The following is a 228,453-nucleotide window of genomic DNA, read 5'->3' on the forward strand; positions in this document are numbered from 1 at the left end:
GCGAACGGCATAGTCAGATTGTAGGCCGACGGGTGATTGCTTTCCAGCGTCTCAATCATCCAGCATTTATGAGTTCACGACCTAGTGCGCCAGGGAAGGCACTCCTTCTATACGTTGACGATGCCGTCAAATGTTTTGGCGCGTACTTGCGTTGTTAGCTCCAGAAAAGAGGACCCGAAGCACGGTTTTCAGCGTGTACTGGATGAGAAGCGAGCTTTAGAGATTGCCAATTATATCGACACTGGTATGGGAACGATACCAAACTCAATCGTCTTATCTGCGCAGCCCGCAGCAAACCTAAAGGTTATCGGCAGAGGTAAAACCCTTGAGTTTTCGGATACGCCCGGAGCATTTCTAATCTTGGACGGTCAACACCGCGTCTATGGTTTTTCTAAAGCCTCAACCCAATTGCGAGTACCTGTAGTCGTCTACAATGGTTTGTCACGACGGGACGAATCTCGTTTGTTTATTGACATAAACACTAAGCAGCGCCCAGTTCCCGCCCAGCTTTTGCTGGACATAAAGCAGCTCGCAGACATTGAAGATGAAAGCGAAGGTATTCTTCGCGAGGTTTTCGATTCTTTCAATTCAGATATGAGAAGCTCTCTTGCTGGCATGATGGCGCCGTACGAAAGTGCCAAGAATAAAATAACCAGGGTGACGTTTAATTCGGCGGTGAAGCCGCTTCTTGAGATTTTCTCCGGAAGGGATATTTCAGATATTTATGATATATTGAATAATTATTTGAGCGCCGTCAGAAGGTGCGTTGACCCGAAGTGGGATTCACAGGTGGTGGCCAAACCCGTTGTGTTCAGAGCTTTGATGGGGCTATTCCCTTCTATAGCGCAGAGGGTACTAGACAGGTTCAGTGGCGACTACTCGGAGGCGAATTTTTTCGAGATCGTAAGCGGTATTTTTGCCGGCATGCCAAAGAATAAGTTGGATGTACCCGGAACGAGTTGGGTGGCTTTGAGAGATTATTTTGAAAAGAGACTGCGCAGCAAGCTTACGCTATAGCCATGGGGCTCTCGTCAGCCATAGTTAGGAGATCATTGCCGCGCATCGGAGAGTACGTCGCTCGAGCCGATGGTATTCGATCGTGGATTGAAGGTGGAAGTTTTTATATAGATGACCAGAGCACCGATTCTCGCATACTTTTGAAGAATATAACTATTACAGAGATTCTTCCCTATTTTATGTTTGATTATGAAAGATTCGCGTTGTCGTGTTGGGAGAGTTTTTCGGTATATAAGGAGGAATCGAATTCTCACAACCTGCTCGCATGGCCTTTTCTCAAACTATATTACTCTGCATTCTTTGGTGCTCACGCAGCTATGCGAGTGGTGGGGGAGGGAGTCATTCGTATAGAGCAGGGACAAGCAAAGCGCCTCTCTGAGCTCGTCTCTATATATATGGCGCCCGGATTCCCCGTCGGGACGGGGACTTATCACGTCAGAACAATTCAGAATCCAGATTTAACAATCAATGTTATTTTACAGAAACTTTCAGACACTGGTGGCGCCCATGATGGTTTCTGGAGGGTATTTTCTGGATTTTTGCAAGAAATAGAGATCGAATCTATTCGAGGTAGATATGTTGACGCCGCAATAATTGTATCCAAGATTGAAGATATTACTAAGATCACCAAGGCCCACGGCGGAGCTGCAGGAAACTGGCTTTCGACAATTCGGAATCGTATCAATTACAGTCACGACTTCGGGGTCTGGTTTCCAATTAAAGGGTCTCATGCATCCTTGGACGACCTTAGGGGCATCGTGTTCAGAAGCCTTGACGGAATTCGACTAGATATAAATCCGGGCAAGGAACCGCTAAGGGCATTTGCCGCCGTTAGCCAAGTACTGGCATCGCTGAGCTTCGAAATTGCAGAGCAGATCGCAACGCAGTCGGATGCGGCCACTCGGTTCGGAAGCAAGTGGAAACGACTGCGCCGTGAGTTGCGCGACGGCGAACCAGCTAGACCAAGTTAGAGGCGACCGTTGCGGCGCTGCCCCTCATCTGCCTGCCGGCATCTCTCCCCGTTGAACGGGGAGAAGAAAGCTAGACTAATCACTTCAGGCAAAATACTCCTGCAGCGGCCTGACCTCGAGGCTCCCCGCCCGCAGCGCGGCAATCGCCTCGGCCACCGCAGCCGCCCCCGAGAGCGTGGTGTAATACGGCACCTTCTGCATCAGCGTCGCCCTGCGCAGTGACTTCGAGTCCGACACCGCTTTCTGGCCGTCCGTGGTGTTGAAGACGATCTGCACCTGGCGGTTGCGGATGGCGTCCTCGATGTGCGGGCGGCCTTCCAGTACCTTGTTTATTTTCTCGGCGGCGACGCCGTTTTCGGCGAGGAAGCGCGCGGTGCCTGAGGTGGCCAGCACTTTAAAACCCTGGCCGGCAAGGCGCTTGACCGCCGGCAGAATGCCCTTCTTGTCCTCGTCGCGCACCGAGACGAACAGCGTGCCCGCGCGGGGGAGATCAACACCCGCCCCTAACTGGCTTTTGGCGAAGGCCAGCGCAAAGTCGCGGTCGAGGCCCATGACCTCGCCGGTCGAGCGCATTTCCGGGCCGAGCAATATGTCGACGCCGGGGAAGCGGGCGAAGGGGAACACCGCTTCCTTGACCGCGATGTGGCCGGGATTGCGTGGGTCGGGCATGGCGCCGTAATGGGCGAAGGCGTCTTCCAGGCTCTCGCCGGCCATGATGCGGGCGGCGATTTTCGCGATCGGCCGGCCGATGGTCTTGGCGACGAAAGGCACGGTGCGCGACGCGCGCGGATTGACTTCCAGCACATAGACGGTGCCGTCCTTGATCGCATATTGCACGTTCATCAGCCCGCCGACATTGAGCGCGCGGGCAAGCGCCGCCGTCTGGCGCTCCAACTCGTCGACGAGCTCCGAGGGCAGCGAGTGCACCGGCAGCGAGCAGGCGCTGTCGCCCGAATGGATGCCGGCCTCCTCGATGTGTTCAAGGATGCCGGAGACGAAGGTCGACTTGCCGTCGCACAGGCAGTCGACATCGACCTCGATGGCGCCACTGAGATAAGTGTCGAACAGCAGCGGGTTCTTGCCGAGCAGCGTGTTGATCTGGCCTGTTTTGTCGTTGGGATATTTCTGCTTGATGTCCTCCGGCACCAGGCCGGGCACGGTGTCGAGCAGATAGGTCTGCAGCATGCTTTCGTCGTGGATGATCTGCATGGCGCGGCCGCCCAGCACATAGGACGGGCGCACCACCAACGGGAAGCCGAGCTCGCCGGCGACGAGGCGGGCCTGCTCGACCGAATAGGCGATGCCGTTCTTCGGCTGGCTGAGGCCGAGCTTGTGCAGGAGCTTCTGGAAGCGGTCGCGGTCCTCGGCCAGATCGATCATGTCGGGCGAGGTGCCGAGGATCGGGATGCCGGCCTTCTCCAAGGCGTCGGCGAGCTTCAGCGGCGTCTGGCCGCCGAACTGCACGATGACGCCGACCAGCTCGCCCGATGCCTGTTCGGCACGCAGGATCTCCAGCACATCCTCGGCCGTCAGCGGCTCGAAATAGAGCCGGTCCGAGGTGTCGTAGTCGGTCGACACGGTCTCCGGGTTGCAGTTGACCATGATCGCCTCGAAGCCGGCATCGCGCAGCGCAAAGGCGGCGTGGCAGCAACAATAGTCGAACTCAATGCCCTGGCCGATGCGGTTTGGGCCGCCGCCGAGGATGACGACCTTTTTCCGCGCTGACACCTGCGCCTCGTTGGCCAGTGCGCCGGCGAAGGGCACTTCATAGGTCGAGTACATGTAAGCGGTGGGCGAGGCGAACTCGGCGGCACAGGTGTCGATGCGTTTATAAACTGGATGAACGTCGAGCTTTTCGCGAATCTTTTGAATCTCTTCCACGTCTTTCCTGACCAGGGACGCGAGGCGGGCATCCGAAAAACCCATCGCCTTCAGCATGCGCAGATTGACGGCGTCCTCGGGGATGCCATGCTCGCGGATGCGGTCTTCCATGGCCAGGATGCCGGCGATCTGTTCGAGGAACCACGGGTCGATCTTGCACATGGCGTGCACGTCTTCGAGCGAGGTGCCCATGCGGATCGCCTGCGCCACCATGCGCAGCCGATCGGGCGTCGGCGTGCCCAGCGCGGCGCGAATGGCGTTGCGATCGTCCGTGTGGCTGGCCGCGCCGTGCGCGATGCCAGGGATCTCGATCTCGTCCAGACCCGTCAGGCCGGTTTCCAGTCCACGCAACGCCTTCTGCAGCGATTCCTGGAAAGTGCGGCCGATGGCCATGACTTCGCCGACCGACTTCATCGCCGTGGTCAGCACCGGCTCGGCGCCGGGGAATTTCTCGAAGGCGAAGCGCGGGATCTTTGTCACGACATAGTCGATGCTCGGCTCGAACGAGGCCGGCGTCGCGCCGCCCGTGATGTCGTTCTCCAGCTCGTCCAGCGTGTAGCCGACGGCGAGTTTGGCGGCGATCTTGGCGATGGGGAAGCCGGTCGCCTTGGAGGCCAGCGCAGACGAGCGCGAGACACGCGGGTTCATCTCGATCACCACCAGGCGCCCGTCGGCCGGGTTGACGGCGAACTGCACGTTGGAGCCGCCGGTCTCGACGCCGATCTCGCGCAGCACCGCGATCGAGGCGTTGCGCATCATCTGGTATTCTTTGTCGGTCAGCGTCAGGGCAGGGGCAACGGTGATCGAATCGCCGGTATGCACGCCCATCGGGTCGATGTTCTCGATCGAGCAGACGATGATGCAGTTGTCGGCCTTGTCGCGGACAACCTCCATCTCATACTCCTTCCAGCCGAGCACGCTCTCCTCGATCAGCACTTCGGTGGTCGGCGAGGCGTCGAGGCCGGACTGGACGATCTCGTAGAATTCGGCGCGGTTGTAGGCGATGCCGCCGCCGGTGCCGCCCATGGTGAAGGATGGGCGGATGATGGCGGGCAGACCGACATGGTCGAGCGCTTGTGCCGCGATCGCCATGCCATGGCTGATGTAGCGCTGCTTGCGGTCGCCCTCGCCGAGGTTCCAGCGCGTTTCCAGCGCATCGAGCGCGGCGTCGAGGTTTTCAGGCTTCTCAGCCTTCAACGCGGCGCGCTCGGCCTCGTGCGTCTTGCGGTCGGCGTTCTTGACGTCGGTAGCGTTGGCCAGCATCGACTTCGGCGTTTCCAGCCCGATCTTCTTCATCGCCTCGCGAAACAGCGCGCGGTCCTCGGCCTTGTCTATTGCGGTCGCGTCGGCGCCGATCATCTCGACATTGTAGCGTTCGAGCACGCCCATGCGGCGCAGCGACAGAGCGGTGTTGAGCGCGGTCTGGCCGCCCATGGTCGGCAGCAGCGCGTCGGGCCGCTCCTTGGCGATGATCTTGGCCACCACTTCGGGCGTGATCGGCTCGATATAGGTGGCGCCGGCCAGCTCCGGGTCGGTCATGATGGTGGCCGGGTTGGAATTGACCAGGATGACGCGAAAACCCTCTTCCTTCAGCGCCTTGCAGGCCTGGGTGCCGGAATAGTCGAACTCGCAGGCCTGGCCGATGACGATGGGGCCGGCCCCGATGATCAGGATCGACTTGATGTCGGTACGTCTTGGCATATCGAGTGTCCGTTCGGCAGGCGGCTTGCACGAAAAACCGGACGGGAAGACCCGGCCGGTTGTGCTCGCGATTCTGGTATCAGGCTAGGAGGGCCTTATAGGGAAGAGTTTTGCCCGATGTAACCCCCTAAAATGCGGGTTTATGCGCGGCTTGCTCCAACCGAGCAAACAAGCGCCTCATTCCTTCGCGCCCCCCTCTGTCCTGCCGGACATCTCCCCCACACGGGGGGAGATCAGCCTTCATCTTTGATTTCGCCAACAGCCAACCTCGAAAAAGAGGCGCTGTCGGCGAAACAGCCAATCTCCCCCCTCGTGGGGGAGATGTCCGGCAGGACAGAGGGGGGCGCTGTCCCTCCAGCGTTTCGAATCTGCCTAGCCTCCCAACGCCAAAGCGTCGGTGATCTCGAAGCGTTCGGAAACGCCGACACGGATCAGGTTCAGGCTGCCCTCGCGGGTGTAGCGGAATTCACCTGATGCATTCGAGCCGGCAGGCCGGCCGGCGGCGAAGCTGATGACGCGCGTGCCGCCGTCGGGCCAGGTCACAGTGACATTGGCCTTGCCGTCGGCCAGGCGCTCGACATTGGCTCCGCAACTGGTCATCGGCTGGCCGACATAGCGCGCGCAGGGGATTTTGCTGGTGGCGCCAGCAGCCGGCGGCCCTGGCGGCTGCAGCCGTGCAACAGCTTGTGCATCGGCCGGAGGCGCCGCATTGACGGCGCGACTCTGGGCGGGCTCCGCCGCCGGCGCCTGCATCTCCCCACTTGAAGGGTTTCCGCTGGCCGCGACCGCCAGGGCGTCCTCGATGGCGGCCCTGCCGATTGCCTCAGCCGCCGTCACGGCGGTTTCGGGTTCGGTTGCACTCAGGCGTGCCGTCAGGTCGGGAAGCGGCTGATCTGCAGTTTCCGGGATGGGGGCCTCGGTTGCAGGGCTTTCGCCGGTCGTTTCGGTATCCTCATCCGCAACGGCCGCCGGATTCTCGGGGTTCAGGTAGCGCGCGGGCGCCCATCCGGTCAGTTGCGGGTTGTCAATCTCTGCAACCTTGCACCACCGGTAGCCATTGACGTCGTTGCAACCGAGATTGTTCACGCTCGTACCGTTCGGCAGCCGCGCCTTGATCTTGCCCATCGCCGATGCCGTGGCGCGGACGTTCAGGAGATCGCCTGGAGCGAGGTCGGTCACGATGGAAACGAAAGGCGCCTCCTCGGCCCTGGCCGGCAGCAGCGCCGTTAGCAGGAGAGGAGCGGCAATCAGAGCGTACAGCGTCGGTCGGAGCGTAACTGTGCGCCTCATCATTTTGGCCGTGGGCGATAGATGCGTTACCGAGGGCGCGGCCAGGCACCGAAACGCCACCGCATTCCAGGTCGATTTTATAAGGGACGACATGGCGCTATGTAAGCCCGAAAATGCGGCTGCTGCGTGAAGGCGTTCCGCGTTCAGCCTGGCATGAGCTCGTGCCTCGCTCAGCCTGGGGTATGAACTCGTTCCTCGTTCAACCCGGCATAAATCCGGTGCGTAGCGCGTGGACCCATTCCGGCCGTCCCGCCTGTTCGGCCTGTCGCGCTGCTGCCTCATGGTCATAGTCGACGGCGATGGCCTCGAAGCGGTCGGGGCGGCCCGGCTCGCCCAGCTCGACGATGCCGTAGCGAGCATGCGGAGAGCCTTGCTCGGAGACATGCGCCGGCGGGGTCGAATCGTCATAGGCGGGGCAGCCGATGCTGCCCGGATTGAAGACGACCGGGCCGTCGGGGATACGGATCAGTTCGCTGCGGTGGCTATGGCCGCACAGCACGATGCGGCAAGCCGGATCGAGCGCGGCCAGCCGTCGCTTGATGGCGGCCAGCGGTGCGCGCACCAGCTGGCCATCGGCTACCGTATCGGTCAGATACTTTTCGTCGTGGTCAGGCCGGGCATGGAAGGCGGTTATTCCCGGCGCGATCTCCAGCGTGAGGGGCAAGGCGAACAGCGCCTCGCGCTGCGCCGCCGTCAGCCGCTCCTGCGCGTAGCGGTCGGACGGCCACATCTGGTCGTCGGCCGGATCGACGGCGACGCGGCGGTCGTGATTGCCGCGCACCGTCGGCAGGGCGAGCGCTTCAAGCCGCTCCATGGTTTCGCGCGGCCAGAGCGGGCCGGAGACGCAATCACCAAGATTGACGATGAGATCGGCGCCGCCGCGCTGCCTGAGATCGGCGAGCACGGCGTCCAGGGCGAGGACGTTGCCGTGGATGTCGGCGAGGACGGCTATGCGCAATGGGAGGCTCCGTAAGTTGAGGCAGCGTTTCCTCTCCCGCAAAGCGGGGGAGAGGAACCCAATTCAGGCAGGCATTTCAACCTCGTGGCCGCCGACCGCGGGCAGCGCGGTATCGTCGACGGCAGCGGCAATGACGCTGTCGAGCAGGCCCGGAAAGCGGGCATCGAGATCGTCGCGGCGCAGTGTGATCAGCCGGCTGGTGCCGACCACCTCGGCGCGGGTGACGCCGGCCTCGCGCAATTTGGCCAGGTGATAGCTGAGATTGGTCTTCGAGCCGAGATCGAGGAATTGGCTGCAGTTCAGCGGCACGCCTTCCTTGCTGGCGAGATAGCGCACGATGGCCAGCCGCGTGGGATCGCCAAGCACGGCAAGCACGTTCGGCAGGCTGATCTGGTCGGCGGTGGGATGAGGCAGGGTCATGCCAAGGAATTAAGCGCAATCGGGGCTGATTTCAACGCATCTCCTCCTCTGGCGAGTGCACATAGTTTCTACATTCATGCCCTATCCTGACACCGGGTTGTCAGCAGGGGTCAGCTATTTTCGCGAGGCTTCATTGACACCATGCCCCATGATGTACAATTGTTCAATAAGTTTTGAACTAAGGATTTGTTGTCATGGACAAGCGCCTCATCTGGCTTGCGCTCGGGTCGTTCACGATCGCGACCGAAGGCTTCGTCATTTCAAGCCTGTTGCCCGACATCGCAGCCGACGCCGCCATCTCGGTTCCACTCGCCGGCACGCTGATCACCGCCTTCGCGCTCGCCTACGCGCTCGGCACGCCGATCCTGGCGACGCTCACCGGCGAATGGGACCGGCGGCGCGTCATCTTGTGGACGCTGGTGTTTTTCGTGCTGGGCAATCTGGCGGCGGCGCTGAGTTCGTCGTTCGAATTGCTGCTGATCGCGCGCATCGTCATGGCGCTGTCGTCCGGCCTGTTCGCGGCAACGGCGCAGGGGACGGCCGTGGCGCTTGTCGATGATCATCACCGCGCCCGCGCCATTGCCGTCGTCGTCGGCGGCACCACGGTGGCGGTGGCGGTCGGTGCGCCGCTCGGTGCGCTTGTTGCGACCGTTGCCGGCTGGCGCGGCACGTTCTTTGCCATCGCCGGGCTCGGCGCACTGGCCGGCGCGATCCTGTGGTACCGGTTGCCGCGCGGCATCGTCGGCACCAAGCTGCCGCTCAGGCAGCGGCTGGCCGCAGCCCTTCGCCCCGGCGTGCCATCGATCCTGCTGACCACGCTGCTGGCGCTCACTGGCGCCTTCACGGTCTTTGCCTTTGTCGCGCCGCTGGCTATCGAAGGCGGGGGGTTGAGCCCGATTGCGCTGCCCGGCATGCTGCTCGCCTTCGGTGTCGGCGCCGTCATCGGCAACATTGCCGGCGGGCAGGCTGCCGATCGCTTCGGCGCGACGCGCACCGTCAGCTGGTCGCTGGCGCTGAGTGCGGTGATGCTGGTCATGCTTTCGGTCATCCCGACATTCCTGCCGCACAGCATCGCCGGGCCGGCGCTGATGGCGATGATGGTGCCGTGGGGCATCGTCGGCTGGGCGTTCCCGCCGGCGCAGGCGAGCCGCATCATCAGGCTGGCGCCCGACGCGGCGCCCATCGTGCTGTCGCTCAACGGGTCGGCGCTTTATCTCGGCGTGGCGCTGGGCGCCGTCGTCGGCGGCGCGGTGCTGCGCTATGGCGCGCCGGCCGATCTCGGCCTGGTCGCGGCAGTGTTCCCGATCCTCGGGCTTGGCGTCATGCTGGCCGGCCACCGGGCCGCCCGGGCGGTGGCCATGCCGGCCGAATAAAGTTTTGGCTACCGCCGACCGTCCGAGACCTCAGGGCGCTGCCGGCGGTATACCGAAATCCAGCGCGGCGATGTCATCCAGCGCCGCGCGCAGCATTGCCGCCTGCTCCTTGCCGACCATGTCCTCAAAACGCTGCTGGGCGACGCGCCACAGCTTCATGGCCTCATCGAGCTTGATCAGGCCCTGCGGCGTCAGCCGCACGCGCTTGATACGGCGGTCATTCGGATCAGTGAAGGTTTCGACATAACCGTCGCGGATCAGCGGCTTAAGCGTATGGCCGAGTGCCGACAGGTCCATGACGAGGGCCCCGGCAATCGCGCCCATGGCCGGCTCGTCCCCGATATGGATTTGGTAGAGCAGGCCCTGCTGGGTTGCCTTCAGACCCGACGGGGCGACCACATCGTCATAGAACTGACCAAGCTTGCGCGTCGCGCGGCGCAGCACGGCGTTGTTGCAAAGGGTCAGGCCCGGAAGGGGGTCTTTCGACATGATAGGTTCTCGGCGACGGCGACATGAGGCCCGTTCGCTGCCTCACAAATAATCCCCGCGTCAATCATTGACAAGATAGTGGCATATACCTACTTCGCAAACAGTGGCATATGCCACTAAGTAAATCGCACGGCTTTACCGGCAAGGCGAGGCCGTCGCCCACCGTGCCTCCAGCCGGTTCGAAGCGAAGCAGATCAACCGAAAAAAGGAACAGGACAATGAGTGGACAGAACAACAAGGGCACGGCGGTTGTCACCGGCGCCTCGTCGGGCATCGGCGCGGTTTATGCAGACCGGCTGGCGGGGCAGGGCTATGATCTGGTGCTGGTGGCCCGGCGTGCCGATCGGCTCGAGGAACTGGCCGGCAAGCTGCGCGCCGAATACGGCCGCAAGGTTGGCGTGATCAGCGCCGATCTCGCCGACGACGGCGATTTGCGTCGTGTCGAACAGGTGATATCGGCCGACGACAGCGTAACGCTGCTGGTCAACAATGCCGGCCTTGGGGGCGCGCAGGTCGTGGCAACGGCCGACGCCGATGTGGCGGAGCGAATGATCAAGGTCAATGTCATCGCCTTGACACGCTTGACGCGCGCGGTGCTGCCGGGACTGCTGTCGCGCAACCGTGGCGCTATCGTCAACATCGCTTCGGTGCTGGCGTTCAACACCTCGTTCGGCGGCATCTACAGCGGCACCAAGGCCTATGTCGTCAATTTTACCGAGGCCTTGCAGCGCGAAGTCTCCGGCACCGGGGTGAAGGCGCAGGTGGTGCTGCCAGGGGCCACGCGAACCGAATTCTGGGAACTTGCGGGCAGCGATATCGATAGCCTCCCGAAGGAGATCATCATGACGGCCGACGATCTGGTGGATGCAGCACTTGTCGGCCTTGCCAGCGGAGAAGCCGTCACTGCACCAGCGCTTGCCGATGCGGCCAAGTTGGACATCTTCCTTGGCGCTCGGCAAGCCTTCTACGGCAGCTTGCATGCTGACAAACCGGCGGCACGCTACGCGGCTTGAGGGTCGAGGTGGGATTGGCGCCCTCGCAGAACTTGGGTTCCTCGCCGCACGTTGGTGGGACGAGGAACTCAGGCGTCTAGAGCGGTTCAGCTTTTGATAGAATCGCTGACCCGCTCTAAGTGTTTGTTTTTACGCAATTCCGAACGGAAAACCGCTACGCACTTTTCCTGGAATTGCTCTAGGCTGGCCGCCACATCGGAATGATCGAGGCGGCGAGCAGCAGGCCGAGCGTGATGTTGAGCACTCGCCACTGCCGTTCGGTTCTGAGCAACCGGGCGAGCAGCGCGCCGGCCACGCACCACGCCGACAGCGACAGTGCGGCTGCCAGGCCGAAGACCGCCCCGAGCAGCAGGGCAAGCTGCAGCGGCCCGTTGGCGAGTGCGGCAAACGATGCCGCAGCGCCCAGCCCCATGGCCCAGCCCTTGGGGTTCATCCATTGCAGGCCGGCACCACCGAAAAAGCTGTTCGGCTTTGCCATGGTCACGTCCAGATTGGGTGGGCCGCTGCGGCCGATCTTGAAGGCGAGCCAGATCAGATAGAGCGATCCGGCGATCTTCATCGCCAGTTGCAAGGACGGAGCCGCCGCCAACAGGCCGGCGAGCCCGGCCGCACCTGCCGCGGCCACGGTGGCCAGGCCGGCCGCACTGCCGGCCATCAGCGGAACCGAGCGGCGAAAGCCGAACTGCGCCCCCGACGCTGTCGACAAGGTCGTGGCCATGCCGGGCGTGGAGGTCGAGACCAGCGCAAACAGGACGAGCGGAAAGATGGCCTCAAACATGCTGTTTCCTCTGTTGGGAATCCGGCATGCTAAGCATTGTCATGCATCAGTAAATGCAATGTTTGCCATGGTTAGCATTAGAGAATATAATGCCAACCATGATCCGCAATCTCGACACGGCCCTGGTCCGGACCTTCGTCACCGTCGCCGACAAGGCCAGCATGACGGCGGCGGCGAACGCGCTGCATCTGACGCAGGGCGCCGTCAGCCAGCAGATCAAGCGGCTTGAGGAGGTCCTCGGCTGCAGCCTGTTCGAGCGCGACCGGCGCGGATTGCGGCTGACCCGTTCCGGCGAACGGCTGTTCGGCAAGGGCAAGCGCCTGCTTTCGCTCAATGACGAGATCTGGGCCGAGATGGCGACCAGCGCGGTTGCCGGCGAGGTGCGGCTCGGCGTGCCGTATGATCTGGTCGGCACCATGCTTGCGCCGGTGCTGAAGACCTATGCCGAAACCTATCCGCAGGTCGAGATTTCGCTGGTCTGCGCTTCGTCGCCGGAGCTTGCGGCCGCCCTGGCGGCTGGCACGATGGACCTTGCCGTGATCGAGGAACCGGTCGGTCCGTCCGCCGGCGAGTGTCTTGCCGTCGACCGGCTGGTCTGGGTCGGCGCCAGAGGCGGCATAGCGCGCCGCAAGCGGCCTTTGCCGGTTTCGATGGTGGCGGACACCTGCGCCTTCCGCCCGGCGGTGCTGGCGGCGCTCAACGAGCATCGGCTGGAATGGCGGACCGTGTTCGAGAACGGCAACCTCGACGCGACGACGGCGACGGTGCGTTCGGACCTGGCCGTCACGACCTGGCTGGCCTCTACCGTGCCTGGCGATCTCGACATTCTGTCCGCCGATCCGGAGCTGCCGGCCTTGCCGAATTTCTCGATCAATTTGCATCTGCCGAAGCATGGTGCCGGTCCCGCCGCGCGGGAGTTTGCCGCGTGCATCCGCGATGGGCTGGCGCGGCGGCAACAGGCGGCGTGATCGGCCTTCGCCGCCAACCGCCGGCGGCGCAGAACTTGGGCACCTCGCCCCCACATTCGTGGGGCGAGGAACCCAGGTCCCGTGCTACTTCCAATTCTTGCGCCTCTCGATCTCGGCTTCGGACGGCTGTTCCTGGGCGAAGGACCCGGTCTTGATCTCACCGCCACGTTCATAGCGCGCCATGATGACGCCGGTGCTCGAAGCCAGCGACTTGGTGAGCTGGAAGGCCGCCGGCAGTGCGTCATTGCCGAACAGCCGCTTGCCCTTGCCCAGCACCAACGGGAAGATCAGCAGAGTGATCTCGTCGATCAGGCCGTTGGCGAGCAGGGTCTGGATCAACTCGCTCGATCCCTGGATAAGCAGGTCCGGGCCAGCTTCCTGCTTGAGCTGGCGCAGCGTGGCTACGACATCGTCGCCAAGCGATTGGCTGTTCTGCCAGGTCAGCGAGTCCGGCCTGTGCGTCGCCACATATTTGGTGGTGGCGTTGAAACTGTCGGCGATCAGGCCGCTTTGCTGATACGGCCAATAGGCGGCGAAGATGTCATAGGTCCTGCGGCCGAGAAGCAGCGCGAAAGGTTTCGAGAACGTCTCGTCCATCGCGGCGCCCATCACTTCGTCCCAGTAATGAAACGTCCAGCCACCGAATTCGAAGCCGCCGACCGGGTCTTCCTCCGGCCCGCCAGGCGCCTGCATGACGCCGTCGAGGCTGACGAATGTCGAGGCGGTGATCTTTCTCATTGGATGTTCTCCTTTTTCATCCGTGTCGTCAGATTTCGGTCGAAGGACGGGCGAGCAGGCGCTCATCCGACAGGGCCGGCAAAATTTCTGGCACTTTAGCCCGCCCGGCCCCGATGATTTCCGCCTGCCGGCCGACTGCGAATGTCTTTCGATGAGAACCAGACGTCACCGATGACGGCGATGGCGGTCCGGTCCGGCGCCTTGTCGGCCGTCAGCCAGATCGAGCGGCTGCGCGCGGCCCTGTCGCGGTCGGGGATTTTCGCCGTGGCGCCTGCGAGCGAGGCGCCGACGCAAGGGATAAACCATGACCGCATGAAGGGGTGGCAGGCAAAGCCCTTTTTGGTGCGGGTCACCAAAACCGCCAGGCCGACGCGCTCGGCCGGTCGCCAGGGAAAGACCATGCGGCCACCGGGCTTCAGCGCCTTCAGCCAGTCGGCTGGCGGTGCCACGACGCCGGCATTGACATAGATGATGTCCGACGGCGGCAGGCTGGCGGTCACTGCGTCGCCACCGATGACGGACACATTGCCATAGGGTTCGAGATTCTGCCTCGCGCGATCGGCAAGATCGGCCTCCAGTTCGAAGGCGGTGACGGTGCCTGGCGACACCAGCCGTGCCAGCAGTGCTGTGTAGTAGCCGGTGCCGGCGCCGATATGGGTGACCGCCTCGCCGGGTTTTGGCGCCACTTTGCCGATCCACATAGCGTGCAGAAACGGCTCGCCGTTGTTGATGCCCTTATCAGCATCGAGCGCCACCAGCACATTCTGATAGATGTGGACCGGGTCGGCACTTGGTGTTTCGAGCATGGCGTTACCGGCGACGACCGTCCATGGTCCGGGGCCGAGAAAGGCCTCGCGCGGCACCTCAGCGAAAACCTCATCGAGGCGAGGATCGGCCGAGCCGGCATGGGCGGCCAGCAGCCGCGCGTAGAATTTTCGAGCTTCGGCAATCTGCGTCATGGCCTGGCAAGATAGCGCGGATTGCCGATCTGTCGCATCCGTCCTGGCTGGGAGAGATTTTCAGCCAATGCCGGCGATGGTGTCATAGAGCAGCTTGAAGTTGAGCACCAGGATGAGCGCGGCGACCGCCCAGGCCAGCACGGCGACGCCCCGGGGGATGGCCAGATTGCCCATCTTGCGCTTGTCGGAGACGAACTGCACCAGCGGCACCACCGCGAAGGGGAGCTGCATCGACAGGATCACCTGGCTGAAGACGAGGAGCTGGCCGGTTCCCTTCTCGCCATAGAGCGCGGTGACGACCACCACCGGAACGATCGCTATCCCGCGCGTCAACAGGCGGCGCGCCCATTGCGGGATGCGCAGGCGCAGGAAGCCTTCCATCACGATTTGTCCGGCGAGCGTCGCCGTCACCGTGGAATTCAGGCCGGAGGCAAGCAGCGCCACCGCAAACAGGATCGAAGCGATGCCGAGGCCGAGCAATGGCGACAGAAGCTCGAAGGCCTGGCCGATCTCGGCGACGTCGTGATGGCCGGTGCCGTGGAATGCCACCGCCGAGACGATCAGGATGGAGGCGTTGACGAACAGCGCCAATATTAAGGCGATGGTCGAGTCTGTGGTCGCCCATTTGATGGCATCGCGCTTGCCTTCATCGGTGCGCTCATACGCGCGGGTCTGCACGATCGAGGAATGCAGATAGAGATTATGCGGCATCACGGTGGCGCCGATGATGCCGATGGCGATGTAAAGCATCGCCGGGTTGGTGACGATCTCCGACGACGGCACGAACATGGAATGCAGGATCGAGCCGACCGGCGGAGCGGCGGCGAAGATCTGGATGGCGAAACAGCCGAAGATGATGATCAAAAGCGCAACGATGAAGGCCTCGAGGTAACGGAAGCCCCTGTTCATCAGCAGCAGAACGAGGAAAGCGTCGAGGGCGGTCAAGACGGCGCCGCCGATCAGCGGAATTCCGAACAGCAGCTGTAGCGCAATCGCAGTGCCGATGACCTCGGCCAGATCGCAGGCGATGATGGCCAGCTCGCAGGCGATCCACAGCATGAAATTGACCGGCTGCGGATAATAGGCACGACAGGCCTGGGCGAGGTCGCGACCGGTTGCGATGCCGAGCCTGGCGGCGAGCGCCTGCAGCAGGATCGCCATCAGGTTCGACAGCATGATGATGAAGAGCAGCGTATAGCCGAACTGGGCCCCGCCGGCGAGGTCGGTCGCCCAATTGCCAGGGTCCATGTAGCCGACCGAAACCATGTAACCAGGGCCCATGAAGGCGAACAGCCGACGAAACCAGACCCCGGACTGCGGCACGGCGATCGAGGCGTTGACCTCGCGCAGGCTCGGCTGCTCGTCGTCTTCCGGCCGGGCAAATCGCCACATCGTTCGGGATGCTGCTCCGGCTTCGGTTTCTGACATGGGGGGTTCCGCTGGATCGGCTACGTTGCCGTTCTATCTAGGTCAGGGTTGAACATTATGCAATATGCTATAATTCATTGTGTGTGCTTTTGAGGACCCCTTTGCCGGCGGGGCGAGGGGAGCGGGATCGCTGGTTGCGCCGGCCGTCGAATGCAAATAAACGGCCAGAAGAATGGAAGCCCGTGCTATGAATGTGCAAATGCCGGTGCATCCGCCGACAATCGAGGAGGAGCGCATATTGGCGCTGAAGAACAGACCGGTTCCACGCGAAAAGCCGCTGCCTGACGCCGAGATTCACTCGGAGGGGTTCAGGCAGACGCGCGAAGCGCGTCGCAGCGCGCTGGTCGAGGATTATGTCGAACTCATCGCCGACCTGATCGAGGACGGCAACGAGGCGCGCCAGGTCGATATCGCGGCGCGGCTCGGCGTCGCCCAACCGACCGTGGCCAAAATGCTGACGCGGTTGTGTGCGGATGGGCTCGTTTCCCGGAAGCCCTACCGGGGCGTGTTCCTGACGGATGCCGGCCGCAAGGTCGCGGAAGAGAGCCGCATTCGCCACCAGACGGTGGAAGCCTTCCTGCGCTCGCTCGGCGTCAGCGCCGAAACGGCGCGTATCGATGCCGAGGGCATCGAGCACCATGTCAGCGCCGAGACGCTTGAAGCGTTTCGCAAGGCAATGACGGCGACACGCTGAGTTTACCGCCATTGTGACAGCCCTGCCGGAACCGCCGCGTTGCCGCTGCGTTTGAGATCGTGCCACGCGATTGGCGCGAGGCCGAGGAGGATACGATGGGCGTTGAACAGGCACCGACATCGAAGGGCAAGCAAGCTGCCAAGGGATTGAAGCAAGCTGCGGCGAAGGACGAGCGCAAGACCGAAGCGGAAACCGGGCATCAACTGAGGAAAGGGGCGGCCCGCTTCGATGAGCGCTCGAAGAGCTCGGACGGAAAGAGCGCCGGTGCCAAGCAGAAGATCTGAGCGTAACACCCAAGGCCCCGGAAAGGCGCCAACAAAGTGTCCGCGAGCAGCTTGGCGCCCGCACCAGCGGGAGCATAGCGACGCGCCGGGATCGACTCTCCGCATGCGCACGACGCCGGAGCCGCGCCGCAGCATTCGCTCGATTGACGCCGACAACCCTGATGTTGCGGCCCGTGAGCCTTTGCGCAGCGTGCCGTGACGGCTGCAGCGCTGCGGAGCGCCCTTCATGCGAAAAATGCTGTGACTTGATGCAGCCGTTGGGATATTTGTTGTCGGTCCGGTGAGCCGAGACACGGTTCGATAGACCGGAAATATATTACGGGGGATTCGCCATGCTCTGGAAGGGTCGTCGTCAAAGTGACAATGTCCAGGACCAACGTGGTCAGAGCGGTGGCGGGTTCAACCTGCCTGGCGGCAGGCCCGGCCAGTTCCGCATCCCGATCGGCGGCCGCGCCGGCGGCGGCGGCATTTCTACCATCGTCATCCTGGTCGTGGTGTTCTTCGCGCTGAAGGCCTGCGGCATCGACCCCATGCAGATTCTGGCTGGCGGCGACGGCGGCCTGCTGCCGGGCGGCGGCGGCCAGATCACCGACAACAGCGGTGCGCAGGGCACAGGTGCGCCGGCCTCCGACGAGATGAAGCAGTTCGTCTCGACGGTCCTGGCCGAGACCGAAGATACCTGGAGCGGCATTTTCCAGGCCAACGGCCTGACCTACGAGGACCCGAAGCTGGTTCTGTTCAGCGGACAGATCCGATCGGCCTGCGGCTTCGCCTCTTCGGCAGCCGGTCCGTTCTACTGTCCCGGGGACCGCAAGGTCTACCTCGACACCACCTTCTTCCAGCAGCTCGACCGACAGTTCGGCGCTTCGGGCGATTTCGCCCAAGCCTATGTGATCGCGCACGAAGTCGGCCACCACGTGCAGAACCTCACCGGCATCCTGCCCAAATTCAACCAGATGCGCCAACAGATGGGCGAGGCCCAGGCCAACCATATGTCGGTGCAGGTCGAGCTTCAGGCCGATTGCTTCGCTGGTGTCTGGGCGCATTTCACCGGGCAAAAAGGCATCCTGGAACAGGGTGACATGGAAGAGGCGCTGAACGCGGCCCAGCAGATCGGCGACGACACGATGCAGAAGAAGATGCAGGGCTACGTCATTCCGGAAAGCTTCAACCACGGCACGTCGCAGCAGCGGCAGACCTGGCTGGCGCGCGGCTACAGGAGCGGCAAGCTCTCGGATTGCGATACGTTCAACACCCCGATCTGAAGCGCTTGGTTTTCTCGCTGATCTGACGGCGGCGTTGCCGTCAGGGGATGTCAGGATGGAAACATCATCGGCGTTCCCTTATTGTTCCAGGTGATGCACTCACCTATAAGGTGCCTTCGCCTTCGCCCCGGGCGGCCCGAGGAGATATCATCATGATCGATCCCAAAACCGCCAAGCGGGGTCTTGGGCTCGTTTTCACTACGCTGCTGCTCGACATTATCGGCTTCGGCATGATCATGCCGGTGCTGCCGGCCTATCTCAGGGAGTTGACTGGCGTCGACGTTAGCGAAGCCGCGATCGAAGGTGGCTGGCTGTTGTTCGCCTATGCGGCGATGCAGTTCGTTTTCGCACCGGTGATGGGCGGATTGAGCGATCGGTTCGGACGACGGCCGATCCTGCTCGCCTCCGTGCTCACCTTCTCCATCGACAATCTGATCTGCGCCATTGCCTGGTCCTACCCGATGCTGTTCATCGGCCGGGTGCTGGCCGGCATCAGCGGTGCCAGCTATTCGACGACATCCGCCTTCATCGCCGACATCTCGACCGATGAGAACCGGGCGAAGAATTTCGGCCTGCTCGGCATCGCCTTCGGCGTCGGCTTCGTCATCGGGCCGGTCCTGGGCGGGGTGCTCGGCACGTTCGGGCCGCGCGTGCCGTTCTATTTCGCTGCCGGGCTTGCTTTCGTTAACTTCCTGATCGCGCTGTTTTTCTTGCCGGAAACGCTTGATGACAAGCACCGTCGCCGCTTCGACTGGAAACGCGCGAATCCGGTTGGCACGCTCATCCAGATGCGCAATTACGAAGGCATCGGCTGGATCGGCCTTGTCTTCTTCCTGATGACGCTTGGGCACATGATGTATCCGGCGGTCTGGTCGTTCGTTTCCAACTACCGCTATGGCTGGAGCGAACAGCAGATCGGCTTCTCGCTTGGCGCCTTCGGCCTCTGCGGGGCGATCGTCATGGCGACGGTGCTGCCGCGCGTGATCCCCAAGCTTGGCGAGTGGAGGACGGCGGTAATCGGTCTGGCGTTTACCGCCCTCAGCGCCTTCGGCTACGCCTTCGCCTGGCAAGGCTGGATGATCTATGCGGTGATCGTCGTCGGCTGCCTCGAAGCGTTGGCCGATCCGCCGCTCAGGAGCCTCGCCGCCGCCAAAGTGCCGCCTTCGGCGCAAGGCGAACTCCAGGGCGCGATGACTTCAATCTTCTCGATCACCTCGATTATCACGCCGCTGCTTTATACGGCGATCTTTTCCTGGTTCACGGGGCCGAACGCGCCCGTGACCTTCGGCGGCGCGCCCTATCTGCTCGGCGCGATTTTCCTGACGCTGGCGCTCATCGTCTTCATCACGAAAGTGGCCAAACCGACGCCGAAGGAAGCCGAGCTCATGCATGCGCAGGAAGCGGTGACTGACACGGCTTGAACGGCGCGACGCGCGCCTCGGTCCTTCCACTGCTTGGCTGGTCTGCCGCTAAGCCCGCTCCGCCAGCAATTCCTCGCCGCGCTTTTCACGGATGAGGTTGACGAAGCGGCGGAACAGATAGTGCGAATCCTGTGGGCCGGGCGAGGCTTCGGGATGATGCTGGACCGAGAACACCGGCCTGCCTGTCAGGGTGATGCCGCAGTTCGAGCCGTCGAACAGCGAGACATGGGTCTCTTCGACGCCGCTTGGCAACGAGTCGGCATCGACGGCAAAGCCGTGGTTCATCGAGACGATCTCGACCTTGCCGGTGGTGTGATCCTTGACCGGATGGTTGGCGCCGTGATGACCCTGATGCATTTTGGCGGTCTTGCCGCCCAGCGCCAGCGCCAGCATCTGATGACCGAGGCAGATGCCGAAGACCGGGATGTCGGTCTTGAGCAGGTCCTGGATAACAGGAACGGCATAGTCGCCGGTGGCTTCGGGATCCCCGGGACCGTTGGAGAGAAAGATGCCGTCGGGCCGCATGGCCAGGATCTCCTCGGCGCCGGTGTTGGCCGGCACCACGGTGACCTTGGCGCCAAGACCGGCAAGCAAGCGCAATATGTTGCGCTTGACGCCGTAGTCGATGGCGACGACATGCATGGACGGATCGGTCTGTTCGCCAAAGCCCTCGTCCCAGACCCAGGGCGTCTCGCGCCAGACCGAGGACTGGCCGGAGGTGACGTCCTTGGCCAGATCGAGCCCGATCAGGCCGGACCAGGCAGAAGCCTGGCGCTTCAGATCGTCAATGTCGAAGATGCCGTCGGGCGCGTGCGCGATGACGGCGTTCGGCATGCCCTTTTCACGGATCAGCGCGGTCAGGGCGCGGGTGTCGATGCCCGAAAGCGCTACGATGCCGCGTTTCTTCAGCCATTGGTCGAGACCGGCCGCGGCGCGATAGCTGGACGGATTGGTCACGTCGGCCTTGAACACGGCGCCGACGGCGCCGGCGCGGGCAACCGGGTTGAGATCCTCGATGTCCTCGTCATTGGTGCCGATATTGCCGATATGCGGAAAGGTGAAGGTGACGATCTGACCGGCATAGGACGGATCGGTGAGGATTTCCTGATAGCCTGTCAGCGCGGTGTTGAAGCAAACCTCGGCAACGGCGGAGCCGGTGGCGCCAAGACCGCGACCCTCGATGACGGTGCCGTCGGCCAGCACCAGCAAGGCGGTCGGCTTCTCAGTGGCCCAGGGGGCAGTCATCGTTGCCATGGCGGCACTCCTAAAGGGCTGCGCCCTTCGATCGGCGCAGCAAACCGCGCGCAGCGGCGATTTCGCAGCCAGCGCGCGCAACAAAAATTCAGCTCATGCAAGGCCCAGTACATAGGGGAAGGCGCCAGAGCGGTCAATGAGGCCATGCCCGAAGCCGCAATTTATTTCGTCGAACGATATCAGCGGTTTGCCGGGCGCTGTCGAATTTGCCTTGGGCTTTCGGCACGGCTATTGTCCGCCACATTCGAAGGAGAAAGCATCATGCGCGGCAAAATCGCCGAATCCCTGAAGAGCGCGATGAAGGCGCAGGACAAGCGTCGGCTGCCGACCTTACGGCTGATCCAAGCGGCCATTCACGATCGCGACATCGCCAATCGCGGCGCCGGCAAGGAGCCGGCAAGCGATGACGAGATCCTGCAGATACTGGCCAAGATGGTGAAGCAGCGCGAGGAGTCGGCCAAGGCGTTCGACGACGGCAAGCGGCCGGAGCTTGCCGCGCAGGAGCGCGACGAGATGGCCGTCATCCGAGATTTCCTGCCGACGCAACTGGACCAGGCCGAGACCGAAACGGCAATCCGTGCCGCCATCGCCGAGGCCGGCGCCAGCGGGGTCAAGGACATGGGCAAGGTGATGGCCGTGCTCAAGGAGAAATACGCCGGCCAGATGGATTTCTCCAAGGCGAGCGGCATCGTCAAGGGACTGCTGCAGTAGGGATTTTCCCGCTACAGCGATGCTCATAAGTCGTGGGGGAGGCGACCGCGAGGAGCCAACCCCGCCGGATGATCCTCAAGCGCTCTTCGATCTCCTCTGAGAGCGGGCGGTAGCTCGCACCGACATGTTCAGTGCCACGGCGGCCCGAATGAGCGCCTTCAATGCCTCTTCATCGATCTTGTCGCCCTCATGGATATCGATGGCGCGTCTGGTGTTGCCTTCGAGGCTGGAGTTGAAGAGGCCAGAAGGGTCTTCCAGCGAGGCGCCCTTGGCGAAGGTCATCTTCACGACATTCTTGTACGTCTCACCGGTGCAGATTATTCCCGCGTGCTCCCACACCGGAACCCCTCGCCACTTCCATTCCTCGACGACTTCGGGGTCAGCCTGCTTGATGAGGCTTCTGACCCGAGCGAGCGTCTCGCCCCGCCAATCGCTCAGCTCGCCGATTTTCGCATCTATCAACCGAGAGGGAGCGTCTCCTCCTTCTGCTTCCTTCGAATCGCTCTTCTTCATGGCTGTTGTCGCTTTGGTCATGGTTGGTCCCAGTGGCTTGTGCACGTTCGGCGTCTGGCGTCTCACGACGGCATAGATGCAGCGAGCCGTTTTCCATTCCGGGCGAAGCGCCTGGCTCGTGACAAACTCTCTACGCCGAGGAGGAACCTTCCTCCGTCCGGACACGTTTTGCAACGAAGATCATACGAAAATGGAGCATCGATTGGCGGCGCGTGTGTTGAACATTATCGGCGCCGCCAGCAGCGCCGGCGCCTATTCGCCGGGGCAGGAACAGGCCCCTGCGGCCTTTCGGCGACACGGGCTTGCAGAGGCGCTTGCGAGCCGAGGCAGAACCATCACGGATCATGGCGATGTTGCATCGTTTAGGTGGCGGCCGGATCCCTCGCGGCCGCAGGCCATGAACCTGGAGGCCGTGCGCGACGCCTGTGACTTGGTCGCAAGCCATGTGGCGACGGCGATCGCGGCGCAGGAGGACGTGCTTGTCCTGGGCGGCGATTGTACTGTGGAGCTGGGAACCGTCGCCGGAGCGAACGCCGCTGGCGCGCGGATTGGACTCGTCTACATTGACTTCGACGCCGATCTCAACACGCCAGACACGAGCGATGGCGCCTTGGACTGGACCGGTGTCGCGCATCTACTGGATATTCCCGGATGCGAGCCTGCGCTCGCCAGGCTCGGTCCGACCCGTCCGATGCTCGTGCCTCGGCAGCTTCTCTATTTCGGCGTTGAGAATATCACTGCGCCCGAAGCCATCACGATGCAGGATTATGCGATTGAGGCGATATCGCGCGAGGAAGCGTTGAGCGATATCGAGGCGGCGGCGACGCGCGCGGCCGAATGGGCGGCGCGCTTTGACTGCGTGCTCATTCACTTCGATGTCGATGTACTCTCCTTCATCGATTTTCCGGTCGCCGAGAATGTGCGCCGTTGCGACGGTCTCAAACTGGAGCAAGCCGCCTTCGTGCTGAAGCGGTTGACCGCCCTGCCGCAATGGCGCGGTCTGACCATCACGGAGATCAATCCGGCCCATGCGCCAGACGAGTCCACCGCGTTCAAACGCTTGAATGAGGTGCTTCTAGACGCCGTTGGCTAGTTCGAGATGCGTCTCACAGCCGTTCGCCGGGCAATTGGCTGGCTTGCTTCACCCAGGCGGCGAACTGAGCTTCGTCGAGCTGGTCCTCATAAACGTCGAGATAGCGCACTTCCTTGTGCTTGGATTCCCCCGGAGGAACAGGGCGTAGCGACGTGCCTCGGAAGAAGGTCACTTTGACGTAGCGCGCAAAGACATGGAACGACAGAAACCAGCCCTGGCCCTCGATGCCGTAAAAAGGCGAGTTCCATTTGACTGCCTTGTGCACGCTGGGGACGGTGCGCACGATGGTCGCGTCGAGGCGCCGCCCCACATCGCTTTTCCACCCCGGCATGGCCGCGATGTAGGCCTGCACGGGAGCATCGCCGTAGCCCTTCGGGATCTGAGGGTTGCCGCCCGAGAGGAGGGTCGGCTTCGTCGCGACCCGCTCGGCCTTCGCCGACTTCTCAGACGTGTTGCCGGCCATTGTGTTCACTCCAATTGGTAGCCCTAGCGATAATGCTTGATTTTAGAAAGCTGCCCCTGAAGATCAACTTCCGAATTCTATTGATCTCTGCCCAAAGCGATAAGGCACAGGCAGAGGCTGCAAGGTCGTACCTCATGATCGAACTCGTCAGACCGGCGCTTGAACATCTGCCGTCCTACAAGGCCGCGCTTGAGCGCGGCTGGTCGCCGGACAATGTGCGGCTGATGGAGGCGGTGCGCGAGCAGCTTGCGGCCATCGAAAAGGATCCAGTGGCCTTCCTCGGCGGTCTCGACGACCCGGAGGCCAAGGGACCCCCAATCCATCTGCCGGATGGATCGACAGTGCAGCGCTTGCCAGGATTCCGGCGTTGGATCTGGGATGGCGAAGTCGCCGGCTCGATCGGCTTGCGCTGGCAGCGCGGCACCGCCGAGCTGCCGCCGCATGTGCTCGGCCATATCGGTTATGCGGTGGTGCCGTGGAAGCAGCGACGCGGCTATGCGACGGAGGCGCTGCGGCTGATGCTCAGCGAGGCGCGGGCGCTCGGCCTGCCCTTCGTCGAGATCACCGCCAAGCCGGGTAATCTCGCCTCACAGAAGGTGGTGCTGGCCAATGGCGGCCAGCTCGTCGGGCGTTTCTTCGAGGACGCTGTCTATGGCGGCGCCGAAAGCTTGCGGTTCCGGATCGAGTTGTAGGGGGTTGGGTCGGCCCCATCCGTCAGCGGTCGAAATCCATCGACAATGCAATATCCCTCTGGGCTTCGAGTTCGGCGAGCCTGCCCTGGAGCGCACTGCTGATCGAGGCGTAGGCGGCGGCGCCGAAGGTCAGCCGCCGGGGAGCGGGATCTTGCTCTACGGAGGCGATCATCGTCTCGACCATCTTCTCTGGATCGCCCTTCACTTCGAAGCGGCCTTCGGCAAAAGCCCGGCGCAGGTCACCAACCGGCGTGTTCTCATAGCTAATAGTAGGCTCGGCGCTGACCAGGCCGGCCGCAAAGTTCGTCCGCGTCGGTCCGGGCTCGACGATCGTGAAGGCGATGCCAAACGGCGCGACCTCCTGCCGGGCGGATTCGACAAAGCCCTCAATGCCCCATTTGGTGGCGTGATAGAGGCTGAAACTAGGATAAGCCATCTGCCCGCCTTCCGAGGAGATTTGCAGAATCCGGCCACTGCCCTGTTTTCTTAGATGCGGGAGCACGGTGCGGATGAGCTGGATCGAGCCGATCAGGTTGGTGTCGATCAGATCACGGATCTGGTCGTCACCCAGTTCTTCCGCCGCGCCGAACAGGCCATAGCCGGCATTGCTGACTATGACATCGATGCGGCCCAGATCGTGAAAAGCCTTGTCGACCGCCCGCCGCATTGCCTCGGTGTCGGTAACGTCAAGCGAAGCGATCCAAAGGCGATCGCCGTAATCCGCCTTCAGGCCGGCAAGCGCCTCCGGCTTGCGCACGGTCGCGGCCACCCGGTCGCCGCGGGCCAGAAGTCTTTCCGTTAAGAGCCGTCCGAAGCCGGAGGAGGTGCCAGTGATGAACCATGTTCTGGTCGTGGGAGAAATCTTGGTCATGGGAGAAGTCCTTGTTCCCCAAGCCGCGTGATCGCGGCGATCTCCACACAAGATATCCCTTCCGATTCATGGTACTATCCATCCAATCTTGCATGAGTTGATGAAGATTCCCCATGAATGACGAGCCCGGCCTTCGCGAACTGACTGCACTTGCCGCAATTGTCTCCCGCCGCAGCTTTCGCAAGGCGGCGGACGATCTCGACCTGTCGCCCTCGACGCTCAGCCACATGATGCGGGCTCTGGAGCGAGACATGGGCGTGCGCCTGCTTAATCGTACGACGCGCAGCGTGGCGCCGACGGAAGCAGGCGAAAGGCTCGTCGCGCGCCTGCAGCCGCTGTTGCGGGATATAGACGCGGCGCTTGCGGAAGTGGATAATTTCCGCAAGCTTCCGGCAGGTACGCTACGGATCAATTCCAGCGAGATCGCAGCCCGACTGCTGCTCAAATCCGTGATACCGGCTTTTCTTGCTCGATACCCGCAGGTTTCGCTCGATCTGGTCACCGAGGGGAGACTGGTCGATATTGTCGCCGAAGGCTTTGACGCGGGCATCCGTCTTGGCGAGGCTGTGCCGCAAGACATGGTCGCGATACGCTTCGGCGGCGAGACACGCTTCATTGCCGTCGCGTCGCCTGCCTACCTCGCCGCCCGCCAGGTCCCGAGAGTTCCGGACGACCTGAAGGATCACAGCTGCATCCGATTCCGCCTGCCGAGCGGCAAACCCTATCGCTGGGAATTCGAGAAGCATGGCCAGGAAATCTCGATCGATGTCCCTGGCATGCTCACTCTCGATCATATGGAACTGATGGCTGAGGCAGCGGTCGGTGGCTTGGGAATCGCTTACATCTCCGACAGGTCTGCCCAGGCCTACATCGAGCAGGGGACGCTCGTCAGTGTGTTGGACGATTGGTGTCCGCCTATTCCCGGCCTATACCTCTACTATCCCGGTCATCGTCTTGTACCGCCGGCCCTGCGCGCCTTCATCGATGTACTGAAAGAGACAGGCTAAGGAGCCTATCCGCGCGGTGTCGTCTATTCGGCCGCGGCCGGCAGGGGTGGTGCGGCCTTGCTGCGCCATTCCGAAACATGCGAGGCGACCGCGACCGCCACAGCGACCAGCATGGCGATCGCGCCAACCACCGGCAGGCTGCGGTAGCCGTAGCCGGCATTGAGCATGGCGGCGCCGAGTGAGGCGGCCAGCGCGATGCCGACATTGAAGCCCGCCGGGATGAGTGATGAGGCGAGGTTGGAGGCATCCGCCGTCCAGGTCAGGATACGGGTCTGAATCGGCGTTCCGATGGCAAAGCTGAGACCGCCCCAGACAATGATCGCCACCACCATCGGCACCGGGTAGGGGCTGACGGCGTAAATGACGGCAAGTGTCACCGCTTGCATGAAAAGCATGGTGATGAGAGACGGCATCAGTTTCCAGTCGGCGAGCCGCCCGCCAAGAAAGACGCCGATCGTCGCGCCGACCCCGTTGAGCAGGAGCACCCAAGGTATCAGATCCTCGTCGAGGCCGGTGATTTCAAGCAGCGTCGGCGTGATGTAGGTGAAGAGGCCGAACTGGCCGATCATCAACATCAGCATGAGGATCAGCGACGTCCAGACCTGCTGGCGTGTGAGCACGCGAACCTCGCTGCCAAAGCTGACCGACTGGCGCGACGAACCCGTCTTGCGCGGCAGCAGGGCGGTGATCGCTGCGATGGACACCATGCCAAGCGCGCACATCACCCAGAATGTCGCGCGCCACCCCCAGACATTGCCGATCGCCGTGCCGGCTGGCACGCCGATGACATTGGAAACAGTCAGGCCCGACAGGATGAGCGCAACCGCCATTCCACGCTGATCCTGGCGGACCAGGCCGACCGCCACAACCATCGCGGCGCCAAAATAGGCGCCGTGCGCCACGGCCACCGCAATCCGCAACAGCAACATGGAGGCGAAATCGGGTGCAAGTGCGCAGGCGGCCTGGCCGATGGTGAAGGCTGCGGCAAGGCCGAGCAGCAAGGCCTTGCGGGAAATCGCCTTGGTGGCGAGCGTCAGCAGCGGTCCGCCGACCGCGATGCCGCCGGCGTAACCGGAGACGAGGTAGCCGGCAGTCGGGATGGAGACGCCAAGGCCATCCGCCACCTGCGGCAGCACGCCGGCGATGACGAACTCGGTGGTGCCGAATGCGAAGGCAGCGATGAACAGGGCGATAAGGGGAAGCATGGCGCGGGAAGGCGATCCTTGAATGAGATGGCCTCAAATCACGAACGAGAGCTGCGGGCAATCCAGAAATTATCGACGCCGCTTTAGGTTTTCTTGATCGGTTCAGCCGGGCTTCAGCCGCATGCCGGCAAGGCTAGATGGTCGTCTTCTTCCTCCCATAGGGAATTTTCAACCACGCGCGCTCGTGAAGATAGTAGAGCAGCGACTTGGTGATGACCTCAGTCAGTCCGATGGCCGCGGCGAGCTTGATGCTGCCTGTCACGACGAGCGAAATGATTATCGTGTCGATAGTGCCGGTGACGCGCCAGGAAAGCGCCTTGGCGAAACTGCGCGAATGGGTATCCATCGACTTTTCTCCCGGCGGATTTTGAACCCTTAGAGCGCCTTGCGTTTTGGTGGAACCGCGCTCCAGGTCTTTGCTTGACGCATTTTGTCGGACGCCAAACGAAGACGTTTGGCTGCAAAATGCTCTAGCCGACAGACGGGAGGTTGAGCAAAGGCTAATTTTCGCGGCTGGCTCGAAGCAATTCCCGCGCTGATGTTCGGGCAATAGGCTTTCCGCCTGCAGCCCAGTCTATCCGGCTTTCAGCCGCGAGCCGGTGAGCAGGCCGCGTTCCTCGAGCACGGGATAGGCCATCGAGGCGAGCAGCGAGTTGATCTGCTTCAAGTCGCGGATGGTGTCGAGATGGATCGAGCTGGTCTCGACGCTCTTGGCGGTGCCGTCGCGCAGCCGCACGAAATGGCTGGCGCTGGTCTCCTTCTCGCGGTCGCGCAGCCGGTCCTTTTCCAGCACCAACTGGCGGGCGGTCTCCGGATCGCGCGAGACCAGCACATTGAAGGCAAGCTGCGCGTTGGCGAGCACCGAGGCGTGGAAGGCGCAAAGCTCGCGCCAGCCCTCGGGCGTGAACTCCAGCCCCCGCTCGAGCTTCTTCCTGACATGCACCAGCATATTGCGCACGATGATGTCGCCGACCTGCTCGAGCTTGACGCAGGCGCCGATCAACTCCTGGCAGCGCAGCGCCTCGTCCTCGCTCAGCGGGTTCCTGGTGACCTTGGCCAGATAGAGCTTTATCGCAGCGTGCTTCTTGTCGACGCGGTCGTCGAGCGCGGCCAGCGCCTTGATCTTGTCGGCGTCGGCGCTCTCATAGAGTTCGATGATGCGCTTCAGCATGATCTCGACCGTCTCGCAGACCCGCACCACTTCGCGGGTAGCATTGGCCAGCGCCTGGCTTGGCACGTCGAGGGCGCTGTCATTGAGCGCGGACAGCTCGACGACGTCGAGCGCTTCGGCCGGCACCTGTCTGGTGCCGAGCGCCACGATTTTTTCCGAAGCGCGGTAGACGAGACCGGCCAGCGGCAGGCCGGCAACCAGGATCAGGATGTTGAAGAGGATATGCGCGTTGACGATTTGGTCGGGCACGGTGGCACCGAGAAAGGCGACCGGCGGCTTCAACCACAGGAACAGGATCAGCATGGCCAGAGAGCCCATGCCGCGCATCAGGAGATTGCCGATCGGAACGACACGCACACCCGGTTCCGCGTTGCGGGTGAGCAGCGGCGCGATGATCGACGAGCCGAGATTTACGCCGAGCACCAGCACGATGCCGAGTTCGGGCGGGATGAAGCCGCGGCCGGCCAGCGTCACCATCAGCAGGACCGCGGCGATCGAGGAATGGAACAGCCAGGTGACCAGCGCCGCCAGGATATAGGCGGTGACCGGGTCGCCGGAGAAGTACTCGACGATAACCGGCATCAGCGTGCTCTGGCGCAGCGGCTCCGACGCCTGGCCGATCATTTCCAGCGACAATACCAAAAGGCCGATGCCGACCAGGATGCGGCCGAACTGGCGCCAGTCGCGGCGCTCGGTGGCCATGAACATGACAGTGCCGGCGACAAGGCAGATCGGCACCAGCAGCGACAGATCGAAGGTGAGCAGCTTGACCACCAGCGCCGAACCGATCTCGGCCCCGCGCACGGCAAGCTGGCCCGACATGCCGCTGACGATACCGGCGCCGGCGAAGGAGCCGACCAGCAAGGTGACTGCGGTGGAGCTTTGCAGCGCGATCGCCAGGCCGCAGCCGGCCAGAACCGCCATGAAAGGATTGCGCATGGTGGCGCGCAGCTTGTGGCGCAGCACATCGCCATAGGCGCGCTCGACGCCGGTCTTGACCAGGCGGGTGGCAAACAGCATCAGCGCCACCGCGCCGGCAAGATGCAGCAAAACGACGGAGCCGCTCATATCAGGCTCGCAATCCGACAGGCACCAGCGATGCGGGCACCATGACGGCAAAGGGGCAAAAGAGGGTGCGAATCAAGGACATTGCAAAGGTCGATACTACTCCGATTAATTTTAGCCGGATAATAAATTTTGCCCAATTTTGGCGGCTGTTGGCGCGCGACAGGGCGTGTCGGAAATGGATGGAGCGCAAAATGGTTGCATTGCCGGCCGGCTTCTGGATGGCCGCGCGATCAAGTGCAGGCTACATCTTCGGATCCGGTTTGAGGAGAGTGTTGAATTAGGCAGTCTAAATATAAGAAATCATTACAAAAACGTAATCTGACTGTTCAGTTTCGGTTCATTCTTCGGGCTCTATTCCTCAGGCATCGACAACCAAGGAGTACCCCGTCATGAAACGCATCATTCTTTCCGCAGTCGCCGTCTCGATGCTGGCTGCCACGTCCCTGCAGGGCCAGGCAGCGCCGCTGAACGCACCGAACGCGCCGCAGTCGTCCTACAGCCAGGTTGACTGGAAGAAGCCCGGCAAGCATGTCGACGTGAAGAAGCGCGTCGTGGTGAAGAAGCGCGTCGTGGTGAAGAAGAAAGTCGTGGTGAAGAGGAACCATTGGCGCAACGGCCAGAGATATTCCAGCTGGAAGCGCCATCAGCCGATCCGCGATTATCGCCACTATGGCCTGCGTCGCCCCGGCCGTGGCCAGGAGTGGATCCGCGTCGGCAACGACTATCTCTTGGTCAGCGTCGTCTCCGGCATCATCTTTGGCGCGATCGCCGCGCACTGACCGTCAGACGTCGATCGGCACTATGCCGGAATTGGAAAGAAGGCGGCCGGCAACGGCCGCCTTCTTTTGCCCTGTGAAAACCGGGTATGGTGGCGCATTAGGAGTCGTCGGGTTTCGCCGGCGTGACTATATGGAGGGCAAACGAGCCGTTCCCGATGCGCTTTCCACCTGCCTTTCTTGACGAGATACGCGACCGCGTGCCGATTTCATCGGTAATCGGCCAGCGCGTGGCGTGGGACAGGAAGAAGACCAACGCCCCGCGCGGCGACTATTGGGCTTGCTGCCCGTTCCATGGCGAGAAGAGCCCGTCCTTCCATTGCGAGGACAAGAAGGGCCGCTATCACTGCTTCGGCTGCTCAGTTTCGGGCGACCATTTCAAGTTCCTGACTGAACTCGACGGAATGAGCTTTCCTGAAGCGGTCGAGAAGATCGCCGACATGGCCGGCGTACCGATGCCGGTTCGCGATGCCCAGGAGGAACGGCGCGAAAAGGAACGCGCCAGCCTGACCGATGTCATGGAGATGGCGACCGCCTTCTTCCAGGATCGGCTGCAGGGACCGGAAGGCGCAAAAGCCCGCGCCTATCTGCGCGACCGCGGCCTGACGCCGGCGACGCAGCAGTCGTTCCGGCTCGGCTATGCGCCCGACAGCCGCAACGCGCTGAAGGAGCACCTTGCCGCCAAGGGCGTGCCCAAGGCCGATATCGAGGCATGCGGGCTGGTCCGCCATGGCGACGACGTTCCGGTTTCCTACGACTGGTTCCGCGACCGCATCATGTTCCCGATCCCGGATTCCAGAGGCAAGGTAATCGCCTTCGGCGGGCGGGCGCTGGCACCCGATGCGCTGGCCAAATACATGAATTCGCCCGACACCGAGCTCTTCCACAAGGGCAATGTGCTCTACAATTTCGCTCGCGCGAGAAAGGCGTTGGCCAAGGGCGGCACGGTCATCGCCGTTGAAGGCTACATGGACGTGATCGCCCTGGCGCAGGCCGGCTTCGAGAATGCCGTAGCGCCGCTCGGCACCGCTCTGACCGAAAACCAGCTCGAGCTGCTGTGGCGCATGGCCGGCGAGCCAGTGCTGTGTTTCGATGGCGACCAAGCCGGGCTGAAGGCGGCATGGCGCGCCGCCGACATGGCGCTGCCGGCGGTTCAGGCAGGCCGCTCGGTGCGCTTTGCTCTTCTGCCGGAAGGCAAGGATCCCGACGATCTGGTCAAGGCCGAAGGACCGGACGCGTTTCGCGTCGTGCTTTCCGAGGCGCGGCCGCTCGCCGATCTTTTGTGGGCGCGCGAAACGGCCGGCGGCATCTTCGATACGCCGGAGCGGCGGGCGGAACTGGAAAAGACGCTTCGCGAACTGACCAGCCGCATCCGCGACGAGAGCTTGCGCTACCACTATCAACAGGAAATGCGTGAGCGGGTGCTGAGCTTTTTCGGCGCCCAGCGCGGGCGCCAAGAGCGTCGTCAAGATGGGCGGCCCGGCGACCGCTTTCAGGGGGGCAAGGGCTCAGCTCCTGGCGGACAGTTCGCGCGAAGCGGCGGTGGACGCACCGCGATCACCGAAAGCCTCGGCCGCTCGGCGCTGGTCAGGCGCGGCAGTGAGGGGATGTCGGTGCGCGAGGCAACGATCATTGCAGCTCTCGTCAATCATCCGGCGCTGATCGACGAGAATTTCGCACATGTCGAGTTCCTCGACCTGGCCAACACCGATCTGAAGCTGCTGCATGCAGCCATTCTCGATGCGATGGCGCATGACATGGCCAACGACCGCAACGCTGTGATCGCGACGATCGAACGGGCCGGCTGCGGCGAAATCTGGGCGCGCGTGGTGGCGCTGATCAAGCGGGCGCGGCAATGGCCGGCGCTGGAAACGGCCGGACTTGACGATGCCCGCGACGCCTTCAGCCAGGCGCTCCACTTGCAGCGCAGCGCGCGCACCTTACATAAGGAGCTGAAACAGGCGGAAGCGGCGCTCGCCAGCGATCCCACGGACGAAAACTACCGGCATCTCGTCGAGATACAGGCGCAATTTCGTGATGTGCAAGCAACGGAAGCGCTGATCGAAGGGTTCGGCGTGTCCTCGGGCAGGGCCGGGCGGGCGTAGGTCGAAGCTTACGAAAGAGTGAAAGTGCAGAACCGTGCTTGCGCGTCGAATCAGCCGCGGCGCTTTAAGTCGGGTAATTGATTCGCTTTTTTCATGCGAATCATGCGAGAGGCGCTTGACCTTCTGGCAGAATGACGGAATCAGGACGATTCGAAACGTTAACCCGCGCCGGCGTCGACGGGAAATGCAGCGATGTGAGGTACCGGTCACTGGACAGGCAGTCAGCCTGCCACAGATACCAGGGTTAATCTGGACTTAACGAGAGATGCAGTTACTGGCCCGGGGAAGCGCGTTCGAGAGCGAACGCATCTGATTTAACCGGTACGGCAGCTTACGCGGCTTTGATACTTGGCCGCTTGGAGAAAATAAAGAATGGCGACAAAAGAAAAGGAAGAGGTCGAGACCGAACGCGAAGGCGCCACCGATGGCCCTCTGCTCGACCTTTCCGACGATGCTGTCAAGAAGATGATCAAGGCCGCCAAGAAGCGCGGCTATGTCACCATGGACGAACTGAATTCGGTGTTGCCCTCGGAGGAAGTAACCTCCGAGCAGATCGAGGACACGATGGCCATGCTCTCCGACATGGGCATCAACGTGGTCGAGGACGACGAGCAGGGCGAGGAGCCCGAAGCCGCCGACGCGGCCGCCGACGCCGAGGAAGACGCCAACGAGCTGGCCGAGCAGACCGGCACCGCCGTTGCCGCGACGACCACCAAGAAAGAGCCGACCGACCGCACCGACGATCCGGTTCGCATGTATCTGCGCGAGATGGGCTCGGTCGAGCTTCTGTCGCGCGAAGGCGAAATCGCGATAGCCAAGCGCATCGAGGCCGGCCGCGAGACGATGATCGCGGGCCTGTGCGAAAGCCCGCTGACCTTCCAGGCCATCATCATCTGGCGCGACGAGCTCAACGAATCAAAGATCCTGCTGCGCGAGATCATCGACCTCGAGGCGACCTATGCCGGGCCAGAGGCCAAGCAGGCACCGGTGGTCGAGCGGATCGAGGAAGCCAAGACCGAGGAAAAGCCGCGCCGTTCGCGCGAGGACGAGGAAGACATCACCAATGTCGGCGCCGACACGCGCGGTCTGACCGACGACGACGAGGAAGACGAGGACGAGGCGAGCCTGTCGCTGGCAGCGATGGAAGCGGAACTGCGTCCGCAGGTGATGGAGACGCTCGACGTCATCGCCGACACCTACAAGAAGTTGCGCAAGCTGCAGGACCAGCAGGTCGAGAACCGGCTGGCCGCAGCCGGCACGCTGTCGCCCAGCCAGGACCGCCGGCTGAAGGAGCTGAAGGACCAGCTGATCAAGGCGGTGAAGTCGCTGTCCCTGAACACGGCGCGCATCGAGGCATTGGTCGAGCAGCTCTACGACATCAACAAGCGCCTGGTGCAGAACGAAGGCAAGCTGTTGCGGCTGGCCGAAAGCTATGGCGTGCGCCGCGAGGAATTCCTGAAGGAGTACCAGGGCTCGGAGCTCGATCCGAACTGGACGCGCTCGATCGGCAATCTGACCTCGCGCGGGTGGAAGGAATTCACCAAGAACGAGAAGGACGCGATCCGCGACCTGCGTGCGGAGATCCAGAACCTCGCCACCGAAACGGCGATCTCGATCCTGGAATTCCGCAAGATCGTCAACCAGGTGCAGAAGGGCGAGCGCGAAGCCGCGATCGCCAAGAAGGAAATGGTGGAGGCCAATCTGCGCCTCGTCATTTCCATCGCCAAGAAATACACCAATCGCGGCCTGCAGTTCCTCGACCTGATCCAGGAAGGCAATATCGGCCTGATGAAGGCGGTCGATAAATTCGAGTACCGCCGCGGCTATAAGTTCTCGACCTATGCAACGTGGTGGATCCGGCAGGCGATCACCCGCTCGATCGCCGACCAGGCGCGCACCATCCGCATCCCGGTGCACATGATCGAGACGATCAACAAGATCGTGCGCACCTCGCGCCAGATGCTGCATGAGATCGGCCGCGAGCCGACGCCGGAAGAACTGGCGGAAAAGCTCGCCATGCCGCTGGAAAAAGTGCGCAAGGTGCTGAAGATCGCTAAGGAGCCGATCTCGCTCGAAACGCCGGTCGGCGACGAGGAGGATTCGCATCTGGGCGATTTCATCGAGGACAAGATGGCGATCCTGCCGATCGACGCGGCGATCCAGGCCAATCTGCGCGAAACGACGACACGGGTGCTTGCCTCGCTTACCCCGCGCGAAGAACGCGTGCTCAGAATGCGTTTCGGCATCGGCATGAACACCGACCACACGCTGGAGGAAGTCGGCCAGCAGTTCTCGGTGACCCGCGAGCGCATCCGCCAGATCGAAGCCAAGGCGCTGCGCAAGCTCAAGCACCCGAGCCGCTCGCGCAAGCTCAGGAGCTTCCTCGACAGCTGATGCCGGGTACCGGGTAATCAATTCAAGGGCGCTACGGCGCCCTTTTTCGTTGTGGCAGGGATTGTCTCGCAGACGATGCGGTTGTTCTTGCAGCACACCTGCTGTGGGAGGATAATCTGGCGTCGGATGCATTTTCTGGGCGACAAACCCGGATGCCCGCCCCGGCAGTGACGCCGTGCTCCGAGGCCCCGGAGGGAGGTGTGCATGACAAACTATATCGTGCTGATCAACTGGACGGAGCAGGGCGCCAAAAATGTGCGCGAGTCGCCGAAGCGGCTCGATGCCGCCAAGAAGCTGCTGGGAGACATGGGCGGCTCGTTCAAGGCGTTTTATCTCACCATGGGCGAATGCGACATGGTGGCGGTCGTCGAAGCGCCCGACGATGCGGTGCTTGCTCGTTTCTCGCTGATGCTGGCGTCAGGCGGTAACGTGAGGACGCGGACGCTCAAGGCTTTCCCGGAATTGGCCTATCGCGAGATCATCGCCTCGCTCGGGTGAGACGCTGCGCGGCTACAGACGACGCAAGGTCCGAGCATCGGACGATCAGGCACCGCTTGACGGCGCCCGATCGTCCGATCATGAGGGGGAATGCTGCTCTCGGTCGAAAAGAATTTTATTTTTATCCATATCCCGAAGACGGCCGGGACCTCGGTCACCCGTGCGCTCGGGCCGTGGAGCCTCAAACCAAAGCGAACGCAATGGCGTCGGCTGCTGTCACACCTTCCCGTGCGCGAAGCGCCTCCAAATGTGTTCCTCAGGCAGCATGACAAAGCAAGCTGGGTGAAGCACAAGCTGCCGGCTGAGATCTATGACAGCGCCTACAAGTTCGCCGTCGTGCGCAACCCCTACGAACTTGCCGTCTCGACCTATTATTTCCGCCGGGACTATCTCTCCGGCCGGCGCTGGAACAGAGCCAGGGTCTTGGATTTCAAGGCTTTCCTGCGCTATCTCGAACGCAAGAACCGTTTGGTGCGGGTGGACCAGACGAGCTGGATCTCGGACAGTCGCGGAAACCTCATCATCGACGAGGTTTTGCGTTTTGAAACACTGGCCGAGCAGTTCAACGCCCTGGTCGAACGGCTCGGCCTGCCGAGCGAGGTGAAGCTTCCCCGAGCAAATGCCAATGCACCTTACAATTATCGCGCCGTCTACGATGACGAGGCGAAAAGCATCGTGCGACGGCTCTATTCCAGGGATTTCGAGCGCTTCGGCTACGAATTCTGATTCTTTCCAGACGTCCGCAATTCGTCGATACGGTCGCGGCCGGGATGGTCCGAGACGTTGCGGGGCGAAGGTATTTCCCGGATAGTCAGCGCAGCCCCTCAGTTCGGGTCTCGAAACACATGCCCAAGCCTCTGCTGACCATCTGGTACAACACCCGTTGTCCGGTTTGCGACGCTGGCATCGTCAGGCAGAAGCGGCGGCTGGTCGAGGCGATCAAGACCGGGCGGATCGCGTTTCGCGACATCAATGCCGAACCGTTGGCGCTTGCCGGATACGGCGTGTCGCTGGAGGACATCCGCCGCCGGCTGCATGCAACCGATGCGGACGGCAAACTGCTGGTCGGCGCCGACGTGGCAATTGCCGTCTGGCTGGCAACGCCGGGCGAGGGCTGGCTGGCCACGCTGTTCGGCAACCGCGCCGCGTTGCCGTTGACGCGCTATGCCTATGATCGCTTCGCCGACCTTCTCTATGCCTGGAACCGGCGCAAAGGCCGCTGGTAAGCGGCACCCTGACGACATCCTGCTGACATAACTTCAGATACATCGTAAGATATATCTTGACTCCATCATCTCGCCTGCCTAACTACGACATATCGTAAGATATAACTTAAGGAGCAGACAATGCACGGACATCATCATTTCGGCGAGCGCGCCGAGCGCGTCTTCATGCATATGGCCGGCAAGTTCGGCGGCCGTGGCGGCGGCTTCGGTCCATTTGGGCATGGTGTGAGGGGCGGCGGACGCGGCGGGCCGGGCGACATGTTCCGCGCCGGACGCATGCTGGCCGACGGCGACCTCAAGCTGATCACGCTGTCGCTGCTGGCCGAGGCGCCGCGCCACGGCTACGACATCATCAAGGCGCTGGAGGAGCGCACCAGCGGCGTCTATAGCCCGAGCCCGGGCGTGGTCTATCCGACGCTGACCTTCCTGGAAGAGGCCGGCTATGCCGTTTCGTCGGCGGAAGGCAACAAGAAGGTGTTTTCGATTACCGAGGCAGGGCAGGCGCATCTCAATGACAATCGCGAGATGATCGACCACGTGCTCGACCATCTCGAGCGTTTCGGCCGCAAGATGGCAAAGGCGCGCGACTGGTTCGGCTGGAACGACGATGGCGAGGATGGCGGACGGCGCGGCCGCGGCCGTTCGGAAAAGCGCGACGAATTCCGCGCCGTGCGCCACCGGTTGCGCGCAGCCCTCGGCGACTTTGTCGACGCGCCGGCCGAAAAGCAGGCCGAGGCGATCGCCATATTGGAGGGAGCGGCCGAAGCCCTCGAAGCGCTGTCGCGCGACTGAGTTCCGGCGGGCTGAGTCGGATGCGGCCCCTGTCGGATGCGGCCCTTGCCCGTTTGCCTAAGGACCGCTAGTGAAAATCATCCTGCACCACGCTATGTGATGCAGGATGATTGCCGTTGGAGGATACCCCATGTCTTTTCTGAAGCGTCTTTTCGGTGGCGGCGGCGGTGACGTGGGCGAGCCAAAAAGTGCTGCACCGGCAAAGCAGATCGAGCACAAAGGATTTTTGATCAGCGCCACGCCCTACAAGGCGGAGGGCCAGTACCAGACCTGTGGCGTGGTTTCGAAGGAAATCGACGGCGTGATGAAGGAACACAAATTCATCCGCGCCGACCGTTTTGCCGGACTCGACGACGCTGTCGACATCTCGATCAAGAAGGGCATCCAGCTCGTCGACGAGCAGGGCGAGAAGATGTTCGGATAGCGTGGCGAATGGCGATGTCACGCGACTTCGGACCGACGTCAGAAAGAGGCCTTGGCGCTGCCCTTAAGCTGTAGGATCTGACGACGCCTCGTCGGGTCTCAGGCGGATAGCAAAAAGGCAGGCGCCAGGCGCCTGCGTTCTTTAGTTCTGGTTACCGGTTGTTCGCACTATGCGGCAGCGGCGACCGCTACGGTGGAGGCGACCACCGCATCCACCTTGGCGGATGCCTTGGCGAGTGCTGCAGCAACGGCATCGGGTCCCATGCCAACGCCCTCGATGCGGATGACGTCGACGTCGGTCATGCCGATGAAGCCAAGCACGCTGCGCAGGTAAGGGATGGCGTGATCCATCTGCACGGCAGCACCTTCCGAATAGATGCCGCCCGAAGCAAGGACGATGTAGACCTTTTTGCCGGTGACGAGGCCCTTCGGGCCATTCTCGCCATAAGCGAAAGTCTTGCCGGAGCGGGCGACGTGATCGACCCAGGATTTCAACGTCGAGGAGATGCCGAAATTGATGAAGCCGGTAGCCAGGATGATGGTGTCGGCCGCAAACAGCTCATCCAGCACGCCGTCGGAAACGCCGACGACTTCGGCCTGGCGCTGGGTGCGGGCTTCGACGGGCGTATAGATGCCGGTCGAATAGTCCGGATCGATGTGCGGCAGCGGGTTGGCGACAAGGTCGCGCACGGCAAGCTTGGCCGAGGGATCGGCGGCGAGCAACTTTTCTGCAAGTTCGGTGGCGATGCGGGTAGAATGCGAGGCAGTGCCGCGCGGGCTCGACGTGACAAGAAGGATGGACATGGCGGGCTCTCCAAGGTTGGAATGATTTGTTCCGCCAGATATGGGTCCATCGACCCATTTGAAAAACTGGTATATTTTCTATATTACCCATCTACAATTTTGATAAGACGATGCAACCCAATCCGACGCTCGACCAACTGCAAATCCTGGTGACGGTGGCCGACACCGGCAGCTTCTCGGCCGCCGGTCGCAAGCTCAACCGCGCGCAGTCGGTGATCAGCTACGCCATCGCCAATCTCGAGGCACAGCTTGGGCTGAAACTGTTCGAGCGCGATGGCACGCGCGAGCCGCAACTGACCGATGTCGGCCGGGCGACGCTGGAGGACGCGCGGCGCATGGTCGGTGTGCTGCAGCGCATCCGCTCGCGTGTCGACGGCCATAAGCAAGGGCTGGAGGCTGAAGTTTCGCTGTCGGTCGATGTGGCGCTGCCCTCCACCGTTCTGGTGCGCGTGCTGAAGGCGTTCGAGGCGCAATTTCCAACCGTGATGCTGCGCCTGCATATGGGCACGCTCGGCCTGATCCCTGATCATGTCGCCAACGGACAGGCCGATCTCGGTATTGGCGGCCTGCTGGGCGAGGTCGACGCGCATCTTGTGCGCATTGGCTTCATGTCGATGGTGCCGGCGGCCGCGCCAAGCCATCCGCTGGCGCTGCTTCCCAAGCCGGTGCCGCTCGAGGAGGTGCGCGAACACACTCAACTTGTCGTCAGTGACCAGTCCGAGCGCACCAAAGGGCGCGATTACGGCGTCTTTGCCTACCGCACTTGGCGGCTGACCGATGTGCGAACCAAGCATGCGCTGATGCGCGAAGGGTTGGGTTGGGGCGGGCTGCCGCGATGGTTGATTGCCGACGATCTGGCCAATGGCCGGCTGGTGGAACTCGATCTGGAGCCGTATAGCGAAGTCCGCTCGCCACTCTATGCCATGCACCGCGCCGACCGCAGCCCGAAGCCGGCCGCGGCCTGGCTGATTGACCAGTTCAAGCGCCGGCTTGGCTGTTTCAACGAGTTCGAGCCGAACCAGGTGCCTGAGGATGAGCCGGAGCTGGAGACAGTCCGTCAATCAGCGCCATGAGGACGGTGCGGTAATCCTCGGTCGAAGCGCCTGCTTCAATGGCCAACGCCGCTCGGTCGAAGGCGGCGGCGAGCAGCGCGGTCAGCGCTTCCACCGGCAATTTCTTCATGGTCTGCGCACGCATCGCCGCGACGAGGCCCTCGCGCAAGGAACGGTTGCCGTGGCGATTGTCTATGTCGTCCATGGCGGCGCGGCCGAGTACGGCCGGTCCGTCAAGCAGCAACAGCCGTGTGCGGCCGGGCGCGCGCATGGCGGCAAGATAGGCATCGGAGCCGGCAATCAGCGCGTCGCGGGCAAACAGCGAGGGCGGCGAGGCGCGCTCGATCTCTTCGGCCACTACCGCCGCCTCCTGCTCGACCACCGCGGCAAACAGCGCCTGCTTGTCGACAAAGTGATGATAGAGCGCACCACGCGTGACACCGGCCGCAGCCACGATCTCCGGTGTGCCGGTCTCCGCATAGGACTTTTCGGTGAACAGTTTTCTAGCCGCGGCGATCAGGTCGGCGCGCGTCGCTTCGGTGCGATCGCGATTAGAACGGCGCGCGGATTCTTGTTGCATACATGCAGCCTGTATGTTAATTCAATTTACATGCAGACTGTATGTTATTTGACGGGAGAAAGAAAGATGAAGACGACGAGCTATTATCCGGTGCTGATGACGGGCGACGTTGCCGGCACAAAGGCCTTCTATATCAAGCACTTCAGCTTCAAGCCGCTGTTCGAGAGCGACTGGTACGTGCATCTGCAATCCGCCGAGGATCGCCGCGTCAATCTCGGCATTGTCCATGGCGATCATGAGACGATCCCGGAGGAAGGACGCGGCCGCACGTCAGGCCTGCTGATCAATTTCGAAGTCAGAGACCCGGATGCAGTCTACGAACGGATCCTTGCTGCCGGCCTGCCGATCCTGCGAACGCTCCGCGACGAACCCTTCGGCCAGCGCCATTTTATCACCAGAGATCCCAATGGCGTGCTGATCGACGTGATCAAGCCGATCCCGCCGAGCGCGGAGTTTCTGGAGCAGTTTGTTGAAGGGGCGGCGGGCTAAGCGGGATAGCTGCTGGCAGGAACTGTCTGTAGATGTGACGTGAAGGCTTTAGCCGCGTGGCCGGTCATGTCTTTGCGGTTTATGCTGAGGCTCGTCAGCCTTGGACCTATTCCATGCGTGAAATCTGCCTTGTCCGCGCACCCTCAAACCTTGGCCTTCGCCCACCGCGGCCAGGTCATATACCGGGGACGTGGCGTGCGCCGCAGGCGTTGACCGAAGCCGGGTTGGTCGAGACGCTTTCGCCCCTCAAAGTGGTTGATCTTGATCGGCCCGCCTACAGCACGGAGCCGCAGCCGGGCACTCGGCTGCGCAACGGCAACGCGATACGCAGCTTCAATCTCGGGCTCGTCGAAGTTGTTGCCGGGGCGCTGGGAAGAGGCGAGTTCCCGCTGGTCGTCGGCGGCGATTGCTCGGTCCTGCTTGGCGCACTGGCCGCTGCACGGCGATCCGGTCCGCTGGCATTGGTCCATGTCGACGGCCACAGCGATTTCCGCCATCCGGGCAACTACGACATCAACGCTTCGCTCGGCTCGGCCGCCGGCATGGACCTTGCGCTCGCCACCGGACGTGGCGAGCCGCTGCTGACCGACTGGCCTGATATCGCAAGCCCCCTTGTTGCGGACGAACAGGTGATTCAGATCGGCGAACGCGAGAACCGCACCCCCGACTTCGCGTGGCCTGACATCAATTCGACGGGGATGACGCTGATCGATGTCTTTGCCGTGCGAGAGCTTGGCGCGGCAAAAGTCCTGGAAAAGACCTGGACCACGCTGGCGCGAACCGGCTGGCCCTATTGGGTGCATTTTGACGTCGATGCCCTCGATCAGACAGTGATGCCGGCGGTGGACTCACCGGGCAGCCCCGGCATCGATCCCGACGATCTCGTCGCCATCCTCGCGGCGCTGGTGGCGGATCCACGCTGCGCCGGAATGGACATGACCATTTTCGATCCGGACCTCGACCCGACCGGCGAACTGGCCGTGCTGCTGGTTTCGCTGCTCGGTCGGATCTTTGCAACGCGATAATCGTCAGCTTCGCGCCACCGGCATAACCATGACCTGAGTGATGCCGGAGCGGCGTACCACCGTGCATAGCGTCTCGCGGCCGATGCGCTCGGCATCGAGGATGCGCACCAGATCGTCGACGCCGGTGACCGGGCGGCCGTCGATTGCGGCGATGATGTCGCCTTCCCTGAGGCCGGCCTTGGCCGCCGGGCTGTTCGCCTCGACGCTGCGCAGCCGCACCGCCGTGCTGCTCGACACTTGCGAGAGGAGGGCGGCTCGGCGTGGCAGGTTTGCCGTGTCGGCCGAGACGCCGATGAAAGCGCGGCGCACGCGGCCGAAGCGGATGATCTCCGAAATGACGAAATTGGCGGTGTTGGAGGCAACCGCAAAGGCGATGCCTTGCGCGCCGTGGATCATGGCGGTGTTGACGCCGATGACCTCGCCCGCCGATGACACCAGCGGTCCGCCTGAGTTGCCGGGGTTGAGTGCTGCGTCGGTCTGGATGACGTCGTCGATCAGCCGGCCGGTGGAGGCGCGCATCGAGCGACCGAGCGCCGAGACGACGCCTGATGTGACGGTCCATTCGAAGCCGAGCGGGTTGCCGATGGCAATGGCGATCTGGCCGCGCCGCAGGCGCTTGGAATCGCCGAGCGGCGCGATATCGGCAAAGCTGCCGTCGGCGCGCACCAGCGCGATGTCGGTGTCGGGGTCGCGGCCGAGAACACGGCCTTCTCTGGAGACGCCGTCCGGCATGGTGACGCGGACGGTGCGTGCATCGCCGACGACGTGGAAGTTGGTGACGACGAGACCGTCGGGCGTGATGACGAAGCCGGAGCCTTGACCGCCGGCGCCATCGATGCGTTCGATCCGGCAGACGGCTGGGCCGATGCGGTCCACAGCATCAGCGACCGTCGCCGAATAATCATCGAGCAGCGCAGCGTCGAGTTGCAATTGCTGGGCGGGGAGGGACATGGCAGGGCTCCGTGGCTTTAGAGCAAGATGAAGGATGCCTATATGTGCGGAGCGGCCGGATCGGCCGCGACCTGACCAGATGGCCAGTCCAACGCGCAACTAGCCGTCAGGCGAGTACCCGCGCACGCGCTGCCGGGCGATATCTGGGTTACAGCGACGAGCGTCCATTGAACGCTTCAAGACTTTGAGTTCTCGCATCGTGCTTTGCGAAGACCGATTCCGATGTTCGGGCCGATGCGATAAAAACCCAGGAGACAATGATGAGCGACTTCAATCTGAGCGCATTTTCCGACGCCATCGCCGATATCGCTGCGGCTGCGGCGCCGGCAACGGCGAGCTTTGCTGCGCATCAGCATCGCACTGCGACCGCCTTCCATTGGAGCGACGGCTATTTCGTCACTGCCGAGGAGGCGGTGGAGGCCGGCGAGGAAATCGAGCTGATGCTATCTTCGGGCGACAAGGTGAAGGCTGAGCTGGTCGGTCGTGATCCCTCCACGGGTGCCGCCCTTTTGAAGCCGGCCAGTGCGCCGGACGTGCCGACGCTGACCAAGGCAGGTACGGTGCGGCCGGGCAATCTGGCCATCGTCGCCGGCAATAGCGACGGAACGTGGCTCGCCACATTTGGTACCGTGGGTGAGGTCGGTCCGGCTTGGCGCTCGATGCGCGGGGGCACCATCGACCGGCGCATCAATCTTGCCGTCAATGCCGGTGGCCGTTTCGAGGGTGGCCCCGTGCTCGACGCCAAGGGGGCACTGATCGGCATGCTCCTGTTCGGGCCTCGCCGGCGGGCGCTGGTCATGCCTTACGAGACGATCGAACGGGCAGTGGCGACGCTGCGCGAGAAGGGTCATGTCGCGCGCGGCTACCTCGGCGCCGGTCTGCACCCGATCCGCAACGGCGACTCGCATGGCGCCATGGTGATGAGCCTCGACGACAATGGTCCTGCAAAAACCGCCGGCCTGCATCTCGGCGACATTATCGTGTCGTGGAACGGCGAGGCCGTGCATGGTCCGCGCGAGCTGATCCGCAGGCTCGGGCCGGACAGTGCCGGCGCGTCGGTGACGCTCGGTGTGGTACGCGGCGGCGAGCAGCGCGATGTCGTGCTGACCATCGGCGAAAAGCCGCTGAGCTGAGAGAATCGATGGCTGTTGAGGCGATCATAAGCGACAGGACCGCGGATGCCGCGGTGGCGGAGCGGCGGCTAACCGTGCTGATCGCGCTTGGCGATGCGGCGCATGCCGAGCACCTGTCTTCCGCGCTCGCCGCGAGCGGGGATCTGCTGCCTGTTACGGCCGGCAGCAGCGATGGCGGCGAGCGGGCGGACGTCGCCATAGTCGACGAGCGGAACCTGCAAGGCACGGCCATCGATCCCGCCATACCTCGGGTGCTGCTGTCCCGGCGGACCGGCCACGAGCCGCCAGACGACAATCTTTTCGCCGTCCTGCCGGCGGCGGCTGACGACCTGTTGATCGCCGCTGCCGTCCGGCTTGCCGCGGCAGGTTACAGGATTTCAGGCGGCGGCCGCCGTGTACCCGGCCGGCATGATGATGACTTCGCCTTCCATGACGGCGACCCGCTGGACGAGGAGCCGGTCGACGATGGAACCGCCAGGCCGGCCCTTTCGCCGCGCGAGAGTGAAGTGCTGGCGCTTTTGGCCGAGGGCGCACCCAACAAGGTGATCGCGCGGCGGCTGAATATTTCCGTACACACGGCGAAGTTCCACGTCGCGGCGATCCTGATCAAGCTAGGCGCGGCCAACCGCACCGACGCGATCGCCATCGCCATGCGGCAGGGCTTGGTGCTGGTCTAACTTGTCCGTCCAAGCCGACGCAGCGTAACGCACATCCGGCGGGTTGGACCTTGCGCCGCATGCAACTGCCGCGCAAGGATCACGCCTGTGATGTTGCAAGGAAGGCGGAAGACATGTCGCTCAAGGGAAAAACGCTGTTCATCTCCGGCGGGTCGCGTGGCATCGGCCTGGCGATCGCGCTGCGCGCCGCGCGCGACGGCGCCAATGTGACGATCGCGGCCAAGACCGCCGAGCCGCATCCAAAGCTGCCGGGTACGATCTATACGGCCGCGCAAGAGATCGAGCAGGCCGGCGGCAAGGCATTGCCGGCGTTATGCGACATACGCGAGGAGGAGCAGGTGGCCGATGCGGTCGCCCGGACCATCGAAAAATTCGGCGGCATCGACATCTGCATCAACAATGCCAGCGCCATCCAACTCACCGGCACGCTGGAAACCGACATGAAGCGTTACGATCTGATGCACCAGATCAACACGCGCGGCACATTCCTGGTTTCCAAAATGTGCATTCCGCACCTGAAGTTGGCTGACAACCCTCACATCTTGAATCTGGCGCCGCCGCTCGACATGAAGGCCAAATGGTTCAAGAACCATGTCGCCTACACGATGGCCAAGTTCGGCATGTCGATGTGCACGCTGGGCATGAGCGCGGAGTTCGCCAGGGACGGCATAGCCGTCAATTCGCTGTGGCCGATCTCGACGATCGATACGGCAGCGGTGCGCAATCTCCTGGGTGGGGCGACGGTGGCGGCGATGAGCCGTTCGCCCGAGATTATGGCCGATGCAGCGCATGCGATCCTGCTCAGACCGTCGCGCGAAGCGACGGGCAATTTCTATATCGACGAGGAGGCGCTGCGCGCCGAGGGTGTCAGCGATTTTTCGATCTATGCGCCTGATGCGACAGGTCCGCTCGCCGGTGACTTCTTCGTGCCCGACGAGGTGTTTGCGAATTCGGAAACTAACATCAAAAGCATCTACTGACGGGCACCGGACGCCGTTCTCACTCCTCAGCCTGCTTGGCTTGGCTTTTCGGTTTCTCCACCAAAGCCGGCAAAAACCCCGCCGGCGAGGGGGGTACCGGCGGGGCTCTTGTGTCCCGCTGGAGTCGGGACAGGGCAGGGAAGCCCTAACCAGAATCTGGGGTGGACGATCCCGCGATTCAATGCCTGGTTAAAATAGCGACGCACATTCGCCTTCAACCTCGGCTTATTGCTGGAAACAGCCCATCCCGGTGGAGCCGGGGTGGGCTAAGTCTTCCCTCATAGATTCCAGAAACCAGTTCAGGTTTCTGGAATTGCGAGTTAATTCGCGCTGGCGACCGGCGCCACCAGCGAGGTGATGCGGCGGATAGCGACGCGACGGTTCTCGCGATTGGGCTCCGACGTGTCGACCTTGAGATACTCCTCGCCATAGCCCTGTGTCGTCAGGTTCTCCGGCGGAATGCTGAAGGCGTTGGTCAAGGCTTCGGCCACCGCTTCCGCGCGACGGTCGGATAGAGCGAGGTTCGCCTCCGGCCTGCCGACAGCATCGGTATGGCCTTCGATCAGGAAGGTTTCCGCCGGGTTCTTCTCGAGCAGCTTCTCCATGGCGCTGGCGACGCCTTCCAGTTTCTGCACCTCGGAGTCGGGGATCGAGGCTGAACCGAATTCGAAGTTCAGCGTGTCCAGGTCGATGCGGCGGGCGATGTCGCGCACGCGGGCCGAACGCTTGACCTCGTCGATCGAGTAGAGGCGCTGAACCCTCTCCACCGGCGGCTGTTCGAGGAAGGTGTAATAGTCGTTCGGATCCTCGACCTCTTCGGAATCCAGAATGTATTCCTCGCGCGGAATGTCGATCTGAATCGGCGGCAGGTCGTCACCCGGATCGCGCCAGTCGCTATCGTCATCATAGTACCGCTCGTCGACATAGCTCAGCACATATTCGCGTCCGTCGGGCGCGATGCGTGAACGCTGGATGACATCGCCGTAGCGATTGCGGATGGTGACGATCTGGACACCGTTGTCACGCTCGACGATTTCCCGAGTGCGATCGCCCGACAGATCCTCATAATAGACGTTCCTGGCGCCACGGTGCATGCGCGGGGCATCGTTGCTTTCCACTATCGTCTGGTTGTTGAACTGGAGGATAACGCGGTCACCGAGTTCCCTGACGACGTCGACCCCTCGCGGGCGCGGACGGCGGCGGATGTCCTCGTCGTCGGGTGCACGCTCAACGCGTTTGCCCTTTTCCTCCGTTACCGGAACCATTCTCTCAAGCTTGATCGCCTGCTGGGCCGCCCTGTCGTCAGTGGGCGGCGGTCCCTGGTCGACCGGAGCCGGCTTCGGGGCTTCCGCCTGTTCGCCGTTCTGCTGGGTGGGCTGACCACCCGCGTTCTTGCCGCCCGTCTCTTGCGCGTTGTCCCTGCCGCCCCGGCGCTTGCGCACGGCATCTTTCTGGCTGTCGAACACGGGAGCCTCGCCCTGGGCCGGACCTTCCCCTTCGGCCGGCGCGGCCTGTTCGCCCTCGGCGGGCTGCTCGCCGGTTGAGGGCTGCTCCCCTGTCACGGGCTGTTCGCCGACAGGCTTCTTGCCACGCTTTCTTGCCTGGTCCAAAGGCTGTTCGCCCTCGGCAGGAGCCGCTTGCCGGTCAGTTGGAGTGGGAAGCGGCTCTGCCTGCGGGTCAGCCTCACGGGCGGTTTTTTCCCTCTTGGCCGGCTGTTCGGATGGTGCGGCCTCGATCTGTTGATCCTGGTCCCGCTTCTTCCTGCGCGGCGTGACTGGCTCGTTGTCATTGGCAGGTGCGGCCTTCTCGCGAGGCTTCGTCTGTCCGGCTGGCTCTTCGGCGGGTGCTGCCTCGATCTGCTGTTGCTGATCGCGCTTCTTTCTACGCGGCTTGGGTTGCTCGTCGTTTGCTGGCGCCGCCTGCTCAGTGGGCTGGTCGGCGGGTGCGGCCTCATTCTGCTGCTGCCGATCGCGCTTCTTTCTACGCGGCTGGGGCTGTTCGTCGCTCCCAGGTTCGCCCTGCTCGGCAGACCGTTCGGCGGGTGCGGCTTCAGTCTGCTGCTGCCGGTCGCGCTTCTTTCTGCGCGGCTGGGGCTGTTCGTCGCTCCCAGGTTCGGCCTGCTCGGCGGATCGCTCGGCGGGTGCGGCTTCGGTTTGCTGTTGCTGCTCGCGCTTCTTTCTGCGTTGATTACCCTGTTGCTCGTCACCGGAAGGCGCCGCCTGCTCCGCGGGAGCCGATTCCCTCTGCCGTTGCTGTTTGCGCTCCTTGCGCGGCCTCTGCTCCGGTTCTGCCTGCTGTGCGCAGCCTTCCGCCGACTCGCCTTCGGGGCAATTCGATTGCGCCAGGATCAACGGCGTTACGGTACGCTGCGGCGGGCCGAACGCGGCGCTGCCCTGCAGCGGGAATGCGCCCAACGGCGCGGACGCCATCAACAGGCCAAGTGCCGTGCCTGCCAGAATCCGTGGTTGGCGTTTCATTAGAAATCCTCCTTTTGGCGTCCCATCCCGGCCCAAACTGTTCATCAACCGGATTGGTTCCGGTTAACGGGCATTAACGGCCACGAAGGGCGATTGGCCGGCGTTTTGAAGGCCACTTCGTGTCATTCCTATGGTGTTTGGCTACAGTTCTGGCCGGGTTTGCGGTGTTGCCGCGCTTGACCTTGACGCCAGCGGGGGCCACATCCCATCGATGGAAACGCCGTTCTGGAAAACCAAGTCGCTCGAAGCGATGACCCCGGCCGAGTGGGAATCGCTTTGCGACGGCTGCGGCAAATGCTGCCTGTCGAAACTCGAGGACGAGGACACCGGCGAGATCTACTGGACGAGCGTCGGCTGCCGGCTGTTCGATGCCGGAACTTGCCGCTGTTCTGACTATGTCAACCGACTGGCGCGCGTCCCTGACTGTGTCGGACTGACGCCGCAGAATGTGCGCACGATCAGCTGGCTGCCCAAGACATGCGCCTACCGGCTGGTCGCCGAGGGACACGATCTTTACTGGTGGCACAGGCTGGTGTCGGGAAGTGCCGAGACGGTGCATGAGGCCGGCATCTCGATGCGCGGCCGGGTCAGCGCCAGCGAGACCGATCTTGCCGAGCCGGACGATTATTTCGAGCACATGCTGGACGACGAGCCTTAAAGCGCGCCGCGTTGGGAGGATTCATGCGACCTGCCTTAAGTTTTTGTAAGGCGTCGTCCCAAAAATCGCTGCGCGCTTTTGGGCGATATGCATTAGGATCCGCGGCCGGAACCGACGGCAAACCGGCGTTTCTGTCCAGAGTATCGGGAACCGGTCGCGGGAGGCGAAGGACTGCGATGATCTCCCGCCCTGCACCTGAACCGGAAATGAACGGCTGGTTCGTGAAAAGTTCAGATACGCAGGCGCATTCTCCTCCCATTGGTTGACTAAGACTAATTGGTTCGATCAAGACGGGCGGAAGCCCTCAACAAGGAGAGAAGACAATGTTCAACACGATCAAGATGACGACGCTTTCGGCCCTTATCAGCCTCGGCACACTTGCCGCCGTCCCCGCTCATGCAGACAGCATCTATCTCGGCTTCGGCAACGACAACGATCCTCGCGTGGGCGTCTACACTGGAGACGATGACGGCTACCGCCGCGGCCATCGTCGCGACCGCGACTGGCGCCGGTCCTGCTCGCCGGATCGGGCACTCGGCAAGGCGGAGCGCATGGGCCTGCGCCGCGCCCGCATCGTCGATATCAACCGCCGCACGGTCAAGGTCGCGGGCCGCCAATATGGCGATCGCGTGCTGGTCGTGTTCGGCAACGAGCGCGGCTGCCCGATCCTCCGTCGCTGACGCAGGCGGCACGTCGCCTACGGCCGGAAAGCATGATCTTCTGCGAAGATCAGCTTGGGACATGACCTTCGGTGAAGGTCAGTCCGGGACATGATCTTTAGGGAAAGTCAGTCCGGGACATGACTTTAGGAAGTCAGTCCGGAGACACGACCTTCATAGAAGATCGGTCTGGGGTAGCGGAGCCCCTTTCCGCCAGGACGGAAGGGTGCGGCTCGAAAAAACCCCGGAGGATCAGTCCTCCGGGGTTTTTGATGCTGCAAGATCGATATTGCCGGTCGCCCGCGCTTCAACAGCACCGAACCGCGGGCCGGACCGTTCAGGCGGCGGTCACTTCAACTCGAAAGTGACAGTAACCTGCACCGTGTAGGAATTCTCGCCGGCCTCCACCGGAACCGATGCGCGGGCCGCGTCGAAGGACTTGGCGTTCATCGGTATCGGCGGCGGCGCGACGTTCTGGTCGGTGATTTCCAGCACCCGTCCGATGCCGACGCCAGCGGCTTCAGCCAGCGTCTTGGCCTTGGCCATGGCGTCGGCGACCGCCCTCTTGCGGGCTTCGGTGACAGTTGCCGCCGGATTTTCGTTGGAAAACGAAATGCCGCCGCCCTGGTTGACGCCCAGCGACACAGCCTTGTCGAGAATCTCGCCTGTTTTATCGATGTCGCGGATACGCACCGAAAGCGTGTTGGTCACCTGGTAGGCAATGAGTTCGGCTTCCTGGCTGCCGTCCGGCTTGTTGGTGTAGTTGTAGCGGGGGCTGATCTGGATACCGGCCGTCTGCAGGTCGCGCTCCTTGATGCCAGCCGACTTCATGGCGGCGATCACGGAGGCCATGGCGTCGTTGTTGGCATCGAGCGCGGCACGCGCGGTCTTGGCCTCGCGCATGACGCTGAGCGTCAGCAGCGCCAGATCCGGGGCCGCGGTCGCTTCGCCTTCGCCGGTGACGACGATGCGGGGCGGGGGCGGCGAATCGGCCGCGCCGGCCATCGCCGGAAAAGCGATTGCGGCGGCGAGCGCCAAGGGAAAAAGATGTCTGGTCATAAAAATCTCCTCGGTCAGCGATCCAGTCGCGCTTGTCGACTACCGCATCGGCCCGAAAATCGGAATCGATTTCGGAAAGCACGATGCGTAGATTCAAAGCGTTAGAGCGTACTTTGTGCGTCTAAGTGGACGCACGTCGCTCTAATGTCCGAATATGGGCTGATTTGGGCGATCTCGGCCAGCCCGTCCGGAAAGCCTTGTGCGGTTCCGGGAAAAACATTAATCCAGCTGCGTGTGGGGCCTGTAGCTCAATGGTTAGAGCCGGCGGCTCATAACCGCTTGGTTGGGGGTTCGAGTCCCTCCGGGCCCACCAATATATTACATACAATGCCTTGCGCTTAATTCATCAAGTGTGAATTGAGCGCTATCAGGTAAGTCACTGACTTTTGATGGGCCGGTTCGTTAATTTCTCCGTATCGTTGATTGCACCCATCACACCTAGCTTAAGCCCCCTGGTTTCGAAAGACCCTCCAACGATGCGTGCGGAAATCGGCGGCAACGACGTGCAATTAGGCGGGTTCTGACTTCGGCCGCACCCCAGTCCAAGAATGCTCGAAGGGTGTCAGTTCGGTTGATCTCTGCCGATCCAGCCGCGATCCCGCAGCCGCCCGGCATGGGCGCAAAGGCGCTGCGGGAGGGCGCGAGAAACGGGAATACAGGTCTGGACACTCGATCCACGTAGGTCATCGTCTCAGTGAAACGTGATTGTTCGTCGTCAGTCCGGCAGTAGGCGCGCGACCGCCAAGATCGATACCGACTTAGAAGCCAGCTACAGCGTGGTGTTCCTGCTGATCTCTTGAGGTGGATGTCCTTTGGCAGGTCCGCGGTGGCCAGCGCCGGGCCTATCTTGTCGTTGCCGATGAGCTCGTCGTACGGCGGCTGGAGGATTGCGGGAGTAGGTACTTTGACATCTTCGTAGCCTTTGAGGAGCCGTTCACTATGGGTGCATGAGAGATCGCTCGAGCGGATGGCGACGATGCGATGATCCTGCGTTCCTTCAGCGCGGCGAGCGACTCGGCCAACTTCTCATAGGGCGGTGCCATCTTGCGCAGTCCCTAGGCTTTTGTGTTGAGCGCCCATTGGGTTTTGTGCTGCTCTATTATTAGGTTTTTATGCTGCGCTTTAATTAGGTTATTATGTTGCACCGATGTTAGCGCATTTGGGCTGGTGGCCAACTGTCGCCTCTTCGAAATCTTCTTGTACGATTGTGGCCAATTGTGCGGCGACGAGCCCTTACCAGCGTCTTGCCGCAGCCAGATTAGAAATCGGCTGGATCGAAGTTTGGTTCTGGGCTCACGCATGACCCGCCACCTGGGCCATGCGGCACGACTGGTAGGCGTGTGGTGTGGTGCGCGGCAAGACCGACGGTCATCGGCTCGCCTGGCGGCAGCGCATCGGGCTCGGCGAAGAAACCGTCAACCTGCGGCCTGACGGTCATGCGGTCCTCAATTGGTAACGGTCACGCCGGCAATCGGAGCAACAGCTGTGCCGGGACTATCGGTGCAGCTGGAGCGCTGCCGTATTTGCGCTGAGTCAAAGCTTGTCTCGTCTATTGCGACTAGATGTTGCGAAGGATGGCCATTTGGGCCTGGAGGCGAAATCAGATGAAGCGTATGGCAGTCCTCTGTCTGGCGACCTATCCAGAAGCGAACGCACCGGCCGTAGCCGTAAACGCAGTTGCCGTCGCCAAGCAACTCGGCTCAACACTTCATGCAGTTGCCGTCAATGTCGACATTCCAGACGTTTCGAACGCGCTGTCGAGCTACCTGCTCGACTTTCCCAATAAGATCCGGGAGGTTGAGGCGACCAGCCGCAAGCATGGCAAGACCCTGCTTGAAGCGGTTGCCAAAGAGGCCTCAGAAGGCGCAGTGACCCTGACCACGCAGGAGATCGCCGCGCCGCCGGCCCTGATGGGCGATGAAGCCGCAAAACAATGCCGTTACTTCGATCTCTGTGTGGTCGGCTTGGGGTCGGACAACCAGACGGCGCGCATGACTGCCGAGGCCCTGCTGTTCGGCGCAGGCCGGCCGACGCTGCTGCTTCCCGATGCAACGGATGTCGGTGCGCTTGACCATGTCGTCATCGCCTGGGACGGCAGCCGTGTGGCGGCGCGGGCCGTCGCCGACGCGCGTCCTTTCCTGGAGCGCGCTTCCAAGGTGACGGTCGTCAGCGTGACCGACGAAAAGCCGCTGCCTGGAAAAGACATCGGAGATCGCCTTGCCGAGGGCCTGAGGACACGCGGGCTGACGGTCGAAACCGGTTCGATCCAGGCCGGTGACCTTTCGATTGCCGTCGCTCTCCAGGAGTATGCCATCAAGATCGGCGGCAAGCTGCTGGTCATGGGCGGATTTGGCCACTCTCGTGTCAGGGACTTCGTGCTCGGCGGCGCAACCGAGGGTGTTCTCGCGGATCTGCGCCTGCCTGTCCTGCTCTCGCACTAGGTCGCGGCGACATGCAAGGCGGTCGCGGCAGCACGGATCCTATCCTGCGCTTCCATGGCGCGGCCCACGGCGTCACCGGCTCCTGCTATGAGATCGAAACGCCTCGCTGGCGGGTTCTCCTCGACTGCGGCCTGTTCCAGGGATCGAAGTCGGAGCGGGAACTGAATTATGGCCCGTTCCCCTTCCCGCCGGAGGCGATTGACGCCGTCATCCTGACGCATGCACATATCGACCATAGCGGGCTCTTGCCGAAACTGGTCAAGCAAGGCTTTTCCGGCCCGATCCATACGACCCGCGCCACCATCGATCTCTGCTCGGTGATGCTGCCGGACGCGGCGTATATCCAGGAAATGGAGGTCGAGCAGCTGAACCGCCGCAACGCTCAGCGCGGGCGGCCGCCTGTCGAGCCGATCTACAGTCTTTCAGATGCGGCGGCCTGCATGACCTTGTTCCGGGCCCTGGAATACGGCGAATGGACAACCGTCGCCGAAGGCCTTCGCACCCGCTTTTGGAACGCCGGTCATCTGCTCGGCTCCGCTTCGGTCGAACTCGAGATCGATCTGGATCATCAGAAGACACCGATGCGCATTTTGTTCTCAGGCGATATCGGGCCTGGCCACAAGTTGCTGCAGACCGATCCGGAAGGTCCGGCCGGTGTCGACTATCTCGTCTGTGAATCGACCTATGGCGACCGCGATCGCCCGGATGTCTCGCCCGAGCAACGGCGATCCATACTTGGCGATGTGGTGCGCGCCGCGGCCGCGGCGAGCGGTCCGCTGATCATTCCGTCCTTCGCCGTGGAGCGGACACAGGAACTGCTGGTCGACCTCCACTTGCTCATGCGAACCGGTGCCGTGCCCAGCGCGCCGGTCTTTGTCGACTCGCCGCTGGCTACCCGAGCGAGCGCGATTTTCGAACGGCACGGCGACGACATCGAACGGGGCGAGGTGCTGCGCCAGGCCCTCAGCTCGAAGGATCTGCGCTTCACCGAGACGGTGGAACAGAGCAAGGCGATCAATCGCCTGACCGGCTTCTTCGTGGTGATCGCCGCCAGCGGCATGTGCGATGCAGGGCGGATCCGCCATCATCTCAAGGCCAATCTCTGGCGCCGGAATGCTACGGTGATGATCGCTGGATACCAGGCCCAAGGCTCTCTCGGCAGGATCCTGCTCGACGGCGCGCGGCGTGTGCGCATCCAGGGTGAAGAGGTCGAGGTCAAGGCGCATATCAGCCTATTCGACCTCTATTCCGGCCATGCCGACGCTGCCGAACTGGTTGCCTGGGTCGAGGCCAGAAGTCCGGTAAGGCAGGCGGTGTTCCTGACACATGGCGAGGAAGAAGGGCTGCGTGGTTTCAGCGAGCGGCTGCGCTCGATGATCGCTCACGACAGGATCATCATGCCGCGGCTAGATGATGCCTTCCAATTGACACTCGGTGGCAGTCTGCCGGTCGAACTCAACGAGCCGCGCCGTCTGGGACCGGAAAAGGTTGCCCGCCTCGACTGGCACAACGACCTTTCAAGACTTCTCTTGGACATCAACGAGGCGGTCGGCGCCGCGGCCGACGAACGGGGTCGCGCATCGGTGATCAGGCGCATACGCCGGGCGCTCGAGGGCAATGATGCTTGATGCCTGCGAAGCGCGCCGACGCGTTTGTGTCCATTCGCTACAGGTCGACGAACACAGGCGCAAGTCGAGATCAAAAGACAGTCGCCACAACGGAGCCAGACATGACCGAGCACACGACAATCCCAGCCTCCGGTGGCCTTCTGTCCAACCGCGAGGCGCACGACATCGATGCCTATTGGCGCGCTGCGAACTATCTCACGATCGGCCAGATCTACCTGCTCGACAATCCGCTGCTGCGCGAACCGTTGCGGCTGGAACATGTCAAGCCGCGCCTGCTCGGCCATTGGGGAACGTCGCCGGGGCTGAGTTTCATCTATGCCCACCTCAATCGCGTGATCAGGCTCAGGGATGCGAATGTGATCTATGTCTGCGGGCCTGGTCACGGCGGACCGGCTATGGTGGCGAACACCTATCTTGAGGGCATCTACAGCGAGCTCAATCCCGACATATCGATGGATGAGCAGGGGATGCGCAAACTCTTCCGGCAGTTCTCGTTTCCCGGCGGCATACCGAGCCACGCGGCGCCCGACGTGCCGGGCTCAATCCATGAGGGCGGCGAACTCGGCTACGCGCTTTCTCATGCCTATGGCGCGGCCTTCGACAATCCCGATCTCGTCGTCGCCTGCGTTGTCGGCGACGGAGAGGCCGAAACCGGGCCGATGGCCACCGCATGGCATTCCAACAAGTTCCTCAACCCGGCCCGCGATGGAGCGGTTCTGCCAATCCTGCATCTGAACGGCTACAAGATCGCCAATCCGACCATTCTGGCCCGTATCCCCGAAGAGGAATTGCGAGCGCTGTTCGTCGGCTATGGCTATGAACCGCTGTTCGTGGAAGGCCACGAGCCGGCCCTGATGCATGAGCGGATGGCGAACGTGCTCGACGATGCGCTCGACCGCATTCGTGAGATTCAGCACGCCGCGCGGGCCGGTTCCGCAACTCCGACGTCGCGACCAAGATGGCCGATGATCGTGCTGCGCAGCCCTAAGGGCTGGACGGGACCCAAAGCGGTCGACGGCCTGAAGACGGAAGGCTTCTGGCGCTCGCATCAGGTTCCTTTGTCAGGTCTTGCGGAAAACCCGGCGCATCTCAAGCTGCTCGAGGGCTGGCTGAAAAGCTACCGGCCCGAAGAACTGTTCGACGCCGCCGGCAGCCCTGTCGAAGCGATCCGCGCTTCCGCACCTGAGGGCACACGACGCATGGGTGCCAACCCGCATGCCAATGGCGGCCTGCTGCGCAAGTCCCTCGATCTGCCCGCGCTGCATGACCATGCGGTTACGATCGAACGGCCGGGCGCGGTGAAGGCAGAGTCGACGCGGGTGATGGGCAAGTTCCTGCGTGCCGTCATGGAGCTGAACGAGGCGGCGAAGAACTTCCGCATCGTCGGTCCGGATGAGACGGCCTCGAACCGGCTTCAGGATGTGTTCGAGGTCACCGAGCGCGCCTGGATGGAAACGATTCTGCCCGAAGACGTGCATCTCGGCCGCGACGGCAGGGTCCTTGAAATCCTCTCGGAACACACGTGCCAGGGCTGGCTCGAAGGCTACCTGCTCACCGGCCGGCACGGCCTGTTCTCCTGCTACGAGGCGTTTATCCACATCGTCGATTCCATGTTCAATCAGCATGCGAAATGGCTCGACGCCTGCCGCGACATTCCGTGGCGAAGGCCGGTTGCGTCGCTGAACTATCTGCTGTCGAGCCATGTCTGGCACCAGGAGCACAATGGCTTCAGCCATCAGGATCCCGGCTTCATCGATGTCGCTCTCAACAAGAAAGCCGATATCGTGCGTGTCTATCTGCCGCCGGATGCCAACACATTGCTGTGCGTAACCGATCACGTGCTGCAGACATGGAACCGCATCAACGTCATCGTCGCCGGAAAGCCGCCATCCTGGCAGTGGCTTTCAATGGACAAGGCCATTGTTCATTGCAGGACAGGCATCGGCATATGGGACTGGGCCTCGACCCACAATGGCGAGGAGCCCGATGTCGTGATGGCTTGCGCCGGCGACGTCCCGACGCTCGAAACGCTCGCGGCCGTGCAGATCCTCAGGCATTCCATTCCTGAGCTCAGGATCAGGGTGGTCAATGTCGTCGACTTGATGACCCTGCAGCCCAAGGAGCATCATCCACATGGGTTGTCGGATCGCGAATTCGATGCCCTGTTTACCACGGAAAGGCCGGTGATCTTCGCCTATCACGGCTATCCCTGGACCATCCATCGCCTGACCTACCGGCGCACCAACCACGACAACACCCACGTGCGTGGCTACAATGAGGAAGGCACGACGACAACGCCATTCGACATGACGGTGCTGAATGGCCTCGATCGGTATCATCTCGTCCAGAGCGTCCTTGACCGGCTGCCAAAGGTCAAGGGCGCCAATATTGGGCTGATGCAGGAAATGGAAGGCAAGCTGCTTGAGCACCGAGCCTATATTCGGGCTCATGGGCAGGATATGCCGGAGATCCTCGGCTGGAAATGGGAGCAGCGCCCGGATGCAGCGCCAAACCTGCCCAACAAGCCGATGAGCGGCTTTCGGCGCAAAGCCGGGGCAAGAACTCGGACGACTTCATGAGCGATGCGATCCTTGTCCTGAACGGCGGGTCATCGAGCCTGAAATTCGCGGTCTTCGAGGCAAGCGCAGGGCTTTGCGTGCTGCTGCGCGGCAATGTCTCGTCGCTCGGACGGCATCCGCGCCTGCACGTCGCGGCTGCGGTCGAATTCCCTGAGATCGACAGAAGCCTGGGTGACGCACCGATCGATGTCGCCAAGGCATTTGCGACGGTCGCTTCACTGCTCGCCGATCGCGATCCTCTTGCCCGCATCGACAGGGTCGGGCACAGGATCGTCCATGGCGGCCGCGATTTCACCGAAGCGACGCTGTTCGACGCGGACGTGCTCGAGGCACTGCACCTGCTGGAGCCGCTGGCGCCCATCCATCAACGGATCAATCTCGAGATCGTCGCCCTGGCCGCAGAGCTCCTGCCGCGGGCGCGTCAGGTCGGGTGCTTCGACACCGCGTTTCATGCGAGCCGGCCAGCACTTGCCAAGATCTACGGGCTGCCGCGCGCGATGACCGAGGCGGGCATCGTTTCCTATGGTTTTCACGGCCTGTCCTATAGCCATATCGCTGCGAAGCTGCGCGAGCGCTACGGTGCGGCCGCCGGCGGTCGGGCGATCGTCGCCCATCTCGGCAGCGGCGCCAGCCTCTGCGCGATGGACGCTGGACGCAGTGTCGCTACGACAATGGGATTTTCGACGCTTGACGGCCTCGTGATGAGCACCCGCTGCGGTGCGCTTGACCCGGGCGTGATCCTGCACTTGCTGCAGGTGAGGGGACTGTCGAGCGAAGACCTGGCCAGCCTTCTCTACGAGCGTTCCGGCCTGCTGGGCGTGTCCGGCATGTCGGGAGACATGCAGGTCCTGCTCGGCGCAAAAGAGCCTTCGGCGGTTCAAGCCGTCGGCCTCTTCGTCTATCGCGTCGGGCGTGAGATCGGGTCGCTTACCGCGGCGCTTGGCGGACTCGACACGCTGGTGTTCACCGCTGGCATTGGGCAGCACGCGCCACTGATCAGGCACAAGATCTGCGCGGCAGCCGCATGGCTTGGCGTCGAGCTCGACGAGGATTTGAACCAGAAAGGTGCAGATAGTGTCAGTGCGCCAAATTCCAGCGTCGACATTCTCGTCATTCCGGCAGACGAGGAACAGGCCGTAGCGAGCGAACTGAACGCGGTCTGAGCGGTCCGCTCGCTGCTGGAACCGCGTACTGCCTACTTCGGCAACTTGGCGCCCCGCTTGCGCTGCACCAGCACCAGCGTAGGGTCATCCGGGTCCGCCGTGACGGTGAAGCCCATCTCGCGCTCGAGCTCGATTGCCGCACGGTTTTCCCGATTCTCGATCGACTCGATCGTGTCGAGACCGTGCTCATCTGCATAGCGCGCAATGTGGGCGAGCAACTCCCAACTGACGCCCAGATGCTTGCGGTCGTCGCGAATGCAGATTGCGACCTCGCCACGCCGGTCGGCCGGATCGCTGGCCAGTGTCGCCATCGCGATCAGCATTCCGTCTGGTGCGAATGCAAGAAAATTATGGATGTGCGCATCATCGGACCGCGTCATTGCCACCAGCCGTTCGTGCGAAACTTCCCGCACGGCGCCGAGAAAGCGGAAGCGCAGATCTTCAGGCGTCACATGGGTGAAAAACTCGGCCAAAGTTGGCTCGTCCTCGGGGCGCGCGGCGCGCACCTCGAAACAGAATCCGCTGTGGGTGGTGAGCATCTTGTTCATCGCCGTCTGATCCTTGGTGTGTTGTCTGGCGTCGTCGCTGCGCCGAGGACAGGCTATTCGCCCATGTCCAGGAGCACGTCCTGCTTGAGGATTTCGATGCTGCGCAGGCCGAGCAGGCGAATGACGCCTTTGTCCTTCAGGCGGGTGAAGACCCGCGACACCGTCTCGATGGTGAGGCCAAGATAGTCGCCAATATCCAGTCGCGACATCGGCAAATCGACCTGACGCAAGCCGCCCTGGCGTTCCGTTATGTCGACCAGGAATGCCGCGACCCGTTCGATGGCATTCTGGCGGCCGAGGACCAGCAGATGTTCCTGGGCTCTGATCAAGCCCTTGAGCGCCAGCGGCAGCAACTGGCGGGACATGTCCGCGGCTGCAGTGATCCGGACAACCCGGATACCGGTCGCGTTGATTGCCTCGGCGAAGAAATGATGCGTGGCGTCGGCCTCGAAGCCGAAAGTCTCTCCAGCCATATGAAAGGCGCTGATCTGCCGGCGGCCGTCAGCCAGAAGCCGGTATACGCGCACGGCGCCGAATTCGACCTGGTAAAGAGGCCCGGCCTTTTCGCCTTGGGCGTAGATTTCCGTGCCAGCCGGGAAGAAGCTGACCGGTTGCGCCATAGCCCCATCGAGGAGAGCGAAAGGGCTCGGCTGCGTTGGCAGTTCAATCTTGGCGGTCTGTTGAGCGTACATGGCTGTGTTCCCGGTTGATCCGTGACTCAGCAATCGCGCGAATCCGCAGATCGCGAAATTCGGTTATGTCCCTAAGGGAAACTACCTAATCAGTTCAGGCTGGCCCGTTGCATCGGCGAATATGGCCATCCAGGACCGGTGTCCGTTAGGCATTTGAACGACCGCCTTTGCGGTAGGTCAAAGCTCGCTCTATTCACCTGATTAAAGATGCCGGGAACGAGGGAAACACCCAAATGTCCCAATCCAACCCGCCCACCATCGCTTTGTCTGGTCTCAGCGAGGTCGAGGCACAAGCCAGGCTCGCCGTCGATGGCTTCAACGAACTGCCCAGATCGAACCGGCGGGCGCCGCTGCGGATTGCTTTCGAAGTCGTGCGCGAACCGATGCTGGCCCTCCTGCTGGGCGGAGGTGCCGTTTACCTGCTTCTTGGCGATCTGCACGAGGCATTGATCCTGGCTGCCTTTGCCACCTTGTCGGTGGGGATAACCATCGTTCAGGAAGCGCGGACAGAGCGCGCTCTGGAAGCGTTGCGCGACCTTACAAGCCCGCGTGCCCTGGTGATACGAGACGGTGAACGCAAGCGCATTGCAGGTCGCGAGGTGGTGCGCGGCGATCTGGTGGTGCTGGGCGAGGGCGATCGGGTGCCGGCCGATGTCTTGCTGATCCAGAGCCGGGATCTCCAGACCGATGAATCGCTGCTGACCGGCGAGTCTGTTCCGGTGCGCAAGGTTGCAGCCAACACCGGCGACCTGCCAGTCGAACGCCGCCCAGGCGGCGATGACCTGCCTTTGGCATTTTCCGGATCACTCGTGGTGCGCGGTTCGGGCATTGGCGAAGTTCTGGCAACCGGGCCGCTGAGCCAAATCGGTGCGATCGGCCAATCGCTCAGCATCATGGAGACCGAAGCACCCCGCTTGCAGCGACAAACGAGACGTCTTGTCGGCATCTTCGCACTGGTCGGTGGTGCGGTCAGCGTTCTGGCGGTCGTGCTTTATGGCGTTTTGCGGGGCGAGTGGCTCGACGCGGTTCTTGCTGGCATCGCGCTGGGCATGTCGATGCTGCCCGAGGAGTTCCCGATGGTGTTGACCATTTTCATGGCCATGGGCGCGCTCGAGGTCGGCGAAGATGCGATAGCGACGCTCTGCATGGAGCTGGTCGATCGCGTCTTCGAAGAACCGCTGGTAAAACATATGGACGTTCCTTTGTCTGGTGAGCAACCGCTGGTGCCGCCGCACCGTCCCTGCCACCTGGAATTTGAACCAACGGCGTAATTACAGTGCGGCGGCCCCTACCAAGTCTTGTCGCCTCGCTTTGCGCTCGCCCGCGTTTGCTCGCGGTTTCTTGCGCCGTACGTCATCGGCTATGCTCAACTTGGCAAGGACTAGACGTAGCCATTTGCGGGAAGGGTCGACCTTGATGCATGTCAATATCAGGGAGCCTGAAATGTCTTTTTGCTCAGTTCGATATGAACCGATGCAGCCATCCGCTGCGCAGGACAGAACGCGTCACGCCGCCAAAGGTCATTTCCCAGACGCGGCTGTGACCATAGCCACCCAGAACGACCAGATCAGCCTCAATCTCCTGACCAATCCGGAGGAGCAGTTCCGCCGGTTCGGAGTGGCGCGCATTCAAGACTTCCGATCGCGCCTTTACCCCGTGTCGTGTCAGGAAGAGCTCGACGTCTGCAACGTTTTCCGCAGTGGTGTCCCCGTTGTCCATGGTGGCGATCACGACATCCCTGGCGGCGATCAGGAAGGGTCTGGCGTCGACGACGGCGCGTCGCGCTTCCCGCGTGTCGTTCCAGGCAATCAAGATGGTTTCGGCCTTGATCGGAGCACAGGTTCCCGACGCCACAAGTATCGGGCGGCCGGCTGCAAGGATGAGACTTGCCGTGTCCAAGGTGCGGTGATGATCGACAACCAGATCGATCGACGGCGAGCCGGTTATGATCAGGTCGGCGGCACGCGCGTTGAGCGCCAGCTGGCCGGTCGGGTTGCCTATTTCGCCACGCCACGCGGCACGATTGCTGCCGTTGACGGTACTTAGAAATTGCTCTCTCAAGCAGTCGAGATGACCTTCAATCTCCTCCATTTGAGACCAAATCGCGGCCTGGTCGTCGGTGCCGGTTGGAATGACAAAATGGGGCTCGGCCGCACAGAAGCCGATCAGGTCGGCATCATGCCGTTGAGCAAGATCCCACGCCATCGAGATGCGTGGCGCGGCGATGCTGTCCACGTCCAGCTGAACCATGATCGTTTTGAAAGCCATCGCGAAAACCCTTTGCGTTGAAGCGAGCTAGCCACGAAGGGAGGGCAGCGACCTTGATGCGTGTCAAACGCGGCAGCGAGATCAGTGGCGCGCGTGCTCGCACAGTCCGGCAAAGGTCATACGTCGGTTGATCCGGATCAATGACCCAGCGATGAATAGGGGATCATCGATGTCAACCTCAATGGTGGTTTCTATGGTATGAAGTATGAGATCGCGGCAATGCGGAAATCGGGCGGAGGCGCGATCGTCAACATGTCATCCATTCTGGGCGCAGTTGGTTGGGAGAATGCCTGTGCTTATGTCTCGACCAAGCACGCGCTCATCGGGCTGACGAAGACAGCCGCCATGGAATATGCTGGTCACAACATTCGCATCAACGCTGTTGGGCCCGCCTTCATCGATGCACCATTGCTGACGAAGAACCTGGATGCCGAAACGGTCGGACAGCTGGCCGCTTTGCATCCCATTGGCCGCCTGGGAGCCCCAGAGGAAGTCTCGGCGATGACGTGCTTCCTGCTGTCGGCCAATGCCAGTTTCATCACCGGCAGCTACCACCTCGTGGATGGTGGCTACACGGCCAAATGATTTGGACCTTGCCCGCTCGAAACGGCCGACACGCATACTTGCCCTCAATCGCATCGCGCGATTTCAGAAATGATCCAGATCAAGGCGCGAACCTACGCTTGAGGGATCATTGAACGATGTGGAACCCTATCCTAAGCGCACCGTCTGGTCGCAACCTCGAGCTGGCCGTCTTCGACGAGGAGGGGACGCATGCGCTCGTATTTCCGTGCGTAAAGAGCCGAGAAGGCTGGAAGAATGCCACCACCGGGGCCCGTGTCGACATCAGGCCGACCCACTGGCGCGAATGGGAGGAGAAGGAGAAGGTTGAGGCCGGAACCGGCAAACCTCTCGAGGGCTCTCCCTAGGGTTTGGATTCCACGATCAACGCCATCCGCACAAGATGTGACAGGCTGCCCGCGCCCATCTTGCTCATGACATTGGCGCGATGGATCTCGACTGTACGCGGGCTGATTCCAAGGTCATAGGCGATTGTCTTGTTGGGCAGACCCGACACGAGCCCATCCAACACCTGCCGCTCGCGCTCTGACAAGGTCGACAGACGCCCGCGAATATCGGCAGACTGCGGATGCGCTGCATTGACCTGGTTGCGGTTGGTCAGCGCTGAGCGGATCGCTTCGATCAGCATTTCGTCGTCGAATGGCTTTTCGATGAAATCGGAAGCGCCTTCTTTCATTGCCTGTACGGCAAGCGCCACATCGGCATGGCCCGTCATGACAATCACCGGAATTGTATGCCCGCCCGCTCTGAGTTGGCGCAGGAACTCGATACCGTCTATGCCCGGCATGCGTACGTCGGTGACAATGCATCCGTCGAGATTGCCCGTCGCGGTTGCCAGAAAAGCTGTGGCCGATTCGTGCAGACGTACCGCGAAGTCCGCTGTGGCCAGAAGAAAACCGAGCGACTTGCGAACATCGACATCGTCGTCGACGACATGCACCAGATCACTGTCGGCCATTTGTGACCTCATCCTTCTCAACGATACGCAAGGTGAACCGAAAAGCGGTGCCGCTCGTCGGCATTGCCTCGGCCCAGATGTGACCGCCGTGCGATTCAACGATGGTGCGGCAAATGGAGAGGCCGACGCCCATGCCCTGCTTCTTGGTGGTCACAAATGGCTGGAAGAGTTGTGCCGAAACCTCCGGCGCGAGACCCGGGCCGGTATCGATCACGCTCACCTCGGCCATACCATCATCCCGGGCAACGGTTGTGATTTTCAATTCACGGCGCGGGGCGTCTTGCATTGCTTCGACCGCGTTGCGCATCAGATTGAGCAGAACCTGCTGAATCTGGATGCGGTCGCTCAAGACCAGTTCCGCGGCAGGATCGAGCTTGTAGCTGACCTGGACATTGATCTCCCTTGCACCGACCAGGGCGAGCGACGAGGCTTCCTCGATCAGCGCCGGCAGTCTTTCGACCTGGCGCTCGCTTTCGCCTCTCGCAACAAAATCCCTCAGATGACGAATGACGTCGCCTGCCCGCAGGGCCTGCTCGGCGGCCTTTTCCACGGCATCCCGCAGCATCGGCGCATTCTTCTCCTCGCTGTTCTCGAGCAGCCGACGGCTGCCCTTCAGGTAATTGGTGATGGCTGTCAGCGGTTGGTTGATCTCATGGGCAAGCGTCGAGGCCATCTCGCCAAGTGCGGTAAACCGCGCCATGTGGAGAAGCTCCTGCTGCTGCTCCTGGATTCTTGCTTCCGCGCGGTGGCGTTCGGTCAGGTCGCGGCAGAAGCCGGTAAAGAAGCGTCCGGTTCCAGGATGCATTTCGCCGACGGAAAGCTCCATCGGGAAAGTCGTGCCATCCTTGCGCGCCCCGGTGACGGTGCGGCCGAGCCCGATGATCCGGCGCTCTCCCGTCGTCAGGTAGCGCAGCAGATAGGCATCGTGCTCGTCGCGATAGGGCGAAGGCATCAGCATTTTGACGTTCTTGCCAATGACCTCGCCTGACTGATAGCCGAACAGCGTCTCGGCAGCGGTGCTGAATGACTGGATACTGCCTTGCTCGTCGATGACGACCATTGCATCGGGCACAGTCGCCAGGATCGAACGCAGATGATCTTCGCGCAACAGAAGCGCGGCATTCGCGAAAGAGAGATCGCTGACATCCGTGCCTTCAATGAAGATCGCGGTGATACGGCCATCGCCGGCTTTGATCGGCTGATAGACGAACTCAAGGATGCGCTCTTCGACCGGCCCGTCGGCTTTGTTTTGAAGGCCAACCTTCACCCCATGGCCCCTATAGGGCTGGCCGGTCGTGTACACATCGTCCAGATGTTCGAAAAACTCATGTCCTTCGAGCTCGGGTAAGGCGTCCCGCACTGACTTTCCAATCACTTGCCTGTTGCCGATCAATCGCTGGTAGGCGGCATTGGTCAGCTCGAAAACGTGACCGGGCTCGCGCATGAGCGCTATAAAGCCCGGAGCCTGATCGAACATTTGTGACAAGAGTGATTTCAGTGTCGTCCCGCCGGGCGACAAACTGAGCGGTTCGTCTTGGATCACCTGAGGTTCCTGGGTTCGAGAGGGTGCCCGAGGACCAATTATCACTTCTCGCCGCGCACGCAAAACGGATTGAGACGACGCTTTCGGACGTAGATGCAGTTGGCGGGGCGCTTGGCGGTCTTTGACGCGCATCAAGGTGTTGAGCGTTGGCGAATGCAATTCATCACGCATTGCACCGTTTCAGCGAAAGGCCCTCGCAATGTCCTACAAATCAATCATCGTGAACCTCGCCATCGATGCGGCTCCCGCACCCATTGTGCGGGTGGGGATCGAACTTGCCGAACGATTTGGAGCCCATCTTGTTGGCTTGGCGGCAGCGAATGTTCCGCCTCTGGTCGCGACAGGCGACGGCATGGTCTACGAAGGCGAGATCATGCAGATCCAGCGCTCGGAGATCGAAAAGCGGCTTGCCGAGTTGCGCACCGAATTCGAAAGGATGGTCCCTGCCTCGATCTCGAGCGAATGGGGACAAGCCATCTGCAGCCCGACGCGCTTCCTCAGCGTCTCCGCCCGGGCGGCCGATCTCATCATTACCAGCGGCGAGAGCGAAGAAAATGTCTTTCGCGCGGTGGACATCGGCAGCCTGGCACTCGGCACTGGCCGGCCAGTACTCGTCGCGGCAGACAATATCGAACACGTCATGGCAAAAACCGTGCTGATCGCCTGGAAGGACACCAGGGAGGCGCGACGGGCGCTGGCCGATGCATTGCCCTTCTTAGCCAAGGCCAGCGAAGTCGTCATCGCCACAATCGATAGCGATCGCGACGATAGCGTCCGCGACAGCCTCGCCGATGTCGCCGTCTTTCTTGAACACCACGGCATCATGGCGCGCACCGAACTGATCCGCGGCGAGGCTGACGGTGATCGTCTGTTGACATTCGCGCGCTCGATCCATGCCGACCTGATTGTCTCCGGTGCATATGGCCACAGCCGCCTGCGCGAATGGGCGTTCGGCGGCGTCACGCGTACGCTGATCGAGGAGGGCAGCATCAGCCGCTTCATGTCGTATTGACCGCCGGTCAATCGGAATTTCGAGTCCGCCAATAGGCGTTCACGTCCGATCCATGGTCCCCGGGCCGATTGACCGAGATCAATGCAGCGGTCGGCAGCACGGCAATAACCTGCCGGGAAACGGGAGTGAAACGACATGAGTTTTCTCGACTACCTCATTTCAGTTGACGCCAGGACCGCCTTGATGGGCCGCATGATGCAGAAGCTCGGCGTCGACAAACAATTGAAGGTCGTTTCGGACCATGTTGCCGTCACCAATCGGGCGGTGGACCGCTGCCGCTCCTGCGGGCACCAGGATGAATGCTCGACTTGGCTCGACGAACACCAGCAAGCCGATGATCCGCCAAGCTATTGCCGCAACCGCGACCTGATCGCACGGCTACAGCACGCGGCCGGCCAACGATAAAGCGTCGTGCGGCCATGCTACTGTTCGCGTAACCAGGACTGCGTGCCGCAGCTTCGCCGATGTCCTGGGCGGTCATCGCTCGCGCAATGTTTCGCATCTGCTGGCTGATGTCGTTCCGGCGCATACACGATGCCTGTTCTTGCGCAGGGAGATCGCGCGGATCTGCGGATATTAGTAGCGTTGGCCAATAAAGATATATTGACAATGTTTCTTTAAGGTGCGATTCCGACCCATATCGACGAACGCTTCCCTTTGAAAGCAAATGCATCGATCGTCATCGTGGACGCGACTCCACTCGGCGCGTTGCGGAGCTGTTTGAGTGTGGGCCTCATCTTGAGGTCTTTGGGCCTTCGAAAAACAAGAGCGCGCACATGACTGCGAATGGTCGGAGCAAGAGAACGATCATCATCGGTGGTGCCGCGTTGCCGGACATGCTTGACGAGGCCATGATCCGTCTTGTGGTTCACGGCTTTTATGATGAAATTCGCCGCGACGATCTTCTCGGCCCCATCTTTCATGACGCTATCCAGCCTGAGGCGTGGCCGCGCCACCTGGCTAAGATGTGCGACTTCTGGTCCGCTACACTGCTCCGGACGTCCCGTTATGAAGGCCGGCCATTACCGCCGCACCTGGCGATCTCCGGCCTTGGAGTGGCGCATTTCCGGCGTTGGCTAAAGCTTTTTCGCGCAACGGTGTACCGCATTTGCCCACCCGAGATTGCGGCGCTGTTTATGGATCGCGCACTGCGCATAGCTCACAGCTTCCGTCTCGCGGTCGCCTTCAGCCGTGGCGAGACTACGATGGGCATAGAACCGATCGCCGAGAGAGACCTGTGATGCCAGGTTCGTGGTGTTTACGGGAGGTAGATCCGTGCGGCTGACTAATTTTTCGGATTATGCCTTGAGGATGTTGATGTATGCGGCCTCTGCCGGTGATCGCCTGATCACGATCGAGGAGGTGGCACGCACGTTCAACGTATCCAAAACGCACCTGAACAAGGTTGCCAACACCCTGACGCGCGGCGGTTACTTGAAGGCGGTCCGCGGTCGCTCCGGTGGCCTTGCCCTCGGGCGGAGCCCCGAGATGATCCGGATCGGCGACGTGGTACGTTTGACCGAGCCAGATTTCGCGCTTGTGGAATGCTTCGCGACCGGAAATCAGTGCGTGCTCACCGGCTGCTGCAAACTTTCAGGCATGTTCGGCGATGCGATGGCCTCCTTCCAGAATACCCTTGACCTTTACACGCTGGCCGACATCGCTCTGATGCCCAAGGACTTTGTCGGCGGGCTGCCTGCATCCGAGGCTTCGGCGTATCGATAAGCGTGGGTAAAGCCCCGAGCTACAATTTAACCGCAACGCGGCGCGATTCGCGTCTGCCGGCCCGTGGAGACAAACATGACTGATCCAAACAAGAACGACACGCCGACGGTCAAGCAATTCGAGTCGGGCGTCGACCTGAACAATACGCTTCTTCCCATGCTGATCGGCGGGCTTCTTCTGATCGTCGTCGGTGCAGTCTTGGTCATGACGTTTGTCTAGTTTTTCCTAGCCACACGGCAATGCTTCAGGTTGCGAAAGCGCAACGAAGGCGGCGTCGGCGGGAGCTATGAAGATGCTTCGCAATCGCGGAGACGTCATCGTGAAGGAGCGCAGTTCGATCGATCCCGACATGGTCGTCGACGAGATTATGAGGAAATGGCCGGCAACGGTGGCTGTTGTGCTGAGATACAGGATGCTCTGCGTCGGCTGCCCGATAGGCACCTTCCATACCGTGACTGAGGCATGCGATGAGCATCAGATCAACGAGACCGACTTCCTAGCCGATCTGGAATCGGCTGTTCGAGCGAGCGGGTGACAGTCAGCCCTTGGTCCGGTTCTCTGAGAGGACCACAAGCCGGTGCGCGTCTTTGACCGTGACCTTCTGGCGCCCGCTCACGATTATCCCGTTTTCTTCCCATTTGGTGAGCAGTCGGCTGACGGTGTGCAGTGTCGTCCCCGTCATTTCGGCGATGTCCTGCCTCGAGATAGGAAAATCGATTTCGATGCCGCTTTCGGTCTTTCGGCCCGTCTGATTTGCCAATCGCAGCAGCGCGTGAGCAACGCGCTGTTCGACCTGTTCAGTGGACATCTCCACAACGCGCGTCTGGGTTTCTTGCAGCCTGTTTCCGACGGTCCGGTACGTGGTTGCCCCAAACGTCGGGAACCGACGCGCCAGTTCGGGCCATAACCCATTTGGCCAAGCCAGCACGACACAGTCCACCGCCGCTACGGCGCTGGCGGGATAGGTCGTTCGGCCGAGCGCCGCGGCGACGCCAAAAATTTCGCCTTCGCTGATGTATCTGGCAATAACCTGCTGCCCGTCCGGTGTGGTGCGGACGACGCGTATATGCCCGGCGATCAGCACGAAGAACGAATGGGCGTCGGTGTCCTGCTCGAAAATCCAGGAGTCCTTGGCATAGCGGGACGATCGAGCGCTTCGCAGTATCTCGCTCTGCTCTTCGGGCGCCATCCCCTGGAAAAGTGGCAGCCGCGATATCAGTGATCGGTCCAGCGCAGCCAAGCAGAATCCTCGTCGGTCGTGTGGCAGACCTTTCTTACCCCGAGTTTGCGCCAGCGCAAATTCTGCCGCGGCGGATCAGGCTAAATGACATGGAACGGCCAATGCCGCGAAGACGAAACAAAGGACAAATCGATGAAACTCTCCATTCTGGCTGCCACAATCTCCATCCTCGCACTCGCCGGCGGCGCAAACGCGGAAGAGCACGTGGTGCAGATGCTCAACAAGGGCGAGAAAGGCGCGATGGTCTTCCAGCCGGCCTTCGTCCAGGCTGCACCCGGTGACACCGTCAAGTTCGTGCCGACCGATAAGACCCACGACGCCCAGTCGATCAAGGGCATGATTCCGGATAGCGCAGAGCCGTTCAAGGGAAAAATGAACGAGGAAATCACCGTTACGCTCACCCAGGAGGGGGTCTACGGTGTCAAATGCGCGCCTCATTACGGCATGGGCATGGTCGCGCTGATCGCGGTCGGCAAGCCAGTCAACCTCGATGCGGCCACGGCGGTCAAGCATAGCGGGAAAGCAAAGAAGGTGTTCGCGGGTCTGCTCAGCCAGGTTCCGGCCAACTGATCAAACACCGATACAGCTATGCCTGCCCGCTGCGAGGCAGGTTGGGGTCGGACGGACCGAGGGGCGGCGGTTCATCCGGCCCCTTTTCATCTGGAGACAAATCATGGGAATTCCACGCCTGCGGGCCTACTCCGGACCTGCGTTTCTTTCCTACGGATTCAGGCCCTTCTTTCTTCTCGGCGCGCTCCATGCGGGGCTCTCCGTCATGCTATGGCTGCCGATGTATACGGGCGAACTCGATGCTCACAGTGCGCTCGCTCCGGTCGACTGGCATGTGCATGAGATGCTGTTCGGCTATCTGCCGGCGATCGTTACCGGGTTCCTGCTGACCGCCATCCCGAACTGGACCGGCAGGCTGCCCGTGCAAGGTCCACCATTGCTGGCACTCGTTGTCCTGTGGATTGCCGGGCGCGCCGCCGTCTTCTTCTCGGCGGATATCGGTTGGCAAGCAGCCGCTGTGATCGACGTGGCTTTTCTGCTTGCGGTCAGCGCGGCGGCGGCTCGCGAAATCGTCGCGGGACGGAACTGGCGCAATCTCAAAGTGTTGCTGCCGCTGGCCGTTCTGGCCTGCGCCAATGGCGCGTTCCACGTCGAGGCGCACTTTCAAGGTACGTCAGACATCAGCCGCAGGCTCGGCATCGCCGCGGCGATCATCCTTATATCGCTCATCGGCGGGCGCATCATTCCGAGCTTCACGCGCAACTGGCTCGTCCGCGAAAACCCGGGCAGGCTTCCAGCACCCTTCGACCGATTTGACATGGCATCGATAGCCATCTCAGTCGCCGCGCTGGGTGCATGGACGGTCATCCCGGACAGCAGCACCTCAGGACTGCTCATGGCGGCCGCCGCAACCTGCCAGGCGTGGCGTTTGTCGCGCTGGGCGGGCGCGCGCACCATGCGCGATCCACTCGTGCTTGTGCTCCATGCCGCATACGCCTTTGTGCCGGTCGGTCTTGCCCTGGTCTCGGCGTCGATCCTCTTTCCCAACGCCGTGCCTGCTGCGGCGGGGTTCCACGCCCTTGGCGCCGGCGCGATCGGCTCGATGACACTCGCCGTGATGACCCGCGCAACGCTCGGGCACACTGGGCGAGAGCTCAAGGCAGGAAAAGGAACGTCGTTTGTCTTCGCGGCCATCCTCGTGGCGGGATCATTGAGAACCCTGGGTGCCTTCGTCCCTGATGACGGTGTGATCCATCTGGCCGGCGCCGCATGGGTGGCTGCATTTGCCGGTTTCATCCTGGTCTACGGAACCGCATTGATTGGGCCAAAGGCGCGGTGAATCGGGCGGCAGGCCCGCGACGGTGGGACCGAACCTGTGGAACTGCCTCCATTCGTCAGATGTCGAGGTACCCGAGGATCAGCTTTCTCCACCCCGGTCGGTCCCGCACCAGTCTGAATCCCAGATTGTCGGGAGGCGTTCCGACGGCACAGCCCCCGCTTTTGCCGTCGCTGACGAAGTTCGACATGTAGGTCCTGTGAAATCCTTCAACGACATGGACGCCGCAATTGTCGAGGGAACTCGCAATCCCAGTTCCATCCGCCGCCAGTGTTGCGCGGACGTAGCATGTCGATGTCCACTCCCAGACGTTGCCGGAAAGATCGGCGAGATCACGGGAGTTCGCGCCAAAGGAGCCTCGGCTCCTAGGCAAGGGGTCCGGGCTGCGATCGAGTTGGGCCTCGGCCCTGTAGCGGTCAAGCCAACGTTTGGCGGGGTTGTTGGCGTCGGCTTGTAGCTCCTCAAATCCGCCTCTGAAACGCTCTGCTGCCGCAAAGGCCCATTCCTCGTCTGTAGGCAGCCGCCAGTAATCGCCGGTCGCTTGAGAATACCATCGGGCATAGGCGCTGGCGTCGAGATAACTCACTCCGGTCACTGGCGCATTGGACGGGATCTCACGTGTCTCCTGTGGCGACTTGCAGGCACCGGCCTTTACGCAGTCCGCATAGTCGGCCACGCTGACCTGATAGGTCATGATTTCGATGGGCTTGTTGAACCGTCGCCTCACGCGGGGATTGGGTTGCGGTTGTTCGCCCCGCAGGAACTCGCCCGGCAGGGAATAGGTGATCGAACCGGGAGGCAAGGTGACCGTGATGGTGACAGGGTGGGATTGTCGATGTCCGCTCCAGCCGATGGCGAGTTGGGACAAGCCCATCGGAACCGTTGCGGCCGCGATGGCGATCGAGGCAACCTTCAGGATGGAAAGCGGCATGGCTTTTGTCCGGACCCGGACAGCGTCGCTGTCCGGGTAATTGCGGTGTCGTCAGTTCGTGACGATGGCCTTAGGCGCCTCGACCTGCGTCATCAGGTCGTCATTCCACTCGCCCTCGACCGTGAAATGGGCGGTCGCTCCGAGTTCCACAGCCTCGATCAGATTGTGGTTGACGTAGGCGTAGACGCCCGGCTGCAGGAAAGTGTAGAGCGCCGCACCCGCCGATCCGCCGCGAATGAACCAGGTTTCCAGATCCTTCGCCGGCGTGTTGGCGAATTTGCCCTCTTCCCAGACGTAGTCACCGTGACCGCCAATCAGGTGCGGGCGCGTATCGCGGTTGGCTTGCGAATGGACGATCAATACCGTTTCGCCGACTTTCGCTTTCATCGCATTGTCGCCGGTCAGTGAACCGGCCTTGCCGTTGAACACCACATGTGTCGGGATCAGTCCGCGCATGACTTTCATCATGTCGTCGTAACCGTCGCCGGCCGTTTCATAGCTCTTGAAATTGCCGTTCTCGTCACGCGGGATATAGAAGTCGTTTTCGCCGATATAGAAGATGCTGTCGTATTTGACCGGCTTGCCCTCGTCGTTCTTCAGGCCATCTCGCGGCAGGACCATGATCGCGCCGCTCATGCCTGAAACAACATGCCACGGGATCATCGAGCCGCCGGGCGCGCAGTGATAAACGAATGTTCCCGAGCGGGTAGCCTTGAAACGCAGGGTCACCTGCTCGCCGGGATTGACCAGCGTGAGCTCGCCGCCGCCCAGCGCTCCGGTTGCGGCATGGAAATCGATATTGTGAGCGAGCGTATTGGTATCCGGATTGATGAGCGTCAATTCGACATAGTCGTCCTGGTGAACGACCATCAGCGGGCCGGGAACCGAGCCGTTATAGGTCATGGCATTGAGCGTCGTGCCGTCTGCGTCGATGACAACAGCCTTTTCTTCGATCGTCATGGTGAATTCGACGATCTTCGGGTCACCCTTGGCGACCTGATCGTGTGGATGGACGAACGGCGGCGCCACGAGCTTGATCTTCTCGCGGGCTAGCGCCCCGATGTCTGCCGGGGCGAACGTTGCGGAAAATGCCGGCATCGCCGCCACGGCGGCAGCGCCGATGGCTGCTCCGAAGAGGGCTTCGCGTCGCGTGATCATGTCAGTCTCCTGTCTATCATCCGTTGTGGATGAGTAGAATCTACCTGACCAGACGCAGTGTTTCTTTGCGTTGGCGCAAATTGAAGAGTTAAATCTTGGCGAGAGAAGGACTGGGTACGGAAATCTTGCGCGTTGTTCGAGTTTTTTGGGTAATGTTCGAGCCAGACACATGCAGTGGCGAAGTTTTCCGTACTAGCGCCGCTATCCGCACTTGGCTCCCGATCCGTTGTCTAGCTTATCGTCCCGATCGATCAGGATCCGCTCGGCAGCTCCGTCGAGATCCTCGTACTGACCGCTCCTCAAGGCCCACAGGAAGCCGAACAGACCCAACGCGCCGAGAAAAAGAGCTACGGGTATGAGATAGACCAGCGTCGTCATGAGGATCGTGCCAATGCGCCGGCAGGGGGACGTTTGCCGTGCGTAGGAGCCGTCTCCGGTGGGCTCGCGGCATGGGCTTGCAGCCTCAGCGCATTGCCAATGACAAGCAGTGAGGAAGCAGACATCGCGATTGCCGCGATCAGCGGCGTGACGTGCCCCAGGATGGCGATCGGCACGGCGATGGTGTTGTAGACGATCGCGATGGCGATGTTTTGCCGGATCAGTCGTCCGGCCTTGCGCGAGATGTCGAGGGCAAGGGGGACTGCCGAAAGGCTTTCGCGAAGGAAGACGAAATCCGCTGCTTTTCGGCCGACATCGGCCGCCGTGGCTGGAGCCATCGAGACATGTGCCGCGCTCAGCGCAGGGATGTCGTTGAGGCCGTCGCCAACCATCAGCACCGTGTAACCGTCCTTCGCCAACGTTTCGATATACTCGACCTTGCCCGAAGGAAGCAGTGCCGGAACAAAATTACGGATGCCCAGCGTCGCTGCGACTTCGCCACAGGCAGCTGCGGTATCGCCCGACAGCATTTCCACGGAAACCTGTGCGGCATCCAATTGCTCGATGGCCGCTTGGGCGTCCGCACGCAGCGCGTCCTCGAAGACGAAGGATGCGACAATGATCCCATCTTTGGTCAGAACCGTTCCCCCAGGCCTGCCTTCGCCGCCAGTTCGGGCCTTCCATCCAGCCCAACCGCGCCGGCCCAGCCGCCATGTGCTGCCCGCGGCGATGGCTTCGATGCCGAATCCGGGGTGCTCGCTGACGGCCTCGAGCTTTGGCTGGCCGGCGAGACCTGCGAAGTTGGCAATGGCCTTTGAAAGCGGGTGACGGGAATGCGCGGCAATATCGGCTGCAATTGCAAGCATGGTCGGGTCGATCGACGACGCGTTGACCAGCCGGGGCTCACCGAGTGTGAGCGTACCGGTCTTGTCGAACACCGCGGTGTCGATCTGGGCCAGGCGCTCCATGGCAGAACCGTCCTTGACCATCACGCCGTTTTCGAACAGGCGTCGCGCGGCGACCACCTGGACGATGGGCACGGCGAGGCCGAGCGCACAGGGGCAGGTGATGATGAGGACGGCAATGGCGATCGTCATTGCCCGGTGCCAGTCGCCGGTGGCCACCATCCAGCCGAGGAACGTCACCAAGGCGGTCAGATGGACCACCGGAGCATAGAGCGCTGACACGCGGTCGGCGATACGGCGATATTGTGCGCGACCGCCCTCGGCGGCTTCCATCAGACGGACCATTTCCGCCAGGAAGGAGTCTTTTGCGGCGGCTGTCGCCTCGATGGTCAGCGAGCCAGTGAGATTGAGCGTGCCCGCCTGCACGATTTCCCCCGCGGCTGCGTTCCTCGGAGTGCTCTCGCCGGAAACCAGTGAACAGTCGAGGTCCGAAGAGCCTCGAATGATCTTGCCGTCGACGGGAATCCTTTCGCCGGCGGTGATCAGCAGCTGCAAGCCGGGTTCGATCTCCTCAACCGGCAGGTAGTCGCGCGAACCATCCTCGCGCAGCACCATGGCGCCCCGCGCCGCCAGCCGAGACAGGCCGTTCACCGCGGTCCGGGCACGCTCGCGCATCACGTGATCCAGCGTGCGGCCGATCAAAAGGAAGAACAACAGCGACACCGACGCGTCGAAATAGGCGTGATTGCCATGGTTGATGGTCTCGTACAGGCTCATCGCGTAGGCGAGCGAAACGCCAACCGCAATCGGCACGTCCATGTTCATGCGACCGTGACGCAACGCATTCCATGCCGAGCGGAAATAGATGCCGCCGGCGAAGGCGAGCGCCGGGATGGCGATCAGCGCCGAGACCCAATGGAACAGATCACGCGTCGCGCCTTCAGCGCCTGACCAGACCGAAACCGAAAGCAGCATGATGTTGCCTGCGGCAAAGCCCGCGACCGCGACGGCCCGGATCAGTTCCGAAAGCGTCTTGTCCTTCTCGCCGACCTGCGGGTCGAACAGATGCGCCGCGTAGCCCAGCCGTCCAAGAGCGGCGGCGAATGGCGGAACCTCATCCCCACGCCACCGGATCGATACCCGTTTCGTCGACAGGTTGACCCGAACGCTCTCGACGCGAGCGACCTTTCCGAGCGCCGTCTCGATCGCCTGGATGCAGGCCGCGCAGTGAACCGTCGGCACCGACAGATCGGTCTGGCGAAGGTCATCGCCAAGCCAGCGGCTTGCCAATCTGATCTCCTGACTCGATGGCAAGCTGGATGTCGCTCCGCCCAGATCCAGCGCCATTTCAGCGCCCGGCGCACAGCAGCTCATTGCAGCGCTCCCTGAGAAATCATGATCCGGCGAACGTCGCGATAAGGCTCTGCCAGACCGGCATCGGTGTCGACTTCGACGATCCAGACGCCATCCCTTGGCGTGTGTCGCGCGGCAAACTCCTGGCCCGAGGCAACGGCAAGAGTGACGGCTTTGTCCGCGCCCTCGTAGGCGGGATGACGAAACAGCACCTTGACACTACGCAAGGGAACCGGCTCGCCGGCGGCATCGCTGAGACTGTAGCGGACTTCGCCCCAAGCGATCGTCAATTTGCCGGTCCAGCCGAGCGCCGCCTGTGCGCGCCCTTCCTCTGCCTTTCGGTTGAATTGCTGGCTGGCCACATAGGAGTTTTCGACGACGAGGCCGGTCCAGCTCGTGCTGGCGAGCGTTGCCATGGTCAGATTCACACCAACGATCACGCCGAAAAAACTGAGTATGATGAGCAACATATGCCTGCCGGTGAATTCGCGGGTTTTTTGCGTATGGGCGCTCATCTGACGATCTCCGGGGCGTTGAAGGTGGCGGTGTATTCGTCCGTTTCGAAACTCGCCTTGTCCTCGACGCGGAATTTGAATGTTTGTGTCGCGCTTCCGACCTGGTCCACCGGCTGGCGCACGAAAACCTTCAGCATCTTCAGGCGGTCGGGTTCGACCGCGACGGCGAAGGACCGGTCTGCGGGAAGGTCGATACCAACGACGCTCATTTCGGCTCCCCGCAGGCCCTGCATCGTGACAACGATCGTCCTTGGCTCGGGGATCATATTGAGCAGCTTGACGGTGTAGCCGTTGCGGATCGAACCGTCGGACAGCGTGACGAATTGCGGATTGCGGTCGTGCAGAACGTTGACCTCGAGCCGGTCGCGCGTCAGCAGCGAATAGAGCAGCGCGATGCCGACCGCCGACCATGCACCCATGTAGATGAAGGTGCGCGGCCGAAAGATCTTGCGGATATGGAAATGGGCTAACCTGTCAGAGAAAGCGCCGCCGTCGGTCCGGACGAGCGACGGGTTCACCGAGCAAGAGCCGCCTGCTGTCGCCACCGCCATGTTGGCGTTGTAATCGGACAGCGTCGCATAGGAGATCAGACCGCGCTCCTTGCCGAGTTTGTCCATGACGCCGTCGCAGGCATCGATGCACAGCGCGCAAGTAATGCACTCGAGCTGCTGGCCGTCGCGAATATCGATCCCCATCGGGCAGACGGCGACACAGGCATTGCAATCGACGCAGTCGCCGACCGGCTGCCCCGCGGCCTGGACCTTCTTGGCGTGCCGCGAACGAGGTTCGCCGCGCCAGTCATTGTAGGTCACCGTGAGCGAATTCTCGTCGAGCATGGCCGCCTGGATGCGCGGCCATGGGCACATATAGGTGCAGACCTGCTCGCGCATCAGCCCGCCGAATGTGTAGGTGGTCGCCGTCAGCACGGCGATGGTGATGTAGGCGGCGGGCGCAGCGGTGCCAGCGAAGACCTCGCCAATCAGCGTTGGCGCGTCGGCGAAATAGAAGATCCAGGCGCCGCCGGTCGCTGCCGCTATGGCCAGCCAGATCGCGTGTTTCGATACACGCAGCACAAGCTTGCGCGCGGTCCACGGTCCGGCGTCGAGTTTCATGCGGGCATTGCGATCTCCCTCGATCGCGCGCTCCACAACCAGAAACAGATCGATCCATACGGTCTGCGGACAGGTATAGCCGCACCAGGCTCTGCCAACTGTGGATGTGATCAGGAAAAGGCCGATGCCGGCCATGACGAGAAGGCCGGCGACATAGAAGAATTCCTGCGGCCAAATCTCGATGAAGAAGAAATAGAAGCGGCGGTTGGCAAGATCGATCAGCACGGCCTGATCGGGGGCAAACGGGCCTCGATCCCAGCGCAGCCAGGGCGTCAGGTAATAGATGCCCAGCGTGATCGCCATCACCAGCCACTTGAAGCTACGAAAGCTGCCCGAGGCGCGCTTGGGAAAGATCTTCTTGCGCGGTGCATACAGCGGCTGGCGGACCTTGGCGGAGTTGACCGCCTCGGCTTCGAGCCGTTCTACCTGCGTATTATCCAGCACGAGCATCTCCAGTCGCGCAGCTTATGACTTCGGCGCGCGCAGTCGGACGTGGTCTTCGGCCGGTGCGCGAAATGCCGCGTTGAACAAGCCTTGCCGCATGGTGGCCTGCTGCGCGTTGATGCAAGTCAATCGCCGGTTGCCGTAATACAGACGCGCCCCGGCGAAAGCCGGGCCTCGTCGCTTGGCTGGCGGAGGGCCGGGAATAGAACCCCCCTCTATTCCCCACCACCAAGCGAATGGATATAGACCGCAAGCTCCTTGACCTTGGTCTCGCCGAGACGCTCAATCCAGGCCGGCATAACGCCGTGCTTGGGTGCGCGGACCTGCGCGGCGATTGCCATTTCGTTCGACCCGTAGAGCCAGATCGCATCGGTCAGATCAGGGGCGCCGAGCTCTTTGTTGCCTTTTGCATTGTCGCCGTGGCAGGCCACGCAGTTTTCGGCGAAAACCTTGGCGCCCGGCTCGACCAGTTTTGCATCTTGAACCGGGCCGGACAGGCTGACGACATAGGTGCTGACCTGTGCGACCTGGTCGCCGGTGATGATCTCGCCAAAAGCCGGCATTTCCGACAGGCGTGTATCCGGGGCGGATGCGAAGCGTATGCCATGTGTGATCGTTTGCTGGATCTGCTCGGCCGTGCCGCCCCACAACCAGTCATCGTCATTGAGGTTGGGAAAGCCCTTCGACCCCTGGGCACCGGAAGCGTGGCACTGCACGCAATTGACCTTGTACGCAGCGCTGCCTGCGGCAACAGCGAATTCGCGCAACGCGTGGTCGCCGGCAATCTCCGAGACGGTTTTCGATTGTATCGCCGCGGCATATTTGGCTTTGGCGATTTCGGCCGCAGCAAGCTCGTTGTTGACGTCGTCGCGGCTCGAATAGCCAAGCACACCCTTGGTCGCCGAGGTCAGCATCGGCCATGCCGGATAGGCGATGGTGTAGCCGATCGCCCAGACGATGGTGATGTAGAACGTTATGACCCACCAGCGCGGAAGTGGGTTGTTGAGCTCCCTGATACCGTCCCACTCGTGGCCGGTGGTGGAGATGCCCGACACTTCGTCGATATGTTCATCGCTCATGATCAGTCGTCCTTCAGAGGAATGCGGGCAGCTTCATCGGCCTGCTTGCCACTCCCGGGACGGAATGCGAAGGCGACCGCTCCGACGAAGAAAAGCGCCATGGCGAGCAAGGCCCAACTGTCGGCGAACTCTCTCATCCAGTGGTAGTCCATGGTCCTTCTCCTCAGCGGTAGCCAGCGGCTTCGTCGTAGGTCTTGAAATCGACCAGCGTGCCGAGCATCTGCAGGTAAGCGACCAGAGCATCCATCTCGGTGACCTGTTGCGGGTTGCCGTCGAAATCGCCGAGCTTCGCCTTCGCGTAGCGGCCTTCCAGGTCGGATGTGTCAGCTTTGGGGTCGGCCTGCGCAAACAGGTCACCTGCGGCGTGAGCGATCATGTCATCGGAGTAGGGGACACCGACGCGCCTGTTTGCGATAAGGTGCGTCGAGAAGTCCTTCACCTCAATTGGCGTATCCTTCAGGAAGGCATAGCTCGGCATGATCGATTCCGGCACCACGGAACGTGGCTCGACAAGATGCTGAACGTGCCACTCGTTCGAGTAGCGATCTCCGACCCTGGCGAGGTCCGGCCCCGTGCGCTTCGATCCCCACTGGAACGGGTGATCGTACATCGACTCGGCCGCTAGGCTGTAGTGACCATAGCGCTCGACTTCGTCACGGAACGGCCTGATCATCTGGCTGTGGCAGAGGTAGCAGCCCTCACGCACATAGATGTTGCGCCCAGCGAGTTCGAGCGGCGAATAGGGCCGCATGCCCTCGACCTTCTCGATCGTGTTGTCGAGATAGAAGAGCGGTGCGATTTCGACGATACCACCGACCGTCACCACCAGGAGGGAACCAACGAGAAGAAGCGTGGCGTTCTTCTCGATGATCGCGTGTTTGTCCATCAAGCCCATTTTCTGGCTCCTTATTGTGCGGGCTGAAGGGCGGGGATGGAGGCCGGCATCGGCTCCTCCTCGCGTTGGTAGCCGAGGATGGTCATAGTGATGTTCCAGGTCATGATGACAGCACCGGCGAGATACATCGCGCCACCCATTGCGCGCATGACATAGTAGGGATGCATGGCGGCCACGGTCTCGGCGAACGAGTAGACCAGGAAGCCCTGCTCATCGTACTCGCGCCACATCAGGCCCTGCATGATGCCGGAAACCCACATCACCGCGGCGTAGACGACGATCCCGAGGGTCGCCAGCCAGAAGTGCCAGGTAACGAGCCGCAGAGAATAGAGCCGTTCACGGTTCCACAGCTTCGGCACCATGTAATAGATCGCGCCGAAGGAGATCATGCCTACCCAGCCGAGCGCGCCGGAATGGACATGCCCGATGGTCCAGTCGGTGTAGTGCGACAGCGAATTGACCGCCTTGATCGACATCATCGGACCTTCGAAGGTCGACATGCCGTAGAAGGCAATGGCCATCACCATCATGCGGATGATCGGATCGGTGCGCAGCTTGTCCCAGGCGCCGGACAGCGTCATCAGGCCGTTGATCATGCCTCCCCAAGAGGGCATCCAAAGCATGATCGAAAACACCATGCCGAGCGTTTGCGCCCAGTCGGGCAGGGCGGTGTAGTGCAGGTGATGCGGCCCGGCCCAGATGTAGAGAAAGATGATCGCCCAGAAGTGGATGATCGAGAGCCGGTAGGAATAGACTGGCCGGTTCGCCTGCTTGGGCACGAAATAGTACATCATGCCAAGGAAGCCGGCTGTGAGGAAGAAGCCGACGGCATTGTGGCCGTACCACCATTGCGTCAAGGCGTCCTGGACGCCGGAGAAGGCGGAGTAGCTCTTGGAGCCCAGGAGAGACGCCGGCATCGATAGATTGTTGATCAGGTGCAGCATCGCGATGGTCACGATGAAGGACAGATAGAACCAGTTGGCGACGTAGATATGCGGCTCCTTGCGCTTCAGGATGGTGCCGAGGAACAGGACGAGGTAGGCGACCCAGACGATGGTCAGCCATATGTCCACATACCATTCGGGCTCGGCATATTCGCGGCTCTCGGTGATGCCGAGCAGATAGCCGGTCGCGGCCATGACGATGAAAAGCTGATAACCCCAGAACACGACCCAGGCGAGATTGCCGCCGAACAGCCGGGCGCGGCTGGTGCGCTGCACGACATACATGGACGTGCAGATGAGCGCGTTGCCGCCGAAGGCAAAAACGACGCCGGATGTGTGCAATGGCCGCAGGCGGCCGAAGTTGAACCAGGGCTCGATGTTGAGATCCGGATAGGCAAGCTGCAGCGCGATGACCACGCCGACAAGCATGCCGACAACACCCCAGAACATGGTGGCGATGGCGCCGTAGCGGATTGGCCCATCCATGTAGGCAGAAGGATCGACTGGTGCGGCCGGTGCAAAGCTGGTGTTGCGCAAGAGGACGACGACAAAGCCAAGCAGCACGAAGAACAGCACCCACATGTGCTGACGAAACGGCTCGTCCACGCCAAAGCCGGCTGCCACCAGCGCCAGAAAAGCGAAAAGGCCCAAAGCGACGATTTCTGTGCCGAACTTCATGACATGTCCCCGACCGCGGATCCCGATGCGCGGACGCCAATCCGCAGCAACACCAGTTCCGCGGCTACGTCGTCGCCGCCTTGATCCAAATCAAAGCTGCACGGTTTTGGATTGGGCAGCGTCTATCTCGCAAACGAGTGGGAGGCGGCCATTGAAGGAAGAGAAAGAGCGGGCATCGTCGCTGTTCGAGGCACGTCGTGAGGATTCGGTGCTAGCTGGCCGATCCGGCAGAGAGGCAATCCCAAGCGCGGTGATGAAGCGCGCGCACAGGGAAAAACTGCAGCTCTGTGATGCTTTGGAGAATATCGCGGACGCTTTGCCGAACGTCGATCGACTGAAGTGCCTTGGCATAGCCAACGCAATCGTTCCGTTGTTGCGCAATATTCATCAATATGAAGAAACGATCATCTTTCCCGCCTATGAGGCCGCTACAGGAGGTAGCCATGCCAACCTTGCCTCAACCCGGCGCTTGCGCGCCGAACACGTCGAAGACGAATGCTTCGCCGGAGAGGTGACCGAAATCCTGCTGGGGATCGGCCATGGCAAGACAGTCGAGAATGCCGAAGCGGTCGGCTTCATGCTGCGTGGCTTCTTCGAGAGTATGCGCCGGCATATCGCGTTCGAACGCGAGCACGTGTTGCCCATGATTGGAATCGTCGATTGATCCTAGGCGCCGGAGCGTCGCTGCAGCCGGATCAAGCTGTCGACTGTAACATGCCGATTGTTCTCGATCCGGATCACGCCCTCTGATCGCAGCTTTGTCAGCTGGCGGCTAACCGTCTCGATCGTCAGACCGAGGAAATCGGCGATGTCGGCGCGGGTCAATGGCAGATCGAAACTCATCACCACGGCGGCCGGGTCAAGCGTGGGATCGATGTTTCTGGCGATCATGAGAAGAAAGCTCGCTACCTTTTCGGAAGCACTCTTGCGGCCCAGCGTCACCATCCACTCGCGGGCGTCATCGAGCTCGTTCAGCGTCTGCTTGAAGAGACGATGCTCTAATCCCGGCGACTCCTTCATCATCCGTTCAATGGCGGCCTTTGGGAACGAGCACAGGGAGACTGCGGTTGCGGCTTCAGCGTTGATCGCGCTTTCGACCTTGAAGGGCCTGCCCAGAAAATCGGGTGCGAACTGCAGGCCGACGATCTGCTGGCGTCCGTCCGAGAGGCTCTTCGTCAGCTTCACCACGCCGGAAAGCACGTTCGAATAGCTGTCGACGGTCTCGGCGTCACCAATCAATTCCACGCCCGGTTCAACGGTATGCTTCGACGAGGTCTTGGCGAGACCCACCAATTGTTTGGGATCGAGCGCACCGCAAACGCCATGGTGCCGCGCTTCGCATGATTGGCAAAGCACGGGAATGCCGGCGCTGTGAACATCTTGACGCACTGTCATCGTGGTCGTCCGAGGAACCAAAAGTACCGGCAGGATATAGCATCGGCCCGAGAAATCTCTTGCGGCAGTTTGTCCGCAGCGAGATATCGTTGACCGAGATCAAGGCCGCCGTTGTCCGATGTGAGCAGTATCGTGTGGTACAAATCGGAGCGGACAGCGACATGCGGCCAGATTTAATCGCCAGGCTTGGTGAGAACGTCCCGCGTTATACGAGCTACCCGACGGCGCCGCATTTCCATCCAGGCGTTGATGCCGCCGTTTGTCATGGCTGGCTGCAGGCGCTCAACGAGGGCGACGAGATCTCGCTCTATTTGCACATCCCCTATTGTGACAAGCTTTGCTGGTTCTGTGCCTGCCATACCAAGCAGACACGCCACTACGAGCCGGTGAGGGCCTATCTTCGCTCACTGCATTCCGAGATCTCTACCGTTGCCAGACTTGTTGGAGGCAAGGGCCGCGTGCGTGCCGTCCATTTCGGCGGCGGTTCGCCGACGATACTCGAACCGCAGGATATCGTGGCGCTGGCAACAGCGCTGCGCAACAGCTTTGCATTCCTCCCCGGCGCCAGGATCAGCGTCGAAATCGAACCCAACGATATGGACGAAGCCCGCCTCGACGCACTTGCCGAAATCGGCATGACGAGGGCGAGCCTCGGCGTCCAGGATTTCGATCCGAAGGTGCAGAAGGCCATCAATCGAGAGCAGACCTTCTTGCAGACGAAAGCGGTTGTTGACGGCGTTCGTTCGCGCGGTGTCGGATCAGTCAATCTCGATCTGCTCTACGGCCTGCCGCACCAGACCAGGGAGAGCGTCTCCTCCACGGTCGCGCAGGCACTGACACTGGAGCCCGACCGGATCGCGCTTTTTGGTTACGCTCATGTGCCGTGGTTCAAGAAACATCAGACAATGATCGACGAGGCCTGGCTGCCGGATGCGGGAGAACGGTTTGCCCAAGCGCAACTTGCTTCTTGCCTGATGCTCAATGCGGGATACCAAGCCATTGGCCTCGACCATTTCGCCAAACCGGGCGATGCTTTGGCGCTTGCCGCGCGTTCAGGGACGTTGCATCGGAATTTCCAGGGCTACACCGAGGATCGCAGCGAAACCTTGATCGGCCTCGGTCCGTCGTCCATCAGCCAGTTTCGCCAAGGCTACGTTCAGAACATGCCTTCGACCGCTGAATATGGCCGCATGGTCGGCAGCGGCGGGCTGGCGACCGTCAGAGGCATCGTGCTTTCCGGGGATGATCGCGTTCGCGGCTGGATCATCGAACGGCTGATGTGTGATTTCGCCTTTTCCGCGATTGACCTGGTTGAGCGCTTCGGCGAAGCCGGCCAAAACCTTCTCAGCAAGGCAAGCTCCGCTGCCCTTCTTGATCCTGCACGCATGCTTGAACTGAACGGTGACCACTTCGTCGTACCCGTGGAAAGCCGCCCCTTTGTCAGAAGCGTCGCCGCGAAGTTCGACAAATATTTCGAGACCGGCAAGGCTAGGCATTCCGTAGCGGTCTGAGCTTGGACCAGGAGCTGAAGGCTTTTGACGATAGTGCGGATGAGCCGAGGGGCTGGTTGAGAAGGCAGAAGCCGCCACGGCGAACTTCTTTGCGCAAAAACCGGCACGTCGGCAGGTGGGGGCTACTTCCCGATTTGAACAGCGCAGATCGTGGACCGCGTCAGGAATCGCTTTTCCCGCCCGTTGTCCAGCGAGAACATGCCGCCGCGGCCTGGCACCACGTCGATAATGAGATCGGTATGCTTCCAGGTCTCGAATTGTGAAGCTCCGATGTAGAAAGGCGCGTTACCGATGTGGCCGAGCAACACATCCTGATCGCCGAGGATGAAGCCGGCACGCGGATAGCACATCGGCGAAGAGCCGTCGCAGCAGCCGCCGGATTGATGGAACAGCACCGGACCGTGCTCGACAACGATCTCCGCGATCAATTCAAGCGCTGCCGGCGTTGCCGTGACCTTCGCATGCATGGCTTTTATTTCCAGCTGGAGCGCGGCCCCCTTGCGGAGCCGCTCCCATAAGCCAAACAGATGATCAGAAGAAGCCGAGCTTCTTCGGGCTATAACTGACCAGCATGTTCTTGGTCTGCTGGTAGTGGTCGAGCATCATCTTGTGGGTCTCGCGGCCGATGCCGGACTGCTTGTAGCCGCCAAACGCAGCATGCGCGGGATAAGCGTGGTAGCAGTTGGTCCAGACGCGGCCGGCCTGAATCGCGCGGCCGAAGCGATAGGCGCGGTTGCTGTCGCGTGTCCAGACACCGGCGCCGAGGCCGTAAAGCGTATCGTTGGCTATGCTGAGCGCTTCGTCGTCGTCCTTGAAGGTCGTAACCGAAACCACCGGCCCGAAAATCTCCTCCTGGAAGATACGCATCTTGTTATGACCCTTGAACACCGTGGGCTGGACGTAGTAGCCGCCAGCCAGATCACCAGGCAGAACATTGCGCGCACCACCGGTCAGCAACTCGGCTCCTTCCTGGCGCCCGATGTCGATATAGGACAGTATCTTTTCCATCTGCTCGGACGAAGCCTGAGCGCCGATCATCGTCGCTGGATCGAGTGGATCGCCCTGCACAATGGCTTCGACGCGCTTGAGGGCGCGTTCCATGAACCTGTCGTAGATCGATTCATGGATGAGAGCGCGGCTCGGGCAGGTGCAAACTTCACCTTGGTTCAGAGCGAACATGACGAAGCCTTCGATCGCCTTGTCGAAGAAATCGTCGTCTTCGGCCACGACATCCTTGAAGAAGATGTTGGGTGACTTACCACCGAGCTCAAGCGTCACCGGAATCAGGTTCTGGCTGGCATACTGCATGATCAGCCGACCCGTCGTCGTCTCACCGGTAAAGGCGATCTTGGCAATGCGTGGCGACGACGCGAGTGGCTTGCCGGCCTCGAGGCCGAAGCCGTTTACGATGTTGAGCACGCCTGGCGGTAGAAGATCGCCGATAAGATCGGCCCAGAGCAAGATGGCAGCCGGGGTCTGTTCGGCAGGCTTCAGGACCACGCAGTTTCCGGCCGCAAGCGCGGGAGCAAGTTTCCAGCATGCCATCAGCAACGGGAAATTCCACGGAATGATCTGGCCAACCACGCCGAGCGGCTCATGGAAATGATAGGCGACAGTGTCGTCGTCGATCTGGGAAAGGCTGCCTTCCTGACCACGCACCGCGCCGGCGAAATAGCGGAAATGGTCGATGGCTAAAGGTAGGTCGGCCGCGGTCGTTTCGCGAATCGGCTTGCCATTGTCCCAGGTTTCGGCGCAGGCGAGGAGGTCGAGATTTTCCTCCATACAATCGGCGATACGGTTGAGGATGAGCGAACGCTCGGCCACGCTGGTGCGCGCCCAGGCGTCCTTGCCAGCATGCGCCGCATCCAGGGCTGCTTCGATGTCCTGTGCATCCGAGCGTGCCACCTCGCACAGCAGCTGACCGTTCACCGGTGAGAAGTTTTCGAAGTAGCGGCCGGAGCGCGGCTCGGCCCATTTGCCGCCGATGAAATTGCCATAGCGCTTTTCGAAGGGCGCCTTGACCGAGCGTGAGAATTCAACCTTGTTCATATGTCTTCCTCCCAAAGCTTACGTCGCGGGATGCGACGCTTCGGAAGAGACTTGCGATTTCCGCCGCTATTGTCACTGTGTCGGGGACAGTGGGCGGCAGGATGTGTCGCAGAATTGCGACAGTCGTGTGAGGTTTCGAATGGTCAGTGGGACCTGTGGACGTCCAAGCGGTTGAGCTTCCGGTGAAGCGTCGCGCGGCTGATGCCAAGCGCCTGAGCCGCAGCCGATACATTTCCATCCGCCCGTGCCAGCGCCCGCTGCAGAACGCCGCGCTCCGCCTCGGCGAGGACTGCGGGGCCGCTCTCCGCCCAACCGAGCAGATCGGTCGCTGGCATGGGCTTGTCGAGACCTTGTCGCGTAATTCCAAGCGCCAGGCGAGCCGACCGGGTTGCGCCGACCACAAGGTCGTCCGCATCAACCGCGATCAGCGCTCCGGAACCTTTGTCGGTCACCGGCGCTAGAAGAATTCGCGCCTTGGGGAAGGCCATCCTGAAGTTCTCCGCCTCGATCCGACGTGCTGCGTCGACCACAGCCATCGAAATGAGATTGGCGAAGGCTTCGGTCAGATCGGCCCGGCAGGAGGAGACGTCAAGCGCGGCTACAAGATCCCCCTCATGATCGTAGATCGGTGCGGTGGTACAACTGAGCCCCGTGTTGCGCGTGTGAAAATGCTGGTCCCGGTGGATCGTCAGCGCGCGCTGTTCAACCAGACAGGTACCGATACCGTTGGTGCCCTGGCTCTCTTCGTTCCAGACGGAGCCAGTCCACAGCCCCCAGGAATGAAACGTCTCGTCATCCACGGGCGCGCCACGCCGTTCTACCGGCACACCGTTGCGATAGGCGAGCAGGACACAGCATCCGACGCCGCCCACCGCAAGATAGAGCCGGTCCAGACTCGATTGAGCAGCTCGGACGAGCGGCTCGATGCGTTGTCGGGCTTCCCCCAATTCCGCCTCTGTCAGATAGCGTGGCGGGCTGCGGTCGGTCGGATCGAGCCGATGCAAACTGGAAGACCGTCGCCAGGAGGCAACCAGCGCGGACTTCGCCGCCGCGTCGGAAGTGATCGCGGCCTGAATGCGGTCGGCATGATGACCGTATAGGTCTTCGCCCATAATTATCCTCCCAACCCTGATGTCTTTCCTCCCGATCTGACCGGTCTGCAGTTCGATCAGCACATAGTCAATTCGTCGAAAGAAGCAGAAAGGCAGGTCTCTCCCTCGTGCCTATCATTGGCCAATCAATGCGTACTCAATCGAGAACGCGTACCAACAGCTCGCCGCGCGTTCATTGATCGGGAGCAAGTCTGAGCATCCGCTGATCAGAAATGCTCGCCGGCCTTGAACGGCCCGATACGGGTGCCTGCTGCGATCAGGTAGGCGGTCGACCAGCCAATAAGCAAAAACCCATTCACGCCCTCGAGCGCCGCCAGGACCCGCCACGCATGAGCGGGCACAACGTCACCATAGCCAACCGTCGAGAAGGTAATGGTGGAAAAGTACAACGCAGTTTCGAAATCCGCGAAGATATCGAGCAACCGGTATAGTCCAGCCCAGAGCCAGACCTCCGCGGTCATGACGGCAAAGAGACCCATCACCACGCTGATCATCGCAACGATACGGCTGCGACGGCCATGCATGCGAAACCGCGCCACCAGATACCCCATCGCATGGGTAACGGCGATCAGACCGAAGGTGTGAATCAGAATCGTCAGGCTTATGACGACCGTGCCGACGAAAAGATTGAGGGCCATGCGACGAAATTAGGAATCTCTCGGGCTGCGTTCCTTGCGCGAAATCAAACTGGCCGAGTTTCGCCGAGGCCAGTCTGTTCGCCACAGACGGTTACGGCGGGAGCGAGGCGAAAGAGCATCGCGAGTTTCAGGCTTGTCGCGATCCGGTCGGCTCGGTCGACAAGCACCGCCGTTTGCGGAACGAAGAGCTCAGCCGCTGCCTGGCGAAACAGGGCCAGCCAGATATCGAAATCGGCTTCGGCGACATCCTTGAGTTTGAGGTGCGCCGGTACCGGGCGTCCGTGATAGTCGCCGCTCTTCAGGAGGACGGAACACCCCTAATCGCCGGTGGTCAGACGCGCTTTCAAGTCACAGGCCGTAGGTAAGCCGGCCTTCGCCCTGAACATGCCGGGCCACCGCCCAGACACCCAAAGCGGCCGGCAACGCGTTGGTAGGTCGGGCATCACGGCCGCGGGAAAGGAAGGACCTTTGGCACGCCTCGCTGCAGGGTTTCTGGAACCAGGAGTAAGGTCACGCTCGCAGCATTGAGTTATCGCAACGCATCTTGGGCGGCTAATTTGTGCTTTTCGAAGATCGCTACCTTCTGCGGATAGGTGATCCGTACCTTGCCGTTGCACCCGTTGCATCTGAAGTGCGCGATCGTTCTTAGCGCAGAGCCCTTCCTTACCGCCGGATGCGAGCAATCCGGACAATCGAATGTGAGGGCAACATCAGATAAGTCTTGGGCCAAGCTCATTTCCATCTCCTTCGCAAAGCGCTGTGGCTACACTCTGGCGGGCGTCAATGGGCAATACAGATGCCAAATCGGCTTGCCAACGCGGGGCCAGAACAATTCGCCTCCGAACGCCGCCAAGCTGGTGCGCCTTCTCTGCGCCCTTTGAGCGACGAAGAGATCTACTTCGTCCAGCAGTTTCGCGCTCGTTGGCAGTAATGTTTCGGATGATTGCGACAATCGCCACCGCCAAGGCCTCGGCATCCCGGCTTAAAGGGTCGATGTGTTCATCTCCGCAAACCTGATCAAACACGCCTTCACAAATAGCCAAATCGTGAGGGCTGAGGCAGGTGCGAGTGAAACGCGGACCCGCTGCACGTGGTTGCGGCGGGCCTTTTTTTGCGGATGAACCGCTGGGGCGCGTGTTGAAATAGGGTGCCTCGCTGACTGGTACTTTCAATAATCCTAAAATCAGCGCGCACTCGCGAGCTCTAGACGTCGAGCTTTGTTCTGGGACATGAAATCCTTGTCGGAATTCCGCCACCTCTTTCGAAGTTCGCGTGCAACTGAATTTACTGTATCGATCAAGAATTATCCTGCGACGAGCTTCGCTGTCGAGCTTTGCTGTCATCTCGATGGACTCCTCAACTAATTCCACGACGACCGATTCTATACGTACCAAGTTGAAGAGTGTCGTTAGCTTCCCATCCAGAAACTTATCTCGGAATGCATTTTCTTGCTGTAACCAAGCGTGATGGCGCTCTGTGGACTCGCGTTCCGCTAGTCTTGCCAGATGCCTGTGATACACCACATGATTGAGGTGGAGATGGCCATACCGGAATCGGATACGGCACTACGCGATGGACGCTAAGAGGCAGGCGCTTGAGCGCGATCGACGTCGTTGGCCGCGCGAAGCTCAACCTTACAACGAGGCCGCCCCGTCACTTGCGCCGGCGCTCGAACCTTTGCTCTTTTCAACGCTCGAACTGGCGCCAGACGATCAATTCGTCGCTTGGCAGGCGCATATGGCTCCGCTTGTCGAGATCGACTTGCCGGATGATAAATCACTCGACGATGGCTTTCCCGCCGACCACACGGCTTGGAACCTCGGCGGCATGCTGATCGTTCAACAGCGCGCGCCGGCGCATAGTTATATGCGTTCTGCTGCGAAGCTTCGGTCCAGCTCGATCGACCACTGGTATATTGCTTTGCCGCATACTGGCCGGTCGTGGACGGAGGTAGATCGCCGCGTAGCGGAAAACCAGCCGGGCAAATTGGAGGTTAGATCGCTTGGCTATCCGTTTCGCGGGAGGGCAACGGAATCCCAAAGTCTCTTTCTCTATTTGCCGCGTGATTTGTTCGCCGATGCGGCGGCAACCCTGGACGCAAAGAATAATTCAATTCTGTCCGGCAACTTTGCCAACCTTTTGCTCGACTACCTCAACAGCATCGAAGCAAGACTGCGCAGTCTCACGGCTGACGATCTGCCCCGCATCGTGCACGCAACACGCAGCATGATCATTGCCTGCCTCTCGCCCCCGGCGGAACATGCCGCGGCCACCGAACAACTGGTGAGTGTCGCGCTGATGGAGCGAGCCCGTCGATACGTCCACAACAATCTGGTTGCGGCTCATCTGACGCCGGATTCAATGTGCCGGGCGCTCGGAGTCTCGCGCTCTCGTCTTTATCAGCTGTTCGAACCGAGTGGTGGTGTTCTCCACTACATACAAAGTCGCCGACTTCTGGCAGCCCATGTTGCGCTTAGCGATCCGGCGGACAGCCGGCGTATTGCTAATATTGCCGAAGCCGTCGGGTTTAGTTCAGCGGCTAATTTCAGCCGAGCATTTAGCAAGGAATTCGGTTACAGCCCCCGCGAAGTCCGAAGTTCCGTGGTGTTGCCGCGCCCCGCCCATTCTGTTTCGCATGCCGGACACGAGGATGCCTCTCCCTTTGAACATTGGCTCAAAGCGCTCGGAAGCTGAGTACAGGATCGGGTGGGACGGGCTCAAAACAAGGGCGGGGAAGATCAGCCGCCTCATGGACCAGATTATTTCGTGTCGCGTCCACCGCGCCATCAATTATTGCCAATTCCCGATTTATTAACCGCCTGTTCATCGATGTCACTGCCAATCACAGCGGAGCATACATTGCAACTACCCAGCATGAGACACTTGTTGAGACTGCGAGTTGTATGTTTGCCAAGCTTGACGGTTATGCTAGTTCTGGACTGGGGGACGTGGATTCTCACTGCCCATGGAGGTCGCTATTGCACCCGGAGGCATCAGGGGTCGGCACGGAGAGCGAGGGGCCTGCCTCAAGCGATGCACCACGTCCCGGCGAAGCGCTGCTCGCTGACCTTTTGGCGTACACGACCGAATTTTTGTCGTTCTACGATCGCGACTTCTGTCTGACGCACTACGCAGCCAAACTCAAAGGCGTGTACGGAGACGCGGTGGTGCCGGGTGCCGCCGTTTGGGAGATCTACCCGAGCTTCCTCGATGCGAGGTATCGTGACGAATTTCTTCGTGTGTTCCACGGCGGCTCACCGGCAAGCATTGATTTGCCGCGTTCATCGGGTGAAGCGCCACGGTCCGCTTTCGTTTTCGCCACTGCGAATGGTGTGGGAATCATTGAATCAAGGGGGCGCGATAGGCGAAGCGTCGTGGAGGAGCAAGAGCATGTAATTCTGCTCCATCAGGCGACGCACGACGTACTGACCGGACTGCAGAATCGGCGGCGATTCGGCGAGCGGCTGCAGCAGGCAATGGCCGCCCTCGGCGGATCAAAGCCGAAAGCAGCCCTTCTGCAAATCGATCTTGACGATTTCAAAGCGGTCAACGACACGCTTGGCCATGGAGCAGGCGACACTCTTCTTCAACTCGCGGCGGGCCGTATCCGCGACGCGCTGCAGGACGGCGAATCCGCATACCGGTATGCCGGCGATGAGTTCGCTGTCATCCAATTGGGAAAGGAGCAGCCAGCAGAGGCTGAGCGCCTCGCCGGATCGCTGGTCGACGCGTTCAAGAACCCGTTCGTCATCAACGGCATTCCCGTCTTCGTAGGCTCGAGCATCGGAATTGCTTTCGGGCCGGAGCACGGGACCGATGGCGAACAGTTGATGAAAGCCGCTGATATTGCCCTTTACGCGGCCAAGACAGATGGACGCGGCTGCGCTCGAACATTCAACCGTTCGATGCTGCTCTTGCTTGAGCAACGCGAGAATCTGAGACGCAGTCTTCGAACCGCGCTGGAGCAAGGCGAACTTTATCTGGAATATCAGCCGCTCATTCGGCCTCCCGCGTCGGTGATCGGTTTCGAAGCGCTGCTGCGGTGGCGGCACCCCGAGGTCGGAACCATTCCACCCAACGTGTTCATACCGATCGCCGAAGCCGACGGCCTGATGGACGAGATTGGGCGATGGGTGCTCGAGGAAGCGTGTCGCCAGGCATTGACGTGGCCTTCCTCGCTGACAGTCGCAGTGAACCTGTCGCCGGCTCAGTTCCTTAGCGGTTCGCTGACGGACACGGTCGCTCAGATCATCGACAAAGTTGGAATCGAAGCCGACAGACTTGAACTTGAAATAACCGAGACGGTCCTGCTTGAAAAGACGATCGACAATATCGACACGTTGAACACTCTGAACGTTTTGGGAATACGAATTTCGCTCGACGATTTTGGAACGTACTATTCATCGTTAAGCTACCTTAAAAACTTCCCCTTCGATACTTTGAAGATAGATCGATACTTTATTGCGGACCTGGAGACCGATCTCAAAAGCCAAACGATCGTGCGGTCGATAATGACTCTGGCGCACGGCCTGGGGATAAGTGTCACTGCCGAGGGGGTCGAGACGTCGGCACAGGCACGGTGGCTGATCAAGGAGAATTGCGATGGCCTGCAAGGCAACTTCCTGGGAAAACCGCTTGGAGCCGAGGCGATTGGCGATTTCATCAGGCGTTCCCCGCTGAGGGTCGTACGGGCGATGGAGGAATCGAATCGGGCGCTCTAGCGCCTTGCACCCTTTGTTAACGATGAAGGGGGGATTTGTAGAACGATCGAGGCAGATACCCGCGCAATTCTTCGAGGTGGTGCGAGACTGACATCACCGGCGCGGTAGGACTTGTCGTCGCGGAGGCCATCACCCGCTAGGGCTTAACACTGATGGAACAAGTGAGGATGCCGATGGGAACTGTTCATCACGATCTGGCTGAGCCGACTTTTGAGGCGATGATACAGTTCGACATGGAAATCAAAGCTTTTGTCTCCGCTTGGAAACATTGCGATTATGTCTCGACATACATGGCCCGGATGATCAGTCAAAACAGGTCAGATTCGGTCTATCATTCAAATCTCTTTTCCTCTGCCTTCAACGAATTGCTGGAAGTCGCTTTTCGGACGCGCCATTCCGACGGCGAACTGGCATGCAGGGTGTCACGCCATGGCGTGACGGACAGGATCGAGTTGACACTTCCTTGCGTGCCGGAGGAACGCCAATTCTACGAACAAGCCGTGGCGCAAGTCGCAGGAACAGAGGCCAAAGAGCGATACCTCAATTCGGTGTCTGGGGATCTCGCGCCCAGCCGCGAGGTCGTACTTTTGGAACTGGCTGTCGACTACAACGCGACGCTCCGCATCGAGGAAGCCGACGGCGATGCAATCAAGCTTGTCGTCGATCTTCCGCTCGAGGGCTTGCAAAATTGAACCCTTACGACCTTCTCCCGCGTTTCAAGGCGCAATACGACGCCAACAATCAGGAGTTCTCCATATCGGGGGTGGTCCGGCCTCAGGCAATCGATGAACTTGGACCCAGCATAGCATTGCTTCGCGATGCGATCGGCCGTGTGCGCGGCGTTCTCTACGTCAATGTCAGACGTCTGACTCAGATGAACAACGCTGCTTTTCACGCCTTTTCGAGGATCATTCTCGACGCTTGTCGGGCTCGACCCGATCTCAAATTCATCGTCATCACGTCAAGCGTCGTCGCATGGACGTCACGAAAGTTCGGTCGCCTGAGTGGAATCGAACCGAACATTACGGTCGAGGAGTATGACAGCGAATTCTATCCGGGGCAGGGCTTCCTTGAGGAAGGCGGGTTCGTGCCGATCCTGCGCACACAAACAAAGATGACCTGGCGCCACGAGCGCGCAATCTTGCCCCGACACGGCATGAGGCCCGGGATTGTGATGGCCGACGTCTGTTGCGGCATAGGTGATTTCGCCGTGCTCGTGCAGAAGGAGTTCCAGCCATCGCGGATCGTCGCCCTCGACCACTCCAGGTCGAGCCTTGCCTATGCGCGAAACGTGGCTGCGGAGTTCGATATCAAGGGCATCGAGTACACATATGGCGATGCATCAGAAATGCTGCTCGAGGAAAATCAGTTCGACCTCGTCACGTGCCGCCATTCGCTGCAGGTGTTCAACAAGCCCGAACTGATCCTCAGGGAACTGTTTCGCATCTGCAAGCCGGGCGGACGTGTCTACATCACCAATGAAAAAAATTCGCACTGCCTGGGCGAACCACGCGCCGACAGCATCCAGTGGACCTATAACGAGGTCGCGAAGCTGTGGGCGCACTTCCAGATGGATATTGAGCTCGGCCCGAAGAGCAAACGCTACCTGATCGAAGCGGGGCTCGAAGACATTCGGGTCGAGTCCTTCATGGTCACCAACCACGACGGCGATCCACAGGACTTCGCGGACGTCATAGCGGCATGGGAGAATGTTTATGCAGGCGAGATGGCTACCAAGCGAGGTGACACACCGGCCTTCATCAGACGGTTCCGACAGGGCTTCCAGGACCACATCTTCGCTGCGCTCCACTCCAAGGGCTATGCCGGCTGGCCGATCTGGGTTGCATCGGGATGCAAGCCGCTATGACCGATTTGGATGCAACACCGTCCAGACCCTGGCCTGTCCTCCGGCTTAACAGCTTCCGCGCTAAATTCTTGATCGTTGTGGGTGGGGCGGTGCTGTTCGACCTCCTCGTCGGCGGCGGCGTCGCGCTGTGGAATGTGAACCGGCTTTCCCGGGACGCGACGCACCAGATCGAGAGCGGCCTCACCAAGGCAAGCCAGGAATACCTCCAGAATTATATCGAGACGACGGCGCTGCGCGCCGATCTCCTGTTCGGCAGCATGCACTCCGAGGTGACCGCACTTGCAGCCTCCATGCAGAGACTAATAGATTATCCGGCAGCAAAAGATGCGATCGGCAAGGCGTTGGCGAACAACCCCTATTTTAATGCGCCGCTTGCATATGACGCCACGGGAAACTGGTTACAGACCCGGCAAGGGTCAACTTCGGTCATGAGTGTCTGGGGATATCTCCTCTCCGCTGAACACCAGCCGAAGCCCGAAATTCTCCGCGACATTCAGGAGAGTGCGATCTTCGATATTTTTGGCACAAGCCAGATGTCAACTGGCACCAAGAAGCTGCAGGTCTACTACGTAGGGCCGAAGTCAGGGCCGATCATGCGCACGATTCCTTATTCCGATCAGGCGCAGACCTTCGACAAGCTTTATCCAGGCCACGACAACGCGAATTTCTGGGATTTCTTCTTCCCTGGCGTCTATGAAGGCTGGGAAGGCTGGATCAGTGAGCCCGATTCGCGCCCCGTAAAGGGCGATGACATCACTGCGACTGCTCCTTACATCGACGCCATTACCGGCAAGCTCATAGTGAGCTTCTTCCACCCACTCTGGACGAAAGACCGCAAGAATATCGCCGGCATGGTCGCTGCCGACGTTACGCTCGATCAACTCGCTGATATCGTCGAAAGCGTGAAGGTCGCCGATACGGGCTTCGGTTTTCTCACCATGTCGAATGGCAATGTGCTCGCGATCAAGCCTGAAGGCGAGAAAATGCTCGGGCTCAAGATCGCAAGTGGTGCGGCAGGTCAAGGCGTTACCGGCCTCGATCGCTCGCTCAAAAAGAGTACGCACGCGACCGTCGCAGCGCTCGAACTGCCCGCCGACGACAAGACAGTCATTAAGCATATTTCGATTGAGGAGAACGGCACAGCCCAACCGTACATGGTCGCACTTCGCCGACTGGACCCAGTCAATCTCTGGAATAGTACGGGGTCCATCACGGCCGAAACCCTGATGCTTGGCTTCGTCGTCCCCGAACGGGAAATTTATGCTTCCCTCCTTGCTGCGCAGCAGAGCATTTCCAGCGCAACCAACCGGATCCTGATAACCCAGGTCATCGCAGTCATCGTTTCGCTCCTGATCGTCTTTGCGGCTGTCTTCGGAATTTCAAAGCGGATCACTGCAGGCCTCAGTGCGCTTGCCGGGGCCGCCAAGCGGTTGCAGGCGAAAGACTATTCAGTCCGGGTAAGCATTCCGACGCGCGACGAGGTTGGAGCGGTGGGGGTCGCTTTCAACCGGATGGCTGAGCAGATCAGCTTTCACACGGAAAACCTCGAGCAGCTCGTCGACGAACGAACCAGGGAGCTCGGGGACGCCAACCAGGAGATTTCGGCACTCAACGAAAAGCTGCGAGACGAGAACGTCCGCCTCGGTGCCGAGCTCGCGGTTGCCAGGCAGATCCAGATGATGGTCCTGCCGAAACAATTTGAACTCGATGCGATTCCTGGGCTGGAGATCGCAGCCTACATGCGTCCGGCTGACGAGGTTGGCGGCGACTACTATGACGTCCTGCAGAACGGATCACGGGTCAAGATCGGCATCGGCGACGTGACCGGTCATGGTCTTGAGAGCGGTGTGCTGATGCTAATGGTCCAATCCGTTGCGCGCGCGCTGCAGGAGACCGAAGAAGCGAATCCGCACCAGTTTCTGGATCGGCTGAACAGAGCGATCTACAAGAACATCGAGCGGACGAATACAGACAAGCATCTCTCGCTGGCCTTTCTTGACTTCGAAGATGAGCGGGTAACGCTATCCGGCCAGCATGAGGACGTTCTTGTCGTGCGTGCGGATGGGGAAGTCGAACGTATCGATACGATTGATCTGGGTCTGCCTGTTGGCCTGGAGAATGACATCTCGAAGTTCATTGCCACGCGTGACATCCTGTTTGGAAGCGGCGACGTGATCGTGCTGCACACTGACGGTGTGACCGAGGCGGAAGACCACGAAAGAAAGTTGTTCGGGTTCGAGCGCCTCAGCCAGAGCGTACAAAGACGTCACGGCAGCAGCGCCGAGGACATCAAGACTGGGATCATCGACGATCTGATGGCCCATATCGGGATCCAGAAGATCCACGATGACATCACCCTCGTGATCATAAGGCACACATAGCAATGACAACGCTGTTCGGTACCCCTGATATCGCGATCGGGATGAAGGAGAGCGTCAGTCGCGTGCGGCTGTTCGACGGACCTCTCGATTTGAGTTGGCGTCATTGTGCCACGACCTCGGACTTCATCGCCGATCTTTTCGCATTGCGCTTCCGGTCGTCCCGCAATGATTACATGGAAGTGCGGCACAGCATCGGATATCTGGTCAACGAGCTCATCGAAAATGCCGTCAAGTTTCGTGCACCGGGCGAGATCCTGATCGAGGCATCGATGGATTCGGAGAGCTTCAAGCTCAAAGTGTCGAATGACGTCGACGGTATAATTGCGTCTGGGTTCCAAAACCTTCTGGCGGACATCACAGCTGGCGACCCAGTGGACCTGCTGATACAGCGAATTGAAGCCAATGCTGCCAACCCTGACGTAGGAGGCTCCGGACTTGGATTGCTGACATTGATGAGCGACTACGGCGCACGCCTGGCTTGGATATTCAGCGCCGCCGACGAAAGCGATCGGATTTGCGTGGAGACATATGCCTCCATTCCGATCTCGCAAATTCACAACTAAATGAAACGAAGCCAGCTTATGGAAATCAAGACAGACGATTACCGCGTATGGACCGAAGGAAACGAGATCTTCTTCGACGGTGCAATGCGGCTTGCCAGCTCCGAAGCCGGTGCGCCTATCACGGCGTTGGCGGCCAGTGTTCTTGCCTCGAATCCCGCTTCCATTACGCTCAACCTGAAGGACCTTCACTTTCTCAACTCTTCCGGCATCAACCTGCTGGCGAAATTTACCATTGAGGTGCGCAAGCATCCCGATGTTCAACTCGTCGTGCGTGGAACGCCCGACATACCCTGGCAGTCGAAATCATTGCCCAACCTGAAGAAGCTGCATCCCGCCTTGGTGCTTTTGTTGGATTGACCAATGCCGTCCGCAGTCAGAGCAATTCCAGGAAGTGAGAACGGTTTTCCGTCCGGAGTTGCAGTCAAAAAGTAGAGAGGTAGAGCGGTTCTGCGGTTCCGTAAAATGACGAACCGTCCTAGCCAAGGGCTGCGTAGGCTGGCGGCCATCCCGGACAGCAATAAGCCGGTCGGGAACGAGGCAAGAGCGCCGCGCCGGGCAAGATATGTACGCCAGGATAAGTATTAGGATGCAGAGCTAACGACAGATCGGCCTCGTGCGTAGATGCTTGCAACGGCTTGGCGGGGGCTGGGCACAGGTGGCAGGCATCCTGTTGGGGTGATGTCGTGCTGCCTGCCAATCAGCCGCCACTGCGCGGTCAAAAGTGGCGCTGTGTAGAGCCATAAGGTGCCTCGCAATGGGTCAAGACGTCTGGCACCGCAATTGCGTGGTCAGGTATGGGGGAATGGGGTGGAGGCCCGTCGCTTCGCAAATGTAGCGGCGGGTCTTCTGCATGTCGTGCCGGCCTGCGCGCTGCCGTCCGTCTCGCTTTCCTAGTCGATCGCCCTGACCGGCAGATAGCCGTTTCCAGCCATTCGGGCACTGTCTCGGTCCAGCTGAGGTGGAAGAGCCTCGAGCCACCGGAACCGTGGTGTTCCATAGCCTTGATCTCCTGGCCGGATGAAACACCTGGCCCAAATTGCGCGCGCCGACAGTCTGTCCCAGGGGAAGGGGATGAAATGTTTCGATTCATATCATGCCCAGCCGGTTCCGGAAGAACAATAGACCTCCTATCTGGGTGGTTAGTTCGAGTTTCGGCTCACAACCCCATTGCGGACATCCGTAGAAAACGGCACTCCTACACCTTCATCGATAGGTCGAATTGGGCAACTCCCAGGGAAACGAAGGTGACCATGACATCGAGGGAGGAGCAAGAATATCTTTTCATCGACGGTGGTTGCCTGCGAGCAAGCGTCAGGAAGATTTGTCTGGATTTATTTGGCGATGCGAGCGCCTATCAACCGCATGTTCCACCGATGACAGGTGGGGGCTACGCTAAAGTTTTCTATTACGATGCCGTTCCAGGCAAGGCGCACAATGAAACGCAGGCTGCCTATGAAGCTCGCGTGCAGCCAGACCACGATCGGTTTGCGAAAATTCAGGCGCTCGATCGGGTCCACGTTGCCCTCGGGCAAATTGTTGGGGTGGTTGATAAGCGACAAAAGGGCGTGGATGTCCGATTAGCGGTTGATATGATGACCCACGCTTTCCGGGGCAATATATCGAAAGCAACACTGTTTGCAGGCGATTCCGATTTCGTTCCTCTTATCAAATCCTTGGTAAGTGAGGGATTGCACGTAACTCTCTGGCACCCACCGCAGGCGAATGCTGAATTGATGGGTGCGGCGGATAGCACGCGCTTATTTGACTTCAAGGCCAACCACAACTGTTTAACTGCTAATGGACAGCAGTCAGCATTCCAACTCGGAGGCTCTGGGGGCAGTCTGCATCCTGGAGGCGATGGCTTGATCAATATTGTGACCTTGGGTGAACATGAATATGCGGGCAGTTGGAAGGGTGGCACTCTGAGAGTGTGGCGACGCGGCGACCCTGGAACCGGTTGGTCCTATGTTGATTTTTCTGCACCTGATGGCAGCTTGGCGACAGCGCTAACCGCGTTCGATTTGATCTACCCTTGGGATATTGCGGCCGCAGGTGAAGGGTGGATTGTAACCAACTAGCATTGCATCTCGGTCGCGAGGCCGAAGAGTAACCGACAAACTAAGGCGTAGACTCATTACCGGGTAGCCAGATGCGGATCGAGACGAGGTTGAGGGCGGCGAGATAGTTCTCCGCCAGCTTGTCGTAGCGGGTCGCGATGCGACGGAACCGCTTGACCTTGTTAAAGAAGCGTTGACGAGGTTGCGCGCCTTATTGAGAAATGGGCTGAAGCAGATAGAGTCTTTGCGGTTGGCCTTAGGCGGGATATTAGCCCATGCTTTCTGCTCTATGACGACAGCGCGCAAGGCGTTGGCGTCATAGCCCTTATCACCAAGCAGCATCGCACCCGGCGACAAATCTTTGATCAGGTCCGCTGCGGAGGCGATGTCGCTCTTCTGGCCTCGATGAGCGTCAGCTTGATCGGCCTGCCCTTGGCGTCCACAAGGGCAAGGATTTTGGTTGTCAGCCCGCCTCGGGATCGGCCGAGACAATGATCTCGATCCCCCTTTTTGCCGTCGCGCCCTGCTGATGGACGCGAACAATGGAGGTATCGATCATCTGCACCCTGCCGTCATGGTCTTTGGTGATGGCATCCATGAGGCTGTCCCACACACCTGCCTTCCGCCATCGGACGAAGCGATTGTAGCAGGTGGTGCGGGGGCCGTATCGCTCTGGCGGATCGCGCCAAGGCGCACCCGATCGCAGCACCCAAAAGATGCCGTTCAGCACCCGGCGGTCGTCTACGCGCGGCATTCCTCGCGGCTTGTTAGGCAACAGCGGCTCGATCGCGCGCCATTCGAAGTCCGTCAGATCATTTCGGCTCATGCAGAGTCTGAATCAGACTTCGCTCGAATATGGAAGCGCCGATCGGCAAACGACCGTTCACGGACGTTGTAGGTTCTTCCGCAAAGCGAGTCATGAAACAGCGGGCTTCAAGTGCCACCACTAAGTTCTTGACAGGCGCGAGCTATGGTGACGCCTGTCGGCGCGATGGAGTGGCGGATGCTCTTTGGTTGGGCTATGACTTTGGGGAAAGCTTGGGGCTATCCTTGATATCGCGAACCGACGAAAGTCAAATCAATGCTGTGGTTGAGGCCTACGTCCTGGCTATGTCCGCTGCCGACGAGCAGAAGCTGCGAGCGGCGTTTCACGCATCAGCATCAATCGTCGGCAAGTACCAAGGCGCGGTCGAATGGCTGAGCGTCGATGCCTACGTTGGCGAGGTGATGGGCGCGGGCTTGGTACCGAATAGCAGCCCCTACTGGAAAGCCTCGTTGCTCGATATCACGGTCGATGCAGCCACCGTGAAGGTTGAGGACGAGTTCGGGAGCATGAAGCTCACCGACTATCTTTCCCTACTCAAGATCGCCGGCGAGTGGAAGATCGTCAGCAAGCTCTATCACCTTCATACGTAGGATGGTCCTCGTCTGCGATCATTGCTGCGATGAGCGGAGGCGGCAACGCGATCTCCATATTGGCTTTGAGATCGAGATCCGAGGAACGCGATGCACCTGACGGCCGAACTCATCGCACTGATTGAGCGGAAGGAACCAGATCCTGGGTCTCGAGGCTGGTACCACCGAACACACTACTGGCGATTTCGCATCGATCGCCGATGCGATGCTGGCTCAACACGATCCAGAGCACCTGTGGGTTTTCGCCTATGGTTCCTTGATCTGAAACCCGGAGTTTGAGGCGGTCGAACGACGCCGTGCCGTCGCAGCCGGATGGCACCGATCCTTTTGTCTGAAGCTGACAAGATGGCGAGGCACACGCGAGCTTCCTGCCCTCATGCTGGCACTTGACCGCGGCGGATCCTGCGTGGGAATTGCGTATCGCCAGCCACCCGGCGATAAGAGAGGGCAGATCGTCCGGCTGCTTGAACGTGAGATCGATGCAAATCCTCCAACGTATGTGCCTTGATGGATAGACGTTTCAAAGCTCTCGCCTTCATAGCTTTGCGCAGTGGCGGCGCTTACGCTGGCAAGAGGCCTCTATTGGAGGTCGCCAGTGTGCTTTCTCAAGCGGCTGGGCACTGGGGGTCCGCGGCGCAGTATGCGTTCAACACCATCAGCAAGCTGGAAGAACATGGAATCCGCGACAGAAACCTGTGGCAAATCCAGAAGCTGATGGCCGCCGAAATCCAGGCTTGTCAACGTAGTCGACGCCTTCCCTGAAGTCTGCTTTCCACCCCATGTCGGTTTTTCCGCATTTATGAGTTCACGGCCTAGTAGGGCAACGCGGCACGCGGCGGATCTCTACTACTACGGAAAGTGGGCATCAGGCGTGAACAGGCCGACAGTCTCTACCGCACCATCGTCAATGCTGCCGGCCTGATCTGTCGGCTCCGGTTCAGCTCTTGAGGGAGTGGCCGGCGCCGCTTGGGGGGTGTTGGGGTAGATTGCCTGTAGGGCGCCGGCCGGGCGGATTGGGGTCCGCCGTTGCAAAGTATCGACCATGGCTATCCAAGTAACTTCCGTGATCGCGGAAGTTCCTACGCGCTCCCGTCTGTTTCATTCTCCTCATCGATTTCGCGCATCGGCAGATAGGGGCTCGTTTCCAACCACTCGCGCAGAACGATCCGAATGAGATCGGACCGACCAAATTTCATCTCGGCGGCTACGGAATTGAGCGCGTTTTCAAGCGTCGCGACGGCGTCGTAACCCGCCACGGCGGTACGCAGGCCATAACGCAACGCTGAGGTGCAACCCAGCAACCGAATGTGGCATTGTCCCCCATGTTCTGCTGTCGGAGATATGTCTGGCCAGCTCATAGTCTCCTCGCCGATAATATTCTTTCAAACATTCCCTTAAGCTGATCCCGAAAACCAGCAACACAAGGACGCGTCCGCCCCCCTTGTAGGAGGGGCCGTCACACACTCCAAATGCGTGTTGCCGACCGCACGTTCAAGGTGAAATTCTTGCGGCGTAGTTGGCTGGACAGTTACGGCGGGTCGACTCATTATCCTCCTCATGGTGATTCGACGCCTCCATCTACTTCACGCCCAATGATTCGCCTGTTCAGACCGGCGGTTTCGCGTGAAATACGTGCCAAATCGTCCGTCGTAGCGGCGCTCTTGCCGTTCGCTGCCGTAGTTGTGCTCCAGCCGATGACTTCCAAGGCAGAAGAAAAAGCGCCGCAGCCATTCCAGATCAGGTCTTCCGATCTAAATCCCAGTTCCGCCGACGAGCCTTTCGCAATTACCGCCGATGACATGGCCCCCAAGTTAACCTCGAGCGGTAACGTCACAACCTACCAGGGAACCGAGTCGGCTGGCGACACGGCGATTACCAACAACGAAAATGACCGGGTGGAATTCCTCGACCAGAGCACGGCGGGTCAGGCGACGGTCGTAAACAATTCCGGCGGCAGCGCGCATTTTTCCGACCAGTCGACGGCCGGGAGTGCGTTTATGACCAACAATGCAGACAGCCTGATCGAATTCACCGACCAATCCACGGCTGCGGGATCCAACATCACGAGCAACGAGGGCGGCAGGATTTCCTTCGACGATGATGCCGGAGGCGGCAATGCCGCGATTGCCAATAACGGTTCGATCGCCTTCCAGGGCAACGCCAGCGCCGAGCAGGCGAACATCGTCAGCAATGCCGGAGCCACTGTTTCGTTTTCGGGAAATGCCACTGCCGGCACCGCCCAGATCACCAATAATGGCGGCTTGAATTTTGAAGGGACTTCGAGCGCGGGCCAGAGTCTGATCACCAACAATGAGGGTGCCGCGACAAGCTTTTCCGGCATGAGTTCGGCGGCCACCGCGGCGATCACCAACAATGGCGGCGTCACCTTCACGGACGAGGCCACAGCCGGTTCGGCTAGCATCATCAACAATCAGTCCGGTGTAGTTGCCTTCTCCGGAAATGCCAGCGCCGGGGCGGCCTTCATGGCCAATAGCGGACAGCTCGAGTTTGCCGGCTCCAGTTCGGCCGGCGCCGCGGAGATCGTCAACAACGCAAGCGGCATATTGGCGCTTTCAGACTCGGGCACTCTTGCCAACGCCTCCGTCAACAATGGCGGACTGCTCGATTTCTCCGGCAACGCATCGGCAGGTGCCGCCACGATCGTGACGGGGCCGGCCGGTCGGACGGTCTTTCGCGAGTCGAGCTCAGGCGGCACCGCCGCGCTGGAGACGAATCTGGGCGGAACGGTCGATTTTTCCGACGTCTCCGATGGGCAGATCGAGGTTGGCTCAATCCAGGGACCCGGGACGTACTATCTCGGTGGCGTCGCCCTCGTCGTCGGAGGAAACAATTTGTCGACGACAGTCGATGGCGCCATCGTCGACGGCGGGTTGTCGGGCGGCACTGGCGGTTCTCTGGTCAAAACAGGTGACGGCACGCTGACGCTCTCGGGACCCAACACCTATACCGGGGCAACGGATATAAGCGGCGGCGTTCTTAAGGCAGGTGCGGCGGGTGCTCTTGCGGCGGGATCGGATTTCATCGTTGGCGCAAATGCGATGCTTGACCTTGCCGGCTTCGACCAGACGATCGGCTCGCTCTCTGGCACAGGATCGGTGGATCTCGCCACCGCCCGGTTGACCGCGGGAGGGAACGATGCCGACACCGTCTTCGGGGGCACGACCGGTGGAACCGGCGGCCTGACCAAAACCGGCGGCGGCACCATGGAACTCGCCGGCGTCAACACCTATTCGGGGACCACCGAGGTGGAGCAGGGGGAACTGCGCATTTCGGGCTCCATCGCCGCTTCGTTCGTGCAGGTCGCCGTCGGCGCCATCCTGAGCGGCAACGGCACGGTGGGCACGACGACGGTGGCGGGCACGCTGGCGCGGGAAACCGACGGTGGCACGATGACCGTCGATGGCGATCTCGTTCTCGGGCACGGTTCCACCTACAGTCTGGCCCTCGATCCAAGTGGCGGTGCAAACCTTTTGACCGTGAACGGCACGGCGACGGTCGAGGGGAGTTCCCTCCTGGTTTCCGCGATAGGCGGCTTCACCATCGAGGGGACCAGCTTCAGAATCATCTCGGCGTCGCAGGTGATCGGTAATTTTTCCGACGTTCAAAGCGACATGCCGTTCATCGACCTTGCGCTGCACTATGGAGATGGGACCGTCGACCTCGACGTGTCACGCAACAGCGCACACTTCGTCTCGGTCGCAGATACTGCCAACCAGCGGGCCGTGGCGGGTGCGCTCGCGGAACTGCCGGGTGGTGCGATACTCGACGCTGTCGTTAAATCGGCAAGCACATCCGCGGCACGTTCGGCGTTTGATGCGCTTTCGGGGGAAATTTACCCGAGCCTGGTCAATGGCTTGCTGGAAAGCGACGCCGCGCTGCGCGAGATCATGCTTGTCCGGGCCAGAAATTCCGCTGCCGCGTATGGGTCTCAGACACGGTCACGGCTCTGGTTCGATCCCTACCTGACCGAGGTATCGTTCAGCTCAAACGGCAATGCCGCGAGCAGCCATATCCGCCGCTCCGGCTTTCTCACCGGTGGCGATCTCCAATTGAATGAAAACTGGCTGCTTGGGCTTGCGGCAGGTTACGGTGAGAGCGATTTCGACGTCAGCGCACGCGCTTCGGGCGCCAAAGTCGATACGCTCAGCATCGGGGCCTATTCGGCATGGGCAGGGTCGGGACTGCGGGGCAGGTTTGGCGGACTGTATTCCTGGCATGAAATCAATTCCGAACGAAATATCACCTTTGGCGCGTTCAGGGACAAAGTCGAAGGCAAGTACAATGCGCGCTCCGGTCAGGTATTCGGCGAAGTCGACTATCCATTCAACCTCGCCCGCATGGAAATTGCTCCGTTCGCCAACCTGACCTATGCGCGTTGGGATGCGAATGAGTGGTCGGAAAGCGGCGGCGATGCGGCACTGGATGTCCAGGCCTCACATCTGGACGGCCTGATCGCCACGACCGGATTGCACATGGGCGCCGAGTTTCCCTGGAGCAGCGATCTGCTGATCCGGCTCGGGGCGACGGCCGGTTGGCGCTTCACCTCGCTCAATGGCAGCGGAGAATGGCACCAACTCGCCGGCTCTAGCCCCTTCTTCATTGGCGGCGTCCCCATTGAACGAAACGCCGCTGTGCTCGGTGCCGATCTCCGCGTTGCGTTTCGATCGATGTCGCTGGGGCTTGCTTATGACGGATTGCTGGAGCGCGACTCCCAATACCAATCATATAAAGGCTTCCTGATGGTGAAATTCTGACTGGGCAGTTGCAAATTTGACTCTGTTGCAAGCTTCTCTGGGGGCAAGTTTCTCTTTGCCTAGATTATTTCTTCGTCAAGCGGTGCGAATCTCATAGCGTCGCATGCATGAACTTTGCCGAGGGTCGCCACGTCTGCCCGGTTTTGAGGGAGCGTCTCGATTCAATTCGAGGCTCTCGCCTGTGCGGATTGGGTGCCGCGTCTGTCCTGAAGATTACAGGCCTGGTCCTGGTGCTAGCGCTTGGCAATTGCGCCCGGCCTCCGCCCCTTGTGAATTCGTCTGGGACAAACCTGGTTTCCGCCGAAACGGCCTTCGCCTTTCCCGCGCCAGGCGGCCCCGCCATCACCGCCATTTTGGAGCGGCGATTCACCAATGCCACCCAGCAGGACATTCTGCTCTCGACGTCGGCGCGTACGCCCGGCCAGAACATGCTAAGGGTGCAGCTCTATGGACCTGTCGATACTTCGGCCGCCGGGCAAAACCGGCTTCGCGACGGATATCTTCCGATCGGTGACGTCGGTTCGGAAATGCGGCAGCTGTTGCCGGGCATTCGGATGCAGCGTTCGCCCTATTACGTGCAGAACAAATATGGGCCGTTTGGCTATGCCGCGGGGCGTTCCGCATCGGGTGATACCTGTCTCTATGGCTGGCAGCGGATAAGCTCAACCGGCATGACCCAAACCTGGGTGGGGAACAAGGGCTCGATCCAGATACGCCTCCGCCTGTGCGACCAGAATGCGTCCGAGCAAAGGCTTCTCGACGTCATGTATAGCTATACGATCACCTCCTCCTTCAAAACGCGTAACTGGAATCCGTATGGCGAGCCCGCCGCGCCAGATGCATCGCTGGGCAAAGCCGGGCAACCCATCTACCCCGTTGGTATTTCGCGTTTCGAGACTGTGACCGGGCCGCCGCCCGCCGCGCAGCCAAGACAGTCAAAGGGCCGCGTGTATCGCACCCAGAGGCAAGCGTCGGTAGAGCCGCCCGCAGTCTCCCCAGAACCCACGCCCGTTGGCCCTATGGTGCCACCACCGCCGGGAGCGGAAAGTGCCAATTCCCAGGTGCGGGCCTTGCCCTTACCACCTCCGGTCTCCGCAGCGGAGCGCGTCGGGAACAGTGCTGTGCCGACCGTGCCGCCTCCACCTTGCGTGACTGATGCCACGGGTGGCTGCAAATAAGCCGGTTTACCATTCGCTAACCATACAGAGAGTGGCAGTGAGCCATGAGGTCGAAATCAACCATTACGTGTTCGGATGCATGGTCGCTGCGAGTGGTGGCACCTCCGGCGCAGGGTGGAACGCCGGGGCGCAGCCGGGAACTGGGACGCGATTGGCGACAGGCGGCAAGCGTCCGAATGCAGAGGCATGAATGCGGAAGTTCCTGAGCGTCGTTCAATGGGCCCTGGCTTCGGCGTGCGTGCTCACGCTGGTGACGCTGCCCATCAGTCTGGAAACCCAATTGGTTGCCGGCATGTGCGTGCTCGTTGCCATGATGGTGCTGAAGCTCGTGCGCCCGGACGGCATCTGGCGGCTGGTTGCCCTTGCCTTCGGTACCGCTATCGTCATGCGCTATGTATACTGGCGCACGACAAGCACGCTGCCACCGGTCAACCAACTGGAAAACTTTATTCCCGGATTGTTGGTCTACCTCGCGGAATTGTACAGCGTGCTGATGCTGGCGCTCAGCCTGTTCGTCGTGGCGCTGCCGCTCCCATCGCGACCGTCGCGCGCCAATTCCGGCGACCGTATGCCCACGGTCGACGTCTTTATTCCCACCTATAATGAAGATCCCGAACTGTTGGCCAACACAATGGCCGCAGCAAAGGGCATGGATTATCCGGCTGACAAGTTCAACGTCTGGCTACTTGATGATGGTGGAACCGCTCAGAAGCGGAACTCGGACAAAATCGGCGACGCCAACAATGCGGAGCGGCGCTACGCGCAATTGCAAAAGCTGAGCGCCGAGTTGGGCGTGAGCTATTTGACGCGTGATCGCAACGAACATGCAAAGGCTGGCAACCTCAACAACGGACTCTCAAACTCGACGGGTGAACTCATCGCCGTGTTCGACGCGGACCATGCACCGGCGCGCGACTTTCTCAAGGAGACCGTCGGCTATTTCGATGAAGATCCAAAGCTGTTCCTCGTCCAGACACCGCACTTCTTCCTCAATCCAGATCCAGTTGAGCGAAACCTCCGCACTTTTGAAGAGATGCCGTCCGAAAACGAGATGTTCTATGGCATCATTCAGCGTGGCCTCGACAAATGGAATGCGGCGTTCTTCTGTGGATCGGCGGCGGTGCTGCGGCGTACGGCCCTTGCGGAAACAGGCGGCTTCAGTGGCGTCAGCATCACCGAGGACTGCGAGACGGCAGTCGAACTGCACGCGCGTGGCTGGCATAGTGTCTATGTCGACAAGCCGCTGATTGCCGGGCTGCAACCGGCAACCTTCGCCAGCTTCATCGGCCAGAGAAGCCGCTGGGCGCAGGGTATGATGCAGATTCTGCGCTTCAGATTCCCGCCGCTCAAGCGCGGCCTCTCGATTCCGCAACGTCTTTGCTACATGTCGTCGACCCTGTTCTGGCTGTTCCCATTCCCGCGCACGATCTTCCTGTTCGCGCCGCTGTTCTACCTGTTCTTCGATCTGCAGATATTCACCGCGTCCGGTGGCGAGTTCATGGCCTATACGCTCACCTACATGATCGTGAATTTGATGATGCAGAACTATCTCTATGGTGCCTTCCGCTGGCCATGGATATCTGAGCTCTACGAATATGTTCAGACGGTGCATCTGCTTCCCGCCGTCGTCTCCGTGATTGTCAATCCGAGGAAGCCAACGTTCAAGGTTACAGCAAAGGACGAATCGATAGCGAGAAGCCGACTTTCCGAAATCGGAAAGCCGTTCTTCGCTATCTTCGCCATCCTGCTCGCCGGCGTGGCGATGACGGTCTACAAGGTCTACGCCGAGCCGTTCAAAGCCGATGTGACGCTGGTCGTCGGGGGGTGGAACCTGCTCAACCTGGTCATCGCCGGCTGCGCCCTGGGTGTCGTCTCTGAACGGGGAGAGCGCGCGGCCACTAGACGCGTCAAGGTCAGTCGCCGCTGTGATTTCCAGGTCGCCGGGAAATGGTTTCAGGGGACAATCGAGAATGTGTCCGCAAACGGCGCGCGCGTGTTGGTCTTCGGCGCCGAGCTCGAGGATCTCGTAATAGACGCCAAGACTGGAATTCGGTTCAAATTGTTCTCCGACGGAACCGAAGCCGTCTTGCCAGTGGCGATACGAAACTTCGAGCGGACAACGGACAGCATCGCGATCGGATGCCTGTACATGCCAACCGAAGCCTTCCATCATCGGCTCGTCGCCGACCTGATCTTCGCAAACTCAAAGCAGTGGGAACAGTTCCAGCTATCGCGCCGGGGCAATCCCGGCCTGCTGCGGGGAACTTTCTGGTTCCTCAGATTGGCGATCTTCCAGACCTACCGGGGCCTAGTTTACTTCTGGCGTGACCTGCGGGGTCGGGACAACCCAAAGCTCATCGGACAACTGGCGGAGAAGCGGCCATGAGAGCCGTTTGCGCATCGGTTGCATTGCTTCTGCTGGCGGTATCGCCGGCAGTCTCCCAGACCGGCCCGTTCGACATGTCCCCCGAAAAGCCGGCTGTTCCCGCGCCTGCTCCACCGACAGGAGTGGCGCCAGCCCAAAATGAGAGCGTTCCGGTCGCCGCGCCGGCACCGCAGCCGGCTGCCTCGCTGGCACGGCGCTACATCGTGCCATTCACCGATCTGGTGCTTTCGGGGGAGCATTCGCAACGCTCCTGGTCGCTCTTTCTCACACCGGAACAAGCCGCCGCAAAAGCGGACCTGCATCTCGGCTATCAAAATGCCGTCGTCGTCGCCCCCGAGGCGTCGCGTCTGAAAATTTCCATCAATGGCAGCGAGCTGGTCGATGCGCCGATCGCCTCGTCTGACAATGCCTCGGGTGTCTCGGTGAGCATACCTGCGAGCCTCCTGCACGCCGGGATGAACGACATCGTGATATCCGCGCTTCAGAGGCACCGTACGGATTGCACCATTGAATCGACTTACGAACTGTGGACGCAGATCGACACGGCCAGAACCTTTCTTTCATTCGAGGGTCCCGATGCCGGACGTTGGAAACGCGTCGAGGACCTGCGCGCGATCGGTGTGAACGAGAGCGGAGCGACGACCTTCCAGCTGATTGTTCCGTCAATGGGACAAGCGATATCGACGTCGCCAACTGTACGCCTGAGTGAAGCACTGGCGCTGATGGCCAGTATGCCAAACCAGTCTTTCGACATCAGCGAGACTGGAACATCCATCGCCAGTCCCGGCACGGCTACCGTAGTTGTGGGGCCAGCATCGGAACTTTCCAATGTGCTGACGGCAGTTCCCCCGGCCGCCGAAACCGGTCCCGTGGCGACATTGGTCGACGATCCCAAGCTTGGCCATTCCATCCTGGTGGTAAGCGGCCCCACCTGGCAAGCAGTCGACATGGCTATCGACGATATTGCCAAGCAGGTCGACCGGCCTGTAGGCAGCCTGCGGACAAGCCTGTCGACGCGGACATGGCGGATGCCGGATGTGCCACTGCTGTCCGGCGCCAGGCGATTGAAGTTTTCCGAGCTTGGCATGAACACGCTGGAATTCTCAGGACGCAGGTTACGTACCGATTTCGCGGTCGGGGTGCCGTCGGATTTCTATGCCAACGCCTACGGCGAAGCGACAATCCTGCTGGATGCAGCCTACTCGCAGGACGTGCTACCCGGGAGCCATATCGACGTCTATGTCAATGACAGTATTGCAGCCACCGTACCGATCACGACCTCGGGCGGCGAAATTCTACGGCATCTGCCTATCAAAGTCACGATGCGGCACTTCAGACCGGGCGATAACGTCATCGCAATCGAGGCCGTTCTCTCAACCAGAACCGATGCAATCTGCGCACCCGGCGCGACGGCGCAAGGCGGCCAGCGCTTCGTGATTTTCGACAGCTCCGAGTTCGTCGTTCCCGATTTCGCGCGAGTGGCCAGAACACCCGATCTTGCAGCGATAAGCGGCACGGGTTTCCCCTACAATCGTTCGGAATACACGTTGCCGTTAATCATGGATCGCACTCAGCCGGAGAGCGTTTCCGCTGGGGTGACACTTTTGGCGCGAATGTCCGTCGCCGCTGGACGCCTCATAGAAGTCGATTCCCTGACTGCGGCCGCCGCCGTGGCGGACAGGAACGCGCTGTTCGTCAGTGCGATCTCGCAGGTCCCCCCGGCAGTTCTGGCTCAGGTCGGCGTTTCGAACGCAGCGTCCTCGGCTTGGGGAGAAACTGTCGCTTCGATCCGTCCGAACACGGAAGTGACATTCGATCGCTGGCGCGAGAGGCTGCGCGACAGCGGCTGGCGCGGCCAGATCGGCTCGCTTCAGGATTGGTTGACCAGAACCTTCAACATTTCCACGAATTCGTTTCGGATCTTCCCCGGCCCCGCAGCCGAATTCACGCCGCAAGGCAGCGCCAGCCTTGTCGTCGCGCAGGAAGCCAGCCCGGCGGGCTCCGGCACATGGACACTTGTCACCGCTCCCACTGTCCGTGCTCTGCGGGATGGTGTCCGCTCGCTGACGGAACAGGCCACTTGGCGGCAGGTGGAAGGACACATCACAACCGTCAACAGCGGCAGTGACAGGATTGTCACCGTGCCGGTCACGCGTTTCAATTTCGTCGCAACGCAGCCATTCTCGATTGGGAACTACCGCCTGATCGTCGCCAACTGGCTATCCGCCAATGCGCTGTTCTATGCTGTCGTGCTGACCTTGCTGTCGATCTTGCTGGGCTTTGCAACCGCCGGGCTGCTCGGCGCGCTGGGACGGCGCAGGTGACACGTTCGGCACGGGCGTTGCTTGTTATTCTCGGTGCCGCTTTGCTTGTCGTGACGCTGCAATCCGGTGATGTTCGAGCGGCTGGAGCAATCACCGCGGAGGAATGGAGCCTTTACAAAGAAAAGTTTCTCGACCCGAGCGGAAGAATCATTGACAACGCCAATGGAAAGATCAGTCACAGCGAAGGTCAGGGATACGGGCTGCTATTGTCCTATCTTGCCGATAATAAAGGCGATTTCGATCGCATCTGGGCATTTACTCGCACGGAGATGTTGGTGCGGGGCGATGGGCTGGTTGCCTGGAAATGGGATCCTGCGGCGGTTCCGCATGTAGCCGACACCAACAATGCCAGCGATGGCGACGTGCTGATCGCTTACGGTTTGGCCCTTGCCGGGGCTGCCTGGCAGCGCCCTGACCTCAGCGCCTCCGCCCGCAACATCGCGGCAGCGTTAGCTGCCAATGGATTGGAAACTGTAGGCGATCTGGTTCTTCTCAAGCCGGGCAATTCAGGCTTCTCCGCCGGCGACCGCAAGGACGGCCCTGTCGTTAACCCGTCCTACTGGGTGTTCGAAGCGTTTCCGGTACTGGCCGAACTGGTGCCGGACGGGCCCTGGCGGGAGCTCGATGGCAGCGGCAAGCACTTGCTGGCGACTTCAATGAAAATCGGACCATCGAGCCTGCCGCCGGATTGGGTGTCCTTGAAGGCAAAACCTCGTGCCGCCGATGGGTTTCCTCCGGAATTCAGCTACAATGCCGTGCGAATCCCGCTCTACCTTCTCCGCTCGGGCAATCGCGACCGGGCATTGCTGGAACCATTCATGACCCAAATGCGCGATCAGAATGGGCGCGTGCGTATCGTCGACATCGCCACGGGCCAAACGCGTCAATTGCTTGACGATGCCGGCTATCGCATCATCCCCGCCCTGGTCGCCTGCGTCTTGGACGGGACACCCCTGCCTGACGATACGCGGTCGTTCTCGCCGACCGACTATTACCCTTCGACCTTGCAGTTGCTGGCGCTGTCCTATGCAAGGCGCAACAAGCCGGATTGTCTATGAAACCGGTGGTGTTCATAGCCGCCGGCGTGACGCTGCTTGGCGCCGTCATTCTCCGAGACGCCGGCTATTTGGGCGGTGGGACCTCGATTTCCGATGCCGATCATTCTGCCACCGGCAACGCTCAATCCGAGATGGGATACTCGTCTGTCGCGCAGCAGGCCCCCGCGACGACAGAACGTGCCAAATCCAGTAGCGCGCGGACTGCGTCGCCGAAGGTCGACGAGACGGCGCTCCGCTACTTTGCCTCCAAGGGCGATACCAAGCGGCTGGAGGCGGAGATCGCCCGCCTGAGAGCCCTCTACCCCCAATGGACGCCGCCGGAAAATCCTTTGGCCGTGCAGGAAGCGGGCGACCCGCAACTCGACCAGATGTGGAAGCTCTATTCCGAAGGCAAACTTGCCGAGGTACGAAAGGCGATAGCCGACAGGCAAACCGCACAGGCTGGTTGGCAACCTCCAGCGGACCTGCTCGACCGGTTGGCGGTTGCGGAAGCCAGGGAGCAATTGATCAACGCATCCAATCTCAAACAATACGAGGCGGTGATCCGGATTGGCTCGACGAGCTCCAGTCTGCTGACATGCGGCGATGTCGATGTACTGTGGCGCGTAGCCGAAGCTTTCGCGCATACACAACGCGAGGACCGGGCGCGCGACGCCTACCTTTATGTGCTGAACAATTGCAAGAAACCCGAGGAGCGCATCGCCACGGTCCAGAAGGCGTTGCCGCTGTTGTCGCGGCCAAACCTCGACCAGCTTCTCGCCACGGAGCAGAAGACGGCCGACGGCAAAGGGGAATTTTCGGCGATACGCGCCGACATCGCGAGACAGAGCCTTGCCAACGCCGATGCTGATCCGAAGCTGATTGTGGCACCGGCCGATATTGCGACCGTGGAAGCGCTGGCCACCGCGGGGGGATTGCCGTCCGATGCCCTGCTGCTGGGCTGGTATCATGTCCGCCGTAATAACCCGAAAGGGGCGGAAAAATGGTTTCGAAAGGCCCACGATAAGGAAGATACAGCCGTTGCCTCACAAGGTCTTGCGCTTGCCCTCATCAATCAGAACCGTCCTGCCGAAGCCGAGCAAATTCTCTATCCATGGCACGATACCAATGATGACGTGAGGCGCGTCTATCTGGCTGCGGTCGCGAACCTTCTTGCGGTCACACCGCCTGCGCCGCTGAGCCCTGATGTCCTGGAGCGGATGGTTCAGGAAATCTACGCCGCCAAGGATGCCGCGTCAGCGCAACAGCTCGGCTGGTACGCCGATGGACTGGAACAGTCACAGACGGCCGCGCAATGGTTCAAGCTCGCGCTCGACTGGAAACCCGACGACGAGCCCTCGGCCTATGGCCTCGCGCTGACGCGCTGGAAAATCGGCGACAAGGCCGGTGCGCGGGAGATACAGGCCGCCTGGGCAGGACGCTCAGAACGCATACCGACGGTCGGCGAGCGCAGCATCGAGACGGCGGCAGTCGGGTACGGCGTGGCAGCTGAATCACGCCCGCGCCAGCGAACGACGCAGAGCGGCTCTGAGGATCAGGCCAATCAATCCGTTGATCAGCCAAGATCCTATCGAAATGCCGTACAAGCAAGCCCTCGCGCCAGGCCCAGTCAGCAAAATCGGGGCTGCTCGAGCACCATAGATCCAGAATCATTGGCTCCCGACGTGGCGCTCACGCGCGGCTGGTGCCTGATGGAGGCAAACAGGCCGATTGAAGCTGCTGCAGCTTTTGAAATTGCGCTGCGCGGTTCCGCCAAGACCCGCTCCGATGCCGCTTACGGGCAAAGCCTGGCCTACCTGCGTGTCGGTCTTTCGGACATGGCGTCAGTGGCTGCTTCCAAAGCTCCTTTGGATGGCGACCGCAGGGTCGAAGTGCAAACCGCGCTTCTGGAAGCGCGGGCGACGACCGCTTTCGACCAGGGGCGATATGCCGAGGCCCTCATGGCATTGGACGAAAGGTCGCGCATTGCGCCCGAGCGCACTGGCCTGATGGTGCTGCGTGGCTATGCGTATCTGAAATTGCGGCGGTTCGGCGATGCGGAACAGGTTTTTCGCGCCGTCGCAGGCACCGGCAATCGGGATGCGTTGAAGGGGCTAAACGACGTCAGGCTGTCCCGCGACGCAAAATTCCAATAAGTACGCACATAATCCCTTCTCGGCACGAGATTGTCACCTATTGTAGGTACGAACTGTTACCCATATCTCCGGGCTGGACCCGACGCGAACGACAGCTTTGTGCCTATGGTCAGTCGTTGGAGCTAGTCTAGCCCCAGCGGAATGCCAAAGCAGAAATTCGAGCGAACAGGCGAACCGGTACGTTGCCACCCAAAACCGAACGCCCAGCGGCAGCCATTGGCGAAGAGTTCGATCTCCAGCCGCAGAGTGAGCGAACTGGTCGGCATAGAGCGCGCGGCGAGATAGGTGGAACGGCCGGAACCGCCTTGGATTACGCGGGCGATCTGCTTGAGCACCTCGTCGCCCGCCATATGGCCATAAGTATCGTTGTATCGCTTGAAGTTGTCGGCATCGATCATCAATAGCGACAATGGGGACTGTGCGCGAAAAGCACGTTTCCATTCAGACGCCAGATATTCGTCAGAATAGCGTCTGTTGCCGAGACCGGTCAGCCCATCGATCCGCGTCAGACGCTCAAGCTCGAGGTTTGCACCGATCAGCTGTCGCTGGCTTTCCCTTAGCGCGCGGTATGCCGCGTCTCGCTGAACGTGGTCCAGATAGGCTCGCGTGTGATATCGGATGCGCGCAATCAGTTCGATACGATCCGGCAGCTTGACGAGATAGTCGTTCGCCCCCGCAGCGAAGGCTTCGCCCTTGATGGCTTGGATCGTCCTTGCTCGACAGCACAATGACCGGGACCGCGTGCGTATGTTTCCTGTATTCCCGCACCAAATGCAGTCCCATCGACCCCGGGCAATCCGAGATCCTGCAGGATGACGGTTGGCCTTACCTCATTCGCGACCGTGATCCCTTCAACGGGTCGGTGCAGAAGTGCAAGGCAATAGCGGCTCCATTGGCCAAGGCGCGCCTAACGGCCTCGCAAACCATAACCTGATCATCGATGAGCAAAACCATCGAAGAATAGTATCCGCGAGAGGCGGGGACCAGCAATAAAAACACTGAATTTGAAATGACACAGGCTCGCGTAAGATGCGGCACGACATTAACCGCGATCGCGTGGAGGAGAGGGGGGATCAGGCGCAGGAGAACGCCTGTCTGCATCAGGCTGATCAGCCCGCATCTCGGCAAAGATCCAGTCACGGAATGTCTTAACCTTCTTCTGCCGCAGCGCGCCTTCCGGGTAGACAACGTAATATTTCGACCGCGATTTCAGTGCGAGGTCGAAGGGCCGCACCAATCGTCCCGCCGCCAGGTCGGCAGAAACCAGCGCGCTCCGGCCGAGCAGCACGCCTTCGCCGTGCACCGCCGCCTCGACGGCATAAGTGGCGGAATCGAACTTCATACCGCTGCTCGGATTTATGCCTTCGACACCTGCGTGCTGCAGCCACGTCGCCCAGTCAATGCGGAAATTGTCGTGGATAAGCGTGTGATGTTTCAGGTCGCGCGGCAAACGGAGCGGATGATCCCCCTTCAGCAGCTGGACTGCAGACGGGTGAGACATCCTCGTCGGACAAGAATTCCGACACCACCCCTTCGTAAGCGCCGGCGCCGTAGCGGATGGCGATATCGATACCGTCGCGAATGAAATCCGCGAGCACGCCGGATGTGGCGAGCCGCACATCGATGTTGCGATTGTCGCGATGGAACCGATACAGCCGCGGCACCAGCCAGCGCCCGGCAAAACCGTCCGACGTACTGACGGTCAGCACATTCGCCGAGCGCGCCGCCCGGGCCGGAACTACACATATCAGATGATGTTTCTGTCTTAAGATAGCCGGAGGAAAGCAACATGACCTATCCGCAGCTCACGCGCATACCAATCGCCGAGACGGGAATGCGTGTATTCGAAGCGATTGTGAACCCGGACGTCACGACCAAGTTCTGATTCAGCAAAGGAAGCGGAAGACTGGAGACCGGCAGGGCCGTCAAGTGGATTGGCAGAGCCACGATGGCTCCATCGAGGTCATGCCAAAAGTCGTGGAGGCAAACAGGCGCGTAGTGACTGAATGGCCTGGCTATAGCGGCCCGACGACTGTGGAATGGACGTTCCAAGCGATTCCAGACGGTACGACGTTCGTACGCGTGCGGGAGGCTGGATGGACGAGAGATGACGATAAGCTCATGCGCTACGTCGCTGATTCCACGCAAGGCTTCACGCTTTTGCTTGCGGGGCTGAAGGCTTGGCTCGAGCACGGTATCCAACTGAACCTGACGCTCGATCGTTATCCGAAAGGGTATCGAGGACCAACAGTTTGAGTAAGGTCGAGCGGTTGTGAGCAAATATTGACCAACAGCGGCTGAAGTGGAAACCGCAGACCAGCAGCGTGCTGGCAGCGTGCGCCCGTACAGAACCTCAGAGTTTGCCTCGGCGAGCGGCTGCTGCCACGAAAGCAGATGTGAAGAGCAGATGGACAACCAGAAATAGCTTAGCAACGTCCCGCGCTTCGCCGCTGACGACGCCCCAAATGTCGTTTGCCGCGACGGCGCCGAAGCCAACGATGTTCGCGACCATGACGACACGGAGCGTTGGGGGGGCGGCATTTCTCGACAGCCAGTTGAGCACAGCGATACCGAGAAACGGTCCGCCGAGAAGCCGCAGCAGCGCAAGCAGTTCGGGTGCAGCATCCGTCGGCACGGCACCCCGCCCGAACTGTATCGGAAAGAACATAAGTGCCAGGCCGATAAGGGCCATGTAAAGCGCAGCTATGGTAAGTATCAATTTCGTCATGGGGTTTCCTCAGCCAGACATCAGGGTCGAGTGTGGCGGATTCTGCAGACCTCAAATGATTTGGCGGGATCTTCGTAGCGACCGCAATATCAGAGTGGTTCAGCGAAACATACTTATCACGTGTGTCCGGGGCGCATTATGCCCAAGCTTGGTCCAAACGCACCGGTTCTATTGTACCGTAATCGCCGTGCCAGCCGGGTGGGAGGCCGCTAGTAAGAGTTGGATGACAGATGGCAAGCAGTTCAAGGGACCCGCTTCAAGAGCGGGTCATCCAGCGGTGCAATAATGAAAGTCATGAGTTAACCCTCGCCGACGGGCAAGAATGGGCCATGCCAAGGGTGCTGGAGGACAATCATGTGCTATCGGACCTTCGCGGGCAGCGCCAACTCCACTGGATCCCTATATGCATGGACCTCCTCACCGAGGACGACGAGGGTACTCCACGGGGCTATTCCGACTTTCCATGGTACGGGTCGCATGTCCTCATTCTTCGCATCGACGCGGCCAATGGCCTGCGCGAAACAATGAGGCCATATGGTCAATTCTTGCCGCTGAAGGGCGGTGATCGATTGGAGTTGTTTAACGCGACGACCGTCTTGGATGCGCTGGATGAAGATCAATCGGAAATCGTACGCTTCGAGGACGGCGATATCCTGAACATAGAGCGTTATGTGTTTCGCCAGGAAGCAGTTGGGAATTGCCCTATCTTCAAACTGCCCTACCGAGCATCGAACCTGTATATGCAGGCTGGATTCATTGACCAGGTCAAGCGCATGCGGTTTTGTGGAGTTGGGTTCAAACTGGTGTGGAGTGATGAGATTGACCCGGTACGCGAGGTCATTTTGCCGCCTCGCAGCCAGCCCGTGAGAAAAAAGCGTTGGTGGTAGCGCTGAAGCCGAAAAGCAATCGCGAGTGCCTTCGCGGGTACTCCGCGCAATAGCGCGCGCCGTACCATCGATCAGCCCGGCGGCGATCCGTTCGGAAAGCGGTCCGCGCCAAAAGACAGTCAGCGTCAAGCCCGCAGAAATGGGTGGACGCCCCACTAACTGAGGATCGTATGTTACTTCGAAGATCAGTTAACCGTACGGTCGTCAGTAACTTGACTCAGGCGCACTCGATCTCCTTCGTAGCATCACTCTATACTCCGGGCCGACAACGCTCCGTTACCAGGGAAGGATAGGAATGCAAGCGCATGCGTCCCCGAGCCCAACCGTGGCAGATTCGGCGTTCGCCTTTGGCTCATTCCTGCTCTATCCGGAGCGACATCTTCTTCTCAAGAACGATGAGCCCGTCACGATCGGCTCCCGAGCGCTTGAGATACTCATCGCGTTGACCGAGCATGCCGGCGAACTGGCAACGAAGGATGAATTGACCGCGAGAGCCTGGCCCAACGCCACGGTGGAGGAGTCGAATCTCAGAGCTCAGATCGCATTGCTCCGCAGGGTGCTCGGCGACGATCAAGCCGCTCCGCGATACATCGTCGCCGTTCCATCAAGAGGCTATCGGTTCATTGCTCCTCTCACCCGCTCTCATGTTGAACACGAGCCCCAGACGATAACGGCCCCGAACAATCTTCCAAGACAGCTCACGCACCCCATCGGACTGACGAAGCGATCAAGATCGTCGAAGGGCGATTTCAACGGTTCCGTATGGTCACAATTGTCGGCCCAGGTGGCATAGGCAAGACGACCCTGGGCTTTCGCGTGGCAGAACAATTGTTGTCATCGCATAAAGATGGCATTTGCTTCGTGGACCTTGCCCCGATCACGAATCCCAAGCTCGTCCCTTCAGTCTTGGCCTCACAGCTTCGCCTCCCGGAGACATTGGGGGATCCGACCGCGAGCCTCATCGGGCGCCTTCGCGGGAAACATATGCTGCTCGTGCTCGACAGTTGCGAACTCGTTCTCGAAGCCACTGCCCGTCTGGCGGAGGCCTTGCTCCGGGAAGCACCAGAAATTACCATCCTTGCCACCAGCCGCGAGGCGTTGCGGGTGGAGGGCGAAAGCGTCTACAGGCTCCCCCCTCTCGACATGCCGCCTTCCGCTGCCGGCCTGACTGCCGCCGACGCGTTGGAATATCCCGCCATTCGACTGTTCGTCGAGCGGGCGACCTCTTCCGGGAGCGAGTATTCGTTCAACGATGACGAAGCTCCTGTGGTCGCGCATATATGCCGCCAGCTAGGGTCAGGACCTATTAATCCGCCTGAGTTGATGGTGAGTGGCTGATTCATTGTTGGCGGAGGTGCCACGATGGATGATTTGCTGATGTTATCACCGGAGCAGATGCGGCGGATCGAGCCGTACTTCCCGCTGTCGCACGGCGTGCCTCGGGTAGATGATCGGCGGGTGCTCAGTGGGATCCTGTTCGTCATCCGCAATGGGTTGCGCTGGCGGGATGCTCCGGCCGGTTACGGGCCGCACAAAACGATCTACAACCGATTCATCCGCTGGAGCCGGATGGGCGTGTTCAACCGCATCCTGGCCGAACTGGCGGCTCGGGCCGGCGACCCGGACCAGTTGATGATCGATGCGACACACCTGAAGGCACATCGCACCGCCGCCAGCCTGCTCAAAAAGGGGCTCTACCCCGATGTATCGGACGCAGCCGAGGCGGCCTGACCAGCAAGCTACAGGTGGTTTGCGATGGCAAGGGTCGTCCACTGCTGCTGTACCTGACCGAAGGCCAGGCCAACGACCACAAAGCAGCCGCCGCGTTACTCGAGCACCTGCCGCCAGCCCGCCATCTGCTCGCCGACCGTGCCTATAGCTCGATCGGCTTCCGCGATGCCCTCGTCCAGCGCGGCATCACTCCGTGCATTCCGCCCCATGCAAAGCACCGCATCAAGCATAACTACGATCCGGTTCTCTACCGCCAACGCCACAAGATCGAGAACACCTTCGCCCGCCTCAAGGACTGGCGACGCATTCATACCCGATACGACCGTTGCGCTCACACCTTCCTGTCCGCTATCGCTTTCGCCGCCACATTCATCTTTTGGATCAATGAGTCCTGACCCTAGATGGAATTGCCCTCGCGATCGAGCTCGCCGCGGCGCGGGTGGAGGCCTTTGGCACGCGCGGTATCGCGGAGCTTCTGAATGACCGTCTGCGGCTGCTGACGGGTGGTCGGCGTACCGCTCTCCCCCGCCATCAAACCCTGGCAGCGATGATCGACTGGAGCTACGGGGCGCTATCGAAAGGTGAGCAGAGGGTTCTGCGCCGGCTCGCAATGTTCGCAGGAGACTTCGGGCGGGAGGCGGCAGTCGCCGTCGCAACGGGTCCGGATGCCGCGGAACGCGATGTGCCGGGTCATCTCGCTGACCTCGTCGCCAAATCCCTAGTGGCGGTAGACGCTCGGGGCAGCTACGTCGAATACAAGGTGGTCCGCGGGGCATACTTCTCGAGGATGCCGACGCGTTTGGACTTCGTGCAGGCCGCGGCGCTATCAGTCGTTGGTCTGACCGCATTGGAAGCCGTATTTGACGATGGAAACGTCAAGTCCAGCGACCTTGTCCTGGTGCACGAAAGCGCAGGTGGCCTCGGCCACATCGCGATCCAGTATCTTTCGCCGTTCAAGGGCCGGAAGGCCACCACGGTTTCGAACGAAATTAGAACGGCGTTCGCTGACGCTGGGGCCGACATAGCGATCCGGTATCCGTTGCGGAGAGCCAGTACGAGACTTTGTATGGCGGCTATTCGCTTTGCGGGCGCACGCAGCGGTCCGTCTGCTTGCGATCCAAACAAGACGTTAGAAGTCGATGCGCAGGCTGTCCGCTCTTGGTGCGAAGGAGGCGTTGACCGTCTAATTTGAGCGGGCGGCTGCGGCGGAACCATACGGAACGATACGGGAAGAACCTTTGCCTTGTGCCCACAAAAAAGATAATGAAATCAAAGGTTTGAATACGTCCTCCGGGCCCACCATTCAGTCCGCCCGAATTCCGGGTTTTTCAACCGTCTCAGAATAGAGTCGACATTTCCGGGGGGTAGCGCCCGGTCGTGGGCAGCTCTTGGCTGAGACGCCACAGTGACCGCCCAAAACACCCGACTTTTAGTCGTCCGTCTCTGTCGGGCAAATTGCGTAGCCAAGTGTTTGCCAAAGCGATGGTCGGCGTTGGGGTCAGATGCACTGGTGATGCTGTCAGAAGCCGAGGTGAGTGGCTTGGCTACCCCAGGCGTTCGGCAGCGCCGAGACCCGCGAGAGCCTGTGCGTCGTTAGCTCGACAGGTTGATCACCTGCAACGATGCTGGCCGCAATTTTCGGAGCCAGGAAGGCAAAGGGCAGGATGCGGCTTACCTCAGAAGTATTGGTGTCGTTAAGCTTGGCAACCTCGGTGAGGCTGCGGCCGGCTCCGTCTGTAAGTTGGCCTAGGTACAAGTGGGCGCGGCGCAGAAAGTCGATCAAAGCGCAATCGTGTTCACGTTTGCCGTTAGATCCATCTGTAAGCACGATCCGAGTTTCGACACCGCGCCGCTTGATGCCGATTGGACATTCGCGCCCGAAACCGGAAGGACAGCAGACGGCCCGAAACCGCAGCAGAGTATCTTGTAATACTTAGGAAACAGCAGGCCTCGTCGACCGTGTTCCGGAACGCTGGAGCACTTTGGCCAGCGACTTCGGTGGAGTTGGCCGCAAAGATACAGAGAAAGCAGCCAAGAGGGCGGAGCAGTCCTCGGCCGAACCCTCTAGGATGCACTGAATTGTACGAAGGTTTCTCCGGCGCTCCAACCCAACCCAGGACACCGAACACAGAGGGACAACCGACCGAGAAGTCTTTGAAAGATTGGCGCGCCCGAAGAGATTCGAACTCCTGACCCCCAGATTCGTAGTCTGGTACTCTAACTCTTCGTTACGTCCCAAGTCGTTTCCTATCGAGCACAACTTTGTAAGGAGATCCAGCAGTTTAGCCAACAATTCTCTAACCGTGTTCTCCCGCTGGCGGGTTTTTTCAGCGTTTCATGGCACCACGAAGCAGTATGACGTTGCTTACCCTCTGGACCCTGGGCAGCGAATTAACAGTTGAGGTGCCGCTGACACCTACAACCTTTCTTCGCGCTCAATTGTACGCCGCTCAATCCCCCGTCGGCTCGCGGGCGCAAAGCAAACAACGCGGCCGTCTATAGGGCCGAGAATCTGGATCGGATCATGACCATTTTACTAAATTAGCAATCTTGCATGAAATGGCTTATAACTCGCGCCAGCCGGCAAACGACCCAACTGCTCGCCGGCTAGGCCCGGCGGCCCGCTGGTCACCCCCGATAGGCTGTCGGGCCATTGCTATCACAGTTCGGCAGCGACCAACGTGAAACGAGATCGAACCAACTACCCCGCAACCGGCACCAAGGGCAGGCGCCACGGGCCGCCCGCAAACGATGAAGCAGGGCATTTGGAATTCTGCCCCGGTTGTGGCCAGACGTTCGACAAGCGGAACCTTCGCGAGGTGCTGCATCATCATCTCCCCGACCATGAGCCGTTGAAACTCGATCGATAGGTGAAACGTCTCTCGCACGGATAGTCTTCCGGCGGCACGCCGTCAAACACCACCGTTTCCAGTTGGACAGGAACCGCACTGAGAGGACTTTGCGTTCCGGATCGTATTCCGTTTGGTTATCGAACACCGGCAGGCGTGGATCTATCGCGCAAAAGCCGGGGAGCCCAGATGGCCGACATCAGGGGCGGCTCGCAACGGTTGCTCCTGGCGAAGGTCCGGAGCCGAACATGATCGCTGTGAAAATCGCGCGAAGTGTCTTCAGCCAGGATTGAACCGTTCAATACTGCTCGAACCGGTCTGGCCGAAGACGAACGCCATCAGCAGTTCCGGCTCGATCACCGGCGCCCGCACGGCGCTCAATTGACCACGGTACTGGCGTTCGCCGGCGCCGATGACAAAACCGCTGGTGACCGGAGTTTCGCCGTTGAGGTCGAGACGCGCAAAAATGTCGGCAACGTTGAGGTCCAGCGCCAGTTTGAGGTCGGGCCGTGCATCATCGTTTGATCTGGAAGGCAGTTGGCGCTTCACCAGTTGCTGGAATGGAGCATTGAAGGTCAGGATCTTCTTCGATGACGTCAAGGCAAATGCAGGCGACGGGCAGGCAACCAGTATGGCGTTGATTGTCGTTATTGACGCAAGCTTACTCAACGTCACGTTTTCCTTCGCCTGTCCGCATATGCAGGCTACCCGGATCGCCGATGTCAGGTTCCCTTTCTGTGCCTGAGTTTCGGCTATCTCATCAATGAGCATGCCGATGGTGCACTTCCGGCTCTCAGCCATCTGCTTCAGCGATATCCAAAAAGCCCGCTCCAGGCGGATCCCGCGGCGCGTTCCGCCACGCGCCACAACTCGAAATTCCAGGCCAAAATCCTCCTTGGCGAGCGGCAGGAGTAGCGGATCGGGATTGCTGGGGGGAGAGGTGGCGCTAGCGCTCACTCATGGCCTCCTGTCGCGCCTTGTTGATCGGCTTCAAAAGGTAACTCAGGATCGTCTTGCGTCCGGTCCTGATGTCGACAGAGCAGATCCTGCCCGGATGAAGCCTTGCCATGCCGTTCGAGCGTCGATTTGTCTCTCGCGACACCGGCCGTCGCTTCCTTGAGCGTGAGGGCACTAGCGCTCCCGCGAGCCAACATCGAAATGTGATCAGGAGGCCAAGGCGCTTGCCAATGGCCACTTTGATTGTCGTATTCATTTCTACCCCCGCCCACGCTCTGCCCTGCATTTTATATGGCCAAGCCTTCTCACTGAGCTTTGACAGATTATCCGACAAATTCTTCGAATATGTGAGTGTTTATTGATTTTTAGCGCCGGCTAAGGATCGAATTCGGGAGACAAGTTTCGGAATGTACAAAAATGGCACATAAACAAGGGGCTCGGTACGGTTTTGGCAGGGCGGCCCTGCGCCTTTGACCAATGTTGCTCGCCGCGAATCCTCGGGGGCGTGGCTCAGAAGCGCCTCTGTTCGGGAAGAGCACGCCTTCGATTAAGCCTCGCGCAATCTTTGCAGTCTATTCTGCTTGTCGATTGTCGAGGGAACATGACGCGCAAGCCGCTACTGCTTTTTGCCTTTCCGGCTCTCATCCTTCTGATTCTTGCAGGGGAGCGAGCAGCGACGTTCCTGCTGGGAACCTATCCGGCCAGCCCCGCCATGTGGCGGGTCTGGCTTGAACTGCGCCCTTTGTCGACGATGTTCTGGCAGCAGGTCGACCTCTATTTGAGCGATTCAATGATCCTTGATGCCGCTATCCTGATCGCCGCATCGATCGTCTGCTGGATAGCTTGCCGGACGAGAAAATCGACCGCGTTCTTCTTTCTTGCCAACCACATCGCTCTGCTTTTCGCCGGGTTGATGATCGCTTCCAGCAGCCATTCTGAAACAGCGAGCACGATTGCGGCATTCACCGCGCCCAGCGGCCATCCATTCTCACTGGTCCTCGATTTCACATGGCAGAACAGCCTGGTGTTGCTTCTAGGCACTGCAGCCTGCGCCTACTGTCATGTTGCGTTTCTCGGCGAAGCGCGACAGCGTTCCGAAGCGCTCGCCGTACGGCTTTTTGCTCTGCAGCGGGATCTCTAGGATCCAGGGCACAGCCCGTCTCGCTCCCGATCGGCATTGCCAACCAGGATGACGGCAGCTCGGCAAGCAGCTGAACGCAATACCGCTCTTGATGTCGCTTCTAATTGATTTTCTTGTAGTGGACCTTGCCGTCCGGCTGCACTATGCGCTGGTAGGAGGAGTTCGGGGCAGGAGGCAGCGCCGCCGCGATCTTCCTTTTGAGCGGGCGCGGCACATCGACGATACTGGGTTCGGTCGCTTCTTCGGGATCGGTGGCCGCTTCCGCCATGGTGCTGGTCGTGATCACGGAAGGCTCCGCCACGCTCGACATGTCGTCGTCACTGTCCAGGGGCGGGTTCTGTTCAAGCCGGGCAATACTGCCTTTGACTTCGTTGAAGCTGCCCTGCAGTTGGCTGTCCAGTTTTTCAAACCGGCTTTGAAAGCCGTTGTTGACCGTATCAAGCCGGGCTGCGATCCGTTGCTCGAACGATCCGAGCTGTTCCAGCCGCCGTTCGACAAAGCGCAGATCGTTGATGCCGTGGTAGAAATAGACCGCGGCCGTTATGTTCACCGCCGTGATCAGCAAGGCGCCGACGGCGACAGCCCCGATCATCCTTGCATTGCTTGGTTTCCCCACTGCAGCTTGCTCTTCAGTGTGGGTTACCGGCCCAATGTCGATCGCTGGTATATCCGGGTCGCTGATCATCGTCATTGAACCACCACCTTTGCGCCAACCGAGACGCGCTTGAAGAGATCGATCACATCGGTATTGGTAAGACGGAAACATCCCGATGTTCCATCGAAGCCGATGCCCTTGGGATCGTTGGTGCCGTGGATGCGGTAGAGCGTGTCGCGCCCGTCCCGCAGCAGATAGAGTGCCCTGGCGCCGAGCGGATTGTAGGGACCGGCAGGCACCATTTCCGGCAGCTCCGGCTGGCGGGCGCGCATTTCCCTGGGCGGGCGCCATTCCGGCCATTCCGTTTTCGCCCCGACCTTAACGATGCCGGTCCAGCCAAAGCCGTCGCGTCCGACGCTGATCTGGTAGCGCAGCGCCTGACCCTGCCGGGTTACCAGATAGAGCGCCTTCTCGTCCTTGCGGATGATAATCGTACCGGGCTGTTCCGCGGTTTGGAGAGCAACCGCCTTGCGCAGGCTGGGTCCCATTGCCGGCAGCGGCGGCCGGTCCGACAGCGCGGATCGGGCATGGGCGAATTCCCAGGCCGGCATCCCCAACGCCAGGCCCATGATGCAGGCGCCGGCAAGCCTCGGGACAATGCGGTATCTACCGGGCTGCGTCATCGAGCCGCTCTTTGAACATCCGCTTCAGGTCCTTGTTGAAGCGCGCCCGCCCAGCCACTTCGGAAGGCAGGATCGCCCGGTTCAGCGCGTCGGTCAGCAGCGCATTGTCCAAGCTAACCGACTTGATGTGCGGCGCCCTGAAGATCTTCTCGAGTTCGCTGCGCGAAAAGTGGTTGCCGAACCATTTGCGCTTATGCTTGTTTGCGACCAGCGTGATGCTCACCGAATTGCCGCGCAGCTCGCGAATCTTCGTGTAGAGCCGCTTGCCTTGCCGCAGCGAGGCGACGTTGAGCTCGAAGACGATGAAGATCTCGTCGCTCGTCGAAAGCACGGAATTCTGCCAAGGGGTTTCGATATTCGGCAAATCGATGACGATGTCGTCGAACCGGTAGGCGACGAGGTCCAGCAGCCGGAACACGAAATCGGCGCCCTGAGGCTCAAACGGCAGTTGCGGCCTCTCGAAGGCATAGAGCGTCAGGCCGGACGGGCGAGAGAGCTTAATGACGTCCATCAGTTCGACATCGAGCCTTTCCGGTTGGCCGATGATGCCGGCCAGGTCGAACTGGTTGAACAGGTTGAGATAAGCGCCGCAATTGGCGCTCTGGAAATCGAGGTCGACGAGGCAGGTTGAAGCCGCACGTTCGGTGGATTTCGACGCCAGGAATTCCGCCGCCGACAAAGCGAGCGTCGTGGCTCCGGCGCCGCCGCTGGCGCTGATGAAAGTGACGATGCGGCTCTTGGTGCCCTGGTTGCCGGTGTCGTGGAAGGTGACCGCGTTCAGCAGCTCCTTGGCGTCGAGCGGCTTGTGCAGCCAGTCCGAGGCGTTCATGCGAACCAGGATGCGCGTCTTTTCGGAGGTCAACTCGTCGGAGACCGCAATCAGCGGCACGGCCGCCCATAAGGCGCGCGCCGCGACTATTCCCGCATTGTCGAGCAGCTCGCCATTGCCAAGGTCGAGGATGACGATGCCCGGCCGCGTCTCGGCAGGCGGGCCCTTGATGAACTCAGCTGTCTCGGCAATCCTGACATCGTAGATCGCCAACGCATCGAGCCGCGTCGCCACCTCGCGCTTGAACTGCGGATCCGACGAGAACAACGCCACTTGCTTTCGTTTGGTCGGGAGAACCTTGGTGTCGATGGCATTCATGGGGATGTACTCCTCAGGTCTTCGCCCGTGACCGTGCTGAGCATCGAGGGCATGGTGAGGTTTCCCCATCCGAGCAGGCCGCCGAGGAAGAAGAACTGGAAGGTCAGATTCTGAAGCCTGACGCTGATTGTCGGCACCGGTCCGCCCAGCCGGGTCTGGTAGCCCAAGCCGGTGGCGGAATAGGTGATGACGACATTGTCGCGCCGCAGGCCTGAAAAGAAATGGCACATACCCGGCCGCTGGTCTGTCGCCAGGGGGACACAGGCGTCGTCATTAGTGACAGCCGTATCGCCGCGGAAGATGCGGCTGAAATTGGCGGCGTTGATTGTGCCGCCATTGCTGCAAACGCCCGTGCCGGCGGCGTATGTACAGGCGAAGGGTCCATAAGCGGCAGCAACCACCGGGGCGCCCGGTGTTGTCGTCGGGGCGGCTGTAGCCAGTGCGGTGGCAACCGGATCGGAAATCGAGGCCAGACGTGCGCCGAGTTGCACCGCCTTGTTGGCAGCGTTCCACTGATAAAGGGCGTAACCGAAATCGACGAAGCCGAGAACAAGGGCAAACAGCAGTGTCGATACGATGGCCATTTCCACCGTCGTCGCGCCACCTTCCGATTTTGCGAAACCCCTGATCATGATCAGAACCGGATCAACCGCTGCTCGTGAGAGGCATTTAGCGACATGGGGCCAATGCCAACCAGCGACAGCATTCCAATGCCATTATAGGCCAACGTCCCCGCCGCCCTGACGATGCAGACCTGTGGGGTGGTAGAGCGATATCGGGTGACACCCGCAACCACGGCGTCATGGCACGAGCCTGAAGCGGCAATGGTCACCGTCACATTCGCCTTCTGCCAGCCGACGATGCGCCTATTCCCTGTCCCCGCAGCATTGCCGAACACCGCGATGTTTGTGGCAATATCGGCGCAATTGATCGCGGCCAGCCCGGCTTGGGTATACAACTGGCTGTTGCAGCGCGCGGCAAAGCGTGCCGCGTCAGACAGGCCGGCCTCCATCAGCAGCTTCTGGTGGATCAGATTGCCGAACTCGAACACGCCCGCCGACAGGATCAGCATCAGCGGCGCGATCAGCGCCATTTCGACGAGAGCCGTGCCGCCCTGCTCGCGTCGAAATCTGTGGAGATGATGGTACAGCGCTGCGATCATCGCCATCACCGGTAGAGCTGGGCTTCGTCGCGAAGGAAATTGTCGAGCGTGCCCTGGCCGGCACCGCCGGTTACGTCCACCAATTCGACCATGACCGAAGCATCCTCCGAAGGGGATGGGACCGGTTCTGTGAGGAAAAAACTTCCAAACGCCTCAACCGGGAGATCGGTGGAATGGCCAGAAAGGTGCACGTCCGGATCCGCTTCCAGTGCACGACAATTCAAAATGGCGCCATAAAGCAACCGACGATCAACCGTCGTAACAGGCGGTTGGCAAGCCGCCGACGGCGTTCCGGTCTCTCCACCGGTCGATGCGGTCCCCACCAACCCGGCCGATATTTCGTAACGATAAACCTGATAGCGCGTCGGCTTGGTCGTGTCCCATGACGCTGGATAGGCAGCGGACCCGAAATTGGTGCTCCAATAGCCGGAGAAATTCCAATTTCCGTCGCCCATCCTGCCGCCCAGATACGGAGTGGTCGCATCGCGCGGAAGGCCCATCGTTCCAGCTTCGGTGAATGAAAGTCTGTTCATGGAAGGACATTGATTGGTGCTGCCTGTGGTCTGTATCGCGCCTTTTCGAACATTGGCGGCGGGACCGTACTCGGGGCTGTTGAAGTGGTTGCCGTTAGCTCCAATCCCGAAACGAACATTGAAGGCGTCTTGCACCGGGCCGGCATTCTGACCGGTTTTTGTATCAACGCTTGCGGAATTATAGCAGCCAATCGGCCTTGATGTCGCGATCGTCTGCGCCAGCGCCTGGGCACCATTGCCGATGCCATCAGGAGGCTCAAGGAAACCAAAGTTGCCCGGGAACGATGCGGCGCCGTTGCCGACCTTGCGCAACTCGATAAGCCGGCGGTGAACCGCCGGGTCTGTGACCGCCTGCTCAAGCGTTACATTGCCGGCGTCGTTGGTCCCGTCCGGCCTCATCTCATAGGGGTTGCACATAAAGACCGGGGTAAAATCGCAGACGCCGGAGGTGAAGCCAGCTACCGCGACTGCCCCGACATTGAAGCTGTCGCTGGCGCCGGATGTCACAAATGAGGCGGGAAAGATGGCGGCAAATCCTTGGGGAGCGACTGTCACCTGGATGAACCGTGTTTCCGCCTGTCCGACCGCCAGGTTGGCATCTGCAAGATAGTTGGCCTGATTGGCGGCTGTGATCTTGGTTCCGTCGTTGGCAGGGATCGCTTTGAGGAAGCACCAGGAAATGTTGCCAGCAGTGTTGCAGCGTTGGGTGCCTCCCGGCTGACCGGAGGTGAGAGTGAACCTGCCTGCCGTGGAGAAGTTGCTTTCATTGTCTACGAGCGTCGCCATGGCGCGTTCGGCCCGCGCCCAGGAACCGCTGCTTCCGTCCAGTTCCGCTGCCGCCGCGAGCGCAAACGCGTCAGCGCCCTTCTGAAGATCGTTGTGGAGGTTGTTGACCCGGCTCATATCGATTGCCAGCAGCGAAAAGCCGATGATCGCCGGCAGCGTGACGCTGACCAGAATCAGCGCTATTCCCCTCTGATCGTGCCAGAACGCGCGAACAATCCGCAACATGGCCCTACTCTTAGCTCCCCTGACGCCAGTCGCCTTGCCTGACGCGCTGAAAACCGCATCCTTCTGTTCAATTCCCGGTGTCGCCGACATTGACTGTGATGGCCGGCGGTGGCGGCGGCGGCGGTGGAAACTTGTAGCTCTGGGCAACAGCGGCGGCGCGCACGCCGTCGCCTTTTATCCTCGTGTTCCTGGATGCCGGATTGAGCGGATCGACCGTCTGCAGCAACGAATTGTATTTCTGTGTGTCGCCGGCAGCCAGTGTCACCGTGTCGTAATTGTTCAGGTAGTCGGCGGCGCAGCCCGTCAGCACGCCGGCGCACAAAAGCAGGATCAAAGCGCTATTTCTTGACATAGATCATTTTGTCCTTGGATTTCAGGTCGAGCATGTGGCCATAGGGGCCGATCACGCCTTGGCCGAGCTCATATTTGCGAACCATGTCCTTGGTCACTTCGAGCTGACCGAGGATGAAGAGCTCCGGGTCGTTTGCGGGCCGTGTCTTGTCGAACGGCGTCGCCAGTTGTTCGCCGGGCTTTACCGGTCGCACGATACGCGGCGTCACGATCACAACCAGTTCGGTCTCTTCCTTCTGGTTGCTCGAATTCCGGAACAGCGTCCCGACGATCGGCACTTGGCCGAGCCACGGCACCTGCCTCTGGATCTTGGTGTTCTTGCTCGATAAAAGCCCGCCGACCGCGAAGCTCTGGCCGTCGCGCAATTCGACGACGGTCGACAGCTTGCGGTTGGTAAAGATCGGGTCTCCGGCGTTGGTGAAGCCGGTCAGGTCGCTGACTTCCGGCGCCAGTCTGATGTTGATCTTGTCGTCGTTGAGCACAATGGGCGTGAACAGCAGATTGACGCCGAACTGCTTGTATTCGATCACGACCTCGTCGTCGACGAGGCGGCGGATAGGCACTTCGCCACCGGCATTGAAGCTGGCGACCTCACCGGAAAGAGTGGTGAGGTTGGGTTCGGCAAGGGTGCGCACCACGCCCTTGGCCTCGAGAGCCTCGATGATCACGTCGACCTTGATGTTGCTGTCGATGACGCGGGCGATCAGCGCCGCGAACGGGTTGGTGTTCGATAGGACGCCGCTGACCAGGTCCCCCGGCCCCAGCACCACATTGTCTTCGTCGACGGCGGCTATGCCGGTTCCGGTTCGGGTCGTGCCGCTGCCATTGGTGCTCCTGATTGAGACGCCAAGATCGCGGCCAGCATTGCGCTTGGCCTCCAGCACCCGCACTTCCAGGTTAACCTGCTGGCTGTCGTCGACGGTCACGGCGTTTATGATCGCGTCAGGGCCATATTGCTGGGCAACCTGCATGATCGCCGCCAGCGTGGCGCCGTCCTTGACGTGGCCGCCAAGCCTAACCTTGCCGTTGACCGATCCGATATCAATGCGCGCGCTGGGAGCCACCTGCCGGATCGCTTGCGCCATGTCGCTCACGTCAACGCCGACCTCGATCTGGATCACGCCAAGCGAGCGCTTGTCTTCGGAAAAGAGGTTGACGGTGGTGGTGCCCGCGCTCTTGCCGATGACATAAAGCGTCCGGTCGGTCATTGGCTGGGCGTCGGCGATCTTCTCGTCGCCGACGACGATGTCGCCGAGAGTGGCGTTCACCTGGATCGTCACCGACTGCGACATGGGCAGGAAAATACGGTGAACGCTGGGGTTCGATACATCGATCCTGCGGTCGGCTGCATGAGCAGCAAGATCGATCGGCAATAGCATGACCGAACAGGCCAGCGCGGCAGCCGCCAGTGGTCCCCGGAACATTCGCATCTAGACTACCCCCCTAATACCCTAGCGTAATTTTTGTCGCGGCACGTCGTAGGATTCGAGCTTCACACCCCTGAAAACGCCGATTGTCGCACGCGCCGGCGGCTCCGGCTGCACATATTTGATCACTTCCTTAACTACTTCTTGCACCTGGGGTGCTGAGGCCACTGCCGGAGCAGGTTTTGTGCTGCTCAACAGGTCGAGCCTGCTACCCACACGTTCCACGGCCTGGGTAAGACCATTGATCTTGTCATCCGCGCGCTTGCGCTCGGCTGCGGCCTCAGCCTCGGCTATTGCCTGCTTGGCGAGTTCGGCCTCCTTGGCGGCGACGTCGGCGGGCGTGTCGCCGGTCAGGTCGGAAAGCGTGATGCGTTGGGTCGTCTCGCCCTCGCTGGCAGCTGCCTGGCGGAGCGCCAACGACAGCTGGCCCGCACCGGCGGCCAGTGTAAGCTTCTGGGCGTCCCTGGTGCTGGCCTCGAGCGTGACCGATTTCACCACCGTCGGACTCTCCGTGCTTTCGTCGGCGACCTGGTCGACCGCGAGTACTTTCATGCTCTGCAACAGCACGTCGACAAAACTCCTATCCGCGCCACCATCGCCGCGCATTGTGCGCGTCAGCAGCACGTCGACACGATCGCCAGGAAAGACAAATCCGGCGACGCCGAGCACGTCGTTGACCCTGATAGAGACGGCCTTCATACCTTCGCCAAGCACTGCCGAGAGCGTGGCACGCTGGCCGGGGCCGGTGATCTTGGTGGCGAGAACAGGCTCGTTGACGCTGATCGCCTGCAGCGCTTGCTTGGTGCCTTCGCCGGCCAGCGCCTCCTTCGTCGTCTTAAAAGCTCCGGCCGGAACCGCACCCGCCGGCCAGGCGATTTCGCGCAGTTTGTCGACGGTAAGTGTGTCGCCGAACTTCAGCGCTACCGCTGCCACCACAACCGTATCGCGCTGGATTCCGTTGGCTTCCGCAATAGCACTACGCTGGCTGGCCAGCCAGACATTGGCGAGCACCACCGCCAGGACGCCGAACACGCCCGCAAGAACGATCATGATAAGTGTATTCGCGCGCATAGCCCCAACCCCAAGTCTAAAGTGCGGGAATTCACCCGTCGCGATTAGATTCAGGCCCGGATCGTATGCGACCCGGGCCTGAGCGTGATCAGGCGATTAGGTACCAACACCAGTGCCGGCGTTGCATGTGCCGAGTGGCGACGCTTCCAGAGCGGCGCATAGGCCGGTAAAACGACCGGTCACCCAGCCGCCGATCGCCAGGATAGCAAGTATCGCCGCTGCGGCGATAATGCCGACAAGTATGGAATATTCGACCATGGCAGCGCCGTCTTCGTCGTCGCGGAACTGCCGGGTCATCGTCATGAGCTTTTTCATGCCAATTTCTCCCTTTGGAGGTTCGAACCCGACGAGACGAGCCAAGGATGAAGTCCATACCTGAGCATCCCCCGTCATCTCGATCTAAGTCCCGACGAAAATCAGAGTCAAACGGGATTAACCGATCCTTAACTATCCTATACATGGCGGGTGCAATAATATCTCTGCTTAAGCGATGACCAAGACATTGATTCGGCTGATTTTTCTACCCCTCTTAACCATTCGTTCACAATTTGGCCGTGGGTATGGCGGAATTGGGGCAGCATTAGTGACAGTGCATATTCCTTTATATCTAAGGCCTTAGGCGGGCTCCATGACGGCTTTGTGGCAGAAAAGCACTGTGCGAGTCCTCGTGTTCCATTAGGACAGCGTCGCTGACCAAATAAACTTCGCGTTTTCTGATGCTTGATCTTAACTATCTCTGAAGTATTAAATTGCATGGTGCGTGGCTGGCGCTTGTGTCATCCGTGGTTAACGCTTAGTTTCGGTGTGGGGATTAAACGGGGAAAAAGCATCATGTTGGGCCGATTCACCAAGGGGCCAAGCGAACCGCGGGTCGAGCCAAAGGTTGAGCCGATCGTGACGTTGCCAGCCGCGGCGCTTTCCCTTGCAGCCGACATCGAATCGGAAGGTGACGATTTCCTGACGCTCAAGGTCGAGCTCCACCGCCATCTGATCGACCGCTTCAATCTTGCCGCGCTTGAAACAGCATCGAAGGACGAGATCCTGAACGAGATCCGGCCGATCGTGCGCGAGTTCGTTCGCGGCCGCAACGTGCCGCTGAACGCGCGTGAGCTCGACAGGCTGACCAGTGAGACAGCCGACGAGATGCTGGGCCTTGGGCCGATCGAACCGCTGCTCAAGGACGACTCGATCACCGACATATTGATCAATACCCACAAGCGCGTCTTCATCGAACGGCGCGGCGTGATCGAGGAGACGGCGATCCGCTTCCGCGACGAGGCGCACCTTCTGCGCGTCATCAACAAGATCGTCTCTGCGATCGGCAGGCGCGTCGATGAATCGGCGCCGATGGCGGATGCGCGCCTGGAAGACGGGTCCCGCGTCAACATCGCGGTGCGGCCGATCTCGGTGGATGGCCCACTGGTGTCGATCCGCAAATTCTCCAAGAATCCCTATTCACTCGAGCGCCTGATGGCGCTCAATTCGATTCGCCAGCCGATGATCGACCTGCTGCGGATCGCGGTTCAGTCGCGCAAGTCGATCCTGGTTTCGGGGGGCACCGGCAGCGGCAAGACGACATTGCTCAATGCTCTGTCTGGCTACATCCCGGCCAAGGAGCGCCTGATCACCATCGAGGATGCCGCGGAACTGCAATTGCAGCAGCCGCATGTCGGCCGGCTTGAGACGCGCCCCCCGAATGTCGAGGGCAAGGGCGAGGTTCGTCAGCGCGAGTTGCTGAAGAACGCGCTGCGCATGCGGCCCGACCGCATTATCGTCGGTGAGGTTCGCGGCGAGGAAGCCTTCGACATGCTGCAGGCGATGAACACCGGCCATGAAGGTTCGATGACCACCATCCATGCCAACACGCCACGCGACGCGATCTCCCGCCTCGAGCAGATGGTCGGCATGGCCGGCATGCCGATGACCCATGACTCAATTCGGGCACAGATTGCATCGGCCATCGACATCATCGTGCAGACGCAGCGTCTTTCGGACGGTGGAAGGCGGGTCGTTTCAATCTCCGAACTGACCGGCATGGAGGGCAATGTCGTCCAGCTTCAAGAAATTTACCATTTTGTCCGCCGGGAGGTGACGCCGGAGGGCAAAATCGTCGGCGATTTTCGCGCCACCGGCGTTCGTCCCCGCTTTGCCCCGGAGGCGGCGACGCTTGGCCACCATTTTGCCAAGGACGCCTTCAATCCGCAGGTTGCGCTCTGATGCCCACCGGTCAGACTTTGCTCTACTTCATTTATGTGCTCGCGGCCGCCTCGACGATTCTCGCTGGCGAGGCGCTGTATTTTTCCCTTGCCAAGCGCCGCTCGCGAGTCAGAACGATTAACCGCCGGATGAAGCGTCTGGTTGATGAGGTTCCGGCCCAACTGACCTTGCAAGGATTGCTGCGCGAACGCGGGCTGACGGACTCGGGCGACTTTCTCTTTGGCCTGATCGGGTTGAACAGGCTCTATACCCAGTCCGGTATCACCGGAAACCCGCTGTCTTTCGCCGCGACCTTCCTGCTCGCTGGCCTGGGATTGGCGTCGCTGTTGTCGATCTTTCTGGGTTTCTCGACCTTGGTGTCGCTCATCGTTTTTCTGGTGGTCGGATTTGTACTGCCGCTGCTTGTTCTTCGGCGCGCCCGCAACAAGCGGATCCAGAAATTCGCCAAACAACTTCCGGATGCGCTGGACATGATCGTTCGTTCACTGCGCGCCGGACATCCGGCTTCGGTGGCGATTGGTCTCGTCGCCCGCGAAATGCCTGATCCGCTCGGCACCGAATTCGGCATCGTTTCCGACGAAATCACCTTTGGACTCAGCATTGAACAAGCCGTGCGCAAGCTTTCACAACGCGTCGGCTTCGAAGGTCTTCATCTGGTTTCGGTGTCGCTGTCCATTCAAGCCAAGACCGGCGGCAATCTCACCGAGATTCTACACAATTTGTCGTCAGTGTTGCGCGAGAGGCAGAAACTGCGAATGAAAATCAGGGCGCTTTCGTCCGAAGGCCGAGTGTCGGCATGGATCATCTCACTGTTCCCGGTCGCGATGTTCCTGATCCTTCAGATACTTGCCCCAGCCTACTACGGAACCGTCTGGAACAATCCGGTCATCCTGCCTGTGTTCCTGATATTCGGGACATGGGCGCTGTTGGGCGATTTCATTATGTATCGAATGGTCAATTTTGATTTCTGACAGGAGCGAAGCGTAACTTGTTTTCGAACCTCCAGAACCTGAGTATGTTGGTTTCCATTGCCGTTTTCGTGGCGTCGGTGGCACTCTTTCTGTTCGGCGCGCTCGTGTTTTTGCCGGCGCTGCAGACGCGGAAGCTGGTCACACAAAGCCTGATGGCCGAAGGTATTGCCGATCGCCGTTCGCTCGTTGGACAGGAACAACTTGCCAAGATCGCAGCGCAGCGGCCAGTGGAGGCATATTTTCGATCGATCGAAAAGGAGCGGGACGAGCCCAGCGCCTTGGACGCGAAGCTCTTTCGCGCCGGCTTTTATCAGTCAAGCGCGCCACTGATTTACACCTTGTCGCGACTTGGCGCGGTCTGTGTCGGCTTTCTGGCTGCCTATGCGCTACTGTCGCGAGTCCTCCCGCCGGAATTGCCCGCTTTCGTAGCCTTTGCCGGCTCCGCTTTGTTTGGGCTCGCCTGCATCGTGGTTCCAAGCGTTCTGCTCGATCGCTTCGAGAAGGCACAAAAGCGGATCTATCGTCGTGGCTTTCCCGATTTCATGGACATGATGATAACCTGCGCCGACGCCGGCATGAGCCTCGAGGCGGCCGTCGAGCGTGTCAGCGGTGAACTGGCTGGCACCCACAGATGGCTCGGCATCCAGCTTTCGATCATGACTTTGCAGTTGCGCGCCGGCAAGCCGTTGCGCGAGGCCTTGCGCGAACTCGCTGACCGCATTGGTCTTGACGAGGCGCGGGCGCTGGCTGTGCTTTTCAGGCAGTCGGAAGAACTTGGCACCAGTCTCACCGACGCCTTGCGCGTCTACAGCGACGAAATGCGCAGCCAGAGAATTCTGAGTGCCGAAGAGCGCGCCAATGCTTTGCCGGTCAAGATGATGATTCCATTGGGGCTCTGCATCTTCCCGGTCGTGTTGATGGTCATCATGTTGCCGGTGATCATTCGAATGAGGGGCATTTTCTTCTAGACTATCATGTGCTTTGGTCGAGATACGGAGTCGGAGAACTCTTTTGGGGGACGAAATGACAGGGCCAATGCGCCTCGCAGCCGTAGCAAGCCTGCTGCTTATCGTGCTTTCCGGCTGTCAGGCGAATGGGGCTGGTGCCAGCGGCGTCGTCCGTACCAACGAGCCAGCGAAAGGCGACGTGACGGCCTTTGGCGATGCCTTCGACGGGCTGAAGACGGTCAGCGACGTCGAGTATTATGCCTCGGACCAGGCGGTTGCCGAAGCCAAGAACCAGTTCCGCGCGGAAAACTACGGCAATGCCGGCGCCCTGTTCTACAAGGCGACGCAACTGGCGCCCAATGATGGTGGTGCCTGGATGGGCCTAGCCGCCTGCAGCGATCGCATCCGCCGCTTCGACCTCTCCGACCGGGCCTACGCCCGAGCCTTCCGGCTGTTAGGCGCGACACCCGAATATTACAACAATGTCGGCTATTCGTATCTGCTGCGCGGCAAGCTGCAGGACGCGCGCAGCAATTTCCTCAAGGCTTATGAGCTGGCGCCCAATGATCCGACCGTGGCCAACAATCTGCAGCTCCTGTCGTCCAGCGTGAAGAATCTCGAGCGATAGGCGATAGCATGTTGCTCGCCGCATCGCTGCTGAAGGGACTAGCCATTCCTCTGCTGGCAAGGGTCGCCTGGCTCGACTTCACCACCCAAAAGATATCCAACCAGAATGTGCTGCTGCTGCTTTGCCTGGGTTTGGGGTCGCTGCAGCTTCTGTCGGTTCAATCCGGATCGTGGTGGGACATGGGCTTGAGCGCGCTTGGGGGTCTCTTGTTGTTTGTTGCGCTCTTTCCGTTCTGGGCCATGCGCAAGATCGGGGCCGGCGATGTCAAGCTGATGGCGGTGGTGCCGGTTCTGATCGGCGGCAGCGGCCTCCTCGTGTTTTCCGTGCTGCTGCTTCTTTTCGCCCTCGCCACGGCGTTGATCGTGAAAAATCCGTTCATCCTGCCCGCGGGCGCCTTCCGCCTCTACGTTCAGCACCTGGATCGCAAAGGCGTTGTGCCGTTTGGCGTGCCGATCTCGCTCGCAGCGATCTGCACGATAGCGTTTCAGATTTATAGCTACCTGAGGGTCCACGGCGGAGTGCCAACCTGAAATGTAACTGAAAAACCGGCAAGTGCCGGAAACAAGATTGTCGTCGTTTGCCCGCACAGTGTGAGTAGCTGCCACGCAGAGAACGATCGTTTCCGTGGCATCGACGGCACCAACGGCACCATCGCTGGCCAGGTCGGCAACACCATGGTAGACTGGCGTCGTCTTTCGCGAGATTGCGAGGGGCGGCAGTATTCCCATTATCGCGACGGGTCGGGCGCACATTCCCGCTCGGTCATCGATGTGTATACGATCACCGGCTCTGCCTCGAATTCGCGCGTCGATGTCAAAACGGCCGCGGGAATTGACGATCAGCACGCTCACAGTAAGCGCCGATGGCTGCGTTGGCGCATCGGCAAGCGGCGTCGAACCATCGACAGGAGCTATGTCATTCTCTGGTGTCTCGCTGGACGCCGAAGGGCCAGTCCGACAGGCACGTTGGCTGCCATGCGTGCGGGCAGCGGCCCATGCAACTTGCCTGAGTGCCACTGCCATCTATAACGTGCAGGAAACCTCGTCTGCCGGCTTTGAGGCTCTGGTTGCTGTATCGTTCGTGTAGAAAGAGGCCGGGACGACGAACGCCGACTCTCTCTCGGCCGATAACAGGCCTGCTCGGAAGCTCATAAAGACGGACACTCCCATTATCGCAATCGCGCCGGGTTCAATGGCGCGGTTTTCACTATAGGCGATCTTCCGATGTCATCAATCGCAGCGAAGTCCGTCGGCGCGCCTGCAAGGACCGAACCGCAAGGATCGTGACCAGCCCGATGCCTGCGCCGGCGATGACATCGATCAGGTGATGGCCGCCTTCGGGCAGCGTCGAGACGATCATCACAGCGTTCAAGGCAGCAACCGGCCACATTGCGGCGCGCGTGTCTCGGAGCGCGTAGACGACCATCATGCCGAGCGCGGTATGATAGGAGGGGAACGTCACCAGGCCTTCGGCGTGAGTAACGAGCAAGCTGAACGGCTCGCCGGACCGGATCCGCATCAGTTCGTTGAAATGCCACATCCCTGCGCGGGCGGTGAAGTTGCTATAATCGGCCGCGCTTGGCTGGAAATAGGCGTAGGCGCCGGCGGCCGGCACATAGGCCATGACTACCGCAGTAATCACCGAAGAGATTGCCAGCATCGCCATGAACTCGGTCAATCGCAGGCGCTGCCCGGTGAAGGCCAGGAAAAGGAACAGCAGCGGCAGTTGCGGCCCGACTGAGTGGTAGGCGAAGACCAAGGCCTTGGCGACGAGCGGATAGGAGTTGGTCAACTCGAGGAATGCCCGCCAGCGGAACCCGATCTGCCCATCGATCACCGCCAGGGGTTGATCCATCAAGGGCTGGCTCGTCGCGGCGGCCAGGTACATGAAATAGACCGACGCGAAGCCGAGCGGAATGAACAGGACAGCATTCCAGACCAGTGATTTCACGCCACCCGAGGCGCCAGCAATAATGCGGGCGATCCTGGCTTTGTCCCCGGCAATCCGGCGATCGACCACCAGCATGATCGCATAGACGACGGCGAGCATTGCCATCACTTTGGCGAACTCGATGTAGCTTCTCGGGTCAAGGCTGACGTTGGAGCGAGGCGCCCACACAAGGTCGGCAACCACAAAGCCGATGGTGATCACGCCGACTGTGCTGGCGAGCTTCGCTGTGTCGTCAAAACGCATGCTTCCCCCGGTCGAAAAAGGGTCGGCGAGAAACACCGACCCTTTTCCAAATGCCCATGAGCGCTAGAGCGCGCTTGTCAGATCAGGTACCAACACCGGTGCCGGCGTTGCAAGTGCCGAGCGGCGATGCTTCGAGTGCGGCGCAGAGGCCAGTAAAGCGACCAGTGACCCAGCCACCGATGGCTAGAATTGCGAGAATCGCGGCGGCGGCGATGATGCCGACGAGGATCGAATATTCGACCATAGCAGCGCCTGAATCGTCTTGGCAAAACTGCCGGGCCGTCGTCATGAGTGTGTCCATGGACTTCCCCTGTTAACCCGACGTGTCGACGTCGGTGGAAGTAAAATGCGCGGGAGCCAATGCGATAGCATCATTCGAACGAGGGACTAGAGCCGCCTAGAACCCAATGCTGATAAACTGCGGGCAGCCAGTCACCGCATAGCTAGGCGTCGTGAACGTGCCTATTCCCGTGAAATAGTGGCAGGTGGATCCACCCGCTGGGCTCTTCGCCTGATGATAGAGAACCCCTGTCGACGTAGCGAACATCGCGCCAATCGCCCCCGCCGCTATAACTAGGAGCACACCAAGAGAGACGACTACTTTCCGCATTTTCCAGCCCGCGATCTGCCTTCCCCACGGCTATGCCGAGGGCCGACGCTAGGCCGGTGACGAGCGAGCAGCAACAGGATAATATCGGCTGGAGGGAGGGGCTGGTGCTATGGGAATACTTCGACCGCGACAAAAGCCCAAGAAGGCTTACCCAAACAGCGACCGCTTTGAGGAGGATGGTCGCCGCATTTACAGCGCCTATGAAAGAACTAAAAGGCGCCACCGTACAGCTTCAGTGCAGCGCGCTCGCTTCGTCGCGATCATTGCCGTTACATCTGCCATCGCGGTGGTGCTGGCGTGGTGGCTATGGCACCTAGGGTGGCGGCAATGAACGCTTGCAGTGCGCCTAAGGTGATCCGCCTTTGAGGGCGATCAGGGCCAATCAGGATTGCGCTTGCCGCAGCAATCGACGCCCACCAGGCTGCATTGCATGAAGGTCGCCAGCGTCGGCGGTGTCTAGCGCGATTTCGCCACTGGCCAGACCGGTTGTCGTAGCGAGATTTGTCCACTCCTCCCACTCCCCGAGGCAACAATGCATCCGTTGCCGACTGGAGTCGAGTCAGGCAGCCAAGGGTCGACTTTGGCGACGCGCGCCAAGCCAACAGCCATTCCTAAGGCGATCGGCCCGCACTTGGCGGCAGCGCGGGTTTTACCGTCACCGATCGAACCGACTTCATCACAACGAAGGGCGACAATCTCAATCAGTCAGGGCATGACGGCACAGAAGGCATGGCGAAGAGAAAAGGCGGAATCGGATCCGAACTGGCCTTGATGTTCACGCAGATTTGTCTGGAAAACTACGGCAAGCGTCCGAGAAGAAATTTTCGCGGGATCGAACAGATGTGTTGGCTGGAAAATAGGAATGTTAGTCGCTCCGCGAAGGTGATGGCTGAGGCTGAGCGCGCCGAACGCGCCGCGAAGACAGCAAGATTGAAGTCGCTTCGTATGGCAACTCAGAGTGACCTAGGGGTTTCGTTCCCTGAGGAACTAGATTGTTCTCTGCTTATAGCCGCACTGACTCAATGCGAACCACCGGCCGATCGGGACCGCCGAATTGGAGGGGTGCGAGCAAAACAGGATCCCGTTGCCAGATTTTGCTAACGCTATGAATAACCACTAAATTCCGGCGCAATGGTAGCGATCCCGGATCAAATCTCGCTGTGAGTTCAACGGCTGCCTTGATGACGAACTGATGCCTTTCCGAGGCGGCGAGCGCGGAGAGCGCTTCACACCACCAAGGAGGTCTATGCTTTCACCGTGTTCGAAAGCGTTTTCAAGGAATTCGGCCTGCCTGGGGCGACCAGAACCGACAACGGCGTGCCGAAGGACGAGATGTCGGATGCACCGCCGAGGCCAGCGGTTTCGACTAGGAAACCCTTGGCCGAATTGTCGTCCTCGGGCTCGATGGTGCCGATGCCGAGCGGGGGCGGGATAACCGCGACGAAGCGGCGGAAGGCATCGGCCGACAGCCCCAGACTTCGACCTCGACGGCAGCGCCGCCCTCGACGACACGGATCAGCCCCGGCTTGGGCACTGGTTGGCCAGCCAGCGAATAGAGGCAGCTGCCAACGACCACATAAGTTTGTTCGTTTTTGACCAATACACGCGGGCGGATTCCTGTAATCTTCAGAAAACACCGGGCTAACCGGGGGCCAACCAGAAAGGTCGGGGAATGAAATACGTCGTCGATTCGATCGGCGGTCCCGCAGGCGGTGATGCCTGGCAAGCCGCTGTTACCGAAGCCTATTTTCCGCTCGACACCGAGTATCGGAACCGTCGTGAATTTTCAGGCACGCTGGAAACCTTCTCTCTCGGGCTCGTCAGCGTGTCTAAAATGCGCTGCGATGCGGTAAGCTATCGCCGCCATCGCCGCCATTTCCTCAACGAGCGTGACGCCAGCCTGCTCATCACCATCCCGGAGATGTCGGAGGTGAATTTCTCGCAAGGGTCGAGAACCGTCAATTGCAGTCCGGGGGGCTTCCTCGTTGAGAGGGGAGATGCGCCCTACGAATTCTGGCACGGCAAGCCAAACGCGCTGTGGGTCCTGAAGGTGCCGTCATCGAGCGTTCGGGCACGGATCGGATCCGCCGAACGGCTCAGTGCACTCAGTTTCGACGCAACCCAAGGCGTCGCCGCGCTCTTCCTCGACACGGTGCGAACCACGATCGGCCATCTCGATGAGATCACTGAAGTCGCTCGCGAGATGATGGGCAGGCACATCCTGGAAATGCTGTGCCTGTCGATCGTGAGCGATGATCGCGTGCTGGACAGCAGCATCTCGTCGATCCGGGCCGGCCATTTGCATCGTGCCGAGCAGTATATTCGCGACAACCTGAAGAATTCCGGCCTCGGCCCGCAGGCGGTGGCCGATGCCTGCGGCATCTCCCTGCGTTACCTGCAGGTTCTTTTTCAGGACAGCAACCAGTCGATCAACGGCTTCATCCGCGACGCCCGGCTTGAACTTTGCGCCGAGGAGCTGATGTCGGTGACCAACATCAGCAGCGTTGCCGAGATCGCTTACCGCTGGGGCTTCGCCGACCAGTCTCAGTTTTGCAAGCACTACCGGACGCGGTTCGGCTGCGCACCGACGGATACCCGTCGCGAGGCAGCGAACCGGGCAGGCCGCGCTTCGACCTCAAGACAGCGGCACTAGACCCGACGAAATCCGGGCCAATTCCACCATGTTTTACGACGTCATCCCGGCAAGGGGCGGCGAAAGCCGGGCCTTGCCCGCAAAGACCCTGCGAAGGAACTGTCATGAGCAGAATAAGAGTTGCCGTCGATGTCGGAGGGACCTTCACCGACATCTGCATCATGGATGAAGACAGCGGCGCGATCCGCATCGAAAAGACCGCCTCCACGCCTGACGATCCCATGCAGGCCATCATGAATGGCGTGGAGCAGGGCCGCATCGATCTTTCGCAGGTGACGATGTTCTCTCACGGTACGACGGTCGCCACCAATGCGCTGATCACCCGCCGCCTGCCACGCACCGCAATGGTCTGCACCGAGGGTTTCCGTGACGTTGTCGAGATCCGCCGCGCCAACAAGGAAGACCTCTGGGACACCTACAAGGATGTCGCCAAGCCCTATATCCCGCGCCGCGACCGGCTGACAGTCCGGGAACGGGTCAGTGCCGAGGGCACGATCCTGGAAGCGCTGGACGAAGAGGCCGCGCACCGCGTCGCGGAAATTCTCGTGAAACGGCAGGTCAAGTCCATCGCCATCTGCTTCATGAACTCCTATGTCAACGGCGCCAACGAGCGCCGCATGCGTGAGATCCTGAAGGAGGCCATGCCGGATCTGCCGGTCTCGATCTCCTCGGAGGTAATGCCGGAAATCTTCGAGCACGAGCGTTTTTCCACCACCATGGCGAACGCCGTCTGCGCCCCTGTCGTCGTCGACTACGTGTCGCGTCTCGGAGAAAAGCTTGCCGCGGCTGGATACAAGCGAGATCTCCTGTTGCTGCACAGCGGTGGCGGGGTCATGACACCCGCAAGCGTCAGGGATTTCTCAGCCCGGCTCGCAGGATCGGGCATTGCTGCCGGCGCGATCGCAAGCCGCTTCATCGGAAATCTCTGTGGCTTCCCAAACTCGATCGGCTTCGACATGGGCGGCACCAGCACCGACGTCTCGCTCGCATGGAACGGGGAGTCGCGCATCACAAAAGACTGGTACATCGAATTCGGATATCCGATCCGCTTCCCCTCCATCGAGGTGCTGACCATCGGTGCGGGCGGCGGGTCGTTGGCATGGCAGGACGAGGGCGGCAGCTTGCGCAACGGACCGCAGTCCGCCGGCGCCTTTCCAGGCCCGGCCTGCTACAAGAATGGCAACCGCACCGCCACCAACACCGATGCCAATGTCGTGCTCGGCCGTCTCGGCACCAGCCTTGCAGGCGGCAAGATCACGCTCGACCCCGCTCTGGCCGCCCAGGCGGTGCAGGAGACTGTGGCGGCACCCTTCGGCATGGAACTCCACCAAGCGGCCGAGGCGATCATCGCCGTCGCCAACGCAAATATGGGCAATGCCGTCCGGCTTCTCTCCATCAGCCGAGGCTATGATCCACGAGACTTTGCACTCGTCGCATTCGGCGGTGCAGGCGCTTTGCACGGAGCGGCCGTGGCAAAGGAGCTTTCGATTCCAACCGTGATCGTGCCGCCCAATCCCGGCGTCACCTCCGCGCTCGGTTGCCTTCTCGTCGACGTGCAACACGATTTCTCCGAAAGCTTCATGGCCGATGCTTCGACTGTCTCGCCCGCCGAGATGCAGTCGGCGTTTGTCCTGATGGAAAAACAGGCTGTCGAGCGCCTGGCCCATGAGGGCGTGGCGCAGGAAGACATGGCGCTGCAGCGTACGGTCGAGATGATGTACCAGGGCCAGTGGCGCTCGCTTGCGGTGTCAGCCCCGGCGCGGATCGAGAGCATCTGCTCGCTGATCGAGGCATTCCACAACGAGCACGAACGCGAGTTCAACTATCGCCGCGAAGAGGCGCCGGTGTCGATCTTCCGCATCGCGGTCAAGGCGATCGGCATCGTCCCGAAAGCCGAGATACCGCGGCATGAAGTCTTGCCGCATAAGCCACAGCCGGTCGGCCGCCGCAGCGTCTGGTTCGACGGCGCATCTCATGACGCGGCCGTATATGAGCGTGAGCAGCTCAGCGCCGGCGCTGCCTTCACAGGGCCCGCCATTGTCGAACAGTTCGATTCCACCACCGTGGTTCCGCCGGGAATGAGCGCGACCGTCGATGGCTTCCTGAACATTCTCATCGTGACGAAAGGCTGAGACATGACAAAGCTGATTGAAACGAGCCCTGGCCTCGATCCGGTAACGTTCGAGGTGCTGAAGAACTCCTTCATCACCACCGTCGACCAGATGGCCGAACAGATGCTTCGCACCTGCTATTCCTTCGTCATCTACAACCGAGACTTTTCGAACGCCCTGCACGACGCCGATGGCAACTCGGTCGCCCAGGGCAACTACGACATCGCGGTCCATGTCGGTACACTGCACAACACGTGCAAGGAGGTGATCCGAGTCTTCGAAGGCGATATGGCACCCGGCGACGTCTACGCAATCAACGATCCCTATGCCGGCGGTACGCATTTCAGCGATGTTCGGCTCGTCCGGCCGATCTTCGACGAAGACAAACTGATCGGCTTTTCTCAGTCGAACGGACACTGGTCGGATCTCGGCGGCTCGGTGCCGGGTTCCTTCGACGTCACCGCCCGAGACATGTTCCGCGAAGGCCTGCGGATCACGCCGTTGCGCCTTTTCCAGCGCGGCCGCTTCTGCTCCGACGTCGCCAACATGATTGCGGCCAACACGCGCGATCCGGCATCGATCATTGGCGACATCCATTCCCAGGCGCAGGCGACGCAGGCTGCCGAGCGCGAACTGTTGCGGCTGGTCAAGAAGTATGGGCGCGGCCAAGTCATGCGCGGTATGGAGGAGGTTCAGGATTACGTCGAACGTGCCGTGCGAAAGCGTCTCACGGAGCTGCCCGACGGCACCTGGGAGACGGTCGACTACATCGACCGGGATCTCGGTGCCGGCGAAGGCATGATCCCGATCCGCATCAAGATGACGATCAAGGGTGACACGATCCACTACGATTTTACGGGAAGCCATTCGACCATTGCCTCGATGTACAATTCAGCCCCGGGCGCGACCTTCTCGGCCGTGGTCGCCGGCATGAAGACCTTCTTCCCGGACCTTCCACTCAACAGTGGGTTTTACCGGATGATCGAGGTGACCGCGCCAAAGAACAGCATCGTCAGCGCGGAATGGCCGGTGGCGGTGACCGGGTTCCTGATGCCGTTCGAAAAGATCATGAACGCGATCTTCGAGATGTGGTCGAAGATCATGCCCGAACGCGCTATCGCCTGCGCCTTCAACCTCGAATATCTGCTGGCCGGGGGACGGGACGCGCGCAAACCCGAAAAGCCGATCTTCATGTTCTACGAATGGCTGCCCGGCGGCTGGGGCGGGCGTAACGGCAAGGATGGTGCAGATGTCACCACCGCCTGCTTCGGAACCGGGCTGATGTCGCAACCCAACGAAGGCAACGAGCGGGTGAACCCGACTCGGACGATCGAGTTCCAGATCAAGCAGGATTCAGCCGGGCCCGGCAAATGGCGGGGCGGCGTCGGCGTACAGAAAACCTCTTTGTTGCTTGAGGCTGAAAACGCAGTCATGTCCTATATTTGCGACCGCGAGCGCGCTGTCGTCTGGGGTGTCGAAGGAGGCCTGCCGTCGATGCCCCACGGCCTGACCATGAAGCGCGCGGGAGAAGAGACCGAGATCTGGCTCGGCTCCGTGTTCTCCGATTACTCCGTCCACACAGGCGACCAGTTCGCTCGCCCGACGGCCGGCGGCGGCGGTTTCGGCGATCCACTGGAGCGCGAACCCCGCAAGGTGATGGAGGACGTGATCGACGACTACGTTTCTCTGGAGCGCGCCAAGATTGACTACGGCGTGGTGATCCGCGAAATCGACCGCGACCTGTGCCAGTACGAAATCGACGAGACGGCAACCGAAGCTTGCCGCGCCGACATCCGGGCGAAACGGAAGGACTGGGCACGCATGGATCCTGAGGAGATCGCGCGCAAATACCGCTCCGGCGAGATCGATGCGCTCGATGCGGTTCGGCATTATGCCGTGATCCTCGACTGGGAGACTGGCGAACTCCTCCCTAAAACCACCGCCCAGTTCCGTGAGAGCTTTGAGAAAAGGACGGTCGCTCACTGGGCCTGAGTGCCAAAGAGCGCACCGCAAATCTTGCGGGCGCTCGTAGGGACGCCAGAGTTATCTGTTTTTTCGATGCCATACTCAAAGAATTACTATTTCACAGGAGCCTAAAGCTGGAGCAACAATGCTGCAGCGCCGCGAAAGTTGGCTGCTTCCGAGGGGTATGACAGATGGCACCAAGCGTGGAACGATCGTTCGCCGCAGCCAGCACTATTCAAGAGGCAATGGCCGCACGCCGGCAAGGTGCGGCGGTGCTTGCCGGCGGCACCTGGATGATGCGTGATCCACGGCGCGGGGTCGACCTTCCAGAGGCGGTGGTCGCACTCCACCGAATACCGGCCTTGTCTAAGGTCGAAATCGAACCGGACCATGTCGTGATAGGCGCAGCCGTTACCCATGCAGTCCTTGGCCGCGCGTTGCACGGGGCAGTGGGCTTCGAAGGTCTGGTTGCCGCGGCGGACGGTGCGGCCAATCCCGGCATCCGAAGGGTCGCCACCGTGGGCGGCAACCTTTGTGCTCTCGACTTTGCCGCCGCCGATCTCGCCCCTGCGCTTCTCGTCTGTGAGGCGACGGTGGAACTGGAGACGTTCGAAGGCCCAAAACTCCTCGGTATTTCGGATTTCCTCAAAGACAGGCATACGCTGCTGGCCGAAGCGATTGTGACGAGAATTCATCTGCGCCGCGACCTGGTCGCAAGTGCTCATATCCGGCTACCGCTTCGGAAAGCCGGCGACTATCCGGTCGCCATCGTCTCCCTCGGGGTGGACAAGGACAAACGATGTCGCATCGCCGTCGGCTCGGTGGAGCCGGTAGCGCGGCGCTGGACGACGCTCGAACAGGCCATGAGGGCAGGCCCGGCCTCCGCGCTCGATCCGGAACGCGCCGCCGAGCTTGCACTGGAGCACAATGATTTTCAGGGCCGCGACGGCAAGGAAGCGGAGGGTTGGTACCGGCGCCAGGTTCTTCCGCCGCTGGTCAAGCGCAGTGTTGCCGCACTTCTCAAGACCGGGGGCCTGGCATGACCGTGACATTCCAGCTGAATGGCGAGGACTGCCGCTTTGATGGCGATCCGATGACGCCGCTCGTCGACATCTTGCGGCACGAACGATTCCTGACGGGGACCAAAGCCGTGTGCCGCGAAGGCTTTTGCGGCGCGTGCACGGTGCATGTCGACGACGAAGCCGTGCCGTCCTGCCTGAAGCCGGTTGGACTCGTCCAGGGATGCGCGGTGACGACCATCGAGGGAATGAGTTCTGGAAACCAGGCGCTGCACCCGCTCCAGGTCAGTTTCGAGGCGGCCGATGCCGTGCAATGCGGCATGTGTTTTCCGGGAATGGTCATGAGCCTTTCGGCGTTCGTGCGTGACAATCCGCATGCGAGCCGTCCCGAAATCAAGGCGGCGATGGTCGGCAACATCTGCCGCTGCACGGGATATGAGCGGATCGTCGACGCCGTGGCCGAATACCTCGACCAAGCGCGGAAGGCTGGCCAGTTGGTGGGAGGCATCCATGTCTGAGCTGTCCGCCACGGTGATGAATCTTCCCCGCCGCGATGCGCAGGACAAGCTGCGCGGGCGGACGAAATACACCAACGACCGGATTCGCCCCGACATGTTGCATGCCGTGCTGCTGCGGTCGACCATTCCCGCGGGGCGTATCCGCAAGCTCGACGTTTCGGCGGCACTTCGCTGTCCTGGCGTGCGCGCGGTGGCTACCGGCGCCGATGCGCCAGGGCTCTACGGCATCGGCATTGCCGATCATCCGCTCTTGGCGATCGACACGATCCGCTATCACGGCGAGCCAATCGCCGTCATCGCCGCCGAGACGGAAAAGCAGGCGCGGGCGGCACTTGCCGCCATCGTGCTCGAGGTCGAGCCGCTGGCACCGGTGTTCACCATGGCCGAAGCGCTCCAGCCCGCCGCCCGCCTCGTCCACGAGGGCTGGCGCGGCTATGAGGTGATCACGGAGGGCGGTGCACGTGCCGGTAACATCGTATGGGAGGCAAAATCCAGCCGCGGTGACGTCGATGCGGCCTTCGCCCGTCCCGATATACGCGTTGTCGAGAGCAGCTTCACCGTCGGTCGGCAGAGCCATGTACCCTTCGAACCGCGCGTTGCCATCGGCTCCTGGGAGGACGGCCGTGCTCACGTCCAGACCTCGACGCAGGTGCCTTGGACCGTGCGCAACGTCACCGGAAGGGTCATGCAGCTTCTACCCGGGCGTGTGCGGGTCACTGTACCTCCTGTCGGTGGCGGGTTCGGCCTGAAATTCGATGCGTCCATCGAGCCTATCACGGCACTTCTGGCGCGGATGACCGGGCGCACGGTGGTTCTAGAAAACACCCGGCAGGAAGAGATGGCAACCTGCCTCTGCCGCGAGAATGCGGAAATCCGCATTCGGTCCGCGGTCACCGCCGAAGGATACATCGCTGGGCGCGAGGCGGTCGTGCTGATGGATTGCGGTGCGTATGGCGGTGAGCAGGTCTTCCTGACGACGATGACGGCGCACACGCTGGGCGGCAATTACAGGGTTGGCGCAACGCGGCTCGTCAGCCGCGCCGTATACACCAACACACCACCCAACGGTGCTTTCCGAGCTTGCAACGGCGTCTACAACACATTCGCGTTGGAGCGACACACCGACGAAATCTGCGATGCGCTAGGCTTCGACCCAATGGAGTTCCGGAAGAAAAATGTCCTGGGAGATGGTGATCTCGGTGCCACGGGCCAGGTTTTCGAGGCCGACGTGCTGGGTCCGATGCTCGATCGTATGGAGGCGTTGCGTGCCAGTACCGGCACATCAGAAGCGAAGGCCGACGGCAGGCTCTATGGAATTGCGACCACGGTCGGCACATGGTTCGTGTTTGTCGGACCCTCGGCTGCAACGGTGAACTTGAACGCCGACGGCAGCGCAACGCTGGTCACGTCGGGTGTGGAGATCGGATCGGGCACGATGGTACAATCCCTGCCGCAGATGGTGGCTGGGCAGCTTGGCCTCGCTCCCGACCAGGTGATCGTGCGCGAAGCCGACACAGATGCCGCTGGCCTCGATGTCGGCGTTGGCGGTGGGCGCACCACCGTGTCCATTGGTGCAGCGAGCATCGCCGCCTGTGCAGAGGTGCGGGAGAAGCTGCTGCGGACCGCCGGCGAGATGCTCCAGACCCGACCGGAAGACCTGGTGCTGCGGGACGGTCGTGTCGAGATCACCGGACGTCCCGGTTCCGGCATGTCGATCCCCACCGTCGTCGCCCATGCGCAGGCCACCACCGGCCCGATCATAGGAAGCGGAGCCTTTACCGCCAGGAACACTCCGGCAATGTCCGGCTGCGCCATGGGGCATTTCATCGATGCGCTCGACATCCCCGTCTTCGTCGTTCACGAGGCCGAGGTGGCGGTTGATCCGGACACCGGTCATGTCGAGGTGCTGGCCTATCGCGTGGTTCAAGATGTCGGCCGCGCGCTCAACCCACGCGCCATCCTGGGCCAGATACAGGGCGGCGTGGTGCAGGGGCTGGGGTATGCGTTGCATGAGGAGGTGACGCTCACCGCCGACGGACGCATCGCGCAGGACGATTTCGAGACCTATCGCCTGCCGCTGGTGCAGGACGTGGTTCCAGTCGCCGCCGACCTCTACGAGGGCGCACCGTCGATGGGGCCTCTAGGTACCAAGGGCGCGGGCGAGGTCCCGATCCTGGCCGTGGGCGCCGCGATCGGCTGTGCGGTGGCGCGCGCCATCGGCAAGCCGGTGCAGCGACTGCCACTGACGCCGCCGCGCGTGCTTCGACTGCTGCACGAGCGCGAACCACCGCCGGAATTCCCGCACATCGCCCCCGGCTGGGCAGCAAACACTCTGGGTTGAGGCGAGCAAACCATGGTCACCCTGAACTGCGACATGGGGGAAAGTTACGGCAACTGGCGCTTCGGCGACGATGCCGGCATCATGCCTCATATCGATTGCGCCAACATCGCCTGCGGCTTCCACGCCTCCGATCCATGGACGATGCTGAAGACCGTGCGGCTCGCGCTTTCTCATGGAAAGCAGGTTGGCGCGCATCCCTCCCTTCCCGATCGCGAGGGGTTCGGTCGGCGCGAAATGAAACTTCAGCCGGAGGAACTGACAGCCGCCTTCCTCTACCAAATCGGTGCGCTGACAGGAATGCTGGCCGCCGAGGGCGGGCAACTCAGCCATGTCAAACCGCATGGCATCATCTACGGCATGGCCGCGCACGACATGGACACTGCGCGGGCGATTGCCGCGGCGGTCAAGCCGTTCGGCATCCCGCTCTTCGGCATGGCGGGAACCTGTCACGAGACGGCAGCAGCTGAACTCGGCATTGCCTTCGTGGGCGAGTTCTTTCCCGATCTTGCCTACGCTCCCGGCGGCAGCCTGATCATCCCGCGCGTACAGTCGGCCATCGACCTGACGCTCGCCGAGCACCGAATGGTGGGGGCGCTTACCCGACGCGAACTCGTCACGACAGACGGCACGATCCGCCCGGTCGACTTCGACACCGTCTGCATCCACTCCGATCCGCCGAATGCGCGCGACGTCGCCGCGCTGATGCGGCGGATCATCGACACCCATTCCAAAAGCCTCCCATGATTCATTTTTCCGGATCGTGAAAGCTCCACGCACGGGATCGAGGACCATCTCGAACTCACTGCCCGAACCATTCCACAAGCCGCTGAGGACTTCCATGGACGCGCTTTCCAACTCTCTCGCCGCCGCCGACATCGCCACCACAATGCACCCCTACACCAACCTGCGTCAGCACGAACAAACCGGGCCGCTGATCATCAGCCGCGGCGACGGCATCCGAGTGTATGACGAGCGCGGCAAGGAATACATCGAAGGGCTCGCGGGGCTATGGTCGGTGGCCGTTGGCTTTTCGGAAAAGCGGTTGGCCGACGCTGCCTATCAGCAAATGCTGAAGCTGCCATACTACCACACCTTCTCCTCCAAGGCGCATGAGCCGTCCATCCGGCTCGCGGAGAAACTCGTGGAGATGACGCCGGAAAACCTGACGCGTGTCTTCTTCACGTCGTCGGGTTCGGAAGCCAACGACACCATCGTCAAGATGATGTGGTTCATGAACAACGCGCTGGGCCGGCCCAAAAAGAAGAAATTCCTGGCACGGACCAAGGGCTATCACGGCATCACCGTCGCCTCCGGCAGCCTGACGGGCCTGCCGATCAACCATCGCGACTTCGATCTACCGGCGATTCCCGTTCGCCACCTGACCTGCCCGCACTTCTATCGTTTCGGCATGGAAGGCGAAGACGAAGCCGCCTTCACGGCGCGTCTGCTCGCCGAGCTGGAAGCGGTGATCGCGGAAGAAGGGGCTGACACCATCGCAGCCTTCATAGGAGAGCCGCTTATGGCAGCCGGCGGCGTTCTGCCACCGCCGGTCGGGTACTGGGAAGGCGTGGAGAAAATCTGCCGGGCAAATGATATCATTCTGATAGCAGACGAGGTGATCTGTGGTTTCGGGCGGCTCGGCACGCCCTTTGGCTGCCAGAAATTCAGCTTCACGCCCGATATCATGACGCTTTCCAAGCAGATTACCTCCTCCTACATGCCGCTGGCCGCGGTGATGTTCTCGGAGGCGATCTATCAGGCGATCGCCGACAACACCGCAACGATCGGCAATTTCGGCCACGGCTTCACGGCGTCAGGTCATCCGGTTGCCACGGCGGTGGGTCTCGAAAACCTCGCCATCTTCGAGGAGCGGGACCTGATCGGAAACGCGGCCCGCCTTGAGACGTCGTTCCAGGCCGGCATCCGCTCATTCACCGATCACCCGCTTGTCGGCGAAGCGCGGGGCACCGGTCTTATCGGCGCCGTTGAGCTGGTGGCAGACAAGGCGACGAAACGCCCCTTCGCCAAGATTGGGCGCGCAGGGACTATCGCAGGAGGGATCGGCCACGAAGAGGGCCTCATCTTCCGCGCCATCGGCGACCAGCTCGCGCTCTGTCCGCCGATGATCTCGACAGAAGACGATGTGAAGGAAATCATGACGCGCATGGGCCGGACGCTTGAGCGCCTGACCGGTGCGGTTGCCAAGGAGGGACTTGAATGACCCGCATGAAAGCCGAACCGGTCGTCCATATCGACGACGAACGCTTCCGGGTCACCGAATGGCGGTTTGCCACCGGGGCCGAGACCGGCTGGCACATCCATGGCCATGACTACGTCATCGTGCCGCTTACGGACGGCAAGCTCGGTCTCGAAGGCCCGGACGGCGCGCAATCGCAAGCCGCTCTCACCCAAGGGGTGCCCTATTCGCGGCGGACGGGTGTGGCTCACAACGTCATCAATGCCGGCGATGCGCCGCTCGCCTTCCTGGAGGTCGAGGTCGTTGAGGCTGGTGACCTCGCAGCCAGGCGGCTCGCCGTGCTCGACCGGTTCCTCGCGGCCTGGAACGCCCGCGACGTGGGCGCACTGATGGACTGCATGGCTGAGAATTGCGCTTTCCACGGCTCGGCCGGCCCCGATGCCGAAGGGCGCAAGCATACGGGGCGTGACGCCGTGCGCGTCGCCTATGCAGCGCTGTTCGATGCCTTCCCGAAAGCCGTGTGGACCAGGGGACGACACGTCGTGATGGGCGACACCGGGCTTTCATCATGGCGCTTCGTCGGCACCACGGCAGCGGGGCAGCAAATCGAAGTCGACGGCTGCGATATCTTCGCTTTTTCGGGGGAGCTCATAGCGCTCAAGGATTCCTACCGCAAAGCGCGAGGGTAGCGAAAATCTGAATTCATCGGGCAGTGAGGGCGGTCCAAGCGGGCCGCCCTCTTTTTTTCAAAGCAAGATCCTCAAAAGAGGAAAGGCCCGGTCGTCCCAAAGCAACAGGGCCTTTCGCATATCAAGGGCCGGATTATCCGGCCCATCTTCTCCTACTTGAGCAAGGCTTCCATCGGTACCGGCTCGGAAATTGTCCAGTTGCCTACAACACCCGGCTTGCCGGCCTTGGTCTCGACGATCAGGTACCGCGTCTGGTTCTGGTGATGCAGTTCGGGCGTGAAGGTGCGAGGCCCGAACAGCGTCGGCTCATTCTTCATCTTTTCCAGTTCCGCGACGACCGCGTCGGCGTCGGTCGTGCCTGCACGCTCCACCGCCTTGGCCCAGACGTCGACCATGACGTAACCCGGAAAAACATACTGGCTCGAGGGATCGGCGCCTGTCTTCTCCTTGTACGCGGCATTGAACTTCAGCACGGCCGGATTGGGATCGTCGCCATAGATCGATCCCTGAACGGGGACGTAGAAGTTCGTCAGATCAGGTACAGCCGAGAGCCAATAGCTACCGTCGACGCCCGAGCCGTTCAGGATCATGGAGTTGATACCCGCGGCGCGAAGCTGCTTGATGGCCGAGACAGCGCCCGGCATCATCGTGCAAAGCATGATCGCATCCGGCTCCTTCGGCAGAGACTTGATGCGGGTGACCTGCGCGGCGATGGAGGCGTCCTCGTTCTTGAAGGTGTCTTCACCGACAAGCTTCGCGCCCTGCGCTTCGAGCTTCGGCATCATCCAGTCGAAGCCGTCGCAGATGCCCTTGTTGTAGGCCGTCCAGGTATCGAGCAGACGGTAGAAGTCCTTTGCGCCCTTTTCCTTGAATGCCCACTCGGCCATGGTCGCGCCCTGCACGGCCGCCAGCACCGACGCAGAGAAGCTGTGCGGGCCGACACCCTGGATACCGGCCTTGACCGATTCCGCGCACAGGAAGAAGGAGATATTGCCCGCGTCCTCGGCCGCGAGCGCAGCCGGCGATCCGAAGTCGTAGTCGCAGGAGACGACCACGAGATCGGCGCCCTGGTCGAGCACGGAGAGGCCCGCCTTGGCGCCTTCGGCCCGGTCGGACTTGGTGTCGGCTTTGACAACCTTGATCTGCTTTCCAAGCAGACCGCCAGCCGCATTGATCTCGTCGATGCGAATCAAGGCGGCCTCCTGGGCAGGCTTGTCATAGGCTTCCATGAAGCCCGACTCCGCGGTGGCGAAGCCAATGACGATAGTCTCGTCGTCGGCCAGGGCCGGGTATGCAATGGATATCGAGGCCAGAGCGGTTGCGACAATTCTCATTTTGTATGTCATGCACGTCTCCTTTTTTGTTTTCCGGTCGGGCTTGTGCCGCCGGTCACTTGTTGCGACTGCTGCGGGGTAAGGTGAGCTCGCGGTTGCCCATGAGTCCGGATGGGCGAAGCGCGAGGATCACGATCATGATGACGCCGAGGGCTATTTCCTGAACCCCTTTCGGGAGGGCGAAAGTGGACTCGCCGAGCGATACGCCTGCCTCCAGCCAGCGCAGCGCCTGGATGAGGGCGGACAGCAGGACGACACCCACCACACCCCCCGACAGGCTGCCCATGCCGCCGACGACGAGCATGGAAAGGGTGATGAAGGTGAGACCGAGATAGAATGTATCGGGTGTGACCACGCCGACGGAATGAGCCATGAGCGCACCGCCCAGCCCCATGACCGCGCCTGATACGACGAACGCCACCAGTCTTTCCCTGGGAATGTCGACTCCGGAAGCCGCCGCGGCGGTGGACTCGTCGCGGGCAGCACGAAGGGCCAGGCCGGACCGGGAGATCGCATGCGCCCACGCGATGAAGATTGCGACTACGGCCCCGATGAGATACGGCCAGATCACGCGCACGATCGGAATGCCGACGACCGATGAGGTCGCTCCGGTCACGCTCTCCCAGTTGGAATAAATTGTGTTGATCATGGCGAGCATCGCGAAGGTCGCGATCGATGCTGCGATGCCCGATAGCCGCATCAGCACCCGCCCGAAAATGAGAGCGGCGAGGGCGGCAAACAACGCCGCCAGCACAGCCGATTGCCAGTACGGCAAACGGGTCGCCAGCAGCCATTCGGGCAGTCCCGGCAGCGAACCGCGTTTCATCATCGGATTGATGGTGAGCCACGCGGCCGCGTAGGCGCCAAGGCAGGTGAAGCCGATATGCCCGAAGCTGAGAACGCCCGAATTTCCGATAAAGATGTATAGGCCTACGACGAGGATGACACGGACGAACACGTCGATCACCGTCTGGTTGAAGGGCCGCGATCCGGTCATCACCGTGATCAGCGCGATGGCCAGCAGCAGCAGAGAAAGCAGGACCGGTGTCAGGATTGTGCGGCGGGCAAGCGCGAAGCGGGCGGGCTTTCGCTCGGCAGCCGCGGCACCGGCAGCGGTAGAGTTGGCAAGGGAGACGGCGACAGCCATGAAATCAGACCCTTTCCTTGGTGCCGCGCGCGGCAATGAGCCCTTGCGGGCGAAAGAGGAGAACGAGGATGACCGCTCCATAGACAAAGGCATCGCGGAATGGCCGGGCGTCGATGGGCAGCATGACCTGCATGATCACCGAGGCGGCGCCCAGCAGGAAGCCGGCGAGCACGGCCCCCCCGAGGCTGCCGAGGCCGCCAATGACGGTGGCGATGAAGGCCGCCAACATGATCGAGGCGCCCATCTGGATGTCCAGCGTGCCTGTCTGGGCGCCAAAGATCAGCGCAATGGCGGCGGCCAACGCGCCGGAGAGGGCGAACGCGCCCATGATAACCCGGTTCGCACGCACACCCAGCATGCGGGCCATCGAGAAGTTCTCGGCCGCCGCCCGCATCTCCAGGCCGAAGCGGGTTTGACGCAGGAACAGTGTCAGGCCGATCAGGATGACCATCGTAGTGACGATCGTTATGAGCTGGAGGAGGGGAAGCCGGGCACCAAGGATCTCCACCGGTTGGGACAGTTCGGGCAGCAGCGAGATCGATTTCGGCCGACTGGAGAAAAGCATGAGCAGGAAGTAGCGAATTACGAAACCGAGCGCGAAGGAGGCGATCATCATGGTTGCCGGATTTGCCTGCCGGAACCGCCTGAAGACGACGATTTCGCACAGCACCGACAGCCCGGCCCCGCAGAGGAGCACGAAGGGCACCAGCAGATACCACGGCAATTGGCCAGCGAAGACGATGGCCATGGCGTCTGTTGACGGCCACAGCAGCGCGAAGACGCAGAAGGCGATGACGTCGCCATGCGCGAAGTTCACGAGCCGCATGACGCCGAAGATGAGAGCAATGCCAAGCGCCCCAAGCGCGTAGAGCGAACCAAGCGAGAGTGCGTCGAACAGGATCTGGAGCATCTCAGTGGTCCTCGTAACCGAAATAAGCAGCCTGGATCGCCTCGCCGTTGCCGAGCGTCCGGGCGTCACCATCGAGCACGATCTGTCCCCCACGCATCAGGATCATCCGCCCGCCCACCATCATCGCCCGGGCCGAGCTCTGCTCAACGATCAGAAGCGTGAGCTGGCGCTGCGCACGCAGCGCGATCAGCCGCTCATAGACCTGGTCGTTGATGTTGGGGGCGAGGCCCAGCGAAGGCTCGTCGATGGCCACAAGCCGCGGATTGGTCATCAGCGCGCGTCCGATGACCAGCATTTGCTGCTGCCCGCCGGACAGCAATCCCGCCTGCCCGTGCCGCCTCTCTTTCAGCATCGGGAAGGTTGCGTAGACGGCTTCGAGTTCGTCGGCAGCTCGGCTGCGCCAGCCACGTTCGCGGGCGTGCATGCCGGTTCCGACCAGAAGGTTCTCTTCGGTCGTCAGCGAGCCGAAGACATCGCGCCCCTCCGGCACCATGGAGAATCCGAGCCGGGCGATGTTCTCTGGCGCCTGGCCGGTGATCTCATGACCTGCAAGGTCGATCCGGCCGCCCGCAACCGGCGTAACACCGGCGATCGCGCGCAGCAGTGAAGACTTCCCGGCTCCGTTCGGGCCGGTGATGAACAGGATTTCTCCCTCGTCCATGGAGAAGGAGACATTGCGGACCGCCGTGAGACGGCTGTAGCGGATGGTGATATCGGAAAGGGCGAGCAGGCTCATTCCATCGCCTCCAGCACAGGCAGGTCGGTGTTCGCGGCCGTGCCCATATAGGCGTGGCGCACCTTCTCGCTGTCGCGGATCGCGGCAGGCGGGCCTTCCTCGATGATCGCTCCGGAATCGAGCACGACGATATGCTCGCAAAGGCCGAGCACCAGCCCGACATTGTGCTCGATGAGCAGGACACCACAGCCGAGATCGGCGGCGATGTGTCTTATCAGGGCCGAAAGCTCCCGCGCCTCCAGCGCGCTCATGCCAGCCGCGGGCTCGTCGAGCAGGATATATGCGGGCCGTCCCATCAGGGCGCGGCCAATGGCGACGCGGCGCTCGTCCGTATATGGCAACGTTCCGGCGATGCGGGTGCCCAGCGCACCGATGCCTATCCAGTCGAGCATCGCTTCCGCTTCGGCGATGGCAGCGCGCCGGCTCATTCCCAGACCAACGCCGGTTACCTCCAAATTGTCCAGCACAGGCAAGTCGCGGAAGAGCCGCCCGCCCTGGAACGTGCGGGCGATGCCGCGCCGCCGGACCTGATGCGGCTTGAGACCCGTGAGTGCTGCCCCGTCGAGCTTGATGGTGCCTTCCGTCGGTGCCTGGAAGCCGGTCAGCACGTTGACGAGCGTGGTCTTGCCGGCGCCATTCGGGCCGATGAGGCCACTGATGCGGCCGGGCGTAATTTGGAGGTCTACCGATGACAGGGCCTTCAGCCCCGCAAACGATACCGAGACGTTCTCCGCGCTCAGATGACTCATGTCCCTTTCCTTCTTTTTACCGACGGAAAGGCGCGAAGCATCCGGCCTTGCGGCCAGTCACGTTGCAAATGTCTTCCCCTGTCGGTTCCGGCGGTCTCTAGCGGACTGCTCGGATGCCAAATTCACGCCGTTGCCCGGCGACGTCTTGTCGTTTCGCGCACCGGATTTTGTCTTCCGCCACGCGCGGTCGGTTTTGGCCGACCGATCTCCTCGCCTCCGGCTCCTCCGCCGGCATTTTCCCGGCTGACGTCAGCCGGCCAGATGCCCTTCAGCACGCGCCAGCGCGGCGCGCTGTTCGGTTCGCGCGGCAAGCGCGTCTTCCAGCGTCACCGGAACGAAGCGCGCCGGGGTGTGCGGCTGGAGCTGGGCGATCAGGTCCATGTCGGCCGATATTACCACGCCCAGCATCATGTACCCGCCACCCGAAACCGCGTCCCGGTGAAGAACGATCGGCTCTGTGCCACTCGGCACCTGGACGGATCCGTAAGGATAGCACGCATCGACGATGTTCGAGGGGTCGGAGCCCGCACCGAAAGGCTGCTCGCGCTCAACGAACTCCAGCGGCGTTCCGCCACGGAAGCGATAGCCGATGCGGTCAGCTTCGGGCGCGACCTTCCAGGTTTCCTCAAAGAACCGATTGCCGGCAGCTTCAGTGATCCGATGCCAGTACATGCCGGGAAGCACTCTGAGTTCCGCCAAACTATTCCGCGCGCGGCGCAGATTTGCAGGCAGTGAAAGACCGGCTTTGCCAGAACCTTCGCCGACGGGAAGCTCATCACCCGCCTTCAGCGTGCGGCCCTGATGGCCGCCGAGTGCGCCCAGAATATAAGTCGAGCGCGAACCGAGAACCATCGGTACGTCGACGCCGCCGGAGACGGCCAGATAAGCGCGCGCGCCGCCCTTGAGGAAGCCAAAGGAAAGCCGGTCACCCGCCTTCACCGGAAAACTTTCCCAGGTCGGCCGTTCCTCGCCATTAAGTTTGGGTGGGAGTTCTCCTCCCGTGACGGCGACGACTGCGGATTGGGTGAATTCGAGTTCGGGGCCCATGAAGGTGGCTTCGAGCACCGCAGCACCCGGATCGTTGCCGACAAGCAGGTTTGCGATGCGTGTGGCAAAGCGGTCCATGCCGCCGCCTTCGGGAATGCCGACATGATAGTGGCCTGGTCGGCCAAGGTCCTGTACGGAAGTGGAGAGACCGGGAGAGATTACCTTAACGGCCATTGATAAGCTCCATCAGCTTTGCATTGGTGCCGTAAATATCGCTGTTGAAGTCCTTTAGGCTGAAGGTGCACTCGCGAACCGTCGGCTGCCACCGATTGGCTTCGATTTCCTCCAGCGTCGCGTCGTAGTCATCGCGGCCAATGGCCTTGAACTTGACGATGTCGCCTGGCTTGAACAGGCACATGTCATCGGAGAGGTAGCGCACCTTCCTGGTTGGGTCGTAGATCGGCGCCGGGGTTATGCCATACATCTGGTAGCCGCCAGCGCCGCGCACCGAATAGATCGCTGCAAAGCAGCCGCCATGGCCAATGGTGAGCTTGGGAGTGTCGGTGCGTGGGCGCAAGTATTTCGGCGCCTGAATCTGTTTCTTGCGCTCGACCATCTGGTATAGGAAGGGCAGTCCAGCGACGAAGCCGACCATGGATACGAACCAGGGCTGGCCGGAATAGGCCGTGATAAACTCTTCCACCGTGGCGTAGCCGTTGATGCGTGCCGAATATTCAAGATCGGTGGAGGACGGGTCCTGATGGCGCTCGCGGAAGCGCAAGCAGGTTTCACGCGTCCACGGATCCTGGAAATAAACGGGCAGTTCGATGATCCGGGTCTTCAGCACCGGGTCCGCCTTTGAGGCCGCCTCTTCCATCGACTTCAGTTCGCTGAGCAAATCCTGCGGCTTGACGATGTCTGGGTTGAAGCGAATTTGGAAGCTGGCGTTGGCTGGGCAGATCTCGGTGACACCTCGGATGCCTGCCGTACGCACCGCATTGGTCATCGAAAGGCCGGTAAAGAAGGAGGTGAGCGACATATCTTCGGACACCTCACCGAAGATATGCTCGTCGCCGCCGAAGTTGAATCGTATCGACATCGGTCCTCCTTTAGCCCGCCAAAGCTGCGGCGTTTTCGATGAGCCAGCCTTCCAGCCAGCGGGTATGCACGTCTCCTGTCCGCACCGCAGGATCTGCGGCGAGCGCAAGAAACAGCGGCTTGGTGGTCTTGAGCCCGCCGATCTTCAACTCGTTGAGCGCGCGGATCAGGCGCACTATCGCCGCCTCGCGCGTCTCTGCATGCACGATCAGCTTGGCAAGCAGCGAGTCATAAAAGGGCGGCACCTGATAGCCTTGGTAGAGCATCGAATCGAAGCGTACGCCCGGACCGCCGGGAATGCGAAGCTCGGCCACCTGCCCGGGGAATGGAGCGAACTCCTTCGCCGGGTCTTCGGCATTGAGCCGGACTTCGATCGCATGCCCCTTGACGGAGACATCGCCTTGCCGAATCCGCAGCTTCTCGCCGCCGGCGATGCGAAGCATCTCCGCAACGAGGTCGATGCCGGTGATCGCCTCGGTGACCGGGTGCTCAACCTGGATACGGGTGTTCATCTCGATGAAGTAAAAGCGGTCTGCTTCATCGTCATAAAGATACTCCACCGTGCCGGCACCAGAGTATTTGACCGCCTTGGCCAAAGCGACCGCCGAAGCGCAGAGCTCCTCGCGCAGCCTGTCGGAAAGTGCGCGCGACGGCGCCTCCTCCCAGACCTTCTGGCGTCGCCGCTGCAGCGAGCACTCCCGCTCGTAGCAGTGGATGGCATCGCTTCCGTCCGCCAGCACCTGCACCTCGATATGGCGGGCCTTACCGATAACCTTTTCCATGTAGAGACCACCGTCGCCAAAGGCGGCGAGGGCTTCTGCTTCGGCCTGAGGAAAGGCTTGTTCGAACTCGGCGAGCGAGTTCGCAATGCGGATGCCCCGCCCGCCGCCGCCCGCCGCAGCCTTGATCATCACCGGAAAACCGGTTTCCGTCAGCACCTCGTGGCCAGCCTTGAGGCCCTCGACCCGGCCAGCCGAGCCGGGCACCACAGGGACACCTGCAGCGGCAGCGGCCGATCGCGCCGAGACCTTGTCTCCCATCATCCGGATCGCATCTCCCGACGGGCCGACGAAGACCAATCCAGCGCCTGTGACCGCGTCGGAAAACGCGGCATTCTCAGCAAGGAAACCATAGCCAGGATGAACGCTGTCGCAACCGGTGTCGCCGGCAGCCCTCAGAATTGCTTCGACGTTGAGATAGGACTTCTTTGCTGCTGGTGGGCCGATGTTGACCGCTTCGTCCGCAAGCTGGACGTGGAGCGATCCCGCGTCTGCGGCCGAGTACACCGCCACGGTGGGGATGCCCAGATCTTGTGCGGCCCGGATGATCCTGACCGCTATCTCGCCCCGGTTGGCAACCAGAAGCTTTTTCAGCATCAGTCGAGATCCGCAATAGGTGCGCCGGCCATGATGGGGTCCTCATTGTCGGCAATGAAGCGGATGTTCGTACCGGCCGTCTCGGCCCTCACTTCGTGGAACGACTTCATCACTTCGATGAGACCGATTACGTCTCCGGCGGAAACCGCGTCGCCATCCGCCTTGTAGGGCGGCTGGTCTGGCGAAGCGCTCCGATAAAAAGTGCCGGGAAGAGGCGAAAGAATCTGGGCCATAAAAAGCTCCGGAAAACTGCAGACAGACTAATTTGGAACCGCCTGCGCGGGCGGGTTCGGTCGAGTTCAGTGCCAAGGGGCGATTGCGGTGCGCACGGCCCTGGCTATTTCGATGGCGTTCGGCGTATCGGAATGCACGCAGATGGTTTCGCAGCGTACGGGGAAGAAACTGCCGTCCTCTGCCGTACCCTCGCGCTTGCTGATGGCGCGTACGCAACGCTCGGCCATCTGTGCGGGGTCCTTGGCGTCATGAACGCGTGTCAGGATCAGCTTGCCGGAGGCATCGTAGTCGAGATCGGCATAGAACTCGGCGACGAATGGGATACCGCGCTCTTGATAGATCTTCTCGTGCAGGGTGCCCGTCATGCCGAAGAGGGGCACGCCGAAAACCTCTGCCGCGTCGCACACGCCGTGGGCGATTGCCTCCTGCTGCATGGCCATGAAGTAAAGGCTGCCATGCGGCTTGATATGGTGGAGTTCCACACCCTCGGCCTTGAGGAAGCCGGCAAGCGCTCCCACCTGGTAAATGATGGTGTTCCTGACTTCGTCGCGGGTCAACCGCATCTCGCGCCGGCCGAAACCCTGAAGGTCTGGCAAGCCTGGATGGGCGCCGATCTTTACGCCACTCGCCTTGGCGCTGCGGACGGCGGCGTGCATGTGATCCGGATCGGAGGCATGAAAACCACATGCGACATTGGCAACGTCGATGATCGGCATCATGCCCACATCATCGCCAACCTTGTATAGGCCAAAGCTTTCGCCCATGTCACAGTTTAGCGTCACCGCCATCGCATTATTACCCCTCGAAGATGCCGTCTTTGCGGCATTGCAGCATTTTTGCGCATGCAAAGGCATTTGTGAAATAGTAGTTTATTGATTGTCATATCAAAAAAACAGATAATGGTTCTGGGCCGGAGCGCACCATGACCATCACCTTGAAACAGCTTGATTATTTTATTGCGACCGCCGAGAGCGGACAGGTCAGTCATGCCGCGGTGGAACTCAACATCTCACAATCGGCGGTCACTGCGGCGATAAAGACGCTTGAAGCTGACCTGGGCGTACGGCTTTTGGAGCGGAACCACGCTGGCGTCAGATTGACGATGGAGGGCGCGCGGTTTCTTGAACATGCGCGTGTTATCACCGGAGCCGTCGCAGCCGCCGTCCGAAGCCCGTTGCGCGATAGGAAAGGCCTGGCGGGCAAGCTGCGGCTGGGCATGACCTACACGGTCGTCGGCTACTACATGTCGCGCCACTACGCGCGGTTTCGAAAGACCTATCCCGAGATCGAGGTCGAGGTGCTGGAACTGCCCCGAGACGCTCTCGAAAGCGGCTTGATGTGCGGGGACATCGACATGGCCGTGATGCTGGTGTCCAACCTGGAGCACACCGAGGAATTGGCGCAGGAGGTCTTGATGCGGTCGAACCGCCGGCTCTGGCTTTCGGCTGATCATCACCTACTTGCGCGGCAGGAAATCAGCCTCGCCGATGTGGCGGCGGAAGATTATGTCATGCTGACGGTGGACGAGGCACGCACGACGGCCGCCCGTTACTGGGATGCCGCGGGCCTTTCGCTCCGCGCCGTCCTTGCCACCAGTTCGGTCGAGGCCGTGCGGTCGCTCGTGGCTGCCGGCATGGGGGTCACTGTCCTGTCCGACATGGTTTACCGCCCCTGGTCCTTGGAGGGGCAGCGCATCGAAGTGCGCGGGCTTGTCGAGCCGATCCCCACTATGGATGTTGGCCTGGCCTGGTCGCGTGACAGACCAATCGACCCGGCGGCGGCGGCCTTCCGAGCCTTCATGTCAGTGACCATGGGCGGCGGCGGCTAACCGCCGGCCCGTCAGACGTTTTACTTCAGGCTGGCTGGTTGAGCGGCGGGTAGCCTTCAAGCACGGAGCGTGCCGCAAGCGTTGCTATAGCCGCCTGAGCAGACGCCCGGAATGATTGCAAGCGACCCGTACTGCCGAGCTTGCCATGGCCAACCCTCCCTCGGCATCCGCGCAGGAGCCGGCACGACCCTCGGCCCGAATATGACCCGGCTCATTGCCGAGACGGTCCTGCATCAAAACTGATGATCGCGCCGCGGGGCCTGCGAGGCGAGAAGTGCCTGTGTCTCCTCGAACGTGGCCAACGTGACGACCGGCTCGTGCTCTCCTTCATAGACTCGATATGCCATGCCTGTAGTGCACTCGGCTAGGTCGGGTGCTGCGGCTAAGCCCCGGCACAGCAAGCGGGTCATTCTCAGACAGGTTTGACAATTTGGAGAAAATCCAACAGAAGCAATGGACGGTTTCGATACGGTTTGACACTCCAAACCGTTGATATTTCGAAGGTGTTCTATGCCCTCCGGGCCCACCCGACGCCGCGAATTCGCAACCCTACTCGGCGGCCGTCTCCGACGGCGCCTCTAGCGGCCCCGAAGGCTCGGCCTCGGCACGGGGCTTGCGCCGTGAAAACAGCGACCTGAGCGTGACGTAGAACACCGGCGTCAGGAACAGACCGACGAAGGTGACGCCGAGCATGCCGGAGAACACCGCGGTGCCGAGCGACTGGCGCATTTCTGCGCCCGGGCCGGTTGCGATCATCAGCGGCACGACGCCGAGGATGAACGAGAAGGCGGTCATCAGGATCGGCCGCAGCCTGAGCCGGCAGGCTTCGACGGCAGCCTCGGCGGCCGACAGGCCGCGGTCCTGCGCCTGCCGCGCGAATTCGACGATCAGGATCGCGTTCTTGGCGGCAAGCCCGATCAGCACGATGAGGCCGATCTGCACGAGGATGTTGTTGTCCAGCCCTCGGAACGACACGCCGAGCAACGCCGCGAGCACGCCGAGCGGCACCACCAGCACAATGGCGAACGGCAGCACCCAGCTTTCATATTGCGCCGCCAGCGCGAGGAACACGAACAGCACCGACAGTCCGAAGATATAGACAGCGGCATTGCCGGTGGTGCGCTCCTGATAGGCGAGCTCGGTCCATTCATAGGAGGTACCGGCCGGCAGCGTCTTTGCCGTGATGCCTTCCATCAATGCCAGCGCGTCGCCCGTGGAGACGCCGGGCGCGGCGTTGCCCTGCAGCGGCACCGAGACGTACATGTTGTAGCGCTGGACCAGCGCCGGGCCGGTGACGTCGCGGATCTCGATCAAGGTGCCGAGCGGAACCAGCGCGCCGGTCGCCGAGCGCACCTTCAGTTTCAAGATGTCGGCGCGATCGAGGCGGAACGCCTGGTCGGCCTGCGCCCGCACCTGGTAGACGCGCCCGAAAGCGTTGAAGTCGTTGACGTAGGCGGTGCCCAAGTTGATCGACAGCGTCTCGAAGATGTTGGGGATCGGCACGTTCAGGATGCGCGCCTTGTCGCGATCGATCGCCAGGAAGAATTGCGGGCTCGACGTGGAGAACGTGGTGAACACGCCCGTCAACCCCGGCGTCTTGTTGGCATTGCCGGCGATTTCGTTGGCAAGCGCCAAGATCTGCCGCATGTCGGCGCTGTTGCGCTCCTGGATCTGCAGCTTGAAGCCGCCGGCATTGCCGACGCCGCGGATCGGCGGCGGCGGCAGTGCGATAATGAAGGCTTCCTTGATGCTTTGCAGGCTGCCGAACAGATTGCCGATGACCTGGGTCGCCGACTGGCCGGCTTTCAGTCGCTCGTCAAACGGCTTGAACCTGGCGAAGATCACGCCCGCGTTGCTGGCGTTGGTGAAGGTCGCGCCGGAGAAGCCGGCGAAGGCGACTGCGTAGTCGACGCCTGGCGTTTTCTGGATGATCTGCGACGCCTGCTGGATGACCGCATCGGTCCTCGACAGCGAGGCGCCTTCCGGCAACTGGACGACGACGATCGCATAGCCCTGGTCGAGCGACGGAATGAAACCGCGCGGCACCGCCTGCACCATGTAGACCGTGGCGTAGATGAGGGCCGCGAAAACGGCCAGCATGGCGGCCATCGTTATCCACGAGCCGACCAGCACGCGGACGATGCTCGAATACCAGTGGGCGACCCTGTCGAAGCCGCTGTTAAAGCCGTCGGCGAGCGCCCGTCCGAACCGTGCCAGGAAAAAGCGCGGCGGCGCCGCCGCGGCGTGGTGCGGCTTGAACAGCAGTGCGGCCAGCGCCGGCGAAAGTGTCAGCGAATTGAATGCCGAGATCGCCGTCGACACCGCTATGGTGATCGCAAATTGCAGGTAGAACTGCCCAGAAATGCCGGGGATGAAGGCTGTCGGTATGAACACGGCTATCAGAACCAGCGAGATCGCGATGACCGCCGTTCCGACTTCGTCCATGGTCAGGTGCGACGCCGGATTGGGCGCCAGCCCTCTGGCGATATTGCGCTCGACGTTCTCGACCACGACGATCGCATCGTCGACGACGATGCCGATCGCCAGAACGAGGCCGAACAGCGTCAGCATGTTGAGGGAGAAACCGGCGGCGTAAAGCACCGCCAGCGTGCCGATCAGCGACACGGGGATCGCCACGATCGGCACGATCGCCATGCGCCACGATTGCAGGAAGACGATGATGACGATGATTACCAGCAGCATTGCCTCGAGGATCGTCTTGTAGACCTCCTGGATCGACTCGGCGACGAACTCGGTTGGATTGTAGACGATGTCGTAGCTCAACCCCTTCGGGAAGTCGCGGGAAAGCTCCTTCATCTTGTCTTGAATCTCCGCGGCTGCGGCGAGCGCATTGGTGTCCGGCCGCTGAAAGATGGCGAGCGCCACCGCCGGTTTGCCGTTGAGATAGGAGTTGGTGACGTAATCCTTGGCGCCGAGCTCGATGCGCGCCACGTCCTGCAGCGAGATCAGGCGGCCGTCGTCGGTCGATTTGACGATCACGTATCGGAAGTCGCGTGCGTCGTTGAAGCGGCCTTGCGTGGTGACCGTATACTGGAACGCCGTGCCGGTGTTGGTCGGCGGCGCGCCGATCGAGCCGCCCGACACCTGGACGTTCTGGTCGCGCAGCGCCTGAACCACATCGCCCGAGGTCATCCCCAGGGCGGACAGTTTCTCCGGATCGAGCCAGATGCGCAGCGAATATTCGCGTTCGCCGAAGATGATGAGATCGCCGACGCCGTCCAACCTGAGCAGTATGTCGCGCACCCGCGAGCGGGCGTAGTTCGAGACGTAGAGCTGGTCGTAGGTATTGTCGGGCGACAGCATGTGCACGACCATCATGAGGTCGGGCGAGCTCTTGATGGTGGTGATGCCGAGGCGGCGGACTTCTTCGGGCAGGCGCGGCTCGGCAACCGACACGCGGTTCTGCACCAGCACCTGCGCCTGGTCGAGATCGGTGCCCAGCTTGAAGGTGATGGTCAGCGCCATCGCCCCGTCGCCCGACGAATAGGACGACATGTAGAGCATGCCTTCGACGCCGTTGATCTCCTGCTCGATCGGCGTTGCCACCGTCGCTGCGACCGTCTCGGCGTCGGCGCCCGGATACTGCGCGCGAACGACGATGGTCGGCGGCGCGATCTCGGGATATTGCGCGATCGGCAGCTGGGTATAAGCAATCCCGCCCAGGATCAGCAGGACGATGGAAACGACCGATGCGAAGATCGGACGGTCGACGAAGAAATGTGCGAACCTCATTGCGGCAACCCGGCGGTCTCGGCCTTGGGCGGCAACGTCACCATCTCGACCTTCACCTTGGTGCCGGGCCTGGCGTGCATCAGCCCGTTGACGATGATCGTCTCGTCGCCGGTCAGGCCCCCGCGGATCACCCGGTAGCCGTCGAGAAGCGGGCCGGTGCGCACGGGCTTCGCCGAGACCATCCCGGACTCATCCACCAGGAACACGATGCGGCGATCCTGATCGGCGCCGATCGCCTCGTCGGGCACCAGCACGCCGCTATGCGGCAGCGACCCCGGCACGTTGATGCGCCCGAACATGCCTGGCTGGAGAACGCCGTCGGCGTTGGGAAACGTTGCACGCACCCGCATGGTGCCGGTCGCGTTGTCGATCCGGTTCTCGGCAAAATCGAGCTTGCCTTTGAATACCGCCTCCGCGCGGTCGGCGACGCGAACCACCACCTCGAGCCCGCCGGCGCCTTCCTGCATGCTGCCGCCGCGTTCCTTCGCGTCGCGGGCATAGCTGAAATACAGGCGCTCATCGACGTCGAAATAGAAGTCGATCGGATCGCGCGTAACGATGGTCGTCAGCAAGGTGGAATCCGGCTGCACGAGGTTGCCGACCGACACCAGCCGGCGGTCGATGCGGCCGGACAAGGGCGCCTTGATCTCGGTGAATTCCATGTTCAGGCTGGCCGTCGTCAGCGCCGCCGTCGCGCCCTGCATCTGCGCCTGCGCCGAGAGGTATTCCCGCCGGCGGTCGTCGACCGTCGCGGTTGAGATATTGCCGGTCTTGGCGAGTTCGTCGGCGCGATCCAGCTGCATCTTGGAGAATTCGAGCAGGGACTTGGCGACGTCCACTTGCGACTTGGCGGCATCATAAGCCGCCTGGTACGGACGCTGGTCGATTGTGAAGAGCAGGTCGCCCTTGTTGACCAGGGCGCCGTCCTGGAAGCTGACCTTGTCCAGATAGCCGCTGACGCGCGAACGGATGGCAACCTGGTCGACGGCTTCGAAGCGCCCGACGAACTCGTCGTCTTCGACGATTTCACGGACCACCGGCTTGGCCGCCGTCACCACGGGTAGCTGCTGGTCCTGCGCAAACGCATTGCTGGTGAAAGCCATGCCGAACAGGAATGCCGCCGACACGGCGGCGCGGGCAAGCAAGCCGGCCGATCGACGGCGTCGCCGGCCCGCGTCGCGATACAATTGACCATTCTCTGGGTTGTCCAATTGCGTCCTCGTTCGCTGGACCCGGAGGTCGGTTGATCCGCTTCTACGTTCAGGCTTTTCCGTCGAGATCAGAGCACTGCGGTATTGTGCATGGCAACATGATCATTTTCCATGTGGGCTGAAATGTCCACCCTGTGGCTGCCCCGCCACCGCGCTAAAGCCAGTCGCGATTTAAAGGATTCAGGATTCCTTTGGTGGACGGCTTATGATTCATATTGGTCGAAGGAGACCGATATGGGCATTACCACGCCGGCCGGATTCAAATGGACGGCAACACTGCGGCATCGCAAGCAACGTCGTTGCGGCCAAGATGGGGCGCCAGCGGAATGCCACCTTCTGGCTAGTTCGTCCCGGAACCGGGCCCGTCCGCTTCCGGCCCAATGCCGCCGTTCTGGAGCATGTCTCCGAACGTTCGCAAACGAAGCGACCCGGGACCCGAGCCTGGGCGCCAAGCCCCGAAGTTGGTTGGGGAGCGCCGCAGCCAGCTCGGCGCCCCAAGCTCCGCGAGGTTATCGTTTCCGACTGCACCAAGCTCGGGCCGGCTGACACAACCTCTCGACGGGCCGCGAAGTAGCAGGATCTATCACTACTCACTCAGCCTGCCACTGCGGTGCCCGAGCGCCTGCCTCGCAGCATACATGGTCGGTGAGCGCTTGCCCGGAAGGTTAGCCTCCAGAACAAGCTGTTCGACAAAGCCTTGGTTGATTTCAATCTCCACGCATTGGTCGAGTTTATCAACGATCCAGACAGCATAACCTGCATCTTCTTTCAATTTGTAGTCAGAGTCATCCTTTGGAATCTCCAATTCTGGGAACTTATTAACTAGCATTATCTTGGGTTTTGGCAGGTCAAATGTATGACCTTCGTAGGCGTAGCCGACAATCAACCCGCAAGAAAGCTCTTTCTCTGGCTTGCTGCCCAGCATATATGTTTGTGCAGTCACAGTCACAACGGCTGTGCCAAATTCCTTTATATCCAATTTAATACTGAAGCTGGCTCTTATCGGTATACTAGGCAAGGTGCCTTGGCCGAGCATTATGCTGCGGCGGATCTTATTCGATGTGGCTTTCTTAAGTACTTCTTTCGCCGCGTTGACTTCCCGTTCGTCGGCGCTAACGCCATGTGCTGTTTGGACATAAATGTTGGTGTTCGAGATTTCGCTGGCCTGTCCGGGAATGGAAATACCAATTTCCGCCTCAATTCCGTAGAGCCTGACCTGCGTTGCATTGTATGCACCGTTGGGGAATGTCAGTGTCGGACGGTGATAGTCGTCACTCATGTCAGTCCTCCTCGCTTTGACAATTCAGTTCATGAAATTTCTCGCCACCTGAAGTTTTCCTCGAACTTAGCGCCCAGCGCCGGCGCGATGCGGCTGCCGGCTTCGGCAATGGCCATCGCGGCATTCTCAAAAGTCAGATCGTCCGCTTCGAGGCTGGACCAGGTCCGGGCGAGGGTCAGCGCCACATCGTCACGCGCCCGGGTAAGCGCGCTCTTGAACAGGAACGGCCTGGCACGGAAGGCCAGCGCCGTGAAATCCGAGATGCGCTGCATGGCGGCCTCGTCGATATCCCTGATGTCGATATCGAGAAGCCGTTCGTCGGCTAGTCCATCACCCACGAGATTCGCGTGGTAGGTGTCTACGATCGTGTCGAATACCGCCCCCGTGAAAGGCCGCGACCTGTCATGGATTTCGTCGGAGACTTCAGACATGCGGCGCGAATTGCTGGCGAGGCGAATCTGCCGGTCGCCGATCAGTTCGGCAATGCGGTTGAGCTCGTTCATGACGAGGAGGTTGCCGTTGCAGTGGCGCAGCAGCCGGTCGAGACCGCTGTCGAAATGCAGGAAGGACAGAAGCGACGTTATGTCGGCGCTCGCCTCATGGAACGAGGCGAAGTCGCCGGTCTTCAATCCATTTGCCGGCACCCCAAAAAGGGAAAACAGAATCGCATGGCCGACCTCATGCGCAATCGTATCGAAGTTGAGGGCATAGGGATAATTTCGACCGTCGGGCGCCCTGTCCACGCCGAGTTCCAGATAACCGTAGCCAGACTGGGCGTTGTTCCAGTCGACCCACGGAATGATCTCCAGCCGCTCATAGGTTTCGGCGAAGTACCAGGTAATCGGCCGCCCGAGGTAGCTTTCCCAGATGTCCAGGACCCGGCTGACCGCCCCGAAGGCGTGTGTCGCCAGGAACTGACGTGAATTCAATGAAATCTGGTCGAAGTGACCGTCGTAGGCGGGTTCCGCCGACGGGAAGACCTCGCCAACGAAGGGCGGCAGATAGGGATACTCGTAAGGTTCCTTGTCGAGGAGCGGATCTCGGACATAGATGCGATGGTCCTCCGGACCGGAGCGTAACCGGCCCGGCGGGGTCGATATCCAGACGGTCTCGGGTGTGCCGTAATCGGCAAGGTGGGGCACCTGCGGAAATAGCAGGAAGCGCGTACCGACGGAGCGACTCTGGTCGTTGGATCGATCGAGCGTTCCTAGTAGCTCAGCCCCTCTCATTTTAATACATTAGCAAAATCTCACGTATTGTAAATTGAGATTGAGAATGCTCGCCCTGATGCTTTCAAATCTCTAACCCGGCTTCGTCGAGATCCTTAAAGAAAGCCGCCGTCAATTGGAAATCCGGCAGGGGTGCGGGCTCTTTGAATAAACCGTGATGCAATAGCCGGAGCGCATCACGCGCATCCTGCTTCTTTTGCTGAACGAAAGCTGCGGCGAGGATCTCCTGATATTTCTCGACAACAAGATCACCTTCGCATGACAAGGCGTCACCGACCATGCGGGCGAGCGTGCGCTCGCGAAAATTGAGAGCTCGCGCGGCGCGCTCCAGGCTGATTCTGTATTCAGTCGAAATGATGCCTCGACGGCAGGCCCTGCGAACCGTCATGCGAAGATCGATCAGCGCGTGGGTTATGGGCGCGGAGTTTACCCCCCATGGTCCGTGCAGCACGGCCACTGCATCGTCAGGCGCAAACGCAAAACGACGATACCACCGGTAGATGAGCCCCACTCCCAGCATGTATGGAAAGAGTTCTGCAGCGCGAAGAGCCCCCATGCTCGCCGCGCCTATTACCGGAACACCTTTCGCTATTGCCCAAAGGATTTCCTTGTGCCTGACCGCCGGCTCCGATTGAAAGCCGCCGTCGATGATGACTATCGCACTCGGATCAAAATGCTGCACAGCCGCAATGATCGAACCCTGCACAGCCGGCGGAAGGCAGATCGCCTCCACCACTTCCAGCACTTCGCCCTGTGACAGGGTGGGACCGGCAAAGACCAGCTTGGGACGCATTTGCCTAGCCATGCAAGAGGGGCGTTAAGGCCGGTATGACGATCCTGACGACCGACAGGTCGCCGAGCGGTCTCGTATCGAGCTGAATCATGTACACTGTATCGATTCCTGCGCCCTCGATCTGTGCGAGAAGAGCGGACATCCTATTTCCCGCGCTGGTGCAATTCTGCCCGGCAATCGCATGGAAATGTACGTCGCGGGGGCCGTCCGACAGGAGGCGTCGGTGCGCCGCAATTTTTTGCCAATCAGGATATTTTGGATAGGACGCGCGCGTCAGGTCATCACGGGCGCCGGAGATCGCCGTCAGTCGCGACTGCGCCGCCTCGTAGATTGCGTGAACGATCGCGGACGCGGCATCGAAACCTGCAGCCGAGCCCTCTGCCGGATGGTGAAGAATTGCAGTTTCCGGCGGCCGATCCTCCATGAGATGGCACCAGATCACCGGTAGCCCCAGCGGTGAGGGGGCGTGCCAAAGCCCCACTAGCAGGCCTTTGGCTTCCAGGCTTTCGAGAAGGCTCGCAACCGTTGGATCGTCGATCGTCCTCGGGTCAATTCGACGGCGCTGGAAAAAGCCATGGATTCGCTCCGCCCGCGTGAGTGCGTCGCGCTCGATGCATTCCATTATCCCGTGCAGGATAGAGTCCGTTTCCTCGAAGGAGGCAGCCAGGCCGGACGTCGATGAAGCGAAGATTTCCTCATGGGGCCGCGGCGGGAACACGTAGGCAGTGTGTACAAGCTCGAATGGAACCCAATCCTGCAGACCACCCTTGAGGATATCCTCGGCATGGATCCAAGCTATTTCCCTCCTGCGCCAGCCCGGGTCGACACCAGGCTGGAGATGGGCTTCGAATCTTTCAGGAGGAATATTCAGGGAGTCTGCGGAGGCCGCGATGGGGTCGTAGTGCGCCAGGCGCTCGGCAAAGTAGGACTCTGCGGCCTCGAGAATGGCCGATACCGCAGCGTCGGTTCTGGTCGGCCCCTTGCCTTGCGAAACGGAATTTAAAAGGGAGAAAGGCCTGACCGCCTGAACCACGGGTATGTCGAGCACGTCGAGACCTGTGATGTCTGCAATCCGTGTGATCCCCAAGACCTCGCGCATCGTCATTAGCCGCATGAATGCTTCGCGCGGCGGAGGACCCGAGCGCTCGTATCGTTCCAGCATGGAGGCTTCCTGATCTCCGCGCGGGCTAGTGGCGCAGGCTCGGTTCTAGATTGACGAACAACGCCGCGCCTTGCTCGATGGTTGATTTCGCCACTTCGACGCGACTGCGGTACTGCCGGGATAGTTCCTCTGATACGCCCGATGTTTCGAGCATCTCGTATGCATTGAGCAGGATTGGCACCGCGTTTTGCTCATCGGCGGTAGCCAGGCTTTTGGAGAGCGCGGCAACAACATCCATGCCTGAGGAACCTCTAAGTAGAAGGAGATGGGCCTTTCGCCGATAGAGTTCGGCGAGCCAAGAAAGACTGCCGCCTGCTTCGGCTTCCGCAGCCGCGGAAGAGACAAGCGTAAGGGCCTCGTCGGTCTCGCCTGTCCGGGCCAGAAGCTCCGCCAGCATGCCGTAGTAGACAGGATAGTCTTCCGGCGTCTGGAGTTCGCCGTGGATCGCAAGGCCCTCCTTAATCTGGTCCCTGCCTTGTTCTACCCGAGCAGCATTTCCTTCGCACCAGCCTTCGAGAATTTGCGCCAGGGCGGCAAGGGAGGGCAGATGGTGGCGCTTCGTCAATTCGCGGATATCGGCGATGACGTCTCGCAGCGCCGAGAAATCGCGGCGATAGCAATCAAGCATCGCTTCGTTGATGTAGACATGGGCGACACTACCAACATGCGCCGTTTGCATTGCCCAGCGCCTGGCTTCAGCCAGCGACCGAACTGCGCTTGCGGCCCGGCCGGTAAACCATTGAGAGAGACCCCTATGCGACAGGCCGCAGACCCTGGCGTCGTGGCCGCCGAACAGAGTGGCATTCCCTAATCTTTGGCCCGTCCCATAGAGCGCAAGTCCTTCGTCGACCGCGGCGATGCAGTTCTTGTGATGCCCAAGATTGAATTCGATTGCCCAAACGCAGTGTCTGGCCTGAAACTGCACTTCGGGGTCGTCGACATCCCTCAGGTCGGTGAGGACGGTTCGTGCGCGTTCCCCGTCGATGGTGGGGCCGGTGAACCACCAACCCCAGTAGATCGGAAACCACTTCGCGCGCTCGGCGAGTGGCCGCCGCCTGGCGATCTCTACCCCGTCCTCGTAAAGTTTGCGTGCCGGCAGCGAGTTTGGACCTTCCGTGGCTGTAAGTATCGGCCCGAGCGGCATCATCGCGGCGAGGCGCAAAACATCCTGCTTGTCGGGCCCTCTCACTCGCTGGCAAAGGGTCATGGCATGGTCGAGAATCTGTCTCGCCTCGGCCATTGCAGAGCGGACGTAACTTTCCCGGCCGGCTGCGATGAACTGATCGATCGCCTCCTCGATAAGGCCAGCGCGTTCAGCATGTTCTGCCAGTTCAGCCGTACCCAGCCACGGGGCCAGATTTCGGTCGCGGCCGACAGCTGAGAAAAGCGACTGATGGAGGGCCTGCCGTCTCCTCCGCAGCAATGCACTGTAGATTGTCTCCCGGATCAGGGCATGACGAAATCCATAGTCGGGCTCGCCGGAAGGCCTGACCCGAATCAGGAATCCCGCCTCGATGAGGGTGTCCAGTGCATTCGCGATCGTCTCGTCACTGTATTCCGGCGACAGCTTCTGGAGCAATTCCAGATTGAAACGATTGCCGGCGACGGCGGCCGCTCGTGCCACATCCTTTGCAGGGCCCAAGGCTTCCAGCCTGGCTTGAAGGATACTTTCAAACACCGATATTCGGCTTGATGAACCGGCTGGCGCAAGGCGATCCGTTATGGAGGCCGCATTCTCGGCGATCCATTGGCAAATTTCCTCGATGAAAAGAGGCACGCCCCCGGTTACCTCCTCCACCATGCTGATGAGTTCCGAATGCGTTGCTGACCCGATTTCCGGCCGCATGGCCATGATTGCCTGTCGCGTTTCCTCGCGATCGAGCGGCTTCAGAGTAATATGCGGCAAGTCCCGGAACCCTGAATAAGTCTCAGATCCAGGTCGCGCAGTCATTATGAGAAGCACGGGCACCCGATGAATGAAGAGTGCAAGTTCCGCCAGCAATTGCCTCGACGTGAGGTCGATCCAATGTATGTCTTCGACCACCAGGATGAGTGGTCCGTGTTCGCATATGGCTTCTATGCTTCTGCGAACTGCCCAGCTGGCTTTCTCCCGGATGACCTTGAGATCAGCCTCCTTCAGAGCGGGATTCGATCCTTCAGCCCCTAGTAGAAACGAGAAGATGTCGACCACTTCGTCATCGTGAACGCCTTGATTTGCGAAGACCTCCGCTACGTCTGAAGTCTCCAGCCGACCCTCTTTGCCAGCCAGGTCACTCCGAACATTTTGCAGCAGAGGATAAAGGGCTGAGTGGGAGCCGCCGGGCTGACATTGAAAAAGCAGCAATTTTGCCCGCTGAAAGCGTGTCCTCTTGCGGACTTCATATAGCAGGCGAGACTTGCCGATACCGGCCTCACCCTGGACTAAAATGACGCCGCCCTTGCCGGCGACCGCATCATGCCAACATGCGGCGATGGTGGCCAGTTCGTCCCCACGGCCTATAAACGTATTGTTCAAGCGCCCGAAGGCGAAGAAGCGGTCAACATCCCGCTTGTGGCTGATGGCACGCCAAGTCCGCTCCGGCTCCGCGAAACCCTTAATCACGTGAATGCCGCGAAAACTGAAAACATGGGACCGCCGCGCCAGATTTCGGGTCTCATCGGACACCAATATTGCATCCGGCTGAGCCATAGCCTGGAGCCGCGTCGCCATGGCCAAAGCAGGGCCCGTGACGCTGGCATGCGCCGGGTCACCGCCGTCCCCGTGAACGAGGGTCATGGATGTAGCAATCCCGACCCGAACATGTAGGTCCGTATGGTCTTTCTCCAGCCCGACCCGCTTGCACGCTTCAATGATTTCGAGTCCTGCCCGGATCGCTTGCGAAGCCGCGTCCTTTGCCTCCATCTCTGCTGGAAAAAGTGCGACACCGCCGTCGCCGGCCTCGCCGACGACAACGCCCGAGCACGATGAGATTGCCTGTCTTGCCGCACGCCGAAAGGCCGACATCAGTTCTTCATAGTCCTCGATATCCAGAACTGCGAGCAGGTCGGTTGATCCGACCAGATCATAACAGAGAGCTGTCATAACGCGCCGCTCGCTGCGAACGTCGGACACACTACTGTCGTCCTTGCTCAGAACGCCCTTGGCAAGGGCCACGATTGGAGGCCCTACTCGACGCTTTTCCGACATGCTACAGTGCCTTGGCTGGCGGAGTGAGAGCGATACTATCAAATGTGCTAATATTCACCAGAGCGCTTGGAAGACCCTCATCTAAGCGATACTTCGGACGATGTGCGTCAGCCCCCTGACCGCCTAATCTCACGAGATTGCCGAAAGCAGGATGAGTAGCTCGCAGTTCGGCCAACTCAGCCACGTGCCGCCTGTCCGACTCCTAAATTGCCGAGCAGCGCGCATTGGGTAAGCTGGTTCGCGGAACCATACGGAACGATAGGGGAAGGATGTCTGACCTGTGCCCACAATAAAAATAGCTATTTGAGGACATCCTCCCGGAGGCATCATTATCGTTATTTATCAACAAGTTGATATATTCCTTGGCTGGATTAGCCAAGGCAATGGCGCCCTCCGTAGATCCCGCTGAATGCATTGATTATGGTGGGCTGCCCGAGGACCGCCATCGATTGCTGCACCCTACATCTCGGTTACGAATTTTGTCCGCAGATATGCATCGAGGCCTTCGATGCCGCTTTCCGAGCCATAGCCGGATTCATTGACGCCGCCGAACGGCGTTTCCGGTGTCGACACCATCATATGGTTGACGCCGACCATGCCGGCTTCCAGCGCCGCCTCGGTCTTTTGGGCAAGGGTGAGGTTGCGGGTGAAGACAAAGGATGCCAGCCCGTAAGGAAGCGAGTTTGCCCGCTCGATCATGTCATCGAAGGTTGAGAAGGCGGTGGTCGGTGCGATCGGCCCAAACGGCTCCTCCGACATGATGCGCGCGGTGTCCGGCACGCCCTTCAGCAATGTCGGCGCGTAGAAATAGCCCTTGTTGCCGATCCGCTTGCCGCCAGTGACGACCGTCGCGCCTTTCGCGGTTGCATCGCTGACGAAAGCGTCCATGGCATCCAGCCGCCGCGGCGCGATCATCGGGCCCATCTGGACGTTTGCGTCGAGGCCGTCTCCGATCCTCAGCTTTTCTGTGCGGGAGGCAAAGCCGTCTATGAAGCGGTCGTAGACGGCCTCATGCACATAGAAGCGGGTCGGCGAGGTGCACACCTGGCCGGCATTGCGGAACTTGAATGTGACGACCGTATCGAGTGTCTTTTCGAGGTCGGCATCCTCATAGACGATGACAGGGGCGTGGCCGCCAAGTTCCATGGTGCAGCGCTTCAAGGTGTCCGCGGCCTGTTTCTGCAAGAGCTTTCCAACCGCCGTCGAACCGGTCAGGGAGACCTTCCTGGGGATCGGTGAGGCGATCAGGTAGGACGAAACCTGCGCAGGTTCGCCGAAAACAATGTTGAGGACGCCTGCCGGAAGCCCAGCATCCTGGAAGCAGCGGGCGATGGCCACGGCGGTTCCAGGCGTTTCCTCGGCAGGCTTCAGGATAATCGAGCAGCCGGCGCCAAGCGCACCTGAAATCTTGCGGATGACATTGCTGGCCGGAAAATTCCAGGCCGCGAACGCAACGACGGGGCCAACCGGCTCCTTGAAGACCATCTGCCGTACGCCGGGCAGCCGGGCAGGGACGATGCGCCCGTAGGCGCGCTTGCCTTCTTCCGCATACCAGCGGGTCGCATCGGCGGCGAACTGCACCTCGCCGGTGGCCTCGGCCAGCGCCTTGCCGTTCTCCATCGTCAGTATACGGGCGATAGTGTCCTTGCGCTGCTCGATCAGGTCGGCGGCCTTATCCATAATCGCCCAGCGCTGCATCGCTGTCATGGCCTTCCATAGCTTGAAGCCTTTGGCTGAGGCCGCAAGAGCGCGGTCGAGATCTGCCTTCGTAGCGTGCGGCACGGTTGTCAGCACTTCTTCGGTGGCGGGATTGATCAACGGTTCGGACTTGCCGTCCGATCCCTGGCACCACGCGCCGTCAATCAGCAACTCGATCGTCTCTGGATACATGTCCTAGCCCTTCCTAGCGGTCCCACGGAAAAGCCGCCGGCAGATTACACGTGGGAAGAAAATCTCCGTGATGGCTTGACCAGTACATTGTATACAGTATGGTGTCGACATGATTTTAGCGCGCATCCAAAAATTGTCGGTCGCCATCCCTGAGAATCTCGCCGAGATGCTGGAGGAGGAGATTATCTTCGGTCGCCTCAAGTCCCGGGAGCGATTGACCGAGGAGATGGTTGCCGCACGCTACGGCGTCAGCCGGTCACCCGTGCGCGAGGCGCTGAGGCTGCTCGAGCGGGACGGTCTTGTGATGCGCGAGGCAAGGCGCGGCATCTGGGTCTCACCGATGTCGCAGCGCGATTTCGATGAGGTCTACACCTGTCGGATCGAGCTGGAGGGACTGGTTGCTAAACAGGCAGCCGAATCCGCCGACATCGAAAAGAAGGCCGAGTTTAAGAACCTGCTGTCGGAGCTGAAGCAGGCCCAGGCTAGAAACGATGCGCGGCAGTTCTTCATCGTCGACGTGCGCGGTTCTCTCCTGACCTACACCCTGGCCGGCAACAAGACGCTGACGCGCCTGCTCGGCGGGTTGGAAAAGCAGGCCTTGCGGTACCGTTATCACGCCTATGAGCAGGACCCCAAGATCATCCAGCTCTCGCTAGATGACACGGCGCGTATCTATGACGCGATCACCGACGGCGATGGCGAAAGTGCCAAGGCGATGACCGAAAACCTCATTCGGGAAATCTGGCAGAGCATGCGGGCCGGCATTCGCGACGCCTTCGGAGAGGGTTAGTCCGTGTCCACCTTCTCGTCAGCGTTCAGCGTCATCGATTCCCACACGGCCGGTCACCCCACGCGAGTCATCCTGAGCGGTGTCCCGAAGCTCATCGGTTCGAGCGTGCGCGGGAAACGAGACCATTTCCGCCAGCATTTCGATCATCTTCGCCCGGCACTGCTGCATGAGCCGCGGGGCCATGCAGCCATGGTCGGCCTCGTGCCGGTCCCGTCGGATGTTGCCGATTACGGCGCGTTCTTCATCTCGTCCTACGTCTATCTCGACATGTGCGGTCACGGCACAATCGGCTTTGCCAGGACGCTGGCCTTCACCGGGCAGATTAATGCTGACATGGGCAGTAGTTTCACGCTGGAAACACCGGCCGGCATCGTCACGGTGCATCTCAATTGGAAAGAAGATGGCTCGCTTGACCGCGTGCGGATAGCCAATGTCCCAAGCTATGTTGGGCTGGAGCGTCTGAACGTATCCGCAGAGGGTGTCGGCAAGGTCAATGCCGCGATCGTCTATGCCGGCATGTGGTACGCGCTCGTGGACGCGGCCCCACTCGGGTTCAAACTGATTCCGGACAATGCGTCGGCCTTGATGCAAGCCGGTGCAAGGATCAAGGACGCGATCAAGGCGGCAACGCAGCACCTGCCACTGCTGGCGGGGCCGGCCGCGCCGAGCGTGCTTTTCTACGATGCCGACAGCGAGAGTTCGGCGACGCATTTTCTTGTCCTGGAATCCAACAAGTTCGATCGCTCGCCCTGCGGCACCGGGACCTCCGCGCGCCTGACATATCTGCTGCAGAAGGGGCTGATCGGCCCCGACCAGACCTACCATGCCAGGAACATATTCGGCATTCCGTTCGAGGCACGTCTGCAGGGCCGCGTCCAGGCCGAAGGTCGTGAAGCCGTGGTTGTCGAGATCGAAGGCGCCGCCTTCATCACCTCGACCCAGACCATCTTCTTCGAGAAAGACGATCCTCTCTCGCAGGGCTTCCTAAGCCGCTAACCAATCAACAACTCAGAAAAGGGGAATGAAATGAAACTCACTGTCATTCGTACGTTCATAGCCGCCTTGACCATCGGTCTCGGCCTGCTGTCGGCGCCCATCGCCGCTTCGGCGGACGACAGCCCGTCGGCTGTCATCGATCAGATCCGCGCCAGTGGCGTGCTGAAGGTTCCGGTAATGACCGGTGAAGAGCCGGGCTACATCAAGGATCCGGCGACGGGCCAGTGGAGCGGCTTCTATTACGAATTCCTCGGCGAGATCGCGACCCAGCTCGGGGTCAAGCTCGAGCCTGTCGAGACGACCTGGGGCAATCTGGCCGCCGACTTCCAGTCCAACAAGATCGACATCGCCATTGGCGTCAATCCGAACCCGAAGCGCGGTCTTGTCGTCGATTATCTGTGGGAGCCGCTGTTCACCGACGCCTGGGCCGTGCTGACGCCCCCCGATAAGCCGGTCAAGACCTGGGCCGAGCTTAACTCGCCTGACAAGACCGTCGTCGTGCAGAAGGGCAGCACTATGCAGGTCGTTGCCGAAGCGTTGCTGCCGAAGGCCAAGATCACGCCGGTGGAAGATCGTGGCCTGGCGTTGATGGAGCTCCAGGCTGGCCGCGCCGATGGCGTTGTGTTGTCCGTTTTCGATGCGCTGCAGATCACCAACCAGAAGATCGGCAATGTCTCGCTTCCCGAGCCGATCCTGCGCAATCCGGCAACGCTTGCCGTTGCACGCAAGCCCGGCAATGCCGGCTTCATCAACTTCCTTACGAACTGGGTCCTGCAGGAGCGTTCGCTCGGCCTTGCCCAGGGCAAGCTTGCCCGCTCCTGGGAAGCCCGCGGCATCGATCTGTCGATCCTTCCGGCAGGCTTCTCCTTCTGATTGCAGCAGCCTGACCGCCACGTGGCGCGGCGGTCAGGCCACCACTGGACGTGCATCGCACCAGTGAGGACACCATGTTTGATTATACCGTCATAACCAACAATATCGGGCTGCTCTGGCAGGGCCTCCTGATGACGCTCTACTTCACCGTGATCACGATCGCTGCGGGCATGCTGATTGGCCTGTTCATCGGGCTTATCCAGCTGAGCACCTTCCGGCCGCTGATCGTTCTTGGCCAGATCTACGTCGAGTTCTTCCGCAACATTCCGCTGCTCGTCACACTTTTGTGGGTCTATTACGCCTTTCCGATCTTCGCCGGCATAAATGTCACGAAATTCTGGGCCGGCTTCATCGGACTGAGCTGTTACGTCGGCTCTTTTTACGCCGAAATTCTGCGCGCCGGCGTCCAGTCGGTCGACCCCGGCCAGACCGATGCGGCAACTGCCATCGGCATGTCCTATGGCCAGCGCATGCGCCGGATCATACTGCCGCAGGCTTTTCGCAAGATGATCCCGCCGCTCGCCGGTCAGTCGATCATCCAGATGAAGAACACGACATTGCTGTCGATGATAACGGTCCCCGACCTTCTCTACCAAGCCAGCTACATCTCGAGCTTCACCTATCGGCCGATGGAAGTTTACACCGCCGTCGGCGCCATCTTCCTGATTATCCTGGTTCCACTGACGCTGCTGTCCCGGAAACTCGAAAAGAGCGGGGCCAGCGTAAAATGAGCATCCAATCGAATGCCCCTGCGCCGGAGAAGAACGGCAAGCCGGTGCTGCGGCTGGACCGCATCTGCCTCAAGTTCGGCGACAAGCGCGTGCTGAACGGCATCGACCTCTCGGTCATCGAAGGCGAGGTGGTCGTGCTGATCGGCGCCAGCGGGTCGGGCAAGACATCACTGCTGCGCTGCATCAACCTGCTCAACATGCCAAGCAGCGGCAGCATCGTCATCGACGACGAGGTTCTGTTTCACAAGCAAGCCGACGGCTTGTCCGGTTCCCAGATACCCAATCAGGAAGTCAACCGGATACGCTCGAAGACCGGCATGGTGTTCCAGCAGTTCAATCTGTTTCCGCACATGACGGCGCTCGAAAACGTCATGGAAGGCCCGGTCATCGTCAAGAAAGAACCGAAGGAACAGGCTCGTCAGACGGCGCTGAAGCTGCTCGACCTGATGGGTCTGGCGCAGCATGTGGAAAAGTACCCGCGCCAGCTTTCCGGTGGCCAGCAGCAGCGCGTCGCGATTGCCAGGGCCATGGCCATGCAGCCGAAGGTGATGCTGTTCGACGAGCCGACCTCAGCGCTCGATCCTGAACTGGTCGGCGAAGTCATGAAGGCGATGGTCGAACTGGCCAAGAGCGGCATGACCATGGTGATCGTCACCCATGAGCTGGGCTTTGCCTTCGAGGTTGCCAATCGGGTGGTGTTTCTCGATCAGGGGCTGGTCGCCGAGCAGGGGCCGCCCTCCAAGGTGCTGCTGCATCCCGAACACCCGCGTCTACAGAGTTTTGTCGGACGCTTCCATGAATCGGCGGATCTGCTTCGACCGTTCCTCGAGGCTCGTGAAGCAAAGAAGGCGTGCTGAAGGCACGCTGCTTCACACCAAAACAGGCCATCGCCGGCAAAGGGACCGCGCCGGTTCATGCGGACCTCTCGATCTGGCCGCAGAAGGAAAGATATCAATGACGCTGAGTTTCGATCCCGCCACAATCGCTGTCCCAAGGGGGCATCACATCGGTGGCCAATTCATGGAATTGCCCGGTACCGAGATCGAGGTCCTCAGGCCCTCCGACCTTCAGCACATGGGCCTGATCACCGACGGTGGCCAAGCCGCGGTGCAACAAGCGGTCGACGCCGCGAAGAAGGCACTGGCGCTAAGCCGCTGGGCGAAGATCGCGCCGCGCGATCGCACTGCGGTGCTCATGCGTTTCGCGGCATTGATCGAACAAAATGCCACCTACCTTGGGCAGCTGGAAGCGATAGGGTCGAGCCGGCTGATCTCGATGACCATCACCCGCGATGCGGTGCGCACGGCTGGCGTCGTGCGCTACTACGCCGAGTTCTGCGACAAGATTGAAGGCGCGGTCACCTCGACCGAGGCGAATGCGCTCAGCATCGTCAAGCACGAGCCTTATGGCATTGTCGGGGCGATCGTTCCCTGGAACTTCCCGATGATCACGGCTGCCTGGAAATTTGCCCCTGCGCTGGCCGCCGGCAATGCCGTGGTGATGAAGACATCCGAACTGACCCCACACAGCCTGCTGGCGCTGGCGGAGCTTGCTGCCCAAGCCGGCGTTCCGGCAGGACTGTTCAATGTCGTCAATGGCTACGGTCACACGACCGGGGCGGCGATCGTGCGCCATCCCGACATCCTGAAGATCTCGTTCACTGGTTCGACGCAGACGGGTGCGGCGATCATGACGCTGGCGGCCCAGTCCGGTATCAAGCCCGTCACACTCGAGCTCGGCGGCAAAAGCCCGCAACTGGTGCTGGCCGATGCCGGGGATATCGACGCAGTAGCCGGCCGCGTCGCGGCGGCCTTCATGGACAATGCTGGTCAGGTCTGCACGGCGGGCTCTCGGCTGATCGTCGAGGACAAGATAGCGGACCAGCTTGTCGAACTCGTCATCGCGCGGACCAAGGCCATCAAGGCCGGACCGACCTGGGACGAGGCGACGACCTTCGCTCCGATCATCAGCCGCAAACAGCTTGAGCGCATCGACATGATGGTCCGCGGCAGCATCAGTCAGGGTGCCTCCGTCGTCACCGGCGGAACGGTGCTGGAGGGCCGCAACGAGGGCAGTTTCTATGCACCGACGATCCTGGAGAACGTCGCCGACGACAATGTCGGGTTCAAGGAAGAGTTTTTTGGTCCGGTCTTGACGGTGCGCACCTTTGCCGATCTCGAGGATGGCCTCGCCCAGGCGGCGCACCCGGTCTATGGGCTTGCCGCCAGCGTCCACACCACGGACCTGAAGAAGGCACTCAAGGCCGCGGATTCGATCGAGGCCGGCATGGTCTGGATCAACCAACACGGACGTGGCCCGGAATTCACCTATCCGGCCGGCGGCTACAAGGGCTCCGGCTTCGGCAAGGATATGGGTCGTGCCGGTATCGAGGCGTTCCTGCGCCAAAAGGCCGTCTGGGCCAATTACGCCTGAAGCGAGCGCATTCCTATGCAATTCGATTACGTCATCGTCGGTGGCGGCTCGGCCGGAGCCGTGCTTGCCAGCCGTCTTTCGGAAAACGGCACCCGGCAGGTGGCGCTTTTCGAAGCGGGGCCGGATACGCCTCCGGACGATGTTCCCGATGTGATCGCGGACAGCTATCCCGGCCTTTCCTACTTCGACCCGAAATACCACTGGACGGAGCTGCGCGTCTTCAACCGCTCGCCGAAGCAGAACGCGCAAGTGGTCAAGACGGCCAAGCTCGAACAGGCCAAGGTGATGGGCGGTGGCTCCAGCATCAATGGTCAGTTCGCGGTGCGCGGCCTGCCGCACGACTATGACGAGTGGCAACAGCTCGGCCTTCCAGGATGGGGGTGGGACGGCATGCTGCCCTACCTCAAGAAGCTTGAGCGCGACCTCGATTTCGATGGCGAACTTCACAATAAGACCGGGCGGATTCCGATCCGCCGCGTTTTTCCGCAGGACTGGGCCGGGTTCACCAAATCCGTCCTCAAGCAGACGGAAGCCGAGTATCCCTACCGATCCGACTACAATGGCAGTTTCGAGGACGGATCGTTCCCGTTGCCTTTGTCGAATGAGAACGACCGTCGCGTGTCGACGGCGATCGGCTATCTCGACGCCGAGGTGCGCGCTCGCAAGAACCTGCACATCTTCGCCAACGCTTTCGTCGAAGGGCTGGTGAGCGAGGGGACCCGCTTCACCGGGGTCAGGGTGACCATTGATGGCCATACGAGGATTTACAACGCCAACGAGACGATCGTTTCAGCCGGTGCCCTGCACTCGCCAGCCATCCTGCTTCGCGCCGGCATCGGGCCGGCGGCGCAGCTGAAGCGGCTGGGCATCGACGTGGTCGCCGACCGCCCGGGCGTCGGCGAGAACCTGACCGATCATCCGCATCTGGCCGTCGGCGCGCATTTCAAGAAATCCGCGCGCCTCAAGCCTGGTCAGCGGCGGCACATCTTTCTGGGCGTCAGATACTCCTCGAACCATGCCGGCTGCCATCCCGGTGACATGCTCCTGATGCCGGTCAACCGCGCCGGCTGGCACCCACTTGGCAAGGCGATGGGCGCGCTCAATGTCTGTGTCAACAAATCCTATTCGCGCGGCACCGTCACCTTGAAGTCGGCGGTCCAGACCGATGAGCCGATCGTCGATCTGAACATGGCCTCCGACGGACGCGATTTGATGCGCCTGGTCGACGGCTTCAGGCGCATTTGCAGGATCATGGAAGCGCCTGAGGTGCGGCAGCATGTCAACACATGGTTCCTTGCCGGCTACAGCGACGAAGCCCGCGCGCTCAGCGTCCGCAAGCCGTGGAACTGGGTCAAGACAGCGACCGCTGCCTATCTGTTCGACTATGCGCCCTTCTTCCGCGAGACCTTGCTCAGGCGCAAGTTTGGCACCACCGACCGTATCCACACAATGCTCAACAACGAAGAGCTGATCGCCGATTGGGTCAAGCAATCCGTCTGGTCGGGCTGGCATGTCTCCGGCACCTGCAAGATGGGCGCCGACGGCGATCCGCTGGCGGTGCTTGATGCCGAGTGCCGCGTGCGCAGCGTGCAGGGCCTGCGCGTTGTCGACGCCTCGATCATGCCGACGATCGTCGCCGCCAACACCAACATCACGACGATCGCAATCGCTGAAAAGGCGGCGGACCTGATTTTGAATTCCCGACAATAGCAAAGGACTCAAAACTATGCGCACGAACAAGGTGAAGGATATCTGGGCCGCTGGTGGCGAAGTGGTGACGGGCTGGCTCGGCATCCCGTCGTCGATCTCGGCGGAGCTGATGGCCCAGCAGGGCTGGGACGCGCTCACCGTCGACCTCCAGCATGGCGCGACCGACTATGTCGACGCGGTGCCGATGCTGCAGGCAATCTCGACAACGGATACGACGCCGATGGTGCGCGTGCCGTGGAACGATCCGGCGATCATCGGCAAGGTGCTCGATGCCGGCGCCTATGGTGTGATCTGCCCAATGGTCAACACCGCCGAGGAAGCGGATGCCTTCGTCAAGGCCTGCCGCTACTTCCCCAAGGGCGGCCGCAGCGTCGGCCCGCTGCGCGCATCGCTCTACGCCGGCGCGGATTATTTCCAGCACGCCAACGACACTATCATCACCATGGCGATGATCGAGAGCGACCAGGCGGTGAAGAACCTGGAAGAAATACTGAAGACGCCGAACCTCGATGCCATTTTCGTCGGCCCGTCGGACCTTGCGGTCACTATGGGCGAGGCGCCCGGCTTCGATCCGCGCTATCCGGCAGTTTACGAGGCGATCGAATACATCGCCGCTAAGTGCAAGGAAGCCGGCGTCATTCCGGGCATCCATTGCGGCTCGGTCGCTTATGGTGTCGACATGCGAAAGCTGGGTTACCGCTTCATGGCCTATCTCTCCGATTTCCGCATGCTGCAGCAGATGGTGGCGCGTTCGCTGCCGGCCTTCCGCGCCGGCACGCCGAGCGCAATCGCACCCTGATCAGCGGATCGATCATCATGACATCGGCAAGCACCCGGCGTGGCAAGGTGACGGTCATCGGCGCCGGCATCATCGGCGTTTGCACCGCAAACTATTTGCTTGAGCAGGGTTTTGCCGTCGAAGTGGTCGATCCAGCCTTGCCGGGGTCGGAGGAGCAGTGTTCCTTCGGCAATGCCGGCGGCATCTGCCCAGGATCCTGCATCCCCAATTCGATGCCGGGCGTGCTGCGCAACGTGCCGAAATGGCTGATGGATCCGGAAGGACCATTGATCGTCCGGCTGGCCTACCTGCCGCACGCGCTGCCTTGGCTGCTGCGCTTCCTGGCCGCCAGCCGCAAGCCTCGCGTCGAGGAGATATCGGCGGCGATGCGGTCGCTGCACCGCTATACATTCGAGTGCTACGAGCCATTGATCAAGGCCGCCGGCTGCGAGGACCTTTTGCAGAAGCGCGGCCAGCTCTTCGTCCACGAGACGGCCGATGGACCGTCGAAGGGCGCCTATGGCCTGGGGCTGCGTCGCGAGCATGGCGTCAAGGTCGACATCCTCGATGCCGACGAAATCCGCCAGCTCGAACCAGCCCTGGCGCCGATCTTCAAGAGTGCGGTCTATCTGCCCGAACAGGGGCAGTGTTCTAATCCCGGCCGGCTTGTCGCCAAGCTTGCCGAGTACGCGGCACGACAGGGTGCCCGCTTCATCAGGGAGAAAGTGATCGGCTTCGAGATGGCGGCGAATGAACCCTCGGCGCTGCGGCTGGAAGGTGGCGGGCGCATGCCGGTCGAGACCGTGGTGCTTTGCGCCGGCGCCTGGTCGGGCGATCTTGCCCGCAAGCTCGGCGACAGCATTCCGCTCGAGACCGAGCGCGGCTACCACGTCATGGTCAGGGGTGCCGATACGGGCCTGCGCATCCAGACCATTTCGGCCGACCGCAAGTTCGTCGCTTCGCCAATGGAGGATGGCCTGCGGATCGCCGGCAATGTCGAGTTCGCCGGACTGAAGGCGCCCGCGAACATGAACCGGGCGGATGTTCTCCTGACGCAGGCGAGGCCGATGTTCAGGAAGCTGGAGGTCGGCGAGGTCACGCGCTGGATGGGCCATCGTCCCGGCACGCCCGATAGCATTCCGGTCATCGACCGGGCGTCGCGTGCCAAGAACGTCATCTACGCCTTCGGCCACGGCCATCAGGGCCTCATCGGAGGCGCCGTTACCGGCAAGATCGTGTCGCAGCTTGCCGCCGGTCTGCCGCCGGCGATCGATCTTATGCCCTTCCGGGCGGATAGGTTCTGATTGTTCAGAGCGCGCTGCTACACCAGCATGCCTTTCCGTTCTTGCATGGGGAAACCGACGTGACCGCAAACACCTATACTCAGCCCGCGGAGCCAATCGATCCGCAAAGCGCCTACGCCGTGCTGATCTGCGATCTTGTCGGCCTGCGCTTCGGGCCCGACGGCAAGCCTGACCCGAGTGAAGTTCGAGCACATATCGAAGCCAAAGGCGGCCGCTTCCACGCCGCTGCCCTTGGAGACAGCGCGGGCCTGGAGCAGGGCCGGGTGCATTTTTTCTATCAGCCGGACCTCAGCACCCGGGAAGAGCTGATCGAAGCCGCCGGTGACGGACGCTATGACGCCGTCATCGCCGCCGCGACCTTCCTGCCTGCCGAAACCGTCTTTCCGCTGGCCGGCGTGCGGATCGGCGCCGGTACCGGCAATATGGGTTCGCACTCATGGGGCGGCGGCAGCGGCGAGGGTGGCACCGCGGTACTGATGAACACGCCCGGCATCAACAGCCGCGCCACCGCGCAGATGGTGATGAAGGCGATCCTGAAAGTGCTGCCGGACCTGCCGGTCGACATGCTTCACGACCGGGTGGGGCGCGGCGCCTTCGACACCGGCAGGGATCTGCGCGACTTCCCGACCGAAAAGCTCGAAGGCAAGACGATCGCGATCATCGGCTACGGCAATATCGGCAGGGAGGTCGCCAAGCTTGCCCGCGCCTTCGGCATGCGCGTGGTGATCCATGCACGGCCGCGGCATTGGGACTGGATCGAGGCCGAGGGTTTTGCGTATGCGTCAAGCCCGGCCGAGGCGGCCGATGGTGCCGACGTGCTCAGCGTCCATGTCGGCCTGGGCAAGCAGGATGGGCAGACCGGCCGCTACACCAATGCCGGGCTCGTCGGCGCGGAAGTCCTGTCCCGCATGAAGAGCGGCGCGGTGCTGGTCAACTACGACCGCGGCGAGCTTGTCGATATCGAGGCTCTGGATGACGCCTTGTCCTCGGGCCGGCTACGCCACGCCGCGATCGATGCCGATCTGTTCAAGGATGCCTCGACCGGCAGCCTGTCCGGCCCCATGCTGCCTTATCTCGATCTTGTCGAAAGACACGGTGCCAAGCTTGAGCTTCTGCCGCATGCCGCGGCCGATACGGACCATCCTTCTCGCGTCGCCGGCGCTAAACAGGCCGTCGACCAGCTGTTCGATGTCATCTGTCGCAAAACCGTTACAAATGCGAAAGGCAGCGTGCCGCCGGGCTATTTTTCCCTTGGGGCGACGACGCCCTCTGGCATCGGACCGGTGACGGCACGTGATCTTTTGAAATTGACGGTGCAGCAATGTTCGGAACTGACTGATCTTTGTGATCGGCAATCCCGGTTATGGAGGTCTCTTTCAGACGCGTATCCGCACGAGCGCGGCCAGATCGTCGCTGAACAAGGCGAAGAACTTGTCCGGCTGATAAATCGCCTTTGCCTAAGTGTCGAAAGATCGAACCTTAGAGGTCCGTATCGCTAATGCGTTACTTCAGGGTAGCGTGAGCCAGCGGGCAATGCTTTTTGGGTCTGCACTAATCAGGTCTCTTCTTCGGGTCGCCAGTTCCGCGTGCTCAGAACGGGATTGCCTTTCTTCAACGTGACGAAAGGAGCGCGACGTTACGTTGCTTCCTTGGCCCGACCTGCAATCACATCGGACGCAGTCGTGCCAAAAGTCCGTCCTTGTTCCAGAACTGGTGTTTCAGAGCAGCCAAGATGTGCACGATCACCAATAATTTCGCCACTCTAAACAAGAGCCAGTGCACATTGCCTGTCCAATGTCCCAGGTTGGGCATGAAGGCGACTGGAAACAATTTGAAGAACGTTACGTGCTCAACATTCAGCCGTTCAGCGCCATATGGCACAATGGCCAGGAGTCCCGTCGCCGGAATGGCAACCATCAATGCGTAAAACGCCCAATGGGTGGCGTGCGATACCAAAACCTGCCAGCGGGGCACCGTTCGGGGCAGGGCAGGTGGTGGATTTCCTAGTCGCCATAGCAGACGCGCCAAGCCAAGCAGCAATATCACAATCCCAAATGACGCATGGGTCGAAGGTGCCCATCCTGCGAGAGATGCGCCACGTGGCACTTTCATATAACCCTGACCGATAAATAGCATGAACAGCATGAGAACAGCGGTGACCCAGTGCAGCCAGATGGCAGTTTTCGTATAGCGGGTCGTTTGCCTAATAATAATATTACTCGTAACCATGAGCATCGACTCTCGCCTCGGGCGGAATTGAATCAAGAAAAGTCTCTTGCTTATGTGAATATTCCAACGATCATCATTGGAAGAATGCTTCCGCGTCGATTTGAGGGAAGCTGCTCTCTGCCCAGGTGCTCAGGAGGTATCCAAGAATGATAAAGGGCGTATTCCAAAGCGTTACGCCGATCATCGTTGCTGCAAGGAAGGGCAGGAAGGTAACGCCGGCCGTGCCCGCGGAGAGCGCCAGATAGTTGCGGACGACAGGTATGACCTGGCCAAAAAGCGTGATGGGAAATTGTCTGCGTCGGTAAACCATTACAAGATGATCGTAGCGACTCATCGGCAAAAGTGCGTATCGGCCGAAGCGCTGAATGAACGACGAATCCTTTGAGCGTCGACAAATCGTCCCAGCGAATACATCGCCACGGCGCCGAGCGTGGAGCCCGCTGTGGTCGAGAGCCAAAACAACCAGGCGTCGGTGGGATCTGCCGCTACGGCTACTCCGACGAAAATCAGGAAAGCCGATGACGGAAACATCGGCACGAACTTTTCGGCGAAGGTGAAGAGCACGAGGCCGACCATGCCGCAACCGACGATGGCTGCAAAAAGGGACTGGTCCATGACGGGTCACACCTGTTCGGCGCCACGTGGCCGCCTTTTGGTAAACCGATAGATCTGTGCTGGAGGCACGTTGGCGAGAACCCATCTGATCCTCTGGGCCTTGAGGTCCACTTGATCGAGCACGTAGTTCGAAACTGGGCAGCGCATGCTGTAAGTGAACTGATAGAACGCACCTCCCTGACGGAGATTACGGAATGCCCCGTCGAGTATGGCGAACGCCTGCCGCGTCGGCATCGAGAGCATGGGCAGACCGCTGACCACCGCACCGGCTTTCCCGACCTTGAACTGCTCGCCCAACGCCGCTGCAGCACCCGCTTGCAATACGGTCGCCTTTGGAAACCTGCTTCTCAGCAAGGTCGCGAAGTTGGCGTCGTACTCGATCAACACCAACCGGCCCTCCGGCACGCCGTTGGCTATCAATTGCCGGGTGAATACACCGGTGCCTGGCCCAAGCTCGATGACAGGAGCCTGGTCGAAGCCAATCTCCCTGGTAATTCCTTCCGCGAGGGCTTGCCCGGACGGAACGATCGACGCAACGCCGAGCGGATTCGACATCCAGGCCCGAAAGAATGAAATCGTGTCTGACAAGTCGACTCTCCATGATTTCGCGGCGAACAAAATCGCCCATCAAGGAGAGGCTACCGAAGAAATCGGTGGCATATTTCAAGTGATGTTAAGAGATATTGCTGGCCATCAGAGCCTTGATAGCAGCCTTGCTCGCCGCCGAATATTCGGGGGCAAAAGGCCACAGAACTATCGGCTCAAACTTCGGCAACGGTTGCTGGCTGCCAGCTTTTCGCGATTCCACTGATGTGGCTGTGCTGTCGATCGTTGCCGGTAAATTGACGCGGACCGTCAAGCCGCTTGGGGTTCCGGCGAGCAATTGCATCGAGCCGCCGTGGCCGCGCACAATGTCGTTGACAATGGAGAGGCCGAGGCCAAATCCCCCGGGGCCGTTGGCGGGGCGAGCGCTGCTCGCCTTGAAGAATGGCTCAAGCACCTTTTCGCGCAGATTCGCCGAAATGCCTGGGCCGCTGTCGGCAACAACAATCTGCACGGCTCCATCTGAATAGGTGACAAGCCGCACTGCAACCGCGCCGGCAAACTTCGTGCCGTTATCGACCAAATTCGAGATGGCACGCGTTAGAGCTCGCGGCTTACACAGATAGGCAAAGCGATCCGGCCCCTCGTAGGTCACCGTAAAACCAACATCGGCGAAATCTGCGCAAACGGTTTCAACGAGGCTCGGAAGATCGGCCTTTACCAGTGCCTCTGCGTTAACATTCCTGCTGAGGTAGGTCAGCGTTTCCTCAATCATGTCGTTGATGCGCTCTATATCCCTCAGCATCGCGATGCGCAGATCAGGTTGGACTGAGTGCTCAGCTCTGAGCCGCAGCCGCGTCAGTGGTGTTCGCAAGTCGTGGCTGATGGCCCGTAACATGTGGGTGCGGTCGTTGATCATCCTGCGGAGGCGGTCGCGCATGTCGTTGAGCGACGTCGCGAGCACTCGCATCTCCAGCGATCCGCCCCCCTCGAACGGACGATCCCGGCCTTGGTCCGGGTCGAGCGACCGCGCTGCATCGGCAAAGCGCGTCAACGGCCGTGTTATCATGCACCCGGCAAAGTAGGATGACAGCATGACCGGCAGGATGGCCACCAATGCCTTCAGCATGAAACTGATCTGCTTATCGCTGATCAGTGGATCCGGACCGCTGGGCGTGGGCGCGAAAGCCAGGGCGGTATCGTTGTTCACCTGCGTGACGAGAACATTGGAAAGCTCGCCGTCCCGAGTTTTGTCGCGTAGCACCGCGCGCAGCGAAGGGGAAAGAATTCCCTGAACGAGCTTTCGTACATCTCCGGTGGCAACCACGTCCTGGGGCGGGCCATTGAGTTCGTCCGCCGATACGACCTCGACGCTCAGCCCTGTCTTGCTGACCGCTTCGAGGATTGCGGCGATCTGGCCGGGTGCATCGGATACCTGCACCTGGCCGATGACGGTCTCGATTGTGATCGCGATCCTCTCCGCGTAGGAGGTGCTTTCATGGGCCGTGGGCGCCAATGGCTGGATCAGGATGACGACAAGCGCCAGTAGAACTATGGGGCCTATGGCCAGAGCGGTAATCTGCCTGCGAATCGGGCCAGATCGAAACCAGGTAGCGATCATAGCGGATCTACTTCTGGGGTGAACATATAGCCGCCCAGCCGAACCGTCTTGATGAAGCTGGGCTCTCGGACATTCGGTTCGATCTTCTGACGAACACGGCTGACATGAACGTCGATACTGCGCTCGACAGGGCCGGCGAGACCGGCATGGGTGAGGGCAAGCAATTGCTCGCGTGTCAGCACTCGCCCTGGGTTGAGGCAAAATGCCAACAGCACGTCGAATTCTGCTGTGGTCATGGAGACATGGACGTTTTCGGGGCTACGCAGTTCGCGTGACACAGGATCGATGCGCCATCCGGCAAAAGTCAGCGGCTGTCGGCGTTCGCGGCGCTCAGCGCCATAGGACGAGCGGCGCATCAAGCTACGGATGCGCGCAATCAGTTCCCGGGGGTTGAACGGTTTTGTAATGTAGTCGTCTGCGCCGAGTTCGAGCCCAATGATGCGATCGACATCATCTCCGAGCGCCGTCAACATGATGATCGGTGTCACAGCCGATGCACGCAGCCGCCGGCAGATGTTGAAACCATCCTCGCCGGGCAGCATGGCGTCGAGGATGATCAGGTCGAAGGCTTGTCGGCGCATCACACGGTCCATGTCTGTGGCGGATTCGGTCGCCATCGCCTGAAAGCCATTCTCGGCCAGCATCTCGATCAACATTGCTGCAATTTCGGCGTCATCCTCGACGAGAAGAACCCGAATAATCGCGTCAGGCGCAGCAGCTACATGCTTTTGCCGGGTGGTCATGAAAATCACGGGTTTTCTCCGGCCTTGGGCCTTTTCTATTCAACATTTTCCCATGCAACGGCAGTCCTTGTCACCTCCGCAGGTATTTAGTTTTGTTAAGAGCCAGCGCACCTCTACCGCACCACATGGCGGAGATGATTGTCGTTTGGAATATCGATCTGTTCCTCTCGCGCTACCGTGATGCCGTAGGCGGCGGCAAGTGACGGAGCATCGCTCGCTCAACAGGTGATTGTTTTTGCCCGATCAGTAGCGACCAGCAGGATGCAAGGATCAGCTGCGCTAACGCCTAAAGAACTTGCTTCCCGAGCATGCGCATCGCGACTCAAACTCCGGCGGAGGCGGTAGCGACAGGAAACGAGGAAATCGGGCTTTGAGCGCAAAACGTGGCCCCGCAACTGGGTTCGCCCTGCCTCGAGCTTGGTGCCAGAAGTTTCCTCGGGGGTGCGCGTGTCGCAACAGGTGGCAGCTTCATGGACACAACCTCAGTCCGACCGTGCGCGCGCTTTGACGGCCCGCGCGTGGTTGACTAACCTGTCCAGCGGCTAAATTGCACCAATCCGGCGGCTATGCTTGATGCCGCCGCTATTTCATCCCACATCGGTCAGGATGAAGGACGAGATACGTGAGCGGCGTTGGACTTTGCTGTGGGGCTTTCCCGCATCGCTGATCCTGCATGCGTTCATCGCCGCGCTTTTGGTCTACAGCCTGCCCAGTTACCCCCAACAGCCGCAGGAGGAGCAAGCGGTAAATGTCGCACTCGTGCCTCCGCCCGATCAGCCAAAATCGAAACTTGCTCCAGCGCCGTCTCCAAAGAAGCCCGAGGCCAAAAAGCCGCCGGAAGCGAAGGTAGAAAAACCGCCCGAGCAGAATGTTGAAAAGCCACCTCCGCCGCAAAAGCAGTCGACAATCGAGGTCCTGAAGCCTGTTTTTCAGTTCGGCGACAAGGATACCGGCCCCAGGAAATCTCTGGACGGCGGCAGCGCTCAAGACAACTCCCCGCCGCCGGCCAAGGATAACGATTCGAAGCCGCCTGTCGTGCCTAAGGATGCAGAGAACAAATCTGCCGGGTCGGCGAAGGACACGGAGCCCACACAGGATGTGGAGAAGCAGGCAACTTCAAGCCAAGACGTAAGCAACCAGCAAGCAGACAAACAGAAGGCGGGGGCCCCCGACGCTGACAAACAAACAGCCGCAGCAGCACCGCCGTTGGCTGCTTCCGGCGGCAACGGCGAGATCGAGCTTCCCGCGTTGGCGGAAGCGCCGAAGCCCAGACCCGAAAATACGCCGAAATCCAATCCTGCAAAGGTATCGAGGTCCGGAAGTGGGAGCGCCAGGAGGCCAAGCTCCACAGACGTGGCCGTTGCTGCATCGCGGGCGTTTTCGGACCTTCCGGGTGTCCGCAGGCTCTATTCGCAGGGCGCTACAGGTGATGCAATCGCCACGACCTCGATGGCCGACATGCCTCGCGATCAGCGGGCCGCCAAACTCTGCGCCAGCGCATTGCAGCAGCAACTGCTGGACGCCTCTTATGTTCCCGACCTCGTGCCACTTGTTCCGCTGAAGACGGGTAATGTCCTCGACGTCCCGAAAGCCGCTTTCCACGCGCGAACAACATGGTACCGTTTGAGCTTCCGGTGCGAGGTCGACACCAATGCGACAAGTGTCTCGTCCTTCACCTTCCGTGTCGGACCTGCTATCCCGCCCGACGAATGGGCCCGCCTTGGACTACCTATTCGCTACTAGAGCATTCCGGGGAAGCTACTAGAGCATTCCCGGGGAAACAGGGTCGTCCGCATCGCCGACGCTCCGCTCACACACACAGCCGAGCAAGCATGGCAAAAAATGCACTGTCACCGTGATTCGAGTGTGGCCAGTCGCGGACCAGTGGTCTCCACCGGAATTGCCGTGGAGCCGTCAGCTCCGATGCCGGTCAGCCTGATGGCATCTTGTCGAAGGTCTTCAGCCCGGTCTCCATCTTGTCCCAGGGGAGGGCTCGGATTCCGTAGGTCACCACGGTCGGATTGAACTGGCCCGGATCGTCGAGACTTGCGGCATGGACCGTGATCGGGTCCGGCATCGCGGTGTACGTCAGGTAGACCGGGGTTCCGCAGACCGGGCAGAAGGAATGGATTTTCACATTTGCGTTGTCCGCCGCGACACGCCACTCCGTCGTCGTGCCGGTGATCGTCACGTCCGCTCGCGACGAAAACGTCAGATAGGATCCATGACCGGTGCCGCTTCTTTTCTGGCAATCGCGGCAGTGGCAGTGGTTCTCGAAGATGGGGGCTGCCTTTGCCTCGTAGCGAACCGCGCCGCATGCGCATCCGCCGGTGTAGAGAGTGCTCATGTGCTCGGCTCCTTGTGTGGGGGGTCAGGCCGCCAGTTCGGACGCGCGCGGCTTCGCGAAGACATCGATCGCCTGACCCGTCTCGAGGAAGGATTTCAGGCTGGAGAGGACGATCGGCCACCCCTTTTTGATGCCATTCGCCATGCCGCTGCCGGCTTCGAGTTCGTCATGGACGACGGTCAGCCGGACCATGGCCTCATACGCCTCAAGCTCGAAGGTTACCCGGCTGTAGCTCGCCGGATCGGACGCCTGCGAGGCGTTTGCCCAGGTGATGACGAGACGGGTCGGCAGGGAGACCTCGACCACCTCGCCGACGAGTTCGACGGTCCGTTCATCGTTGGCGCGGATATGCTCCCATCTCGAACCGGGCTTCCAGTCGGAGACGTTTTCGTGGCCCCAGTAGCGCCGTGCGAGGTCTGGTTTCGTTATGGCCTCGAACACCTTTCCCGGGGTCGAGACGATATAGGTGGTATAAGTAAAGCTGGTCGTTTCCTTGGTCATTGCTGCGTTCCTTTTTATTGCATGAGTGTAGGTAGATGGGGAAACCGGACTCGTGTGAGTGACAATCGTGTCGCGAATGGCTTCTGGTAGACGGAAGGTTGATGCATGGCGCGCTGGCAGCTTGCTCATGGACGGCATCTCGATCTTGGCGCGAAATCGTTGCTGATGGGGATTTTGAACGTTACGCCGGACAGTTTTTCCGACGGGGGAGAATTCGATCGGCCGGAGCGGGCACTCCAGCAGGCGCGGCGCATGATCGGCGAGGGCGCGGCGATCATCGACGTCGGTGGCGAGTCCACCCGGCCCAGCGCCGGCGCTGTTTCCGCGCGGGAGGAACAATCACGCATCCTCCCGGTCATCGAGGCGCTGTCGTCCGAGGGCGGCAGCCTGGTTTCGGTCGACACCTACCGGGCCGAGACGGCGCGTCTGGCGGTCGCGGCCGGCGCACATATCGTCAACGACGTGCATGGGCTGCAGCGCGAACCCGACATCGCGCATGTCGCGGCGGAAACCGGCGCCGGCCTCATCATCATGCACACCGGGCGCGGCCGCGAAAAACTGGCGGATGTGATCGCCGACCAATTCCTGTTCCTGAACAGATCGCTGGAGATCGCGCGCGGCGCCGGCATTCCGGACGACCGCATCGTGCTGGATCCGGGCTTCGCCTTTGCCAAGGATGGTGAGGAAAACCTTGAGCTGATGGCTCGCTTCGGGGAGTTGCGCGCTCTCGGTTTTCCATTACTCGTCGGCACGTCTCGCAAGCGTCTTGCCCGTCACCTGGTCGGCGGAAGTGACGAGGGGCGGGACGTCGGCACAGCGGCGACCAGCGTCATCCTGCGGTTGAAGGGCGCCTCGATCTTTCGCGTGCACAATGTCGCGGTCAATCGCGATGCGCTGGCTTTCGCCGACGCCGTGCGCGAGCGCGAGACCATGGAATAGAAGAGCGCGTCAGGCGGGCTCGGTCACCACACCGATCCGCCGATAGACGAATTGTTCGTCCTGCGAAGGAACTGCCGCGGCACGCTGGGCTTCGTCGATCAGCATTGCCATGCGCGCATGGATCGGCGATTTCGCGCAAGCCGGGTCCGTCGCGGCGGCGTCGCCGGCGATCGCCATCGCCTGGCAGCGGCAGCCGCCCCAGTCGATCTCACGCCGCTCGCAACTGCGGCAGGGTTGCTGCATCCAGTCGGTGCCGCGAAAGGCGTTGAAGGCCGGCGAATCGGTCCAGATATCGGCCAGGCTGCGCGGTCCAAAACGCTCGAAGCTGAGCGACGGGATGGTCTGTGCGGCATGGCATGGCAGCACGGTGCCGTCCGGCGTCACCATGAAGGCGTCGCGCGCCCAGCCGCCCATGCACGGTTTGGGATAGATGGCGAAATAATCCGGCGTGACGAAATCGATGTTCATGATGCCGGTGAGCCGTTCGCGCGCCGCCGCGACGATCTCCGCCTGCCGGTCGACCGCATCACGCTCGGGCATCAGTTGATCGCGATTGGTCAGTGCCCAGCCGGCATACTGCACGTTGGCGATCTCAAGCCGCTCCGCGCCCAGCGAAAGCGCCAGATCGATGAACTCGGGCACTTCCTCGATGTTGTGGCGATGGATCGGCGCGTTGATGGTAAGCGGCAGGCCGGCCGCGCGGGCGCGGCGTGCCGTCTCCAGCTTCTTTTCGTGGCCGCCCTTGTGGTTGCCGATGCGGTCGGTGGTCGCCGGCCGTGCGCCTTGAAAGCTCAGCTGCAGATGGTCGAGCCCGGCTTCGGTAAACGCCTCGATGCGGCCTTCGGCAATGCCGACGCCGGCGGTGATCAGATTGGTGTAGACGCCGCGCGCCGAAAGCCCGGCGATCAATTGCTCGAGGTCGCGGCGCAGCGTTGGTTCACCGCCGGACAGATGCACCTGGAGAATGCCGAGATCGGCGGCCTGCGAGAACAGGTCGAGCCAGGTCTGTGTATCGAGTTCGCGATTGGCCTTCAGCAATTCGAGCGGATTGGAGCAATAAGGGCACTGCAGCGGGCAGCGATGCGTCAATTCCGCCAGCATGCCGATCGGAGGGAGAAGGGGCTCGCTCATAGCTTCACCAGCAGCTTGTCCGACCATTCCTGCAGGAAGGCGACGACGTCGGCGGCCACGGCCTCCTGTTCGGCGTCATATTCCGCGGCAAGGTCGGCAATGATGTGGCCGACCGTGGACCGCCCGTCGCAGCGGCGCAATATGTCGAGGCTGATGTCGTTTGGCCAAAATACCTTTTCCGGCGAAAGCACGGCGAAGGCCTGCCGCACGGGGTCGTACTGTATGCGCACGTGCTTCGGCAGTGAAGGCACCGACTGCTGCGACACCAAAACTCTTTCGCGCAGCGCCATCATGGGGCTGCCTCCGGACGGTAGGCGCCGGGCGGGATGTTCCCCGGCTCGCCATAGGCGTGTTGAAGCGCGTCGAGCATGGTCCATAGTATATCGCATTTGAACACCAGCGCATCGATCGCCTGCTGCTGGCGCTCCGCCGTGTCGGCATGGCCGAGCACGTAGGCAAGGGCGAAGTCGGCATCGCGCGAGGCTTGTTCGGGCCGTCGGCTGAAATAGGCCAGCGTATCCTCGGTGATGTACTCGTATTTGGCCAGCATCGCCGGCACCCGCTCGCCGATGATGAGCGGCGAGAACATCTCGGTCAGCGATGAGGCGACCGCCTCGAACAGCGTCCGGTTGGTGCAAAAGGAGAGGTAAGCGCCGACCGCGAAACGCGTCGCCGGCAGCGCCAGCCTTTCGCTCTTCACCGCATCGGCATCGAGACCGAGCGACGTCGCCAGATGCAGCCAGCGTGCAATACCACCGCTCCAGCCGTCCTCGCCGTCATGGTCTTCGATGCGTTTGCGCCAGGCGGCGCGAAACGCCGGGTCCTCGGCATGTGCGAGGATCATGGCATCCTTGCGCGGAATGACAGCCTGGTAGCAATAGCGGTTCAGCGCCCAGGCCTGCATCTCCGTCTTCGACAGCGCACCGCTGGTCATCCTGTGATGGAAAGGATGGCGGTTGTGATAGCGTTCGGCACCGACCTGACGCAGCACGGCTTCGAGCCCGCTGGAGGACAGGCCGTTCCTGGCCGCGTCGTGGAAATCACTCAAAATCTCATCTCCATCCCGTCGTAGGCGACTTCCCAGCCGGCCGCTTTGACTGCTGCGTGTTCGGCGGAACTCTCGTCCAGGACAGGGTTGGTGTTGTTGATGTGGACGAAGACACGGCGGCCGATCCTCACATCGGCCAAGCCGGCGATCGAGCCCGCGTCTCCCGACATTGCCAGATGTCCCATGCGCGCCCCGGTTTTTTGGCCGACGCCGGCAGCAATCATCTCATCGTCCGTGTAGACCGTGCCGTCGAACAGAAGGCAGGCGGCATCGGCCAGACGCGTACGCAGGGTCGCATCGATGCGCGCGCAGCCCGGAATATAGAAGACGGAGCCGCGCCTGCCGCCGGCGATACGCACGCCGATCGTGTCGCCGGCGTCGGAACTGAAATTGGCCTCCGGCTGGCTTTTTTCCTCGAGATAGAGCGCTATCTTCCCGGGCACGGGAAAGCTCTCGACAGCCACGCCGGTGTCGTGGCCGTCTGCGTCGCAGATCGCCAGCTCATTTGCCGGCGGCAAGATGCGCCGCGGCACGAGCGACGGATCGAGAACATTGAAAATCGAATTCGCGTCCAGCGTCGCCAGAACCTGTGTCGTTGCATAGATAGCGAAAGGCTGCCGCTCGCGCAGGCTGAGCAGGCCGGCGACATGATCGACATCGGCATTGGTCAGCACCACCGCACGGATAGGCGTCGACCGCAGCGGCGCATCGTGCGCGGGCTGCAATTCAGGCGTTTGCGCAATCTGCTGGCGGATATCGGGTGAGGCGTTGAACAGAACCCAGCCGGCCCCATCCACTGACGCGGCGATGCTCGATTGGGTTCGCGAATGCACGCCAGCCACCCCGGTGCGAGCCGCGCGGCTCAGGCGATAGTTGCAATTCCACTGCGGAAAGCCGCCGCCTGCCGCCGAGCCGATGATCTTCAAGCGCATTGCAATGCCCGCTCTGCGGCTCGTTCAACCAGCAGGAAATTTTTGGCCGTGAATCGCTTCGCGCCCGCATCGAACGCGCCAACGCCTTCCATGAAGATCTTGCGCGGCAAGAAAGTGCGTGTCCCCGTTGCCGGGGACACGCACCTCTGCGGCCTACTTCTTGGGAGGAATTTCAGCAGGCAGATACCGCGAAATTTCGAAGCCCGCAGCAACTTGGCACATGGTCGGTTTCGTCCAGCTCTTCTTCATGGCATTTCTCCTCTTCTACCAGCCCGAAGGGGGCCGATCCTTTTCTCAGTCAACCATTGCTGGGCACCATTGCAATGGCTCGTCCATCAGCTCTCAAAATGGACAAATGAAACGGTAGGTTCTGAAAAATCAAAAAACAAGACGATCGAAAATAACAATGCTCATGCTCAATTGCCAATCACGTAAGGCTTCTTCTCCTCCAGCGGAAGGTTTGCGCGTCCCCATCCATCGGCGCCGAGCGGATACCAGATCACCGAACTGTAGCCCCATTCGATGGCCCGTTTCGCGGCATTCCAGGACATCCAGCAATTCGTCATGCAGTAGAACAGGATAGCACGCGATTTGTCGGCACCGGCTTCGGCCGCGAGGCCTTGGCGAAAATAGCTGGCGGTCTCCTCGGAGATAGCGCCGTAACCGACATTGGCCAGCCAGATGCTGCCCGGGATGTCCTTTCTGGTCGCCTCTCTCCAAATCGTTCCTGCCGGCAAATTGGCCGGCTTCGGCGTGTTCGGCATGACGTCGAAGAACACAGCCTTCTTCTCCCGCCACAGCGCCTCCGCCTCTGCCGTCGTCACCACCCTTGCACCTTGCAGCGTCTGCGGCACCGGCGCCCGATAGTCGTCCATGCGGTAGCCGCCGGGCTCGGCGATATCGCCAGCCCACATCGGTTGGGTCAGACCCAGGAGGCCCGCAGCCACCAGCAAAATCGTCTCCTTTCCCTTCATACCGGTATCGTCCCCCATACCGGTATCGTCATTGCGTGATCGGATTGTCGTGTTCGTCGATCAGCGGCACATTGTAGTCCAGTAGAATCCTGGTGATCTCCGCCTGGTTTTCCCGGATCACCCGGTTGAGCGTCCGCTTCCATTCCTGGTCGGATAGACGCACGCCCATGGTGATGCGGTAGGACATGCGCGAGCCGGTCTTTTCCTTCACCAGCGGAACGATCGTGAGATCGGCGCCGAGTTGCTTGGCATAGTAGCCTGCCATCGGTCCCCAAATGACCGCCGCGTCGATCTTGCCGGCGAGCATGTCCTTGATCATGACCTCGCCCATGGAAGGGGTGAGGCGTGTATCCACGGCCAGCGGATATATTTTTGCCGTTCGCAAGAGCTTGTTGGCGGCCATGTTGGCAGTCGGCGGCGTGCTTTCGACGACGCCGATCCTTTTGCCGGTGAGTTTGGGATCTTCGATCGTCTCGACGCCTTCCATGCCGTTGCCCTTCGGGTGCACCAGCACATAGGAGGAGCGATAGTAGGCGTTGGTGTTCTGCACCAGCTCATCGCCCTGGGCATAGCCCATGATGATGTCGCATCGGTTGGCGGCCAGCGTGTTGCGCACGAAGCCGGCAACAAGAGGAAACCATGTGTAGGCGACGGACTTCCGACCGGTTTTCGCGGCAACCAGTTCGGCCAGCCTGTTTTCGAAGCCTTCGCCGCTCTTGTCGGTGAAGGGCATGTTCGAAGGATCGGCGCAGACGCGCAGAATGTCGGGGTCGACCAGTTCTCCCGCCGCACCAAGCCCGGCGCCTTGCGCCTGGGCGTTCGAAGGCAGCAAGGCGAGTGCGCCGAGGATCGGCAAGACAAAACGCAGCTTCAACGCTTCACGGCCAATCATTTCATCCACCCATACAGGATGCTTCGGCATCCTTCGCTGCCTGTGGCTTGTCTGCTTTCTTCGGCGGCCTGCCGCGGGGCGCCGCACCGTCGGCGCGGGCACGGAGATAGACGTAGAGATCGTCCATGTAGCAATAGACGTTCTTGTTGTCGCCAAAGGCAGGCATGACGTTCTCCTTGCCGCCGCCGACATCCTTGCGGCCTTCGGCGACGATCGAGAGGAACGTGGCGTAATCCATGGTTTTCAGGCTGTTGACCAAGGCCGGCGCATAGGTCGAACCTGTACCGTCCGGTCCGTGACAGACATGGCAATCGGAATGATAGCGGCGGTAACCGCTGAACGTGTACCAATCCACGGTCCCGTTTTCGATCTTGAAGGTCGGATTTCCCTCCGCGTCGAAATACTTGCCGTTCTCTTCCGTCACCACCTTGGCTTTTTCCGCGCTGTCCTGGGCTTGTGCGAGACTTAAGGCTGCCAGAGGCAGCAGAGCCAGGGCGAGAGCGGAAATTACAATGCGAACGGACATTCAGTGTCTTCCTTCATTTGCCACGCACACGGAGTTTTCTGTCGTGAAGCAGCATTGATCGATGTTTGGGGCGCGGCGAAATCGAGAGCCCGGTCCTGGCTTCCCGGTGATCCGGGCTCTCGGTTTTCAAGCCTTTGGGTCACTGACCCGAGGCATGCCTAAGGCTCCCGTGTATCAGTCCGGGAGACCGAAGACGGTGAGCTGGCCACCCAGCGTCGTATAGTCGGCAAGTGCTGCGTAGCCACCGACCGCACCCAGACCAGCAGTCCCAACGACCGCGGCCTCGTCGCCTTGCGCACGGCCCTGATCGACGGCGCCATGCCAGGCGGCGGCGTTATCGGGCGAAAGCAGTCCACCTGCCAGACCGATACCGGCCCATCCGCCGACGCCGGACAGAACGGCGATGTACTGCTTGCCGTTGTGCTCGTAGGGCGTGACGTTGCCGATGATGCCGGACGGGGTCTTGAACTTGTAGAGTTCGTTGCCGTCATGATCGACCGCCTTGATGTAGCCTTCGAGCGTGCCGTAGAAGATGACATCGCCGTCGGTTGCCAGCGCGCCCGACCATACCGAGAACTGCTCGGGCTTCGACCAGACGATCTCGCCCTTGGCAGCATCCCAGGCAATGAAGTTGCCCATGTTGCCTTCACCTCCAGGGGGAGGATACATCGACACGGTGGCGCCCACATAGGGCTGGCCGGCGGTGTAGCTCACCTTGTAAGGCTCATAGTCCATGCAGACATGGTTGGTCGGTACGTAGAACAGGCCGGTCTTCGGCGAATAGGCCGCCGGCTGCTGGTCCTTGGTTCCAAGCGCCGCCGGGCAAATGCCCGTCGTGTTGGTGTCTTCGCCGTTCTGCTGGGTCGAATATTTGGCCACGACCTGCGGGCGGCCATATTGGTCGCTGCTGGGGTCCATGTTGACTTCCGTCGCCCAGTTCACTGCCGGATCGTATTTCTTGGCGACGAGAAGCTCGCCATTGGCGCGATCCATGGTGTAGGCAAAGCCGTTGCGGTCGAAATGCACCAGCACGTCGCGCTTGGCGCCGCCGACCTCCATGCCATCAACGAGAATCATTTCGTTGATGCCGTCAAAGTCCCACTCGTCATGCGGGGTCATCTGGTAGAGCCATTTGGCAACACCAGTATCCGCATCGCGAGCCATGATCGTCATCGACCAGCGATTGTCGCCTGGGCGCTGGACCGGGTTCCATGTCGAGGGATTGCCGGTACCATAATAAACCAGGTTCAGCTTGGGATCATAGGAATACCATCCCCATGTCGTGCCGCCGCCTGTCTTCCACTGTTCGCCTTCCCAGGTGTTCGTGCCGGAATCCTTTCCGACAGGTTTGCCGAGATGGGTGGTCTTTTCGGGATCGATCAGGGTGTCTGCGTCCGGACCTTCCGAATAGGCTTTCCAGGCGAGCTTGCCATCTGCCAGATTGTAGGCGGCCAACCAGCCGCGAACGCCGAATTCAGCGCCGGAGACGCCGACGAGCACCTTGTCCTTGATGACTACGGGTGCTGACGTACCGGATTCGCCCTTTCCACCATCGGTCTGCTCGCCGTTCTTGATCGACCAGACGACCTTGCCGGTCTTGGCATCGAGCGCCACGACGGTGGTGTCTGCCTGGTTGAGAATGATCTTGCCGTCACCATAGGCGACGCCACGATTGACCGTGTCGCAGCACATGATTCCAATAACATTCGGGTCTTGCTTGGGCTCGTATTTCCAGAGGATTTTTCCGTCATTGTTGAGATCGAGAGCGTAGACGGTGTTGGGGAACGGCGCGTGGACATACATCACATCGCCGATGATCAGCGGCCCGCCTTCATGGCCGCGCAACACGCCAGTGGAGAAGCTCCACTTGACCTGCAGGTTCTTCACATTGTCCTTGGTGATCTGGTTAAGCTTGGAAAAACGGGTGTTGGCGTAGTCACCCGTCTGCATCACCCAGTCCTTGGGATTTTCGGCCATTTTCATTAGTTCTTCGTTGGCCGAAGTCATGTGGACCGCGCCGAACGACATGAGCGCCGCGGTCGTTAGTAGGTAGGCAGTTTTCGCAAATACACGCATCAAAGTCCTCCCAGGGTTCACAATGACGAATCGTCCGTTGAGCCCACGAGGGCTTGCCCAAGCGATTCATGTGGGGGAAGTATTTCCGGCAGCGTGTCACGACCTAAGCCGAATGAGCAGAGGGCACCGTTACTGCCCATCCCACTTGGCCTACGAAAGACTGTCGCCGCTCCCTAATGACGGTGACGCCCTTGAAGCCGGAAACAGGATGAAGCTATGTCATCCCCAGGCGGATGGCAAGAAAAATCACTTCCGTCTATGTTGCACTGCAATATAGAGAAATAAATATAAAAAAACTCATACATAAAGCTATTGATCGACTGTGACAAAGGGAGGATTTATATAACTTGCCATGTTTTGCGTATTTTTTTGGCCAAATGTATCGATTTTTATTTAGTAATATTCACTAGAGCCTATGGCGTTAAGTATGCGCCCGTCGCTCCGGGTGGCGATAGTAAGAGCGGCATGAAATGAACGCCAACACCAGGATTCGGAGCGGATGAACGCGTCATCTGAGAGGCATTTTGCCGGCCGGCAAGGCATTGCTCCTTTGGTACTATACGCCGGGCATGAGAGCTTGACCGGGGTGGTGGTACGAGGCCAACTGGTGTGGTGGATCTGTCTCGACCGAAGGGGGCCGATCCATCAGGCTCGATAAATCGCGTCCAGGCCAATAGGAGGATTCTGCATGATCAGACATGTCGGCTTTTCGGCCTTGCCGCTGTTGCTTACATCGGCCCTGGCATTCGCAAATCCGGCCGGCGCCGCCGGCGATTATCCGACAGCGACGGTTGTCGAGTATGTACTCGGCTGCATGCAGACGAACGGCCAGACCCGTCGGGCGTTGGAGAGCTGTTCCTGCTCGATCGATGTCATCGCCTCGATCGTTCCCTTCGAGCATTATGAAAGGGCCGAGACCTTCAAGAGCATGTCCCTGACGACGGGGGAACGTTCGGGACTGTTTCGCGAAAGCGCGCCGGCGAAAGCCGCCGGCACTGAACTGAAGCGCGCGCAGGCGGAAGCAGACGTGCGCTGCTTTTGAACGCGTTGCGCACGCGGCTTCGAGACTTCAGAGTCCCGTGGCCTCCAGCGGCCATTGATTGCGAAACACCTTGCCATCGGTATCGATCGCTTCGACCTGGATTTCGCCGTCGCCGTGCGCCTTGAAATCGAACCGGAAATTGGGATCTTCCGAAATCGATATTCCACCTTCCATCGAGAGGATCGACCGGTCTGCCTGCGAGATCGACAGTTTCTGAACAAAATGCGCGGGGATGAAATACTGGGTCAGCGGATTGCGCTGCAGGCCTGAATTGTTCGGGTGCCGGATCATCAGCTGCAATTCCTGTGCCTTCGTCATCGTCTCTTGAGGCGGGAACTGGCGCAGCTTCATCTGCCCCATCGTCGCCTTCGCCTCATCCTGGTTCTTGACCGCCGGAGCCGAGCATCCGCCTGACGCCTTGACGAAGGTCTGAGCCATATGGAGTTCGCCGCCCTGCGTTTCTGCAATGGCGCGCAAATAGGAATAGTCGTTGACGCGCACGCGCGTCGACAGATGCGTCACGCCGGCATCCTTGCCGATCTGGAACGTCGCAGCCACCGGCGCCGGATTGACGTCGATGATCAAGGTGACGGATTTGATGCCGTCGGGCGCCTTGGCGGGGTTGATATAGATGTCGACGGGGACGATGGCGGCATCCTGCGCCCGCTTCGGCGCCTCGATCCTGACGACGCCGCTATCGACCAGAATTGCCCGATCGCCGAACACGTCGCCTTTCAGATCCTGCCAGATCATGTCCGAAGACGCGGTTGTCTGCTGTGCGTTGGCGGTTCCGGAGGAACCGAGGAGTGTACCGACGGACAGGATGATCGCGGCAAAGATAGCTGCGAGCGGCAAGGCTAGCTGCCGGCTCCGATAAGCATGGTCTTGCATTCCAATGCCTCCACCAATGTCAGAGAGGTGGTGCCCAGGCTGGCGTCGAGGATAAGCCTTTGACGATGCCTTGGCAAATCGATCCACCTCGTCGCGTCCAGCGCTTGTCGGTGTGATCTATTCCCATTCGAGTTCGGCAAAAGCGGCCGTCGCATTGCGCTCGTTATAGGCGTCGAACAGACGCCAATTGCCCCGTTCGCTTGCGCCGGCGGTCTTGACTGCCTCGCTGAGTGGCATCCCGTCGGCGATCGCCTTGCGAAGATCTCCCGCCAGAACCTCGAAATAGCGCCGTTCCGCCGTCAGCGCTTCCGGCCAGTCGGCCGGCACCGGGCCATGGCCCGGCACGACGCGCGCGGCGCCGATCGCGGCGAGCGCATCCATCTGGCGCAGCCAGCCGAGCAGCGACCCGTCGAGCGTCGGCAAGGAGCCGATGAAAACGAGATCGCCGGCAAACAGCGTTTGGGTCGCGCTGTCGAAAACGGTCAGGTCGTTGTCGGTGTGCGCCGCCTTCCATGCCCGCAATTCGAGCACGCGCCCGCCGAGATCGAGCTGCAGGCGATCATCGACCAGCATCATCGGCGGTATGATCTCGACCCCTTTCATGAGCGTATCGCCAATCTGTTGGCGAAAGCTTTGCAGGTAGAATGCGCCGCGCGCCTCGAGCGCACGCGGCAGATTGCGATGGCCGACGATGGTCGCGCCGATCTCCCGGAATGCCGCATTGCCGAAGATGTGGTCGGGGTGCATGTGGGTGTTGATCAGGTAGCGAACCGGCTTGGTGCTTATTTTGCCGATCGCTGCGATGAGCGCGTTCGCCTCGATCAAGCTGCCGCCGCTGTCGATGACGGCAACGGCGTCGGTGCCGACGACGACGCCCAGGTTCGAGATCGCACCCTGGTTGGCTACGTTCATCAATTCATCCACGCCCTGGAACGCGAAGACGCCGTCGGCGACCTTCCTGACCTTGAATTCAAGGCCGCCGGCAGCGGCAAGAGCGGCCCGCCCGAGGCAACAGGGCAGCATCGCGGCGCCGACTGCGGTGCAGGCGAAGCCGCTCACAAGCTTGCGTCGTACCCCATCGATCGGCATGGCTTCCCCCGATATGCATTGCGAACTGTTGGGCGATCAGGCCACGCCCGGAAATTTTTGATGGAACGACCGCGAGAGGTCGCTCATCACCTGTGGATTGCGATAGTGCCGCGGCAGCCTTACGTCGAACATGCCGAGCACATGGGCCGGCCGCTGCGCGAGTACGATGATGCGATCCGACAGCATCAAGGCCTCGCGTAGATTGTGCGTCACCATGAGGGCGGTCGTAGGCCGCGCCGACCACACGGTCAAAAGCAGGTGCCGAAGCCGCTCGGCGGTTCGTTCGTCGAGCGAGGCAAAGGGTTCGTCCAGGAAAAGCACCGCCGGCTCGGTGGCGAAGGCCCTGGCGAGTGCTGCCCTGCGCGCAAGGCCGAGCGAAAGCTCCGCCGGGTAGAGCGAGCGCATGCCGGCGAGACCGAGCGTGTCGAACAGCCCGTCGAGGTCCTTCGTTCTCAGGCTTTTCGGCAGCGCCAGCCTGACATTCTGCTCCACCGTCCGCCAAGGCAGCAGGATCGGCTCCTGGAATACGGCGGCGATGCGGCTCAAGCTTCCCTCCGGTAACTGGCCGCCTTCAGGCAATTGGAAGGAGCCGGAAAAGTCTTTGTCCAACCCAAGCAGGATGCGCAGCGTCGTGGTCTTGCCGCAGCCCGACGGTCCCAGCAAGCAGGCGAACTCGCCTTGCCGGACCTCGAAGGAAAGGTCTTGGAGCGCCGTAATCGAGACGCCCTGCGCGGACCTGAAAGTCTTTTCGGCGATGTCGACCCTAAGCGGGACGACGGCGCCAACGGGTTGCATGTCGTTCAACGGGCTGCACCAGAAGGAGTTCGATGACAAGCATCACCGCCACGAAAGCCAGCGTGTAGGCAAGAATGGCGGCGACGTCGAAAAGCTGGAAATAGAGATAGATCTGGAAGCCGACACCATTGGAGCGGCCGAGCAGTTCGACCACCAGCACGATCTTCCAGATGAGGGCGATGCCGGATCGTGAGGCGGCGGCAAGATAGGGCTGCAATTGCGGCAGCAGGACGTGGCGGATGCGGTCGAGGAGACCGAAGCGGTAGACGGCGGCCATTTCGGCATAACTCGGATCAAGCGCCTTGGCACCTTCGCGCATCGTCACCACGACGTTCGGGATCTTGTTCACGGCAACCGCTCCAATCGCGGCCGCTTCGTTGAGGCCGAACCAGATATAGGCGAGCACGATGACCACCAGCGCGGGAATGTTGAGAAACAGGATCACCCAGGGACTGAAGAATCGGTCTGCGCTGCGGTAACTGCCGAGGGCAACGCCGACGACCGAGCCGACGACCATGGCAATGACGTATGCCGCGGCAACCCGGCCGAGTGTGGCGCCGAGATGGTAAAAAAGGTCGCCGCTCGCCGCCTCCGCGAGCAACACCTGCCAGACCTGTCCCGGCCCTGGAAAGGCGCGGCTCGGCCAGGCATTTGCTGCAAAACCCCACAGCAGGCAAAGCCCGAGCAGAGAGACCGCGACCGTCAGCGCAGGTGTCAGCACCGTCGCAAAGCTGGATTGGCCGTCGGCCACCGCGCCAGGCGTGCGATCGCCGGTGTCAGGGGCGCTCATTTCGGGGGTTCCCGCCAGAACGTGCCGGGCGCCATTTCCGGCGCGCGGCCGACCAGCCTTTCGCCGCCGATCTCGGCCAGCACGCGATAGAGCTTGGCCGCATCGGCCGCATCCTCGGCGACGGGGCGTCTGGGAATGCCGTCGCGATAGCGATCACGCAGTTTTGCCAATTCCTTGCCTTGCGCACGGATAATCGGCGCAAGGCGCAGCCACTCATCGTCGGATCTGGCCAGCAAATCCTTGGACTGCGCGGAAGCCTTGATGAAGCCCCTGATAGCGTCCGGATTCTCATTCGCCCATTTGTCGTGGAAGACATAGCCGAGCGCCGACACCGCGCCCGAGGCCCCGAGCGCTTTCGCCGCGTCGTCGGCGCCGATCAGCCGACGAAAGCCGTTGGCCTCGAGCCGGGCGCAAAAATGCCAGAAATTGAGCACCGCATCGAGTTCGCCTTGCATCGCTTTTTCCGAAATCAGCGGCGGCGCGCCAAAGACGATGTCGCTGGTTGCCGGCAGGTCGAGGCCGTGATCGCGTCTGGCCAGCGCCTGGATCAGCAGCCAGCTTTTATCGAGAGGCCCGCCAGCGACACCGATCTTCTTTCCCTTGAGGTCGGCGATCGTGCGGATCGGCGCCCCCTCTTTCACCATGACCGCCCCGACAGCGGTCGAATAGGGGACCAATGCGAGGTCGACGCCTTCTGAGCGCTGGCGCGAGACCCACAGCCAGTCGGTCACGATCATGTCGATCGCTCCGGCCAGCATGGCGACGTTGGTTGCATCCTCGCCGGCGAAATCGACGACCTCCAGATCGATGCCGTTGGCTGCGTCGAATTTGTGGTGCTTCATAGTGCCAAGCGCCCAGCTCACGGTGCCGAATTTCAGCACGCCGATGCGGACTTTGCCCATAGCGAAGGAGGGGGTCATGACGAAGGAGCGTCTTGAGACAAGGGCCGCGGCCGTTCCAATGGCTGCCAGACGGAGCGTTCCTCGACGCGAAATCATCATGATGTCTCCTCCCGGGGCCGTAACAGCCGCGGCGCCGATCAGATCGCCCGGTCCTTGTTCGGGAAAGCGCATTTCCAGCGCTTGACCTTGAGGTTTGGGTGTTCCTGCGACCATTTTGCGATTTCGCTGGGCGCCAAGACCATACATTGGACGAGAGAGCCACGGCTCTCGAAATAGAGATGTTCGTCTCGGCAGTTGCCCGGATTGGCAATCAGGCAAACCGTCAATATGAGGTCGACCATATCCATTCAGCACCTCTTGCGCGCTTAAGACGCCCGCTTCGGCGAGATCCGGCCCGCTCTGCGAGCCTGGACAAAATCGCCGATTGCCGGAGTCCCGAGGTGCCCATGGAAAACCGGAATGGTTCGAGGCTACGCGTTCGCCTGATGGCCGTCAACAAAGGCGAACGGACAAGACGGCGTTCTACCGGAGCCAATCTGCGCCGAAACAAAAAACCCGCCTCGGAGGGCGGGTCGGTGGCGCAAATCAGCACCATGAATAAATTCCTAGCATAACTGCCGTCACAAAGCAATGAAAATATGAGGGCGATCGCTTCGGTTGCCTGCCGCTTGCCCAGTCTTCCAGCGTTGGTGGTTGGCGAAAGCCGAAGCGGCATCCAATCTCTCCGCAAGGTGGGAGATCGGCAGCTTCGCCGACTGCGCCTAAGGCGCCACCATCGGCAATTGGTCTGAAGCGATTGCGCTCTCCGGACTTCAGTATGGTTGACATCCCTCGTCTGCCGGGTAGCTTCCATCATGCAGGCGCCGCAACTCCACAAGGGAGAAGTTCTCGCTCTGCCATAAAACGACGCATGCCGATGAACAAACAACGGCCTGCGCAAATCGTCTAGGGCACCTTGACGATCAATGAGGAAATGCCATGCGTGCAATCGCATTTTTCGCCGTCGTGTCCGCTGCGACGTTCATCACGAACCAATCCCAGGCACAGGATGCCGCTGCGGGTGAGAAGGTCTTCGCCAAATGCAAGGCCTGCCACGTCGTCGACAAGGACCAGAACAAGATCGGTCCGTCGTTGAGCGGCGTTATCGGCCGGACGGCCGGCACGCATCCGGGGTTCAAATATTCCAAACCCATGACCGAGGCCGGTGCATCCGGCGTTAAATGGGATGAAGCCACGCTGACGAACTATCTTCGCGATCCCAAGGCCATGGTCAAAGGCACGAAGATGGCGTTTGCCGGCCTCAAGAAGGACGAGGATCTCGCCAACGTCATCGCCTATCTGAAGCAATTCTCCAAATAACCCGGTTTTTCCGCAGGAAATAACCCGGTTGTTCCGTTGGGAAATAACCCGGTTTTTCCGTTAGGAAATAGCCCGGTTTTTCCGCAGGATTAGCGCGACTTCGCCGGCCGTTCGAAACTGCGTTCGGCCGGCGCCCACCCTGGTGGTTGGCGCCGCCGATCAAGCGGCGTCTTGCAGCCTCCGCATGGCGGAAGGCAGGTCGAGCAGGCTGTCGCAAACGAGATCGGCGCCAAGCTCTTCGACGGGAATCTGGGTGTAGCCGCCACGCAGCAGGATGACGGGCATGTCGGCGGCTCGCGCGGCGGCCACATCGGCGCTGCTGTCTCCGACCATCAGCGTGTCGCGAGGTTCGACCTGAAGCTGGTCGAGCGCCAGCAGCAAAGCGTCGGGCGCCGGTTTCAACGATGTCACCGCATCTCCGCCGACGATCGCGCCGAGATAGTCCGTCAGCCCGAAATGCAGCAGGATTTCGCGAGCCGCCAGCTGCGGCTTGTTGGTCACCACGCCCATGGCTATTCCGCTCAAGTGGAAATGCGTGAGAACCTCCCTGACGCCGGGCATCAGCCTCGTTAGGCCGGTCAGATGTCTGCGGTAGATCGGCGCCATGACGCGGTTGGTCTCATCGAGCGCGCTGCCGAGGAGCGGCGTACCGGAAGCTGCGAAGGCTCGCTCGATCAGTTTCCTGACGCCGCCGCCGATCATCGCCTTGACCTGATCCAGGCGCAGCGGCGGCAGATCGCGGCCGGCCAGCAACTCGTTGACGGCCGAGGTGATATCAGGCGCCGAATCGACCAGCGTGCCGTCGAGGTCGAAGAGGATCGCCTTGGGCGATCGAAACGGCCTGCCCATGCCGACGTTCATGCGGCGTCCTTCCATTTGATCGAGCAGCCGATCGAAGCGATCTGGTCGAGCGGTCCGTCGCCGGTTCGGGCAATTTGCTTCATCGCCTCGAACAGGTCGCGCCTCAGCCCGGGCGGTCCGGCGTCGCGTCGCGCCGCGTCCAGCCGGCCGCGATATTGCAGCGTCAACTCGCTGTTGAGCCCGAAGAAATCCGGGGTGCAAACGGCTCCATAGGCACGCGCCACCGTCTGGCGCTCGTCGTGGAGGTAGGGGAACGAGAAGCCGTTCGTCCTGGCAAAGAGCTTCATGTTGTCGAAGGAATCATCCGGATAGGCGTCGGCATCGTTGGCGTTGATCGCGACAAAGCCGATGCCTTGCGCCTTGAGGTCGTTGGCATCGCGGACGATGCGTGAAATCACCGCCTTCACATAAGGGCAGTGGTTGCAGATGAAGGCCACCACCAGCCCGTTCGGGCCGGCGTGACTGAAGATCGAATGCGATTTGCCGTCGACGCCGGGCAAAACGGCATCGACGGCTTGCCAGCCGAAATCGCAGACTGGTGGGATTGCCGCCATAGTTGCCCTCCGATGAGACGGTTTACGCGGCTTTCCGGATCGCTCCGTCGGCCGCCTGTCTGATGGCGCCGATATTGGCGCGGTAGGCAGCCTCGGTGCCACCCCTAAAGATGGCCGAGCCGGCGACCAGCACATTGGCGCCGGCCGCGGTGACCAGCGGAGCGGTTTCGGGCGTGACGCCGCCGTCGATCTCGATGTCGATCGGGCGGTTGCCGATCAGTGCCTTGACCCGCCTGACCTTGTCGACGACCGCCGAGATGAAAGCCTGGCCGCCGAAGCCCGGATTGACGGTCATCAGGAGGACCAGATCGAGCCGGTCGAGCACATATTCGATGACGCTTTCCGGTGTCGACGGGTTCAGCGACACGCCGGCCTTCTTGCCGAGATTCCTGATTGCCTGCAGCGAACGGTCTAGGTGCGGCCCGGCCTCGGCATGCACCGTGATGATGTCGCAGCCGGCATCGGCGAAGGCGGCGAGATAGGCGTCGGCCGGCGCGATCATCAAATGGCAGTCGAAGATCTTGTCCGTCCGGTCACGGATCGCCTTGATCACCGGCGGACCGAAGGTGATGTTGGGCACGAAATGGCCGTCCATCACGTCGAGATGGATCCAGTCGGCACCGGCCCGAACGACCGTTTCGACCTCGTCGCCGAGCCTCGAGAAGTCGGCAGAAAGCACCGAGGGCGCGATGATTGTCTTAGTACCCATGGTCGTCGGCTCCCATTCTGTCTTCCGTTTGCAGTCGCTGCACGCCAACCGGCTCTCTTGTCAGCGCGCCTTCGTCTCCGGTTCGCCTTCGAGCTTGCCTTCCGCGAACACGCGGCTGCCGCGAATATCGGATTCTTCAATGGTGATAAGGTCGGTCTTCGTCAACGCCCGGTCGCGCGACGCGAAAAGCCGGTTGGCTTGGCGAAGCCGCGCCCGGTCGAGCCCGTTGCGGACCGAGCGCGCGTTGGAGAAATGCGGCAGCCGCATACGGATCGGAAGATACTCTTCGAGCGCCTTGGCCGCCGCCTCGCTAAGGCGGTAATTCTGTTCCGCCAGCATGATCTCGGCGATCGATTTGAGCTCGCCGACGCCGTAGTCGGGAAAATCGAGGTGGTGGGCGATGCGCGAGCGCATGCCGGGATTGCTGTCGAAGAAGCGGTCCATCTTGTCCTTGTAGCCGGCAAGAATCACAACCAGATCGTCACGGTTGTTCTCCATGCATTGCAGCAGGATTTCGATCGATTCCTGACCGTAGTCGCGTTCGTTCTCGGGCTTGTAGAGATAGTAGGCCTCGTCGATGAAAAGCACCCCGCCCATGGCGCGCTTGATCACTTCGCGAGTCTTCGGCGCGGTGTGGCCGACATACTGGCCGACGAGATCGTCTCGCGTCACCGCGACCATGTGGCCTTCGCGGACATAGCCGAGACGATGCAGGATTTCGGCCATCCTCAGCGCCACGGTGGTCTTTCCGGTGCCGGGATTTCCCGTAAAGTTCATGTGCAGCGTCGGCGCGCCCGAGGTCAGCCCGAACTTGCGGCGAAGCCGGTCGACCAGGAGCAGCGCCGCGATCTCGCGGATGCGGGTCTTGACCGGCTTCAGGCCAACGAGTTCGCGGTCGAGCTTGTCCATCACCTCGTCGATGTTGGAAGCCTCGAACTCGGCCTGCAGATCGACCGATTCGTCCTGCGCGGCAGCGCCCTTTGCTATCGCGTCCAGCATGGTTCGCCTAGCTCCGCTCGCCTTCGGGCCTGTCGGTCGCATAAGGCACGATCGAATAGCCCTGGCTGCGGCCGTCGCGCTCCTGGCGCAGCAGCCGGAAGCCGGGTTCGTTGGGCGGCCGGTTGACGATAAACGACATACGCGGCGCTTCCCAGCCCTTGGTCGAATCGAAGGCGGTGACCCGGACATACATGTTGGGCATGGCTTTGCGGCAATTGTTGACTTCAAGCAGGATGCCCGCCGGGTCCTTCAGGTCGAACATCGGGTTGCCGTACATTTCCCAATAGGTGTTTCGCGGATGCGGATCGTCGGTGTACTCGACGCTGACCGCCCAGTGGTTTTTCAGCGCGTATTTGATCTGCGCCGAAATCTGCTCATCGGTCAGGTCGGGCAGGAACGAAAACTGTCCCTGCGTGACCTTGTTTCCCGGATTGGTCATCATGGCGACGGTTCCTTTCGTCTAGAAGCTGGGCGTTGCGGTTGGCACGAAGTCGGCCGTGTCGGTCGATTCGTAGTTGAAGGTGACGTCCTTCCAGGTCTCCAGGGCCGCCTTCAGCGGCGTGCACCATCTGGCCGCCTGTTCGAGGATTTTGGTCCCTTCGCGCAGATAGTCGCGGCCCTCGTTGCGGGCGAGGATCATCGCCTCCAACGCGACGCGATTGGCCGTCGCGCCGGCCTGGATGCCGTCCGGATGGCCGATCGTGCCGCCGCCGAACTGCAGGATGACGTCCTCGCCGAGATAATGGATTAGCTGGTGCATCTGGCCGGCATGGATGCCGCCGGAGGCGACGGGCATCACCTTGTTGAGCGAGGCCCACTCCTGATCGAAGAACAGCCCGGTTTCGAGGTTCTGCGGCGTGCGCTCCTCGCGCAGCGTGTCATAAAACCCCTTGATCATCAGCGGGTCGCCTTCCAGCTTGCCGACCACCGTGCCGGCATGGATGTGATCGACGCCGGCCATCCGCATCCATTTGCAGATGACGCGAAAATTCATGCCGTGGTTCTTCTGGCGCGAATAGGTCGAGTTGCCGGCGCGGTGCAGGTGCAGGATCATGTCGTTGCGGCGTGCCCACTTGGCCATCGACTGGATCGCCGTGTAGCCAATGACGAGGTCGATCATGACGATGCAGGAGCCAAGCTGTTTTGCGAATTCGGCGCGCTCGTACATCTCCTCCATCGTGCCGGCGGTGACGTTGAGATAATGGCCCTTGACCTCACCGGTGGCGGCAGACGCCTTGTTCACAGCCTCCATGCAATAGAGGAAACGGTCGCGCCAGTGCATGAAGGGCTGCGAGTTGATGTTCTCGTCGTCCTTGACGAAGTCGAGGCCACCCTTCAGCGCCTCGTAGACGACGCGGCCGTAGTTGCGGCCTGACAAGCCAAGCTTCGGCTTCGTCGTCGCGCCGAGCAGCGGCCGGCCGAACTTGTCGAGCCGCTCGCGTTCCACCACGATGCCGGTCGCCGGGCCCTGGAAGGTCTTGAGGTAAGCCACCGGGATGCGCATGTCCTCGAGCCGCAAAGCCTTGACCGCCTTGAAGCCGAACACGTTGCCGATGATCGACGCAGTCAGGTTGGCGATCGAGCCCGGCTCGAACAGGTCGAGGTCATAGGCGATATAGGCGAAGTACTGCTGCTCGGTCTTGGTGCCGGGACCGGTGTTCGGCACCGGCTCGGATCTGAACGCCTTGGCGCGGTAGAGCTCGCAGGCGGTCAGCCTGTCGGTCCACACCACGGTCCATGTCGCGGTCGAGGATTCACCGGCGATGGCGGCGGCCGCCTCCTCGTGGTCGACGCCGGGCTGAGGCGTGATCCGAAACATGGCGATCAGGTCGGTTTCCTTGGGCCGATAGTCCGGCTCCCAATATCCCATCTTTTTGTAGGGGATGACGCCCGACTTGTAGCGTTCCTTGCCTTCCTTGAGCGTGCCCGCTGACGGCATGTCGATCTTGTTCATGACAGGTCTCCTGTTTGCCGCTCAGGCGGCTTTCGCGGTTGCGATTTGCGGGTCGAGCTTTCCCGCGGCGTAACGTTTGGCCATCTCGTCCATGGCGATGACCCTGATCTTCGAAGCGTTGCCCGCGGTGCCGAAGCGCTCAAAACGATCGCGGCAGAGGTCGCGCAAGGCGTCCATCGCGGGTTTCAGGAATTTGCGCGGATCGAATTCGCGCGGGTCCTCCGTCGCGACGCGGCGGAACTGCCCGGCCATGGCCATGCGGCAATCGGTATCGATGTTGACCTTGCGCACGCCGTAGCGGATGCCGCGTTCGATCTCCTCGACCGGAACGCCAAAGGTCTGGGGCATTTCGCCGCCATACTTGTTGATGATGTCCTGCAGTTCCTGCGGCACCGAGGACGACCCATGCATGACCAGATGGGTGTTGGGCAGCTTTTCGTGGATCGCCTCGATCACCTGCATGGCGAGAATGCCGCCGTCGGGCTTGCGGCTGAACTTGTAGGCGCCGTGCGAGGTGCCGCAGGCGATCGCCAGCGCGTCGACCTGGGTGGCGGTGACGAAATCGACGGCCTGATCGGGATCGGTCAAAAGCTGGTCGTGGGAAAGCGCACCTTCGGCGCCGTGGCCGTCCTCGGCCTCGCCCTGACCGGTTTCAAGCGAGCCGAGCACGCCGAGCTCGCCTTCGACGGAAGCGCCGACCCAATGCGCCATGCGGGCGACACGTTCGGTGATGGCGACGTTGTAATCGTAGCTCGCCGGCGTCTTGGCGTCCGCCATCAATGACCCGTCCATCATCACCGAGGTGAAGCCGTGGCGGATCGCCGAAAGACAGGTGGCTTCGTTGTTGCCGTGATCCTGATGGATGCATAGCGGAATGGCCGGATGCATTTCGGTCAACGCCTCCATCATTTTGGCCAGCATGATGTCGTTGGCATAGGAGCGGGCGCCGCGCGAAGCCTGGATGATGACCGGCGCGTCACAGGCCTTGGCCGCCTCCATGATGGCAAGGCCCTGTTCCATGTTGTTGATGTTGAATGCCGGTACTCCGTAGCCGTGCTCGGCGGCATGGTCGAGAAGCTGGCGAAGGGTGATGCGGGCCATTGTCGGGTCCTCTTAGCTGCGGAAATTGGGCTAGATGATGAGCTTCAGCGCCGTTGCGGCGACGGCTTCGGGCGTGATGTCGAAATGCCGGTAGAGATCCGGGGCAGGGGCGCTGGCGCCGAAACCCGCCATGCCAATGAACGCGCCGGTGTCGCCGATCCAGCGGTCCCAGCCGAGCCGTGCTGCGGCTTCGATGGCAATGCGCGGCGCCGAGCCGAGGACGGCCTTGCGGGTATCCGCATCCTGTTCCTCGAAGAGCTCCCAGCATGGCATCGAGACGACCGCGGCGGCGACGCCGTGCTCGGTCTCCAGCCGTTCGGCGGCGGCAACGGCGATCTCGACTTCCGAACCGGTGGCGATCAGCGTCACGGCGCGGTGCTCGGTTGGCTCGCGCAGGACGTAGGCGCCCTGGCTGGTCCGGTTCTCCTCGCTGTGTGCCTCCTCTCTGTGTGCTTGGCGCAGCATCGGCAGGTTCTGGCGCGAGAGCACCAGCACGCTCGGGCGGTTCTTGCTCTTCAGCGCCAGTTCCCAGCACTCGGCCGTCTCGATGATGTCGGCCGGACGGAAGACATTGAGGTTCGGCGTGGCCCGCAGCATTGCCAGGTGCTCGACCGGCTGGTGGGTCGGGCCGTCCTCGCCGAGGCCGATGGAGTCATGCGTCATCACATAGATCACTCGCTGGCCCATCAGCGCCGAGAGCCGCATCGCGCCGCGCGCATAGTCGGCGAAGCACAGGAACGTGCCGCCATAAGGCACGAAGCCGCCATGCAGCGCGATGCCGTTCATGGCCGCGGCCATGCCGTGCTCGCGGATACCGTAGTGGATGTAGCGGCCGGCATACTCATCAGGCGCTATGCGATCCATGCCCTTGGTGATCGTCAGGTTCGAATGCGTCAGATCGGCCGAGCCGCCGACTGTCAGGTCGGTTGCGGCGTTGATTGCGCCGAGCGCCATTTCGGAGGCCTTTCGCGTTGCGACCTTGGTCGCCTTCTCGGCATGCTCCTTGCGGAAGGCACCGAGCGCTTCGAAGACCGCGTCGGGCAGGTTGCAGGCGATCGCGCTCTCGAAGGCCTCACGCCGCGGCGAGGCGGCAAGCCGCTGCTCCCAGGCGCGCCGTGCCGCTTGGCCGCGGCCGGCAATTTCGCGCCAGGTGAAAAGGATGTCGTCCGGCACCTCGAACGGCGCATAGGCCCAGCCGATGTTTTCGCGCGTCGCGGCGATCTCCGCATCGCCTAGTGGCGCGCCATGCGTCTTTTCCGAGCCGCCCAGATTGGGCGCGCCCTTGCCGATCACCGTGCGGCAGGCGATCAGGGACGGCCGATCCGACTGCTGTGCTGCTTCGATTGCCGCAGCGACGGCCTCCATGTCGTGACCGTCCACCGACTGGACATGCCATCCGGCGGCCTTGAACCGGGCCGGCTGGTCCATCGATGTCGACAGCGAGGTCGGTCCGTCGATCGAGATCGCATTGTCGTCCCAGAAGACGATCAGCCGGGAGAGCTTCAGGTGACCGGCAAGGTCCATCGCCTCGTGGCTGATGCCTTCCTGCAGACAGCCGTCGCCGGCGATGACGTAGGTGAAATGGTCGACGAGATCGGCGCCGTGGCGGGCAGCAAGCATACGCTCCGCCAGCGCCATGCCGACGGCGGTCGAAATGCCCTGTCCGAGCGGGCCGGTCGTCGTCTCGATGCCGAGCGCATGGCCATATTCGGGATGTCCGGCGGTGCGGCTGCCCAGCTGGCGAAACCGCTGCAATTCCTCGATCGGCATGTCGTCGAAGCCGAGCAGGTAATGCAGCGCATATTGCAGCATCGAGCCGTGCCCGGCCGAAAGCACGAAGCGGTCGCGATCGGGCCAGCTGGGCGCCGACGGATCGATGTTGATGAAGCGGCTGAACAGCACCGTCGCGACATCGGCCATGCCCATCGGCATGCCCGGATGGCCGGAATTGGCCTTTTGGACGCTGTCCATCGCCAATGCGCGAATGGCATTGGCCATGTCGCGCTCCGAGACGGCGGCGACAGGCTTCAAAGCTGCGGCTTGGCTGTTCATGGCGTCCTCCTCACGACACACGGTTCTTGCGTTCGATCAATTGCAGGATCAGCGGCGTCAGGATCAGCTGCATGGCAAGGTCGAGCTTGTTGCCTGGCACCACGATGGAATTCGGCCGCGACATGAACGAGTCGTGGATCATCGAAAGCAGGTAGGGGAAATCGATGCCGCGGGGATTGGCGAAGCGGATGACCAGCATCGATTCGTCGGGCGTCGGAATCCAGCGCGCGATGAATGGGTTGGACGTGTCGACGATCGGCACGCGCTGGAAGTTGATGTCGGTCTGCGAGAATTGCGGGACGATGTAGCGGACATAGTCCGGCATGCGCCGCAGGATCACGTCCATCACCGCCTCGGTGGAATAGCCGCGCGTTGCACGGTCGCGGTGGATCTTCTGGATCCATTCGAGGTTTATCACCGGCACCACACCGATCTTGAGGTCGGCGTGCCTGGCCAGGTTGATCTTGTCGGTGACGACGCAGCCATGCAGCCCCTCGTAGAAGAGCAGGTCACTCGCAGGGAATTCGCGCCATTCGGTAAAATGCCCCGGCGGCGTGCCGTACTGCTTCTCCTCGTCCTCGTCATGGATGTAGGTGCGGGTCTTTCCGGTTCCCCGGCGGCTATATTCCTCAAATACCTCTTCGAGGATTGCGAGTTCGTTGGCTTCGGCATTGAAGTGGGTGAAGTTCGGATTGCCGGCCTTTTCTTGCTCGGCCACCTTTGTCTTCATCGTGGCGCGGTCGTAGCGGTGAAAGGCATCGCCTTCGATGAAGGCGGCTTCGATATTCTCGCGCCGGAAGATCAGATCGAAGATGCGCTTGACCGAAGTGGTGCCTGCGCCCGACGACCCGGTGATGGTGATGATGGGGTGCTTTGCCGACATGGTGCTCAGGCCCTGAACAGGCCGCGGCGGCTGAACAGCGGCGCACGCTCGCCGATGGCGCTGGGCTCGGTGTGATAGCGGGTGATGCGCGCGACTTCCCGCGCCGATCCGAACACGACAGGCACGCGCTGATGCAGGCTCTCGGGTTCGATTTCGAGGATGCGGGTGATCGTATCGGTGGCGGCGCCGGCCGCCTGTTCTATGAGATAGGCGATCGGGTTGGCCTCATAGACGAGGCGCAGCCGTCCCTGGCGGTAACCCTTGCGCTTGTCGCCGGGATACAGGAACACACCGCCGCGCATCAGTATGCGGTAGCAGTCGGCGACCAGGGAGGCGATCCAGCGCATGTTGAAATCCTTCTCTCGTGGGCCTTCGACGCCTTCGAGGCAATCGTCGATGTAGAGCCGCACCGCCTCGTCCCAATGCCGGTAGTTGGCGGCGTTGATGGCGAACTCCTGGGTGCGCTGCGGGATGATCCGGCTCTCATAGGCCTGGACGAAGGTGCCGAGCCTAGTCGAGAGAACGAAGACATGCGTGCCGCTGCCGAGCGACAGAACCAGCGCCAGCTGCGGCCCGTAGATGAAGAAGCCGGCGCCCAGCTGGTTCACGCCTGCCTGCAAAAAAGAGGCGGCCGGATTTCCGTCCGGCGCGCCAGTTGCAGGGAGGCCAGTTGCAGGGAGGAGCGAGAAGATCGTTCCAATCGACACGTTGGTGTCGATGTTGGAAGAGCCGTCGAGCGGGTCGATGGCGATGGCGAGAGGCGCCTGCCTGTCGAGCAGGACCGGCTGTTCCAGTTCCTCGGAGGCGTAGAACGCGACCGGAGCGTGGCGCATGGCGTCGAGGAAGATGTCGTCGGCGAAGATGTCGAGGTCCTTCTGGATGTCGCCGTCGACATTGGCGCCGCGGGTCCCGGCAAAGGCGGTGCCTAGCACCCCTTGGTTGATGGTGTTGCGGATCTTGGTGGCGGCCTGCGTCAGCTGACGGATGGTTGCTACGACTGCCGAGCGCAGTTCGTCCGGTTGGCCGAGATAGGAATTCAGAAAAGCATCGAGCGTTGCCGCTGGCATCGTAACCTCCCGCTCCAGCCGTATCTCCTCGGATCGGCCGGATTGGGGAAAGAGAACAAACGGCACTGAATAAGTAAAATTCAATAACTTTACTTCTGCAGTAAAAAAATTTTAGTATGCCGTATGAGAAACCTCACGCTCAAGCAATTCAGGACCGTCCAGGCGATCATCAGTTACGGGAAAATCGTCAGTGCAGCCAAGGTGTTAGGCCTGTCTCCTCCAGCGGTGACAATCCAGTTGCGGCAAGTGGAGGAGGAGTTCCAACTGGCCTTGTTCGACCGGACCTCGGACGGCATGCGTCCCACTGCCGCAGGCCTGGCTTTCGTCGAGACGGCGCAGGCGATCGAAGAGCGGCTTCGCCTGCTCGAAGACAAGATGGATGCGATCAAGGGCGTGCGCATCGGCAGCTTGAGGCTCGGCGTCGTTTCTACCGCCAAATATTTCGCGCCGCGGCTCATGGCCGGCTTCATGAAGGAACATCCCGACATCGACATGCGGCTTGCCATCGGCAACCGCGCCGAAACCATCGACAGGCTGAAGAACCACGACATCGATATCGCGCTGATGGGACGCCCGGCGAAGGAAGTCCCGGTGCGGGCCTCGGTGTTCGGCGATCACCCGCTGGTCATCATCGCGCCGCCCGACCATCCGCTGGCATCGGCCCGCGAGATATCCAAGGAGCGGATCGCCGAAGAGCATTTCCTCATTCGCGAGCCCGGCTCTGGCACGCGCATCTCGCTGGAAATATTCCTGAGCGACGTGCCCGGCCGCATCGACGATCTCGGCGTCGAGATGGGCTCGAACGAAACGATCAAGCAGGCAGTGATGGCCGGGCTCGGCATCGCCTTCATCTCAGCCCACACCATCGCCGCCGAAACCGAAGCCGGCCGGCTGGTCATCCTCGACGTCGTCGGCATGCCGATCCGCCGGCAATGGTTTTCGGTGATGCGCAGCGATCACGCGATCTCGCCGGCCATGGCGACGTTCCACGATTTCCTGATGCGCAAGGGCGCGATGTACCTGCCCCTGTTCGGCAAGCTCTACCCGCACGACGAGCCGGCGATCGTTGGCGTTAGATAAGCGATCTGTTATGTTGCAGTGCGAAAAGAACATGTTATGTTGCAGTGCGAAAGAACAGGGGCCACGTCCTTTCCACCCGTAAGCGATCTGTATGTGCGACCCCTGCAGACTGGTCGGTATTTCGGAAACCTCCCGGGCATGGGGTTCGGGAATTCGATGGGGACAAGGGGTAATGCTTTACACGCTCGTTATGATGGTCTGCCTGACGGATGTGCCGCAGAGCTGCGAACAACGCGAACAGATGGTGGACGGCCTGGCGATGAATCCCGGGACCGCCTTCATGCAGGCGCAGCCGCTGGTCGCCCAGTGGATCGAGACGCATCCCGGTTATTTCGTGCGGCGCTGGCGCGTGCTGCCCGGCCGGGAATCGTGAGATCCGCCGCGGAGATCGAATGAGGTTCTACTTCTTCTTCGCGGCGAGCGTTTCCGAGACGACCTTGGACAGTTGATAAAGCCGCTGCTCGATTATCGTCGGCACCTCACAGACGTAAGTCAGCGATTGGACGCGTTCGTTGAAAATTCGTGTTGCGAATTTCAGCTGTTCGGTTCGCCGCTCGACCTCGTCGGGATCCGCACCCGGTTTTTCCCGCAACGCATCGACGTCGGACGCTTCCTTGCGCAAGGCGGCGGCCATTTCGAGCTGTTTGTGGGCGTAGCGGGCAATACCTGAGATCACGTGCGAACGCTCGGTGTCCATGTGATCGAACATGCCTTGCACCAGCATCGCCATTTTCGGCGCAAGCTGCTCGGCCGGCAGGGCGGCGGCGAAATCCCTAATCTTCTTTTGGGCTTCGGTAATCGGCAACCGCCGGGCCGCCACCTCCGCGACCAGGGCGGAGACGGCAGGGTCCTTCGACAGATCCTTCGCCGCTGGGGGAAGTTCCGGCCCGTTCCAGATCTGGCCGAGCGAGAGTTGCGGCACCTTGCGCTGTATGCAGGGCCAGTCCGGATCGTTGTTCGCCGCCGCCTTGGCGTTCATGCTCGGCGCGAGCATGGCGGCCACAGCCAGGCTGCGAACAAGGCTCATTCGTGCCATCAGGCATTTCCTCCCGTGTCCTGTTTCCGGCTTATCAGGCCGCGCGAAGGGTCGTAGGCGATGATGGCGGCGGCAAGGAACAGAACCGTGCAGCCGGCAACGACGCCCAGCGACAGCCAGTCAATCTGGCCGTAGAAGGCGAAGCGGATCAGTTCGACCGCATAGGTGAACGGATTGGCGAGGCAGATTTTGTGGAGCAGCGGGCTCGCCTCCTGGATGCGCCACAAGGGATAGAGCGCCGGAGAGGCAAAATAGCCGGGAAAGATGACGAAGTTCATGATGCCGGCGAAATTTTCGAGCTGCTTGATCATCGAGGACAAAAGCATGCCGAGAGCGCAAAGCATCATGCCCGACAGGAACAGCGCCGGCAGCACCATGAGATAGCCGATCGGCGGCGCCTTGACGCCCCAGAACCAGGCAACGATCAGGAACGCGTAGACCTGCGCGATCGATACGGCGACGCCGGCGAGCATCTTCGACACCAGCAGGAACCAGCGCGGGAAGGGGCTGACCAGCAGGGTGCGCATGTTACCCATCTCGCGGTCATAGACCATCGACAGCGAAGACTGCATGCCCGAGAACAGCAGGATCATGCCGCACAGGCCCGGCGTGATGTAGACCTCGTAGAGCACGTAGGTCTTGTAGGGCGGGATGATCGATACACCGAGCACCTGCCGGAATCCGGCGGCAAAAATGAACAGCCAGATGAGCGGCCGAACCAGCGAGGATATGAAGCGCTCGCGCTGGTGCAGGAAGCGCAGACACTCCCGCAGGACGACGCCTTTGAGGCAGATGAGATAGTGGCGAAGGCCGAATTTTTCGAACTTCACCGGCATCATGGCGGCGACTTTTCCAGGCATTGCGGGAGCGCTCATGGCGATATCTCCGCGGCGCCGGCCGCCTCGATGCGGCTGAGCCTCGAAAAGGCGTCGCGGATCGAATTGGCGCCGCTCGTCCTGACGACATCGGCCACCTTGCCCTTGGCGACCAGCTCGCCTTGCCGCAAGACGACGACATGGTCGCCGTCGTCAACCTCATCGATCAGGTGCGTCGCCCACAGCACGCCCATGCCCTCGGTTTCGATGAGCTTGCGGATGGTGGCGAGAATGCCGGCGCGCGACTGGATGTCGAGACCGACGGTCGCCTCGTCGAGCAGCAGCAGGGCAGGGCGGTGGAGCAGCGCCCTGGCGATCTCGATGCGTCGCATCTGGCCGCCGGAAAGACTTCGTGCCTTGTCATGCTGACGGCCCGGCATGTCGACTATGTCGAGCAGCGCGGCAATGCGCTGCCTCGCCTCGCGTCCGCCAATGCCATGCAGCGAGGCGTGGTAGGAGAGGTTTTGGTGGACGCTGAGATCGAGGTCGAGCGTGCGGGCCTGGAACACGATGCCGACACGCCTGAGCGCTTCGCCCGAAGCGCGGCTGACGTCATGGCCGAAGATGCGGATGGATCCGCGGCGCGTGTCGTAGAGATGGCTGATCAGCGAGAACAGAGTTGTCTTGCCGGCGCCGTTGAGGCCGAGAAGAACGGTGAAAGTCGCCGGCGCGATCGAGAATGAGACGTCGTTGAGCGCCCGCTTCGGACCATAGGAATGGCTGACGCCGGCGACATCGAGCGCCGCCACCCCATCTCCTGGTCCGCTTGTCCTCACATGCTGCACGCCGGCTCGCTCCTTGTCGATAGTCTAGCACACCGCGAGTCTGGCACACCGGGAGTCTGGCACGCCAGGCCCGATCGCGCAGGTCTTTCCGGTGCCCCTACTTGATCGTGATCGTGCCTTTCATGCCTTTGTCGGCGAGGTCGGGTACCGACCATGTGTAGATGCCGGGTCTCACGGTTGTGAACTGTACCTGGATGGTGCCGTCGGCGTCGAATTCGAGCCATGCGGGTGCGCCGTTCATGTGCACTTCGAGGTCATTGATGACGATCTGATTGTTCCACACATTGCGGAAGAGATCGGTATGGAATTTGTACTCCAGCCCGCCCGCCGCGGTGATCTTCCAGCGATAGCCCTGGCCGGCGATCAGCTGGAAATCCTTCTGGTTGGCGGTGAACTGGTCTTCCTTGGTGCCGAGGATAAGTTCCGGCACGTCCTTGCTGGCCCGGGTTGCCTTCTCGGCTTCGGGGCTGGCCTCTGTTTTGGTGGCCGCACCGGCGGCATCGTCATCGTCGTCGCTGTCCTGCGCCCAGACCTGGCCCTGCGCGAGTGCCATGCCCACCAATGCAGCGAAAGCGACTACCCGAAATTTCCGCATGATTTCCTACCCTTCTGCTGTTTTTCTGCCTGTTTGATTCAATTGGGGGTTGCTTCAATTAGGCGAGACGACGACACCCCACGGCAGCGCGCCGACGGTGACCGACTGCACCGGCTCGTCCGTCGCCACGTCGATGAAGGTGATGTCGTTCGACACGCCGTTGGTCGAGATGATGGTCTTCTGGTCCGGGGTTAAGGCGAGCTGCCAGACGCGTTGGCCGACCAGCACGTATTTCTCGACCTCGTATGTCTGCGTATTGATCACCGCGACGCGGTTGGCCGGTCCGAGCGCCACATAGGCTTTCTTGCCGTCGGCGGTGATGCGCACACCGACCGGCTGGATGGATTCTGCCCTCAGGCCTGATATCTCGAAGGTGATCTTCTGGACGACTTCGCGCGTTTGATTGTCGATCACCGAAACCGTGCCACCGATCTCGGCACTCACCCAGGCCTGCTTGCCGTCGGGCGTGAACTCGACGAAGCGCGGGCGCGCATCCACCAGCACGTTGTCGGTGATCTCGTGGCTCGACGTATCGATGAAATGCGCCATGTTCGTCGTTTCCGACGTGTTGACCATGGTCTTTCCGTCCGGACTGATGCCCATGCCCTCCGGCTCGACGCCGACCGGGATTTCGGCCAGCACCTTCTTGCCCTCTATGTCGATGACGGTGACGAGATTGTCGTCCTCATTGGCGACGTAGAGCGTCTTGCCGTCAGGCGAAAGCACGAAGAGTTCCGGGTCGGGCCCGGAAGGCAAAGTATCGACGATTTCAAGAGTTGCCGTGTCGATCACCTCGATCGAATCATCGTCGCTGGCGCAGAGATAAATGTGCTTGCCGTCATGCGAGATGGTGATGCCTCGCGGCCGCTGCCCGACATTGACGGTCTTCACGACCTGCATCGTCGCAGTGTCGACGACGGTCATCGTGTTGTCTTTCTCGTTGGAGACATAGGCCATGTAGGCCGACGCCGGACCGGCCATGAAGCCGGTCGCCAGAATAGCGAGCGCGTAAGCTCCTCTTTGCACTGAAATTCCCTCCCAATCGGTTCTACTTAAGCACGCATTTCGTTTCCGGCTCATCGACCCCGAGCGTATCCAGCTCGGATACCTGGTGCAGAAAACCTTCCTGCGGCGATGTCGAGACGACCGACCTGTTGTCGCCGAGGAAGATCGGCTGCCGCAATTGCTGGTTCCACTTGCGGAAGGTCAGTTTCTGCCCCTTGAAGGCAGCGATCGAAAAATCGTCGGAGCGGATGAAATCGGCCATCTTCCGGGGGTCGGCGCCCTGCGTGCGGGTCGCCGCCTCGCCGAGGATGCGCACCGCGGTCCATGCCGCCATGTCCTTCGACACCATACGGCGGCCGTTTGCCTTGACGAAGCGGTTCTGGATCTGGGTGCCGCCCCATTGCTCGCTGGCCGGATGCCAGGCC

At 61.0% G+C, this 228,453-nt stretch carries 216 protein-coding genes, 1 tRNA gene and 6 pseudogenes (1 of these 223 only partly in view); 101 read left to right on the forward strand and 122 right to left on the reverse strand.

The genetic code is table 11. The features are described from left to right. The first annotated feature begins 84 nt into the window (after positions 1-84). Positions 85-1,017 carry a DGQHR domain-containing protein gene (locus tag NKH73_RS09920; protein WP_352930782.1) on the forward strand — a complete coding sequence of 311 codons (933 nt, stop codon included), beginning with the start codon at positions 85-87 and terminating at the stop codon, positions 1,015-1,017. Positions 1,018-1,052: 35 nt separating this feature from the next. Continuing rightward, positions 1,053-1,988, forward strand: a complete 936-nt coding sequence (locus NKH73_RS09925; RefSeq protein ID WP_352930783.1) for a hypothetical protein — start codon at positions 1,053-1,055, stop codon at positions 1,986-1,988. Positions 1,989-2,072: 84 nt separating this feature from the next. On the opposite strand, the gene carB is transcribed toward NKH73_RS09925, so the two are convergent. The 4 genes from carB to NKH73_RS09945 form a co-directional block, all read right to left on the reverse strand. Then, positions 2,073-5,570, reverse strand: a complete 3,498-nt coding sequence (carB, locus tag NKH73_RS09930; RefSeq protein ID WP_352930784.1) for a carbamoyl-phosphate synthase large subunit — start codon at positions 5,568-5,570, stop codon at positions 2,073-2,075. A 372-nt stretch (positions 5,571-5,942) separates the two neighbouring features. Further along, positions 5,943-6,863 (reverse strand): SH3 domain-containing protein, encoded by a 921-nt coding sequence (locus NKH73_RS09935; protein WP_352930785.1) that lies wholly within the window; start codon positions 6,861-6,863, stop codon positions 5,943-5,945. A 196-nt stretch (positions 6,864-7,059) separates the two neighbouring features. Then, positions 7,060-7,818 (reverse strand): metallophosphoesterase family protein, encoded by a 759-nt coding sequence (locus NKH73_RS09940; protein WP_352930787.1) that lies wholly within the window; start codon positions 7,816-7,818, stop codon positions 7,060-7,062. A 63-nt stretch (positions 7,819-7,881) separates the two neighbouring features. Further along, complete coding sequence (locus NKH73_RS09945) at positions 7,882-8,238, reverse strand: ArsR/SmtB family transcription factor (protein ID WP_352930789.1); 357 nt, start codon at positions 8,236-8,238, stop codon at positions 7,882-7,884. A 194-nt stretch (positions 8,239-8,432) separates the two neighbouring features. Here NKH73_RS09945 and NKH73_RS09950 point away from each other — a divergent pair, with 194 nt between their 5' ends. Beyond that, a complete protein-coding gene (locus NKH73_RS09950; RefSeq protein WP_352930791.1) occupies positions 8,433-9,611 on the forward strand; it encodes an MFS transporter in 1,179 nt (392 codons plus the stop codon). Positions 9,612-9,641: 30 nt separating this feature from the next. Here NKH73_RS09950 and NKH73_RS09955 read toward each other — a convergent pair whose 3' ends face one another. Beyond that, on the reverse strand, positions 9,642-10,100 hold the full coding sequence (locus NKH73_RS09955) for a MarR family winged helix-turn-helix transcriptional regulator (protein ID WP_352930792.1): 459 nt from the start codon (positions 10,098-10,100) through the stop codon (positions 9,642-9,644). Positions 10,101-10,318: 218 nt separating this feature from the next. Here NKH73_RS09955 and NKH73_RS09960 point away from each other — a divergent pair, with 218 nt between their 5' ends. Then, a complete protein-coding gene (locus NKH73_RS09960) occupies positions 10,319-11,113 on the forward strand; it encodes an SDR family NAD(P)-dependent oxidoreductase (RefSeq protein ID WP_352930794.1) in 795 nt (264 codons plus the stop codon). A gap of 178 nt (positions 11,114-11,291) precedes the next feature. Here NKH73_RS09960 and NKH73_RS09965 read toward each other — a convergent pair whose 3' ends face one another. After that, the gene (locus NKH73_RS09965) at positions 11,292-11,891 is read right to left on the reverse strand and encodes a LysE family translocator (protein ID WP_352930796.1); all 600 of its coding nucleotides are present in this window, start codon (positions 11,889-11,891) and stop codon (positions 11,292-11,294) included. Positions 11,892-11,989: 98 nt separating this feature from the next. On the opposite strand from NKH73_RS09965, the gene NKH73_RS09970 reads away from it, so the two are divergent. After that, entirely contained in the window at positions 11,990-12,859 is an 870-nt protein-coding gene (locus tag NKH73_RS09970) for a LysR family transcriptional regulator (protein ID WP_352931513.1), read from the forward strand. An 84-nt stretch (positions 12,860-12,943) separates the two neighbouring features. Here the strand turns inward: NKH73_RS09970 and NKH73_RS09975 are convergent, their stop codons facing one another. From NKH73_RS09975 to NKH73_RS09985, 3 genes are all read right to left on the reverse strand, one after another. Then, positions 12,944-13,597, reverse strand: a complete 654-nt coding sequence (locus NKH73_RS09975) for a dihydrofolate reductase family protein (RefSeq protein ID WP_352930798.1) — start codon at positions 13,595-13,597, stop codon at positions 12,944-12,946. A 95-nt stretch (positions 13,598-13,692) separates the two neighbouring features. Next, positions 13,693-14,556 carry a protein-L-isoaspartate O-methyltransferase family protein gene (locus tag NKH73_RS09980; protein WP_352930800.1) on the reverse strand — a complete coding sequence of 288 codons (864 nt, stop codon included), beginning with the start codon at positions 14,554-14,556 and terminating at the stop codon, positions 13,693-13,695. 60 nt (positions 14,557-14,616) lie between these two features. After that, positions 14,617-15,984 (reverse strand): Nramp family divalent metal transporter, encoded by a 1,368-nt coding sequence (locus NKH73_RS09985; RefSeq protein WP_352930802.1) that lies wholly within the window; start codon positions 15,982-15,984, stop codon positions 14,617-14,619. Positions 15,985-16,222: 238 nt separating this feature from the next. Between NKH73_RS09985 and mntR the strand changes: the two genes are divergently transcribed. From mntR to NKH73_RS10005, 4 genes are all read left to right on the forward strand, one after another. After that, a complete protein-coding gene (gene mntR / locus NKH73_RS09990; RefSeq protein ID WP_164897566.1) occupies positions 16,223-16,678 on the forward strand; it encodes a manganese-binding transcriptional regulator MntR in 456 nt (151 codons plus the stop codon). A 95-nt stretch (positions 16,679-16,773) separates the two neighbouring features. Continuing rightward, a complete protein-coding gene (locus NKH73_RS09995; protein ID WP_352930804.1) occupies positions 16,774-16,962 on the forward strand; it encodes a hypothetical protein in 189 nt (62 codons plus the stop codon). 332 nt (positions 16,963-17,294) lie between these two features. Beyond that, positions 17,295-18,227, forward strand: a complete 933-nt coding sequence (ypfJ, locus tag NKH73_RS10000) for a KPN_02809 family neutral zinc metallopeptidase (RefSeq protein ID WP_352930806.1) — start codon at positions 17,295-17,297, stop codon at positions 18,225-18,227. A 152-nt stretch (positions 18,228-18,379) separates the two neighbouring features. Beyond that, a complete protein-coding gene (locus NKH73_RS10005; RefSeq protein ID WP_502893887.1) occupies positions 18,380-19,648 on the forward strand; it encodes a TCR/Tet family MFS transporter in 1,269 nt (422 codons plus the stop codon). Between the two features lie 48 nt (positions 19,649-19,696). On the opposite strand, the gene carA is transcribed toward NKH73_RS10005, so the two are convergent. After that, positions 19,697-20,902, reverse strand: coding sequence for a glutamine-hydrolyzing carbamoyl-phosphate synthase small subunit (gene carA / locus NKH73_RS10010; RefSeq protein WP_352930810.1), 1,206 nt, complete (start codon positions 20,900-20,902; stop codon positions 19,697-19,699). 261 nt (positions 20,903-21,163) lie between these two features. Between carA and NKH73_RS10015 the strand changes: the two genes are divergently transcribed. Beyond that, complete coding sequence (locus tag NKH73_RS10015; protein ID WP_352930812.1) at positions 21,164-21,613, forward strand: GatB/YqeY domain-containing protein; 450 nt, start codon at positions 21,164-21,166, stop codon at positions 21,611-21,613. A 75-nt stretch (positions 21,614-21,688) separates the two neighbouring features. Here NKH73_RS10015 and NKH73_RS10020 read toward each other — a convergent pair whose 3' ends face one another. Next, on the reverse strand, positions 21,689-22,147 hold the full coding sequence (locus tag NKH73_RS10020) for a DUF1801 domain-containing protein (protein WP_352930814.1): 459 nt from the start codon (positions 22,145-22,147) through the stop codon (positions 21,689-21,691). 181 nt (positions 22,148-22,328) lie between these two features. On the opposite strand from NKH73_RS10020, the gene NKH73_RS10025 reads away from it, so the two are divergent. Beyond that, on the forward strand, positions 22,329-23,219 hold the full coding sequence (locus tag NKH73_RS10025; protein ID WP_352930816.1) for an arginase family protein: 891 nt from the start codon (positions 22,329-22,331) through the stop codon (positions 23,217-23,219). 13 nt (positions 23,220-23,232) lie between these two features. On the opposite strand, the gene NKH73_RS10030 is transcribed toward NKH73_RS10025, so the two are convergent. Further along, positions 23,233-23,682 carry a DUF1801 domain-containing protein gene (locus NKH73_RS10030; protein WP_352930818.1) on the reverse strand — a complete coding sequence of 150 codons (450 nt, stop codon included), beginning with the start codon at positions 23,680-23,682 and terminating at the stop codon, positions 23,233-23,235. A gap of 134 nt (positions 23,683-23,816) precedes the next feature. Here NKH73_RS10030 and NKH73_RS10035 point away from each other — a divergent pair, with 134 nt between their 5' ends. Beyond that, complete coding sequence (locus NKH73_RS10035; protein ID WP_352930820.1) at positions 23,817-24,374, forward strand: GNAT family N-acetyltransferase; 558 nt, start codon at positions 23,817-23,819, stop codon at positions 24,372-24,374. A gap of 22 nt (positions 24,375-24,396) precedes the next feature. On the opposite strand, the gene NKH73_RS10040 is transcribed toward NKH73_RS10035, so the two are convergent. Then, positions 24,397-25,245 carry an SDR family oxidoreductase gene (locus tag NKH73_RS10040; protein WP_352930822.1) on the reverse strand — a complete coding sequence of 283 codons (849 nt, stop codon included), beginning with the start codon at positions 25,243-25,245 and terminating at the stop codon, positions 24,397-24,399. Positions 25,246-25,358: 113 nt separating this feature from the next. Between NKH73_RS10040 and NKH73_RS10045 the strand changes: the two genes are divergently transcribed. Beyond that, a complete protein-coding gene (locus NKH73_RS10045; RefSeq protein WP_352930824.1) occupies positions 25,359-26,252 on the forward strand; it encodes a LysR family transcriptional regulator in 894 nt (297 codons plus the stop codon). 23 nt (positions 26,253-26,275) lie between these two features. Here the strand turns inward: NKH73_RS10045 and NKH73_RS10050 are convergent, their stop codons facing one another. The 3 genes from NKH73_RS10050 to NKH73_RS10060 all read right to left on the reverse strand — a co-directional run bounded on the left by NKH73_RS10050 (position 26,276) and on the right by NKH73_RS10060 (position 29,696). Then, a complete protein-coding gene (locus tag NKH73_RS10050) occupies positions 26,276-27,457 on the reverse strand; it encodes an MFS transporter (RefSeq protein ID WP_352930826.1) in 1,182 nt (393 codons plus the stop codon). A 133-nt stretch (positions 27,458-27,590) separates the two neighbouring features. After that, positions 27,591-27,803, reverse strand: coding sequence for a DUF2061 domain-containing protein (locus NKH73_RS10055; protein ID WP_352930828.1), 213 nt, complete (start codon positions 27,801-27,803; stop codon positions 27,591-27,593). A gap of 228 nt (positions 27,804-28,031) precedes the next feature. Beyond that, positions 28,032-29,696: a Na/Pi cotransporter family protein gene (locus NKH73_RS10060; protein ID WP_352930830.1), complete on the reverse strand. Its 1,665-nt coding sequence runs from the start codon at positions 29,694-29,696 to the stop codon at positions 28,032-28,034. Between the two features lie 389 nt (positions 29,697-30,085). Between NKH73_RS10060 and NKH73_RS10065 the strand changes: the two genes are divergently transcribed. The 8 genes from NKH73_RS10065 (at position 30,086) to NKH73_RS10100 (ending at position 37,911) form a co-directional block, all read left to right on the forward strand. After that, complete coding sequence (locus NKH73_RS10065; protein ID WP_352930831.1) at positions 30,086-30,475, forward strand: RcnB family protein; 390 nt, start codon at positions 30,086-30,088, stop codon at positions 30,473-30,475. Positions 30,476-30,630: 155 nt separating this feature from the next. After that, on the forward strand, positions 30,631-32,577 hold the full coding sequence (gene dnaG / locus NKH73_RS10070) for a DNA primase (RefSeq protein WP_352930833.1): 1,947 nt from the start codon (positions 30,631-30,633) through the stop codon (positions 32,575-32,577). Positions 32,578-32,949: 372 nt separating this feature from the next. Then, positions 32,950-34,971: an RNA polymerase sigma factor RpoD gene (rpoD, locus tag NKH73_RS10075; RefSeq protein WP_352930835.1), complete on the forward strand. Its 2,022-nt coding sequence runs from the start codon at positions 32,950-32,952 to the stop codon at positions 34,969-34,971. A 204-nt stretch (positions 34,972-35,175) separates the two neighbouring features. After that, positions 35,176-35,469, forward strand: coding sequence for a GYD domain-containing protein (locus NKH73_RS10080; protein ID WP_292223733.1), 294 nt, complete (start codon positions 35,176-35,178; stop codon positions 35,467-35,469). A 90-nt stretch (positions 35,470-35,559) separates the two neighbouring features. After that, positions 35,560-36,195 (forward strand): sulfotransferase family 2 domain-containing protein, encoded by a 636-nt coding sequence (locus NKH73_RS10085; RefSeq protein WP_352930838.1) that lies wholly within the window; start codon positions 35,560-35,562, stop codon positions 36,193-36,195. A gap of 119 nt (positions 36,196-36,314) precedes the next feature. Then, the gene (locus tag NKH73_RS10090) at positions 36,315-36,695 is read left to right on the forward strand and encodes a thiol-disulfide oxidoreductase DCC family protein (RefSeq protein ID WP_352930840.1); all 381 of its coding nucleotides are present in this window, start codon (positions 36,315-36,317) and stop codon (positions 36,693-36,695) included. A gap of 120 nt (positions 36,696-36,815) precedes the next feature. Continuing rightward, complete coding sequence (locus NKH73_RS10095) at positions 36,816-37,487, forward strand: PadR family transcriptional regulator (protein WP_352930842.1); 672 nt, start codon at positions 36,816-36,818, stop codon at positions 37,485-37,487. Positions 37,488-37,617: 130 nt separating this feature from the next. Then, positions 37,618-37,911 carry an HlyU family transcriptional regulator gene (locus NKH73_RS10100; RefSeq protein ID WP_292223745.1) on the forward strand — a complete coding sequence of 98 codons (294 nt, stop codon included), beginning with the start codon at positions 37,618-37,620 and terminating at the stop codon, positions 37,909-37,911. Positions 37,912-38,078: 167 nt separating this feature from the next. Here NKH73_RS10100 and NKH73_RS10105 read toward each other — a convergent pair whose 3' ends face one another. Next, the gene (locus tag NKH73_RS10105; protein ID WP_352930844.1) at positions 38,079-38,714 is read right to left on the reverse strand and encodes an FMN-dependent NADH-azoreductase; all 636 of its coding nucleotides are present in this window, start codon (positions 38,712-38,714) and stop codon (positions 38,079-38,081) included. 110 nt (positions 38,715-38,824) lie between these two features. Between NKH73_RS10105 and NKH73_RS10110 the strand changes: the two genes are divergently transcribed. Continuing rightward, the gene (locus tag NKH73_RS10110; protein WP_352930846.1) at positions 38,825-39,787 is read left to right on the forward strand and encodes a LysR family transcriptional regulator; all 963 of its coding nucleotides are present in this window, start codon (positions 38,825-38,827) and stop codon (positions 39,785-39,787) included. On the opposite strand, the gene NKH73_RS10115 is transcribed toward NKH73_RS10110, so the two are convergent. Then, positions 39,714-40,346 carry a TetR/AcrR family transcriptional regulator gene (locus tag NKH73_RS10115; protein ID WP_352930848.1) on the reverse strand — a complete coding sequence of 211 codons (633 nt, stop codon included), beginning with the start codon at positions 40,344-40,346 and terminating at the stop codon, positions 39,714-39,716. The two genes, NKH73_RS10110 and NKH73_RS10115, sit on opposite strands and share 74 nt — an antisense overlap. 66 nt (positions 40,347-40,412) lie before the next feature. Between NKH73_RS10115 and NKH73_RS10120 the strand changes: the two genes are divergently transcribed. Both NKH73_RS10120 and NKH73_RS10125 read left to right on the forward strand, forming a co-directional pair. Then, on the forward strand, positions 40,413-40,835 hold the full coding sequence (locus NKH73_RS10120; RefSeq protein WP_352930850.1) for a VOC family protein: 423 nt from the start codon (positions 40,413-40,415) through the stop codon (positions 40,833-40,835). 113 nt (positions 40,836-40,948) lie between these two features. Next, positions 40,949-41,860, forward strand: a complete 912-nt coding sequence (locus NKH73_RS10125) for an arginase family protein (protein ID WP_352930852.1) — start codon at positions 40,949-40,951, stop codon at positions 41,858-41,860. Between the two features lie 3 nt (positions 41,861-41,863). Here the strand turns inward: NKH73_RS10125 and NKH73_RS10130 are convergent, their stop codons facing one another. After that, a complete protein-coding gene (locus tag NKH73_RS10130) occupies positions 41,864-42,811 on the reverse strand; it encodes a S1C family serine protease (protein WP_352930854.1) in 948 nt (315 codons plus the stop codon). A 260-nt stretch (positions 42,812-43,071) separates the two neighbouring features. On the opposite strand from NKH73_RS10130, the gene NKH73_RS10135 reads away from it, so the two are divergent. The 3 genes from NKH73_RS10135 (at position 43,072) to NKH73_RS10145 (ending at position 45,601) form a co-directional block, all read left to right on the forward strand. Continuing rightward, entirely contained in the window at positions 43,072-43,944 is an 873-nt protein-coding gene (locus NKH73_RS10135; protein ID WP_352930856.1) for a S1C family serine protease, read from the forward strand. Between the two features lie 8 nt (positions 43,945-43,952). Next, on the forward strand, positions 43,953-44,621 hold the full coding sequence (locus tag NKH73_RS10140) for a response regulator transcription factor (protein WP_352930858.1): 669 nt from the start codon (positions 43,953-43,955) through the stop codon (positions 44,619-44,621). A 113-nt stretch (positions 44,622-44,734) separates the two neighbouring features. Further along, positions 44,735-45,601, forward strand: coding sequence for an SDR family oxidoreductase (locus NKH73_RS10145; RefSeq protein WP_352931515.1), 867 nt, complete (start codon positions 44,735-44,737; stop codon positions 45,599-45,601). Positions 45,602-45,921: 320 nt separating this feature from the next. On the opposite strand, the gene NKH73_RS10150 is transcribed toward NKH73_RS10145, so the two are convergent. Beyond that, positions 45,922-48,078 (reverse strand): OmpA family protein, encoded by a 2,157-nt coding sequence (locus NKH73_RS10150; RefSeq protein ID WP_502893900.1) that lies wholly within the window; start codon positions 48,076-48,078, stop codon positions 45,922-45,924. A 211-nt stretch (positions 48,079-48,289) separates the two neighbouring features. On the opposite strand from NKH73_RS10150, the gene NKH73_RS10155 reads away from it, so the two are divergent. After that, entirely contained in the window at positions 48,290-48,736 is a 447-nt protein-coding gene (locus tag NKH73_RS10155) for a YcgN family cysteine cluster protein (RefSeq protein ID WP_352930862.1), read from the forward strand. A 323-nt stretch (positions 48,737-49,059) separates the two neighbouring features. Further along, the gene (locus NKH73_RS10160; RefSeq protein ID WP_352930864.1) at positions 49,060-49,416 is read left to right on the forward strand and encodes a hypothetical protein; all 357 of its coding nucleotides are present in this window, start codon (positions 49,060-49,062) and stop codon (positions 49,414-49,416) included. 327 nt (positions 49,417-49,743) lie between these two features. On the opposite strand, the gene NKH73_RS10165 is transcribed toward NKH73_RS10160, so the two are convergent. Beyond that, positions 49,744-50,454 carry an SIMPL domain-containing protein gene (locus tag NKH73_RS10165; protein ID WP_352930866.1) on the reverse strand — a complete coding sequence of 237 codons (711 nt, stop codon included), beginning with the start codon at positions 50,452-50,454 and terminating at the stop codon, positions 49,744-49,746. A 237-nt stretch (positions 50,455-50,691) separates the two neighbouring features. Here NKH73_RS10165 and NKH73_RS10170 point away from each other — a divergent pair. After that, a tRNA-Ile gene (locus tag NKH73_RS10170) sits at positions 50,692-50,767 on the forward strand. 945 nt (positions 50,768-51,712) lie between these two features. On the opposite strand, the gene NKH73_RS10175 is transcribed toward NKH73_RS10170, so the two are convergent. Beyond that, entirely contained in the window at positions 51,713-51,892 is a 180-nt protein-coding gene (locus NKH73_RS10175) for a hypothetical protein (protein ID WP_352930868.1), read from the reverse strand. 166 nt (positions 51,893-52,058) lie between these two features. Between NKH73_RS10175 and NKH73_RS10180 the strand changes: the two genes are divergently transcribed. From NKH73_RS10180 to NKH73_RS10195, 4 genes are all read left to right on the forward strand, one after another. Further along, positions 52,059-52,895 carry a universal stress protein gene (locus NKH73_RS10180; RefSeq protein WP_352930870.1) on the forward strand — a complete coding sequence of 279 codons (837 nt, stop codon included), beginning with the start codon at positions 52,059-52,061 and terminating at the stop codon, positions 52,893-52,895. 11 nt (positions 52,896-52,906) lie between these two features. Beyond that, positions 52,907-54,523, forward strand: coding sequence for an MBL fold metallo-hydrolase RNA specificity domain-containing protein (locus tag NKH73_RS10185; RefSeq protein WP_352930872.1), 1,617 nt, complete (start codon positions 52,907-52,909; stop codon positions 54,521-54,523). Between the two features lie 101 nt (positions 54,524-54,624). Then, the gene (locus NKH73_RS10190; protein ID WP_352930874.1) at positions 54,625-57,102 is read left to right on the forward strand and encodes a phosphoketolase family protein; all 2,478 of its coding nucleotides are present in this window, start codon (positions 54,625-54,627) and stop codon (positions 57,100-57,102) included. Next, positions 57,099-58,265, forward strand: coding sequence for an acetate/propionate family kinase (locus NKH73_RS10195; RefSeq protein ID WP_352930876.1), 1,167 nt, complete (start codon positions 57,099-57,101; stop codon positions 58,263-58,265). The genes NKH73_RS10190 and NKH73_RS10195 overlap by 4 nt, the downstream gene beginning before the upstream one ends. Before the next feature lie 32 nt (positions 58,266-58,297). Here NKH73_RS10195 and NKH73_RS10200 read toward each other — a convergent pair whose 3' ends face one another. Further along, positions 58,298-58,813, reverse strand: coding sequence for a GNAT family N-acetyltransferase (locus tag NKH73_RS10200; protein WP_352930878.1), 516 nt, complete (start codon positions 58,811-58,813; stop codon positions 58,298-58,300). Between the two features lie 53 nt (positions 58,814-58,866). Further along, the gene (locus NKH73_RS10205) at positions 58,867-59,505 is read right to left on the reverse strand and encodes a helix-turn-helix domain-containing protein (RefSeq protein WP_352930880.1); all 639 of its coding nucleotides are present in this window, start codon (positions 59,503-59,505) and stop codon (positions 58,867-58,869) included. A gap of 233 nt (positions 59,506-59,738) precedes the next feature. On the opposite strand from NKH73_RS10205, the pseudogene NKH73_RS10210 reads away from it, so the two are divergent. Continuing rightward, positions 59,739-60,644 (forward strand): annotated as a pseudogene (locus NKH73_RS10210) (P-type ATPase actuator domain-containing protein); the annotation flags it as partial. 316 nt (positions 60,645-60,960) lie between these two features. Here NKH73_RS10210 and NKH73_RS10215 read toward each other — a convergent pair. After that, complete coding sequence (locus NKH73_RS10215; RefSeq protein ID WP_352930882.1) at positions 60,961-61,773, reverse strand: universal stress protein; 813 nt, start codon at positions 61,771-61,773, stop codon at positions 60,961-60,963. Between the two features lie 162 nt (positions 61,774-61,935). Here NKH73_RS10215 and NKH73_RS10220 point away from each other — a divergent pair. Further along, positions 61,936-62,358: pseudogene (locus NKH73_RS10220) on the forward strand (SDR family NAD(P)-dependent oxidoreductase); the annotation flags it as partial. Positions 62,359-62,698: 340 nt separating this feature from the next. On the opposite strand, the gene fixJ reads toward NKH73_RS10220, so the two are convergent. Then, on the reverse strand, positions 62,699-63,313 hold the full coding sequence (fixJ, locus tag NKH73_RS10225) for a response regulator FixJ (protein WP_352930883.1): 615 nt from the start codon (positions 63,311-63,313) through the stop codon (positions 62,699-62,701). Next, positions 63,300-64,856, reverse strand: a complete 1,557-nt coding sequence (locus NKH73_RS10230; RefSeq protein ID WP_502893888.1) for a PAS domain S-box protein — start codon at positions 64,854-64,856, stop codon at positions 63,300-63,302. Before NKH73_RS10230 ends, fixJ begins: the two co-directional genes overlap by 14 nt. 199 nt (positions 64,857-65,055) lie before the next feature. Here NKH73_RS10230 and NKH73_RS10235 point away from each other — a divergent pair, with 199 nt between their 5' ends. Together NKH73_RS10235 and NKH73_RS10240 are read left to right on the forward strand one after the other, a co-directional pair. After that, the gene (locus NKH73_RS10235) at positions 65,056-65,868 is read left to right on the forward strand and encodes a universal stress protein (protein ID WP_352930885.1); all 813 of its coding nucleotides are present in this window, start codon (positions 65,056-65,058) and stop codon (positions 65,866-65,868) included. 135 nt (positions 65,869-66,003) lie between these two features. Then, the gene (locus tag NKH73_RS10240) at positions 66,004-66,273 is read left to right on the forward strand and encodes a DUF6455 family protein (protein ID WP_352930887.1); all 270 of its coding nucleotides are present in this window, start codon (positions 66,004-66,006) and stop codon (positions 66,271-66,273) included. Between the two features lie 43 nt (positions 66,274-66,316). Here NKH73_RS10240 and NKH73_RS10245 read toward each other — a convergent pair. After that, positions 66,317-66,415 (reverse strand): annotated as a pseudogene (locus tag NKH73_RS10245) (c-type cytochrome); the annotation flags it as partial. Positions 66,416-66,644: 229 nt separating this feature from the next. Here NKH73_RS10245 and NKH73_RS10250 point away from each other — a divergent pair. From NKH73_RS10250 to NKH73_RS10265, 4 genes are all read left to right on the forward strand, one after another. Beyond that, positions 66,645-67,109 (forward strand): group III truncated hemoglobin, encoded by a 465-nt coding sequence (locus NKH73_RS10250; RefSeq protein ID WP_352930889.1) that lies wholly within the window; start codon positions 66,645-66,647, stop codon positions 67,107-67,109. 34 nt (positions 67,110-67,143) lie between these two features. Continuing rightward, positions 67,144-67,593 (forward strand): RrF2 family transcriptional regulator, encoded by a 450-nt coding sequence (locus tag NKH73_RS10255; protein WP_352930891.1) that lies wholly within the window; start codon positions 67,144-67,146, stop codon positions 67,591-67,593. 75 nt (positions 67,594-67,668) lie between these two features. Further along, positions 67,669-67,812, forward strand: coding sequence for a hypothetical protein (locus NKH73_RS10260; RefSeq protein WP_352930893.1), 144 nt, complete (start codon positions 67,669-67,671; stop codon positions 67,810-67,812). A gap of 73 nt (positions 67,813-67,885) precedes the next feature. Further along, on the forward strand, positions 67,886-68,128 hold the full coding sequence (locus tag NKH73_RS10265; RefSeq protein WP_352930895.1) for a DUF1858 domain-containing protein: 243 nt from the start codon (positions 67,886-67,888) through the stop codon (positions 68,126-68,128). A 3-nt stretch (positions 68,129-68,131) separates the two neighbouring features. Here NKH73_RS10265 and NKH73_RS10270 read toward each other — a convergent pair whose 3' ends face one another. Next, positions 68,132-68,833 carry a Crp/Fnr family transcriptional regulator gene (locus tag NKH73_RS10270; RefSeq protein WP_352930897.1) on the reverse strand — a complete coding sequence of 234 codons (702 nt, stop codon included), beginning with the start codon at positions 68,831-68,833 and terminating at the stop codon, positions 68,132-68,134. A 132-nt stretch (positions 68,834-68,965) separates the two neighbouring features. Here NKH73_RS10270 and NKH73_RS10275 point away from each other — a divergent pair, with 132 nt between their 5' ends. Together NKH73_RS10275 and NKH73_RS10280 are read left to right on the forward strand one after the other, a co-directional pair. Beyond that, on the forward strand, positions 68,966-69,403 hold the full coding sequence (locus tag NKH73_RS10275) for a pseudoazurin (RefSeq protein WP_352930899.1): 438 nt from the start codon (positions 68,966-68,968) through the stop codon (positions 69,401-69,403). A gap of 103 nt (positions 69,404-69,506) precedes the next feature. Beyond that, a complete protein-coding gene (locus NKH73_RS10280) occupies positions 69,507-70,682 on the forward strand; it encodes an NnrS family protein (protein WP_352930901.1) in 1,176 nt (391 codons plus the stop codon). A 55-nt stretch (positions 70,683-70,737) separates the two neighbouring features. On the opposite strand, the gene NKH73_RS10285 is transcribed toward NKH73_RS10280, so the two are convergent. The 10 genes from NKH73_RS10285 to ccoN all read right to left on the reverse strand — a co-directional run bounded on the left by NKH73_RS10285 (position 70,738) and on the right by ccoN (position 81,071). Next, a complete protein-coding gene (locus NKH73_RS10285) occupies positions 70,738-71,610 on the reverse strand; it encodes an SUMF1/EgtB/PvdO family nonheme iron enzyme (protein WP_352930903.1) in 873 nt (290 codons plus the stop codon). Between the two features lie 51 nt (positions 71,611-71,661). Continuing rightward, positions 71,662-72,768: a copper-containing nitrite reductase gene (gene nirK / locus NKH73_RS10290; protein ID WP_352930905.1), complete on the reverse strand. Its 1,107-nt coding sequence runs from the start codon at positions 72,766-72,768 to the stop codon at positions 71,662-71,664. 201 nt (positions 72,769-72,969) lie between these two features. After that, the gene (gene ccoS, locus NKH73_RS10295) at positions 72,970-73,146 is read right to left on the reverse strand and encodes a cbb3-type cytochrome oxidase assembly protein CcoS (RefSeq protein ID WP_352930906.1); all 177 of its coding nucleotides are present in this window, start codon (positions 73,144-73,146) and stop codon (positions 72,970-72,972) included. Beyond that, positions 73,143-75,425: a cation-translocating P-type ATPase gene (locus NKH73_RS10300; RefSeq protein WP_352930908.1), complete on the reverse strand. Its 2,283-nt coding sequence runs from the start codon at positions 75,423-75,425 to the stop codon at positions 73,143-73,145. The genes ccoS and NKH73_RS10300 overlap by 4 nt, the downstream gene beginning before the upstream one ends. Beyond that, positions 75,422-75,919: a FixH family protein gene (locus NKH73_RS10305; RefSeq protein ID WP_352930910.1), complete on the reverse strand. Its 498-nt coding sequence runs from the start codon at positions 75,917-75,919 to the stop codon at positions 75,422-75,424. Before NKH73_RS10305 ends, NKH73_RS10300 begins: the two co-directional genes overlap by 4 nt. Next, positions 75,916-77,481: a cytochrome c oxidase accessory protein CcoG gene (gene ccoG, locus NKH73_RS10310; protein WP_502893889.1), complete on the reverse strand. Its 1,566-nt coding sequence runs from the start codon at positions 77,479-77,481 to the stop codon at positions 75,916-75,918. Before ccoG ends, NKH73_RS10305 begins: the two co-directional genes overlap by 4 nt. A 209-nt stretch (positions 77,482-77,690) precedes the next feature. Then, positions 77,691-78,554 (reverse strand): cytochrome-c oxidase, cbb3-type subunit III, encoded by an 864-nt coding sequence (ccoP, locus tag NKH73_RS10315; protein WP_352930914.1) that lies wholly within the window; start codon positions 78,552-78,554, stop codon positions 77,691-77,693. Between the two features lie 2 nt (positions 78,555-78,556). After that, on the reverse strand, positions 78,557-78,706 hold the full coding sequence (locus NKH73_RS10320) for a cbb3-type cytochrome c oxidase subunit 3 (RefSeq protein ID WP_352930916.1): 150 nt from the start codon (positions 78,704-78,706) through the stop codon (positions 78,557-78,559). Between the two features lie 11 nt (positions 78,707-78,717). Then, the gene (ccoO, locus tag NKH73_RS10325) at positions 78,718-79,449 is read right to left on the reverse strand and encodes a cytochrome-c oxidase, cbb3-type subunit II (RefSeq protein ID WP_352930918.1); all 732 of its coding nucleotides are present in this window, start codon (positions 79,447-79,449) and stop codon (positions 78,718-78,720) included. An 11-nt stretch (positions 79,450-79,460) separates the two neighbouring features. After that, complete coding sequence (ccoN, locus tag NKH73_RS10330; RefSeq protein WP_352930920.1) at positions 79,461-81,071, reverse strand: cytochrome-c oxidase, cbb3-type subunit I; 1,611 nt, start codon at positions 81,069-81,071, stop codon at positions 79,461-79,463. Positions 81,072-81,324: 253 nt separating this feature from the next. Here ccoN and NKH73_RS10335 point away from each other — a divergent pair, with 253 nt between their 5' ends. Further along, entirely contained in the window at positions 81,325-81,735 is a 411-nt protein-coding gene (locus NKH73_RS10335; RefSeq protein ID WP_352931519.1) for a hemerythrin domain-containing protein, read from the forward strand. 2 nt (positions 81,736-81,737) lie between these two features. Here NKH73_RS10335 and NKH73_RS10340 read toward each other — a convergent pair whose 3' ends face one another. After that, entirely contained in the window at positions 81,738-82,466 is a 729-nt protein-coding gene (locus NKH73_RS10340; RefSeq protein ID WP_352930922.1) for a Crp/Fnr family transcriptional regulator, read from the reverse strand. A gap of 161 nt (positions 82,467-82,627) precedes the next feature. On the opposite strand from NKH73_RS10340, the gene hemN reads away from it, so the two are divergent. Further along, complete coding sequence (gene hemN / locus NKH73_RS10345) at positions 82,628-83,977, forward strand: oxygen-independent coproporphyrinogen III oxidase (protein WP_352930924.1); 1,350 nt, start codon at positions 82,628-82,630, stop codon at positions 83,975-83,977. Positions 83,978-84,099: 122 nt separating this feature from the next. On the opposite strand, the gene NKH73_RS10350 is transcribed toward hemN, so the two are convergent. From NKH73_RS10350 to NKH73_RS10370, 5 genes are all read right to left on the reverse strand, one after another. After that, complete coding sequence (locus NKH73_RS10350; RefSeq protein WP_352930926.1) at positions 84,100-84,444, reverse strand: DUF779 domain-containing protein; 345 nt, start codon at positions 84,442-84,444, stop codon at positions 84,100-84,102. A 64-nt stretch (positions 84,445-84,508) separates the two neighbouring features. Continuing rightward, positions 84,509-86,026, reverse strand: coding sequence for an aldehyde dehydrogenase (gene adh / locus NKH73_RS10355; RefSeq protein ID WP_352930928.1), 1,518 nt, complete (start codon positions 86,024-86,026; stop codon positions 84,509-84,511). A gap of 143 nt (positions 86,027-86,169) precedes the next feature. Then, positions 86,170-87,138, reverse strand: a complete 969-nt coding sequence (locus tag NKH73_RS10360) for a helix-turn-helix domain-containing protein (protein ID WP_352931521.1) — start codon at positions 87,136-87,138, stop codon at positions 86,170-86,172. Positions 87,139-87,344: 206 nt separating this feature from the next. Further along, positions 87,345-87,776 carry a potassium channel family protein gene (locus NKH73_RS10365; RefSeq protein WP_352930930.1) on the reverse strand — a complete coding sequence of 144 codons (432 nt, stop codon included), beginning with the start codon at positions 87,774-87,776 and terminating at the stop codon, positions 87,345-87,347. 710 nt (positions 87,777-88,486) lie between these two features. Further along, positions 88,487-89,119: a hypothetical protein gene (locus tag NKH73_RS10370; RefSeq protein ID WP_352930932.1), complete on the reverse strand. Its 633-nt coding sequence runs from the start codon at positions 89,117-89,119 to the stop codon at positions 88,487-88,489. A 229-nt stretch (positions 89,120-89,348) separates the two neighbouring features. Between NKH73_RS10370 and NKH73_RS10375 the strand changes: the two genes are divergently transcribed. From NKH73_RS10375 to NKH73_RS10410, 8 genes are all read left to right on the forward strand, one after another. Continuing rightward, positions 89,349-90,470, forward strand: a complete 1,122-nt coding sequence (locus NKH73_RS10375) for a helix-turn-helix domain-containing protein (RefSeq protein WP_352930934.1) — start codon at positions 89,349-89,351, stop codon at positions 90,468-90,470. 284 nt (positions 90,471-90,754) lie between these two features. Then, a complete protein-coding gene (locus NKH73_RS10380; protein WP_502893890.1) occupies positions 90,755-92,497 on the forward strand; it encodes a putative bifunctional diguanylate cyclase/phosphodiesterase in 1,743 nt (580 codons plus the stop codon). 173 nt (positions 92,498-92,670) lie between these two features. After that, positions 92,671-93,189, forward strand: a complete 519-nt coding sequence (locus NKH73_RS10385) for a ubiquinone biosynthesis methyltransferase UbiE (RefSeq protein ID WP_352931525.1) — start codon at positions 92,671-92,673, stop codon at positions 93,187-93,189. Then, positions 93,186-94,364: a methyltransferase domain-containing protein gene (locus NKH73_RS10390; RefSeq protein ID WP_352930936.1), complete on the forward strand. Its 1,179-nt coding sequence runs from the start codon at positions 93,186-93,188 to the stop codon at positions 94,362-94,364. The genes NKH73_RS10385 and NKH73_RS10390 overlap by 4 nt, the downstream gene beginning before the upstream one ends. Further along, on the forward strand, positions 94,361-96,745 hold the full coding sequence (locus tag NKH73_RS10395) for a SpoIIE family protein phosphatase (protein ID WP_352930938.1): 2,385 nt from the start codon (positions 94,361-94,363) through the stop codon (positions 96,743-96,745). Before NKH73_RS10390 ends, NKH73_RS10395 begins: the two co-directional genes overlap by 4 nt. A 2-nt stretch (positions 96,746-96,747) precedes the next feature. Further along, complete coding sequence (locus tag NKH73_RS10400; protein ID WP_352930940.1) at positions 96,748-97,308, forward strand: slr1658 superfamily regulator; 561 nt, start codon at positions 96,748-96,750, stop codon at positions 97,306-97,308. A gap of 18 nt (positions 97,309-97,326) precedes the next feature. Continuing rightward, the gene (locus NKH73_RS10405) at positions 97,327-97,665 is read left to right on the forward strand and encodes a slr1659 superfamily regulator (protein ID WP_352930942.1); all 339 of its coding nucleotides are present in this window, start codon (positions 97,327-97,329) and stop codon (positions 97,663-97,665) included. An 893-nt stretch (positions 97,666-98,558) separates the two neighbouring features. Then, positions 98,559-99,386 carry an NYN domain-containing protein gene (locus tag NKH73_RS10410; RefSeq protein ID WP_352931527.1) on the forward strand — a complete coding sequence of 276 codons (828 nt, stop codon included), beginning with the start codon at positions 98,559-98,561 and terminating at the stop codon, positions 99,384-99,386. 40 nt (positions 99,387-99,426) lie between these two features. On the opposite strand, the pseudogene NKH73_RS10415 reads toward NKH73_RS10410, so the two are convergent. Continuing rightward, positions 99,427-100,191: pseudogene (locus NKH73_RS10415) on the reverse strand (IS5 family transposase). Positions 100,192-100,283: 92 nt separating this feature from the next. Between NKH73_RS10415 and NKH73_RS10420 the strand changes: the two are divergent. From NKH73_RS10420 to NKH73_RS10430, 3 genes and pseudogenes are all read left to right on the forward strand, one after another. Further along, positions 100,284-100,781: a nuclear transport factor 2 family protein gene (locus tag NKH73_RS10420; protein WP_352930944.1), complete on the forward strand. Its 498-nt coding sequence runs from the start codon at positions 100,284-100,286 to the stop codon at positions 100,779-100,781. Positions 100,782-101,106: 325 nt separating this feature from the next. Then, positions 101,107-101,289 (forward strand): annotated as a pseudogene (locus tag NKH73_RS10425) (gamma-glutamylcyclotransferase); the annotation flags it as partial. Then, entirely contained in the window at positions 101,289-101,543 is a 255-nt protein-coding gene (locus NKH73_RS10430; protein ID WP_352930946.1) for a gamma-glutamylcyclotransferase, read from the forward strand. The pseudogene NKH73_RS10425 and the gene NKH73_RS10430, both read left to right, overlap by 1 nt. Before the next feature lie 317 nt (positions 101,544-101,860). On the opposite strand, the gene NKH73_RS10435 is transcribed toward NKH73_RS10430, so the two are convergent. Together NKH73_RS10435 and NKH73_RS10440 are read right to left on the reverse strand one after the other, a co-directional pair. After that, on the reverse strand, positions 101,861-102,139 hold the full coding sequence (locus NKH73_RS10435) for a hypothetical protein (protein WP_352930948.1): 279 nt from the start codon (positions 102,137-102,139) through the stop codon (positions 101,861-101,863). Between the two features lie 197 nt (positions 102,140-102,336). Next, positions 102,337-102,582, reverse strand: a complete 246-nt coding sequence (locus NKH73_RS10440; RefSeq protein WP_352930950.1) for a hypothetical protein — start codon at positions 102,580-102,582, stop codon at positions 102,337-102,339. Here NKH73_RS10440 and NKH73_RS10445 point away from each other — a divergent pair. The 6 genes from NKH73_RS10445 to NKH73_RS10470 all read left to right on the forward strand — a co-directional run bounded on the left by NKH73_RS10445 (position 102,581) and on the right by NKH73_RS10470 (position 114,637). Beyond that, the gene (locus NKH73_RS10445) at positions 102,581-105,556 is read left to right on the forward strand and encodes an autotransporter outer membrane beta-barrel domain-containing protein (protein ID WP_352930952.1); all 2,976 of its coding nucleotides are present in this window, start codon (positions 102,581-102,583) and stop codon (positions 105,554-105,556) included. The genes NKH73_RS10440 and NKH73_RS10445 overlap by 2 nt on opposite strands. A 107-nt stretch (positions 105,557-105,663) precedes the next feature. Next, positions 105,664-106,734 (forward strand): cellulose biosynthesis protein BcsN, encoded by a 1,071-nt coding sequence (gene bcsN / locus NKH73_RS10450; protein ID WP_352930954.1) that lies wholly within the window; start codon positions 105,664-105,666, stop codon positions 106,732-106,734. A gap of 190 nt (positions 106,735-106,924) precedes the next feature. Next, positions 106,925-109,120 carry a UDP-forming cellulose synthase catalytic subunit gene (gene bcsA, locus NKH73_RS10455; RefSeq protein ID WP_352930956.1) on the forward strand — a complete coding sequence of 732 codons (2,196 nt, stop codon included), beginning with the start codon at positions 106,925-106,927 and terminating at the stop codon, positions 109,118-109,120. Positions 109,121-109,143: 23 nt separating this feature from the next. Beyond that, positions 109,144-111,444 (forward strand): cellulose biosynthesis cyclic di-GMP-binding regulatory protein BcsB, encoded by a 2,301-nt coding sequence (locus tag NKH73_RS10460; protein ID WP_352930958.1) that lies wholly within the window; start codon positions 109,144-109,146, stop codon positions 111,442-111,444. Positions 111,445-111,485: 41 nt separating this feature from the next. Then, the gene (locus NKH73_RS10465) at positions 111,486-112,502 is read left to right on the forward strand and encodes a family 8 glycosyl hydrolase (RefSeq protein ID WP_502893891.1); all 1,017 of its coding nucleotides are present in this window, start codon (positions 111,486-111,488) and stop codon (positions 112,500-112,502) included. 26 nt (positions 112,503-112,528) lie between these two features. Continuing rightward, on the forward strand, positions 112,529-114,637 hold the full coding sequence (locus NKH73_RS10470; protein WP_352930960.1) for a tetratricopeptide repeat protein: 2,109 nt from the start codon (positions 112,529-112,531) through the stop codon (positions 114,635-114,637). Positions 114,638-114,759: 122 nt separating this feature from the next. Here the strand turns inward: NKH73_RS10470 and NKH73_RS10475 are convergent, their stop codons facing one another. Continuing rightward, positions 114,760-115,365 carry a GGDEF domain-containing protein gene (locus NKH73_RS10475; protein ID WP_352930963.1) on the reverse strand — a complete coding sequence of 202 codons (606 nt, stop codon included), beginning with the start codon at positions 115,363-115,365 and terminating at the stop codon, positions 114,760-114,762. 314 nt (positions 115,366-115,679) lie between these two features. After that, a pseudogene (locus NKH73_RS10480) lies at positions 115,680-116,358 on the reverse strand (LysR substrate-binding domain-containing protein); the annotation flags it as partial. A gap of 208 nt (positions 116,359-116,566) precedes the next feature. On the opposite strand from NKH73_RS10480, the gene NKH73_RS10485 reads away from it, so the two are divergent. Next, a complete protein-coding gene (locus NKH73_RS10485; protein WP_352930965.1) occupies positions 116,567-116,893 on the forward strand; it encodes an SRPBCC domain-containing protein in 327 nt (108 codons plus the stop codon). A 97-nt stretch (positions 116,894-116,990) separates the two neighbouring features. Here NKH73_RS10485 and NKH73_RS10490 read toward each other — a convergent pair whose 3' ends face one another. Further along, entirely contained in the window at positions 116,991-117,365 is a 375-nt protein-coding gene (locus tag NKH73_RS10490; RefSeq protein ID WP_352930967.1) for a hypothetical protein, read from the reverse strand. Positions 117,366-117,772: 407 nt separating this feature from the next. On the opposite strand from NKH73_RS10490, the gene NKH73_RS10495 reads away from it, so the two are divergent. The 5 genes from NKH73_RS10495 to NKH73_RS32570 all read left to right on the forward strand — a co-directional run bounded on the left by NKH73_RS10495 (position 117,773) and on the right by NKH73_RS32570 (position 121,175). Beyond that, positions 117,773-118,252 (forward strand): imm11 family protein, encoded by a 480-nt coding sequence (locus NKH73_RS10495; RefSeq protein WP_352930969.1) that lies wholly within the window; start codon positions 117,773-117,775, stop codon positions 118,250-118,252. A 295-nt stretch (positions 118,253-118,547) separates the two neighbouring features. Continuing rightward, positions 118,548-119,045 carry a winged helix-turn-helix domain-containing protein gene (locus tag NKH73_RS10500; RefSeq protein ID WP_352930971.1) on the forward strand — a complete coding sequence of 166 codons (498 nt, stop codon included), beginning with the start codon at positions 118,548-118,550 and terminating at the stop codon, positions 119,043-119,045. 191 nt (positions 119,046-119,236) lie between these two features. Next, entirely contained in the window at positions 119,237-119,590 is a 354-nt protein-coding gene (locus NKH73_RS10505; protein ID WP_352930973.1) for a hypothetical protein, read from the forward strand. Between the two features lie 24 nt (positions 119,591-119,614). After that, positions 119,615-120,378 (forward strand): IS5 family transposase gene (locus NKH73_RS10510; RefSeq protein WP_287231268.1). Its coding sequence is split into 2 segments (ribosomal slippage): positions 119,615-119,948 and positions 119,948-120,378, totalling 765 coding nucleotides; the frame shifts between segments, so codons are not numbered across the junction. Positions 120,379-120,422: 44 nt separating this feature from the next. Beyond that, a complete protein-coding gene (locus tag NKH73_RS32570; RefSeq protein ID WP_502893892.1) occupies positions 120,423-121,175 on the forward strand; it encodes a hypothetical protein in 753 nt (250 codons plus the stop codon). 327 nt (positions 121,176-121,502) lie between these two features. On the opposite strand, the gene NKH73_RS10520 is transcribed toward NKH73_RS32570, so the two are convergent. Together NKH73_RS10520 and NKH73_RS10525 are read right to left on the reverse strand one after the other, a co-directional pair. After that, a complete protein-coding gene (locus tag NKH73_RS10520; RefSeq protein ID WP_352930976.1) occupies positions 121,503-121,766 on the reverse strand; it encodes a hypothetical protein in 264 nt (87 codons plus the stop codon). A 1,345-nt stretch (positions 121,767-123,111) separates the two neighbouring features. Next, positions 123,112-123,789, reverse strand: coding sequence for a ribbon-helix-helix domain-containing protein (locus NKH73_RS10525; protein WP_352930978.1), 678 nt, complete (start codon positions 123,787-123,789; stop codon positions 123,112-123,114). Between the two features lie 601 nt (positions 123,790-124,390). Here NKH73_RS10525 and NKH73_RS10530 point away from each other — a divergent pair. Beyond that, on the forward strand, positions 124,391-124,930 hold the full coding sequence (locus NKH73_RS10530) for a hypothetical protein (protein WP_352930980.1): 540 nt from the start codon (positions 124,391-124,393) through the stop codon (positions 124,928-124,930). Positions 124,931-125,030: 100 nt separating this feature from the next. Here the strand turns inward: NKH73_RS10530 and NKH73_RS10535 are convergent, their stop codons facing one another. The 10 genes from NKH73_RS10535 to NKH73_RS10580 form a co-directional block, all read right to left on the reverse strand. Next, entirely contained in the window at positions 125,031-125,621 is a 591-nt protein-coding gene (locus NKH73_RS10535) for a hypothetical protein (protein ID WP_352930982.1), read from the reverse strand. Beyond that, positions 125,618-126,208 (reverse strand): L,D-transpeptidase, encoded by a 591-nt coding sequence (locus tag NKH73_RS10540; protein ID WP_128172813.1) that lies wholly within the window; start codon positions 126,206-126,208, stop codon positions 125,618-125,620. Before NKH73_RS10540 ends, NKH73_RS10535 begins: the two co-directional genes overlap by 4 nt. Further along, positions 126,192-127,355 carry a CpaE/TadZ family protein gene (locus tag NKH73_RS10545; protein ID WP_352930985.1) on the reverse strand — a complete coding sequence of 388 codons (1,164 nt, stop codon included), beginning with the start codon at positions 127,353-127,355 and terminating at the stop codon, positions 126,192-126,194. Before NKH73_RS10545 ends, NKH73_RS10540 begins: the two co-directional genes overlap by 17 nt. Continuing rightward, complete coding sequence (locus tag NKH73_RS10550; RefSeq protein ID WP_352930987.1) at positions 127,352-127,987, reverse strand: TadE/TadG family type IV pilus assembly protein; 636 nt, start codon at positions 127,985-127,987, stop codon at positions 127,352-127,354. The genes NKH73_RS10545 and NKH73_RS10550 overlap by 4 nt, the downstream gene beginning before the upstream one ends. Positions 127,988-127,989: 2 nt before the next feature. Further along, positions 127,990-128,523 carry a TadE/TadG family type IV pilus assembly protein gene (locus tag NKH73_RS10555; protein WP_352930989.1) on the reverse strand — a complete coding sequence of 178 codons (534 nt, stop codon included), beginning with the start codon at positions 128,521-128,523 and terminating at the stop codon, positions 127,990-127,992. Continuing rightward, a complete protein-coding gene (locus NKH73_RS10560; protein WP_352930991.1) occupies positions 128,523-130,061 on the reverse strand; it encodes a TadE/TadG family type IV pilus assembly protein in 1,539 nt (512 codons plus the stop codon). Before NKH73_RS10560 ends, NKH73_RS10555 begins: the two co-directional genes overlap by 1 nt. 67 nt (positions 130,062-130,128) lie before the next feature. Next, entirely contained in the window at positions 130,129-130,413 is a 285-nt protein-coding gene (locus tag NKH73_RS10565; RefSeq protein WP_352930994.1) for a hypothetical protein, read from the reverse strand. Then, positions 130,400-131,842 (reverse strand): type II and III secretion system protein family protein, encoded by a 1,443-nt coding sequence (locus tag NKH73_RS10570; protein ID WP_352930995.1) that lies wholly within the window; start codon positions 131,840-131,842, stop codon positions 130,400-130,402. The genes NKH73_RS10565 and NKH73_RS10570 overlap by 14 nt, the downstream gene beginning before the upstream one ends. A 21-nt stretch (positions 131,843-131,863) precedes the next feature. Next, positions 131,864-132,910, reverse strand: a complete 1,047-nt coding sequence (gene cpaB / locus NKH73_RS10575; protein WP_352930997.1) for a Flp pilus assembly protein CpaB — start codon at positions 132,908-132,910, stop codon at positions 131,864-131,866. A 96-nt stretch (positions 132,911-133,006) separates the two neighbouring features. Next, a complete protein-coding gene (locus NKH73_RS10580) occupies positions 133,007-133,225 on the reverse strand; it encodes a Flp family type IVb pilin (protein WP_352930999.1) in 219 nt (72 codons plus the stop codon). Between the two features lie 516 nt (positions 133,226-133,741). Here NKH73_RS10580 and NKH73_RS10585 point away from each other — a divergent pair. The 5 genes from NKH73_RS10585 to NKH73_RS10605 are packed head-to-tail and all read left to right on the forward strand — an operon-like array spanning position 133,742 to position 138,203. Next, positions 133,742-135,127, forward strand: coding sequence for a TadA family conjugal transfer-associated ATPase (locus NKH73_RS10585; protein ID WP_352931001.1), 1,386 nt, complete (start codon positions 133,742-133,744; stop codon positions 135,125-135,127). Continuing rightward, positions 135,127-136,098 carry a type II secretion system F family protein gene (locus NKH73_RS10590; RefSeq protein WP_352931003.1) on the forward strand — a complete coding sequence of 324 codons (972 nt, stop codon included), beginning with the start codon at positions 135,127-135,129 and terminating at the stop codon, positions 136,096-136,098. The genes NKH73_RS10585 and NKH73_RS10590 overlap by 1 nt, the downstream gene beginning before the upstream one ends. Positions 136,099-136,142: 44 nt before the next feature. After that, complete coding sequence (locus tag NKH73_RS10595; protein WP_352931005.1) at positions 136,143-137,066, forward strand: type II secretion system F family protein; 924 nt, start codon at positions 136,143-136,145, stop codon at positions 137,064-137,066. A gap of 55 nt (positions 137,067-137,121) precedes the next feature. Then, positions 137,122-137,673, forward strand: coding sequence for a tetratricopeptide repeat protein (locus tag NKH73_RS10600; RefSeq protein ID WP_502893893.1), 552 nt, complete (start codon positions 137,122-137,124; stop codon positions 137,671-137,673). 8 nt (positions 137,674-137,681) lie between these two features. Then, positions 137,682-138,203 carry a prepilin peptidase gene (locus NKH73_RS10605; protein WP_352931009.1) on the forward strand — a complete coding sequence of 174 codons (522 nt, stop codon included), beginning with the start codon at positions 137,682-137,684 and terminating at the stop codon, positions 138,201-138,203. A gap of 676 nt (positions 138,204-138,879) precedes the next feature. On the opposite strand, the gene NKH73_RS10610 is transcribed toward NKH73_RS10605, so the two are convergent. The 3 genes from NKH73_RS10610 to NKH73_RS32575 form a co-directional block, all read right to left on the reverse strand. Then, positions 138,880-139,866: a phosphatase PAP2 family protein gene (locus tag NKH73_RS10610; RefSeq protein ID WP_352931011.1), complete on the reverse strand. Its 987-nt coding sequence runs from the start codon at positions 139,864-139,866 to the stop codon at positions 138,880-138,882. Between the two features lie 82 nt (positions 139,867-139,948). Then, a complete protein-coding gene (locus NKH73_RS10615; RefSeq protein ID WP_352931013.1) occupies positions 139,949-140,167 on the reverse strand; it encodes a Flp family type IVb pilin in 219 nt (72 codons plus the stop codon). Positions 140,168-141,720: 1,553 nt separating this feature from the next. Then, positions 141,721-142,113: an allophanate hydrolase-related protein gene (locus NKH73_RS32575; protein WP_502893894.1), complete on the reverse strand. Its 393-nt coding sequence runs from the start codon at positions 142,111-142,113 to the stop codon at positions 141,721-141,723. Positions 142,114-142,148: 35 nt separating this feature from the next. Here NKH73_RS32575 and NKH73_RS10625 point away from each other — a divergent pair, with 35 nt between their 5' ends. From NKH73_RS10625 to NKH73_RS10665, 9 genes are all read left to right on the forward strand, one after another. After that, positions 142,149-143,129 carry an AraC-like ligand-binding domain-containing protein gene (locus NKH73_RS10625; RefSeq protein ID WP_352931015.1) on the forward strand — a complete coding sequence of 327 codons (981 nt, stop codon included), beginning with the start codon at positions 142,149-142,151 and terminating at the stop codon, positions 143,127-143,129. A gap of 104 nt (positions 143,130-143,233) precedes the next feature. Further along, entirely contained in the window at positions 143,234-145,261 is a 2,028-nt protein-coding gene (locus NKH73_RS10630) for a hydantoinase/oxoprolinase family protein (protein WP_352931018.1), read from the forward strand. 3 nt (positions 145,262-145,264) lie between these two features. After that, positions 145,265-147,232, forward strand: coding sequence for a hydantoinase B/oxoprolinase family protein (locus tag NKH73_RS10635; RefSeq protein ID WP_352931020.1), 1,968 nt, complete (start codon positions 145,265-145,267; stop codon positions 147,230-147,232). A gap of 164 nt (positions 147,233-147,396) precedes the next feature. Further along, positions 147,397-148,248, forward strand: a complete 852-nt coding sequence (locus tag NKH73_RS10640; protein WP_352931022.1) for an FAD binding domain-containing protein — start codon at positions 147,397-147,399, stop codon at positions 148,246-148,248. After that, complete coding sequence (locus tag NKH73_RS10645; protein ID WP_352931024.1) at positions 148,245-148,742, forward strand: (2Fe-2S)-binding protein; 498 nt, start codon at positions 148,245-148,247, stop codon at positions 148,740-148,742. The genes NKH73_RS10640 and NKH73_RS10645 overlap by 4 nt, the downstream gene beginning before the upstream one ends. Continuing rightward, on the forward strand, positions 148,735-151,083 hold the full coding sequence (locus NKH73_RS10650; RefSeq protein ID WP_352931026.1) for a xanthine dehydrogenase family protein molybdopterin-binding subunit: 2,349 nt from the start codon (positions 148,735-148,737) through the stop codon (positions 151,081-151,083). Before NKH73_RS10645 ends, NKH73_RS10650 begins: the two co-directional genes overlap by 8 nt. 12 nt (positions 151,084-151,095) lie before the next feature. After that, a complete protein-coding gene (locus tag NKH73_RS10655) occupies positions 151,096-151,827 on the forward strand; it encodes a LamB/YcsF family protein (RefSeq protein ID WP_352931028.1) in 732 nt (243 codons plus the stop codon). A 94-nt stretch (positions 151,828-151,921) separates the two neighbouring features. Further along, the gene (locus NKH73_RS10660; RefSeq protein ID WP_352931030.1) at positions 151,922-153,304 is read left to right on the forward strand and encodes an aspartate aminotransferase family protein; all 1,383 of its coding nucleotides are present in this window, start codon (positions 151,922-151,924) and stop codon (positions 153,302-153,304) included. After that, a complete protein-coding gene (locus tag NKH73_RS10665) occupies positions 153,301-153,969 on the forward strand; it encodes a nuclear transport factor 2 family protein (protein WP_352931032.1) in 669 nt (222 codons plus the stop codon). Before NKH73_RS10660 ends, NKH73_RS10665 begins: the two co-directional genes overlap by 4 nt. A 152-nt stretch (positions 153,970-154,121) precedes the next feature. Here NKH73_RS10665 and NKH73_RS10670 read toward each other — a convergent pair whose 3' ends face one another. The 10 genes from NKH73_RS10670 to NKH73_RS10715 form a co-directional block, all read right to left on the reverse strand. Next, on the reverse strand, positions 154,122-155,315 hold the full coding sequence (locus tag NKH73_RS10670) for an ABC transporter substrate-binding protein (RefSeq protein WP_352931034.1): 1,194 nt from the start codon (positions 155,313-155,315) through the stop codon (positions 154,122-154,124). Between the two features lie 43 nt (positions 155,316-155,358). Continuing rightward, complete coding sequence (locus NKH73_RS10675; RefSeq protein ID WP_352931037.1) at positions 155,359-156,486, reverse strand: branched-chain amino acid ABC transporter permease; 1,128 nt, start codon at positions 156,484-156,486, stop codon at positions 155,359-155,361. Continuing rightward, positions 156,455-157,360 carry a branched-chain amino acid ABC transporter permease gene (locus tag NKH73_RS10680; protein WP_352931039.1) on the reverse strand — a complete coding sequence of 302 codons (906 nt, stop codon included), beginning with the start codon at positions 157,358-157,360 and terminating at the stop codon, positions 156,455-156,457. The genes NKH73_RS10675 and NKH73_RS10680 overlap by 32 nt, the downstream gene beginning before the upstream one ends. Before the next feature lies 1 nt (position 157,361). Next, positions 157,362-158,096 carry an ABC transporter ATP-binding protein gene (locus NKH73_RS10685; RefSeq protein WP_027036290.1) on the reverse strand — a complete coding sequence of 245 codons (735 nt, stop codon included), beginning with the start codon at positions 158,094-158,096 and terminating at the stop codon, positions 157,362-157,364. Next, positions 158,093-158,845, reverse strand: a complete 753-nt coding sequence (locus NKH73_RS10690) for an ABC transporter ATP-binding protein (RefSeq protein WP_095483665.1) — start codon at positions 158,843-158,845, stop codon at positions 158,093-158,095. Before NKH73_RS10690 ends, NKH73_RS10685 begins: the two co-directional genes overlap by 4 nt. 249 nt (positions 158,846-159,094) lie before the next feature. Next, positions 159,095-160,066: a 5-oxoprolinase subunit C family protein gene (locus tag NKH73_RS10695; protein WP_352931042.1), complete on the reverse strand. Its 972-nt coding sequence runs from the start codon at positions 160,064-160,066 to the stop codon at positions 159,095-159,097. Then, complete coding sequence (locus tag NKH73_RS10700) at positions 160,056-160,931, reverse strand: 5-oxoprolinase subunit B family protein (protein ID WP_352931044.1); 876 nt, start codon at positions 160,929-160,931, stop codon at positions 160,056-160,058. Before NKH73_RS10700 ends, NKH73_RS10695 begins: the two co-directional genes overlap by 11 nt. A gap of 10 nt (positions 160,932-160,941) precedes the next feature. Beyond that, positions 160,942-162,306, reverse strand: coding sequence for an acetyl-CoA carboxylase biotin carboxylase subunit (locus NKH73_RS10705; RefSeq protein ID WP_352931046.1), 1,365 nt, complete (start codon positions 162,304-162,306; stop codon positions 160,942-160,944). Beyond that, complete coding sequence (locus NKH73_RS10710; RefSeq protein WP_013533152.1) at positions 162,306-162,539, reverse strand: acetyl-CoA carboxylase; 234 nt, start codon at positions 162,537-162,539, stop codon at positions 162,306-162,308. The genes NKH73_RS10705 and NKH73_RS10710 overlap by 1 nt, the downstream gene beginning before the upstream one ends. Positions 162,540-162,605: 66 nt before the next feature. Then, complete coding sequence (locus NKH73_RS10715) at positions 162,606-163,328, reverse strand: LamB/YcsF family protein (RefSeq protein ID WP_352931048.1); 723 nt, start codon at positions 163,326-163,328, stop codon at positions 162,606-162,608. A gap of 134 nt (positions 163,329-163,462) precedes the next feature. On the opposite strand from NKH73_RS10715, the gene NKH73_RS10720 reads away from it, so the two are divergent. Continuing rightward, complete coding sequence (locus NKH73_RS10720; RefSeq protein WP_352931050.1) at positions 163,463-164,368, forward strand: LysR family transcriptional regulator; 906 nt, start codon at positions 163,463-163,465, stop codon at positions 164,366-164,368. Positions 164,369-164,917: 549 nt separating this feature from the next. Here the strand turns inward: NKH73_RS10720 and NKH73_RS10725 are convergent. The 8 genes from NKH73_RS10725 to NKH73_RS10760 form a co-directional block, all read right to left on the reverse strand. After that, complete coding sequence (locus NKH73_RS10725) at positions 164,918-168,121, reverse strand: efflux RND transporter permease subunit (protein ID WP_352931052.1); 3,204 nt, start codon at positions 168,119-168,121, stop codon at positions 164,918-164,920. Beyond that, positions 168,118-169,224 (reverse strand): efflux RND transporter periplasmic adaptor subunit, encoded by a 1,107-nt coding sequence (locus NKH73_RS10730; protein WP_352931531.1) that lies wholly within the window; start codon positions 169,222-169,224, stop codon positions 168,118-168,120. Before NKH73_RS10730 ends, NKH73_RS10725 begins: the two co-directional genes overlap by 4 nt. Positions 169,225-169,918: 694 nt before the next feature. After that, positions 169,919-170,611: a hypothetical protein gene (locus NKH73_RS10735; RefSeq protein ID WP_352931054.1), complete on the reverse strand. Its 693-nt coding sequence runs from the start codon at positions 170,609-170,611 to the stop codon at positions 169,919-169,921. Positions 170,612-170,640: 29 nt separating this feature from the next. Beyond that, positions 170,641-171,840 (reverse strand): gluzincin family metallopeptidase, encoded by a 1,200-nt coding sequence (locus tag NKH73_RS10740; RefSeq protein ID WP_352931056.1) that lies wholly within the window; start codon positions 171,838-171,840, stop codon positions 170,641-170,643. A gap of 64 nt (positions 171,841-171,904) precedes the next feature. Further along, positions 171,905-172,633, reverse strand: coding sequence for a TfuA-like protein (locus NKH73_RS10745; RefSeq protein WP_352931058.1), 729 nt, complete (start codon positions 172,631-172,633; stop codon positions 171,905-171,907). 4 nt (positions 172,634-172,637) lie between these two features. Then, positions 172,638-173,795, reverse strand: a complete 1,158-nt coding sequence (locus NKH73_RS10750; RefSeq protein WP_352931059.1) for a YcaO-like family protein — start codon at positions 173,793-173,795, stop codon at positions 172,638-172,640. A gap of 25 nt (positions 173,796-173,820) precedes the next feature. After that, complete coding sequence (locus NKH73_RS10755) at positions 173,821-176,949, reverse strand: ATP-binding protein (RefSeq protein WP_352931060.1); 3,129 nt, start codon at positions 176,947-176,949, stop codon at positions 173,821-173,823. A gap of 492 nt (positions 176,950-177,441) precedes the next feature. Next, positions 177,442-178,872, reverse strand: coding sequence for an NAD-dependent succinate-semialdehyde dehydrogenase (locus tag NKH73_RS10760; RefSeq protein ID WP_352931062.1), 1,431 nt, complete (start codon positions 178,870-178,872; stop codon positions 177,442-177,444). Positions 178,873-178,981: 109 nt separating this feature from the next. Here NKH73_RS10760 and NKH73_RS10765 point away from each other — a divergent pair, with 109 nt between their 5' ends. The 10 genes from NKH73_RS10765 (at position 178,982) to NKH73_RS10810 (ending at position 189,986) form a co-directional block, all read left to right on the forward strand. Then, the gene (locus NKH73_RS10765) at positions 178,982-179,662 is read left to right on the forward strand and encodes a GntR family transcriptional regulator (RefSeq protein ID WP_352931064.1); all 681 of its coding nucleotides are present in this window, start codon (positions 178,982-178,984) and stop codon (positions 179,660-179,662) included. 3 nt (positions 179,663-179,665) lie between these two features. Then, on the forward strand, positions 179,666-180,658 hold the full coding sequence (locus NKH73_RS10770) for a proline racemase family protein (RefSeq protein ID WP_352931066.1): 993 nt from the start codon (positions 179,666-179,668) through the stop codon (positions 180,656-180,658). 30 nt (positions 180,659-180,688) lie between these two features. Continuing rightward, positions 180,689-181,531, forward strand: a complete 843-nt coding sequence (locus tag NKH73_RS10775; protein ID WP_352931068.1) for a transporter substrate-binding domain-containing protein — start codon at positions 180,689-180,691, stop codon at positions 181,529-181,531. Between the two features lie 74 nt (positions 181,532-181,605). After that, the gene (locus NKH73_RS10780; RefSeq protein WP_352931070.1) at positions 181,606-182,262 is read left to right on the forward strand and encodes an amino acid ABC transporter permease; all 657 of its coding nucleotides are present in this window, start codon (positions 181,606-181,608) and stop codon (positions 182,260-182,262) included. Beyond that, positions 182,259-183,119, forward strand: coding sequence for an amino acid ABC transporter ATP-binding protein (locus NKH73_RS10785; protein WP_352931072.1), 861 nt, complete (start codon positions 182,259-182,261; stop codon positions 183,117-183,119). Before NKH73_RS10780 ends, NKH73_RS10785 begins: the two co-directional genes overlap by 4 nt. 97 nt (positions 183,120-183,216) lie before the next feature. Then, positions 183,217-184,695 (forward strand): aldehyde dehydrogenase family protein, encoded by a 1,479-nt coding sequence (locus NKH73_RS10790; RefSeq protein ID WP_352931074.1) that lies wholly within the window; start codon positions 183,217-183,219, stop codon positions 184,693-184,695. 15 nt (positions 184,696-184,710) lie between these two features. Next, positions 184,711-186,405 (forward strand): GMC family oxidoreductase, encoded by a 1,695-nt coding sequence (locus tag NKH73_RS10795; protein WP_352931076.1) that lies wholly within the window; start codon positions 184,711-184,713, stop codon positions 186,403-186,405. Between the two features lie 16 nt (positions 186,406-186,421). Beyond that, entirely contained in the window at positions 186,422-187,204 is a 783-nt protein-coding gene (locus tag NKH73_RS10800) for an HpcH/HpaI aldolase family protein (RefSeq protein WP_352931078.1), read from the forward strand. Between the two features lie 17 nt (positions 187,205-187,221). Beyond that, complete coding sequence (locus NKH73_RS10805; RefSeq protein WP_352931080.1) at positions 187,222-188,487, forward strand: NAD(P)/FAD-dependent oxidoreductase; 1,266 nt, start codon at positions 187,222-187,224, stop codon at positions 188,485-188,487. Between the two features lie 59 nt (positions 188,488-188,546). Then, positions 188,547-189,986, forward strand: a complete 1,440-nt coding sequence (locus tag NKH73_RS10810) for an NAD(P)-dependent oxidoreductase (RefSeq protein WP_352931082.1) — start codon at positions 188,547-188,549, stop codon at positions 189,984-189,986. 166 nt (positions 189,987-190,152) lie between these two features. On the opposite strand, the gene NKH73_RS10815 is transcribed toward NKH73_RS10810, so the two are convergent. The 6 genes from NKH73_RS10815 to NKH73_RS10840 form a co-directional block, all read right to left on the reverse strand. Next, a complete protein-coding gene (locus NKH73_RS10815) occupies positions 190,153-190,722 on the reverse strand; it encodes a cytochrome b (RefSeq protein WP_352931084.1) in 570 nt (189 codons plus the stop codon). 67 nt (positions 190,723-190,789) lie between these two features. Beyond that, positions 190,790-191,026, reverse strand: coding sequence for a DedA family protein (locus NKH73_RS10820; protein ID WP_352931086.1), 237 nt, complete (start codon positions 191,024-191,026; stop codon positions 190,790-190,792). Positions 191,027-191,046: 20 nt separating this feature from the next. Next, positions 191,047-191,331 carry a DedA family protein gene (locus tag NKH73_RS10825; RefSeq protein ID WP_352931088.1) on the reverse strand — a complete coding sequence of 95 codons (285 nt, stop codon included), beginning with the start codon at positions 191,329-191,331 and terminating at the stop codon, positions 191,047-191,049. Positions 191,332-191,337: 6 nt separating this feature from the next. Continuing rightward, a complete protein-coding gene (locus NKH73_RS10830) occupies positions 191,338-191,919 on the reverse strand; it encodes a class I SAM-dependent methyltransferase (protein ID WP_352931090.1) in 582 nt (193 codons plus the stop codon). 85 nt (positions 191,920-192,004) lie between these two features. Further along, entirely contained in the window at positions 192,005-193,495 is a 1,491-nt protein-coding gene (locus tag NKH73_RS10835) for a HAMP domain-containing sensor histidine kinase (protein ID WP_352931092.1), read from the reverse strand. Further along, a complete protein-coding gene (locus tag NKH73_RS10840; RefSeq protein WP_352931533.1) occupies positions 193,492-194,238 on the reverse strand; it encodes a response regulator in 747 nt (248 codons plus the stop codon). Before NKH73_RS10840 ends, NKH73_RS10835 begins: the two co-directional genes overlap by 4 nt. A 573-nt stretch (positions 194,239-194,811) precedes the next feature. Between NKH73_RS10840 and NKH73_RS10845 the strand changes: the two genes are divergently transcribed. Beyond that, the gene (locus NKH73_RS10845) at positions 194,812-195,981 is read left to right on the forward strand and encodes a DUF930 domain-containing protein (protein WP_502893895.1); all 1,170 of its coding nucleotides are present in this window, start codon (positions 194,812-194,814) and stop codon (positions 195,979-195,981) included. Positions 195,982-196,168: 187 nt separating this feature from the next. Here NKH73_RS10845 and NKH73_RS10850 read toward each other — a convergent pair whose 3' ends face one another. Both NKH73_RS10850 and NKH73_RS10855 read right to left on the reverse strand, forming a co-directional pair. Further along, the gene (locus NKH73_RS10850) at positions 196,169-196,585 is read right to left on the reverse strand and encodes a GFA family protein (protein ID WP_352931094.1); all 417 of its coding nucleotides are present in this window, start codon (positions 196,583-196,585) and stop codon (positions 196,169-196,171) included. A gap of 24 nt (positions 196,586-196,609) precedes the next feature. Then, the gene (locus NKH73_RS10855) at positions 196,610-197,086 is read right to left on the reverse strand and encodes an SRPBCC family protein (protein ID WP_352931097.1); all 477 of its coding nucleotides are present in this window, start codon (positions 197,084-197,086) and stop codon (positions 196,610-196,612) included. 105 nt (positions 197,087-197,191) lie between these two features. Here NKH73_RS10855 and folP point away from each other — a divergent pair, with 105 nt between their 5' ends. Continuing rightward, entirely contained in the window at positions 197,192-198,025 is an 834-nt protein-coding gene (gene folP, locus NKH73_RS10860; RefSeq protein WP_352931099.1) for a dihydropteroate synthase, read from the forward strand. Positions 198,026-198,034: 9 nt separating this feature from the next. Here the strand turns inward: folP and pqqE are convergent, their stop codons facing one another. The 8 genes from pqqE to NKH73_RS10900 all read right to left on the reverse strand — a co-directional run bounded on the left by pqqE (position 198,035) and on the right by NKH73_RS10900 (position 205,604). After that, positions 198,035-199,156, reverse strand: a complete 1,122-nt coding sequence (gene pqqE, locus NKH73_RS10865; protein ID WP_352931101.1) for a pyrroloquinoline quinone biosynthesis protein PqqE — start codon at positions 199,154-199,156, stop codon at positions 198,035-198,037. Beyond that, positions 199,153-199,449, reverse strand: a complete 297-nt coding sequence (gene pqqD / locus NKH73_RS10870) for a pyrroloquinoline quinone biosynthesis peptide chaperone PqqD (protein ID WP_352931103.1) — start codon at positions 199,447-199,449, stop codon at positions 199,153-199,155. Before pqqD ends, pqqE begins: the two co-directional genes overlap by 4 nt. Next, positions 199,446-200,204, reverse strand: a complete 759-nt coding sequence (gene pqqC, locus NKH73_RS10875; protein WP_352931105.1) for a pyrroloquinoline-quinone synthase PqqC — start codon at positions 200,202-200,204, stop codon at positions 199,446-199,448. Before pqqC ends, pqqD begins: the two co-directional genes overlap by 4 nt. After that, positions 200,201-201,136, reverse strand: coding sequence for a pyrroloquinoline quinone biosynthesis protein PqqB (pqqB, locus tag NKH73_RS10880; RefSeq protein WP_352931107.1), 936 nt, complete (start codon positions 201,134-201,136; stop codon positions 200,201-200,203). The genes pqqC and pqqB overlap by 4 nt, the downstream gene beginning before the upstream one ends. Before the next feature lie 416 nt (positions 201,137-201,552). Beyond that, a complete protein-coding gene (locus NKH73_RS10885) occupies positions 201,553-202,110 on the reverse strand; it encodes a PQQ-dependent catabolism-associated CXXCW motif protein (RefSeq protein ID WP_352931536.1) in 558 nt (185 codons plus the stop codon). 28 nt (positions 202,111-202,138) lie between these two features. Then, a complete protein-coding gene (locus NKH73_RS10890; RefSeq protein WP_352931109.1) occupies positions 202,139-203,032 on the reverse strand; it encodes a quinoprotein dehydrogenase-associated putative ABC transporter substrate-binding protein in 894 nt (297 codons plus the stop codon). Then, positions 203,004-203,528 carry a c-type cytochrome, methanol metabolism-related gene (locus NKH73_RS10895; protein ID WP_352931111.1) on the reverse strand — a complete coding sequence of 175 codons (525 nt, stop codon included), beginning with the start codon at positions 203,526-203,528 and terminating at the stop codon, positions 203,004-203,006. Before NKH73_RS10895 ends, NKH73_RS10890 begins: the two co-directional genes overlap by 29 nt. Positions 203,529-203,702: 174 nt before the next feature. Next, on the reverse strand, positions 203,703-205,604 hold the full coding sequence (locus NKH73_RS10900) for a methanol/ethanol family PQQ-dependent dehydrogenase (RefSeq protein WP_352931113.1): 1,902 nt from the start codon (positions 205,602-205,604) through the stop codon (positions 203,703-203,705). 688 nt (positions 205,605-206,292) lie between these two features. Here NKH73_RS10900 and NKH73_RS10905 point away from each other — a divergent pair. Continuing rightward, positions 206,293-206,646 (forward strand): hypothetical protein, encoded by a 354-nt coding sequence (locus tag NKH73_RS10905; RefSeq protein ID WP_352931115.1) that lies wholly within the window; start codon positions 206,293-206,295, stop codon positions 206,644-206,646. 27 nt (positions 206,647-206,673) lie between these two features. Here NKH73_RS10905 and NKH73_RS10910 read toward each other — a convergent pair whose 3' ends face one another. The 6 genes from NKH73_RS10910 to NKH73_RS10935 form a co-directional block, all read right to left on the reverse strand. Continuing rightward, entirely contained in the window at positions 206,674-207,537 is an 864-nt protein-coding gene (locus NKH73_RS10910) for a quinoprotein dehydrogenase-associated SoxYZ-like carrier (RefSeq protein ID WP_352931117.1), read from the reverse strand. Positions 207,538-207,654: 117 nt separating this feature from the next. After that, on the reverse strand, positions 207,655-208,626 hold the full coding sequence (locus NKH73_RS10915; RefSeq protein ID WP_352931119.1) for a quinoprotein relay system zinc metallohydrolase 2: 972 nt from the start codon (positions 208,624-208,626) through the stop codon (positions 207,655-207,657). Between the two features lie 36 nt (positions 208,627-208,662). Continuing rightward, a complete protein-coding gene (locus NKH73_RS10920) occupies positions 208,663-209,421 on the reverse strand; it encodes an ABC transporter ATP-binding protein (RefSeq protein WP_352931538.1) in 759 nt (252 codons plus the stop codon). After that, positions 209,390-210,211: an ABC transporter permease gene (locus NKH73_RS10925; protein WP_352931121.1), complete on the reverse strand. Its 822-nt coding sequence runs from the start codon at positions 210,209-210,211 to the stop codon at positions 209,390-209,392. Before NKH73_RS10925 ends, NKH73_RS10920 begins: the two co-directional genes overlap by 32 nt. Continuing rightward, entirely contained in the window at positions 210,208-211,212 is a 1,005-nt protein-coding gene (locus NKH73_RS10930; protein ID WP_352931122.1) for an ABC transporter substrate-binding protein, read from the reverse strand. The genes NKH73_RS10925 and NKH73_RS10930 overlap by 4 nt, the downstream gene beginning before the upstream one ends. A 38-nt stretch (positions 211,213-211,250) precedes the next feature. Continuing rightward, on the reverse strand, positions 211,251-211,460 hold the full coding sequence (locus NKH73_RS10935) for a hypothetical protein (protein ID WP_352931124.1): 210 nt from the start codon (positions 211,458-211,460) through the stop codon (positions 211,251-211,253). Between the two features lie 631 nt (positions 211,461-212,091). Between NKH73_RS10935 and NKH73_RS10940 the strand changes: the two genes are divergently transcribed. Beyond that, positions 212,092-212,472, forward strand: coding sequence for a c-type cytochrome (locus NKH73_RS10940; RefSeq protein WP_352931126.1), 381 nt, complete (start codon positions 212,092-212,094; stop codon positions 212,470-212,472). A gap of 159 nt (positions 212,473-212,631) precedes the next feature. On the opposite strand, the gene gph is transcribed toward NKH73_RS10940, so the two are convergent. From gph to NKH73_RS10990, 10 genes are read right to left on the reverse strand one after another with little or no spacing between them, the layout of a single operon-like run. Then, positions 212,632-213,333, reverse strand: a complete 702-nt coding sequence (gene gph / locus NKH73_RS10945; protein WP_352931128.1) for a phosphoglycolate phosphatase — start codon at positions 213,331-213,333, stop codon at positions 212,632-212,634. Further along, positions 213,330-213,887 carry a thioredoxin family protein gene (locus NKH73_RS10950; RefSeq protein WP_352931131.1) on the reverse strand — a complete coding sequence of 186 codons (558 nt, stop codon included), beginning with the start codon at positions 213,885-213,887 and terminating at the stop codon, positions 213,330-213,332. Before NKH73_RS10950 ends, gph begins: the two co-directional genes overlap by 4 nt. 22 nt (positions 213,888-213,909) lie before the next feature. Beyond that, positions 213,910-214,596, reverse strand: a complete 687-nt coding sequence (gene rpe, locus NKH73_RS10955; protein ID WP_352931133.1) for a ribulose-phosphate 3-epimerase — start codon at positions 214,594-214,596, stop codon at positions 213,910-213,912. 60 nt (positions 214,597-214,656) lie between these two features. Beyond that, positions 214,657-215,595, reverse strand: a complete 939-nt coding sequence (gene cbbX / locus NKH73_RS10960) for a CbbX protein (protein ID WP_352931135.1) — start codon at positions 215,593-215,595, stop codon at positions 214,657-214,659. A 7-nt stretch (positions 215,596-215,602) separates the two neighbouring features. Then, positions 215,603-216,037 carry a ribulose bisphosphate carboxylase small subunit gene (locus NKH73_RS10965; RefSeq protein ID WP_127206186.1) on the reverse strand — a complete coding sequence of 145 codons (435 nt, stop codon included), beginning with the start codon at positions 216,035-216,037 and terminating at the stop codon, positions 215,603-215,605. Between the two features lie 18 nt (positions 216,038-216,055). Then, positions 216,056-217,549, reverse strand: coding sequence for a ribulose-bisphosphate carboxylase large subunit (locus tag NKH73_RS10970; RefSeq protein ID WP_473597607.1), 1,494 nt, complete (start codon positions 217,547-217,549; stop codon positions 216,056-216,058). Positions 217,550-217,570: 21 nt separating this feature from the next. Further along, entirely contained in the window at positions 217,571-218,650 is a 1,080-nt protein-coding gene (fba, locus tag NKH73_RS10975; RefSeq protein WP_095489014.1) for a class II fructose-bisphosphate aldolase, read from the reverse strand. Between the two features lie 30 nt (positions 218,651-218,680). Further along, positions 218,681-220,702, reverse strand: coding sequence for a transketolase (gene tkt, locus NKH73_RS10980; protein WP_352931138.1), 2,022 nt, complete (start codon positions 220,700-220,702; stop codon positions 218,681-218,683). Between the two features lie 10 nt (positions 220,703-220,712). Beyond that, positions 220,713-221,585 carry a phosphoribulokinase gene (locus tag NKH73_RS10985; protein WP_352931141.1) on the reverse strand — a complete coding sequence of 291 codons (873 nt, stop codon included), beginning with the start codon at positions 221,583-221,585 and terminating at the stop codon, positions 220,713-220,715. A 5-nt stretch (positions 221,586-221,590) separates the two neighbouring features. Next, positions 221,591-222,652: a class 1 fructose-bisphosphatase gene (locus tag NKH73_RS10990; RefSeq protein WP_352931143.1), complete on the reverse strand. Its 1,062-nt coding sequence runs from the start codon at positions 222,650-222,652 to the stop codon at positions 221,591-221,593. 123 nt (positions 222,653-222,775) lie between these two features. On the opposite strand from NKH73_RS10990, the gene NKH73_RS10995 reads away from it, so the two are divergent. Continuing rightward, positions 222,776-223,732 (forward strand): LysR family transcriptional regulator, encoded by a 957-nt coding sequence (locus NKH73_RS10995; protein ID WP_352931145.1) that lies wholly within the window; start codon positions 222,776-222,778, stop codon positions 223,730-223,732. Between the two features lie 172 nt (positions 223,733-223,904). Continuing rightward, positions 223,905-224,105 carry a hypothetical protein gene (locus NKH73_RS11000; protein WP_352931147.1) on the forward strand — a complete coding sequence of 67 codons (201 nt, stop codon included), beginning with the start codon at positions 223,905-223,907 and terminating at the stop codon, positions 224,103-224,105. A 27-nt stretch (positions 224,106-224,132) separates the two neighbouring features. Here the strand turns inward: NKH73_RS11000 and NKH73_RS11005 are convergent, their stop codons facing one another. The 6 genes from NKH73_RS11005 to NKH73_RS11030 all read right to left on the reverse strand — a co-directional run. Continuing rightward, a complete protein-coding gene (locus NKH73_RS11005; protein WP_352931149.1) occupies positions 224,133-224,768 on the reverse strand; it encodes a hypothetical protein in 636 nt (211 codons plus the stop codon). Then, positions 224,768-225,607: a lanthanide ABC transporter permease protein PedC gene (locus tag NKH73_RS11010; RefSeq protein WP_352931542.1), complete on the reverse strand. Its 840-nt coding sequence runs from the start codon at positions 225,605-225,607 to the stop codon at positions 224,768-224,770. The genes NKH73_RS11005 and NKH73_RS11010 overlap by 1 nt, the downstream gene beginning before the upstream one ends. Positions 225,608-225,639: 32 nt before the next feature. Further along, positions 225,640-226,428: a lanthanide ABC transporter ATP-binding protein PedB/LutE gene (locus NKH73_RS11015; RefSeq protein WP_352931151.1), complete on the reverse strand. Its 789-nt coding sequence runs from the start codon at positions 226,426-226,428 to the stop codon at positions 225,640-225,642. Positions 226,429-226,525: 97 nt separating this feature from the next. Beyond that, on the reverse strand, positions 226,526-227,023 hold the full coding sequence (locus NKH73_RS11020) for a cupredoxin domain-containing protein (RefSeq protein WP_352931153.1): 498 nt from the start codon (positions 227,021-227,023) through the stop codon (positions 226,526-226,528). 54 nt (positions 227,024-227,077) lie between these two features. Next, a complete protein-coding gene (locus NKH73_RS11025; RefSeq protein ID WP_502893896.1) occupies positions 227,078-228,103 on the reverse strand; it encodes a YVTN family beta-propeller repeat protein in 1,026 nt (341 codons plus the stop codon). Beyond that, positions 228,072-228,453 carry the final stretch of a lanthanide ABC transporter ABC transporter substrate-binding protein PedA1 gene (locus tag NKH73_RS11030; protein WP_352931155.1) on the reverse strand. The gene runs 869 nt beyond the window's last position, so only the last 382 of its 1,251 coding nucleotides appear in the window; its start codon lies beyond the right edge, outside the window; it ends in the stop codon at positions 228,072-228,074. Before NKH73_RS11030 ends, NKH73_RS11025 begins: the two co-directional genes overlap by 32 nt.

The organism is Mesorhizobium sp. M0938 (assembly GCF_040319125.1).
Lineage (GTDB): Bacteria > Pseudomonadota > Alphaproteobacteria > Rhizobiales > Rhizobiaceae > Mesorhizobium > Mesorhizobium robiniae.

Coding starts and splice junctions, on each gene's coding strand:
- NKH73_RS10495 (WP_352930969.1), top strand. CDS start 117,773: ATGGACCTCCTCACCGAGGACGACGAGGGTACTCCACGGGGCTATTCC.
- NKH73_RS10700 (WP_352931044.1), bottom strand. CDS start 160,931: ATGTCGATACGATTCAACTTCGGCGGCGACGAGCATATCTTCGGTGAG.
- NKH73_RS10855 (WP_352931097.1), bottom strand. CDS start 197,086: ATGACCAAGGAAACGACCAGCTTTACTTATACCACCTATATCGTCTCG.
- NKH73_RS10045 (WP_352930824.1), top strand. CDS start 25,359: ATGAATGACGAGCCCGGCCTTCGCGAACTGACTGCACTTGCCGCAATT.
- NKH73_RS10650 (WP_352931026.1), top strand. CDS start 148,735: ATGTCTGAGCTGTCCGCCACGGTGATGAATCTTCCCCGCCGCGATGCG.
- NKH73_RS10150 (WP_502893900.1), bottom strand. CDS start 48,078: ATGAAACGCCAACCACGGATTCTGGCAGGCACGGCACTTGGCCTGTTG.
- NKH73_RS10540 (WP_128172813.1), bottom strand. CDS start 126,208: ATGACGCAGCCCGGTAGATACCGCATTGTCCCGAGGCTTGCCGGCGCC.
- NKH73_RS10080 (WP_292223733.1), top strand. CDS start 35,176: ATGACAAACTATATCGTGCTGATCAACTGGACGGAGCAGGGCGCCAAA.
- NKH73_RS09960 (WP_352930794.1), top strand. CDS start 10,319: ATGAGTGGACAGAACAACAAGGGCACGGCGGTTGTCACCGGCGCCTCG.
- NKH73_RS10085 (WP_352930838.1), top strand. CDS start 35,560: ATGCTGCTCTCGGTCGAAAAGAATTTTATTTTTATCCATATCCCGAAG.
- NKH73_RS10095 (WP_352930842.1), top strand. CDS start 36,816: ATGCACGGACATCATCATTTCGGCGAGCGCGCCGAGCGCGTCTTCATG.
- NKH73_RS10790 (WP_352931074.1), top strand. CDS start 183,217: ATGACGCTGAGTTTCGATCCCGCCACAATCGCTGTCCCAAGGGGGCAT.
- NKH73_RS10215 (WP_352930882.1), bottom strand. CDS start 61,773: ATGGCTTTCAAAACGATCATGGTTCAGCTGGACGTGGACAGCATCGCC.
- NKH73_RS10280 (WP_352930901.1), top strand. CDS start 69,507: ATGGGAATTCCACGCCTGCGGGCCTACTCCGGACCTGCGTTTCTTTCC.
- pqqE (WP_352931101.1), bottom strand. CDS start 199,156: ATGAGCGAGCCCCTTCTCCCTCCGATCGGCATGCTGGCGGAATTGACG.
- NKH73_RS10335 (WP_352931519.1), top strand. CDS start 81,325: ATGAAGCGCGCGCACAGGGAAAAACTGCAGCTCTGTGATGCTTTGGAG.
- NKH73_RS10060 (WP_352930830.1), bottom strand. CDS start 29,696: ATGAGCGGCTCCGTCGTTTTGCTGCATCTTGCCGGCGCGGTGGCGCTG.
- cpaB (WP_352930997.1), bottom strand. CDS start 132,910: ATGCGCGCGAATACACTTATCATGATCGTTCTTGCGGGCGTGTTCGGC.
- NKH73_RS10400 (WP_352930940.1), top strand. CDS start 96,748: ATGACAACGCTGTTCGGTACCCCTGATATCGCGATCGGGATGAAGGAG.
- NKH73_RS10635 (WP_352931020.1), top strand. CDS start 145,265: ATGACAAAGCTGATTGAAACGAGCCCTGGCCTCGATCCGGTAACGTTC.
- NKH73_RS10050 (WP_352930826.1), bottom strand. CDS start 27,457: ATGCTTCCCCTTATCGCCCTGTTCATCGCTGCCTTCGCATTCGGCACC.
- NKH73_RS10690 (WP_095483665.1), bottom strand. CDS start 158,845: ATGAGTCATCTGAGCGCGGAGAACGTCTCGGTATCGTTTGCGGGGCTG.
- NKH73_RS10795 (WP_352931076.1), top strand. CDS start 184,711: ATGCAATTCGATTACGTCATCGTCGGTGGCGGCTCGGCCGGAGCCGTG.
- NKH73_RS10020 (WP_352930814.1), bottom strand. CDS start 22,147: ATGACCAAAGCGACAACAGCCATGAAGAAGAGCGATTCGAAGGAAGCA.
- NKH73_RS10780 (WP_352931070.1), top strand. CDS start 181,606: ATGTTTGATTATACCGTCATAACCAACAATATCGGGCTGCTCTGGCAG.
- NKH73_RS10435 (WP_352930948.1), bottom strand. CDS start 102,139: ATGAGCTGGCCAGACATATCTCCGACAGCAGAACATGGGGGACAATGC.
- NKH73_RS10155 (WP_352930862.1), top strand. CDS start 48,290: ATGGAAACGCCGTTCTGGAAAACCAAGTCGCTCGAAGCGATGACCCCG.
- rpe (WP_352931133.1), bottom strand. CDS start 214,596: ATGGGTACTAAGACAATCATCGCGCCCTCGGTGCTTTCTGCCGACTTC.
- NKH73_RS10035 (WP_352930820.1), top strand. CDS start 23,817: ATGATCGAACTCGTCAGACCGGCGCTTGAACATCTGCCGTCCTACAAG.
- NKH73_RS10105 (WP_352930844.1), bottom strand. CDS start 38,714: ATGTCCATCCTTCTTGTCACGTCGAGCCCGCGCGGCACTGCCTCGCAT.
- NKH73_RS10735 (WP_352931054.1), bottom strand. CDS start 170,611: ATGAGTGACGACTATCACCGTCCGACACTGACATTCCCCAACGGTGCA.
- ccoN (WP_352930920.1), bottom strand. CDS start 81,071: ATGAAGTTCGGCACAGAAATCGTCGCTTTGGGCCTTTTCGCTTTTCTG.
- NKH73_RS10625 (WP_352931015.1), top strand. CDS start 142,149: ATGAAATACGTCGTCGATTCGATCGGCGGTCCCGCAGGCGGTGATGCC.
- NKH73_RS10385 (WP_352931525.1), top strand. CDS start 92,671: ATGGGAACTGTTCATCACGATCTGGCTGAGCCGACTTTTGAGGCGATG.
- NKH73_RS10005 (WP_502893887.1), top strand. CDS start 18,380: ATGATCGATCCCAAAACCGCCAAGCGGGGTCTTGGGCTCGTTTTCACT.
- NKH73_RS10915 (WP_352931119.1), bottom strand. CDS start 208,626: ATGCCGATCGATGGGGTACGACGCAAGCTTGTGAGCGGCTTCGCCTGC.
- NKH73_RS10825 (WP_352931088.1), bottom strand. CDS start 191,331: ATGGACCAGTCCCTTTTTGCAGCCATCGTCGGTTGCGGCATGGTCGGC.
- NKH73_RS10985 (WP_352931141.1), bottom strand. CDS start 221,585: ATGTCGGCAAAGCACCCCATCATCACCATCACCGGGTCGTCGGGCGCA.
- adh (WP_352930928.1), bottom strand. CDS start 86,026: ATGAACAAGGTTGAATTCTCACGCTCGGTCAAGGCGCCCTTCGAAAAG.
- NKH73_RS10065 (WP_352930831.1), top strand. CDS start 30,086: ATGAAACGCATCATTCTTTCCGCAGTCGCCGTCTCGATGCTGGCTGCC.
- ccoG (WP_502893889.1), bottom strand. CDS start 77,481: ATGCTCGTGCTGGATAATACGCAGGTAGAACGGCTCGAAGCCGAGGCG.
- carA (WP_352930810.1), bottom strand. CDS start 20,902: ATGGCAACGATGACTGCCCCCTGGGCCACTGAGAAGCCGACCGCCTTG.
- NKH73_RS10420 (WP_352930944.1), top strand. CDS start 100,284: ATGAAACAGCGGGCTTCAAGTGCCACCACTAAGTTCTTGACAGGCGCG.
- NKH73_RS10645 (WP_352931024.1), top strand. CDS start 148,245: ATGACCGTGACATTCCAGCTGAATGGCGAGGACTGCCGCTTTGATGGC.
- NKH73_RS10375 (WP_352930934.1), top strand. CDS start 89,349: ATGGACGCTAAGAGGCAGGCGCTTGAGCGCGATCGACGTCGTTGGCCG.
- NKH73_RS10305 (WP_352930910.1), bottom strand. CDS start 75,919: ATGAGCGCCCATACGCAAAAAACCCGCGAATTCACCGGCAGGCATATG.
- NKH73_RS10600 (WP_502893893.1), top strand. CDS start 137,122: ATGACAGGGCCAATGCGCCTCGCAGCCGTAGCAAGCCTGCTGCTTATC.
- NKH73_RS10785 (WP_352931072.1), top strand. CDS start 182,259: ATGAGCATCCAATCGAATGCCCCTGCGCCGGAGAAGAACGGCAAGCCG.
- NKH73_RS09965 (WP_352930796.1), bottom strand. CDS start 11,891: ATGTTTGAGGCCATCTTTCCGCTCGTCCTGTTTGCGCTGGTCTCGACC.
- NKH73_RS09970 (WP_352931513.1), top strand. CDS start 11,990: ATGATCCGCAATCTCGACACGGCCCTGGTCCGGACCTTCGTCACCGTC.
- NKH73_RS10745 (WP_352931058.1), bottom strand. CDS start 172,633: ATGCGTCCCAAGCTGGTCTTTGCCGGTCCCACCCTGTCACAGGGCGAA.
- carB (WP_352930784.1), bottom strand. CDS start 5,570: ATGCCAAGACGTACCGACATCAAGTCGATCCTGATCATCGGGGCCGGC.
- NKH73_RS10535 (WP_352930982.1), bottom strand. CDS start 125,621: ATGACGATGATCAGCGACCCGGATATACCAGCGATCGACATTGGGCCG.
- NKH73_RS10055 (WP_352930828.1), bottom strand. CDS start 27,803: ATGGATACCCATTCGCGCAGTTTCGCCAAGGCGCTTTCCTGGCGCGTC.
- NKH73_RS10165 (WP_352930866.1), bottom strand. CDS start 50,454: ATGACCAGACATCTTTTTCCCTTGGCGCTCGCCGCCGCAATCGCTTTT.
- NKH73_RS10015 (WP_352930812.1), top strand. CDS start 21,164: ATGCGCGGCAAAATCGCCGAATCCCTGAAGAGCGCGATGAAGGCGCAG.
- ccoS (WP_352930906.1), bottom strand. CDS start 73,146: ATGACGACGCTGGTCTATCTCATACCCGTAGCTCTTTTTCTCGGCGCG.
- NKH73_RS10350 (WP_352930926.1), bottom strand. CDS start 84,444: ATGCATGCGAAGGTCACGGCAACGCCGGCAGCGCTTGAATTGATCGCG.
- NKH73_RS10835 (WP_352931092.1), bottom strand. CDS start 193,495: ATGATCGCTACCTGGTTTCGATCTGGCCCGATTCGCAGGCAGATTACC.
- NKH73_RS10905 (WP_352931115.1), top strand. CDS start 206,293: ATGATCAGACATGTCGGCTTTTCGGCCTTGCCGCTGTTGCTTACATCG.
- NKH73_RS10640 (WP_352931022.1), top strand. CDS start 147,397: ATGGCACCAAGCGTGGAACGATCGTTCGCCGCAGCCAGCACTATTCAA.
- NKH73_RS10590 (WP_352931003.1), top strand. CDS start 135,127: ATGCCCACCGGTCAGACTTTGCTCTACTTCATTTATGTGCTCGCGGCC.
- NKH73_RS10040 (WP_352930822.1), bottom strand. CDS start 25,245: ATGACCAAGATTTCTCCCACGACCAGAACATGGTTCATCACTGGCACC.
- NKH73_RS10340 (WP_352930922.1), bottom strand. CDS start 82,466: ATGACAGTGCGTCAAGATGTTCACAGCGCCGGCATTCCCGTGCTTTGC.
- NKH73_RS10925 (WP_352931121.1), bottom strand. CDS start 210,211: ATGAGCGCCCCTGACACCGGCGATCGCACGCCTGGCGCGGTGGCCGAC.
- NKH73_RS10680 (WP_352931039.1), bottom strand. CDS start 157,360: ATGCTCCAGATCCTGTTCGACGCACTCTCGCTTGGTTCGCTCTACGCG.
- NKH73_RS11000 (WP_352931147.1), top strand. CDS start 223,905: ATGCTTTACACGCTCGTTATGATGGTCTGCCTGACGGATGTGCCGCAG.
- NKH73_RS10180 (WP_352930870.1), top strand. CDS start 52,059: ATGAAGCGTATGGCAGTCCTCTGTCTGGCGACCTATCCAGAAGCGAAC.
- NKH73_RS10950 (WP_352931131.1), bottom strand. CDS start 213,887: ATGGCGGCAATCCCACCAGTCTGCGATTTCGGCTGGCAAGCCGTCGAT.
- NKH73_RS10195 (WP_352930876.1), top strand. CDS start 57,099: ATGAGCGATGCGATCCTTGTCCTGAACGGCGGGTCATCGAGCCTGAAA.
- NKH73_RS10935 (WP_352931124.1), bottom strand. CDS start 211,460: ATGGATATGGTCGACCTCATATTGACGGTTTGCCTGATTGCCAATCCG.
- tkt (WP_352931138.1), bottom strand. CDS start 220,702: ATGAACAGCCAAGCCGCAGCTTTGAAGCCTGTCGCCGCCGTCTCGGAG.
- NKH73_RS10140 (WP_352930858.1), top strand. CDS start 43,953: ATGGCTGTTGAGGCGATCATAAGCGACAGGACCGCGGATGCCGCGGTG.
- NKH73_RS10730 (WP_352931531.1), bottom strand. CDS start 169,224: ATGGCTTTCACCAGCAATGCGTTTGCGCAGGACCAGCAGCTACCCGTG.
- NKH73_RS10885 (WP_352931536.1), bottom strand. CDS start 202,110: ATGAAGGGAAAGGAGACGATTTTGCTGGTGGCTGCGGGCCTCCTGGGT.
- NKH73_RS09980 (WP_352930800.1), bottom strand. CDS start 14,556: ATGACGCAGATTGCCGAAGCTCGAAAATTCTACGCGCGGCTGCTGGCC.
- NKH73_RS10605 (WP_352931009.1), top strand. CDS start 137,682: ATGTTGCTCGCCGCATCGCTGCTGAAGGGACTAGCCATTCCTCTGCTG.
- NKH73_RS10370 (WP_352930932.1), bottom strand. CDS start 89,119: ATGACAGCAAAGCTCGACAGCGAAGCTCGTCGCAGGATAATTCTTGAT.
- ypfJ (WP_352930806.1), top strand. CDS start 17,295: ATGCTCTGGAAGGGTCGTCGTCAAAGTGACAATGTCCAGGACCAACGT.
- NKH73_RS10110 (WP_352930846.1), top strand. CDS start 38,825: ATGCAACCCAATCCGACGCTCGACCAACTGCAAATCCTGGTGACGGTG.
- NKH73_RS10250 (WP_352930889.1), top strand. CDS start 66,645: ATGACTGCGAATGGTCGGAGCAAGAGAACGATCATCATCGGTGGTGCC.
- NKH73_RS10900 (WP_352931113.1), bottom strand. CDS start 205,604: ATGCGTGTATTTGCGAAAACTGCCTACCTACTAACGACCGCGGCGCTC.
- NKH73_RS10710 (WP_013533152.1), bottom strand. CDS start 162,539: ATGGCCCAGATTCTTTCGCCTCTTCCCGGCACTTTTTATCGGAGCGCT.
- NKH73_RS10615 (WP_352931013.1), bottom strand. CDS start 140,167: ATGGACACACTCATGACGACGGCCCGGCAGTTTTGCCAAGACGATTCA.
- NKH73_RS10115 (WP_352930848.1), bottom strand. CDS start 40,346: ATGCAACAAGAATCCGCGCGCCGTTCTAATCGCGATCGCACCGAAGCG.
- NKH73_RS10890 (WP_352931109.1), bottom strand. CDS start 203,032: ATGCCGAAGCATCCTGTATGGGTGGATGAAATGATTGGCCGTGAAGCG.
- NKH73_RS10705 (WP_352931046.1), bottom strand. CDS start 162,306: ATGCTGAAAAAGCTTCTGGTTGCCAACCGGGGCGAGATAGCGGTCAGG.
- NKH73_RS10175 (WP_352930868.1), bottom strand. CDS start 51,892: ATGACCGTCAGGCCGCAGGTTGACGGTTTCTTCGCCGAGCCCGATGCG.
- NKH73_RS10160 (WP_352930864.1), top strand. CDS start 49,060: ATGTTCAACACGATCAAGATGACGACGCTTTCGGCCCTTATCAGCCTC.
- dnaG (WP_352930833.1), top strand. CDS start 30,631: ATGCGCTTTCCACCTGCCTTTCTTGACGAGATACGCGACCGCGTGCCG.
- NKH73_RS10300 (WP_352930908.1), bottom strand. CDS start 75,425: ATGAGCTGCTGTGCGCCGGGCGCTGAAATGGCGCTGGATCTGGGCGGA.
- NKH73_RS09950 (WP_352930791.1), top strand. CDS start 8,433: ATGGACAAGCGCCTCATCTGGCTTGCGCTCGGGTCGTTCACGATCGCG.
- NKH73_RS10200 (WP_352930878.1), bottom strand. CDS start 58,813: ATGAACAAGATGCTCACCACCCACAGCGGATTCTGTTTCGAGGTGCGC.
- NKH73_RS10365 (WP_352930930.1), bottom strand. CDS start 87,776: ATGGCCCTCAATCTTTTCGTCGGCACGGTCGTCATAAGCCTGACGATT.
- NKH73_RS10815 (WP_352931084.1), bottom strand. CDS start 190,722: ATGCTCATGGTTACGAGTAATATTATTATTAGGCAAACGACCCGCTAT.
- NKH73_RS10580 (WP_352930999.1), bottom strand. CDS start 133,225: ATGAAAAAGCTCATGACGATGACCCGGCAGTTCCGCGACGACGAAGAC.
- NKH73_RS10405 (WP_352930942.1), top strand. CDS start 97,327: ATGGAAATCAAGACAGACGATTACCGCGTATGGACCGAAGGAAACGAG.
- NKH73_RS11020 (WP_352931153.1), bottom strand. CDS start 227,023: ATGCGGAAATTTCGGGTAGTCGCTTTCGCTGCATTGGTGGGCATGGCA.
- NKH73_RS10800 (WP_352931078.1), top strand. CDS start 186,422: ATGCGCACGAACAAGGTGAAGGATATCTGGGCCGCTGGTGGCGAAGTG.
- NKH73_RS10995 (WP_352931145.1), top strand. CDS start 222,776: ATGAGAAACCTCACGCTCAAGCAATTCAGGACCGTCCAGGCGATCATC.
- NKH73_RS10655 (WP_352931028.1), top strand. CDS start 151,096: ATGGTCACCCTGAACTGCGACATGGGGGAAAGTTACGGCAACTGGCGC.
- NKH73_RS10125 (WP_352930852.1), top strand. CDS start 40,949: ATGCGTGAAATCTGCCTTGTCCGCGCACCCTCAAACCTTGGCCTTCGC.
- NKH73_RS10530 (WP_352930980.1), top strand. CDS start 124,391: ATGACGCGCAAGCCGCTACTGCTTTTTGCCTTTCCGGCTCTCATCCTT.
- NKH73_RS10840 (WP_352931533.1), bottom strand. CDS start 194,238: ATGACCACCCGGCAAAAGCATGTAGCTGCTGCGCCTGACGCGATTATT.
- NKH73_RS10545 (WP_352930985.1), bottom strand. CDS start 127,355: ATGAATGCCATCGACACCAAGGTTCTCCCGACCAAACGAAAGCAAGTG.
- NKH73_RS10760 (WP_352931062.1), bottom strand. CDS start 178,872: ATGTATCCAGAGACGATCGAGTTGCTGATTGACGGCGCGTGGTGCCAG.
- NKH73_RS10320 (WP_352930916.1), bottom strand. CDS start 78,706: ATGGACTACCACTGGATGAGAGAGTTCGCCGACAGTTGGGCCTTGCTC.
- NKH73_RS10595 (WP_352931005.1), top strand. CDS start 136,143: ATGTTGGTTTCCATTGCCGTTTTCGTGGCGTCGGTGGCACTCTTTCTG.
- ccoO (WP_352930918.1), bottom strand. CDS start 79,449: ATGGGCTTGATGGACAAACACGCGATCATCGAGAAGAACGCCACGCTT.
- NKH73_RS10445 (WP_352930952.1), top strand. CDS start 102,581: ATGGCCCCCAAGTTAACCTCGAGCGGTAACGTCACAACCTACCAGGGA.
- NKH73_RS10205 (WP_352930880.1), bottom strand. CDS start 59,505: ATGTACGCTCAACAGACCGCCAAGATTGAACTGCCAACGCAGCCGAGC.
- NKH73_RS10630 (WP_352931018.1), top strand. CDS start 143,234: ATGAGCAGAATAAGAGTTGCCGTCGATGTCGGAGGGACCTTCACCGAC.
- NKH73_RS10120 (WP_352930850.1), top strand. CDS start 40,413: ATGAAGACGACGAGCTATTATCCGGTGCTGATGACGGGCGACGTTGCC.
- NKH73_RS10715 (WP_352931048.1), bottom strand. CDS start 163,328: ATGGCGGTGACGCTAAACTGTGACATGGGCGAAAGCTTTGGCCTATAC.
- NKH73_RS10940 (WP_352931126.1), top strand. CDS start 212,092: ATGCGTGCAATCGCATTTTTCGCCGTCGTGTCCGCTGCGACGTTCATC.
- NKH73_RS10570 (WP_352930995.1), bottom strand. CDS start 131,842: ATGCGAATGTTCCGGGGACCACTGGCGGCTGCCGCGCTGGCCTGTTCG.
- folP (WP_352931099.1), top strand. CDS start 197,192: ATGGCGCGCTGGCAGCTTGCTCATGGACGGCATCTCGATCTTGGCGCG.
- NKH73_RS10820 (WP_352931086.1), bottom strand. CDS start 191,026: ATGGTTTACCGACGCAGACAATTTCCCATCACGCTTTTTGGCCAGGTC.
- NKH73_RS10565 (WP_352930994.1), bottom strand. CDS start 130,413: ATGTCAAGAAATAGCGCTTTGATCCTGCTTTTGTGCGCCGGCGTGCTG.
- NKH73_RS10970 (WP_473597607.1), bottom strand. CDS start 217,549: ATGAACAAGATCGACATGCCGTCAGCGGGCACGCTCAAGGAAGGCAAG.
- NKH73_RS10285 (WP_352930903.1), bottom strand. CDS start 71,610: ATGCCGCTTTCCATCCTGAAGGTTGCCTCGATCGCCATCGCGGCCGCA.
- NKH73_RS10235 (WP_352930885.1), top strand. CDS start 65,056: ATGTCCTACAAATCAATCATCGTGAACCTCGCCATCGATGCGGCTCCC.
- rpoD (WP_352930835.1), top strand. CDS start 32,950: ATGGCGACAAAAGAAAAGGAAGAGGTCGAGACCGAACGCGAAGGCGCC.
- NKH73_RS10100 (WP_292223745.1), top strand. CDS start 37,618: ATGTCTTTTCTGAAGCGTCTTTTCGGTGGCGGCGGCGGTGACGTGGGC.
- NKH73_RS10090 (WP_352930840.1), top strand. CDS start 36,315: ATGCCCAAGCCTCTGCTGACCATCTGGTACAACACCCGTTGTCCGGTT.
- NKH73_RS09985 (WP_352930802.1), bottom strand. CDS start 15,984: ATGTCAGAAACCGAAGCCGGAGCAGCATCCCGAACGATGTGGCGATTT.
- bcsA (WP_352930956.1), top strand. CDS start 106,925: ATGCGGAAGTTCCTGAGCGTCGTTCAATGGGCCCTGGCTTCGGCGTGC.
- NKH73_RS10410 (WP_352931527.1), top strand. CDS start 98,559: ATGACATCGAGGGAGGAGCAAGAATATCTTTTCATCGACGGTGGTTGC.
- NKH73_RS10430 (WP_352930946.1), top strand. CDS start 101,289: ATGGATAGACGTTTCAAAGCTCTCGCCTTCATAGCTTTGCGCAGTGGC.
- fixJ (WP_352930883.1), bottom strand. CDS start 63,313: ATGGCCGACAGTGATCTGGTGCATGTCGTCGACGACGATGTCGATGTT.
- NKH73_RS10260 (WP_352930893.1), top strand. CDS start 67,669: ATGACTGATCCAAACAAGAACGACACGCCGACGGTCAAGCAATTCGAG.
- NKH73_RS10930 (WP_352931122.1), bottom strand. CDS start 211,212: ATGATGATTTCGCGTCGAGGAACGCTCCGTCTGGCAGCCATTGGAACG.
- NKH73_RS10990 (WP_352931143.1), bottom strand. CDS start 222,652: ATGCCAGCGGCAACGCTCGATGCTTTTCTGAATTCCTATCTCGGCCAA.
- ccoP (WP_352930914.1), bottom strand. CDS start 78,554: ATGAGCGATGAACATATCGACGAAGTGTCGGGCATCTCCACCACCGGC.
- NKH73_RS10725 (WP_352931052.1), bottom strand. CDS start 168,121: ATGAGGTTCGCACATTTCTTCGTCGACCGTCCGATCTTCGCATCGGTC.
- NKH73_RS10135 (WP_352930856.1), top strand. CDS start 43,072: ATGAGCGACTTCAATCTGAGCGCATTTTCCGACGCCATCGCCGATATC.
- NKH73_RS10805 (WP_352931080.1), top strand. CDS start 187,222: ATGACATCGGCAAGCACCCGGCGTGGCAAGGTGACGGTCATCGGCGCC.
- NKH73_RS09945 (WP_352930789.1), bottom strand. CDS start 8,238: ATGACCCTGCCTCATCCCACCGCCGACCAGATCAGCCTGCCGAACGTG.
- NKH73_RS10550 (WP_352930987.1), bottom strand. CDS start 127,987: ATGATCAGGGGTTTCGCAAAATCGGAAGGTGGCGCGACGACGGTGGAA.
- NKH73_RS10275 (WP_352930899.1), top strand. CDS start 68,966: ATGAAACTCTCCATTCTGGCTGCCACAATCTCCATCCTCGCACTCGCC.
- hemN (WP_352930924.1), top strand. CDS start 82,628: ATGCGGCCAGATTTAATCGCCAGGCTTGGTGAGAACGTCCCGCGTTAT.
- NKH73_RS09955 (WP_352930792.1), bottom strand. CDS start 10,100: ATGTCGAAAGACCCCCTTCCGGGCCTGACCCTTTGCAACAACGCCGTG.
- NKH73_RS11010 (WP_352931542.1), bottom strand. CDS start 225,607: ATGATGCCGGTGAAGTTCGAAAAATTCGGCCTTCGCCACTATCTCATC.
- NKH73_RS10740 (WP_352931056.1), bottom strand. CDS start 171,840: ATGAGAGGGGCTGAGCTACTAGGAACGCTCGATCGATCCAACGACCAG.
- NKH73_RS10030 (WP_352930818.1), bottom strand. CDS start 23,682: ATGGCCGGCAACACGTCTGAGAAGTCGGCGAAGGCCGAGCGGGTCGCG.
- NKH73_RS10670 (WP_352931034.1), bottom strand. CDS start 155,315: ATGACATACAAAATGAGAATTGTCGCAACCGCTCTGGCCTCGATATCC.
- NKH73_RS11005 (WP_352931149.1), bottom strand. CDS start 224,768: ATGGCACGAATGAGCCTTGTTCGCAGCCTGGCTGTGGCCGCCATGCTC.
- NKH73_RS10965 (WP_127206186.1), bottom strand. CDS start 216,037: ATGATGACCAATCCGGGAAACAAGGTCACGCAGGGACAGTTTTCGTTC.
- NKH73_RS10895 (WP_352931111.1), bottom strand. CDS start 203,528: ATGTCCGTTCGCATTGTAATTTCCGCTCTCGCCCTGGCTCTGCTGCCT.
- NKH73_RS10720 (WP_352931050.1), top strand. CDS start 163,463: ATGACCATCACCTTGAAACAGCTTGATTATTTTATTGCGACCGCCGAG.
- fba (WP_095489014.1), bottom strand. CDS start 218,650: ATGGCCCGCATCACCCTTCGCCAGCTTCTCGACCATGCCGCCGAGCAC.
- cbbX (WP_352931135.1), bottom strand. CDS start 215,595: ATGCTGGACGCGATAGCAAAGGGCGCTGCCGCGCAGGACGAATCGGTC.
- NKH73_RS10610 (WP_352931011.1), bottom strand. CDS start 139,866: ATGCGTTTTGACGACACAGCGAAGCTCGCCAGCACAGTCGGCGTGATC.
- nirK (WP_352930905.1), bottom strand. CDS start 72,768: ATGATCACGCGACGCGAAGCCCTCTTCGGAGCAGCCATCGGCGCTGCC.
- NKH73_RS10185 (WP_352930872.1), top strand. CDS start 52,907: ATGCAAGGCGGTCGCGGCAGCACGGATCCTATCCTGCGCTTCCATGGC.
- NKH73_RS10240 (WP_352930887.1), top strand. CDS start 66,004: ATGAGTTTTCTCGACTACCTCATTTCAGTTGACGCCAGGACCGCCTTG.
- NKH73_RS10750 (WP_352931059.1), bottom strand. CDS start 173,795: ATGCTGGAACGATACGAGCGCTCGGGTCCTCCGCCGCGCGAAGCATTC.
- NKH73_RS09975 (WP_352930798.1), bottom strand. CDS start 13,597: ATGAGAAAGATCACCGCCTCGACATTCGTCAGCCTCGACGGCGTCATG.
- NKH73_RS10695 (WP_352931042.1), bottom strand. CDS start 160,066: ATGGCCGTTAAGGTAATCTCTCCCGGTCTCTCCACTTCCGTACAGGAC.
- NKH73_RS10850 (WP_352931094.1), bottom strand. CDS start 196,585: ATGAGCACTCTCTACACCGGCGGATGCGCATGCGGCGCGGTTCGCTAC.
- NKH73_RS09995 (WP_352930804.1), top strand. CDS start 16,774: ATGGGCGTTGAACAGGCACCGACATCGAAGGGCAAGCAAGCTGCCAAG.
- NKH73_RS10505 (WP_352930973.1), top strand. CDS start 119,237: ATGCTGCTCGTGCTCGACAGTTGCGAACTCGTTCTCGAAGCCACTGCC.
- pqqD (WP_352931103.1), bottom strand. CDS start 199,449: ATGATGGCGCTGCGCGAAAGAGTTTTGGTGTCGCAGCAGTCGGTGCCT.
- gph (WP_352931128.1), bottom strand. CDS start 213,333: ATGAACGTCGGCATGGGCAGGCCGTTTCGATCGCCCAAGGCGATCCTC.
- NKH73_RS10910 (WP_352931117.1), bottom strand. CDS start 207,537: ATGCAAGACCATGCTTATCGGAGCCGGCAGCTAGCCTTGCCGCTCGCA.
- NKH73_RS10775 (WP_352931068.1), top strand. CDS start 180,689: ATGAAACTCACTGTCATTCGTACGTTCATAGCCGCCTTGACCATCGGT.
- NKH73_RS10920 (WP_352931538.1), bottom strand. CDS start 209,421: ATGCAACCCGTTGGCGCCGTCGTCCCGCTTAGGGTCGACATCGCCGAA.
- NKH73_RS10265 (WP_352930895.1), top strand. CDS start 67,886: ATGCTTCGCAATCGCGGAGACGTCATCGTGAAGGAGCGCAGTTCGATC.
- NKH73_RS10130 (WP_352930854.1), bottom strand. CDS start 42,811: ATGTCCCTCCCCGCCCAGCAATTGCAACTCGACGCTGCGCTGCTCGAT.
- NKH73_RS11025 (WP_502893896.1), bottom strand. CDS start 228,103: ATGAGCCGGAAACGAAATGCGTGCTTAAGTAGAACCGATTGGGAGGGA.
- NKH73_RS10500 (WP_352930971.1), top strand. CDS start 118,548: ATGCAAGCGCATGCGTCCCCGAGCCCAACCGTGGCAGATTCGGCGTTC.
- NKH73_RS10765 (WP_352931064.1), top strand. CDS start 178,982: ATGATTTTAGCGCGCATCCAAAAATTGTCGGTCGCCATCCCTGAGAAT.
- NKH73_RS10440 (WP_352930950.1), bottom strand. CDS start 102,582: ATGTCATCGGCGGTAATTGCGAAAGGCTCGTCGGCGGAACTGGGATTT.
- NKH73_RS10145 (WP_352931515.1), top strand. CDS start 44,735: ATGTCGCTCAAGGGAAAAACGCTGTTCATCTCCGGCGGGTCGCGTGGC.
- NKH73_RS10665 (WP_352931032.1), top strand. CDS start 153,301: ATGACCCGCATGAAAGCCGAACCGGTCGTCCATATCGACGACGAACGC.
- NKH73_RS10190 (WP_352930874.1), top strand. CDS start 54,625: ATGACCGAGCACACGACAATCCCAGCCTCCGGTGGCCTTCTGTCCAAC.
- pqqB (WP_352931107.1), bottom strand. CDS start 201,136: ATGCGCTTGAAGATCATCGGCTCGGCGGCAGGCGGCGGCTTTCCGCAG.
- NKH73_RS10395 (WP_352930938.1), top strand. CDS start 94,361: ATGACCGATTTGGATGCAACACCGTCCAGACCCTGGCCTGTCCTCCGG.
- NKH73_RS10660 (WP_352931030.1), top strand. CDS start 151,922: ATGGACGCGCTTTCCAACTCTCTCGCCGCCGCCGACATCGCCACCACA.
- NKH73_RS09935 (WP_352930785.1), bottom strand. CDS start 6,863: ATGATGAGGCGCACAGTTACGCTCCGACCGACGCTGTACGCTCTGATT.
- NKH73_RS10555 (WP_352930989.1), bottom strand. CDS start 128,523: ATGGCGATGATCGCAGCGCTGTACCATCATCTCCACAGATTTCGACGC.
- NKH73_RS10560 (WP_352930991.1), bottom strand. CDS start 130,061: ATGTTGCGGATTGTTCGCGCGTTCTGGCACGATCAGAGGGGAATAGCG.
- NKH73_RS10490 (WP_352930967.1), bottom strand. CDS start 117,365: ATGACGAAATTGATACTTACCATAGCTGCGCTTTACATGGCCCTTATC.
- NKH73_RS10585 (WP_352931001.1), top strand. CDS start 133,742: ATGTTGGGCCGATTCACCAAGGGGCCAAGCGAACCGCGGGTCGAGCCA.
- NKH73_RS10845 (WP_502893895.1), top strand. CDS start 194,812: ATGCCGCCGCTATTTCATCCCACATCGGTCAGGATGAAGGACGAGATA.
- NKH73_RS10360 (WP_352931521.1), bottom strand. CDS start 87,138: ATGGGCGAAGACCTATACGGTCATCATGCCGACCGCATTCAGGCCGCG.
- NKH73_RS10685 (WP_027036290.1), bottom strand. CDS start 158,096: ATGAGCCTGCTCGCCCTTTCCGATATCACCATCCGCTACAGCCGTCTC.
- bcsN (WP_352930954.1), top strand. CDS start 105,664: ATGAACTTTGCCGAGGGTCGCCACGTCTGCCCGGTTTTGAGGGAGCGT.